Origin of the sequence: Streptomyces sp. HUAS TT7 (assembly GCF_051550175.1) — a bacterium.
GTDB lineage: Bacteria > Actinomycetota > Actinomycetes > Streptomycetales > Streptomycetaceae > Streptomyces.
In genome coordinates, this window is record NZ_CP196175.1 from 5837277 (window position 1) to 6064716 (window position 227440).

General features: G+C 71.2%; 205 protein-coding genes, 4 tRNA genes and 2 pseudogenes (2 of these 211 only partly in view). 99 read left to right on the forward strand and 112 right to left on the reverse strand.

Features of this window, described 5'->3' with window-relative positions:
- From ACSHXC_RS26245 to ACSHXC_RS26270, 6 genes are all read left to right on the forward strand, one after another.
- A protein-coding gene (locus ACSHXC_RS26245; protein WP_438293938.1) for a glucarate dehydratase family protein crosses the window boundary here: on the forward strand, positions 1-231 show its 3' end. 1065 nt of this gene lie to the left of the window's left edge; the window shows 231 of its 1296 coding nt (coding positions 1066-1296); the start codon falls outside the window, past its left edge; it ends in the stop codon at positions 229-231.
- A gap of 183 nt (positions 232-414) precedes the next feature.
- Positions 415-1533 (forward strand): carbohydrate kinase family protein, encoded by a 1119-nt coding sequence (locus ACSHXC_RS26250; RefSeq protein ID WP_438296832.1) that lies wholly within the window; start codon positions 415-417, stop codon positions 1531-1533.
- Between the two features lie 356 nt (positions 1534-1889).
- The gene (locus ACSHXC_RS26255) at positions 1890-4010 is read left to right on the forward strand and encodes a PhoH family protein (protein WP_438293939.1); all 2121 of its coding nucleotides are present in this window, start codon (positions 1890-1892) and stop codon (positions 4008-4010) included.
- Positions 4011-4023: 13 nt separating this feature from the next.
- Positions 4024-4521 carry an rRNA maturation RNase YbeY gene (gene ybeY, locus ACSHXC_RS26260; protein WP_100578292.1) on the forward strand — a complete coding sequence of 166 codons (498 nt, stop codon included), beginning with the start codon at positions 4024-4026 and terminating at the stop codon, positions 4519-4521.
- Positions 4518-5816, forward strand: coding sequence for a hemolysin family protein (locus tag ACSHXC_RS26265; protein WP_438293940.1), 1299 nt, complete (start codon positions 4518-4520; stop codon positions 5814-5816). The genes ybeY and ACSHXC_RS26265 overlap by 4 nt, the downstream gene beginning before the upstream one ends.
- Positions 5813-6166, forward strand: coding sequence for an MmcQ/YjbR family DNA-binding protein (locus tag ACSHXC_RS26270; protein WP_438293941.1), 354 nt, complete (start codon positions 5813-5815; stop codon positions 6164-6166). The genes ACSHXC_RS26265 and ACSHXC_RS26270 overlap by 4 nt, the downstream gene beginning before the upstream one ends.
- A gap of 4 nt (positions 6167-6170) precedes the next feature.
- Here the strand turns inward: ACSHXC_RS26270 and ACSHXC_RS26275 are convergent, their stop codons facing one another.
- The gene (locus ACSHXC_RS26275; protein ID WP_438293943.1) at positions 6171-7580 is read right to left on the reverse strand and encodes an MFS transporter; all 1410 of its coding nucleotides are present in this window, start codon (positions 7578-7580) and stop codon (positions 6171-6173) included.
- A gap of 140 nt (positions 7581-7720) precedes the next feature.
- Between ACSHXC_RS26275 and ACSHXC_RS26280 the strand changes: the two genes are divergently transcribed.
- The 8 genes from ACSHXC_RS26280 (at position 7721) to era (ending at position 15311) form a co-directional block, all read left to right on the forward strand.
- Entirely contained in the window at positions 7721-8542 is an 822-nt protein-coding gene (locus tag ACSHXC_RS26280; RefSeq protein WP_438296834.1) for a helix-turn-helix transcriptional regulator, read from the forward strand.
- A gap of 82 nt (positions 8543-8624) precedes the next feature.
- Positions 8625-9344 carry a hypothetical protein gene (locus ACSHXC_RS26285; RefSeq protein ID WP_438293944.1) on the forward strand — a complete coding sequence of 240 codons (720 nt, stop codon included), beginning with the start codon at positions 8625-8627 and terminating at the stop codon, positions 9342-9344.
- A 42-nt stretch (positions 9345-9386) separates the two neighbouring features.
- Positions 9387-9731 (forward strand): cytidine deaminase, encoded by a 345-nt coding sequence (locus ACSHXC_RS26290; RefSeq protein ID WP_438293945.1) that lies wholly within the window; start codon positions 9387-9389, stop codon positions 9729-9731.
- Between the two features lie 662 nt (positions 9732-10393).
- A complete protein-coding gene (locus tag ACSHXC_RS26295; protein WP_438293946.1) occupies positions 10394-10879 on the forward strand; it encodes a hypothetical protein in 486 nt (161 codons plus the stop codon).
- Positions 10880-11120: 241 nt separating this feature from the next.
- Complete coding sequence (locus tag ACSHXC_RS26300; RefSeq protein ID WP_438293947.1) at positions 11121-12440, forward strand: beta-xylosidase; 1320 nt, start codon at positions 11121-11123, stop codon at positions 12438-12440.
- A 70-nt stretch (positions 12441-12510) separates the two neighbouring features.
- Entirely contained in the window at positions 12511-13458 is a 948-nt protein-coding gene (locus ACSHXC_RS26305; RefSeq protein WP_438293948.1) for a WxL protein peptidoglycan domain-containing protein, read from the forward strand.
- Between the two features lie 28 nt (positions 13459-13486).
- Positions 13487-14272 (forward strand): hypothetical protein, encoded by a 786-nt coding sequence (locus ACSHXC_RS26310; protein WP_438293950.1) that lies wholly within the window; start codon positions 13487-13489, stop codon positions 14270-14272.
- 85 nt (positions 14273-14357) lie between these two features.
- The gene (gene era / locus ACSHXC_RS26315; RefSeq protein ID WP_399485782.1) at positions 14358-15311 is read left to right on the forward strand and encodes a GTPase Era; all 954 of its coding nucleotides are present in this window, start codon (positions 14358-14360) and stop codon (positions 15309-15311) included.
- A 70-nt stretch (positions 15312-15381) separates the two neighbouring features.
- Here the strand turns inward: era and ACSHXC_RS26320 are convergent, their stop codons facing one another.
- From ACSHXC_RS26320 to ACSHXC_RS26335, 4 genes are all read right to left on the reverse strand, one after another.
- Positions 15382-16833, reverse strand: coding sequence for a serine hydrolase domain-containing protein (locus ACSHXC_RS26320; protein ID WP_438293951.1), 1452 nt, complete (start codon positions 16831-16833; stop codon positions 15382-15384).
- A gap of 190 nt (positions 16834-17023) precedes the next feature.
- Positions 17024-17842 (reverse strand): GNAT family N-acetyltransferase, encoded by an 819-nt coding sequence (locus ACSHXC_RS26325; RefSeq protein ID WP_438293952.1) that lies wholly within the window; start codon positions 17840-17842, stop codon positions 17024-17026.
- Positions 17843-17895: 53 nt separating this feature from the next.
- Positions 17896-18162 (reverse strand): protealysin inhibitor emfourin, encoded by a 267-nt coding sequence (locus ACSHXC_RS26330; RefSeq protein WP_438293953.1) that lies wholly within the window; start codon positions 18160-18162, stop codon positions 17896-17898.
- 45 nt (positions 18163-18207) lie between these two features.
- Positions 18208-19272 (reverse strand): M4 family metallopeptidase, encoded by a 1065-nt coding sequence (locus ACSHXC_RS26335; protein WP_438293954.1) that lies wholly within the window; start codon positions 19270-19272, stop codon positions 18208-18210.
- 353 nt (positions 19273-19625) lie between these two features.
- On the opposite strand from ACSHXC_RS26335, the gene leuA reads away from it, so the two are divergent.
- The 6 genes from leuA (at position 19626) to ACSHXC_RS26365 (ending at position 27944) form a co-directional block, all read left to right on the forward strand.
- Positions 19626-21383: a 2-isopropylmalate synthase gene (leuA, locus tag ACSHXC_RS26340; RefSeq protein ID WP_438293955.1), complete on the forward strand. Its 1758-nt coding sequence runs from the start codon at positions 19626-19628 to the stop codon at positions 21381-21383.
- Between the two features lie 632 nt (positions 21384-22015).
- The gene (locus tag ACSHXC_RS26345) at positions 22016-22750 is read left to right on the forward strand and encodes a TerB family tellurite resistance protein (RefSeq protein WP_386041476.1); all 735 of its coding nucleotides are present in this window, start codon (positions 22016-22018) and stop codon (positions 22748-22750) included.
- A gap of 596 nt (positions 22751-23346) precedes the next feature.
- Positions 23347-23568 (forward strand): hypothetical protein, encoded by a 222-nt coding sequence (locus tag ACSHXC_RS26350; RefSeq protein ID WP_344377359.1) that lies wholly within the window; start codon positions 23347-23349, stop codon positions 23566-23568.
- A 234-nt stretch (positions 23569-23802) separates the two neighbouring features.
- Positions 23803-25923, forward strand: coding sequence for an MMPL family transporter (locus tag ACSHXC_RS26355; RefSeq protein WP_438293957.1), 2121 nt, complete (start codon positions 23803-23805; stop codon positions 25921-25923).
- A gap of 25 nt (positions 25924-25948) precedes the next feature.
- A complete protein-coding gene (locus ACSHXC_RS26360; protein WP_438293958.1) occupies positions 25949-27151 on the forward strand; it encodes a sensor histidine kinase in 1203 nt (400 codons plus the stop codon).
- Between the two features lie 100 nt (positions 27152-27251).
- Entirely contained in the window at positions 27252-27944 is a 693-nt protein-coding gene (locus ACSHXC_RS26365; RefSeq protein WP_438293960.1) for a response regulator, read from the forward strand.
- A gap of 57 nt (positions 27945-28001) precedes the next feature.
- Here the strand turns inward: ACSHXC_RS26365 and ACSHXC_RS26370 are convergent, their stop codons facing one another.
- Positions 28002-28709 (reverse strand): hypothetical protein, encoded by a 708-nt coding sequence (locus ACSHXC_RS26370; protein WP_438293961.1) that lies wholly within the window; start codon positions 28707-28709, stop codon positions 28002-28004.
- A 441-nt stretch (positions 28710-29150) separates the two neighbouring features.
- Here ACSHXC_RS26370 and recO point away from each other — a divergent pair, with 441 nt between their 5' ends.
- The 3 genes from recO (at position 29151) to ACSHXC_RS26385 (ending at position 31269) form a co-directional block, all read left to right on the forward strand.
- Complete coding sequence (gene recO, locus ACSHXC_RS26375; RefSeq protein ID WP_053727535.1) at positions 29151-29900, forward strand: DNA repair protein RecO; 750 nt, start codon at positions 29151-29153, stop codon at positions 29898-29900.
- Positions 29901-29943: 43 nt separating this feature from the next.
- Positions 29944-30792, forward strand: a complete 849-nt coding sequence (locus tag ACSHXC_RS26380; RefSeq protein ID WP_438293962.1) for an isoprenyl transferase — start codon at positions 29944-29946, stop codon at positions 30790-30792.
- 135 nt (positions 30793-30927) lie between these two features.
- Positions 30928-31269, forward strand: coding sequence for a helix-turn-helix transcriptional regulator (locus ACSHXC_RS26385; protein WP_438293963.1), 342 nt, complete (start codon positions 30928-30930; stop codon positions 31267-31269).
- A gap of 228 nt (positions 31270-31497) precedes the next feature.
- Here the strand turns inward: ACSHXC_RS26385 and ACSHXC_RS26390 are convergent, their stop codons facing one another.
- Genes ACSHXC_RS26390 through ACSHXC_RS26405 form a run of 4 tightly spaced genes read right to left on the reverse strand, consistent with a single transcriptional unit; the run spans position 31498 to position 34683 of the window.
- On the reverse strand, positions 31498-31935 hold the full coding sequence (locus ACSHXC_RS26390; RefSeq protein ID WP_438293964.1) for a Fur family transcriptional regulator: 438 nt from the start codon (positions 31933-31935) through the stop codon (positions 31498-31500).
- Between the two features lie 59 nt (positions 31936-31994).
- Positions 31995-32897, reverse strand: a complete 903-nt coding sequence (locus tag ACSHXC_RS26395) for a metal ABC transporter permease (protein ID WP_438296836.1) — start codon at positions 32895-32897, stop codon at positions 31995-31997.
- Between the two features lie 5 nt (positions 32898-32902).
- Complete coding sequence (locus ACSHXC_RS26400) at positions 32903-33661, reverse strand: metal ABC transporter ATP-binding protein (RefSeq protein ID WP_438293965.1); 759 nt, start codon at positions 33659-33661, stop codon at positions 32903-32905.
- A 32-nt stretch (positions 33662-33693) separates the two neighbouring features.
- Positions 33694-34683 (reverse strand): metal ABC transporter substrate-binding protein, encoded by a 990-nt coding sequence (locus ACSHXC_RS26405; protein ID WP_438293967.1) that lies wholly within the window; start codon positions 34681-34683, stop codon positions 33694-33696.
- Between the two features lie 178 nt (positions 34684-34861).
- On the opposite strand from ACSHXC_RS26405, the gene ACSHXC_RS26410 reads away from it, so the two are divergent.
- Complete coding sequence (locus ACSHXC_RS26410; RefSeq protein WP_438293968.1) at positions 34862-36244, forward strand: glycine--tRNA ligase; 1383 nt, start codon at positions 34862-34864, stop codon at positions 36242-36244.
- A 128-nt stretch (positions 36245-36372) separates the two neighbouring features.
- Here ACSHXC_RS26410 and ACSHXC_RS26415 read toward each other — a convergent pair whose 3' ends face one another.
- On the reverse strand, positions 36373-36804 hold the full coding sequence (locus tag ACSHXC_RS26415) for a hypothetical protein (RefSeq protein WP_438293969.1): 432 nt from the start codon (positions 36802-36804) through the stop codon (positions 36373-36375).
- A 177-nt stretch (positions 36805-36981) separates the two neighbouring features.
- Here ACSHXC_RS26415 and ACSHXC_RS26420 point away from each other — a divergent pair, with 177 nt between their 5' ends.
- From ACSHXC_RS26420 to ACSHXC_RS26435, 4 genes are all read left to right on the forward strand, one after another.
- On the forward strand, positions 36982-38229 hold the full coding sequence (locus ACSHXC_RS26420) for a histidine kinase (protein ID WP_438293970.1): 1248 nt from the start codon (positions 36982-36984) through the stop codon (positions 38227-38229).
- Positions 38217-38873 (forward strand): response regulator, encoded by a 657-nt coding sequence (locus ACSHXC_RS26425; RefSeq protein ID WP_438293971.1) that lies wholly within the window; start codon positions 38217-38219, stop codon positions 38871-38873. The genes ACSHXC_RS26420 and ACSHXC_RS26425 overlap by 13 nt, the downstream gene beginning before the upstream one ends.
- Positions 38870-39712, forward strand: a complete 843-nt coding sequence (locus ACSHXC_RS26430) for a DUF4097 family beta strand repeat-containing protein (RefSeq protein ID WP_438293972.1) — start codon at positions 38870-38872, stop codon at positions 39710-39712. The genes ACSHXC_RS26425 and ACSHXC_RS26430 overlap by 4 nt, the downstream gene beginning before the upstream one ends.
- A 117-nt stretch (positions 39713-39829) precedes the next feature.
- Positions 39830-40042, forward strand: coding sequence for a hypothetical protein (locus ACSHXC_RS26435; RefSeq protein ID WP_438293974.1), 213 nt, complete (start codon positions 39830-39832; stop codon positions 40040-40042).
- A gap of 209 nt (positions 40043-40251) precedes the next feature.
- Here the strand turns inward: ACSHXC_RS26435 and ACSHXC_RS26440 are convergent, their stop codons facing one another.
- Both ACSHXC_RS26440 and ACSHXC_RS26445 read right to left on the reverse strand, forming a co-directional pair.
- Positions 40252-40851 carry a TetR/AcrR family transcriptional regulator gene (locus ACSHXC_RS26440; RefSeq protein ID WP_438293976.1) on the reverse strand — a complete coding sequence of 200 codons (600 nt, stop codon included), beginning with the start codon at positions 40849-40851 and terminating at the stop codon, positions 40252-40254.
- A 101-nt stretch (positions 40852-40952) separates the two neighbouring features.
- Positions 40953-41969 carry an aldo/keto reductase gene (locus ACSHXC_RS26445; protein WP_438293977.1) on the reverse strand — a complete coding sequence of 339 codons (1017 nt, stop codon included), beginning with the start codon at positions 41967-41969 and terminating at the stop codon, positions 40953-40955.
- A gap of 162 nt (positions 41970-42131) precedes the next feature.
- Here ACSHXC_RS26445 and ACSHXC_RS26450 point away from each other — a divergent pair, with 162 nt between their 5' ends.
- Positions 42132-42320: a DUF6243 family protein gene (locus ACSHXC_RS26450; protein ID WP_438293978.1), complete on the forward strand. Its 189-nt coding sequence runs from the start codon at positions 42132-42134 to the stop codon at positions 42318-42320.
- Between the two features lie 93 nt (positions 42321-42413).
- On the opposite strand, the gene ACSHXC_RS26455 is transcribed toward ACSHXC_RS26450, so the two are convergent.
- Positions 42414-43868, reverse strand: coding sequence for an MFS transporter (locus tag ACSHXC_RS26455; protein WP_438293979.1), 1455 nt, complete (start codon positions 43866-43868; stop codon positions 42414-42416).
- A 111-nt stretch (positions 43869-43979) separates the two neighbouring features.
- Here ACSHXC_RS26455 and ACSHXC_RS26460 point away from each other — a divergent pair, with 111 nt between their 5' ends.
- On the forward strand, positions 43980-44855 hold the full coding sequence (locus ACSHXC_RS26460) for an MmyB family transcriptional regulator (RefSeq protein WP_438293980.1): 876 nt from the start codon (positions 43980-43982) through the stop codon (positions 44853-44855).
- Here ACSHXC_RS26460 and ACSHXC_RS26465 read toward each other — a convergent pair.
- On the reverse strand, positions 44828-46288 hold the full coding sequence (locus ACSHXC_RS26465; RefSeq protein WP_438293981.1) for an MFS transporter: 1461 nt from the start codon (positions 46286-46288) through the stop codon (positions 44828-44830). The genes ACSHXC_RS26460 and ACSHXC_RS26465 overlap by 28 nt on opposite strands.
- Before the next feature lie 124 nt (positions 46289-46412).
- On the opposite strand from ACSHXC_RS26465, the gene dusB reads away from it, so the two are divergent.
- The 3 genes from dusB to ACSHXC_RS26480 all read left to right on the forward strand — a co-directional run bounded on the left by dusB (position 46413) and on the right by ACSHXC_RS26480 (position 52311).
- A complete protein-coding gene (gene dusB / locus ACSHXC_RS26470) occupies positions 46413-47558 on the forward strand; it encodes a tRNA dihydrouridine synthase DusB (RefSeq protein ID WP_438293983.1) in 1146 nt (381 codons plus the stop codon).
- A gap of 420 nt (positions 47559-47978) precedes the next feature.
- A complete protein-coding gene (ppdK, locus tag ACSHXC_RS26475) occupies positions 47979-50702 on the forward strand; it encodes a pyruvate, phosphate dikinase (protein WP_438293984.1) in 2724 nt (907 codons plus the stop codon).
- A 577-nt stretch (positions 50703-51279) separates the two neighbouring features.
- Entirely contained in the window at positions 51280-52311 is a 1032-nt protein-coding gene (locus tag ACSHXC_RS26480; RefSeq protein WP_438293985.1) for an ArsR/SmtB family transcription factor, read from the forward strand.
- On the opposite strand, the gene ACSHXC_RS26485 is transcribed toward ACSHXC_RS26480, so the two are convergent.
- The 4 genes from ACSHXC_RS26485 to ACSHXC_RS26500 form a co-directional block, all read right to left on the reverse strand.
- Positions 52269-53129 carry a carbohydrate ABC transporter permease gene (locus ACSHXC_RS26485; protein ID WP_438293986.1) on the reverse strand — a complete coding sequence of 287 codons (861 nt, stop codon included), beginning with the start codon at positions 53127-53129 and terminating at the stop codon, positions 52269-52271. The genes ACSHXC_RS26480 and ACSHXC_RS26485 overlap by 43 nt on opposite strands.
- Entirely contained in the window at positions 53129-54037 is a 909-nt protein-coding gene (locus ACSHXC_RS26490; RefSeq protein ID WP_438293987.1) for a carbohydrate ABC transporter permease, read from the reverse strand. The genes ACSHXC_RS26485 and ACSHXC_RS26490 overlap by 1 nt, the downstream gene beginning before the upstream one ends.
- A gap of 5 nt (positions 54038-54042) precedes the next feature.
- On the reverse strand, positions 54043-55296 hold the full coding sequence (locus tag ACSHXC_RS26495; protein ID WP_438293988.1) for an ABC transporter substrate-binding protein: 1254 nt from the start codon (positions 55294-55296) through the stop codon (positions 54043-54045).
- A gap of 130 nt (positions 55297-55426) precedes the next feature.
- A complete protein-coding gene (locus ACSHXC_RS26500) occupies positions 55427-57292 on the reverse strand; it encodes an APC family permease (protein WP_438293989.1) in 1866 nt (621 codons plus the stop codon).
- Positions 57293-57550: 258 nt separating this feature from the next.
- Between ACSHXC_RS26500 and ACSHXC_RS26505 the strand changes: the two genes are divergently transcribed.
- Complete coding sequence (locus tag ACSHXC_RS26505; RefSeq protein WP_438293990.1) at positions 57551-57955, forward strand: VOC family protein; 405 nt, start codon at positions 57551-57553, stop codon at positions 57953-57955.
- Between the two features lie 21 nt (positions 57956-57976).
- Here the strand turns inward: ACSHXC_RS26505 and ACSHXC_RS26510 are convergent, their stop codons facing one another.
- The 6 genes from ACSHXC_RS26510 to ACSHXC_RS26535 all read right to left on the reverse strand — a co-directional run bounded on the left by ACSHXC_RS26510 (position 57977) and on the right by ACSHXC_RS26535 (position 64413).
- A complete protein-coding gene (locus ACSHXC_RS26510; protein ID WP_438293991.1) occupies positions 57977-58900 on the reverse strand; it encodes an oxidoreductase in 924 nt (307 codons plus the stop codon).
- A 60-nt stretch (positions 58901-58960) separates the two neighbouring features.
- Complete coding sequence (locus tag ACSHXC_RS26515) at positions 58961-59725, reverse strand: SDR family NAD(P)-dependent oxidoreductase (RefSeq protein WP_438293992.1); 765 nt, start codon at positions 59723-59725, stop codon at positions 58961-58963.
- A 71-nt stretch (positions 59726-59796) separates the two neighbouring features.
- Complete coding sequence (locus ACSHXC_RS26520; protein ID WP_438293993.1) at positions 59797-60381, reverse strand: TetR/AcrR family transcriptional regulator; 585 nt, start codon at positions 60379-60381, stop codon at positions 59797-59799.
- 15 nt (positions 60382-60396) lie between these two features.
- Entirely contained in the window at positions 60397-60729 is a 333-nt protein-coding gene (nirD, locus tag ACSHXC_RS26525) for a nitrite reductase small subunit NirD (protein WP_438293994.1), read from the reverse strand.
- Positions 60726-63194 carry a nitrite reductase large subunit NirB gene (gene nirB, locus ACSHXC_RS26530; protein ID WP_438296837.1) on the reverse strand — a complete coding sequence of 823 codons (2469 nt, stop codon included), beginning with the start codon at positions 63192-63194 and terminating at the stop codon, positions 60726-60728. Before nirB ends, nirD begins: the two co-directional genes overlap by 4 nt.
- Before the next feature lie 46 nt (positions 63195-63240).
- Positions 63241-64413 carry an NAD(P)/FAD-dependent oxidoreductase gene (locus ACSHXC_RS26535; protein WP_438293995.1) on the reverse strand — a complete coding sequence of 391 codons (1173 nt, stop codon included), beginning with the start codon at positions 64411-64413 and terminating at the stop codon, positions 63241-63243.
- A 215-nt stretch (positions 64414-64628) separates the two neighbouring features.
- On the opposite strand from ACSHXC_RS26535, the gene ACSHXC_RS26540 reads away from it, so the two are divergent.
- From ACSHXC_RS26540 to ACSHXC_RS26565, 6 genes are all read left to right on the forward strand, one after another.
- Positions 64629-65291: a hypothetical protein gene (locus ACSHXC_RS26540; protein WP_438293996.1), complete on the forward strand. Its 663-nt coding sequence runs from the start codon at positions 64629-64631 to the stop codon at positions 65289-65291.
- A 24-nt stretch (positions 65292-65315) separates the two neighbouring features.
- Positions 65316-66614, forward strand: a complete 1299-nt coding sequence (locus tag ACSHXC_RS26545) for a sensor histidine kinase (RefSeq protein ID WP_438293998.1) — start codon at positions 65316-65318, stop codon at positions 66612-66614.
- A gap of 78 nt (positions 66615-66692) precedes the next feature.
- Positions 66693-67346, forward strand: coding sequence for a LuxR C-terminal-related transcriptional regulator (locus ACSHXC_RS26550; protein ID WP_438293999.1), 654 nt, complete (start codon positions 66693-66695; stop codon positions 67344-67346).
- Positions 67347-67489: 143 nt separating this feature from the next.
- On the forward strand, positions 67490-68977 hold the full coding sequence (locus ACSHXC_RS26555) for a ferredoxin reductase family protein (protein WP_438294000.1): 1488 nt from the start codon (positions 67490-67492) through the stop codon (positions 68975-68977).
- A 70-nt stretch (positions 68978-69047) separates the two neighbouring features.
- Positions 69048-69242: a hypothetical protein gene (locus ACSHXC_RS26560; RefSeq protein WP_438294001.1), complete on the forward strand. Its 195-nt coding sequence runs from the start codon at positions 69048-69050 to the stop codon at positions 69240-69242.
- A gap of 37 nt (positions 69243-69279) precedes the next feature.
- Positions 69280-70059 carry a sulfite exporter TauE/SafE family protein gene (locus ACSHXC_RS26565; RefSeq protein ID WP_438294002.1) on the forward strand — a complete coding sequence of 260 codons (780 nt, stop codon included), beginning with the start codon at positions 69280-69282 and terminating at the stop codon, positions 70057-70059.
- Between the two features lie 214 nt (positions 70060-70273).
- Here ACSHXC_RS26565 and ACSHXC_RS26570 read toward each other — a convergent pair whose 3' ends face one another.
- The 3 genes from ACSHXC_RS26570 to ACSHXC_RS26580 all read right to left on the reverse strand — a co-directional run bounded on the left by ACSHXC_RS26570 (position 70274) and on the right by ACSHXC_RS26580 (position 72654).
- Positions 70274-70927: a class F sortase gene (locus ACSHXC_RS26570; RefSeq protein ID WP_438296838.1), complete on the reverse strand. Its 654-nt coding sequence runs from the start codon at positions 70925-70927 to the stop codon at positions 70274-70276.
- A 45-nt stretch (positions 70928-70972) separates the two neighbouring features.
- The gene (locus tag ACSHXC_RS26575) at positions 70973-71740 is read right to left on the reverse strand and encodes a hypothetical protein (protein ID WP_438297116.1); all 768 of its coding nucleotides are present in this window, start codon (positions 71738-71740) and stop codon (positions 70973-70975) included.
- Positions 71741-71874: 134 nt separating this feature from the next.
- Entirely contained in the window at positions 71875-72654 is a 780-nt protein-coding gene (locus ACSHXC_RS26580; RefSeq protein ID WP_438294003.1) for an aminotransferase class IV, read from the reverse strand.
- Positions 72655-72724: 70 nt separating this feature from the next.
- On the opposite strand from ACSHXC_RS26580, the gene ACSHXC_RS26585 reads away from it, so the two are divergent.
- Positions 72725-73333, forward strand: coding sequence for an NADPH-dependent FMN reductase (locus ACSHXC_RS26585; RefSeq protein WP_438294004.1), 609 nt, complete (start codon positions 72725-72727; stop codon positions 73331-73333).
- A gap of 88 nt (positions 73334-73421) precedes the next feature.
- Here ACSHXC_RS26585 and ACSHXC_RS26590 read toward each other — a convergent pair whose 3' ends face one another.
- Both ACSHXC_RS26590 and ACSHXC_RS26595 read right to left on the reverse strand, forming a co-directional pair.
- Complete coding sequence (locus ACSHXC_RS26590; RefSeq protein WP_438294005.1) at positions 73422-74729, reverse strand: ATP-binding protein; 1308 nt, start codon at positions 74727-74729, stop codon at positions 73422-73424.
- Positions 74729-75559 (reverse strand): hypothetical protein, encoded by an 831-nt coding sequence (locus ACSHXC_RS26595; protein WP_438294006.1) that lies wholly within the window; start codon positions 75557-75559, stop codon positions 74729-74731. Before ACSHXC_RS26595 ends, ACSHXC_RS26590 begins: the two co-directional genes overlap by 1 nt.
- A 200-nt stretch (positions 75560-75759) precedes the next feature.
- On the opposite strand from ACSHXC_RS26595, the gene cutA reads away from it, so the two are divergent.
- Together cutA and ACSHXC_RS26605 are read left to right on the forward strand one after the other, a co-directional pair.
- Positions 75760-76104, forward strand: a complete 345-nt coding sequence (gene cutA, locus ACSHXC_RS26600; protein ID WP_438294007.1) for a divalent-cation tolerance protein CutA — start codon at positions 75760-75762, stop codon at positions 76102-76104.
- Entirely contained in the window at positions 76101-76559 is a 459-nt protein-coding gene (locus tag ACSHXC_RS26605) for a gamma-glutamylcyclotransferase family protein (RefSeq protein WP_438294008.1), read from the forward strand. The genes cutA and ACSHXC_RS26605 overlap by 4 nt, the downstream gene beginning before the upstream one ends.
- Here the strand turns inward: ACSHXC_RS26605 and ACSHXC_RS26610 are convergent.
- A complete protein-coding gene (locus ACSHXC_RS26610; RefSeq protein ID WP_438294009.1) occupies positions 76513-78627 on the reverse strand; it encodes a molybdopterin oxidoreductase family protein in 2115 nt (704 codons plus the stop codon). The genes ACSHXC_RS26605 and ACSHXC_RS26610 overlap by 47 nt on opposite strands.
- Before the next feature lie 302 nt (positions 78628-78929).
- Positions 78930-79610 (reverse strand): SanA/YdcF family protein, encoded by a 681-nt coding sequence (locus ACSHXC_RS26615; protein ID WP_438296840.1) that lies wholly within the window; start codon positions 79608-79610, stop codon positions 78930-78932.
- Between the two features lie 259 nt (positions 79611-79869).
- Here ACSHXC_RS26615 and ACSHXC_RS26620 point away from each other — a divergent pair, with 259 nt between their 5' ends.
- From ACSHXC_RS26620 to ACSHXC_RS26640, 5 genes are all read left to right on the forward strand, one after another.
- Entirely contained in the window at positions 79870-80877 is a 1008-nt protein-coding gene (locus tag ACSHXC_RS26620) for a sirohydrochlorin chelatase (protein ID WP_438294010.1), read from the forward strand.
- Between the two features lie 100 nt (positions 80878-80977).
- A complete protein-coding gene (locus ACSHXC_RS26625) occupies positions 80978-82258 on the forward strand; it encodes a deoxyguanosinetriphosphate triphosphohydrolase (RefSeq protein WP_438294011.1) in 1281 nt (426 codons plus the stop codon).
- A 109-nt stretch (positions 82259-82367) separates the two neighbouring features.
- The gene (locus tag ACSHXC_RS26630; RefSeq protein WP_438294012.1) at positions 82368-83630 is read left to right on the forward strand and encodes an NAD(P)/FAD-dependent oxidoreductase; all 1263 of its coding nucleotides are present in this window, start codon (positions 82368-82370) and stop codon (positions 83628-83630) included.
- A gap of 29 nt (positions 83631-83659) precedes the next feature.
- Positions 83660-85552 (forward strand): DNA primase, encoded by a 1893-nt coding sequence (gene dnaG / locus ACSHXC_RS26635; RefSeq protein ID WP_438294013.1) that lies wholly within the window; start codon positions 83660-83662, stop codon positions 85550-85552.
- A 241-nt stretch (positions 85553-85793) separates the two neighbouring features.
- Complete coding sequence (locus ACSHXC_RS26640; protein ID WP_438294014.1) at positions 85794-87044, forward strand: RNA polymerase sigma factor; 1251 nt, start codon at positions 85794-85796, stop codon at positions 87042-87044.
- A gap of 50 nt (positions 87045-87094) precedes the next feature.
- Here the strand turns inward: ACSHXC_RS26640 and ACSHXC_RS26645 are convergent, their stop codons facing one another.
- The 4 genes from ACSHXC_RS26645 to ACSHXC_RS26660 all read right to left on the reverse strand — a co-directional run bounded on the left by ACSHXC_RS26645 (position 87095) and on the right by ACSHXC_RS26660 (position 92724).
- Positions 87095-89029: an ABC transporter ATP-binding protein gene (locus ACSHXC_RS26645; protein WP_438294015.1), complete on the reverse strand. Its 1935-nt coding sequence runs from the start codon at positions 89027-89029 to the stop codon at positions 87095-87097.
- Positions 89026-90759, reverse strand: coding sequence for an ABC transporter ATP-binding protein (locus ACSHXC_RS26650; RefSeq protein ID WP_438294016.1), 1734 nt, complete (start codon positions 90757-90759; stop codon positions 89026-89028). The genes ACSHXC_RS26645 and ACSHXC_RS26650 overlap by 4 nt, the downstream gene beginning before the upstream one ends.
- 130 nt (positions 90760-90889) lie before the next feature.
- Positions 90890-92335, reverse strand: coding sequence for an FGGY family carbohydrate kinase (locus ACSHXC_RS26655; RefSeq protein WP_438294017.1), 1446 nt, complete (start codon positions 92333-92335; stop codon positions 90890-90892).
- 89 nt (positions 92336-92424) lie between these two features.
- Complete coding sequence (locus ACSHXC_RS26660; protein ID WP_438296842.1) at positions 92425-92724, reverse strand: YtxH domain-containing protein; 300 nt, start codon at positions 92722-92724, stop codon at positions 92425-92427.
- Positions 92725-92895: 171 nt separating this feature from the next.
- Between ACSHXC_RS26660 and ACSHXC_RS26665 the strand changes: the two genes are divergently transcribed.
- From ACSHXC_RS26665 to ACSHXC_RS26675, 3 genes are all read left to right on the forward strand, one after another.
- Positions 92896-92968, forward strand: a tRNA-Asn gene (locus tag ACSHXC_RS26665).
- A gap of 5 nt (positions 92969-92973) precedes the next feature.
- A tRNA-Asn gene (locus ACSHXC_RS26670) sits at positions 92974-93046 on the forward strand.
- 164 nt (positions 93047-93210) lie between these two features.
- A tRNA-Ile gene (locus ACSHXC_RS26675) sits at positions 93211-93284 on the forward strand.
- Positions 93285-93500: 216 nt separating this feature from the next.
- Here ACSHXC_RS26675 and ACSHXC_RS26680 read toward each other — a convergent pair.
- From ACSHXC_RS26680 to ACSHXC_RS26695, 4 genes are all read right to left on the reverse strand, one after another.
- The gene (locus tag ACSHXC_RS26680; RefSeq protein ID WP_438294018.1) at positions 93501-94442 is read right to left on the reverse strand and encodes a hypothetical protein; all 942 of its coding nucleotides are present in this window, start codon (positions 94440-94442) and stop codon (positions 93501-93503) included.
- Positions 94443-94655: 213 nt separating this feature from the next.
- Positions 94656-96878 (reverse strand): hypothetical protein, encoded by a 2223-nt coding sequence (locus ACSHXC_RS26685; RefSeq protein ID WP_438294019.1) that lies wholly within the window; start codon positions 96876-96878, stop codon positions 94656-94658.
- A gap of 40 nt (positions 96879-96918) precedes the next feature.
- Entirely contained in the window at positions 96919-97347 is a 429-nt protein-coding gene (locus tag ACSHXC_RS26690; RefSeq protein ID WP_438294020.1) for a hypothetical protein, read from the reverse strand.
- A 415-nt stretch (positions 97348-97762) separates the two neighbouring features.
- A complete protein-coding gene (locus ACSHXC_RS26695; protein WP_438294021.1) occupies positions 97763-97942 on the reverse strand; it encodes a hypothetical protein in 180 nt (59 codons plus the stop codon).
- A gap of 479 nt (positions 97943-98421) precedes the next feature.
- Here ACSHXC_RS26695 and ACSHXC_RS26700 point away from each other — a divergent pair, with 479 nt between their 5' ends.
- Complete coding sequence (locus ACSHXC_RS26700) at positions 98422-99660, forward strand: MFS transporter (protein ID WP_438296844.1); 1239 nt, start codon at positions 98422-98424, stop codon at positions 99658-99660.
- Here ACSHXC_RS26700 and ACSHXC_RS26705 read toward each other — a convergent pair.
- The 7 genes from ACSHXC_RS26705 to ACSHXC_RS26735 all read right to left on the reverse strand — a co-directional run bounded on the left by ACSHXC_RS26705 (position 99633) and on the right by ACSHXC_RS26735 (position 109074).
- The gene (locus ACSHXC_RS26705; protein WP_438294022.1) at positions 99633-101207 is read right to left on the reverse strand and encodes a right-handed parallel beta-helix repeat-containing protein; all 1575 of its coding nucleotides are present in this window, start codon (positions 101205-101207) and stop codon (positions 99633-99635) included. The two genes, ACSHXC_RS26700 and ACSHXC_RS26705, sit on opposite strands and share 28 nt — an antisense overlap.
- Positions 101208-101961: 754 nt before the next feature.
- On the reverse strand, positions 101962-103293 hold the full coding sequence (locus ACSHXC_RS26710) for a carboxyl transferase domain-containing protein (protein ID WP_438296846.1): 1332 nt from the start codon (positions 103291-103293) through the stop codon (positions 101962-101964).
- A gap of 1 nt (position 103294) precedes the next feature.
- The gene (locus tag ACSHXC_RS26715) at positions 103295-104707 is read right to left on the reverse strand and encodes an acyl-CoA synthetase (protein ID WP_438294023.1); all 1413 of its coding nucleotides are present in this window, start codon (positions 104705-104707) and stop codon (positions 103295-103297) included.
- A gap of 69 nt (positions 104708-104776) precedes the next feature.
- A complete protein-coding gene (locus ACSHXC_RS26720; protein ID WP_438294024.1) occupies positions 104777-105559 on the reverse strand; it encodes a LysE family transporter in 783 nt (260 codons plus the stop codon).
- Positions 105560-105616: 57 nt separating this feature from the next.
- Positions 105617-107194: a GAF domain-containing sensor histidine kinase gene (locus tag ACSHXC_RS26725; protein WP_438294025.1), complete on the reverse strand. Its 1578-nt coding sequence runs from the start codon at positions 107192-107194 to the stop codon at positions 105617-105619.
- A 57-nt stretch (positions 107195-107251) separates the two neighbouring features.
- Positions 107252-108289 (reverse strand): rod shape-determining protein, encoded by a 1038-nt coding sequence (locus ACSHXC_RS26730; RefSeq protein ID WP_438294026.1) that lies wholly within the window; start codon positions 108287-108289, stop codon positions 107252-107254.
- A gap of 218 nt (positions 108290-108507) precedes the next feature.
- On the reverse strand, positions 108508-109074 hold the full coding sequence (locus ACSHXC_RS26735) for a hypothetical protein (protein ID WP_438294027.1): 567 nt from the start codon (positions 109072-109074) through the stop codon (positions 108508-108510).
- A 147-nt stretch (positions 109075-109221) separates the two neighbouring features.
- Between ACSHXC_RS26735 and ACSHXC_RS26740 the strand changes: the two genes are divergently transcribed.
- Positions 109222-109896, forward strand: coding sequence for an SCO2400 family protein (locus ACSHXC_RS26740; RefSeq protein ID WP_438294028.1), 675 nt, complete (start codon positions 109222-109224; stop codon positions 109894-109896).
- A 108-nt stretch (positions 109897-110004) separates the two neighbouring features.
- Here the strand turns inward: ACSHXC_RS26740 and ACSHXC_RS26745 are convergent, their stop codons facing one another.
- Positions 110005-110427: a MarR family winged helix-turn-helix transcriptional regulator gene (locus ACSHXC_RS26745; protein WP_438294029.1), complete on the reverse strand. Its 423-nt coding sequence runs from the start codon at positions 110425-110427 to the stop codon at positions 110005-110007.
- A gap of 154 nt (positions 110428-110581) precedes the next feature.
- On the opposite strand from ACSHXC_RS26745, the gene ACSHXC_RS26750 reads away from it, so the two are divergent.
- The 3 genes from ACSHXC_RS26750 (at position 110582) to pip (ending at position 113258) form a co-directional block, all read left to right on the forward strand.
- Positions 110582-111610 (forward strand): NADP-dependent oxidoreductase, encoded by a 1029-nt coding sequence (locus ACSHXC_RS26750; RefSeq protein WP_438294030.1) that lies wholly within the window; start codon positions 110582-110584, stop codon positions 111608-111610.
- Positions 111611-111767: 157 nt separating this feature from the next.
- Positions 111768-112193 carry an organic hydroperoxide resistance protein gene (locus tag ACSHXC_RS26755; RefSeq protein WP_438294031.1) on the forward strand — a complete coding sequence of 142 codons (426 nt, stop codon included), beginning with the start codon at positions 111768-111770 and terminating at the stop codon, positions 112191-112193.
- A gap of 102 nt (positions 112194-112295) precedes the next feature.
- Positions 112296-113258, forward strand: a complete 963-nt coding sequence (pip, locus tag ACSHXC_RS26760) for a prolyl aminopeptidase (RefSeq protein ID WP_438294032.1) — start codon at positions 112296-112298, stop codon at positions 113256-113258.
- Positions 113259-113291: 33 nt separating this feature from the next.
- On the opposite strand, the gene ACSHXC_RS26765 is transcribed toward pip, so the two are convergent.
- The gene (locus tag ACSHXC_RS26765; protein WP_438294033.1) at positions 113292-114485 is read right to left on the reverse strand and encodes a serine hydrolase domain-containing protein; all 1194 of its coding nucleotides are present in this window, start codon (positions 114483-114485) and stop codon (positions 113292-113294) included.
- Between the two features lie 127 nt (positions 114486-114612).
- Between ACSHXC_RS26765 and ACSHXC_RS26770 the strand changes: the two genes are divergently transcribed.
- From ACSHXC_RS26770 to ACSHXC_RS26780, 3 genes are all read left to right on the forward strand, one after another.
- The gene (locus tag ACSHXC_RS26770) at positions 114613-115443 is read left to right on the forward strand and encodes an EI24 domain-containing protein (RefSeq protein WP_438294034.1); all 831 of its coding nucleotides are present in this window, start codon (positions 114613-114615) and stop codon (positions 115441-115443) included.
- A gap of 481 nt (positions 115444-115924) precedes the next feature.
- Positions 115925-116629, forward strand: a complete 705-nt coding sequence (locus tag ACSHXC_RS26775; RefSeq protein ID WP_438294035.1) for a hypothetical protein — start codon at positions 115925-115927, stop codon at positions 116627-116629.
- 69 nt (positions 116630-116698) lie between these two features.
- Entirely contained in the window at positions 116699-118108 is a 1410-nt protein-coding gene (locus ACSHXC_RS26780; RefSeq protein ID WP_438294036.1) for a PepSY-associated TM helix domain-containing protein, read from the forward strand.
- A 66-nt stretch (positions 118109-118174) separates the two neighbouring features.
- Here ACSHXC_RS26780 and ACSHXC_RS26785 read toward each other — a convergent pair whose 3' ends face one another.
- Together ACSHXC_RS26785 and ACSHXC_RS26790 are read right to left on the reverse strand one after the other, a co-directional pair.
- The gene (locus ACSHXC_RS26785) at positions 118175-119371 is read right to left on the reverse strand and encodes a pyroglutamyl peptidase (protein WP_438296848.1); all 1197 of its coding nucleotides are present in this window, start codon (positions 119369-119371) and stop codon (positions 118175-118177) included.
- A 117-nt stretch (positions 119372-119488) separates the two neighbouring features.
- Positions 119489-120094, reverse strand: a complete 606-nt coding sequence (locus ACSHXC_RS26790) for a TetR/AcrR family transcriptional regulator (RefSeq protein WP_438294037.1) — start codon at positions 120092-120094, stop codon at positions 119489-119491.
- 148 nt (positions 120095-120242) lie between these two features.
- Between ACSHXC_RS26790 and ACSHXC_RS26795 the strand changes: the two genes are divergently transcribed.
- The gene (locus ACSHXC_RS26795) at positions 120243-122690 is read left to right on the forward strand and encodes a glycoside hydrolase family 3 protein (RefSeq protein ID WP_438294038.1); all 2448 of its coding nucleotides are present in this window, start codon (positions 120243-120245) and stop codon (positions 122688-122690) included.
- Positions 122691-123055: 365 nt separating this feature from the next.
- Here the strand turns inward: ACSHXC_RS26795 and ACSHXC_RS26800 are convergent, their stop codons facing one another.
- Entirely contained in the window at positions 123056-123949 is an 894-nt protein-coding gene (locus ACSHXC_RS26800) for an SGNH/GDSL hydrolase family protein (protein WP_438294039.1), read from the reverse strand.
- A 326-nt stretch (positions 123950-124275) separates the two neighbouring features.
- Here ACSHXC_RS26800 and ACSHXC_RS26805 point away from each other — a divergent pair, with 326 nt between their 5' ends.
- The gene (locus ACSHXC_RS26805) at positions 124276-124770 is read left to right on the forward strand and encodes a DUF3145 domain-containing protein (protein WP_189960842.1); all 495 of its coding nucleotides are present in this window, start codon (positions 124276-124278) and stop codon (positions 124768-124770) included.
- An 82-nt stretch (positions 124771-124852) separates the two neighbouring features.
- Here ACSHXC_RS26805 and fabF read toward each other — a convergent pair whose 3' ends face one another.
- The 5 genes from fabF to ACSHXC_RS26830 form a co-directional block, all read right to left on the reverse strand.
- Positions 124853-126115, reverse strand: coding sequence for a beta-ketoacyl-ACP synthase II (gene fabF, locus ACSHXC_RS26810; RefSeq protein ID WP_438294040.1), 1263 nt, complete (start codon positions 126113-126115; stop codon positions 124853-124855).
- 78 nt (positions 126116-126193) lie between these two features.
- Positions 126194-126442 (reverse strand): acyl carrier protein, encoded by a 249-nt coding sequence (locus tag ACSHXC_RS26815; RefSeq protein WP_438294041.1) that lies wholly within the window; start codon positions 126440-126442, stop codon positions 126194-126196.
- Between the two features lie 59 nt (positions 126443-126501).
- A complete protein-coding gene (locus ACSHXC_RS26820) occupies positions 126502-127497 on the reverse strand; it encodes a ketoacyl-ACP synthase III (protein ID WP_438294042.1) in 996 nt (331 codons plus the stop codon).
- 13 nt (positions 127498-127510) lie between these two features.
- A complete protein-coding gene (locus ACSHXC_RS26825; protein WP_438294043.1) occupies positions 127511-128428 on the reverse strand; it encodes an ACP S-malonyltransferase in 918 nt (305 codons plus the stop codon).
- 89 nt (positions 128429-128517) lie between these two features.
- Positions 128518-129714 (reverse strand): PucR family transcriptional regulator, encoded by a 1197-nt coding sequence (locus ACSHXC_RS26830; protein WP_053730591.1) that lies wholly within the window; start codon positions 129712-129714, stop codon positions 128518-128520.
- Positions 129715-129773: 59 nt separating this feature from the next.
- On the opposite strand from ACSHXC_RS26830, the gene ACSHXC_RS26835 reads away from it, so the two are divergent.
- Positions 129774-130433, forward strand: coding sequence for a pirin family protein (locus ACSHXC_RS26835; protein WP_438294044.1), 660 nt, complete (start codon positions 129774-129776; stop codon positions 130431-130433).
- Here ACSHXC_RS26835 and ACSHXC_RS26840 read toward each other — a convergent pair.
- Positions 130420-131238 (reverse strand): serine hydrolase domain-containing protein, encoded by an 819-nt coding sequence (locus ACSHXC_RS26840; protein ID WP_438294045.1) that lies wholly within the window; start codon positions 131236-131238, stop codon positions 130420-130422. The genes ACSHXC_RS26835 and ACSHXC_RS26840 overlap by 14 nt on opposite strands.
- 331 nt (positions 131239-131569) lie before the next feature.
- Between ACSHXC_RS26840 and ACSHXC_RS26845 the strand changes: the two genes are divergently transcribed.
- The gene (locus ACSHXC_RS26845; RefSeq protein WP_438294046.1) at positions 131570-132061 is read left to right on the forward strand and encodes a MerR family transcriptional regulator; all 492 of its coding nucleotides are present in this window, start codon (positions 131570-131572) and stop codon (positions 132059-132061) included.
- Between the two features lie 7 nt (positions 132062-132068).
- Positions 132069-133097 (forward strand): aldo/keto reductase, encoded by a 1029-nt coding sequence (locus ACSHXC_RS26850; protein WP_438294047.1) that lies wholly within the window; start codon positions 132069-132071, stop codon positions 133095-133097.
- Between the two features lie 5 nt (positions 133098-133102).
- Here ACSHXC_RS26850 and ACSHXC_RS26855 read toward each other — a convergent pair whose 3' ends face one another.
- The 7 genes from ACSHXC_RS26855 to ACSHXC_RS26885 form a co-directional block, all read right to left on the reverse strand.
- On the reverse strand, positions 133103-134311 hold the full coding sequence (locus tag ACSHXC_RS26855; protein WP_438294048.1) for an acyltransferase family protein: 1209 nt from the start codon (positions 134309-134311) through the stop codon (positions 133103-133105).
- A complete protein-coding gene (locus ACSHXC_RS26860; RefSeq protein ID WP_438294049.1) occupies positions 134308-135351 on the reverse strand; it encodes an alpha/beta hydrolase in 1044 nt (347 codons plus the stop codon). Before ACSHXC_RS26860 ends, ACSHXC_RS26855 begins: the two co-directional genes overlap by 4 nt.
- 527 nt (positions 135352-135878) lie before the next feature.
- A complete protein-coding gene (locus ACSHXC_RS26865) occupies positions 135879-136562 on the reverse strand; it encodes a response regulator (protein ID WP_438294050.1) in 684 nt (227 codons plus the stop codon).
- Positions 136563-136571: 9 nt separating this feature from the next.
- On the reverse strand, positions 136572-137849 hold the full coding sequence (locus ACSHXC_RS26870; protein WP_438294051.1) for a sensor histidine kinase: 1278 nt from the start codon (positions 137847-137849) through the stop codon (positions 136572-136574).
- 88 nt (positions 137850-137937) lie between these two features.
- Positions 137938-138804 (reverse strand): DUF4429 domain-containing protein, encoded by an 867-nt coding sequence (locus tag ACSHXC_RS26875; RefSeq protein WP_438294052.1) that lies wholly within the window; start codon positions 138802-138804, stop codon positions 137938-137940.
- 117 nt (positions 138805-138921) lie between these two features.
- Positions 138922-140133, reverse strand: coding sequence for an alpha/beta hydrolase (locus tag ACSHXC_RS26880; RefSeq protein WP_438294053.1), 1212 nt, complete (start codon positions 140131-140133; stop codon positions 138922-138924).
- Positions 140134-140301: 168 nt separating this feature from the next.
- The gene (locus ACSHXC_RS26885) at positions 140302-140934 is read right to left on the reverse strand and encodes a TetR family transcriptional regulator (RefSeq protein WP_438296850.1); all 633 of its coding nucleotides are present in this window, start codon (positions 140932-140934) and stop codon (positions 140302-140304) included.
- Positions 140935-141071: 137 nt separating this feature from the next.
- On the opposite strand from ACSHXC_RS26885, the gene ACSHXC_RS26890 reads away from it, so the two are divergent.
- The 3 genes from ACSHXC_RS26890 to ACSHXC_RS26900 all read left to right on the forward strand — a co-directional run bounded on the left by ACSHXC_RS26890 (position 141072) and on the right by ACSHXC_RS26900 (position 143563).
- Positions 141072-142670: an MFS transporter gene (locus ACSHXC_RS26890; protein ID WP_438294054.1), complete on the forward strand. Its 1599-nt coding sequence runs from the start codon at positions 141072-141074 to the stop codon at positions 142668-142670.
- A 163-nt stretch (positions 142671-142833) separates the two neighbouring features.
- Positions 142834-143202: a peptidase inhibitor family I36 protein gene (locus ACSHXC_RS26895; RefSeq protein ID WP_438294055.1), complete on the forward strand. Its 369-nt coding sequence runs from the start codon at positions 142834-142836 to the stop codon at positions 143200-143202.
- 52 nt (positions 143203-143254) lie between these two features.
- Positions 143255-143563 carry a small hydrophobic protein gene (locus ACSHXC_RS26900; RefSeq protein ID WP_438294056.1) on the forward strand — a complete coding sequence of 103 codons (309 nt, stop codon included), beginning with the start codon at positions 143255-143257 and terminating at the stop codon, positions 143561-143563.
- A 277-nt stretch (positions 143564-143840) separates the two neighbouring features.
- On the opposite strand, the gene aceE is transcribed toward ACSHXC_RS26900, so the two are convergent.
- Entirely contained in the window at positions 143841-146573 is a 2733-nt protein-coding gene (gene aceE / locus ACSHXC_RS26905; RefSeq protein ID WP_438294057.1) for a pyruvate dehydrogenase (acetyl-transferring), homodimeric type, read from the reverse strand.
- Positions 146574-147001: 428 nt separating this feature from the next.
- Here aceE and ACSHXC_RS26910 point away from each other — a divergent pair, with 428 nt between their 5' ends.
- From ACSHXC_RS26910 to ACSHXC_RS26935, 6 genes are all read left to right on the forward strand, one after another.
- Complete coding sequence (locus tag ACSHXC_RS26910) at positions 147002-147424, forward strand: DUF3052 domain-containing protein (protein ID WP_399492421.1); 423 nt, start codon at positions 147002-147004, stop codon at positions 147422-147424.
- Between the two features lie 115 nt (positions 147425-147539).
- Positions 147540-147998 carry a peroxiredoxin gene (locus tag ACSHXC_RS26915; RefSeq protein ID WP_114035478.1) on the forward strand — a complete coding sequence of 153 codons (459 nt, stop codon included), beginning with the start codon at positions 147540-147542 and terminating at the stop codon, positions 147996-147998.
- Between the two features lie 161 nt (positions 147999-148159).
- On the forward strand, positions 148160-148735 hold the full coding sequence (locus ACSHXC_RS26920) for a TerD family protein (protein WP_189960861.1): 576 nt from the start codon (positions 148160-148162) through the stop codon (positions 148733-148735).
- Positions 148736-148828: 93 nt separating this feature from the next.
- A complete protein-coding gene (locus ACSHXC_RS26925) occupies positions 148829-149404 on the forward strand; it encodes a TerD family protein (RefSeq protein ID WP_189960862.1) in 576 nt (191 codons plus the stop codon).
- 159 nt (positions 149405-149563) lie between these two features.
- On the forward strand, positions 149564-150706 hold the full coding sequence (locus ACSHXC_RS26930) for a DUF475 domain-containing protein (RefSeq protein WP_438294058.1): 1143 nt from the start codon (positions 149564-149566) through the stop codon (positions 150704-150706).
- Positions 150707-150859: 153 nt separating this feature from the next.
- A complete protein-coding gene (locus ACSHXC_RS26935) occupies positions 150860-151597 on the forward strand; it encodes a TerD family protein (protein WP_438294059.1) in 738 nt (245 codons plus the stop codon).
- A gap of 18 nt (positions 151598-151615) precedes the next feature.
- Here the strand turns inward: ACSHXC_RS26935 and ACSHXC_RS26940 are convergent, their stop codons facing one another.
- The gene (locus ACSHXC_RS26940) at positions 151616-152413 is read right to left on the reverse strand and encodes a TerD family protein (RefSeq protein WP_438294060.1); all 798 of its coding nucleotides are present in this window, start codon (positions 152411-152413) and stop codon (positions 151616-151618) included.
- Positions 152414-152621: 208 nt separating this feature from the next.
- Here ACSHXC_RS26940 and ACSHXC_RS26945 point away from each other — a divergent pair, with 208 nt between their 5' ends.
- The 4 genes from ACSHXC_RS26945 (at position 152622) to ACSHXC_RS26960 (ending at position 157792) form a co-directional block, all read left to right on the forward strand.
- Positions 152622-153785: an HpcH/HpaI aldolase/citrate lyase family protein gene (locus ACSHXC_RS26945; RefSeq protein WP_438296852.1), complete on the forward strand. Its 1164-nt coding sequence runs from the start codon at positions 152622-152624 to the stop codon at positions 153783-153785.
- Positions 153786-153853: 68 nt separating this feature from the next.
- Positions 153854-156310 (forward strand): phosphoribosyltransferase, encoded by a 2457-nt coding sequence (locus ACSHXC_RS26950; protein WP_438294061.1) that lies wholly within the window; start codon positions 153854-153856, stop codon positions 156308-156310.
- Positions 156307-157164, forward strand: coding sequence for an HAD family hydrolase (locus ACSHXC_RS26955; protein ID WP_438294062.1), 858 nt, complete (start codon positions 156307-156309; stop codon positions 157162-157164). The genes ACSHXC_RS26950 and ACSHXC_RS26955 overlap by 4 nt, the downstream gene beginning before the upstream one ends.
- Positions 157133-157792 (forward strand): O-methyltransferase, encoded by a 660-nt coding sequence (locus ACSHXC_RS26960; RefSeq protein WP_438294063.1) that lies wholly within the window; start codon positions 157133-157135, stop codon positions 157790-157792. Before ACSHXC_RS26955 ends, ACSHXC_RS26960 begins: the two co-directional genes overlap by 32 nt.
- A 125-nt stretch (positions 157793-157917) precedes the next feature.
- On the opposite strand, the gene ACSHXC_RS26965 is transcribed toward ACSHXC_RS26960, so the two are convergent.
- The 5 genes from ACSHXC_RS26965 to ACSHXC_RS26985 all read right to left on the reverse strand — a co-directional run bounded on the left by ACSHXC_RS26965 (position 157918) and on the right by ACSHXC_RS26985 (position 162559).
- The gene (locus ACSHXC_RS26965; RefSeq protein WP_438294064.1) at positions 157918-158133 is read right to left on the reverse strand and encodes an FmdB family zinc ribbon protein; all 216 of its coding nucleotides are present in this window, start codon (positions 158131-158133) and stop codon (positions 157918-157920) included.
- Positions 158134-158613: 480 nt separating this feature from the next.
- Positions 158614-159342, reverse strand: coding sequence for a FadR/GntR family transcriptional regulator (locus ACSHXC_RS26970; RefSeq protein ID WP_438294065.1), 729 nt, complete (start codon positions 159340-159342; stop codon positions 158614-158616).
- 151 nt (positions 159343-159493) lie between these two features.
- Positions 159494-160009, reverse strand: coding sequence for a DUF4383 domain-containing protein (locus ACSHXC_RS26975; RefSeq protein ID WP_438294066.1), 516 nt, complete (start codon positions 160007-160009; stop codon positions 159494-159496).
- Between the two features lie 284 nt (positions 160010-160293).
- Positions 160294-161655, reverse strand: coding sequence for a hypothetical protein (locus tag ACSHXC_RS26980; RefSeq protein ID WP_438294067.1), 1362 nt, complete (start codon positions 161653-161655; stop codon positions 160294-160296).
- Between the two features lie 145 nt (positions 161656-161800).
- Entirely contained in the window at positions 161801-162559 is a 759-nt protein-coding gene (locus tag ACSHXC_RS26985; RefSeq protein WP_438294068.1) for a DUF4097 family beta strand repeat-containing protein, read from the reverse strand.
- 165 nt (positions 162560-162724) lie between these two features.
- Here ACSHXC_RS26985 and ACSHXC_RS26990 point away from each other — a divergent pair.
- A tRNA-Val gene (locus ACSHXC_RS26990) sits at positions 162725-162799 on the forward strand.
- 209 nt (positions 162800-163008) lie between these two features.
- Here ACSHXC_RS26990 and ACSHXC_RS26995 read toward each other — a convergent pair.
- The 8 genes and pseudogenes from ACSHXC_RS26995 to ACSHXC_RS27030 form a co-directional block, all read right to left on the reverse strand.
- The gene (locus tag ACSHXC_RS26995) at positions 163009-163851 is read right to left on the reverse strand and encodes a nuclease-related domain-containing protein (RefSeq protein WP_438294069.1); all 843 of its coding nucleotides are present in this window, start codon (positions 163849-163851) and stop codon (positions 163009-163011) included.
- A 451-nt stretch (positions 163852-164302) separates the two neighbouring features.
- Positions 164303-166897: an NB-ARC domain-containing protein gene (locus ACSHXC_RS27000; protein WP_438294070.1), complete on the reverse strand. Its 2595-nt coding sequence runs from the start codon at positions 166895-166897 to the stop codon at positions 164303-164305.
- Between the two features lie 862 nt (positions 166898-167759).
- Positions 167760-168656: pseudogene (locus ACSHXC_RS27005) on the reverse strand (IS982 family transposase).
- A 337-nt stretch (positions 168657-168993) separates the two neighbouring features.
- On the reverse strand, positions 168994-169128 hold the full coding sequence (locus ACSHXC_RS27010; RefSeq protein WP_438294071.1) for a hypothetical protein: 135 nt from the start codon (positions 169126-169128) through the stop codon (positions 168994-168996).
- Between the two features lie 21 nt (positions 169129-169149).
- Entirely contained in the window at positions 169150-170106 is a 957-nt protein-coding gene (locus ACSHXC_RS27015) for an IS481 family transposase (RefSeq protein WP_438294072.1), read from the reverse strand.
- 111 nt (positions 170107-170217) lie between these two features.
- A complete protein-coding gene (locus ACSHXC_RS27020; protein ID WP_438294073.1) occupies positions 170218-170685 on the reverse strand; it encodes a hypothetical protein in 468 nt (155 codons plus the stop codon).
- Between the two features lie 82 nt (positions 170686-170767).
- Positions 170768-170935: a hypothetical protein gene (locus ACSHXC_RS27025; RefSeq protein ID WP_438294074.1), complete on the reverse strand. Its 168-nt coding sequence runs from the start codon at positions 170933-170935 to the stop codon at positions 170768-170770.
- Between the two features lie 143 nt (positions 170936-171078).
- Entirely contained in the window at positions 171079-172311 is a 1233-nt protein-coding gene (locus ACSHXC_RS27030; protein WP_438294075.1) for a helix-turn-helix domain-containing protein, read from the reverse strand.
- Positions 172312-172444: 133 nt separating this feature from the next.
- Here ACSHXC_RS27030 and ACSHXC_RS27035 point away from each other — a divergent pair, with 133 nt between their 5' ends.
- From ACSHXC_RS27035 to corA, 3 genes are all read left to right on the forward strand, one after another.
- The gene (locus ACSHXC_RS27035) at positions 172445-173119 is read left to right on the forward strand and encodes an HAD family hydrolase (RefSeq protein ID WP_438294076.1); all 675 of its coding nucleotides are present in this window, start codon (positions 172445-172447) and stop codon (positions 173117-173119) included.
- A gap of 424 nt (positions 173120-173543) precedes the next feature.
- The gene (locus ACSHXC_RS27040; protein WP_438294077.1) at positions 173544-174107 is read left to right on the forward strand and encodes a DUF1990 family protein; all 564 of its coding nucleotides are present in this window, start codon (positions 173544-173546) and stop codon (positions 174105-174107) included.
- A gap of 227 nt (positions 174108-174334) precedes the next feature.
- A complete protein-coding gene (gene corA / locus ACSHXC_RS27045; RefSeq protein ID WP_438296853.1) occupies positions 174335-175420 on the forward strand; it encodes a magnesium/cobalt transporter CorA in 1086 nt (361 codons plus the stop codon).
- Between the two features lie 41 nt (positions 175421-175461).
- Here corA and ACSHXC_RS27050 read toward each other — a convergent pair whose 3' ends face one another.
- Positions 175462-175728 carry a hypothetical protein gene (locus ACSHXC_RS27050; RefSeq protein WP_386103331.1) on the reverse strand — a complete coding sequence of 89 codons (267 nt, stop codon included), beginning with the start codon at positions 175726-175728 and terminating at the stop codon, positions 175462-175464.
- 177 nt (positions 175729-175905) lie between these two features.
- Complete coding sequence (locus tag ACSHXC_RS27055) at positions 175906-176319, reverse strand: RNA-binding S4 domain-containing protein (protein ID WP_438294078.1); 414 nt, start codon at positions 176317-176319, stop codon at positions 175906-175908.
- Positions 176320-176428: 109 nt separating this feature from the next.
- Between ACSHXC_RS27055 and ACSHXC_RS27060 the strand changes: the two genes are divergently transcribed.
- Positions 176429-176659, forward strand: coding sequence for a DUF2277 domain-containing protein (locus ACSHXC_RS27060; RefSeq protein ID WP_344377528.1), 231 nt, complete (start codon positions 176429-176431; stop codon positions 176657-176659).
- A gap of 54 nt (positions 176660-176713) precedes the next feature.
- Here ACSHXC_RS27060 and ACSHXC_RS27065 read toward each other — a convergent pair whose 3' ends face one another.
- The 4 genes from ACSHXC_RS27065 to ACSHXC_RS27080 all read right to left on the reverse strand — a co-directional run bounded on the left by ACSHXC_RS27065 (position 176714) and on the right by ACSHXC_RS27080 (position 180603).
- Positions 176714-177340 carry a DedA family protein gene (locus tag ACSHXC_RS27065; protein ID WP_438294079.1) on the reverse strand — a complete coding sequence of 209 codons (627 nt, stop codon included), beginning with the start codon at positions 177338-177340 and terminating at the stop codon, positions 176714-176716.
- A 271-nt stretch (positions 177341-177611) separates the two neighbouring features.
- Positions 177612-178070 (reverse strand): DoxX family protein, encoded by a 459-nt coding sequence (locus ACSHXC_RS27070; protein WP_438294080.1) that lies wholly within the window; start codon positions 178068-178070, stop codon positions 177612-177614.
- A gap of 82 nt (positions 178071-178152) precedes the next feature.
- The gene (locus ACSHXC_RS27075) at positions 178153-179832 is read right to left on the reverse strand and encodes an alkaline phosphatase D family protein (RefSeq protein WP_438294081.1); all 1680 of its coding nucleotides are present in this window, start codon (positions 179830-179832) and stop codon (positions 178153-178155) included.
- A gap of 102 nt (positions 179833-179934) precedes the next feature.
- Positions 179935-180603 carry an HNH endonuclease family protein gene (locus ACSHXC_RS27080; protein WP_438294082.1) on the reverse strand — a complete coding sequence of 223 codons (669 nt, stop codon included), beginning with the start codon at positions 180601-180603 and terminating at the stop codon, positions 179935-179937.
- A gap of 284 nt (positions 180604-180887) precedes the next feature.
- On the opposite strand from ACSHXC_RS27080, the gene ACSHXC_RS27085 reads away from it, so the two are divergent.
- Both ACSHXC_RS27085 and ACSHXC_RS27090 read left to right on the forward strand, forming a co-directional pair.
- Entirely contained in the window at positions 180888-181652 is a 765-nt protein-coding gene (locus ACSHXC_RS27085) for an ABC transporter permease (protein ID WP_438294083.1), read from the forward strand.
- Between the two features lie 257 nt (positions 181653-181909).
- Entirely contained in the window at positions 181910-182491 is a 582-nt protein-coding gene (locus ACSHXC_RS27090) for a TMEM165/GDT1 family protein (RefSeq protein ID WP_053727152.1), read from the forward strand.
- Between the two features lie 100 nt (positions 182492-182591).
- Here the strand turns inward: ACSHXC_RS27090 and ACSHXC_RS27095 are convergent, their stop codons facing one another.
- The 3 genes from ACSHXC_RS27095 to ACSHXC_RS27105 all read right to left on the reverse strand — a co-directional run bounded on the left by ACSHXC_RS27095 (position 182592) and on the right by ACSHXC_RS27105 (position 184629).
- The gene (locus tag ACSHXC_RS27095; protein ID WP_438294084.1) at positions 182592-183266 is read right to left on the reverse strand and encodes an HAD-IA family hydrolase; all 675 of its coding nucleotides are present in this window, start codon (positions 183264-183266) and stop codon (positions 182592-182594) included.
- A 166-nt stretch (positions 183267-183432) separates the two neighbouring features.
- Positions 183433-183651 carry a hypothetical protein gene (locus ACSHXC_RS27100; protein ID WP_438294085.1) on the reverse strand — a complete coding sequence of 73 codons (219 nt, stop codon included), beginning with the start codon at positions 183649-183651 and terminating at the stop codon, positions 183433-183435.
- An 87-nt stretch (positions 183652-183738) separates the two neighbouring features.
- Positions 183739-184629: a peptidoglycan-binding domain-containing protein gene (locus ACSHXC_RS27105; protein ID WP_438294086.1), complete on the reverse strand. Its 891-nt coding sequence runs from the start codon at positions 184627-184629 to the stop codon at positions 183739-183741.
- A 152-nt stretch (positions 184630-184781) separates the two neighbouring features.
- Here ACSHXC_RS27105 and ACSHXC_RS27110 point away from each other — a divergent pair, with 152 nt between their 5' ends.
- Entirely contained in the window at positions 184782-186824 is a 2043-nt protein-coding gene (locus ACSHXC_RS27110) for a DHA2 family efflux MFS transporter permease subunit (RefSeq protein ID WP_438294087.1), read from the forward strand.
- A 25-nt stretch (positions 186825-186849) separates the two neighbouring features.
- Here the strand turns inward: ACSHXC_RS27110 and ACSHXC_RS27115 are convergent, their stop codons facing one another.
- From ACSHXC_RS27115 to ACSHXC_RS27125, 3 genes are all read right to left on the reverse strand, one after another.
- Positions 186850-187353, reverse strand: coding sequence for a GNAT family N-acetyltransferase (locus ACSHXC_RS27115; protein ID WP_438294088.1), 504 nt, complete (start codon positions 187351-187353; stop codon positions 186850-186852).
- Between the two features lie 60 nt (positions 187354-187413).
- Positions 187414-187743 carry an antibiotic biosynthesis monooxygenase family protein gene (locus ACSHXC_RS27120; protein WP_438294089.1) on the reverse strand — a complete coding sequence of 110 codons (330 nt, stop codon included), beginning with the start codon at positions 187741-187743 and terminating at the stop codon, positions 187414-187416.
- 80 nt (positions 187744-187823) lie between these two features.
- Positions 187824-188930, reverse strand: coding sequence for a DUF2330 domain-containing protein (locus ACSHXC_RS27125; RefSeq protein WP_438294090.1), 1107 nt, complete (start codon positions 188928-188930; stop codon positions 187824-187826).
- A 271-nt stretch (positions 188931-189201) separates the two neighbouring features.
- Here ACSHXC_RS27125 and ACSHXC_RS27130 point away from each other — a divergent pair, with 271 nt between their 5' ends.
- The gene (locus tag ACSHXC_RS27130) at positions 189202-189789 is read left to right on the forward strand and encodes a phosphatase PAP2 family protein (protein WP_438296855.1); all 588 of its coding nucleotides are present in this window, start codon (positions 189202-189204) and stop codon (positions 189787-189789) included.
- Here the strand turns inward: ACSHXC_RS27130 and ACSHXC_RS27135 are convergent.
- From ACSHXC_RS27135 to ACSHXC_RS27145, 3 genes are all read right to left on the reverse strand, one after another.
- A complete protein-coding gene (locus ACSHXC_RS27135; protein ID WP_438294091.1) occupies positions 189693-190403 on the reverse strand; it encodes a pyridoxamine 5'-phosphate oxidase family protein in 711 nt (236 codons plus the stop codon). The genes ACSHXC_RS27130 and ACSHXC_RS27135 overlap by 97 nt on opposite strands.
- Positions 190404-190465: 62 nt before the next feature.
- Positions 190466-191422, reverse strand: coding sequence for a phosphotransferase family protein (locus tag ACSHXC_RS27140; protein WP_438296857.1), 957 nt, complete (start codon positions 191420-191422; stop codon positions 190466-190468).
- A gap of 92 nt (positions 191423-191514) precedes the next feature.
- Positions 191515-192762, reverse strand: a complete 1248-nt coding sequence (locus ACSHXC_RS27145; RefSeq protein ID WP_438294092.1) for a cytochrome P450 — start codon at positions 192760-192762, stop codon at positions 191515-191517.
- A 237-nt stretch (positions 192763-192999) separates the two neighbouring features.
- On the opposite strand from ACSHXC_RS27145, the gene ACSHXC_RS27150 reads away from it, so the two are divergent.
- Complete coding sequence (locus ACSHXC_RS27150; protein WP_438294093.1) at positions 193000-194169, forward strand: steroid 3-ketoacyl-CoA thiolase; 1170 nt, start codon at positions 193000-193002, stop codon at positions 194167-194169.
- 251 nt (positions 194170-194420) lie between these two features.
- Here the strand turns inward: ACSHXC_RS27150 and ACSHXC_RS27155 are convergent, their stop codons facing one another.
- The 4 genes from ACSHXC_RS27155 to ACSHXC_RS27170 all read right to left on the reverse strand — a co-directional run bounded on the left by ACSHXC_RS27155 (position 194421) and on the right by ACSHXC_RS27170 (position 196748).
- The gene (locus ACSHXC_RS27155; protein ID WP_438294094.1) at positions 194421-195200 is read right to left on the reverse strand and encodes an SDR family NAD(P)-dependent oxidoreductase; all 780 of its coding nucleotides are present in this window, start codon (positions 195198-195200) and stop codon (positions 194421-194423) included.
- A gap of 203 nt (positions 195201-195403) precedes the next feature.
- Positions 195404-195616 (reverse strand): DUF397 domain-containing protein, encoded by a 213-nt coding sequence (locus tag ACSHXC_RS27160; RefSeq protein WP_438294095.1) that lies wholly within the window; start codon positions 195614-195616, stop codon positions 195404-195406.
- Positions 195617-195721: 105 nt separating this feature from the next.
- Positions 195722-195934 (reverse strand): DUF397 domain-containing protein, encoded by a 213-nt coding sequence (locus ACSHXC_RS27165; RefSeq protein WP_438294096.1) that lies wholly within the window; start codon positions 195932-195934, stop codon positions 195722-195724.
- Entirely contained in the window at positions 195909-196748 is an 840-nt protein-coding gene (locus ACSHXC_RS27170) for a helix-turn-helix domain-containing protein (RefSeq protein WP_438294097.1), read from the reverse strand. The genes ACSHXC_RS27165 and ACSHXC_RS27170 overlap by 26 nt, the downstream gene beginning before the upstream one ends.
- Positions 196749-197434: 686 nt before the next feature.
- Between ACSHXC_RS27170 and ACSHXC_RS27175 the strand changes: the two genes are divergently transcribed.
- A complete protein-coding gene (locus ACSHXC_RS27175; protein ID WP_438294098.1) occupies positions 197435-198646 on the forward strand; it encodes an alpha/beta hydrolase in 1212 nt (403 codons plus the stop codon).
- Here the strand turns inward: ACSHXC_RS27175 and ACSHXC_RS27180 are convergent.
- The 7 genes from ACSHXC_RS27180 to ACSHXC_RS27210 all read right to left on the reverse strand — a co-directional run bounded on the left by ACSHXC_RS27180 (position 198643) and on the right by ACSHXC_RS27210 (position 207247).
- Entirely contained in the window at positions 198643-199065 is a 423-nt protein-coding gene (locus ACSHXC_RS27180) for a transglycosylase SLT domain-containing protein (protein WP_438294099.1), read from the reverse strand. The two genes, ACSHXC_RS27175 and ACSHXC_RS27180, sit on opposite strands and share 4 nt — an antisense overlap.
- A gap of 308 nt (positions 199066-199373) precedes the next feature.
- Positions 199374-200180: an ECF transporter S component gene (locus ACSHXC_RS27185; protein WP_438294100.1), complete on the reverse strand. Its 807-nt coding sequence runs from the start codon at positions 200178-200180 to the stop codon at positions 199374-199376.
- A complete protein-coding gene (locus ACSHXC_RS27190) occupies positions 200177-202261 on the reverse strand; it encodes an ATP-binding cassette domain-containing protein (protein WP_438294101.1) in 2085 nt (694 codons plus the stop codon). The genes ACSHXC_RS27185 and ACSHXC_RS27190 overlap by 4 nt, the downstream gene beginning before the upstream one ends.
- On the reverse strand, positions 202258-203349 hold the full coding sequence (locus ACSHXC_RS27195; protein ID WP_438296858.1) for an energy-coupling factor transporter transmembrane component T: 1092 nt from the start codon (positions 203347-203349) through the stop codon (positions 202258-202260). The genes ACSHXC_RS27190 and ACSHXC_RS27195 overlap by 4 nt, the downstream gene beginning before the upstream one ends.
- A gap of 288 nt (positions 203350-203637) precedes the next feature.
- Entirely contained in the window at positions 203638-204282 is a 645-nt protein-coding gene (locus ACSHXC_RS27200; RefSeq protein WP_438294102.1) for an SCO2322 family protein, read from the reverse strand.
- On the reverse strand, positions 204282-205514 hold the full coding sequence (locus tag ACSHXC_RS27205) for a prenyltransferase/squalene oxidase repeat-containing protein (protein WP_438294103.1): 1233 nt from the start codon (positions 205512-205514) through the stop codon (positions 204282-204284). The genes ACSHXC_RS27200 and ACSHXC_RS27205 overlap by 1 nt, the downstream gene beginning before the upstream one ends.
- A 638-nt stretch (positions 205515-206152) precedes the next feature.
- The gene (locus ACSHXC_RS27210) at positions 206153-207247 is read right to left on the reverse strand and encodes an MBL fold metallo-hydrolase (protein ID WP_438294104.1); all 1095 of its coding nucleotides are present in this window, start codon (positions 207245-207247) and stop codon (positions 206153-206155) included.
- 302 nt (positions 207248-207549) lie between these two features.
- Between ACSHXC_RS27210 and ACSHXC_RS27215 the strand changes: the two genes are divergently transcribed.
- The 6 genes and pseudogenes from ACSHXC_RS27215 to ACSHXC_RS27240 all read left to right on the forward strand — a co-directional run.
- Positions 207550-209010, forward strand: coding sequence for an aldehyde dehydrogenase (locus ACSHXC_RS27215; RefSeq protein ID WP_438294105.1), 1461 nt, complete (start codon positions 207550-207552; stop codon positions 209008-209010).
- The gene (locus ACSHXC_RS27220; protein WP_438294106.1) at positions 209010-209243 is read left to right on the forward strand and encodes a ferredoxin; all 234 of its coding nucleotides are present in this window, start codon (positions 209010-209012) and stop codon (positions 209241-209243) included. The genes ACSHXC_RS27215 and ACSHXC_RS27220 overlap by 1 nt, the downstream gene beginning before the upstream one ends.
- A 207-nt stretch (positions 209244-209450) precedes the next feature.
- Complete coding sequence (gene lanKC / locus ACSHXC_RS27225) at positions 209451-212018, forward strand: class III lanthionine synthetase LanKC (protein WP_438294107.1); 2568 nt, start codon at positions 209451-209453, stop codon at positions 212016-212018.
- A 54-nt stretch (positions 212019-212072) separates the two neighbouring features.
- Positions 212073-212216: a SapB/AmfS family lanthipeptide gene (locus ACSHXC_RS27230; protein WP_189960903.1), complete on the forward strand. Its 144-nt coding sequence runs from the start codon at positions 212073-212075 to the stop codon at positions 212214-212216.
- An 88-nt stretch (positions 212217-212304) separates the two neighbouring features.
- Entirely contained in the window at positions 212305-213960 is a 1656-nt protein-coding gene (locus tag ACSHXC_RS27235; protein ID WP_438294108.1) for an ATP-binding cassette domain-containing protein, read from the forward strand.
- Positions 213858-215342: pseudogene (locus tag ACSHXC_RS27240) on the forward strand (ATP-binding cassette domain-containing protein); the annotation flags it as partial. The gene ACSHXC_RS27235 and the pseudogene ACSHXC_RS27240, both read left to right, overlap by 103 nt.
- 213 nt (positions 215343-215555) lie before the next feature.
- Here the strand turns inward: ACSHXC_RS27240 and ACSHXC_RS27245 are convergent.
- Both ACSHXC_RS27245 and ACSHXC_RS27250 read right to left on the reverse strand, forming a co-directional pair.
- Positions 215556-216164 (reverse strand): response regulator transcription factor, encoded by a 609-nt coding sequence (locus ACSHXC_RS27245; RefSeq protein WP_438294109.1) that lies wholly within the window; start codon positions 216162-216164, stop codon positions 215556-215558.
- Between the two features lie 535 nt (positions 216165-216699).
- Positions 216700-217317 (reverse strand): TetR family transcriptional regulator, encoded by a 618-nt coding sequence (locus ACSHXC_RS27250; RefSeq protein ID WP_438294110.1) that lies wholly within the window; start codon positions 217315-217317, stop codon positions 216700-216702.
- Between the two features lie 235 nt (positions 217318-217552).
- Between ACSHXC_RS27250 and ACSHXC_RS27255 the strand changes: the two genes are divergently transcribed.
- The 4 genes from ACSHXC_RS27255 (at position 217553) to ACSHXC_RS27270 (ending at position 221474) form a co-directional block, all read left to right on the forward strand.
- Complete coding sequence (locus ACSHXC_RS27255) at positions 217553-218878, forward strand: glycosyltransferase family 4 protein (RefSeq protein WP_438294111.1); 1326 nt, start codon at positions 217553-217555, stop codon at positions 218876-218878.
- 73 nt (positions 218879-218951) lie between these two features.
- Entirely contained in the window at positions 218952-219707 is a 756-nt protein-coding gene (locus ACSHXC_RS27260; protein ID WP_438294112.1) for a class I SAM-dependent methyltransferase, read from the forward strand.
- Positions 219704-220780, forward strand: a complete 1077-nt coding sequence (locus ACSHXC_RS27265; protein WP_438294113.1) for a prenyltransferase — start codon at positions 219704-219706, stop codon at positions 220778-220780. Before ACSHXC_RS27260 ends, ACSHXC_RS27265 begins: the two co-directional genes overlap by 4 nt.
- An 88-nt stretch (positions 220781-220868) precedes the next feature.
- Positions 220869-221474, forward strand: coding sequence for a hypothetical protein (locus ACSHXC_RS27270; RefSeq protein ID WP_438294114.1), 606 nt, complete (start codon positions 220869-220871; stop codon positions 221472-221474).
- A gap of 127 nt (positions 221475-221601) precedes the next feature.
- Here ACSHXC_RS27270 and ACSHXC_RS27275 read toward each other — a convergent pair whose 3' ends face one another.
- The 4 genes from ACSHXC_RS27275 to ACSHXC_RS27290 all read right to left on the reverse strand — a co-directional run bounded on the left by ACSHXC_RS27275 (position 221602) and on the right by ACSHXC_RS27290 (position 225354).
- The gene (locus tag ACSHXC_RS27275) at positions 221602-222612 is read right to left on the reverse strand and encodes an LLM class F420-dependent oxidoreductase (RefSeq protein WP_438294115.1); all 1011 of its coding nucleotides are present in this window, start codon (positions 222610-222612) and stop codon (positions 221602-221604) included.
- A gap of 102 nt (positions 222613-222714) precedes the next feature.
- Positions 222715-223572, reverse strand: coding sequence for a hypothetical protein (locus tag ACSHXC_RS27280; protein ID WP_438294116.1), 858 nt, complete (start codon positions 223570-223572; stop codon positions 222715-222717).
- 144 nt (positions 223573-223716) lie between these two features.
- Positions 223717-224703, reverse strand: a complete 987-nt coding sequence (locus ACSHXC_RS27285; RefSeq protein ID WP_438294117.1) for an N-acetylmuramoyl-L-alanine amidase — start codon at positions 224701-224703, stop codon at positions 223717-223719.
- Between the two features lie 57 nt (positions 224704-224760).
- Complete coding sequence (locus ACSHXC_RS27290) at positions 224761-225354, reverse strand: class I SAM-dependent methyltransferase (protein WP_438296860.1); 594 nt, start codon at positions 225352-225354, stop codon at positions 224761-224763.
- A gap of 224 nt (positions 225355-225578) precedes the next feature.
- Here ACSHXC_RS27290 and ACSHXC_RS27295 point away from each other — a divergent pair, with 224 nt between their 5' ends.
- Positions 225579-227440, forward strand: partial view of an acyl-CoA dehydrogenase gene (locus ACSHXC_RS27295; RefSeq protein ID WP_438294118.1) — the 5' portion only. Its footprint extends 298 nt past the window's final position; only the first 1862 of its 2160 coding nucleotides appear in the window; its start codon is at positions 225579-225581; its stop codon lies beyond the right edge, outside the window.

The following is a 227440-nucleotide window of genomic DNA, read 5'->3' on the forward strand; positions in this document are numbered from 1 at the left end:
CCGTGGCAGACCGAGGACGTGATCACCGCCCGGCACGTGTTCCGCGACGGGCGCCTGGACGTGTGTGACGCCCCCGGACTCGGCGTCGAACTCGACCCCGTCGCGCTCGCCCGCCTCCACCGGCGCTGGCTCGACGACGACGGCGCCCTGCGCGACCGCGACGACGCGGCCGCGATGCGCCGGGCGCCGGAGCACGCGACCTGGACAAGTCCGGTGCTGCCCCGCTGGTAGCGGCCCCCGGTCGGCGTACATCGGGCAGACTTGCCAGATCTGTACGCGAACGGAGAGCCCGCCGTGACGACACGACCCAGCAGAGAGCAGCCGCCCCACGAGCCCCAGCGGCCCCGCCCGGACTACTCGCCCGAGCGCGATCACGCGCCCGCCGAATGGCACCGTCCGGGCGGCGCCGACTCCCTGACGGAGCGCCGTCACGCCGCGGGCGCCGAGCCGCGCCGGTCCTCCCGGCTCGACCCGCTCGACGGGCTGCGCGACCCGCACGACCCGCCCTGCGACGTCTTCCTCACCGGCACGGTCTTCCTCGACATCATCTTCACCGGGCTCGGCTCCGCCCCCGTCCGCGGCACCGAGTCCTGGGCACGCGGCATGGGTTCGAGCCCCGGCGGCGTCGCCAACATGGCCACCGCGCTCGCCCGCCTCGGCCTGCGCACCTCCCTGGCCGCGGCCTTCGGCGACGACCACTACGGCGAGTACTGCTGGGACGCGCTCGAACAGGGCGAGGGCATCGACCTCTCGCTGTCGCGCACCGTGCCGGGCTGGCACTCCCCGGTCACCGTCTCCATGGCGTACGAGGGCGAACGCACGATGGTCACCCACGGCCACGAGGCGCCCCACGAACTGTCCGCGCCCAGCTGCCCGCCGCGCGCCCGGGCCGCGGTCGCCTCCCTGGTGCCGGGGCGGAGCGAGGGCTGGATCGCGGACGCGGCGCGCTCCGGCGCCCGGGTCTTCGCGGACGTCGGCTGGGACGACACGGGCCGCTGGGACCTGGCGGGGCTCCCCGACCTCGAACACTGCGAGGCGTTCCTGCCCAACGCGGCCGAGGCGATGGCCTACACCCGCACTGACTGCCCGCGCGCGGCGGCCCGCGCCCTGGCCGAGAAGGTGCCGCTCGCGGTGGTGACGCTGGGGCCGGAGGGCGCGTACGCGGTGGACGGCTCGACGGGCGAGACGGCGGACGTCCCGGCCATCGAGGTCGAGGCCCTCGACCCGACCGGGGCGGGCGACGTCTTCGTGGCGGGCTTCGTCACCGGCACCCTGGCCGGCTGGCCGCTCGCGGACCGGCTCGCCTTCGCGGGGCTCACCGCGGCGCTGTCGGTCCAGGAGTTCGGGGGGTCGCTGTCGGCGCCGGGCTGGGCGGAGATCGCGGGGTGGTGGGAAAGGGTCCGCACCCTGGCCCACCAGGACCCGTCGGCCCTGCGCCGCTACACCTTCCTGACCGACCTGCTCCCGGGCGCCGCCCGCACCTGGCCCCTGCGCCGAGCAGTCCCCACCCTGGGCTTCCGCCACCCGGTCTGACCCCGGTCCGACCTTGCGACCCCGGCCCGCAATCCAGCCCTTCCGGGCAGGGAAATCCAGCCGGGGCCCGCAATCCAGCCGGGGCCCGCAATTCGGCCCGAGCCCGTAAATCCAGCCTCTCCGGCATTTGAGGAGCGGGGGTCCGGGGGCGGCGCCCCCGGACGCGGCCCGCAGGCGGAGGACAACGGGGGACGGGGGCGCTCAGCCCCAAGGGGTTCGCGGGGGCACCCCGGGCAAGGGCAGGGCGGAAAACCTCTCGGACGCCCGCGCAGCAAGTCGTACGCTTGGTATCCCAGAGGTTCCCGAGCAGCGAGAACCCTGCAACGGGAGGTATGCGCAGGCCACAGAGCCGGCCCATGACTCAGACACCCACACACCCGCAGGCGCACGCCCAGATCACCATCCCGGCCAAGCACCCCATGGTGACCATCCTGGGTTCGAGCGACTCCCTGCTGCGCGTGATCGAGAAGGCCTTCCCGTCGGCCGACATACACGTACGGGGCAATGTGATCAGCGCCGTGGGGGACGCGACGGAAGTCGCCCTCATTCAGCGGCTGTTCGACGAGATGATGCTGGTGCTCCGCACCGGACAGTCGATGACGGAGGACGCAGTGGAACGCTCGATCGCCATGCTCCGGGCCAATGGCAGCGCCAACGGCAACGGAGCCAATGGGGACGGACACCGCGAGACACCCGCCGAGGTGCTCACGCAGAACATCCTCTCCAGCCGCGGCCGCACCATCCGCCCCAAGACCCTCAACCAGAAGCGGTACGTCGACGCGATCGACAAGCACACGATCGTCTTCGGCATCGGCCCCGCCGGTACCGGCAAGACCTACCTCGCCATGGCCAAGGCGGTCCAGGCCCTGCAGTCCAAGCAGGTCACCCGGATCATCCTGACCAGACCGGCCGTCGAGGCCGGCGAGCGCCTGGGCTTCCTGCCCGGCACGCTCTACGAGAAGATCGACCCGTACCTGCGCCCGCTGTACGACGCCCTGCACGACATGCTCGACCCGGACTCGATCCCGCGCCTGATGGCGGCGGGGACCATTGAGGTGGCGCCGCTGGCGTACATGCGTGGGCGTAGCCAGCCGCTCTTCACGAACGTCCTCACACCGGATGGGTGGCGCCCCATCGGAGACCTCCAGGTCGGTGACCTGGTCATCGGCTCGAACGGTGAGCCGACCCCGGTGCTCGGTGTCTACCCGCAGGGTGAGAAGGACATCTATCGCGTCTCGGCTCAGGACGGTTCGTGGACGCTGTGCTGCGGCGAGCACCTGTGGACGGTCAGGACACGCGACGACAAGCGCCGTGACAAGCCGTGGCGGGTCCTGGAAACCCAGGAGATGATCGGGAACTTGCGTGCGGGCCATGCCCGGCGGTTCGAGTTGCCGATGCTCACCGCGCCGGTCAGCTTCCCGGAGCGCGAAGTACCCATGGACCCGTATGCGCTGGGACTGCTCCTCGGAGACGGTTGCCTGACGGGATCCACCACTCCGTCCTTCGCCACCGAGGACGCCGAGCTCGCTCAGGCGTTGGAGGCCGCTCTACCGGGAGTTTCCGTCCGGCACAAGGGCGGCCCCGACTACGTTCTCAACAGGGTGAAGTCGCCCGGCGACGTGATGACCCTGGAGAACCCGGTGACCGGCATGCTTCGCGAGCTGGACCTGGTCGGCACTCGCTCGCACTCCAAGTTCGTGCCGAACGACTATCTGTACAACACGGCAGAGGTCCGCCTTGCTGTCCTTCAGGGCCTGCTCGACTCCGACGGCGGCCCGGTCACGCAGAATGACCGCACCTGCCGCATCCAGTACTCGACCGCGTCGATTGTCCTGCGGGACGACGTCATCGCCCTCGTCCAGTCCTTGGGCGGTGTCGCCTACACACGGCGCCGTCGGGCCGAGGGCCGCGAGCAGGGCACTGCCCTGGCCGCCCACCGGTACGACTCCCACGTGGTCGACATCCGCCTCCCCGAAGGCATCGAGCCCTTCCGTCTCCCCCGCAAGCGCGATACGTACCACGCGGCGGGAGGCGGCGGGCGCCCCATGCGTTTCATCGACAGCATCGAGCCCGCAGGCCGCGAGGAGGCGGTCTGCATCCAGGTGGCCGCCGAGGACTCGCTGTACGTGACGCAGGACTACCTGCTGACGCACAACACCCTGAACGACGCGTTCATCATCCTCGACGAGGCGCAGAACACCAGCGCCGAGCAGATGAAGATGTTCCTGACCAGGCTCGGCTTCGACTCGAAGATCGTCATCACGGGCGACATCACCCAGGTCGACCTTCCGGGCGGCACGAAGAGCGGTCTGCGCCAGGTCCAGGACATCCTGGACGGCGTCGAGGACGTGCACTTCTCCCGGCTCACCTCGCAGGATGTCGTACGGCACAAGCTCGTCGGCCGTATCGTCGACGCGTACGAGCAGTACGACAGCCGCCAGGACCAGAACGGCCGGGGCGGCCGGAACGGGAAGTAGAGCAGAGCGCACCATGTCGATCGACGTCAACAACGAGTCCGGAACCGAGGTCGACGAGCAGGCGATCCTCGACATCGCCCGCTACGCCCTCACGCGGATGCGGATCCACCCGCTCTCCGAGCTCTCGGTGATCGTCGTGGACGCCGAGGCCATGGAGCAGCTGCACATCCAGTGGATGGACCTGCCGGGCCCGACCGATGTCATGTCCTTCCCGATGGACGAGCTGCGTCCGCCGTCGAAGGACGACGAGGAGCCCCCGCAGGGCCTCCTCGGTGACATCGTCCTGTGCCCGGAGGTCGCCAAGAAGCAGGGCGAGGACGCCGAGACGCAGCACTCCATGGACGAGGAGCTCCAGCTCCTCACCGTCCACGGAGTGCTGCACCTGCTCGGCTACGACCACGAGGAGCCGGACGAGAAGGCCGAGATGTTCGGCCTCCAGGCGGCGATCGTGGACGGCTGGCGCGCGGAGAAGGGCCTGACCGGTCCCTCCCCGGCGCCGACCGTCTCATGACCGGCCAACTGATCGCGGGCGCCGTCGCGCTGGTCGTCGTCGCCTGGCTCGCGGCCTGCGCCGAGGCCGGCATCGCCCGTACGTCCTCCTTCCGCGCGGAGGAGGCCGTACGCACCGGCCGGCGCGGCAGCGCCAAGCTCGCCCAGATCGCCTCCGACCCGACGCGCTACCTGAACGTGGCGCTGCTGGTGCGGGTCGCCTGCGAGATGGCCGCCGGGGTCCTCGTCACCTACGTGTGCCTCGACGAGTTCGCCGAGACCTGGACCGCGTTGCTCGTCGCCATCGGCGTGATGGTGCTCGTCTCGTACGTCGCCGTCGGCGTCTCGCCCCGCACCATCGGCCGCCAGCACCCCCTGAACACCGCGACGGCGGCCGCCTACGTGCTGCTGCCGCTGGCCAGGATCATGGGGCCGATCCCGCAGCTCCTGATCCTGCTCGGCAATGCGCTCACCCCCGGAAAGGGCTTCCGCAAGGGGCCGTTCGCGTCCGAGGCCGAGCTGCGGGCGATGGTGGACCTCGCCGAGCAGGAGTCGCTGATCGAGGACGACGAGCGCCGGATGGTGCACTCGGTGTTCGAGCTGGGCGACACCCTGGTGCGCGAGGTCATGGTGCCGCGCACCGACCTCGTCTGCATCGAGCGGTACAAGACGATCCGCCAGGCGCTCACCCTCGCCCTGCGCTCGGGCTTCTCGCGCATCCCGGTGACCGGCGAGAACGAGGACGACATCGTCGGGATCGTGTATTTGAAGGATCTGGTGCGGAAGACGCACATCAACCGGGACTCCGAGGCCGATCTCGTCTCCACCGCGATGCGGCCCGCCGCCTTCGTGCCCGACACCAAGAACGCCGGTGACCTGCTGCGCGAAATGCAGCAGCAGCGCAGCCACGTCGCGGTCGTCATCGACGAGTACGGCGGCACCGCCGGCATCGTCACCATCGAGGACATCCTGGAGGAGATCGTCGGTGAGATCACCGACGAGTACGACCGCGAACTGCCGCCGGTCACCGAGCTCGCGGACGGCTGCTTCCGGGTGACCGCCCGGCTCGACATCGGCGACCTGGGCGAGCTGTTCGGCTTCGACGAGTTCGACGACGAGGACGTCGAAACCGTCGGCGGGCTGCTCGCCAAGTCGCTCGGCCGGGTGCCGATCGCGGGCGCCTCGGCCGTGGTGGAACTGCCCGACTCGCGCAGGCTGCGGCTCACCGCCGAGTCCCCGGCAGGCCGCCGCAACAAGATCGTCACCGTACTGGTGGAGCCGACCGAGGACGACGAGGAGAAGGGGAGCGCGGAGTGACACCCGAGCAACTGAGGGCGTTCTGCCTGGAGTTCAACGCCGCGACGGAGGAGTTCCCGTTCGGCCCGGAGACCTCCGTCTTCAAGGTGCTCGGGAAGATGTTCGCGCTCACCGCGCTCGACGGGAAGCCGCTCACCGTCAACCTCAAGTGCGACCCGGACGACGCGGTCCGGCTGCGCGGGGAGCACGCCGCGATCGTGCCGGGCTGGCACATGAACAAGCGGCACTGGAACACCGTGGACGTGGCCGGGCTCCCGGACCGGCTGGTCCGGGAGCTCATCGAGGACTCGTACGACCTGGTGGTCGCCGGTCTGCCGAAGGCCGAGCGGCTCCGCCTCGACCGGGCCTGAGCACTCAAGCCCGCTTGCGCAGGCCGAGGCCGATCAGGGCGGCCGCCGCGATCACGATCACCGCGTCGATCGCGAGCACCGTGCGCACCCCGTCGAACAGCGAGGCCTGCGTCGTGGCGAGCACGCCGAGCAGCGGGATGCCGACGGTCAGGCCGACCTGCTGGGTGGTGGTGACGAGGCCGGTCGCCAGGCCCTGCTCCTCGTTCGGCACCCCGCTGGTCACGGTCACGCCGTACGAGATGATCGCGCCGAGGTGGCACATGCTGGCCAGCGAGACGGCGACCGTCGCGAGCAGAGCGCCCGACCCCGTGCCGAGGCCAAGGAGGGCGGCGATGAAGACGCCCTGACCGAGCAGCGAGCCGACCAGGACCCGCCGGGCGCCGAAGCGGCCGATGAACTTGGCGGCGTACGCACCGGCGACGGCCGAGGCGACGCCCTGGATGCCGAAGATCAGGCCGGTCTCGAAGGACGAGAGCCCCAGGGTCTCCTGGAGGTAGAGGGTCAGGACGAAGATGACCGCGGACATCATCGAGAAGGTGACCAGGCCGCCCAGGTTGCCCCAGGCCACCGTGCGGCGCTTCAGCATCGGCAGCGAGACCAGCGGGGCCGAGGCCTTCGACTCGACGATCACGAACGCGACGAGCAGGGCGAGGCCCACGATCAGGGTGCCCCACACGTCCGCGCCGCCGAAGCCGCGCTGGGCCGCCGTCGACAGGGCGTAGATCACCGCGAGCAGACCGCCGGTGACGGTGACGGCGCCGGGCACGTCCAGGCGCGGCCGCTCCGGGGTGCGGGACTCGGGCAGCAGGCCGGGGGCGAGCACCAGCACGATCGCCGCGAAGAGCACGAGCAGGCCCATCGTGGAGCGCCAGCCCAGGGTGTCGGTCATGACGCCGCCGAGCACCATGCCGGTGGTGTAGCCGAGCGACAGCAGGGTGCCGGAGATACCCAGCGCCTTGTCCCGCAGCGGGCCCTCGGGGAACGTCGTGGTCAGCAGGGACATGCCGGTCGGCACGATGACGGCCGCGCCCAGGCCCTGCAGTGCGCGCCCGGTCAGGAAGGACGCCGGGTCCCAGGCGAGGGTGGCGAGCAGCGAGGCCGTGCCGAACAGCGCGAGCCCGGTCAGGAACAGCTTCTTGCGGCCGAAGAGGTCGGCGATGCGGCCGAACAGGAGCAGGAAGCCGCCCGACGGCAGGGCGAACGCGGTGACCGCCCACTGCAGTGCGGACTGGTTCAGGCCCAGGTCCTTGCCGAGCGCGGGCAGCGCCACGTTCAGTACGGAGAAGTCGAGCGCCACCATGAACTGCGCGGCGCAGAGCACGAAGAGGACCAGCTTGGCCCGGCCGGTCAGCCGGTCTACCTGGGGAGCCGCCGTGTGCGGCCCGGTGATTGTCGTCTGTGTATCGATCGCCATGGCCACTACCTTCGCGGCCCGGGAATGCCCGTGGAGAGTGGGAACTTATCCTGTTGGTGGCACCACCAGGCAGCCGACAGGGGGAGTTCGTGGCTACACCGATCGACAAGCACCGCCGCAGCGAACTGCGCGAGTTCCTGATGAGCAGGCGGGCCAGGATCACCCCCACGCAGGCCGGACTGCCCGACGGCGGGGCCCGCCGTCGCACCCCCGGGCTGCGCCGCGAGGAGGTCGCCGTGCTCGCCGGGGTCGGGGTCTCCTGGTACCAGTGGCTGGAGCAGGGCCGCGACATCACGGTGTCCCCGCAGGTGCTCGACTCGGTGGGCCGGGTCCTCCAGCTGACCAGCGCCGAGCGCCGCCACCTGTACGTGCTCGCCGGGCTCAACCCGCCGGCGCCCGAGGTCGACCCGTCGAACGTCGACATGTGCCACGGGCTCCAGCGCCTGATCGACGCCTGGATGCCGTTCCCCGCACACATCATGGACGCGTACTGGAACACGGTGATGTACAACGACGCGGCCGCCCTCGTCCTCGGGATGCGTCCGGAGATCGTGCAGAACTGTCTGATCGCGTTCTTCACCGACCCCATCTACCGCGCCCGCGCCAAGCGTTGGGACGAGATCGCCTGCACCGTCGTCGCCCAGTTCCGGGCGGCCTGCTCGGAGCGGCCCGACGACGAGGGGTTCCAGGCGGTCGTCGAACAGGCCAAGGAGCTCAGCCCGGAGTTCGTGGAGCTGTGGGAACGGCGCGACGTCCAGCCCGGCGGGCTGCTCCGCAAGGAGATGGAGCACCCGGTCGTCGGCGCGCTGCACGTCGAGTCGACCCAGCTGCGCGTCCCGGCCCGCCCGGACCTGGTGATCGTGCTGCACACCCCGCTGCCGAACACGGACACCGCCGAGAAGCTGGAGTGGCTGACCTCCCCGGAGGGCCGGCGGGGGTCGATGTACCCGATCGCGGGGTGAGGCCCTGGGGGACGCGAGGGGCGGGCCGTCCCATAGGGTCGGCGGGCACATACACCTTTCGTTTCCCGTGGGGGGATCACACATGTCTGTTTCCGTCTCCGTCAGACGTACCGCCGCCGTGGCCCTGGCCGCCTCGTCCCTGCTGTTCGCCGCCGCGTGCGGGGGGTCGGACAGCAAGAGCGACAAGTCCACCGAGAAGGACACCACCACGTCCGCGGCACCCTCGGCGGCCGCCCGCGCCGGCGCGGCGAAGTCCGTCACCGAGGCCCAGCTGAAGGCGGCCCTGCTGGCCGCGAACGAAGTTCCGGCGGGCTGGAAGGCCGACCCGGAGCCCGGGGACAGCGTGGGCAAGGCCGACAACCGCGACTGCCAGAAGTTCCTGGACCTCATGCAGGGGCAGCCCACCGCGCTGGGGGCGGCCGCCCGGCAGACGAACAACTTCGACAACGGAGGCCAGCAGGTCTTCGGCTTCGACGCGGACAAGGCCGCCGGATACCTCAAGGGCTTCGACGCGACCGTCGCCACGTGCGCGTCGTTCACCGTCGACATGGACGGCGAGAAGGCGCCCGCCACCGTCAAGCCGCTCACCGTGGACAAGGCGGGCGACGAGGCCCACGGCTACGAGCTGGTCATCGACATGGGCCCGGTGAAGATGGGCTTCCACAACTACGTGATCCGCAAGGGCGCGGCACTGAGCACGTTCTCGACGAAGACCGAGCAGCCGGGCGCCGCCCCGACGGCCGAGTTCAAGACCGTCACCGCCACCGTCGCCAAGAAGCTGGACCAGGCGGTCAAGGGCTGAGCCCCCGCGGCCTCGGGGCCCGGCACTCCTTATGCTCGGGGCATGACTCAGAGCACCGAACTCGACCCCGAGGACCGCAAGATCATCACCCTCGCGCGCAGCGCCCGGGCCCGCAACGGCGTGGCCGAGGGCGCCGCCGTGCGCGACGAGACCGGCCGCACCTACGTCGCCGGAACGGTCGAGCTCGCCTCCCTGAAGCTGTCCGCCCTCCAGACCGCGGTCGCCATGGCGGTGGCCAGCGGCGCGAAGTCCCTGGAGGCGGCAGCGGTGGTGACAGAGGCCGACCGCCCCGCGGCGGCGGACCTGTCAGCAGTACGAGACCTGGGCGGCCCAGAGACCCCGGTACTGCTGGCGGGCCCGGACGGGGAAGTACGCACGAGGGCCTGACCGGTACGAGCCGGGCACCTTGGTGAGGGGTGCGCAGGCGCTGCCGCGGCTGGGTGGGGGCTGATTGCGCAGTTCCCCGCGCCCCTGAAACCTGCTTTTGGCCGCGGGCCGGTGGGCTGCTCGCGCCTTCCCTGCGCCCCTTTGGGACGCTGAACAGCCCAGCACTGACCGACCCCGACTCCCTGGGGGCGCGGGGCTGTGACATGTGCGGCTCCGCCGCGTGGGCGCGAGCCAGTGGTACTGGGCGCCCCACAGGGGCGCGGGGAACTGCGCGAGCACCACGAACGGCCCGCACCCTACGACGAACCCCTCAAGGGGCGCGGGGCTGTGACACCGTGCGGCTCCGCCGCGTGGCGCACCCCCCGCCCCACCCACCCCGCAAGAATCAAGGCGATGGCTCTTGCAATCCGACGCGCCCCGCGCATCAATGGACGCACAGTCGATCCGACGGGCCGTCAGGTCAAGGGACGGACCGGCACGGGGTGCAGAGCCGCAGCCCCGCGCCGGAGTCGGATGCGCTCCCTCCGCGCAGTTGAAGCAGCCCCTGCAGAGCCATGCCCGCACGCCCGCGCACCCGTGCGCGTGGGCCGCCGGGGGCCGCTGCGCGGTCGTGTGCCGATGACGCGGCAGACGATCAACTCCCTGTAACGGGAAGGGGAATCATGCGTAGGAGCACCAGAAGGCCGGTCGCGCGGGCCGCACTCGCGGTGGGAGCGGTGGCCGTGGCGGGCCTCGCCTTCGCGCCGGGCGCGGCCGCCGTCTCGCCGGGCTCGGCGACCGCCACGTACGACTGCGGGACCTGGGGCGGCGGCAGTGCCACGCTCACCGCGACCCAGAGCGGTGCGGCCGCGACCATCACGCTGACCTCGGCCGTCACCACGCCGGTCGCCGTCGGCGCCAACCAGATCAGCGCGAACCTGACCCTCGCCAAGGGCGCCGGTGGCACCACGGTGTTCAGCGGCCAGGCCAACCCCGCGCTGAGCGCGGGCGACCCGGTCACGATCGGCCCGCTGAACGGGACCGTGGCCTCCGGTGACAGCCTCGACTCGTACTTCGCCGGCACCGCCCTGTCGATGACGATCTTCGGGGTCTCGGTGAACTGCGACGCGACGACCTCGCAGGCGCCGGGCCCGTTCGTCTTCGACTGACCCGCGCACCCGCACCATCACGCACCACGCAGAACGAGCCGGTGCCGTCCCGGGCGGCGCCGGCTTTCGTGTGCCCGCAGCACGCCCAAGTGGCCTGAAATGCCGGGATCTTGACAGTATCTGATGGGTCATCAGTTGCTGCGGCGGGATGGCATTGACTTCTTTTCGCCCCGAGCCGTCAATGGCCCCCTGTCGGCGCAGCCGAGCCGCGCTGTGCCACTTCAGGAAGGGGGGCAAGCCCATGTCGGAACGTCGAAGACGGCGTCTGGCCGCCGTATTGGGGGCGGTCGCACTCGCCGCGGGAACCGGCGCGCTCGCCGCACCCGCGAGCGCACTGGCCGCGACGCCGGTCGACTTCGCCACGCACTGCATCCCGCCGGCCATCGCCGGAATCCCGCCGATCGACGGCACCACGAACGCGACCGTCACCGTCGACAACGAGGCACCCAAGGTCGGCGACAAGGTCACCGTCACCTACACGGTGAACAAGCCCGCCGCCAGTAACCCCGTCGACATCGCCCTGCCCGCCGACATCATGACCCCGACCGGAAAGGTCGTCCTCGCGGGCGCCCAGACCGGCACCGTGGACGTGGCGGGCCCGAAGAAGAACGACCCGGTGCCCGGCAAGGGCGCCTTCCCGGCGTTCTCCATGAGCGGCAGCTTCACCGCCACCAAGGCCGGCGCGATCACCCTGTCGCCCGGCGACTACAACATCCACACCAGCTACATCATGGAGCTGGACACACCCTGCACCGTCACCAACCCGCCCGCCCCCGTCTCCGGGACGGTCAACGCCACGGACGGCGGCGGACAGGTCAACCAGCGCGCCATCACGGCCGACCCGGCCTCGGGCAACGCCGGTGACCGCACGACGGTGACCGGGTCCAAGTTCACCCCCGACGCGGACGTCACCGTCGCGGGCTGGAACGGCACCGCCACCACCGCCGACAAGATCACCTTCAAGTCGGACGCCAACGGCGGCTTCACCGCCCGGCCGACGATCAAGGACCCGGCGACCACCGGGATCGTGGCCTACGAAGGGGCGGCCTGGAACCCGGCGAACGGCGCGGGCCCGGTGGCGTACCACGTCAACAGCGGGCCGCCGCCGACCGGACCGGGCCAGAAACTCAACGCGGCCGTGACCGCGGGCACGCTCGCGATGTCCCAGGCCGGCGACAGCGTCGATCTCAAGGCCGTCGACTTCGGCAAGGGCGGCGCCTCCACCGGCGATCTGAAGACGGTGACGGTCCAGGACTTCCGCGGCGGGCCCGCGGGCTGGTCCCTGACCGGCAAGGTCACCAACTTCACCGGCCCCGGCGGCTCCATCGACGCGGGCAAGCTCAGCTGGACCCCGGCCTGCGCCACCAAGCCCGGCTCCCCGTCCGTGTGCGCCGCGGGCTCGGCCGGCGGCGTGGGCAGCGCGGGCGCGACCCTCGCCTCCACCCCGAACGCGGCGCTCACCGGCGGCGAGTTCGCCGTGGACGCGAAGCTCTCGCTTGACGTGCCGGCGTTCACCGCGCCCGGCGCCTACAGCGGCGTGCTGACCCTCACCCTCACGTAGGGGCTCACACATCCACCCGTGGGCCGGACGCGCACCCGGCCGGCCCACCCGTCCCCGGGGGTCCCGCACCGTGCGCAAGCTGCCCGTACTCCTCCTGGCTGCCGTGCTCGCCCTGCTCGCCGCGCCCGCGGCCCGCGCCGCCGACAACGGCAACTGGTCCGTCTTCCCCGCGTCCACGGGCAGCGCCCAGCGCCCGTACTTCTACCTCTCCGCCGACCCCGGCACCACCCTCGCCGACAAGGTGACCGTCACCAACAAGACGGCGGCGCCGCTGAACTTCCGCCTTTACGGGGCGGACGCGTACAACACCGAGCGCGACGGCGGGTTCGCCGTGCGCACCGAGAAGGAGCGGCAGACCGGGGTGGGGGCCTGGGTGAAAGCCGCCCAGAACACGGTCACCGTCCCCGCCCGCTCCTCGGTCACCGTGCCCTTCACGCTCACCGTGCCGCCGGACGCCGAGCCCGGCGACCACGTCGGCGCCCTGGTCGCGCTCGACGACCATCTCGCGCCGGGACCGGCCGCCGACGGCACGGTCGCCGTCGGTATCCAGCAGGCCGTGGGCGCCCGGGTGTATCTGCGCGTCGGCGGCCCCACCGTCCCCGCCCTCGCCGTCGAGCACGTCTCCCTCGCCCAGCACCGGCCGCTGGTCCCCGGCATGGGGGAGAGCCGCACCGACATCACGTACACCCTGCACAACCGCGGCAACGTCACCCTCAACCCGAAGGTCGACCTGAGCGCCACCGGACTTTTCGGCCGTACGCTGCTCAGCCGCGGCCTGACCAAAGTCCCCTCCGAGCTGCTGCCCGGACAGCAGGTCACGCTCACCGAGGCATGGCGCGGGGCGCCCCAACTCGACTGGGGCGACGTCGAGTTGACCGCGAGCGCCAAGGATGCGCGGGGCTCGGCGGCGGCCTCCTTCCTGGCCCTGCCCTGGCTGGCCGGGGGAGTCCTGCTCGCCGCCGCCCTCGCCTTGGTCGCCCAGCGGATCGTGCGCCGTCGTATCGTGGCCCGGTCATGACACATACGGCAGGTGGGGGGCAACCGTCATGCGGACGGGGCGCAGGGAAAAGCTGACGGGGTGCGCGGCGGTGCTGGCGGCACTGGTCACGGTCGCGGGGTGCGGCGGCTCGGACGACGCGGCGTCGGACAAACCCGCGCCCGCCCAGAGTGCCGCGAAGCCCGCCGTCGGGGGCAGGCCGTTCACCCAGGCGCAGACCGACGCTGCCCTGCTCACCGCGCAGGATCTCGGCGCGGGCTGGGCCGAGGACGAGGACCCGGCGGACAGCCCCTCCGCGGACGTCAGCGGGGGCGACAACTCGGACGTCGGTGCCGAGGGCGGCACCGAGAGCGCCAACAGCGCGCAGTGCGACACGTACATGGAGACGTGGAACGGGCCCAAGGAGGGCCAGGGCGCGGCGAGTTCGACCCGCGACTACGCCAAGGACTCCGGCGCCGAGCATCTGACCTTCCGGATCGTGGCGTACCCCTCCGCCGACGAGGCGGCCAAGGCGGTCGCGGCCTCCCGTGCCCTGCCCGCCGCCTGCGACGGGGGCTCGCTCGACTTCAACTGGGGCGGGCCCGAGAAGAGCGAGGTCAAGGCGGAGAGCGTGGCGAAGCTGGGGGACGAGGCGGTGGGGATGCGGGTGACGGCGCCGCTCGCCTCGGTGCCGGGCACCGAGCTCCACATGCAGGTCCTGACGGTCCGCGAGGGAGCGAACGTCTCCACGGTGACCTTCGCCGCCCAGACCGCGGCGGACCCGGCCCTGCTCCCCGCATTGCTGGCAAAGGCCGCCGCCCGCCTCCACACCGTGACCCAGGGCGCGACGCCCTAGCCGGAGGGGGGGCCGGGGCCCCGCGCGGGGCCCGTTTTCGCAGGGCTGGGCGGCGGGGCCCCCGGGATCGGGGAGAATGGGCGGCATGAGCGCTCGTACCCCTGCCGCCGACACCGCCGCCGACCCCACCCACCGGGCCGGCTTCGCCTGCTTCGTCGGCCGCCCCAACGCGGGCAAGTCCACCCTCACGAACGCTCTGGTCGGGCAGAAGGTGGCCATCACCTCCAACCGCCCGCAGACCACCCGGCACACCGTGCGCGGCATCGTGCACCGCCCGGACGCCCAGCTGATCCTGGTGGACACCCCCGGTCTCCACAAGCCGCGGACCCTGCTCGGCGAGCGCCTCAACGACGTGGTGCGCACCACCTGGGCCGAGGTCGACGTGATCGGCTTCTGTCTGCCCGCCGACCAGAAGCTCGGCCCCGGCGACAAGTTCATCGCCAAGGAACTCGCCGGGATCAAGAAGACCCCCAAGATCGCGATCATCACCAAGACCGACCTGGTCGACTCCAAGACGCTCGCCGAACAGCTCATCGCCGTCGACCAGCTCTCCAAGGAGCTCGGCTTCGAGTGGGCGCAGATCGTGCCGGTCTCGGCGGTCGGCGACAAGCAGGTCCAGCTCGTGGCGGACCTGATCATCCCGCTGCTTCCGGACAGCCCGCCGCTCTACCCCGAGGGCGACCTCACCGACGAGCCCGAGCAGGTCATGGTCGCCGAGCTGATCCGCGAGGCCGCCCTCGAAGGCGTACGGGACGAGCTGCCGCACTCCATCGCCGTCGTCGTGGAGGAAATGATTCCGCGCGAGGACCGGCCCGCCGACAAGCCGCTCCTGGATATCCACGCCAACGTCTACATCGAGCGCCCCAGCCAGAAGGGCATCATCATCGGCCCGAAGGGCAAGCGCCTGAAGGAGGTCGGCATGAAGTCCCGCAAGCACATCGAGGCCCTGCTCGGCACGCCGGTCTTCCTCGACCTCCACGTCAAGGTCGCCAAGGACTGGCAGCGCGACCCCAAGCAGCTCCGCAAGCTCGGGTTCTGAGACATCCACCCATACGTCGGCCCCCGCCGGAACCAGGTTCCGGCGGGGGCCGACGCACAGCGGCCCGGGGTTACGACACCTTCGGCGCGCAGCGCATGCCGATGTAGCAGACGCCCGTGCCGTCCTGGAGCTCGGAGAAGACCACCGGCATCCAGTCCGCGCTGTACGCGCCGGAGCCCGCGCCCGCGAACACCTTGTCCGTGACCGCCACGAGGTCCATCTCCAGCGGCGGCGAGAAGTCCTTCATGCCGCCGACGAACTCGTACACCAGGTGCGGCTTGCCGTCCTTCTCGGAGACGGTGATGAGGACGCCCTCGCGCTCGTACGTGCCGGTGAGCGGCGCGAAGTCCACCTCGACCGGCTCGGCCGGCGGCTCGAACGGCGCGGGCATCTTCACCCCGGCCAGCTCGCCGAGGAGTTCGGCGAAGAGCTCCTCGTAGAGGCGGCGCGCGTCGCCGCCGTTGGTGAGGAGGACGAGGGCGACGCCCGCGCTCGGGACCACGCGCAGGAAGCCGTACTGGCCGATGGAGGCGCCGTCGTGGCCGAAGCCCGTGATGCCGTTCCAGTCGTAGAGGGTCCAGCCCAGGCCCCAGCCGTCCGCGTGGACGGTCCACTTGTCGGGGGAGTCGACCTCGCGGGTCTGCATCGCGATGACGCTGCCCGGGGTGAGGAGCCGGGTCCCGTCGGGGGCGGTGCCGCCCGCGAGGTGCATCTGCGCGAGCCGGGCCACGTCACCGGCGGTGGCGAGTACCCGGCCGTACGGGCCCGCCGAACGCGGCATGAGGTCCCAGGCCGGGGCCGGCACGGGGTCCTGGCCGTACTCGCCGAGGTGGCCCATCGCGGCCCGGAACCGGAGCGCCTCCTCGGGCAGCGTCATCGTGCTGGTCACGCCGAGCGGGGCGAGCAGCAGGTCCTTGAGCGCCTGGTCCCAGGTCGAGCCGGTGATCACCTCGATCATGCGGCCGAGCACGTTGAAGCCGAGGCTGCTGTAGGAGCAGGCGCTGCCGGACGGGCAGTCCAGGGCGACCCCCTTGGTGGCGTCGACGTACAGCTCCAGGCAGTCGTCACCGCGCCCGGAGTCGAAGGTGAAGTCGCAGGTCAGGCCGCTGGTGTGGGAGAGGAGCCGGCGGGGCGTGATGGTCCGGCTCGCCTCCTCGTCGGCGACGGTGAAGTCCGGGAGCACCGCGCGGACCGGCGCGTCCAGGTCCAGCTTCCCGGCGTCGACGAGCTGCATGGCCAAGGTCGCGGTGTACGTCTTGGCGAGGGAGCCGAGCTGGAAGACCGAGTCGGTGGTGGCCTCCACGCCGGTGCCGGTGTGCAGTACCCCGCTCGCCAGCTCGTGGACCTTGTCGTGGGTGAGCACGGCGAGGGAGGCGCCGGGCACGTGGTGGGTCTGGCGCAGCCGGTCGAGCTTGGCCTGCCACCGGTCGAGGTAGAGGCGCTCGCCGCCGGAGTCGCTGGTGCCCCACTCGCCCTCGGCCCGCCAGTTCCCCCGCTCGTCCCAGCTCACGTTCTCCGACATTGCTTTCCCTCCAAGAATGCGTACGACGTGCTCCCTCTGCGAACACTGTACGCAGAGGGTTGGATGTGCGCAAGGGCGCACGCTGTACGCACCCCGCGTGAGGTTGCCCCGGCGGCCCGCACACGGCCATGTCCCGGCGCGCGGGGCGGCCGGATTCAGCCGAACGGCTTTCAGCCGCCCTCAACGGCCGTCACGCGTCGGCCGGTTCGGCGATCAGGGCCGTGCCCGCCGGGCGGAACCCCAGGGTCGCGTACATCCGGGCCACGTCCGCGTCGCCCGCCGACAGGAACACCGTCGCCGCCCCCCGCGCCCGCGCGTCCGCGACAAGGGCCGCGGTGACCGCGCGGCCGAGTCCCCGGCGCCGCGCGGCGGGCAGCGTGCCGACGCCGACGATCTCGGTGACCGGGCCCACCGGGTTGTGCATCCCGGAACAGAGCGGCAGCCCGTCCTCGATCGCCGCCGCCAGCGCGCTGCGGCCCGCCCGGATCCGCTCGGCGACCTGCCCGGCCCGGCCGTCGCCGGCGCGGGCGGTGATCTCGGCGGCCAGTTCGGCCGAGCCGGCGGACCCAACTCCCGTACCGGGTGCGGCGAAGGCGAGCTGGGGTACGACCAGAGCCGCGTGCAGCAGCGGATCGGCCGGGCCCAGGACACGTACCAGGGGGTGGGGCTCGGCGGCCGGCGCCTCGGGGTCCAGCACCATCAGCGGGTGCTCGTGCACCGCGAGGCCGGACTCCTCGGCCGCCGCGCGCAGCCCGGGGCTCACCTCGGCGACCCACTCGAAGGCCTCGGGCGCACCGAGCTCGCGCTGGCGGGCCCGCACCTTGTCGACATCGGCGGCCGTCACCGGCCCGGCGTGACCGAGGGCGGGCCGCGCGTAGTAGTGCCAGCCCGCGCCCTCGCGGACGAAGAGGGTCAGCGGACCGAAGTCCTCGGCGCGGGCCGAACTCCTGGGCGCCGCATCGTAGTAGCGCTCAAGATCGTCCAACTGGGTGTGGGCAGACAGGCTCATGGTGCGCATCAAAGCAGCCGCCCGGCCGGCCCGCACCCGGGTTTCGGCGCCGCCTATGCGCCTTCCTTCAACACCCTTGTGATCAGCGTGCGTTGGGTCTCGGTCAGGCGCGGGTCGGCGCAGTGCACCGTGCGGCCGTCCACGGTGATCTCGTAGTGGAAGCCGTCCGGCACGCCGATCGACGGCTCGGCGTGGCCCTCGTCGAGCGCCGCCTCCGCCAGGGCGTGCCATTCGGCGGCATCGGGCCGGCCCGCGGTGTCGATCTCGGCCCGGCGCTCGATGCCGGCGAATCCTCCTGTGCGGGAAACCTGGATACGCATGGCCCCTGTCTAGCAGCCCCTGTCCGCCGCGTCAGCGCGTATGTGTCAGGAGGCCGGAACCCCCACCTGCGACCAGGCCTTCTGCACGGCCTGGTACTCCGCGCCGTCGCCGTAGCGCGCCTTGGCCGCAGCCACCGTGAGCTTGGCGAAGTCCTTGAACATCGCCTGCTTGCCGAGGTGCCCGCCGGTGAGCACGTCGTACCAGATCTGCCCGGCCCGCTCCCAGGCCTTGCCGCCGAGCGCGTCGGCGACCAGGTAGAAGGCGTGGTTGGGGATGCCCGAGTTGATGTGCACGCCGCCGTTGTCGCGGCCGGTGGTCACATAGTGGTCCATCGTGGCGGGCTGCGGGTCCTTGCCGAGCACCGGGTCGTCGTACGCCGTCCCCGGGGCCTTCATCGAGCGCAGCGCGTCGCCGTGCACGCCGGGCGCGAGCAGGCCCGCGCCGATGAGCCAGTCGGCCTGGTGGGCGTCCTGGTCGAGGGAGTACTGCTTGACCAGCGAGCCGAAGACGTCCGACATGGACTCGTTCAGGGCGCCCGGCTGGCCGAAGTAGGTGAGGTTCGCGGTGTGCTGGGTGACGCCGTGGGTCAGCTCGTGGCCGATGACGTCGACGGGCAGCGTGAAGTCCAGGAAGATCTGGCCGTCACCGTCGCCGAACACCATCTGGGTGCCGTTCCAGAAGGCGTTGTTGTAACTGTGGTCGTAGTGGACCGTCGCGTTGAGCGGCATCCCGCTGCCGTCGATCGAATGCCGCTGGTACGCCTTGAGGTACAGCTCGAAGGTCGCGCCGAGCCCCGAGTAGGCGCGGTTCACGGTCGCGTCCTGGACGGGCGCCTCGCCCTCGCCGCGGACCTTGTGGCCGGGCAGGGTGGTGGTGTGCTGGGCGTCGTAGACGGTGCGCTGCGGCTGGTCGGCGGCGGCGCCCGCGGGCGGGGCGACCGGCTCGGCGCCGAGGACGGTGGTCAGCCGGCGTTCGGTGCGCAGGGCGGCGTCCGCGACGAAGGTCCTGCGGGCGATGCGCGCGAGCGCGGGGTCCTCGGCCTCGATGAGCCGGTCGAAGACGTGGGGCGGAATGATGGTGCAGAAAACCGGGTTGGTGGTGGCGTCCATGCCGGGCAATGTGGCACTGGGCCATGGGGCTGTCACTAGTCGCCACCATGATTGTGAAGCGTGCTTTCTCTACGACAGTTCCCGGCCATTCGCGCCCACGAGATGCTGATGACAAGGTGGACGAGGTATACGTCACCTTTTGTCCGAATCGATTTCGGTGTCCCGCATACTGATACGGGACCGGCGCTCGCGCGGTCCCTCGGCTAGGCTGCGGCATCATGCGTATCGGGCTGCTTCTCCTTAGCTGCCGCGGCGAGGGCCTGTAGTCGTAGGCCGACCCCCTCCCCGCGGGATCTGGTGTTGCGCTCGACAGTCGGCCGTCCCTCTCGCCACGCACCGAGGAGCCGCACGCCATGTCCCAGCCCGTTGGTCGCCCGACCCCCGTCACCAACGCCACCCAGACGCAGAAGCCGTCCGGGATGCCGGTCCACAAGTACGGTCAGTACGACGCCGTGGACATCCCCGACCGCACCTGGCCGGACGGCCGGATCACCAAGGCCCCGCGCTGGCTGTCGACCGACCTGCGGGACGGCAACCAGGCCCTGATCGACCCGATGTCGCCCGCCCGCAAGCGCGAGATGTTCGACCTGCTGGTGCGCATGGGCTACAAGGAGATCGAGGTCGGCTTCCCCTCCTCGGGCGAGACCGACTTCAACTTCGTACGCTCCATCATCGAAGAGGGTGCGATCCCCGAGGACGTGACGATCTCCGTCCTGACCCAGGCCCGCGAAGAGCTGATCGAGCGCACCGTGGAGTCCCTGCGCGGCGCCCACCGGGCCACCGTGCACCTGTACAACGCGACCGCCCCCACCTTCCGCCGGGTCGTCTTCCGCGGCACGAAGGAGCAGGTCAAGCAGATCGCGGTGGACGGCACGCGGCTGGTCATGGAGTACGCGGACAAGATCCTGGGTGACGAGACGATCTTCGGCTACCAGTACTCGCCGGAGATCTTCACGGACACCGAGCTGGACTTCGCGCTGGAGGTCTGCGAGGCGGTGTGCGACGTCTGGCAGCCCGAAGAGGGCCGCGAGATCATCCTCAACCTGCCCGCCACGGTGGAGCGTTCGACCCCCTCGACGCACGCGGACCGCTTCGAGTGGATGAGCCGCAACCTGTCGCGCCGCGACTACGTGTGTCTGTCCGTGCACCCCCACAACGACCGCGGTACGGCGGTGGCGGCGGCCGAGCTGGCGATCATGGCCGGCGCGGACCGCATCGAGGGCTGCCTGTTCGGCCAGGGCGAGCGCACCGGCAACGTCGACCTGGTGACCCTGGGCATGAACCTGTTCAGCCAGGGCGTGGACCCGCAGATCGACTTCTCCCAGATCGACGAGATCCGCCGGACCTCCGAGTACTGCAACCAGATGGAGATCCACCCGCGCCACCCCTACGCGGGCGACCTGGTCTACACCGCCTTCTCCGGCTCCCACCAGGACGCCATCAAGAAGGGCTTCGACGCGATGGAGGCCGACGCGGCCGCCGCGGGCAAGACGGTGGACGAGATCGAATGGGCGGTCCCGTACCTGCCCATCGACCCGAAGGACGTCGGCCGCTCGTACGAGGCGGTCATCCGGGTCAACTCGCAGTCCGGCAAGGGCGGAATCGCCTACGTCCTGAAGAACGACCACAAGCTGGACCTGCCGCGCCGGATGCAGATCGAGTTCTCGAAGATCATCCAGCAGAAGACGGACTCCGAGGGCGGCGAGGTTACCCCGACCGCGATCTGGTCGGTCTTCCAGGACGAGTACCTGCCCAACCCCGAGAACCCGTGGGGCCGCATCCAGCTGCGCTCGGGCCAGACGACGACGGACAAGGACGGCCGCGACACGCTGACCGTCGAGGCGGTCGTCGACGGCCGGGACACGGTCCTGACCGGCACCGGCAACGGCCCGATCTCGGCCTTCTTCGAGGCGCTGGCCGCGACGGGCGTCGACGCGCGGCTGCTGGACTACCAGGAGCACACGATGAGCGAGGGCGCGTCCGCGCAGGCCGCCTCCTACATCGAGTGCGCGATCGACGGGGTCGTCCTGTGGGGTATCGGCATCGACGCGAACACGACGCGGGCGTCGCTGAAGGCGGTCATCTCGGCGGTCAACCGCGCGTCCCGCTGACCCGGGCGGGTGGGGGTGCGCTGGGGCTCTGCCTCAGACCCCGGTTGGCCCCTCCCTGCCCCTTCCCCCTGTGACACTCTGCGGCTCCGCCGCGTGGCCTCCGGGGGTGGGTGGGTTCGGCTCCGGCCGGTGATGGGTGATCGTTCGGCTGCGGGTCGTGCGTGGTTGCTCGCGCAGTTCCCCGCGCCCCTGGCAGGTCGGCCCTGGACAGTACTGGCATCTTCAGCCCGTCCGGCGAACAGGGACATCAGCTCACTCCCAGCCGCCCGGCGAACACGGGCACCAGCCCACTCCAGCCCGTCCGGCGATTGAGGACGAGCGCCGTTCAGGCGCGATCGGGGGTGCAGGGGGCGGAGCCCCCGCCGGGGTTCGGGGCGGAGCCCCGGGAGCGGCCCTTTTCCACCCCCGCCCCCGGAGGGTTTCGGGGAGGGGCGGGGTGGGGGAGAGCCGCCCGCAGGGCGGCCCTGAGCTGAGGGTTCGGGCGGGCCCACCCCACCCACCCCCGCCACAGCAACGGCACCTTTTCGCCATCCACCGCCCTCTCCTCCTTCCGGGGTGCTGACGCCACATCATGGATGTGGCTAACATCACGTCAACGCGGCAACGTTGCCGGAGCGTTACGGAGGTGCGCGGTGCGGCCAGCACGGGGACAGAACGGCACGAACCCGACCGGGACGCCCGGTCCCCGCCTCCGGCCCCGCCTCTGGTCAGTCCGCACCCTGTGGCACACCGTGGGAGACGGCGAGTTCTTCTGCCCCGACTGCGGCGGCGACCGGAACTACCAGCGCCGCACCGGCCGCAGACGTCTCACGGTGCTCGGCATTCCGCTCGCCACCCGCGGCACCGCGGGCCCGGTGGTCGAATGCGCCGCCTGCCAGGGCCACTTCGGGACGGAAGTCCTGGACCACCCCACCACGACCCGCTTCTCCGCGATGCTCCGCGACGCCGTGCACACCGTCGCCCTCGCCGTCCTCGCGGCGGGCGGCACCTCGTCCCGTACGGTCACCACGACCGCCGTCGCCACCGTCCGGGCGGCCGGGTTCGACGACTGCACCGAGGACCAGCTCGTCGCCCTCATCGAGGCGCTGGCGGCGGACACCGGCCGGTTCCTCACCGACCCGGTCGACGACACCGACCCCTGCGGGGCGGCCCTCGCGATCGAGCTCCACGAGGCCCTCGAACCGCTGGCCCCGCACCTCGCCCCCGCCGGCCGCGAGTCCATCCTGCTGCAGGGAGCCCGGATCGCGCTCGCGGACGGCCCGTACAGCGCGGCCGAACGCGAGGTGCTCAGCACGGTCGGCGGCGCGCTCTCGCTCTGCGCGGACGACACCGCCCGGCTGCTCGCGGCCGCCCGCACCCCGTCCTGAGGGCTAGTTCTTGAGCTTGTACTCGCAGGGCTTGGCCGACGCGCCGTTCCGGTTGTCCGCGACCTGCTTGCCGTCGACCTCGATGGTGCAGGGCGCGGCCTGAAGCATGCCGTCGAGCGCCCGGACACCGCCCGAGGGGCGGCATGCGACAGCGCGTCAATCCCCGTACCGCAATGCATGGTCGGGTATCCGGAACGCCGTGAACATTCACTCGAAGAAACCTCTCTTTACGAGCTGTACGGCCGATCCGGAGCGGAAACATCCCATTGTCGCTTGCGAATTTCCTGTTCGACATCCCGGATGCGGCCACCGGATATCCGGACAGCGGGACGGGAGCCCGGCCGCCGCCCCCTGCCCGGCTCCGGCCTGCTCCCCACCTCCCGTGTCGCATCTTTGCAAGGGAAGAAAACGCGGCCGCGGAATCGGTCGCGGGTGAATTGCAGGATGCGCGCGCCCGGTCCGGAATTATGCGGCCATTGCTCCTGCTCGATCCGATGTGGTACCCGAACGAAAAACTGGGATCATGGAGCAGCCGAGGCCGCCCGGCACCCGATACTGCCCGTGGACCCAAGTTCCGTACTGCCGGAGGGAAACCCATGACCGCAGTCCCGCCCGTGGGTTCGTACGTCGTCGACACCGGGAGCGGAAGGCTGGGCCAGGTGATGGGGCGCGAGGGGCCCTACCTCCAACTGCGGCCGTTCGGCGGCGGGCGCGAGTGGGACTGCCTTCCGGAGGCCGCGCGGGCCGCGACGACCACGGAGCGGCTCAGGGCGGCCACGGCGTACGCGAACGCGCGCAGCCGGGGCGAGGTGCCGTGAGGCGCGTACTCCCGCGGGAGTAACCGGGCCCGTCCGGACGCCCCGGGAAGTACGGATGATCTCGGTCGTCGGCGTGACGAAAGCGTCCCCCGCGGGCCGGACGCTGGAAACACCGGGCAGGCCGCGAGGGCCTCCCGGATTCCAGCCGGAGGGGGACCCGCCATGGGGTCGACGAGATCAGCACCAACGAGGTCGGTATCGGCGGGGCCGACGCCGACCGGGGGGTCAACTGCCGTGAAACGGCGGGCAGTTCCCTGGGGCGTGCTCGCGCTGTGGGTGATCGTGCTCGCCGTCGCCGGGGCGTTCGCGGGGAAGCTCGGGGACGTACAGCGCGACCGGACCGCCGACTATCTGCCGGCCGGCGCCGACTCCACACAGGTCGCCAAGCTCCAGGACAAGCTGCCCGGCGGCGAGATCACCAGCCTGGTGCTCGTCTACCACCGCGACGGCGGTCTCACGGCCGCCGACCGGAACACCGCCGCGGGGCAGCTCGCCGAGATCACCGTCCCGCCGGGCACCAAGGCCGTGAAGTCGCCCGCCGACCTTGCCGCGGCCGGCGAGCCCAAGGACTTCGCGGCCGTCCAGCACGGCCCCGGCGTGACGTCCAAGGACGGCGCCACCCTCATGTACACGCTGTCCACGGCCGCACCCGCCAAGAACGACGACGCGAAGAAGGCCTTCGTCGACGACGTACGGGCCCGGGCCACCGACGCGGACGGCATGACCGTCAAGGTCGGCGGGGACGGCGCCCTCGCCGTCGACGCGCGCGGCGTGTTCGGCTCCCTCGACGCGACGCTGATGCTGGCCACCGGCCTGGTCGTCGCGCTGCTCCTCATCCTCACCTACCGCAGCCCCGTGCTGTGGCTGGTGCCACTGGTCGTCGTCGGCGCGGGCGCGGTCTGCGCACGGGCCGCCGTGTACGGCCTCGCCACCTGGTCCGGGATCACGGTGACCAGCCAGAGCGCCGGGATCATGACCGTCCTCGTCTTCGGCGCGGGCACCGACTACGCGCTCCTCCTCGTCGCCCGCTACCGCGACGAACTGCGCCGCCACCCCCTCCCGTACGACGCGATGCGCGCCGCCCTGCGCGGCTGCGGGCCCGCCCTGCTCGCCTCGTCCGGCACGGTCGTGGCCGGTCTGGTCTGCCTGCTCGCCGCCGACCTCAACAACATCAGGGGGCTCGGCCCGGTCGGCGCGATCGGGGTGCTCTGCGCGCTCGCCGCGATGCTCACCCTGCTGCCCGCGATCCTGGTGCTCCTCGGGCGACGGGTGTTCTGGCCGCTGATCCCGGCGTACGGAAGCGAACCCAAGCGGCGCCGCCGCGACCTGTTCGCCGCGATGGGCAGCTCGGCGGGCAGGCGGCCAACTGCCGTACTGATCACGGGAGTTGTGCTCATCGGCGCCCTCGCGCTAGGCGCGTTCAACCTGCCCGGCGCGCTCAAGCAGGAGGACAGCTACACCACCAAACCCGAGTCGACCGTGGCCATGAGCACGCTCGCCGCCGCCTTCCCGGACCGCAGCAGCCGGCCCGTCGAGGTCATGACGCCGACCGCCGGGGCCGACCGTACGCTCGCCGCCGCCCGGTCCGTCGAAGGCGTCGCGAGCGCCGAACGGGGCCGCAGCGGCGGCGGCTGGACCGAGATCGCCGTCACCGCGAAGGCCGCCCCCGAATCGGCGGACGAGAGCGCCACCATCGGGCGGCTGCGCGCCGAACTCACCGGCGCGCACGTCGGCGGAGCCAGCGCCCAGGCCCTCGACCTCGCCGACGCCAACTCCCACGACCGGCTGATCGTCATCCCCCTCGTCCTCGCCTCCGTCCTGCTGGTCCTCGCCCTGCTCCTGCGCAGCCTCGTCGCCCCGCTGCTGCTCGTCGCCGCCGTCGTCGCGGTGTGGGGAGCGGCCATGGGCATCGGCGGCCTGGTCTTCGGCCCGGTCCTCGGCTTCTCCGGCCTCGACCCAGGACTGCCCCTGCTGACCTTCGTGTTCCTGGTCGCCCTCGGCGTCGACTACGGCATCTTCCTGATGCACCGCACCCGCGAGGAGACCCTGCGCGGAGCCGGGCCGCGCGAGGCCGCGCTGACCGCCCTGCGCACCACCGGCGGCGTGATCGCCTCGGCGGGCACGGTGCTCGCCGCGACGTTCGCGGTGCTCGCCTCGCTGCCGCTGGTGATGTTCGTCGAACTCGGCACGATCATCGCGGTCGGCGTGCTCCTGGACACCTTCCTGGTGCGCACCTACCTGGTGACCAGCGCCAACCTGCTGCTCGGCCGCAGGGTCTGGTGGCCGGGCCGCCTCTCCCGCACCCCGGAACCGGCCGCCGGACCGCCCTCGGCACTGGTCGGCGGCCCGCGGTGAGGACGAGGATGGCAGGGTGGCTGACGTGAACACACCGACGGGCCCGGGCCTCGGGGAGCGGGTGACGGCTCTGCTGCACCGCGACCCCGGCGACAGCGCGCACCCCCTGCGGGCCGACGTGGCGCTCGCCGCCGGGGCCGGGCTGCTCGGCGCGGCCATCGCCTACGCCGACACCGCGCTGCGGCCGGACGCCCTCGGCTGGGCCCTGCTCGCCGGGGCCGCGCTCGCCCTGGTCGGGCGGCGCAGCCACCCGATGGCGGTACTCGCCGTGGTCGTGGCCTGCATCGCCCCGTACCAACTGCTCGACAACGCCCACATGGGGCCCATGCCGATCGCGATGACCGCGATGTACACGGTCGCCGTGACCGGCACGGTCCGCCGGACCGCGACCGTCGGCGCCTGCGTCGTGGGCATGGCGCTCACCGGCATGTCGCTCAACGGGGTCCACCGGGTCTTCGACGTGATGCGGACCTCCGGCTGGCTGGTGGCAGCCCTCGTCTTCGGCGTCGCCGTGCGCAACTCCCGTGCCTACGTCGCCGAACAGCGGGCCGCCGCCGCCCGCGAGACCGAGCGCAAGCTCACCGAGGAACGCCTGCGCATCGCCCGCGACCTGCACGACCTCCTCGCCCACAGCATCACCCTGATCGGGGTGCGCACCTCGGTCGCCGCCCACGTCCTGACCGCGTCCCCCGAGCGGCTCGACCGGGCGGCGGTGGCGGCCGCCCTCGACTCCATCGCCGACACCTGCCGCGAGGCCCGCGCCGAACTGCGCACCACCCTGACCGTGCTGCGCGCCGACGAGCACGGGCCGCTGCCCGACCTCGACGGGCTGCCCGACCTGGCCCGCACCGCGAAGGCCGAGCTGACCGTGGAGACCGACGGCGTGCACGTGCCGCCCGCCGTGGGCGCGGCCGCCTACCGCATCGTCCAGGAGTCACTGACCAACGCGGTACGGCACGCGGGCCCCGACGCCACCGCCCGGGTCCGCGTCGAGGCGGCGGGCGAGGTGCTCCGGGTCACCGTCACCGACGACGGCCGGGGCGGCGCGGCCGAGGGCTCCGGCTTCGGAATCGTCGGGATGCGGGAGCGGGCCCGCAGCGTGGGCGGCACGCTGGACGCGGGGCCGCGCGAGGGCGGCGGCTTCCGGGTGACGGCGGACCTTCCGCTGGTGCCGCGCCCGTTGGGGGGCCGTCCGTCGGGGGGCCGTCCTTTGGAGGCGAGCGCATGAGCATCCGGGCTTTCCCGGCCGTCCGGGGCTTGCGGGCCTTCCGGTTCTTGCGAGCTGCGGCGAACCTTCCCCTCGTACTGCGCTCCTTGGAGGCGACCGCATGACAGCTGCTGTGCCGGACGGCGGCGGCATCCGGGTGGTGCTCGCCGACGACCAGACCCTGGTCCGGTCGGCCTTCGCGATGCTCGTCGAGTCGGCCCCCGACATGGCCGTCGTCGGCCAGGCCGGCACCGGCGCGGAAGCCGTCGGCCTCGCCCACTCGGCACGGGCCGACGTGGTCGTCATGGACCTGCGGATGCCGGGCACGGACGGCATCGAGGCGACCCGCCTGATCGCCGCGTCCGAGGACCTCGCCGGGGTGAAGGTGCTGGTCCTGACGACGTACGACACGGACGAGAACGTCCTGGAGGCGCTGCGGGCCGGCGCCTCGGGCTTCCTGGTGAAGGACACCCGCCCCGCCGAACTCCTGGACGCCATCCGCACGGTGGCGGCCGGCGACGCGCTGCTCTCACCGGGCCCGACGGCGAGCCTGATAGCCCGGGTGCTGCGAGCCCCTCAGCCGCCGACAGGCAACGGCCCCGGCGCCCTGACCTCCCTCTCCTCCCGGGAACGCGAAGTCCTCACCCTGGTCGCCCGGGGCCTCAACAACACGGAGATCGCGGACGCGCTGGCCCTGAGCCCGCTGACCGCGAAGACCCATGTGAGCCGGATCATGGGGAAGTCCGGGGTACGGGACCGGGCCCAGCTGGTGATCCTGGCGTACGAGTCGGGTCTTGTGGTGCCGGGCGCGTGAGGCCGGCGGAGCTCATCCCTGCCCGGGTCGGTCCGTCCCGTAGGCCTGGACCGGGGTTCAGCCCTGCCCCGGCGCGTCCGTCCCGTCGGCCGGCTTGATCAGGGAGTCCTCGGCAGGCCGGGTCCTGGAGGCGCCCTTGGCGGGGTCGGAGGCGGCCGGGAGCGGGGCGAGTTCGCTGCCGTTCCAGCGCAGGGTGGTGTCGGACTCGCGGTTGCGGCCGCCCGCCGGCTCGGTGACGACCAGGTCGGTGCCGAGCGTGGCGGCGCTCGTGCCCGGCCGCCCCGCGTATTCGAGGACGGCGTGCGCCTGCTCGCCCACCGCGGTGTAGACCCAGAGGATGGTGCGGCCCAAGTCGTCGTAGGCGAGCACGAGTTCGCGCTTCCCGTCACCGGTGAGATCGGCGTACGCGGGCGGCCGCAGCCGGCAGGAGGAGCCGTCGGGGCACTCCTTGAGGCCGCTCTGCACCGCACGGTCGGTCGCCGGATCGGCGGTGAGCAGCCGTACGCCGTCGACCCGCGCGAGATCCCCGTCCGGCACGGTGACCCCCGGCACGGGCCCGCGCGCGTGGAAACCCTGGCCGGGCTTGGCGGGCGCGGCGGTGGCGGTGTGGTCGGGCCACAGCGGGGAGGCGGTCACCGAAGCGGAGGACGTGGCCGCCGGCCCGTCGTCCCGCACGCCCTCGCCCGCCGAACACCCCGCGAGCGCCAGCACGGCGAACGCGCAGACCGCCGTGCGGGCACGGCGACCGGTCGTGGGCAGCGGCATTCCGGACCGTCCAGGTGAGGCGAAGGGTTCAGTCACAGGAGAAGAGGCCCCTGCTGGCGCAATGGTGCCCCATCCCCCTGTGCAAACGCCGTGAACCGGACCGCACGCGGGCGCCCGGCGCATCCGGACCGCTTGAGGGGCCTGGGGACAGCCCACCCGAGGTGATCCGCACCACGTCGCCCGGACGGGGCCGCGGTTCCTCCGCGGGCGACCCCGGCGACCCTGCCCCTGCGGGCCGTGGGTGGCCGGTCGCGCAGTTCCCCGCGCCCCTGGCAGCATCCATCCTGGCCGGCATCGGCGTCTCCAGCCTGTCCGGCGATTGAGGACGAGCGCCCTTAAGGCGCGAACGGGGTCTGGGGCGGAGCCCCAGGGTCCTTCACCCCCGGAGGGTCTCGGGAAGGGGCGGGGTGGGGAACTCGCCCCGTGCAGGACAATGGCCGCATGAGTCTGTTCCGTGATGACGGCATCGTGCTGCGCACCCAGAAGCTGGGGGAAGCCGACCGCATCATCACGCTGCTCACCCGCAACCACGGCCGGGTGCGGGCCGTGGCCCGCGGCGTGCGGCGGACCAAGTCCAAGTTCGGGGCGCGGCTCGAACCGTTCAGCCACGTCGACGTGCAGTTCTTCGCGCGCGGCAGTGAACTCGTCGGCCGCGGCCTCCCCTTGTGCACCCAGAGTGAGACCATCGCTCCGTACGGTGGCGGCATCGTCACCGACTACGCCCGGTACACCGCGGGCACCGCCATGCTGGAGACGGCGGAACGGTTCACCGACAACGAGGGCGAGCCGGCCGTGCAGCAGTACCTGCTCCTGGTCGGCGGGCTGCGCACGCTCGCCCGCGGCGAGCACGCCCCGCACCTCATCCTGGACGCCTTCCTGCTGCGCTCGCTCGCCGTGAACGGATACGCCCCGAGTTTCGAGGATTGCGCGAAATGCGGCATCCATGGCCCCAACCGGTTCTTCTCCGTCGCGGGCGGCGGCGTCATATGCGGTGACTGCCGCGTACCCGGCAGCGTCGTACCCTCTGCGGAGGCCATCGGACTGCTCAGCGCGCTGCTCACGGGGGACTGGGAGACGGCGGACGCGAGTGAGCCGAGGCATGTGCGGGAGGGCAGCGGGCTCGTATCGGCCTATCTGCACTGGCACTTGGAGCGCGGCCTGCGCTCCCTGCGGTACGTAGAGAAGAACTGAGCAGCACCGAGCAGCATCAGAGCATCTAGGGAGAGAGCTCCACATGGCAGTACGCGGAATCCTGGGCGGGCGGTCGCGGCGCGATTACAAGACCCCCGAGCCGCACCCGTCGGGCGCGGTGCCGCCGAAGATCCCGGCCGAGCTGGTGCCCAACCACGTCGCCTGCGTCATGGACGGCAACGGCCGCTGGGCCAAGGAGCGCGGCCTGCCCCGCACCGAGGGCCACAAGGTCGGCGAGGGCGTCGTCCTCGACGTCCTCAAGGGCTGCCTGGAGATGGGCGTCAAGAACCTCTCCCTGTACGCCTTCTCCACCGAGAACTGGAAGCGCTCGCCCGAAGAGGTCCGCTTCCTGATGAACTTCAACCGCGACGTCATCCGGCGCCGCCGCGACGAGATGAACGAGCTCGGCATCCGCATCCGCTGGGTCGGCCGCATGCCCAAGATGTGGAAGTCCGTCGTCCAGGAGCTCCAGGTCGCCCAGGAGCAGACCGTCGACAACGACGCCATGACGCTGTACTTCTGCGTCAACTACGGCGGGCGGGCGGAGGTCGCCGACGCCGCGCAGGCCATCGCGCGCGACGTCGCCGCCGGGAAGCTCGACCCGGCGAAGGTGAACGAGAAGACCTTCGCCAAGTACCTGTACTACCCCGACATGCCGGACGTCGACCTGTTCCTGCGCCCCAGCGGCGAGCAGCGCACCTCCAACTACCTGATCTGGCAGTCCAGTTACGCCGAGATGGTCTTCCAGGACGTGCTGTGGCCCGACTTCGACCGGCGCGACCTGTGGCGGGCCTGCCTGGAGTTCGCCTCCCGCGACCGCCGTTTCGGCGGCGCCATCCCCAACGAGGCGCTGGCCGCGCTCGACAAGAGTGGCGACCTGCCCCGGCAGTGACGGCGAACCGTACGGAACGGCTGTACGCGCTGGTCGAGGAGCTCCGCGCGATCGCGCCCCGGCCGCGCACGGTGGGCTGGCTCGCGACGCGCTTCGAGGTGTCGGCCCGCACCGTGCAGCGCGACCTCGGCGGGGGTGCTGCGGACCGTCGAACTCGGCGTTCTGGAGCGCAAGTTGCTGCGGATTCGCTACGCGGATGCGGCGGGGTGCGAGTCGTCCCGGCTGGTCGAGCCGGGTGGGCTGCTGTGCGCGGAGGGGGGCTGGTACCTGGTGGCCTGGTGCCGGCTTCGGGGGGCCGGGCGGGGGTTCCGGCTCGACCGGATCCGGGCGGCGGAGCTGATGGAGGAGGGGTGTGTGCCTCGGCCGTTGTCCATGCTGGACGGGGTGCTTGCGGGGCGGGTGGGGAGCCCGGTATCGCTGAGCTCGCTGGCCGAGGATTTCCCCACCCCGCCTCTTCCCGAGACCCTCCGGGGGTGAGAGGGGAGGGGGAGGTCCGCTCCCTGGGGCTCCGCCCCAGACCCCGTATCGCGCCTGAAGGGCGCTCGTCCTCAAACGCCGGACAGGCTGAAGTGCCTGGTGCGGGCCAGCACCAACCCTGTCAGGGGCGCGGGGAACTGCGCAAACCGGTACCTCCGGTCCGCAGACGAACGGTCGGCGCCCAGGGGGCTCGGGGCGGAGCCCCGGGGGTTGGAGAGGGGAGGCCCCCTACGCGCCCCCGGGGTTGGCGCACGCCTCGCACGTGCCGAAGATTTCCACCGTGTGCGCCACGTTCACATACCCGTGCGCCGCCGCGATCGACTCGGCCCACTTCTCGACGGCCGGCCCCTCCACCTCCACCGCCTTCCCGCACACCCGGCACACCAGATGATGGTGGTGGTCGCCCGAGGAGCAGCGCCGGTACACCGACTCCCCGTCGCTGGTGCGCAGCACATCCACCTCGCCCGCGTCCGCGAGGGACTGCAGCGTGCGGTAGACGGTGGTCAGGCCCACCGAGTCACCCCGGTGCTTGAGCATGTCGTGCAATTCCTGCGCGCTGCGGAACTCGTCCACCTCGTCCAGCGCCGCCGCCACCGCGGCACGCTGCCGGGTCGACCGGCCTCGTACGGGGGCGGTATTCGACCCGCCGAGTGGCGCTGTCGTCACAGGTGCCTCCAAGCCTTGACCCGTACAAACTCTCCTTGGGCCATTGTGCCAGCTCCCGCTCAGGCCGTGACCTCGCCGGCCTGAGGCTTTGCCGCGGCGGGCACGTCGAGCCCGCACTCGCCCTCGGCCGGTGCGGCCGCCTTGGCCCGGGCCCGCCGCTTGGCCAGCGGCGTCGCAAGACCCGTCAGGACGATGAAGATCGCGATCGTGAACAGGACGATGACCGCTCCCGGCGGTACGTCCTCGTAGTACGTGACCACCGTGCCGCTCAGCGTCACCGTCACCCCGATCGCCACCGCGATCGCGAAGGTCAGGGCGAAGCTGCGGGACAGCTGCTGTGCGGCCGCCACCGGGACCACCATCAGGGCCGAGACCAGGAGCAGGCCGACCACGCGCATGGCCACGGTCACCGTGACCGCCGCCGTCACCGCCGTCAGGAGGTTCAGGGCGCGTACCGGCAGGCCCGTCACACGTGCGAACTCCTCGTCCTGGCTGACCGCGAACAGCTGGCGGCGCAGGCCGACCGTCACCAGCAGAACGAACGCCGCCAGCAAGCCGATCGCCCATACGTCGGACTGCGAGACCGTCGACAGGGAGCCGAAGAGGTACGAGTTCAGGTTGGCCGTCGAGCCGCCCGGCGCGAGGTTGATGAAGAGCACGCCGCCCGCCATGCCTCCGTAGAAGAGCATCGCCAGTGCGATGTCGCCGCGCGTCTTGCCGTACCAGCGGATCAGTTCCATGGTGACCGCGCCGAGGACCGAGACCAGGGTCGCCATCCACACCGGAGAGGTGGAGAGGAGGAAGCCGAGGCCCACGCCGGTCATCGCCACATGGCCGATGCCGTCGCCCATCAGCGCCTGGCGGCGCTGGACCAGGTAGATCCCGACGGCGGGCGCGGTGATCCCGACGAGTACCGCGGCGATCAACGCCCGCTGCATGAACGGGGAGTTCAGGATTTCCATCATGGTCAGCTCAGCAGTCCCGTGCGTACCGGCTCGGCGGCCGTGTGCGGATGTACGTGGTCGTGGCCGGGCAGCGCGTGCTGGCCGACGGCCCTCGGCGGCGGGCCGTCGTGCACGACGCACCCGTCGCGCAGCACCACCGCCCGGTCGATCAACGGCTCCAGGGGCCCGAGTTCGTGCAGGACGAGGAGGACCGAGGCGCCTGCGGAGACCTGTTCGCGCAGGGTGGCCGCCAGGATTTCCTGGCTCTCGATGTCGACGCCCGCCATCGGCTCGTCCATGATCAGGAGTTCCGGGTCGGCCGCCAGGGCCCGGGCTATGAGCACGCGCTGGTGCTGGCCGCCGGAGAGGGCGTCCACGGAGTCCTTCGCCCGGTCGGCGAGGCCCACCGCCGCGATCGCCCGGTCGACGGCCTCGCGGTCGGCCCTGCGCAGGATCCCGAAGCGGGTGCGCGACAGGCGCCCCGAGGAGACGACCTCGCGGATCGTGGCGGGCACCCCGCCCGCGGCGGTCGTGCGCTGCGGTACGTAGCCGACCCGCCCCCAGTCGCGGAAGCGCCGGCGCGGGGTGCCGAAGATCTCGACCGAGCCGCCGCTGAGCGGCACCTGCCCGATGATCGTCCGGATCGCGGTGGACTTGCCCGAGCCGTTCGCGCCGAGCAGCGCGACGACCTCGCCGCGGTGCACGGCCAGGTCGATGCCGCGCAGCACGGGGCGCGAGCCGAGCTCGGCCGTCACCTTGGTGAGCGATATGACGGGCTCCATGGCAGGTGCCTCCAAAGCGGATGGACGGATGGTCACTTGGTGCCGAGCGCCGTCGTCAGGGCGGTCAGGTTGGACCGCATCACCGAGAAGTAGTCGGTGCCCTTCGACTTGTCGGTGATGCCCTCAAGGGGGTCGAGTACATCAGTCTTGAGCGAGGCGTCCGACGCCAGGGTCTTGGCGGTCTTGTCGCTGACCAGCGTCTCGTAGAAGACGGTCGTGACCCCGTCGGCCTTCGCCATCTTCTGGAGGTCCTTGATCCGGGCCGGGCTCGGCTCGGAGTCGGGGTCGAGGCCGTTGATGGCCTCCTCGGTCAGCCCGTAGCGCTCGGCGAGGTAGCCGAAGGCGGCATGGGTGGTGATGAAGACCTTCGCCTTGGTGTTCTTGAGGGCGGCGGCGTACTCCTTGTCGAGGCCGCCGAGCTTCGTCACCAGGGCGTCGGTGTTCTTCCGGTAGTCGGCCGCGTGGGCCGGGTCGGCCTTCGCCAGGGCCGCGCCGACGCCCTTGGCGACCTCGGCGTACTTCACCGGGTCCAGCCAGATGTGCGGGTCGTCGCCGCTCTCGGAGTGGCTGTGGCCGTGGTCGGCGTGGTCCTCCTCGCCGGCCGTGTGGTCGTGCTCGGCGGCGTGCCCGCCCACCTCGTTGCCGTGCTTCTCCATCGAGGTGAGTGTCGAGGCGTCGACCTTGGTCTTGACGTCGGCCTGCTTGACGGCCGCGTCCACGGCGGGCTGCAGGCCCTTGAGGTAGACGACCGCGTCGGCGTCGTTGAGCTTCGCGGTCTGCTTGGCGCTGATCTCCAGGTCGTGCGGCTCCACGCCCGGCTTCGTCAGGCCGGTGACCGAGACGTGGTCCCCGCCTATCTGCTCGGTCAGGAACTGCAGCGGGTAGAACGACGCCACCACGTCGAGTCGGCCGCCCTTCCTGTCCGCCGCGGCCGAGCCCGACCCACAGGCGGTGAGGGCCGTGAGACCGAGGAGGGCGGCGCAGGACAGGGCGGCCGTGGGTATGAGGCGTCGTACGTTCATGACATCCATTTTCAACAAAGATGGAAACGGTTGTCAATAATTTGGGCCGACGGCTCTCCGCGAGGGGTCGTGCACGGGCCCCGCGCGGTAACCGATTTGATAGAGGGGGTGCGGCCGCCGCTAATCTGGGGCATTCGCTGTTCCCCCGTTCGTCGTCGTCGTTAATGAAGAGAGCACCGTGGCCGCCGACAAGATCGACACCATCGTCAACCTGAGCAAGCGCCGTGGCTTCGTCTACCCGTGCAGCGAGATCTACGGTGGTCAGCGTGCCGCCTGGGACTACGGGCCGCTGGGTGTCGAGCTGAAGGAGAACCTGAAGCGCCAGTGGTGGCGTTACATGGTCACCTCGCGCGAGGACGTCGTCGGCATCGACTCGTCGGTGATCCTGGCCTCCGAGGTCTGGGAGGCCTCCGGCCACGTCGCGACCTTCACCGACCCGCTCACCGAGTGCACCTCCTGCCACAAGCGCTTCCGCGCGGACCACCTGGAAGAGGCGTACGAGGAGAAGCACGGCAAGGCTCCCGCGAACGGCCTCGCCGACCTCAACTGCCCCAACTGCGGCAACAAGGGCACCTTCACCGAGCCCAAGAGCTTCTCGGGCCTGCTCTCCACCCACCTCGGCCCGACCCAGGACACCGGCTCGGTCGCCTACCTGCGCCCCGAGACCGCGCAGGGCATCTTCACCAACTTCGGCCAGGTGCAGCAGACTTCCCGCAAGAAGCCGCCGTTCGGCATCGCGCAGATGGGCAAGTCCTTCCGCAACGAGATCACGCCGGGCAACTTCATCTTCCGCACCCGCGAGTTCGAGCAGATGGAGATGGAGTTCTTCGTCAAGCCCGGCGAGGACGAGCAGTGGCAGGAATACTGGATGGAGCAGCGCTGGAACTGGTACACGGGCCTCGGCCTGCGTGAAGAGAACATGCGCTGGTACGAGCACCCCGCCGAGAAGCTCTCGCACTACTCCAAGCGCACCGCGGACATCGAGTACCGCTTCAGCTTCGGCGGCAGCGAGTGGGGCGAGCTCGAAGGCGTGGCCAACCGCACCGACTACGACCTCTCCGCGCACTCCAAGGCCTCCGGCCACGACCTCTCCTACTTCGACCAGGAGGCCGGCGAGCGCTGGACGCCGTACGTCATCGAGCCCGCGGCCGGTGTCGGCCGCGCGATGCTGGCGTTCCTGCTCGACGCCTACAGCGAGGACGAGGCGCCCAACGCCAAGGGCGTCATGGAGAAGCGCGCCGTGATGCGCCTCGACCCGCGCCTGGCTCCCGTCAAGGTCGCCGTCCTGCCGCTGTCCCGCAACCCGCAGCTCTCCCCGAAGGCGAAGGGCCTCGCGGCGGACCTGCGGCAGAACTGGAACATCGAGTTCGACGACGCGGGCGCCATCGGTCGCCGCTACCGCCGCCAGGACGAGATCGGTACGCCGTTCTGTGTGACCGTCGACTTCGACACGCTCGACGACAACGCGGTCACCGTCCGGGAGCGGGACACGATGGCCCAGGAGCGGGTGTCTCTCGACCAGATCCAGCAGTACCTCGGCAGCAGGCTGCTGGGCTGCTAGTAAGGGGGCTTGCTCCTGGGGGCTCTGCCCCCAGACCCCCGATCGCGCCTGAAGGGCGCTCGTCCTCAAACGCCGGACGGGCTGAAGTGCGGCTTGGCAGCACTTCAGCCCGTCCGGCGTTTTACGTCTCAGGTGCGGCGCAGCGCGACCACCGCGCACGCCACCGCCATCGGCAGCTCCGCTGCCAGGGCCAGCGTCAGGGCCGTCGGCAGGTTGCCCGCGGCCGCTGTCGTCACGTCGAACCACGCGTCCATCAGGAGCAGCGCCGCCGTCGCCGCGGCGAGCTGGGAGGCACGGGGGTCCTTTCGCCTCAGCAGGACTCCCGTGCCGGTCAGGCCCGCCGCGAGCAGGGCGTCCAGGCCGATCCACGCCGTCGACCAGTTGGAGACCTCCGTGGTCTGCGGCAGCGTTCCGGCGAGCACCACCATCCACGGCACCAGCGCTATCCCGGCCCCGGTCAGGACGGTTGCCAGACACGGCCGGCGGCGCAGGGCTCCCGAAGCGCCCACGACGGTACGGCTCGTACGGCTCGTACGGATCTGGGGGGCGACGAGAGTCATGGCGGCGGGCTCCTTCCGGCCCGGCGGTCCCTCCGCCCGAGCACACCAACAAGACTCCCGTTCCGGGCGGCTCCGGTCAGTAGCGCGGCTGTCCGAACCGGGGGTGGTGCTGGCTATACCCCCGACCGGGCAGCAGCGTGATGGCAGGCCCGTGACCAGGCCAACTACGCTGTGTCCATGGCAACTCCCGGCCCGCTGCGGCGTGCGTACGACTGGACCGCCGCGCACGCGCCGTGGTCGGCGTGGGCCTGGCGCAACACCGCCCTCGTGGTGGCGTCCGTACCGGTCGCGGTCCCCGCGGTGCTCGCCCTCGCGTACACGTTCTCCAACCCCGGGCACATCCTCAAGTCGCTCGGCTTCGTGCTGCTGCTCTGCCCGCTGCTCACCCGGCTCCAGCGCAGCCGCTTCTGGTCGCTGACCGGCCTCGACATCCCGAAGATCCCATGGGCCCGCCCCTGGTACCGCTGGGGCGGGCTGATCCCGCGGCTGCGCGCCGAATCGACCTGGCGGCAGTACGGCTACCACCTCGTCGTCTCCCCGCTCGCCGCGGTCGGCGGCGTCCTGGTCGTGCTCGGCTGGGCCTCGGCGGCCGCCTGCACCTTCGTGTACTCCTGGGTGTGGGCGCTGCCCGTGAGCGACCGGCCCATGGGCTGGACCGAGGCCTATGTCGCAATCACCGTCCTCGGCGTCCTGCTGCTCATCGCCATGCCCTGGTGCGCCGCCCTCGTCGCAGCCCTCGACAGCCGCGCGGCGGCCGTCCTGCTCGGCCCCAACCGGGCCAAGGAACTGGAACGCCGCGTCGAGGACCTCGCCGAGAGCCGGGCCGGCATCCTCGACGCCGCCGACCTGGAGCGCCGCCGCATCGAACGCGACCTGCACGACGGCGCCCAGCAGCGCCTCGTCTCCCTCGCCATGAACCTCGGCATCGCCCGCGCCACCCTCACCGACCTGCCGCCCGAAGCCCGGGCCGTCATCGACGAGGCCCACCGCGAGGCGAAGGAAGCCATCGAAGAACTCAGCAATCTCGTACGGGGCCTGCACCCGGCCGTCCTGGAGGACCGCGGCCTGGACGCCGCGATCTCCGGCATCGCCGCCCGCGCCCCCTTCCCCGTCGAACTCACCGTGGACCTCGCCGAACGCCCCTCGCCCACGGTCGAGGCCGTCGCCTACTTCGTCGTCTCCGAAACCCTCGCCAACGTCGCCAAGCACGCCCGGGCGACCCGCTGTACCGTCCAGGTCCGCCGCCACGACCGGCTCCTGACGATCACCGTCGGCGACAACGGCGTGGGCGGCGCCGACCCGGCGGGCGGCACCGGCCTTCTCGGCCTGCGCAAGCGCGTAGGGTCGGTCGACGGAACCATCAGGATCAACAGCCCCCACGGGGGCCCGACCGTCATCACTGTGGAGCTGCCGTGCGGGCTGTGATCGCCGAGGATTCGGTGCTGCTGCGGATAGGACTCGTCAAGGTCCTGGAAATGGCCGGATTCGAGGTCGCCGCCGAGACCGGGGACGCCGAGGGCCTGCTGCGGGCCGTCGAGGAACACCGGCCGAAACTGGCCCTCGTCGACGTCCGGATGCCGCCCGGCTTCACCGACGAGGGCGTGCGCGCCGCCCTGATGATCCGTCAGCAATGGCCGGACACCGCCGTGTTGCTGCTCTCGCAGTACGTCGAGGAGCGGTACGCCGCCGACCTCCTCGCCACCCAGACCGGCGGCATCGGCTACCTGCTCAAGCAGCGGGTCGCCGACGTCGAGGAGTTCGTCGACGCCCTCAAGCGCGTCGCGTCCGGCGGCACCGCGCTCGACCCGCAGGTCGTCGCCCAGCTGCTGCTGCGCCGCGGCGGCGGGCCCGACCCGCTGGAACGGCTCACCCCGCGCGAACGCGAGGTCCTCGCACTCATGGCGGAAGGCCGCTCCAACGCGGGCATCGCCGCCGAACTCGTCGTCAGCGAGAGCGCGGTGGCCAAACACATCAACAACATCTTCGCCAAGCTCGACCTGCCCATCGCCGACGGCGACCACCGCAGGGTCCTCGCGGTCCTGCGGTTCCTGGACGGCGGACCGGCGTGAGCGCCACCGAGCAGCGCGAGGCGCCGAAAGCGGCGCGGGCCGCGGAGGAGCGCCCCCGCCACCGCACCGCGTGGATCATCGTCGCGATCATCGGCGCCCTGGGCATCGTGGCCCCGTTCACCTTCTCGTTCGTGGCCCAGTCCGTGAGCCGGACCGACCCGTACGAGAGCCCCGACAACGGCCGCCCCCATGCCGTCTCGGCCGTCGAAGTGGACGCCGGGTCCGCCGAGATCACCGTCACGACCGGCGCCGCCGGACAGGTGACGATGAACGGCAGCGTCACCTGGGCGATGAAACGGCCGAAGATCGAGCGGACCTGGGACGGCGACACCCTCAAGGTGCACGCCCGCTGCGACGGCTTCGTCGACGAGTTCCTCCAGAACTGCCAGGTCGACCTCAAGCTCGCCGTCCCCGCCGGCGTCAGCCTGAAGGTGAAGAGCGGCTCCGGCCCGATCAAGGTCAGCGATCTGACCGGCCCGGTCGACCTCCAGGGCGGCTCCGGCAGCATGAAACTGCGCGGGCTCAAGGGCACGGTCAAGGCCAAGGTCGGCTCCGGCGAGATCCAGGCGTCCCAACTCTCCTCGTCCGAGGCCGACTTGAAGGCAGGCTCCGGCACCGTGAACGCCGATTTCATCGTCGCGCCACGGCGGGTCAAGGCCCGCGCAGGGTCGGGCAGCGTCTCGGTCACCGTGCCGGAGGGCGCCCTCTACCGGGTCGAGGGAGGGAAGGGATCGGGCAGCCGCAGCGTCCAGAAGGAGCTGCGCGACGACGGCTCCGACCGGGTTCTCGACGTCTCCAGCGGCTCCGGCTCCGTCACGGTCGGCTACCCGGGCTTCTGACCTGCGGGGCCTCGTGGCGTCCCCAATTCACCCTGGGAATCCTGCTGTTGATGTCGTCCGTGGGGCACACTGGCCCCCGCCGCCACACACTCCGAAGCGAAGGCCAGGGAGCCACGGATGCCCGCCACGACGACCAGCACGGTCAGCAGATGGGACCAGCACGGCAGACGCCACGTCGTACGGGTCGAACGGGCCGGCATGCAGCGCGCGCTGACCTGCGAGACCTGCGGCTGGCGCAAGGGCGCCCAGTTCCTGCCCTGGCTCAAGGCCGAGGAACACCTGACCACGGCCCACCAGGCAACGGTCGACCCGACGGCCCCGACGGGCTGAGGCCTCCTGGCGGCCGTCCTGAGCGGTCCTGGTGAAGTCCGCTGCGATGTACGCGCCCCGGCATACGTGCCCCGAAAGGGGCGCGGGCCTGTGACATGGTGCGGCTCCGCCGCGATGGGGGTCCCCCCTGTTCGAGCGAAGCCGAGAACTGGGGGGAGCGACCAGCCCCCACCGGCCCGCAGATGAAGCATCCCGCATCCCGCGGAGCGTTAGCGCTTCTTCAGCCCCTGCAGCAGCAGATCCACCACGGCTCCGAAGTCGTCCACGATGGACCGGCGCGACCACTCCGCCGCGTACACCGGGTCGTGGAAGCGGCCCGTCGCGTCGAACACCGCCCGTGCCGAGACGGCGGGCGACTCGTACGGGACCATGAACTCGCCCCGCTCCAGGCCGAATTGGATGATCGTGGTGAGCTGGCCCACCAGCTCCGCGATGTGCTCCTCCACGACGCTGCTGTTCTCCCGGAGCAGCACCTCGTACGTCTGGAACAGCTCCGGATCGTCGCCCGCCTTGTGCATCTTGGCCTGGAACAGCTCGCTCAGCCAGAGCCGGAGCACGACGCCCGACTCCAGGTCCTGGCGGGCCGCGATGCCCCGCAACAGGTCCGTCGAACGGTTCAGCCACCGCTCGGTGACCGCCTCGCGCAACGCGGCCTTCGTACGGAAGTGGCGGTACACGCTGCCGTGGCTCACCCCGAGCTGGCGCGCGACATCGACGACCGTCGCCTTCGCCGGGCCGTGCCGGCGCAGCACCTCCTCGGTCGCGACGAGGATGCGCTCGGCGGTCAGTGGTTCCGTACTCATGACCATGACGTTACCTGCCGCTCGGAAGGGCCCGGCCGGCCTGTGGACAACCCCGGTCACGGAGTTGTCCACAGGTCACGGGCGCGGGCGCGGGGGCTTGCCCCGGCTCAGTGCTCACTGTCCAGGTGGGCCATCTGCGCTTGGGGGTAGCGGTCGCCCGCGGCCGCGTCGGCCGGGATCGCGGCCTCGATCGCGGCGAGGTCGGCCGCGGTCAGGTCCACGTCCAGCGCGCCGAGCGCCTCGGTCAGCCGGTCCCGGCGGCGCGCGCCGACCAGCGGCACGATGTCCACGTCGTGCCGGGGGCCCTGCGCGAGGACCCAGGCGATCGCGGTCTGCGCGACCGAGACGCCCTTCTGCTCGGCGATCTTCCGCAGCGCCTCGACGAGGTCCAGGTTGTGCTGCAGGTTCTCGCCCTGGAAGCGCGGGCTCATACCGCGGAAGTCGCCCGCGGACAGCTGCCGGTCGCGTGAGAAGTGCCCGCTGATCAGGCCGCGCGAGAGCACCCCGTACGCGGTGACGCCGATGCCCAGCTCGCTCGCGGTCGGCAGGATCTCCTCCTCGATGCCGCGCGAGATCAGCGAGTACTCGATCTGGAGGTCGGAGATCGGGGCCACGGCGGCGGCCCGGCGCAGGGTGGCCGCGCCGACCTCGGAAAGCCCGATGTGCCGTACGTGTCCGGCCTGGACCAGCTCGGCGATGGCGCCGACGGTCTCCTCGATCGGCACGTTCTCGTCGACCCGGGCGATCCGGTAGACGTCGATGTGGTCGACGCCGAGGCGCTGCAGTGAGTAGGCGGCGAAGGTCTTGACCGCGGAGGGCCGCCCGTCGTACCCGAACCAGGCGCCGTCCGGGTCGCGGAGCGCGCCGAACTTCACGCTGGTCAGGGCCTGCTCGCGGGCCGCGGCGGGGGCGGAACGCAGCGCCTCGCCGATCAGCATCTCGTTGTGGCCCATGGCGTAGAAGTCGCCGGTGTCGAGAAGCGTGACGCCGGCGTCGAGCGCAGCATGGATGGTGGCGATCGACTCGTCCCGGTCGGCTTCTCCGTACAGCGCCGACATACCCATGCAGCCGAGGCCGAGCGCGGAGGTCCGGGGGCCGGTGGTGCCGAGAGTGCGGGTTCGCATGAGGGGGGCTCCTTGGTGGTGGGGTGTGCGTCCACCATGACATGACAGCTGACAGATTTCAATATCTGTCAGCTGTCATGTGTCAGTCGTGATCCGTTGTGCGGCGCCCCCACGCCGAAAACTGGTACGGCTCACCCCCAGGACCCGGGTACCGTCGCCCTCATGGCTAAGAGTCGTAACAACCTGCTCGGTGTCGGCGGACAGCGAAAGAAGGTGTCCCGCAACGGAGACCAGGGCTCCGTCCAAGGGAGCGCGGCCGACCGGAAGGCGGCCGTGGACAAGAAGGAGGAGCTGCTGCGCAAGATGCGTGAGCGCGCCAACCCCGCGAAGACGGAGTCGAGCGAGAGCTGACCCGAGGAATCCGGGGCATCCGGAACATCCGTACGGCGAAGGGCCCGGAACGTGTGACACGTTCCGGGCCCTTCGCCGTCGCGGCTCACCCGCTCACCGCATGGCGCGCGGCAGCCGCAGGCTCAGCAGCGTCGTCAGGACGATCAGGCCGAGCTGGACGAGAAGGGTGACGACGAGCGCGTCGCGCATGCCGAGGGAAGGCGCGAGGGCGAGGAAGAGGCTGCCGAGGACCGCGACGCCGAGGGCGATCGAGGACTGCTGGGTGGTGACCACCACGCCGCTGCCCACCCCGGCCCGGTCGGCAGGTATGTCGGAGAGCATCAGGCGGATGAGGACCGGCAGTTGCAGGCCCTGGCCGAGGCCGGCGACGGCGACGCCCGGGGCGAGTTCGACGACACTGAGGCCCGACCAGCCGTTCCGTACGGTCAGTACGAGCACGGCGATGCCGACCGCCTGGATCACCCCGCCCGCGGTCACCACCCGGGTGCCGAAGCGGCCGATGAGCCGGGGCCCGGCGAGCGAGGCGGCGAAGAAGGCGAGCGCCATCGGAACGAGGGCGAGACCGGCCGCGACCGGGCCCATCCGGAGCCCCTGCTGGAGCACCACCGCGACCACGAACATGAAGCCGCTGAAACCGATCGAGAATGGCACCACCATCGCCAGACCGCGCCGCAGCGAGTTCGTCTCCAGCAGGCTCGGCGGCACCAGCGGCGTCCGGCCGAGCCGGTCCGCGCGCCGCTCCACCAGGAAGAACGCGACGGCGGCGAAGGGGAAGACGCCGAGCGAGACCCAGGTCCACAGGGGCCAGCCCGCGGCCCGGCCCTCGGTCAGGGGCAGCAGCAGCGAGATCAGGGACAGCGCGAGGAGCAGTGTGCCCGCCACGTCGATCGTGGTCGGCCGGTCCGAGCGGGTCTCCGGCATGGTGCGGGCCGTGAGGAGCAGGCCCAGCACGACGACCGGCACGTTCACCAGGAACACCGAGCGCCAGCCGGACCCGGCGACGTCGGCCGCGACCAGGACGCCGCCGAGGATCTGCCCGGCCACCATGGAGAGGCCGGCGGTCGCTCCGTACAGGCTCATGGCCTTGGCGCGGCGCGGGCCCTGGGTGGTGGCCTGGATGGTGGCCAGGACCTGCGGCATCATCAGCGCGGCCGCGGCACCCTGTGCCACCCGTGCGCCGACGAGTGTCCAGGCGGTCGGCGCGAGGCCGCAGGCCAGCGAGGTGAGGCCGAAGGCGGCCATGCCGGTCAGGAAGAGCCGGCGCCGGCCGGCCATGTCGCCGAGGCGCCCGCCGAGCACGAGCAGGACGGCGTAGGCGACGCCGTATCCGGCGACGACGAGTTCCAGCAGGGCCGGGCCCGCGGCGAGTTCGCTGTCCATGGACGGCAGGGCGACGTTGACGATGAAGAAGTCGATCATGGGCAGGGCCGCGCCGAGCAGTACCGTGAACAGCCCGAGCGGCCCGATGACCGGCCCGTGCTGGGTGACCGGGACAGTGGGGGAAGAGGTGGAAGGGTTGGAGGTCGTCCGTACCGTTGTTTCACTCACGGGGAAGACGATCCTCTTCCGCTGAGCCTGGTACCAGAGTCTTCTTATCCTGGTACAAGCACTACCTGGCAACCGGCTGACAAGCATCGCCGGGTGCGGCACCCTGAGGCTATGAGCACTGTGGCCCCGGCGAGCGATGTCCGCCGTCACGAGCTGGCCGAATTCCTGCGCAGCCGCCGCGAGCGCATCACCCCCGAGCAGGTGGGGCTGCCACCCGGCCGGCGCCGGCGCACCCCGGGGCTGCGCCGCGAGGAGGTCGCACAGCTCTCCGCTGTCGGTGTCACCTGGTACACCTGGCTGGAGCAGGCCCGCGACATCCAGGTCTCCCCGCAGGTCCTGGACGCCCTCGCGCGGGCCCTGCTGCTCGACCCCAGCGAGCGCAGCCACCTGTTCTCGCTGGCCGGCGCCCTCGACCCGGCGCCGAACGCGGCGTGCCCGAACGTGACCCCCGCGCTGCAGGCGATGCTCGGCCAGCTGGGTCCGATCCCGGCCTGCATCCAGAACAGCCGGTACGACATCCTCGCCTACAACAGCACGTACGGTCGGCTGCTCTGCGACCTCGACGCGCTGGCGCCCGAGGACCGCAACTGCCTGTGGCTGGCCTTCACCGACCCCGACTGGCGGGCCTCGGTCGTCGATGTCGCCGAGGTGAACCGGGTGATGGCCGCCAAGTTCCGTGCCTCGATGGCCGAGCACCTCACCGAGCCGGCCTGGAAGGCGCTGCTCGCCCGCCTTCAGGGCGCCTCACAGGAGTTCCGCGAGGTGTGGGCCCGGCACGAGGTGGTCAACCAGGGCGGCAAGACCAAGTACCTGCGCAACGCCCATGTCGGCCTGCTGTCCGTCGAGCACACCAACCTGTGGCTCGGGCCCTCGGCGGGCCCGCGCATGGTGATGTACGTGCCGACGGACGACGAAACCCGTCAGCGCCTGGAGCGCCTCCAGGAGCTGGCGGACGCCAGTCAGGCGTTGGCGTCCGCCGGGGTCTGAACGGCCGGCGCCTCCAGACGCTCCGCGGTCCGCCGCGCCGACTCGCGCGCCCACCGCCCGCTGGTCGCGAGCCCCACGCACAGCACGCTCAGACCGCAGCCCGTGATGATCCACCAGGCGGGCCGGGCGGCCCCGGGGAAGCTGTCGGCGTACGCACCGGAGGCGACGCCCGCCATGCCGCCCGCCAGCACCGCGCCGATCACGGCCACGCCGAGCGTCTGGCCGATCTGGCGGCTGGTGGAGGCGACCGCGGCGGCCACGCCCGCCTGGGAGCGGGGCATTCCGGAGACCGCGGTGTTGGTGATGGGCGCGTTCACCATCCCGAAGCCGAGGCCGAACAGGACGTAGCCGGTGAACAGGAGCGCCGTGGTCCGCTCCGCGTCGAAGAGCGCGAAGAGCAGCCCGCTCGCGGCCATCGCGACCCCGGCGACCAGCAGGGAAAGCCGCGGCCCCCGGCTGCCGACGAGACGGCCCGACAGGGGCGCGCAGACGAAGGTGAGCGCGGCCATGGGCAGCATGTAGAGCCCGGCGTCCAACGCGCTCAGACCCCGCGCGTTCTGCAGATACAAGGTGTTGAGGAAGAGGAACCCGCTGAGCGCGGCGAAGGCCGAGACCGCGATGACGGTGGCGCCGCTGAACGGGGCGCTGCGGAAGAACCGCAGGTCGATGAGGGGTTCGGCGCGCCGGGGCTCGTACACCAGGAGGGCCGCGAGCGCGGCGACGGCCATCGCGACGAACGCCAGGATCTGCGGCGAGTCCCACCCGGCGCTGGGCACCTCGATGATCGCGTACGTCAGTGAGCCGAGCAGCGCGATGACCAGGAGCTGGCCGACGGGGTCCGGGCGGCGCGGCTTGGGGGCGCGCGACTCGGGGATGTAGCGCCAGGTCAGGAAGAGGGCGAACAGGCCGACCGGCAGGTTCAGCCAGAAGATCGAGCGCCAGCCGACCGACTCGACGAGCACACCGCCGATGATCGGGCCCGCCGCCATCGATATGCCCACGACACCGCCCCAGACGCCGATGGCGCGGGCGCGTTCGCGCGGGTCGGTGAAGGTGTTCGTGATGATCGACATCGCCACCGGGTTGAGCATCGAGCCGCCGACCGCCTGCACCATCCGGAAGGCCACCAGGGATTCCAGATTGGGGGCCAGCGAGCAGAGCGCCGAGCCGATGGTGAACACCACCAGGCCCGCCTTGAAGACCTTGCGGCGGCCGATGCGGTCGGCGGTCGAGCCCGCCAGCATCAGCAGCGAGGCGAGGACCAGGGTGTACGCGTCGATCGTCCACTGCAGGCCGGAGACGCCCGCGTGGAAGTCCTTCTGCAGGGAGGGGAGGGCGACGTTGAGGACGGTGTTGTCGAGGCTGACGATCAGCAGGCTCATGCAGCAGATCGCCAGGACGAGCATCCGTCGGCGGTGGTTCGGCTCGGACATGACTTCGATAGTACGCCTAACTAACGACCCCTTGTCGATGAGATCCTGGCGGCGGCGGTCCTGGTATCGGCACTACCGGGCCTCGCGGCCGAGTTGTCCACAGCCCCGGAGGAGCGCGGCCGGCATGCGCGACAATGAACCAATGACCACGCTCTCCATCGGCCCGCACGCCGTGCAGCCGCCCGTGGTGCTCGCACCCATGGCCGGCATCACCAACGCTCCGTTCCGCACCCTGTGCCGCGAGTTCTCCGGCGGCAAGGGCCTGTTCGTCAGCGAGATGATCACGACGCGGGCGCTGGTCGAGCGCAACGAGAAGACCATGCAGCTCATCCACTTCGACGACACCGAGACCCCGCGCTCGATCCAGCTCTACGGAGTGGACCCGGTCACCGTCGGCAAGGCCGTCCGCATGATCGTGGACGAGAACCTCGCCGACCACATCGACCTCAACTTCGGCTGCCCGGTCCCCAAGGTGACCCGCAAGGGCGGCGGCTCGGCCCTGCCCTACAAGCGGCCGCTGCTGCGCGCGATCCTGCACGAGGCCGTCACGGGCGCCGGGGACCTGCCGGTCACCATGAAGATGCGCAAGGGCATCGACGACGACCACATCACCTTCCTCGACGCCGGCCGGATCGCCGTCGAGGAGGGCGTCACCGCGATCGCCCTGCACGGCCGCACCGCCGCCCAGCACTACGGCGGCACCGCCGACTGGGACGCCATCGCCCGCCTCAAGGAGCACGTCCCCGAGATCCCGGTGCTCGGCAACGGCGACATCTGGTCCGCCGAGGACGCCCTGCGCATGGTCAAGGAGACCGGCTGCGACGGCGTCGTCGTCGGCCGGGGGTGCCTGGGGCGGCCCTGGCTCTTCGGCGACCTGGTGGCCGCGTTCGAGGGCACGGACTCCTTCGCGCGCCCCACGCTGCGCACGGTCTGCGAGGTGATGCTGCGGCACGCGACGCTGCTCGGCGAGTGGATCGGCGACGAGACGCGCGGTGTGATCGACTTCCGCAAGCACGTCGCCTGGTACCTCAAGGGATTCGCGGTCGGTTCGGAGATGCGCAAGAGCCTGGCCGTCACCTCGTCCCTGGCCGAGCTGGGCGCTCAGTTGAGCGAGCTGGACCTGGACCAGTCGTGGCCGGTCGGCGCCGACGGTCCGCGCGGCAGAACGTCCGGAAACAACCGGGTCGTCCTGCCGGACGGCTGGCTGAAGGACCCGTACGACTGCTCCGGCATCAGCATGGAAGCCGAGCTGGACACCTCCGGCGGCTGATCCGGGCCGGTTCGGATCGGCGCGGAAGGGTCGGGGGAGCGGTCCGAAGGCTGGAATTCCGCTCGACTGAGCGCGTGATTCTCGCCACCCCTGATAGGGGTTGCGCTCAGATGAGCGCATTTCGCGTGGCTGCATCTCTGAAAGGGGTGGCACTGAGTGCCACCCCTTCAGTGTTCAAGTAGTGGACTCACTTGGCGTGAGTGGCGCTCACTTGAGCGGTATTCGACCGGTTCTTGACCTGTTTCGTTCAAGTAGTGAAGACAAGCCTCGGCCGGTCGTTACGCGCCAGTCACTTTCGATCTGGTGGCGGACGAGTGGTTACGCCCCCGTGACGCGCAAGTGGACGTACCCAGACACCTTCGATCTGGGTATGTTCCTCGCCGTCAGGGCAGCCACCGCGGATTCGAGGAGTCGAGACCCGTGTCGGAAGACAAAGACCTCCAGCACACCCAGAAGTTCGTCTACGACTTCACCGAGGGGAACAGGGACCTCAAGGACCTCCTCGGAGGCAAGGGCGCGAACCTCGCCGAGATGACCAATCTCGGTCTCCCGGTCCCTCCCGGGTTCACCATCACCACCGAGGCGTGCAAGGTCTACCTCGAAAGCGGTGACGAGCCGGCCGAGCTGCGCGACGAGGTCAGCGCGCACCTCGACGCCCTCCAGCAGACGATGGGCAAGAAGCTCGGCCAGGCCGACGACCCGCTGCTCGTCTCCGTCCGCTCGGGCGCCAAGTTCTCCATGCCCGGCATGATGGACACCGTCCTCAACATCGGACTCTTTGACGAGTCGGTGTCCGGCCTCGCCAAGCAGTCCGGCGACGAGCGCTTCGCCTGGGACTCCTACCGCCGCCTGATCCAGATGTTCGGCAAGACCGTGCTCGGCGTGGACGGCGAGCTCTTCGAGGAGGCCCTGGACGACGCCAAGGCCGCCAAGAAGGTCACCGTCGACACCGACCTCGACGCGGGCGACCTGAAGAAGCTGGTCAAGCAGTTCAAGAAGATCGTCAAGGCCGAGGCCGGGCGCGACTTCCCGCAGGACCCGCGCGAGCAGATGGACCTCGCGATCCGCTCGGTCTTCGAGTCCTGGAACACCGACCGCGCCAAGCTCTACCGCCGCCAGGAGCGCATCCCCGGCGACCTGGGCACCGCGGTCAACATCTGCTCCATGGTCTTCGGCAACCTCGGCCCCGACTCGGGCACCGGCGTCGCCTTCACCCGCGACCCGGCCTCCGGCCACCAGGGCGTGTACGGCGACTACCTGCAGAACGCCCAGGGCGAGGACGTCGTCGCGGGCATCCGCAACACCGTGCCGCTCGCGGAGCTGGAGTCGATCGACAAGGCGTCGTACGACCAGCTCATGCAGATCATGGAGACCCTGGAGACCCACTACAAGGATCTCTGCGACATCGAGTTCACCATCGAGCGCGGCCAGCTCTGGATGCTCCAGACCCGGGTCGGCAAGCGCACCGCCGGTGCCGCCTTCCGGATCGCCACGCAGCTCGTGGACCAGGGCCTCATCGACGAGGCCGAGGCCCTCCAGCGTGTCAACGGCGCCCAGCTCGCCCAGCTGATGTTCCCGCGCTTCGACGACAACTCCAAGGTCGAGCAGCTCGGCCGCGGCATCGCCGCGTCCCCGGGCGCGGCCGTCGGCAAGGCCGTGTTCGACTCGTACACCGCGATCAAGTGGTCCCGCTCGGGCGAGAAGGTCATCCTCATCCGCCGCGAGACCAACCCCGACGACCTCGACGGCATGATCGCCGCCGAGGGCATCCTGACCTCGCGCGGCGGCAAGACCTCGCACGCCGCCGTCGTCGCGCGCGGCATGGGCAAGACCTGTGTCTGCGGCGCCGAGGACCTCGAAGTCGACACCAAGCGGCGCCGGATGACCGCGCCGGGCGGCGTCGTCATCGAGGAGGGCGACCTCGTCTCCATCGACGGCTCCACCGGCAAGGTCTACCTCGGCGAGGTCCCGGTCGTGCCGTCCCCGGTCGTCGAGTACTTCGAGGGCCGCATGCACGCCGGCGCCGACGACGCCGACGAGCTCGTCCAGGCCGTGCACCGGATCATGGCGTACGCGGACCGGGTACGCCGGCTGCGCGTACGGGCCAACGCCGACAACGCCGAGGACGCCCTGCGGGCCCGCCGCTTCGGCGCCCAGGGCATCGGCCTGTGCCGCACCGAGCACATGTTCCTCGGCGAGCGGCGCGAGATGGTCGAGCGGCTCATCCTCGCCGACACCGACGACGAGCGCGAAGGGGCACTCAGTGCCCTGCTGCCGCTCCAGAAGAAGGACTTCGTCGAGTTGTTCGAGGCGATGGACGGACTCCCCGTCACCGTCCGCCTGCTCGACCCGCCGCTGCACGAGTTCCTGCCCGACATCACCGAGCTGTCGGTCCGCGTCGCGCTCGCCGAGTCCCGCAAGGACGCCAACGAGAACGACCTGCGCCTGCTCCAGGCCGTGCACAAGCTCCACGAGCAGAACCCCATGCTGGGTCTGCGCGGCGTACGCCTGGGCCTGGTCATCCCCGGCCTGTTCGCCATGCAGGTACGGGCGATCGCCGAGGCGGCCGCCGAGCGCAAGAACGCCAAGGGCGACCCCCGCGCCGAGATCATGATCCCGCTGGTCGGCACCGTCCAGGAGCTGGAGATCGTCCGCGAGGAGGCCGACGCCGTCATCGCCGAGGTCGAGGCCGCCACCGGCACCGACCTCAAGCTGACCATCGGCACCATGATCGAGCTGCCCCGCGCCGCCCTGACGGCCGGCCAGATCGCCGAAGCCGCCCAGTTCTTCAGCTTCGGCACCAACGACCTCACGCAGACCGTCTGGGGCTTCTCCCGCGACGACGTAGAGGCCAGCTTCTTCACCGCGTACCTGGAGAAGGGCATCTTCGGAGTCTCCCCGTTCGAGACCATCGACAAGGACGGCGTCGGCTCGCTCGTGCGCTCCGCCGTCGAGGCCGGCCGGGCCACCCGCCCCGACCTGAAGCTCGGCGTCTGCGGCGAGCACGGCGGCGACCCCGAGTCGGTGCACTTCTTCCACGAGGTGGGCCTGGACTACGTGTCCTGCTCGCCGTTCCGCATCCCCGTCGCCCGCCTCGAAGCGGGCCGCGCGGCAGCCGAGTCCAAGGGCAGCGACTCGCGATAGAGCCCCGGAGCCGCCGCCGGGTCCCCGACCCTCAACACCGATCCGGCGGCGGCTCCGGTTCACCAAGAAGGGGCAGCCACCCTGTGCGGGGGTGCTGCCCCTTTTGCGTTGGCGCTTCCCGCCCCGCCCCGGAAAGCGTTCGCCGGGCGCGCTCGCGGTGGCACCGCAGTACGCCGCGGTACACGCCCCAGGTGTGCGGGCGCTTAATTCCTGTTGAATGGCGGACATTTAACGACGTGGTGGCCGGAAATGCAGAGTGCGGTTCACGGATCCCCACCCGTGAACCGCACTCTGTCAACCGCGCCGAGCACGGAGCCGCCACCTACGCCCACCGCCGCCAGAGCCTGTGAAGCCCCCCACGGTCTTCGCAGAATCTTTCCGGTTGGCCCGGTGTCGTGCCCGACGAGGTACAGCTTTTCGTCCCCGGGGCCCCTTCCGCGAGGCCTTTCAACTGTGGCTGAAAGGCCCGTGGTCACGGGCAGTGACGGGAGGCATACTCAGTCGAGTCGGTCGGGGGATCAATTGCGGATGCAACACAAGGCAACAGGTTGCAACACAGTGGACAGGTGGGGTTTCGGTGCTGCGCATTCATTTCACCGGCGAGGATCTGGCCCGGCTCCGTATGGCGCCGGGTCCTGACACGCTGTGGGAAACGATTCTCAGCTTTCACCGCTTAAGGGACCGGCGGGGCGCCTCCGTATTCGGCGAATGGCGACAGGAAACTCGCGGCCGGTTGAGCGGAGAAACGCGATTGCTCTCCGCGATCGTTCCGTGTCGGGGATATTTCCCCGACTTTCTCACGCCGCCCAGGGGCCCGCATTCCCTGGAGACCGGACTGGAACGAATTCGCGAGACCGGACCCGAGCGGCTGCACGCCGAACTCTCCCGGCTCCCCGCAGGACGCCCGACCACCGGCTGGGCGGCCTCGCTCGCGGACGGCTGCACCGCCCAACTCGGCCGCCTCGCCGACGCGTTGGCCGCCTACCACCAGGCGGCCGTCTCCCCGTACTGGGCGCACATACAGACCCGCGTCGACGCCGACCGGGCGGCCCGCGGCCGGGCCCTGCTCGACGGCGGCGCCGACGAACTCCTCGCCTCGCTGCCGCCGATGCTGCGCTGGCGCGCGCCCGTCCTGGAGGCCGACTACCCGGTCGACCGCGAGCTCCACCTGGACGGGCGGGGGCTGCTCCTGCAGCCCTCCTTCTTCTGCCGCCGCACCCCGGTCGCCCTCCAGGACCCGAAGCTGCCGCCCGTGCTGGTCTACCCGGTGACGCACACCCAGGCGCCGTACGAGTCCCCGCCGGGCCCCGACCGCGGCACCTCGCTCGGCCGGCTCGTCGGCCACACCCGCTCCAGCGTGCTCCAGTCCATCGGCAACGGCTGCACCACCAGCGAACTCGCCCGCAGGGCAGGTGTTTCCCTCGCCTCCGCCAGCCAGCACGCGGGCGTCCTGCGCGACGCCGGGCTCCTGGTCACGCTGCGGCACGGCAACTCCGTATTGCATACGCTGACCCCGCTCGGCTCCGCGCTGCTGTGCGGCGGGACCCCGCGCGTGCCGCGGCCGCGTCAGTCGTCGATCCCCGAGCGCTCCACGCCGGCCACGATGTAGCGCTGGAGCAGCAGGAAGACCAGGACCAGCGGGACGATCGAGACGGCCGCGGCGACGAACAGCTCGTGCAGGTTGACCACCTGGGCGGTGGTGAAGGTGGAGAGCGCCACCTGCACCGTCCAGGCGTCCCGGTCCTGGCCGATGACCAGCGGCCAAAGAAAGGAATTCCAGGCGCCGATGAACACAATGGTGCCGACGGCCGCGAAGACCGGGCGCGCATTGGGCACGACGATCCTCCAGTACGTACGCCAATATCCAAGTCCGTCGACGCGGGCCGCATCCTCCAACTCACGTGGAAATCCCGTGAAGAACTGGCGAAAGATGAAGCACGCGAAGCCGGAGAACAACGTGGGGACGATCAGGCCGCGCAAGCTCGACACCCAGCCGAGGGACGAAACAAGAACGAAACTTGGTACGAACGTGACCGCCGCAGGAACCATCAGCGTGCCGATCACCGCGTAGAAGACCTGGTTGGCGAAGCGGTACGGGATGCGCGCGAGACCGTACCCCGCGAGCGAGGCGAACAGCAGGGTGCCCGCCGTCGTGGCGACGGCGATCAGCGCCGAGTTGAGCAGCGAGCGGGCCATCGGGACCGCCGGGTCGTCGAAGAGCTCGCGCACGTTCGACCAGCGCAGGGCCGAGGGGAAGAACGTCCAGCCGGGCGAGGTGATGTCCTGCTCGGCGGCCAGGCCGTTGCGGACCAGCAGGTAGAAGGGGACCAGGAACAGCAGGGCGAGCGCGGCCAGGATCACCCACCGCAGGGCGCGGCCGACCCGTACGAGCGCCTCGTCGGGGCGGGTCCTGTGCGGCGCTGTCATCAGTCGGCCTCCTTCCTGCCCAGGCCGAACCAGCGGGCCTGGAACACCGTCACCACCGCGATGATCAGCGCGAGGATCACCGCGCCCGCGCTGCCCATCCCCAGGTTCTGCCCCTGGCCCAGCGCCGTGTAGTAGAGGTAGACGAGCGGCGGGCGGGCGTAGGGCGGGTAGCCGCGGGCGTCGGACAGCAGGTTGTAGAACTCGTCGAACGCCTGGAACGCGTTGATCACCAGGAGCAGCACCACCGCGATCGAGGTGGTGCGCAGCTGGGGAAACGTGATGTGCCGGAACACCTGCCAGCCGGGCCGGGCGCCGTCGACCGCGGCCGCCTCGTACAGCCGCGGGCTGATCCGCTGGAGCCCGGCCAGGAACAGGATCATGTAGAACCCGGCCTGGAGCCACAGCCGTACGGTCACGATCACCAGCCAGTACCAGGGCGGATGCGTCGTCGACAGCCAGGCCGTCTGATCTGCGCCGAACCAGCCGAGCACGGTGTTGGCGAGCCCGAACCGCACCCCGTTGAAGATCGACATCTTCCAGATCAGCGCGGCGACCACGTACGAGCAGGCCGCGGGCAGGAAGAACACCGAGCGGAAGAAGGCCTGGAAGCGGTGCACCCGGTTCACCATCAGCGCGAGGCCCAGCGCGAGCGCGTATGTCGCCGGCACGATGAACAGCGAGAACACCGCGAACGTCCCCAGGCTGGACGTGAAGGCGCCGTCGCGCAGCATCGCCGTGTAGTTGTCGAACCCCACGAAGTCGGTCGGCGAGACCGTGTTGTGGGCGTCGAAGAAGCTGAGGTAGACGCTCCACAGCAGCGGGACGTACGTGAAGAGGGCGAGCCCCGCGGCGAACGGGCCGACGAAGATCCAGAACCAGAGGGTGTTGTCCGAAACACGCCGTCGCATGGCCGTCAGCTCTTCTTCACCCGCTGAAGTTCGTCCTTGGTCTTCCGGATGACAGATTTCAACTCACTGTCAGGGCTCGCCCCGTCCTTGATGATCCGGTTCAGCGCATCCTGGTACGCCGTCTGCAGCGTCGGCGTCCACAGCAGGGGCTGGGCGTAGCCGTGGTCCGTCGCGTATGTCACCGCGTCGGCCGCCGCGCCCTGCCGCAGCTTGGCCGCCTTCTTGGCCAGCGAGAGCCGGGCCGGGATGTGGAAGCCGTAGGACAGCGCGAAGTCCTCCTGGAAGTCGGCGCGTTCCACCCACAGCCACTTCACGTACGCCTTCGCCTCGGCCTGGTGCTCGGAGCGCGTGGACACGGCGGCGGCATACGCCCCGACCGGCACCGAGGGCTTCCCGTTCGGGCCGTCCTTGGGGAAGGGCAGCACCCCGAAGTCGTCCCCGAGTGCCTTCTGCACGACGGGCAGCGCCCACAGCCCCGACCACTGCATCGCGGTCAGGCCCTGGACGAAGGCGGAGGGGTCCGACCAGTCGGAGGGCGCGCCGAGCAGCAGCGACTTGTCGGCGTACAGCTGATGCAGCTTGCCCAGGGCGCGGGCGGCGGCCGGGTCGTCGAAGCCCGCTCTGCCGTCGGCGGTGACCAGACTCAGCCCGGCCGCGTACAGCGGCGTACCGCCGAGGACACCCGCCCCGCCGTCGTTGCCGAGGAACAGCCCCTTGACCTTGTTCCGCGTCAACGCCTTGGCCGCGTCCACGAGTTCGTCCAGGGTGGCCGGCGGCAGGACGCCCGCGTCCTTGAGGAGGCTCTTGCGGTAGTAGAGGAACTGCGTGTCGACGACCTGCGGGACGCCCCAGATCTTCCCGTCGTACGTCTTGGGCGCGAGTACGGCCGGGTTGAAGTCGTCCTTCACCCCGTCGAACAGGGCGGTGAGATCGGCGACCTGGCCGCCCTGGATCTGGTCCAGGGTCGGCCCGTTCACCTCGAAGACGTCCGGGCCCGACGACGTGAGCAGCGCGGCGGCCGTCTGCTGGTCGTAGTTGCCCGGCCGCCACTGCACGCTGACCTTCGCCTTGTCGTACGCGGCCGCGTAGCGGCGCACGGCGGCCTCGGTGCCGGCCTCCCCGTACTGGTGGTACCAGTGGCCGAGCGTGACCTTCCCGCCCGGTGAACTCCCTTTGTCCCGGCCGGTGTTGGAGCCGCATGCGGTGAGCACTCCGAGTGCGGCCCCGGTGCCGAGCAGTGTCCGGCGGCTGATCGTCATGGCGTACGCCCCCTGTTCGTCATCCCGCTGTACGCCTCAACGATCAACCATGCAGGGGGATTACGACAGTGGTATTGCGGCGATGTGTCGGCCCGGCCGGATGCGGCCGGCCGGGCCGACGGGAGGGAGGTCAGGCCTCGGCGCGGGCCGCGGCCGGGCCGAGCCGGAAGCGCAGCCGGCAGATCACCGCGTCGGTGTCCTTGCGGACGGCGTGGGCGAGGACGGCGCCGCGCTGGTTCTGCAGCATCCGCTGCCAGATGTGCGCGGGCTCCACCTCCGGTATCAGCACGGTGACCCGGGTGTGCGGGTGGTAGGTGTGGACGCGGCTCACATAGTCGGCGACCGGACGGCCCAGGCTGCGGTGCTGGGAGGTCAGCTCGACCAGCTCCACGCCCGGGTTCCACAGCTCCCAGTCGCGGCGCAGCGCCTCCATGTCGCGCCGGTCCTCCTCGTCGGGGTGGCTCACCGTCACGGCCCGCACCTCGTCGCCCAGGGACACGGCGGCGTTCAGGGCCTCGCAGGTCAGCCGGGACAGGTGCGACACGGGCACGATCACCAACGACCGGTCGCGGCGCGGCGGTTCGGGCACCCGGCCAAGGCCCAGGCGATCCGCGATCCGCCCGTACGCCCGGTGAATCGCCTCGAACGCGAACACCAGGAGCGGCAGCGCGATGACGATCAGCCAGGCGCCCTCGGTGAACTTGGTGGCGGTCACCACGACCGCCGAAACGCCGGTCAGGACCGCGCCGAAGCCGTTGAGGAGGGCCTTCCACCGCCAGCCGGGGGAGCGCTCCTCGCGCCAGTGGATCACCATGCCGGTCTGGCAGATGGTGAAGCCGACGAACACGCCGATCGCGAAGAGCGGGACCAGCGTGTTGGTGTCGCCGCCCGAGAAGACCAGGAGCGCGGCGGACACGGCGGCCAGGGCGAGCACGCCGTGCCGGTGGACCTGGCGGTCGGCCTTCAGACTGAAGACATGCGGCAGATAGTTGTCGCGGGCCAGCAGCGACATGAGGACGGGCAGCCCTCCGAAGGAGGTGTTCGCGGCGAGCGCCAGAAGGATGACGGTGGCGAACTGCACGACGTAGAAGGCCCAGTTGTGGCCGAGGGAGGCGTCCGCGAGCTGGGCGAGCACGGTGACGCCCTCGACCGGCTGGAGGTGGAAACGGCCGATGAGCACCGAGAGGCCGATCAGCATGACCCCGAGCAGCGCGCCGAGCGCCACCTCGGTGCGCTGGGCGCGCTTGGCGGCCGGGGCACGGAAGGACGGCACGGCGTTCGCGACGGCCTCGACACCGGTCAGCGCGGAACACCCGGACGCGAAGGCCTTGAGCAGCAGCAGCGCGCCGACGCTGGTGGCGTTGCCCGCCAGGACGGAGGCGTGCCCGTCGGCGGTGTACGTCGACGCGGGCGACGAGCGGAAGAGACCGACGACGACGATCGCGAGGATCGAGGTGATGAACACCGCGGTCGGGACGATGAACGCCTTCGCCGAGTCGACGATGCCGCGCAGGTTGATGGCGGTGACCAGGACGAGCACGCCGAGGCAGATGACGAGCCGGTCACCGTAGAGACCGGGGAAGGCCGAGGTCAGCGCGGCCACGCCCGCCGTGACGGACACCGCCACGTTCAGCACGTAGTCGAGGATCAGCGAGGCGGCGGCCACCAGGCCGGTGCGGGCGCCCAGGTGGCGGCGGGCCACCGCGTAGGAGCCGCCGCCGTTCGGGAAGGCCGCGATGACCTGCCGGTAGGAGGCGACCAGCACCGCGAGCAGAGCGGCGATGGCCAGCGTCACGGGAAGCGTGAAGCCGAGCCCGTACGCACCAGCCGCGGCCAGGACCAGGACGATCGCCTCCGGGCCGTACGCCACGGAGGCCATCGCGTCGAGGGAGAGAGCGGCGAGCCCCTGCGTGGCGGTCAGCCGGTGCCGGTCGACCGCTCCGGGAGGTTCTTCGGGGGCCGCGTCGCTGACGACGGCTTTCGACGTGGTGAGCATGGGCCCCAGACTGCGACCTGCGCCGCCGGACGCCGACCCGCTTTGGCGCCCCCTTGTCGGAGCGGGCCCGCATCCATACGCCCTCTTGACGGGGGTGGCTCGATGCCGCCTTGTCGCGGCCTGGGGGCTCGCCCGGGCGGTGGTACGTCGGCCGGCTCTGTGGGCGCCCGAAAAATAAACGCGGCACGGCGATGAGTTTTCGCGCGGGCCGCCGTCTACCCCTCGTAAGCAACGCCACCGCCCACGAGGGAGCACGACATGCCCACCATGATCTTCGTCAACCTGCCGGTGAAGGACCTGGACCGCTCGAAGGACTTCTTCGGCAAGCTGGGCTACTCCTTCAACCCCCAGTTCACCGACGAGAACGCCGGCTGTCTGGTCATCAGCGACACGATCTACGCCATGCTGCTGACCGAGCCGTTCTTCAAGGGCTTCACGAAGCGGCAGATCGCCGACACCGCGACGACCGTCGAGTCGATCGTCTGCCTGAGTGCCGACAGCCGCGAGGAGGTCGACCGCCTCGTCGACACCGCGCTCGCCTCCGGCGGCTCGCCCGCCCAGGAGACCATGGAGGAAGGGCCCATGTACGGCCGCTCCTTCCTGGACCCGGACGGGCACCACTGGGAGGTCATGTACATGGACCCGGCCGCGATCAACGGCTGAGCCGGGCCCCGCGAAGGGGCGTCACAGCGCTTCGTACTTCACGCCGGTGAGCTGCTCCGAAGCCACCCACAGGCGCTCACCGGCGACGTCGTCCAGCGTCCACCTGGCCCGCCAGGACCTGGCTGGCGCGCCGCGCCACATCATCAGGGACGGGCCCGTGAACGAGTCGGGCCGCACCCCGGGCGCGGTCGCCGCGTACAGCGTGGGCAGCGCGCCGACCTCGGCGGGCTGCGCCATGATGCGGTTGCCGAACTCGACGATCCGCTCGGCGGCCCGGCGGCCCTCCATCCGTACGGCCCGCGTCTGGAGGTTGGTCGCGGCATACCCGGGGTGCGCGGCCGCCGCGACGATCTCCGAGCCCGCCGCCCGCAGCCGCCGCGCGAGCTCGTGGATGAAGAGCAGGTTCGCCGACTTGGACCGCCCGTACACGATCCAACGCCGGTAGCGGCGCTCGCTGTTGAGATCGCCGATATCGATATTGGCCAGCGCGTGCATCCCGCTGGACACGCTCACCACCCGCGCCGCCCCGGCCGCCCGCAGCCGGGGCAGCAGCAGCCCGGTGAGCGCGAAGTGCCCGAGGTGGTTGACGCCGAACTGCGTCTCGAACCCGTCGGCGGTCTTCCCATAGGGGAGCGCCATCACGCCCGCGTTGTTGACGAGCAGATCGAGTTGTTCGTACGGGAACTTCGCGGCGAACTCCCGCACCGAGGCGAGATCGGCCAGATCCAGCTGCCTGAACTCGGCCTCCGCGCCCGGCACTTCGCTTCTGATGTGGTCCTCGGCCGCCCGGCCGCGCGCCTCGCTGCGGCAGGCGAGCACCACCCGTGCGCCACGGCGGGCCAGCTCCCGCGCCGTGACCAGACCGATGCCGCTGTTCGCCCCGGTGACGACGGCCGTGCGGCCGCTCTGATCGGGGATGTCCTGAGCACTCCAGCCCTGAGTCATGCACCCACCGTACCGATGGGTATGCCTGGTGGGCAGGGTGGGGATGCGGTGGCGTACGGGTCAGGCGGAGGCGCCGCCGTCGATGACGAGGTCCGCGCCGACGACCGAGGCGGCGTCGTCGGAGGCCAGGTACAGCACGGCCGCCGCGGCCTCGGCCGTGGTCGAGACCCGGCCGAGCGGCTGCTCCGCCTTCATGCGGGTCGCCCGCTCGGCCTCGGTCTCGCCGGGGCGCAGCGACATGGTGGTGTCGATGGGGCCCGGGCTCACCGCGTTGATCCGCACCCCGTCCTGGATGTGGTCGAGGGCGGCGCCCCTGGTCAGCGCGCTGACGGCGGCCTTGGACGCGGCGTACGCGGCGACGCCGGGCTGGCGGCTGTGGGCGCCCAGGTTGGAGGAGATGTTGACGATGGCGCCGCCGGACTCCTGGGTGCGCATGTGGGCGATCTCGGCCTGGAGCGCGTAGAGGACGCCGGTGACGTTGACAGATATCAGCGTCTGCCAGTCACTCTCCGACAGCTCGGCTATGGGGGCGCCGCCGCGGAAGATCCCGGCGTTGTTGACCGCCACGTCGAGGGAGCCGAACCGTTCGACCACGTCGGCCACCAGGCCGCGCACGGCGGCGGACTCGGACACATCGGCGGTGAACGCGGCCGCCGTGCCGCCCCCCTCCGCGATCAGGGCGACGGTTTCGTCGAGGGTCGCGGCCGTACGCCCGGCGACGGCGACCCGAGCCCCCTCGGCGGCGAAGGCGAGCGCGACGGCCCGGCCGAGTCCGGAACCGGCGCCGGTGACGAGAACGGTCTTGTGCGCGAAACGAGCAGACATATTCTTGACCAATCGTTCTGTTATGAGGGTATGCGTGAGCCGGGTCGGCGGCGCGGGCCATCGCCCAGTGGTCAGTCCAGGACCGTCAGAATCTGTTCGGCCGCGTCCCGCACCCGCCCCGGCTCGCCCGACGCCTTGCCGACGATCCGTACTCCCTGGAGGAAGACGAGGAGCATCCGGGCGAGCCCGCGCGGATCGCGGTCCGCCGCCAGTTCGCCCTGCGCCCGGGCCCGTACGAGCGCGGAGTGCAGCAGGGTCTCGATGTGCTCCCAGCTGAGCTCGACGCGGCGGGCCGCGGCGCTGTCGTGCGGGGCCAGTTCGGCGGCGGTGTTGGTGACGAAACAGCCGCTCAGGCGGGATGCGCCGGCCGTCGACTCGGCGGCGAAGCGCCGCACCACCGCGCATACGGCGGGCAGTGCGGGGCCGGGCCCCGACAGCTCTGCGAGCAGTTCGGGGTCGCGGTGCTCCGCGTAGCGGTCCAGCGCCTTCAGGTACAGCTCGTGCTTGTTCCCGAACGTCGCGTAGATGCTGGCGCGGCCGATGCCGAGGTGCTCGACGAGGTCCGCCATCGACGTCGCCTCGTAGCCGCGCCGCCAGAACAGCTCAAGGGCTGACTGGAGTGCGGCGTCGGGGTCGAATTCCTTGGTCCTGGCCACATGGCGACAGTAGAACTAACTGGAACGATCGGTCAAATAAGTCTGGACGGCCTGTGCCTCGTCGTCGAGGCAGGCCCCCGTCTCCAGGTCGAAGCGGTGTTTGAGGAGCGGGGACGCGACATAGGGGCGGCCCTCCGGAGTGGAGCCGAGCAGTCCGCGGGAGAGGACGTAGGCGCCGGTGAACGGGTCGCGGTTGTCGATCGCGTACGTACGGCCGCGGCGGTCGATGAAGACGGCGGCCTGGCGGCCGTCGGGGAGCAGGGCCGCGACCCCGCGCCCGGGGGTCAGGCGGGCGGCCTCGCAGACCTCGAACCAGCCTTCGTCCATCCGGAGTTGGATCATCGTCATCGGGTGGCTCCCAGGGTGAGAAGGGGCAGCTCGGGCTTGATCTGGTCGCGCTCGGGGACGAACCGGACCGACGGGTCGGGTGCGCCGGGCGCGTTCACGAAGGACACGAAGCGGGCGAGCCGCTCGGGGTCGTCGAGGGTCTCGGCCCACTCGTCGCGGTAGCCCGCCACGTGCGCGGCCATCAGGGCCTCCAACTCGGCGCAGATCCCGAGCGAGTCGTTCACCACCACGTCCTTGATGTGGTTCAGGCCGCCCTCGATCCGCTCCAGCCAGACCGAGGTGCGCTCCAGGCGGTCGGCGGTGCGGATGTAGAACATCAGGAATCTGTCGATCAGACGGACAAGTTCGTCATCCGTCAGGTCCTGGGCCAGCAGATCGGCGTGGCGGGGGGTCGCGCCGCCGTTGCCGCCGACGTACAGGTTCCAGCCGTTGGCCGTGGCGATCACGCCGAAGTCCTTCGACTGGGCCTCGGCGCACTCGCGGGCGCAGCCGGACACCGCCGACTTCAGCTTGTGCGGCGAGCGCAGACCCCGGTAGCGCAGCTCCAGGTCGATCGCCATCCGCACCGAGTCCTGCACCCCGTAACGGCACCAGGACCGCCCCACGCACGACTTGACCGTCCGCAGCGACTTCCCGTACGCGTGCCCGGACTCGAAGCCCGCGTCCACCAACCGGGTCCAGATGGACGGGAGTTGGTCGACGCGCGCCCCGAAGAGGTCGATGCGCTGACCGCCGGTGATCTTCGTGTAGAGACCGAAGTCCCGCGCCACCTCGCCGATCACGATGAGCTTGTCCGGGGTGATCTCGCCGCCCGGGATGCGCGGCACGATCGAATACGAGCCGTTGCGCTGCAAGTTGGCCAGGAAATGATCGTTGGTGTCCTGAAGTGCGGCCTGCTCGCCGTCCAGGATGTGACCGTTTCCGAGGCCGGCCAGGATCGAGGCGATCGCCGGCTTGCAGATCTCGCAGCCCTCGCCGCCCCGCGCCTGAGCGCGCCCGTGCCCGTCGAGGAGCTCGGTGAACGAGCCGATGCGCAGCGCGAGCGCGATCTCGTACAGCTCCTGGCGGGTCTGCGCGAAGCAGCCGCACAGGCCGCCGTCGCCGGACTTCGGGAGCAGCATGCCGATGGTCTTGACGCAACTGCCGCAGCCCGTACCGGCCTTGGTGCACTTCTTGACCTCGGGCAGCGAGGAGCACGCGGCGATCGCGCCCTTGGTCACGTTGTGGCAGGAGCAGATGACCGCGTCGTCGGGCAGCGCCTCCGGGCCGAGCGCGGCCGGCGCGCCGAGCCCGGCCGGCAGGACCAACTGCTCGGGGGAGACCGGCGGAACGTGCCCGGTGAGTGGCCGCAGCGTGCCGTACGCGTCGGCGTCGCCGACCAGGACGCCGCCGAGCAGCACGCCCTCGGACGACACGACCAGCTTCTTGTAGATCCCGGAACGCGAGTCCGAGTAGACGACGTCGAGGCAGTCGTCGGCCGTGCCGTGCGCGTCGCCGAACGACGCCACATCCACGCCGAGCAGCTTCAACTTCGTCGACAAGTCGGCACCGGTGAAGGCGCGTCCGGTGCCGGCGGCGATCGCGTCGGCCGCCGTCTGAGCCATGTCGTAGCCGGGCGCGACCAGGCCGTACACCCGGCCGTCCGAGGCGAGCGCGCACTCGCCGATCGCGAACACCGCGGGGTCGCTGGTGCGGCACTGCTCGTCGACGGCGATGCCGCCGCGCTCGCCCACCGCGAGGCCGCAGTCGCGGGCCAGCTGGTCGCGCGGGCGGACACCGGCGGAGAAGACCACCAGGTCGGTCGACAGATGTGAGCTGTCGGAAAGTGTCATTCCATTGACGCGGCCCTCTTCGCCGGCCGTGATCTCCTGCGTGCCGACACCCGTGTGCACGGTGAGGCCCATGTTCTCGATGGTGCGAAGCAGCGCCGCGCCGCCGCCCTCGTCGACCTGCACCGGCATCAGCCGGGGCGCGAACTCCACGATGTGCGTGTCCAGGCCGAGCCCGCGCAGCGCACCGGCCGCCTCCAGGCCGAGCAGCCCGCCGCCCACCACCGCGCCGGTCCTGGCGGTCTTCGCGTACTCCTCGATGGCGAGCAGGTCCTCGATCGTCCGGTACACGAAACAGCCCGGGGTGTCCTTGCCGGGCACCGGCGGCACGAACGGGTACGAGCCGGTGGCCAGGACGAGCGTGTCGTACGCGAAGGTCCGCCCCGAGCGGGCGGTGACCGTGCGCGCGGCCCGGTCGACCGACTCGGCGGGATCGTCCACGTACAGCTCTATCTCGTGCTGCCGCATGAAGCCGTCGGGTACGAGGCTGAGTTCGTCGGGCGTCCTCCCCTCGAAGTACGAGGTGAGGTGGACGCGGTCGTAGGCGGGGCGGGGCTCCTCGCACAGCACGACCACCCGGGTCCGCCCGGTCGCGCCGCGCTCGGCGAGCGCCTCCAGGAAGCGCTGGCCGACCATGCCGTGGCCGACGACCACGATCGTGGAAAGGTGTTCGGTGGACACGTCAGGAACCTCCGTCGTGGGTGAGCAGGTGGAGCAGGGGCGTGTCCGGTACGGGCTCGTCGCCCTCCCAGGTCCGGGCGAGCGCCCCGACCGCGCCGAGATCGCCGAGGAGCACGCCCCCGACCAGGCGGTCGCCGCGCACGACGACCTTGCGGTAGGCACCCCGGGTCGCGTCCGCGAGATGGGCCACGTCGTCGCCGGGGCGGGGCGTGGGCTCGCCGAACGCGGCGAGGTCCAGGGGGCGCGGGCCGCCGAGCGTGAGCCGGGTCAGACCGCGCGTCCCGGAGTAGGAGCCGCGCCCGGTGGCCAGCAAGGCGCCCAGCGCGTCCGCCTGTTCGAGCGCCGGTCCCGCGAGCCCGTACACCGTTCCGCGATGCTCGGCGCAGTCGCCGACGGCATGGATGTACGGGTCCGAGGTGCGCAGCTCGTCGTCGACGACCACGCCCTGGCGGACGTCGAGCCCGGCGGCCAGCGCAAGGCCGGTGCGGGGGCGGACCCCGGTGGCGAGGACGACGAGTTCGGCGCCGAGCACGAATCCGTCGGCGAGCTCGACGTCGGTGCCGGCAGGACCGGTGAGGCCGCGCACCCGGCACTCGGTGTGCACCTCCACACCGAGAAGTTCGAGATGGGTACGCACCAACGCCGAAGCAGCGACGTCTAGTTGACGTTCCATCAGGTGCTCGCCCTGCTGGGCGAGGACGACCTGGGCACCGCACTCGGCGAGCGCCCGCGCGGCCATCACACCGAGCAGCCCGCCCCCGATGACCACCGCACGGGTCCCCTCGCGGGCCTTCTCGCGCAGCGCGAGCGCGTCGTCGAGGGTGCGGAAGGGGTGGACGCCGTCGGGGAGCCGGCCCTCACGCAGGCCCCTGAGCGGCGGGAGCACCGGGTTCGACCCGGTCGCGAGCACGAGGCGCCCGTACGGGACCGCGCTGCCGTCGTCGCAGTGCACCACGCGGGCCGCGCGGTCGATCCGCACCGCCCGCACGCCGCGCCGCACCGGTATGGGGGGCAGCGAGATCACCTCGGGCCCGTACCGCCCGGCGAGCACCTCCGCGAGGAGCACCCGGTTGTACGGTGCGTGCGTTTCCTCGCCGATGACGGTCACCGGGACATGCCGGGCCAGGCGGGCACCCGCCGTGCCGCCGCCGATCACCACGATGTCCGTACTCATGTGCCCAGCGTGCGCGGCGGCTGTTACCCGTCCGCATCCCGCCGATTTCCACCGGGGAACCTTGAGCTCAGCGGGGCGGGGGGTGGGGTGTGAGGGGGAGCGGTGTGCGGGGGCCGATGCTCCAGCCCCTCAGGCTCGGGGGTGGGGTAAACCGAACCACGAAGTTCCGTGCTGGCACGATCGAACCGGGCGGCCGGGGGCGGGAGCCTTGACGCATGGACCTCGCGCAGCGGCATTCCGCACCCACACCTGCACCGGCCCGCCCCGTAGCGGGCCCGGCCGGCGCCGACCGGCACGCCACGCACCGCGGTGCGCCTCGCGTCGGCTGGAGAGGCATCCTCCGGGAGCCGTTCCGGGCCGGGACGTGGCTGCGGCTCGCCTATCTTCTGCTCGCCCTGCCCATCGGCATCCTGTGCGTGCCGATAGCCCTGGTGGGAGGCTCGGCGGGCCGGATCCAGCGCGGGCTCGCCCGGGTGCTGCTCGGAGTGGAGATGCCCGACCCCGGGCGTACGGGGCCGCTCGCCCTGGCCCACGCCGTGATCAGCATGCCGCTCAACCTGATAGCGCTGACCGTGTCGGGCTACTTCTGGACGGTCGTCGTCATGAACGTGGCCTATCCGCTGCGGGGCGGCGACACGAGCCAGTCGTGGGGCGGCCCCACGATGGCCGGCGCGTGGGCGGTGCACGGCATAGGCGGCGGGCTGTCCTTCCTGCTCATCACGCCCTGGGTGATGAAGGGCTTCACCGCGCTGCAGGCCCGCCTGGTCAAGGGCTTCCTCGGCGCCGACCGCACCGGGCTCCTGAAGACCACCGGGATCGCCCTCGCCGTCGCCGCGGTCTGCGCCATCCTGTCCATACCGGTGATCCACCAGCTCTGATCAGCGGCTCTAGGGTTGTTCCTCATGCACCGCCTGCGTCTTCCGGGCTCCATGGAGTTCCCCTACCGGCGAGACCGGCTCGGCCCGATCGGCCGCGCCGCGCTCTACTCGCTCATCGCGCTGCCGCTCGCACTGACCGGACTGGCCCTGGTCGTCGCGGTCCTGCTGATCGGCGCGGTGCTGTCGTGGACGGCGCTGGGGCTCTGGCTCATCGCCGCGGCCGTCCGCGGGGCCCTGGCCCTCGGAGACCTCCAACGAGCCCTGGCCAAACACCTGTTGGGGCTTGAGATCGACCCGCCGGTGCGGGCGGAGACGAGCGGAGTCTTCGACTGGCGGCGCTCGGTGCTGGGCGGCCGGTCAGGATGGCGGGCGGTGGGCTGCGCCCTGACGGCCCCGCTGACGGCCCTGCTGGCCCTGGGCTCCGTATACATCGGCTTTGTGCACGGAGTGCTTCTGACCCTGTATCCGGTGCTCAAGCGCTGGAACTACTTCACGATCCGGGAGCCCGACGGTTCCGTACGGCATGTGGGAATGGAGGTGGGCGGAGTGGAGCTCGACAGCTGGCCCCGCTGGCTGCTGCCCTTCGCCGTCGGGCTGCTCCTCCTGTACGCGGCACCGTGGCTGGTCCGCCATGCCCTCACCCCGCACCGGCTGCTGCTCACCGCGCTGCTCGGGCCGGACCGTGCGGACCAGCGCATCCGCACCCTGGAGGAGACCCGCGCCCAGGCCGTCGACGACGCGGCCGCCACCCTGCGCCGGATCGAGCGCGACCTCCACGACGGGACGCAGGCCCGCCTGGTGGGTCTGGGCATGCACCTCACGATGATCCGCGAACTGGTGGCGGGCGGCGCCGGGCAGGACCGGATCCTGAAGGTCGTCGAGACTGCACAGGGCAATGCCAAGCAGGCCGTGGCCGACCTGCGCCATCTGGTCAAGGGAATCCACCCGCCCGTGCTCGACCAGGGGCTCGACACCGCCCTTGCCACCCTCGCGGCGGACAGCGCCCTGCCGGTCCGGGTTAGCTGCGGGATCGAGGGCAGACCGAGCCCGGCCGTCGAGTCCATCGCCTACTTCTGCACGGCGGAACTCCTGGCCAACGCGGCCAAGCACAGCGGAGCTTCGCAGGTGACGGTCACGGTGCACGGCGCGGCGAAGATCCTGCTGCTCACCGTCCAGGACAACGGGCGCGGAGGAGCGGTGGTCGGCGCGGGCAGCGGACTGGCCGGCCTGCGGGCCCGGGTCCGTACCGTCGACGGCTCCCTGACCTGCGACAGCCCACCCGGAGGGCCTACGGTGGTGAGCGTGGTGATGCCCTTCAGATGAGCAGCCACCTCGCTGTCCCAACACCGGGAACTCTGAACACCGGGAACTCTGAAACAACTAGAACAGGGCGGGTCATTCATGCGGGTCGTCATCGCCGAGGATTCCGCGATTCTGCGCGACGGGCTCGTCCAGCTCCTGGAGTTGCGCGGGGTGGAGGTGGCGGCGGCCGTGGGGGACGCGGAGGCGCTGCTCGTCGCCGTCGCCGAGCACCGGCCGGACGCGGCGGTGGTGGACATCCGGCTGCCGCCGACACAGACCGACGAAGGGCTGCGGGCGGCCGTGCAGATCCGCCGCACGGCGCCGGGTACCGGGGTGCTGATCTTCTCGCAGTATGTGGAGACCAAGTACGCGGCGCAGCTCGTCGGGGACGGCGGGGCGGGGGTGGGCTATCTGCTCAAGGAACGGGTGGTGGACATCGGGGAGTTCGTGAACGCCCTGGAGCGGGTGGCGGCGGGTGGCACCGCGCTCGACCCGGAGGTGGTGGCCCAGCTGTTCGGGGCGAGCCGGAGAGCCGCCGCGCTCGACACGCTCACCCCGCGCGAGCGGGAAGTGCTCGGGCTGATGGCGGAGGGCCGCACCAACCACGCCATCGCCGGGTCGTTCGGGGTGTCGGAGCGGGCGGTGGAGAAACACATCGCGAACATCTTCGCCAAGCTGGACCTGCCGCCCTCCGAGTCGGGCCACCGCCGGGTGCTCGCCGTACTGCGTTACCTGGACCGGCAAGGCGGCTGAGGGCAGCTGAAGGCGGCTGGCACCCGGGTCGGGGGAGGGCCGGCTTAATCGGTGGTCAGCCCATCCTCAAGGGCGCCTTAAGGATCCCGGATCCGCCTCTGACCAGGGCCTTTCGCCGGCTGCTCCGACCTAGGCTGCCGAGCGTGACGATCGAGGTCACCGACCCGCAGCTTGCCGCGTACCCAGCCCTGTCCGCCTATCTCGCCCACCAGTCCCAACAGGAGCCTGTGGCACCTCGGTCGGGGCTCGCGCCGGAATTCATCCCCACAACCCCGGCCAGCGCCGGGAACCGGGCCGCAGCGCCCGTGCCCGTCGATGTGCGGCCCCTGCGGATCCGGCCGAAGGTCATGCGGCGGGGGATCGTCGGCGGGGCCGGGGCCGTGGGGTTGCTGTGGGGCGCCCAGGCCGAGCCGTCCGCGCGCCTGGACGCGCTCTTCGGGAGCGGGGCCCATCTGTCGGGGCTGCTCGCCGGTTACGGAATCCTGGTGATGCTGCTGCTCATGGCCCGGGTTCCCGCCGTCGAGCATGGCGTCGGCGCCGACCGGCTCGCCCGCTGGCACTCGCTGGGCGGGCGCTACGTACTGAGCCTCGTCGGCGCGCACGTGGTGCTCGCGCTTTGCGGATACGCCGCCCACAGCGGCACCGATCTGCTGAGTTCGGCGGCGCAGCTGCTCGGCTACGGGGGGATCCTGGCCGCAGCGTTCGGGACGTTCGCGCTGGTGGTCGCGGGGGTCAGCTCGGTGCGGGCGGCCCGGGCGCGGATGTCGCAGGAGACCTGGCGTGCCCTGCACTTCCTCACCTACCTCGGCGCCGCGCTCGCCTTCGCCCACCAAATGGTCGGCCCCGATGTGTCCGGCAGCCCGCTCACCGTGTGGGCCTGGGCGATGCTGCACGCCACCGTCGCCGTGCTGATCGTCTGGTACCGGGGCGTCGTCCCCGTACGGCAGGCGCTGCGCCACGCGCTCCATGTCGTCGAGGTGCGCGACGAGAGCCCGGACGTCGTCTCCGTCGTGATGCGCGGGACCGGGCTCGACGCGCTGCGCGCCGAACCCGGGCAGTTCCTGCGCTGGCGGTTCGTGCAGCGCAGGCTGTGGCACACTTCGCTGCCGTTCTCGCTGTCCGCGCCGGTCAGGGACGACACCCTGCGGATCACCGTCAAGGCGCTCGGTGTGCACAGCCGGCGGATCCGGCGGCTGCGGCCGGGCACGCGGGTCCTTGCGACCGGACCGTTCGGGGCGATGACCGCGCACCGCCGCACCCGCCGCAAGGTGCTGCTCCTGGCCGGCGGGGTCGGGATCACGCCGATGCGGGTCCTCTTCGAGACGCTGCCCGCCGCGCCCGGCGACCTCACCCTGCTCTATCGGGCGAGCAACGCCGCCCAGTTGGTGCTGAGCGACGAACTGGAGGCCATCGCCGGACGGCGAGGGGCCGCGCTGCACTACCTCCTCGGCCCGTCCGACGCGTCGTTCGACCCGCTCGCGCCGCAGGCCCTGCGCAACCTCGTCCCCGACCTGGCCGAGCACGACGTCTATCTGTGCGGCCCCGGCCCCATGGCCGACGCCGCGGCCGCCTCGCTCATCAAGGCAGGGGTGCCCGAACAGCACATCCACACCGAGCAGTTCAGCTTCTGACCCCGCGCATCGAAGCCCGCCGCCCCAACCCCGCCGCCCCAACCCCGCCGAACCGAGGAATCGCTGAGCCATGGCCCGTCACCGCAAGTGCGCCGCCCCCGTCCCCCTCGACCGCGCCCGGCGCCGGCTCGCCGCGGGGCTCACCGCCGCCAGCGCGCTCGGGGCGACGTTCCTGGCCGTCGCCGTCACCCCGGCCGCGCCGCCCGCCCCCGACCGGACCCCGGCGGCCACCAGCTCAGATCTGGCTCAAGCATCCGGAAAGTAATAGACGAACCGGCTGATCGCTCCTTAAGGTCGCCAGCATGCCCGACATATCGCTGACCATGCTCATCGTGCTGTGCCTCGCAGCAGGCGCGGCCGGGTGGATCGACGCGGTGGTCGGCGGCGGCGGACTGCTCCTGCTGCCCGCGCTGCTCCTCGGGCTGCCGCACGTCCCCGCGGCGCACATCCTCGGCACCAACAAGGCCGTTGCCATCGTCGGCACCTCGGGGGCTGCCGTGACGTATGTGCGCAAGGCGCCGGTGAAGGTGAAGACGGCGCTACGGATCGGGCTCGCGGCGCTCGCGGGCTCCATGACCGGCGCGTTCTTCGCGGCCGGCATCAGCAGCGCCGTGCTGCGCCCGGTCATCCTGGTCGTGCTGCTCGGCGTCGCCGCGTTCGTCATGTTCAAGCCCGCGTTCGGCACCGGGTCCGGTGGGCAGCCGGTCACCCGGGCCCGTACCGTCACCGCGATCGTGCTCGTCGGCGGCGGTATCGGGCTCTACGACGGCCTCTTCGGGCCCGGCACCGGGACGTTTCTCGTTCTGGCCCTCACCGCCGTGCTCCATCTCGATCTGGTGACCGCGAGCGCCACCGCCAAGATCGTGAACGTTTGCACGAATGTTGGCGCGCTCGCCATGTTCGCCTATCAGGGCAGCGTCATCTGGCAACTGGCCGCGATCATGGCCGTGTTCAACCTCGCCGGGGGTCTGATCGGGGCGCGCATGGCTCTGCGCAAGGGCAGCGAGTTCGTGCGCGGGGTGCTGCTTGTGGTTGTTTTCTCGCTGGTCGCGAAGCTGGCGTTTGACCAGTGGGGTGGGTAGGCGCTCCGCTTGGGGGAGGGGTGGCTGTCGTTCTGCCGCGGGCCGGCCGTGGTTGCCCGCGCAGTTCCTCGCGCCCCTTAAACCCGTTTTCTGCCCCGGGCCGTGCATGGCTGGTCGCGCAGTTCCCCGCGCCCCTAAGGCACGCACTGCGTGCATGTGCCCGTTCCGTCGGGTGCGGGCCGGCCGCGGTTGCTCGCGCAGTTCCCCGCGCCCTTCAGGGCGCCACCCCCACCAGGTGGGCGAAGGCGACTACGTTGCCTCGGTAGCCCGTTTGTTGGGAGAAGCCTCCGCCGCAGGTGATCAGGCGTAGTTCCGGGCGGGCGGCGGGGCCGTACACCTTCGTGTCGGGGAACACGTCGTTCTCGTAGACCTCGACCGCGTCGATGTCGAACACCGCGGTCCGCCCGTCCTCGCGGGTCACCTCGACCCGGCTGCCCTTCTTCAGCGCGCCCAGCGCGTAGAAGACGGCGGGGCCGCGCGAGTCGTCGACGTGGCCCGCCATCACGGCCGTGCCCCGGGCGCCCGGCGCGGCGCCGTCCTTGTACCAGCCGGCCATGTTCGTGTTCCCCGGCGGCGGCACGTCCAGGCTGTGGTCGGGGCCGAGCCCGAGCCGCATCACCGGGGCGTCGACCTGGATCGAGGGGATCTTGATCCGTACGGGTTCGGAGGGCGGCAGGCCCTCGGCGGGCGGGGTTTCGGTCACGGCCCGCGCGACGGCCCCGGAGCGGGCGTCGGCCGTGATGCGGCTCCGCTCCGACCCCGGCCCCGGCCCCGCCGCGAACCGCTCGGCCGCCGACGGCTGCGGAGGCTCCACGGTCTCAAGGCCCCGCTCGATCAGCCACAGGCCGACGAACGCGGCGACCACCATCAGCCAGCCCGCGTTGCGCCGGGCGATCCGGTCCGACAAGGGCGGTCAGCCCCGGCCCTGCGCGCCGCTCGCCCGGCGACGCAGTAGCCAGGTGCTGCCCACGGCGGCCGCGGCCAGTACCGCCGCGCCCGCCGCGATCTCGGTGGTGTCGGGGCCGATGCTGCCGCCGACCCCGGTCTTCACATGACCCCGCGGGTCGCGGCTGTCCCCGGTGTTCCCGGTCTTCCCGGTCTTGTCAGTCTTGTCGGTGTTCCCGGTCTTGTCCTGCCCGCGCTGATCATTGCCGCGCTGGTCGTTCCCGTCCCAGGATTTGTCCTGGCCCCGCCGGTCGCCCCCTTCCCAAGGCTTGTCCTTGCCGCCCTGTGGGTCGCCCGCGTTCCAGGGCTTGTCCTTGCCGCTTTGCGGGTCGCCCGCGTTCCAGGGCTTGTCCTGGCCCTTCTGGTCGCGGTCGCCGGCCCCGGTGACGGTGAGCTGGCCGTCGACGACCTTGCCGTTCTCGCAGCTCACCCTGATGCGGAAGGAGCCCGGCCTGGCCTGCGGGGCCACCTGGAACTGCCCGGCGAGCACTTCCTTGTGCGGGGCGGCCGACATCCGGAAGTCGCCCGCGCCCACCGTGTTCGCATCGCCCATGGCCCGCCCCGCCGGTCCGCAGGCCGTGGTGTTCGCGGTCACCGTGCTGCCCGGCGAGGCGCTCGTCGGCCACAGCTCCAGCAAAGCGGCCGGCTCGTAGTCGGCGTACGCGAGCGAACCCGCCGGACCCAGCACGGCGGCGGACGCCAGCAGGGCACTGGTCAGCAGTCGGGCAGTACGCATGGATCCTCCGGGGACGCGGCAGAGCTTCTGCCTTCGACCTAAGAGGCGTACGGGCCGCTCCGCCCGTCGGCGGGGGGTAAACGAGTGACTCGGTGTAGGCCGTACGGGTGATGGTCACCCGCCTCGGATCCGCCTCAGATCACGTCCCAGGGCGCCTCCTCGTACGCCCGCCACACCACCTTCATCAGCTCCGCGTCGACCGCGAACTCGCGCTCGTCGATCCGGCCCACCGGGGCGATGCCGCGCGCGTTCATGACGAAGGCCGCGCCGTACGCGTCGAGCCCGGCCAGGGTCACCTCGCGGTGCGCCGACTTCAGGCCGTACGCCGCGAGCCGGGGTTCGAGCACCGCCATGGTGACGCCGAGCAGCGCGGGACGGTTCGGCCAGACCACCGAACTGCCGTCCCAGAACGCGATGTTGGTGATCGCGCCCTCCGCGACGACACCGCCGGGACCGGTCAGCAGGGCCTCGGTGAAACCCTGGCGCTCCGCGAGGCGGACGTAGTAGCCCTGGGCGAAGCCGCCGAGGTGCTTGAGGTGGGCGATCGGGCGCTCGTACGGCACGGAGAGCAGCGACTGCGCGGTGGACGGCATGTCGACCGGCTCGTTCACGACGACCATCGGGGTGGGCGCGTCGGCCGGCCCGTACACGTAGACCCGTACCGCCGCCTCGGACCGGCCGCAGGCGTCGAGTGCCTGCCGGGTCAGGGAGCGGATCCGTTCGCCGTCGAGGCCTGGGCCGAACAGCTCGCGGGTGGCCCGGTCCAGGCGGGTCAGGTGGTGGGCCAGGCCGCGGACCCGTCCGTCGCGCACCTGCATGGCCGTGAAGTGGCCGTAGCCGCCGGTCAGTGCGGGAACGAGCAGGTTCTCGGCATCGGCGGGGCGGCCGTCGATCTCGACATACGGAAGTGTCATGGGCCTCAAGATAGTTCGCCGTCGGACCACGCTTGACCTCAAGCGGGCTTGAGGTTGAATCCTTCTCGGCATGGACATCACCCCAGCCGAGCAGGCTGCTTCTTCCGCTCTGAAGGTCACCGTCGTCGTCGCCTCCAACCGCGAGGGCCGGTTCGCGCCGGTCGTCGCCGACTGGTTCCTCGCCCGGGCCCGCGAGCACCAGGGCCTCGACATCGAGGTGCTCGACCTCGCCGAGGCCGAGCTGCCGACCACCATCTCCCATAATCCGTCGCCCGCCGTCGCGGCCCAACTCTCCGTCATTTCACCGAAGTTGGCGGACGCTGACGCCTTTGTCGTGATCACCCCCGAGTACAACCACTCCTTCCCCGCCTCGCTGAAGAACCTGATCGACTGGCACTACGTCCAGTGGCAGGCCAAGCCCGTCGGCTTCGTCTCGTACGGCGGGATCTCCGGCGGCCTGCGGGCCGTCGAGCAGCTGCGGCAGGTCTTCGCCGAGATGCACGCCGTCACCGTGCGGGACACGGTCAGCTTCCATCAGGCCCACGGCCTCTTCGACGAGGACGGCGAGCACCGCGAGCCCTCCCAGGCCGACGCGGCCGTGAAGAAGATGCTCGACCAGGTCGCGTGGTGGGCGCACGCGCTGCGCGACGCGAAGGGGATACGTCCGTACGCGGGCTGAGGGGGGACAGTAATGGGCGGTCGGAATCTGTCAGTTGACCATCACCGGCTGATGGCTGATAGCCGACCGCCCAACTCCAACCCCAACCTCACCCCGCCGGCAGCGAGACCACCGCCACCGCGCCCCCGTCCTCCGCGTTCCGCAGCGCCACCTCCGCGCCGATGACCTGGGCCTGGCCCAGGGCGATGGTGAGGCCGAGGCCCGTGCCCTGGCCGCGTTCCTCGGCGCCGGTCACGAAGCGCTGGGGGCCGTCCTTCAGGAGGCGTTCGGGGAAGCCGGGCCCGTGGTCGCGCACGCTGACCGAGGCGCCGTCCACCGTCACCTCGACCGGCTCGGCGCCGTGCCGCCGGGCATTGGCGATCAGGTTGGCGACGATCCGCTCCAGGCGGCGCGCATCGGTGCGTACGAGCGTGTCCGCGCCGCCGGGGCCATCCGGAACCCGCTCGGACCGCGCCAACTCCACCGCCAGTCCGCACCGTTGGAGGATGCCCTCCACGGTGCGGTCGAGCGGGAGCACCTCCAGGTGGGGTTCCTCCGCGTTCGCGTCGAGCCGGGCGACCTCCAGGAGGTCCTCGGTCAGGGTGCGCAGGGCCGAGACCCGGTCCCGTACCAGCTCGGTCGGGCGGCTCGGGGGCAGCAGTTCGGCGGCCGTGTGCAGCCCGGTCAGCGGGGTGCGCAGCTCGTGCGCCACGTCCGCCGTGAAGCGCTGCTCGGCCTCCAGGCGGCGCTGCAGCGACGCGGCCATCGTGTCGACCGCGCAGGCCAGTTCGGCCACCTCGTCCTGGCGCCCGGCGGGTGCCGACTGGCCGATCCGGGCGTCGAGTTCGCCCCGGCTGATCCGGCGCGCGGTGGCCGCGGCCGTACGCAGCTCACGGCTCAGCCGGCCGGCGAGCCCTACCCCGCCGAGCGCCGCGAGCCCGACCACGACCGCGCCCCAGGCCACCAACTGGCCGTCCAGTTCCTGGAGTTCGTTCACCATGGCATCCAGAGGCTGCCGCACCGAGAGCACCCGGTCGCCCACCGGCCGCGCGGCCCACACCGCCGGGTGCGGGCCGTCCAGGTCCAGGAAGGTGCTCCGCTTTCCGTCATGGGCGGACTTCCGCAGCGGTTCGGGCAGGTCCGGGTGGTCGAGCGCAGCCTCGGTGTCGCCGTGGTCGACCTGGCCGGTCAGCTCGTACAGCTGACGTACGCGGATGAGCTGCGCGGTCGCGGACTCGCGGGCCGTCGAGGCGATCTGCGCGGCGCGCGACTGGTGGATGAGCAGGCCGATCGTGACGGCCACCAGGGCGCAGCCCGCCGCGAGCAGTGCGGCGATCTTCCAGCGCAGACTCAGACCCTGGGTCAGCCCGCGGGTGCGGGCGAGCAGAGCGCGGCACCGGCGCCGCACGGCGCGCATCACGAGGCGCCCTTCCCGGTGAGCGAGCCGCTCGTCCACGTCTTCGACCCGCCCGGCTTGGCAGGACCGTCCGTCTTCACAGGGCCGCCCGACTTCGCGGGTCCCGGCGTCCTGCGCGGCCCGGGGGTCTCGGGGTCGTCCTTGGTGTCCTTCGTGTCCTGGCCCTTCGGGGCGATGTCCTTGTACGTCTTGATGTCGCTCACGGGGGAGAGGCGGGCCCCGTCCCAGCGGTAGCGGACCGCCTGCTCGGCGCCGTCGTCCGCGGCGCCCCGCGTCACCAGATCGGTGCCGACGGCCTCCACCGCGAGGCGGGTGCCGACGGTGTAGAGGACGGGGACGACCCGGCCGTCACGGACCGTGTAGACGATGACGACCGTGCGCCGGGTCTCCAGATCCGCCGCGACGATCAGTTCGGTCGAGCCGTCCTGGCCGGTCAGGTCGTGGAGGACCGGCGGGCGGATGCCGGGCCGGCCCGGGCGGTCGATCATGGGCAGCCGGACGAGGCTCTTGGCGCGCGGGTCGGCCTTCAGGATCGCCATCGGGTCCATGCCGCGCAGTCCCTCCTTCGGCACCTTCAGCGATGCGGGGAGCGGAACCGGCGGCTCTCCCCGGCCGGACGCCATCACGCCGTCGCGCCGCGTCTCGCTCTCGTACCAGGCGGGCCACAGCTCCTGGGGCCTCGGCTGGAGGGCGACCGCGGAGGCCTGCCCGCCCTCCACCAGGCCGGACCGCGAGCCGCAGCCGGACAGGGCGAGCACCACCGCGGCGATGCCGAAGGCGGCGATGCCCGCGATGGCGGCGGCGCGGAGAATCCGGAAGGTCTGGATCATGGTGGGGTGGCGGGGTAGGGAAGGCGGCCGGGACACCGGCCCGCCCATCGACACTAGGAGCGGACCATCACGGAAACCGGGACAACATGTAACAGCCGTGCGTACGCTCCGCACCGGCAGGCAGGTTCGGGACGTAGGGCCCTGCCGGACGACTCTTGCCATTCCGGCCGGACCCGGCCGCACCACCGAGGGAGGACGCCGTGACATCGGCCGATCGGCTGACCGCGCAGGCCACGACCGTGCAGACCACGACCGACAGTGCCGACAAGGCGGCGGCGCTCGCCCGCGGCGCGGTGGAGGCCCGCCTCGCCGCCTGCGCGCAGATCGTGGGCCCCGTCACCTCCGTCTACCACTGGGCGGGCGGCATCGAGACGACACAGGAATGGCAGGTCCTCTTCAAGACCACGGCCGCCCGCTACCCCGAGCTCGAACGCCACCTCCTGGCGGCCCACGACTACGAGACCCCCGAGATCATCGCGACCCCGGTGGTCGCCGGCAGTCCGGCGTATCTGTCCTGGATCACGGCCGAGACGACCGCCCGATGACCCCCGCCGCCGAGCCGCCGCTCCCCTTCTTCGTGTACGGCACGCTCCGCCCCGGCGAGCGCTACTACCGGCGCTTCCTGCAAGGCCGTACGGTCTCCGAGCGTCCGGCGCTGCTCAGCGGCGCCCTTCTGTACGACGGCCCCGGCTACCCGTACGCCATAGCCGGGGACGGAACGATCACCGGCACCCTCATCGAGGTCGCGCCCGCCGCCTACCCCGAACTCCTCGCCGCGCTCGACGCGTTGGAGGAATACGTCGGCCCCGGCCACCCCCGCAACGTCTACGACCGCCTGGTGCGCGAGGCCCTGGCGGGCGGCCGGCCCGTACGGGCGTGGACCTATCTCGCCGCGCCCCGCCTGGCCCGCGAGCTGATCGCCGACGGCACCCCGATCCCCGGCGGCGACTGGCTCACGTGGCCGGCCCGGCCCGCTCCACCCGTACCGCGCACGCCTTGAACTCGGGCATCTTCGAGACCGGGTCGAGCGCCGGGTTCGTCAGGTTGTTGGCCCGGCCCTCGCCCGCCCAGTGGAACGGCATGAACACGGTGTCCGAACGGATCGCGCCGGTCACCCGGGCCGGGGCGGTGGCCCGCCCGCGCCGCGAGGTCACCGTCACCGCGTCGCCGTCGGCCACCCCGATCCGCCCGGCGAGCAGCGGATGCATCTCGACGTACGCGCCGGGCGCGGCGGCATTGAGCTCCGGCACCCGCCGGGTCTGCGCGCCCGACTGGTACTGGGCGAGCACCCGGCCCGTCGTGAGCACCACCGGATAGTCCGCGTCGGTCTCCTCGTCCGGCTCGCGGTGGGTGACCTCCACGAAACGCGCCCGCCCGTCCTCGGTCGCGAACCGGTCGAGGAACAGCCGGGGCGTCCCCGGATGCCCCTCCTCGGGACACGGCCAGAACACCCCGTCCTCGGCCTCGATCCGGGCATAGCTGATGCCCGCATAGTCCGCGGCCCCGCCCGCCGAAGCGAGCCGCAGCTCCTCGAACACCTCCTCGGGACCGACCGGAAACCCCTTGGCCACCGACTCCGAACCGAGCAGCCCCGCAAGGGAGTTGAGGACTTCGAGATCGCTGCGTACGTGTTCCGGAGGGGTGACCGCGGCCCGCCTCAGCAGCACCCGGCCCTCCAGATTGGTCATGGTGCCGGTCTCCTCCGCCCACTGCGTCACCGGAAGCACCACGTCCGCCAGCTCGGCGGTCTCCGAGAGCACCACGTCCGCGACCGCGAGGAAGTCCAGCGCGCGCAGTCTGCCCTCGATGTGCGCCGCGTGCGGCGCCGACACCACCGGGTTCGACCCCATCACCAGCAGCGCCTTCACCTCACCGCCCAGCGCGTCGAGGAGCTCGTACGCGCTGCGCCCCGGCCCAGGCAGCGAGTCCGGCTCGACGCCCCACACCCCGGCGACATGGGCGCGCGCCGCGGGGTCGGTCAGCTTGCGGTAGCCGGGCAGCTGGTCGGCCTTCTGGCCGTGTTCGCGGCCGCCCTGTCCGTTGCCCTGGCCGGTGAGACAGCCGTATCCGGACAGCGGGCGGCCCGCCCGGCCCGTCGCGAGGCAGAAGTTGATCCAGGCGCCGACCGTGTCGGTGCCCTTGGCGTGCTGCTCGGCGCCGCGCGCGGTCAGCACCATGCCGTCCGGCGCGTCGCAGAACATGGCCACGGCGGCGCGGAGTTGGGGCACGGGAACGCCGGTGATCTTCTCCACGAGCTCGGGCCAGTGTGCCATCACGGCGGCGCGCGCCGCCTCCCACCCCGACGTGCGCTCCCGTATGAACTCCTCGTCGGCGCGCCCCTGGGCCACGACCAGGTGCAGCAGGCCGAGCGCGAGGGCGAGGTCGGTGCCGGGGCGGGGGGCGAGGTGCAGGTCGGCCTGCTCGGCGGTCTTCGTGCGGCGCGGGTCGACGACGATCAACTTGCCGCCGTTCTCCCGAAGTTCGCGCAGATAGCGCACCGCGGGAGGCATCGTTTCGGCCAGGTTCGCCCCCGCAAGGATCACGCATCCGGTCCGCGCCACGTCCTCCAACGGGAACGGCAGCCCCCGGTCGACGCCGAAGGCCCGCTGGTGCGCGGCCGCCGCCGACGACATGCAGAACCGCCCGTTGTAGTCGATCTGCGAAGTGCCGAGCACGACCCGCGCGAACTTCCCCAGCGCGTACGCCTTCTCGTTCGTCAGCCCGCCGCCGCCGAACACCCCGACCGCGTCGGCCCCGTACCCCTGGCGTACGGAGCCGAGCCGCTCGGCCACGAGCTCCAGGGCCTCCCCCCAGGTGGCCGGTTCGAGCAGGCCGGTGTCGGGGCGCCGGACGAGCGGCTCGGTCAGCCTCAGGCCCCGGGAGAGCAGTGCGGGCGCGGAACTCCCCTTGCCGCACAGCGCGCCCCGGTTCACGGGGAAGTTCCGCCTGACGACATCGAGTCCGCCGTCCGCGCCGCCCGTGGCCCGCAGCCCCATGCCGCATTGGAGCGAGCAGTACGGGCAGTGCGTGGGGGTCACGGCGGCGGACGCGGGCGCATCTATGGGCATGCGCTCCAGGCTACGACTGGGGTGTTACACCTGCGTCCGTGCGCGGGTTACGCGGGCGGGGCGGGGGGCTCATTCCGGCCGGGAGGCGGTGGTGAGGAGGGGCGGCGGTGGCGGCCGGTGTCTGTCAGCGGTTGTCTGCCGGGCATCGTCGGACATCTGTCAGCTGTTATCCGCTGTCAGCTGTTATCCGCTGTCCGCTGTCCGCTGTCCGCTGTCCGCTGTCCGCTGTCCGCTGTCCGTTGTCTGCCGGTCGCCGGTCGCCGGTCGCCGGTCGCCGGTCGCCGGTCGCCGGTCGCCGGTCGTCAGCCCGCCAGCGCCCGGGCGACCCCCGGCTCCTTCGGGCCGAGGAACGTCGGGTCCGGCTGGAACACCACGTCGAGGACGGCCTTGCCCGCGGCGAACACCTCGCGGGTGCCGCCGTAGTACCAGGTCGCGTCGTGCACGGCGTCGACGCCGACGCCGTAGGACCGCACGCCCGCGGCCTCGCACAGCGCCACCGCGCGCCGGATGTGGAAGCCCTGGCTGACCAGGACGGCCCGGTCGACGCCGAAGATCTTCTTGGCCCGTACGCACGAATCCCAGGTGTCGAACCCCGCGAAATCGCTGACCACGCTCTTGTCCGGCACCCCGTGCTGGACGAGATAGCCACGCATCGCGTCGGGCTCGTCGTAGGCGGGCCGGCCGTTGTCGCCGGTGACCAGGACCGCCTTCACCTTGCCCGCCCGGTACAACTCCACGGCCGCGTCGAGCCGGTGGGCGAGGTACGGCGAGGGCTTGCCGTCCCAGAGCCCGGCCCCGAACACCACGGCCACCCCGGACGCCGGGGCGTCGGCCACCGTGCCGATGCGGTCGCTCGTGGTCGCGTACATCCAGGTGGCGGGCGCGAGCCCGAGCACGCACGCGGCGGCGACGCCCTGCACGAGGCGGCGCCGGCCCGCGCGGGTGCGCGGCAGACGCGGTCGCTTCAGTCGGATGCGCGGCACGTGGTCCCCCTGGAGAGCGGCGTACTGGTGATCTTCGTCGGTGTACGAGGGGAGGGACGTCACGGGCGGAGAACCGGTTCGCCGCCGGGCGCGCTCCGTACAGCTCTGTGACATGCCCCTGCCTCGCGGGGGGTTTTGCCGACGGCACGGAGCCGGAGCGCCTCGCCGCACCCCGCCCCCGACTCCCCCGTGAGGCCATGGAAACCACCCGTCACCGCCGCGCAACGGCCCGGCAACGTGCGCCCGGCAGGATCGGTGCATGACGGAGCCGGAGCCGAGCCACCTCTTTCCGCAGAGCCAGCCCCCCACCCCGCTGCCGAGCGAGCCTGTTCCGCTCGACAGCACCGCGCAGCTCCTCACCCGCATCACGGCCCAACTGGGCAGCCAGCTCAGCCACGTACGACTGAACGGAACCCGCACCTCCATGACCCCCGCCGCCCGCCCCGCCCTCGTCGCCGTCGCGCACGGCAGCCGCGACCCCGGCGCGCTGCGGACGGTCGGCGCCCTACTGGAACGGGTCCGCGAGCTGCGGCCGGGCCTCGACGTCCGGCTCGGCCACATCGAGCTGAACCGCCCGCTGCTGCCCGACACCCTGGCCGGCATTGAGGGCGAGGCCGTCGTCGTGCCGCTGCTGCTCGGCCGCGGCCACCACGTCAAGCACGACATTCCGCACGCCCTCGCCACGGCGGGCCGGCACCTTCGCGCCCGTGTCGCGGCCCCGCTCGGCCCGCATCCGCTGCTCGTCGAGGCGCTGTACGGGCGGCTCGTCGAAGCGGGCTGGCACCTCGACGCCCGTACCGTGCGCGGCACCGGGGTCGTGCTCGCCGCCGCCGGATCGCGCGACCCCGACTCGGCCGCCGACACCCGCCGCACCGCGATGCTGCTGAGCGAGCGCCTCGGCGGGGTGCCGGTGCTGCCCGCCTACGCATCGTTCCCCAAGCTCTCAACTCCGTTCGAGCAGGGGAGGCCCCGTACCTCGCCCACCGTGCCCGAGGCGTTGCGCGCCCTCGCCGCGCGCGGCAGGCACCGGGTCGCGGTCGCCTCGTACTTCACCGCTCCGGGACGTTTCGCGGCCGAAAGCGCGGCAAAGGCGCCGTGGATCGCGGCCGCCCCCATGGGTGCGCATCCGGCCATGGCCAGGCTCGTACTGCACCGCTACGAAGAGGCGTTGACACGCACGCCGGCGACGGCGCGTGACGCCGGGCTCGCCCCCCTCCGCGCCCCCGCACCCGCCTCCGCGCTCGCGTCCGCCCTCGCCTCCGCCTGAGGCGGACCCCGCTCCGAACCGGTCTCCACCTTGTCCGCATACGGCGGGCCTCGACGCCCCCTTGAGCCCACTTGTCAGTGACTCCGTTTACTGTCGGTGCATGGAGTTCTACGCCGAGGCCGACACCGAACGCTGGGCCGCCGAGCCCGACAAGCGGCCCGGCCGCACCGCCTTCCAGCGCGACCGCGCGCGCGTGCTGCACTCGGGGGCGCTGCGCCGCCTGTCCGGCAAGACGCAGGTCGTCACGCCCGGCTCGCGGAGCCAGGCCTGGGACGCGAGCCCGCGCACCCGGCTCACGCACTCGCTGGAGTGCGCACAGGTGGGCCGTGAGCTGGGCGCGGCCCTCGGCTGTGATCCGGACCTCGTCGAAGCCGCCTGCCTCGCCCACGACATGGGCCATCCGCCGTTCGGCCACAACGGCGAGCAGGCGCTGAACGACTTCGCGAAGGACATCGGCGGCTTCGAGGGCAACGCCCAGTCGCTGCGCCTGCTGACCCGGCTCGAACCGAAGCGCTTCGTACGCTCCTCGGTGACGGGCGAGCCGGTCAGCGTCGGCCTCAACCTCACCCGGGCCGCCCTGGACGCGGCCACCAAGTACCCCTGGGCGCGCGGCGGTCACCCCACCGACCCCGCCTCGGTGAAGTTCGGCGTGTACGAGGACGACCTGCCGGTCTTCGCCTGGGTCAGGGAGGGCGCCACGCCCTACCGCAAGTGCTTCGAGGCCCAGGTCATGGACTGGTCGGACGACGTGGCGTACTCGGTGCACGACTTCGAGGACGGTCTGCACGCCGGCCACATCGACCCCAACGCGCTCTTCTCGGAGGCCGAGCGGGCCGACATCTGGCGCGTCGCGATCGGCCGGTACGTGCCCGCCGACACCGATCCGCAGGAGCTGGCCGAGGCCCTGGAGCGGCTCATCGAGCAGGACTGGTGGCCGCACGGCTACGACGGCACGGCGGTCTCCCAGGCCCGCCTCAAGGACGCCACCAGCCAGCTCATCGGCCGGTTCTGCCTGGCCGCCGAGGGCGCGACGCGCGCGGCCTTCGGCACCGGGCACCTCATGCGGTACGGCGCGGAGCTGGTCGTGCCGCGCGAGGCCCGCAACGAATGCGCCGTGCTGAAGGCGGTGGCCGACCGCTACGTCATGCAGCGCGACGAGCAGGAGCGGCTCCGCGCCGACCAGCGCGTCGTCCTTGCCGAGCTCGCCGACGCGCTGACCGCGCGGGCCCCCTCCGAGGGGCTCGACCCGCAGTTCCGGGCGCTGTACGACGAGGCGGGCGACGACCGTACGAAGAAGCGGGTGATCGTCGACCAGATCGCCTCGCTCACCGACGCCGCGGCCCGCTCGCTTCACTCCAGACTCACCGTGCACCACCGGTAATCCCAGCCGCCGCCGCGTCCCAACGGAGCAAGCCCTCTTCCCCCATCACGCTCCGTGCGGGACGCTCGCAGGTGGCGGCGTCGCGCAGCAAGCACCGAGGAGGCATCAAGTGGTCGACGCAGATCGGACATTCGTCATTGTCGGAGGCGGTCTCGCGGGGGCGAAAGCCGCCGAGACCCTCCGGTCCGAGGGTTTCAACGGGCGGGTGATCCTCATCGGCGACGAGCGCGAGCACCCCTATGAACGGCCGCCCCTGTCCAAGGGGTTCCTGGCCGGCAAGGAGGAGCGCGACAGCGTCTTCGTGCACGAGCCCGCCTGGTACGCGCAGAACGACATCGAGCTGCACCTGGGCCAGATGGTCACCACCATCGACCGCGGTGCGAAGACGGTCCGGCTCGGCGACGGCACCGTCATCCAGTACGACCGGCTGCTGCTCGCCACCGGCGCCGAGCCGCGCCGTCTGGACATCCCCGGCACCGACCTGGCGGGCGTCCACCACCTGCGCCGCCTCGCCCACTCCGAGCGGCTGAAGCACGTCCTCAAGGCGCTCGGCCGCGACAACGGCCACCTCGTCATCTCGGGCGCCGGCTGGATCGGCCTGGAGGTCGCGGCCGCCGCCAGGGGGTACGGCGCCGAGGTCACCGTCGTCGAGCCGGAGGCAACGCCGCTGCACAACGTGATCGGCCCCGAGCTCGGCCAGCTCTTCGCCGATCTGCACGCCGAGCACGGCGTCCGCTTCCACTTCGGGGTGCGCCTCACCGAGATCGTCGGCCAGGACGGCATGGTGCTCGCCGCCCGCACCGACGACGGCGAGGAACACCCGGCGCACGACGTGCTGGCCGCGATCGGCGCCGCCCCGCGCACCTCGCTCGCCGAGAACGCGGGCCTGGCCATGACGGACCGCGCGCACGGCGGCGGCATCGCGGTGGACGCCTCGCTGCGCACCTCGGACCCGGACATCTTCGCGGCGGGCGACGTGGCCGCCGTCCACCACCCGCTGCTCGGCACCCGGCTGCGCGTCGAGCACTGGGCCAACGCCCTGAACGGCGGCCCGGCCGCGGCCCGCTCGATGCTGGACCAGGACGTCAGCTACGACCGTGTCCCGTACTTCTTCTCCGACCAGTACGACCTCGGGCTCGAATACTCGGGGTGGGCGCCGCCGGGCTCGTACGACCAGGTGGTGATCCGGGGGGACACGGGCAAGCGCGAGTTCATCGCGTTCTGGCTCAAGGAGCGCCGGGTCCTGGCCGGGATGAATGTGAACGTGTGGGATGTCACAGAGCCGATCCAGGCCCTGATCCGGGGCGGGGCCCAGGTGGACACCGAGGCGCTGGCCGATCCGGCCGTCGCGCTCGGCTCCCTCGCACCCTGAGTGTCGTACCGTCCCCGTAGACTTCATGCGTGGCAGGCAGGATCAACGATGACGACGTGAAGGCGGTACGGGACGCGGTCCCGATCGACGCCGTCGTGTCCGAGTACCTCCAGCTGAGGAACGCCGGGGGAGGCAACCTCAAGGGCCTCTGCCCCTTCCATGACGAGAAGTCCCCGTCCTTCCAGGTCAGCCCGAGCAAGGGTCTCTTCCACTGCTTCGGCTGCCAGGAAGGCGGCGACACGATCGCCTTCATCCGGAAGATCGACCACCTGTCGTTCTCCGAGGCGGTCGAGCGGCTCGCCGCCAAGGCCGGCATCACGCTGCGCTACGAAGAGGGCGGCTACAACCCCTCGCACCAGCGCGGCGAGCGTATCCGCCTGGTCGAGGCGCACCAGGCGGCCGCCCAGTTCTATGTCGAGCAGCTCGGCAGCCCCGAGGCCGAGATCGGCCGCAAGTTCCTCGCCGAGCGCGGCTTCGACCAGGCCGCCGCCGCCCACTTCGGCGTCGGCTACAGCCCGGCGGGCTGGGACCACCTGACGCGTTTCCTGCGCGGCAAGGGCTTCAGCGACAAGGAGCTCCTGACGTCGGGTCTCGCCCAGGAGAGCCGCCGCAACCCCATCGACCGCTTCCGCGGCCGCCTGATGTGGCCGATCCGCGACGTCTCCGGAGAGGTCGTCGGCTTCGGCGCCCGCAAGCTGCGCGACGACGACAACGGGCCGAAGTACCTGAACACCCCCGAGACGCCGATCTACAAGAAGTCGCAGGTCCTGTACGGCATCGACCTGGCGAAGAAGGACATCGCCAAGTCCAGCCGCGCGGTGGTCGTCGAGGGCTACACCGACGTCATGGCCTGCCACCTGGCCGGAGTCACGACCGCCATCGCGACCTGTGGCACGGCGTTCGGCGGCGACCACATCAAGATCCTGCGCCGCCTCCTGATGGACAACGGCTCGGCCCGCGTGATCTTCACCTTCGACGGCGACGCGGCCGGCCAGAAGGCGGCCCTGCGCGCCTTCGAGGACGACCAGAAGTTCGCCGCCGAGACGTACATCGCGATCGCCCCCGACAACATGGACCCCTGCGACCTGCGGCTCGTCAAGGGCGACGAGGCGGTCGCGGACCTGGTCCAGCCCCGCACCCCGCTCTTCGAGTTCGCGATCCGCCAGATCGTGGGGCGCTACGACCTGGAGACCCCGGCGGGCCGGGCCGCGGCCCTGGACGAGGCGGCCCCCATCGTCGCCCGCATCAAGAACGTCGCCTCCCAGCACGAGGTCGCCGTCCAACTCGCCGGAATCCTCGGCATCCTGGACACCCAGTTCGTCGTGAAGCGCGTCGCCCAGCTCGCCCGCTGGGCCCGCGACCGCGGCGGCAAGGGCCCCGCGCCCACGCAGCACCGCCGCCAGCAGTACGAGACCGCCGGCCCCGTGGCCGCCGCCCCGGGCCCCGCCCTGAACCTGCGCAGCCCGGCCCACCGCACCGAACGCGAGCTCCTCAAGCTGGCGTTGCAGCACCCGCACCTGGTCTCCCCGGCGTTCGACGCGTACGGCGTCGACGAGTTCACCGCGCCGCCCTACGCGGCGGTCCGCCAGTGCATCCAGGAGGCGGGCGGCGCCACCGACGCACCCTCCGACTACCTCCCGGCCGTCATGGACTCCGCCCCCAACGACGTGGTCCGCGCCCTGGTCACCGAGCTCGCCGTGGAGGCCATCCACGCCCGCACGGTCGACGAGGCGTACGCGGGCGAGCAGCTGGTGGCGGTCCGCCGCCGGGCCGTCGACCGCCGCCTCCTGGACATCCAGGGCACCCTGGCCCGCCTGGGCCAGAACGGCGACCCGGCGCAACTGGCCGCCGTCCAGAACGAGTTGTGGGTCCTCCAGCAGTACGGCCAGGCCCTGCGCAACAAGGGCGCGGCGGCACTCTGAGCCCCGCAGGCCCGCTCTCGAACCCCGGCCGCCCATAACCCCGGCCGTCCTGGGTACGTGTCCGGGAGAAGGCCTTCGTCCCAACTACAGGCATCCGGTTGGACGTTCGCGGTCCGTAAGACGCGTGGGCGCATCCGCGGTGGCATATCCGTCCGGGTAACCACCCGGTCACACACCGGCTTCAAAAAGTCACCGCACGCCCGTCGCGGCGACCATGTGTCGTACCCCACACTGGGTTGCGGTGCCTGAGTCCTCGGAGCGCGGCCGGCCCACCCCCGGGGGTGGGCACCTCACCCCCGCGGATCCGCTCATCGTGTACGGGACGGAAAGCGGCCCGGCCGCCCCCGTCCCGCTGCCGCACGCCCCCGATCCGGCAGCGATCACCCTGGAGGTCGCCCCCGTGCAGACCCAGACCCTGACCGACAACGACGTCGTCACGGCCGTACCGCCGCAGTCTCGGGCCGTACACCACCCGGAGGCGGATCCGGCCGGCCCGGAAACCGGCCCCGCGACCGAACCGGCCGCCGAGGAAGAGGCCCCCGAACCACCCGACCCGCAACCGGGCAGGGTGGATACCGGCGGCCCGTCCTCCGATCTCTTCCGCCAGTACCTGCGCGAGATCGGGCGCATCCCGCTGCTCACCGCGGCCGAGGAGGTCGAGCTCGCCCGGCGCGTGGAAGCCGGTCTGTTCGCCGAGGAGAAGCTGGCCAATACCCCCGACCCGGATTCCCAACTCGCGGTGGATCTCGACAAGTTGGTCGTCATGGGCCGGATGGCGAAACGCCGTCTCATCGAGGCGAACCTGCGCCTGGTGGTCTCCGTCGCCAAGCGGTACGTCGGCCGCGGGCTCACCATGCTCGACCTCGTCCAGGAGGGAAACCTCGGACTGATCAGGGCGGTCGAGAAGTTCGACTACGCGCGTGGCTACAAGTTCTCGACGTACGCGACCTGGTGGATCCGGCAGGCCATGTCGCGGGCGCTCGCCGACCAGGCCCGCACCATCCGCGTCCCGGTCCACGTCGTCGAGCTCATCAACCGCGTGGTGCGCGTCCAGCGCCGGATGCTCCAGGAGCGCGGCTACGAGCCGACCCCGGACGAGGTCGCCGCCCACCTCGACCTGACCCCGGAGCGGGTCGGCGAAGTGCTGCGCCTCGCCCAGGAACCGGTCTCGCTGCACGCGCCGGTGGGGGAGGAGGACGACGTCGCGCTCGGTGACCTCATCGAGGACGGCGACGCCGCGTCCCCCGTCGAATCCGCCGCGTTCCTGCTGCTCCGCGAGCATCTGGAGGCCGTGCTCTCCACGCTCGGCGAGCGCGAACGCAAGGTCGTCCAGCTGCGCTACGGGCTCGCCGACGGGCGGCCGCGCACGCTGGAGGAGATAGGGCGCATCTTCGGCGTGACGCGCGAGCGGATCCGCCAGATCGAGTCGAAGACGCTGAACAAGCTCCGCGATCACGCGTTCGCGGATCAGCTGCGGGGATACCTGGACTGAACGCGAAGGGGCCGACGCGCTCGGCGCATCGGCCCCAACTGCCGGACGGATCAGTCGACTTCGGCAACCGCCTGCGCGAACTGGGCCGCGTACAGGCGCGCGTACGCGCCCTCCGCCGCCAACAGCTCATCGTGCGTGCCCTGTTCGACGATCGAGCCGTTCTCCATCACCAGGATCACGTCCGCGTCCCGGATCGTGGAGAGCCGGTGCGCGATGACGAACGACGTGCGCCCGTGGGCGAGCCGCGCCATCGCCTTCTGGATCAGCACCTCGGTACGGGTGTCGACCGAGCTCGTCGCCTCGTCGAGGACCAGGATCACCGGGTCGGACAGGAACGCCCGCGCGATGGTGATGAGCTGCTTCTCGCCCGCGCTGACCCCGGTGCCCTCGTCGTCGATGACGGTGTCGTAGCCCTCGGGCAGGGTGCGGATGAACCGGTCCGCATGGGCTGCCTTCGCCGCCTCCTCGATCTCCTCGCGGGTGACTTCCTTGGCGGCGCCGTACGCGATGTTGTCGGCGATGGAGCCGCCGAACAGCCAGGTGTCCTGGAGCACCATGCCGATCCCGGAGCGCAGTTCCTCGCGGGTCATCCTCGCCGCGTCGACCCCGTCCAGGGTGATGCGGCCGCCGGTGACCTCGTAGAACCGCATGAGCAGGTTCACCAGCGTGGTCTTGCCGGCGCCCGTCGGGCCCACGATCGCGACCGTGTGCCCGGGCTCCACCGCCAGCGAGAGGTCCTCGATGAGCGGCTTCTCCGGCTCGTACCGGAAGGACACGTTCTCCAGTGCGACCGCGCCGCGCAGCACCTCGGGGCGCTGTGGCGAGGCCGTGTCGGGGGCCTGCTCCTCGGCGTCGAGCAGCTCGAAGATCCGCTCGGCCGAGGCGACCCCGGACTGCACCAGGTTCGCCATGGAGGCGACCTGGGTCAGCGGCATCGAGAACTGCCGCGAGTACTGGATGAACGCCTGCACATCACCGATGGACAGCGAGCCCGTCGCGACCCGCAGCCCGCCGACGACCGCCACCAGGACGTAGTTCAGGTTGGACACGAACATCATCAGCGGCTGCATGACGCCGCTGTTGAACTGCGCCCGGAACGACGCCTCGTACAGCGCGTCGTTCTGCTCGGCGAACGCGTCCGCCGACTCCTGCTGGCGGCCGAACACCTTCACCAGGGCGTGCCCGGTGTACATCTCCTCGATGTGCGCGTTGAGCTTGCCGGTCGACTTCCACTGCTGGACGAACTGCGGCTGCGACCGCTTGCCGACCTTCGTCGCCACGACCACCGACAAGGGCACCGTGATCAGCGCCACCAGCGCGAGCAGCGGCGAGATCCAGAACATCATCACCAGGACGCCGACGATGGTGAGCAGCGAGTTGATGAGCTGGCCCATCGTCTGCTGCATCGTCTGCGAGATGTTGTCGATGTCGTTGGTCGCTCGGCTGAGCACCTCGCCGCGCTTGGCCTTGTCGAAGTACGACAGCGGAAGCCTCGACAGCTTCGTCTGGATGTCCTCGCGCAGCCGGAACACGGTCTTGTTGATGGCCCGGTTGGCGAGCCGGGTCGCCACCAGCATCGCGAGGCCGGCTCCCACGTACACCGCGAGGGCGGTGAGCAGGACGGTGCCGACCGCGCCGAAGTCGATGCCCTTGCCCGGCGTGAAGTCGACCCCGGAGAGCATGTCGGCGAGGCCGCCCTGGCCCTTGTCCCGCAGGCCCTGGATGGCCTGCGCCTTGCTGATCCCGGCGGGCATCTGCGGGGTCATGCCGATGACACCGGCGAAGACGAGGTCGGTCGCCTTGCCGAGGATCTTCGGCCCGACCACCGAGAGGCCGACGCTGACCACGACCGCGAGCAGCATCACGCTCAGGATGGCCTTCTCCGGCGCCAGCCGTTTGACCAGCCGTTTTCCGGATTCCTTGAAATTCAGAGACCGCTGATCAGGGCCGCCGCCCATCATCATGCGTCCACCGGGCCCGCTCATGCCGCCTCAGCCTCCGTCAGCTGGGAGAGCACGATCTCCCGGTACGTCTCGTTGTCGGCCATCAGCTCGTGATGGCGGCCGGTCCCGACGACCCGTCCCTCGTCGAGGACGACGATCCGGTCGGCGTCCCGGATGGTGGAGACCCGCTGGGCGACGATCACGACCGTGGCCTCGGCGGTCTCGCGGCCGAGCGCGGAGCGCAGCGCCGCGTCGGTGGCGTAGTCGAGCGCCGAGAAGGAGTCGTCGAAGAGGTAGATCTCCGGGCGCTGCACCAGGGTGCGCGCGATGGCGAGCCGCTGGCGCTGACCGCCGGACACGTTCGTGCCGCCCTGCGCGATCGGCGCGTCCAGGCCGCCCTCCAACTGGGAGACGAACTCCTTGGCCTGGGCCACTTCGAGCGCGTGCCAGAGTTCTTCGTCGCTCGCGTCGGGGTTGCCGTAGCGCAGATTGGTGGCCACGGTTCCCGAGAACAGGTACGGCTTCTGGGGGACGAGGGAGACGGTCTTGGCGAGCAGGACCGGGTCGAGGGTGCGCACGTCCTCGCCGTCGACGAGCACCTGGCCGTCGGTCGCGTCCATGAGCCGTGGCACGAGCCCGAGCAGTGTCGACTTGCCGCTGCCGGTCGAGCCGATGATCGCGGTGGTCTCGCCGGGCCGGGCCGTGAGGTCGACGCCCCGCAGCACGGAGGCCTCCGCGCCCGGGTACTTGAAGTCGGCGCCCCGCACTTCGAGATGGCCGTGCCGGCGCAGTTCGAGCACCGGGCTCTTGGGCGGCACCACGCTGGTGTCGGTCCCGAGGACCTCCTCGATGCGCTCGGCACAGACCTCGGCGCGCGGCACCATCATGAACATGAAGGTGGCCATCATGACGGCCATCACGATCTGCATGAGGTACGCGAGGAACGCGGTGAGCTGGCCGATCTGCATGTCGCCGCTGTCGATGCGGTGCGCACCGAACCAGACGACCGCGACCGAGGAGACGTTCACGACGGTCATGACGGTCGGGAACATCAGCGCCATCAGGCGGCCGGTGGCCAGGGAGACGTCGGTGAGCTCCGTGTTGGCGCCCTTGAAGCGGCCCTGCTCGTACTCGTCGCGTACGAAGGCGCGGATCACGCGGTTGCCGGTGATCTGCTCGCGCAGCACGCGGTTCACCGTGTCGAGGCGGGTCTGCATGGTGCGGAACAGCGGCCGCATCCTGCGCACGATCAGCGAGACCGCGATGCCGAGGACGGGGACGACGGCGAGGAGCACCGCGGAGAGCGGAACGTCCTGGCCGAGCGCCATGATGATGCCGCCGATGCACATGATCGGCGCGGACACCATCAGCGTGAACGCCATGAGCACCAGCATCTGGACCTGCTGGACGTCATTGGTGGTGCGGGTGATCAGGGACGGTGCCCCGAAGTGCCCGACCTCGCGGGCCGAGAAGGACTGCACCCGCGCGAAGACGCCGGCCCGGACGTCGCGCCCGAGGGCCGCGGCGGTCCTGGCCCCGTAGAAGACGGCACCGATGTTGCAGAACACCTGGACGAGGCTGACGGCGATCATGATGCCGCCGTGTCCCAGGATGTAACCCGTGTCCCCGTTCACGACACCGTTGTCAATGATGTTCGCGTTCAGGGTGGGCAGATAAAGGGTGGCGCTGGTCTGCAGCAGTTGCAGCAGGACCAGCAGGGCTATCGGTTTCTTGTACGGCCCTAGATGGGACCGCAGGAGTCGTATGAGCACGCGCAGGCTCTCCGGGTCGGCAAGATCGGGGGGTTCGACCCCCCATCTTGCGACACTCCACCCCTGGAAGCTCAAGCGATTATCGGGGTGAAGTCAAAAGGAATAGCAAAGAGCGTATGCCCGGTCCGCGTCAAGCGCTCTGGCCGAAGGCGCCCGGGTGGATCTCGTCACGCGTCGCGATGTACTGCTGACGCACCGCCTGCCCCGTCGCCAGTTCCTCGCCGGGCTCGAAGATCTGCGCGGCCGCGCCCTGCCAGGCCGGCGGGGTGTGCGGGGCGAGGGTGCCCTGGGAGACGCCGAGCGCCCAGGCGGCCTGCCGCGCCGCGCCGAGTGCCGCGTATTCGGCGGGCTGGGGCACCACGACCTGGGTGCCGAAAATGGCCGGCGCGGCCGCCTGCACGGCGGGCAGTTCGGCAGCGGCGCCGAGCAGGAAGACCCGCCGGACGTCGACCCCGCGTACCCGCAGCACGTCCAGGGCGTCGGCCAGCGAGCAGAGCATCCCCTCGAAGGCGGCCCGGGCCAGGTGCTCGGGCTTCATCGACTCGCGCCGCAGCCCGGACAGCGTCCCGGCGGCATGCGGAAGCCGGGGCGTGCGCTCGCCTTCGAGATACGGCAGCAGGACGAGACCGCAGGCGCCGGGGGTGGACTTGAGGGCCAGCGCGCTGAGTTCGGCGAGATCCTCGACGCCGAGCATCTCCGCCGTACCGCGCAGGGTCCGCACGGCATTGCTCGTATGGACGACCGGCAGATGCATCCCGGTGGCGTCGGCGAAGGACGTAATCATCCCGCTCGGGTCGGCCAGTGCCTCGTGATGCACGGCCATGACCGAGCCCGACGCGCCGAGCGAGACCACCGCGTCGCCCGCGCCGACGCCGAGCCCGAAGGCGGCCGCCATCGTCTCGCCCGTACCGGCGGAGATCAGCAGGCCCTCGGGGGTGGTGCCGGCCGCGTCGGAGGGCCCGAGCACCTCGGGCAGCGCCACCTGGTGGCCGAGTGCGAGCTCGATCAGATCGGGGCGGTAGAAGCCGGTGGCGGCGGACCAGTAGCCGGTGCCGGAGGCGGCGCCGCGGTCGGTGGTGCGCCGGGCGGGCCGGCCGAGCAACTGCCACACCAGCCAGTCGTGTGCCTGCAGAACACCTGCGGTGCGCTGGGCGGCCTCCGGCTCGGTCCGCGCCAGCCACCGCAGCTTGGCCACGGCCTGAGCGGCCTGCGGCACACATCCGACGGCCTTCGCCCAGGCCTCGCGGCTGCCGAGCCCGTCGATGAGATCGGCGGCGGCGACCTGCGCCCGCTTGTCGTTCCCGGTCAGCGCGGCCCGTACGAGATTGCCCTGGGCGTCCAGCGGTAGGAGTCCGTGCTGCTGGGCCGCGACGCCGATGGCCTGCACTCCTTCGAGGAGCCCGCCGGTCGCGGCCTCGCCGAGCGAGAGCAGCCAGGCCTGTGGATCGACCTCGGTCGCCTTCGGTTCGACCGGGTGCGGGGCGTACCCCTGTCGCAGCACGGCACCCGTGTCCGTGTCGCAGACGACGATGCGAGTGAAGGCGGAAGAGCTGTCCAGCCCGGCGACTATCCCCATGGTTGAAGATTCTGCCGCACGCGAGGGACTCCTGGGACGAGGGTGGCCGGGACAACGGTGTCGGACGCAGAAGGGCGGGTGCCCGTGGTTCAGGTGTTGCTGGTGCCCCAGTCGTCCTCGGCGCCCTGGCCGCGCTCGCGCAGGGAGCGCACCCGGTCGGCGACGGAGGCGGGCATCCTGTCCCCGAACTTGTCGCTCACGGCATGGAAGGCCTTGCCCGCGGCCTCGCGCGAGGTCTGCGCGGCCGACTCGGCGGTGTTCCGCACCGCGGGGTTCTGCGCCATCTGACGTGCGGACTTCTTCAACTGCTCGTAACGCTCGCGCCCTGCCCGGGTTCCGAGCACGTATCCGAGAGCCAGTCCGGCGGCGAACGTGAGCTGGTATCGCATGGCGGTCACCCTTCCCTAGCGTGTGTGCCGCGCCTACCCGCGCAGCCCCGTGATCACCCGGGGCGGAACCGATTGGCGGAGCACCCCCCTGCTTGCGCTAATGTATGTGTCGCAGCGAACGCACGCCGCCCGGGACCACCCCGGGTAGGTACGTTCGATGCAACGAGGCATTCCCCTGTAGCTCAATTGGCAGAGCAGCCGGCTGTTAACCGGCAGGTTACTGGTTCGAGTCCAGTCGGGGGAGCTCGATCTCCTGTAGCTCAATTGGCAGAGCAGCCGGCTGTTAACCGGCAGGTTACTGGTTCGAGTCCAGTCGGGAGAGCAGCGGAATCGGACCCTTCGGGGTCCTTTTTCGTATCCCGTGGAACCGCTGGGACCCCCGCGAAGTCCTCATGGGCGTGCGAAGCCGACCATCCGAGGCAGGAGATCGTATGAGCGGCTATGCTGCGGCAGACGGCGCGCACAAATGTGCGCGACGCGCCGTTAGGGGCGGTAGCTCAGCCGGTTAGAGCAGCGGACTCATAATCCGTCGGCCGTGGGTTCGAGTCCCACCCGCCCCACTATGAGGCGCAGGTGCAGAAACGATCTGGCCTGCGCCTTCGGCGTTTCTGGGAAGCGTCGCGGCTTCCTCCGGGGAGGGGCCGCCGGGCCTCACCGGAGACGGACGGTGACCTCCTTCGGGCGATCACCCGCACGGCCCCCTCAACCCTGGGCGCGTGTGTCGCACGGCCGCCGGGCGGGGCCTCGCGTCCCCGCCCGGCGCCCCCTCGGTAGGGCTACGGCTCTGCCGTCATCCGCACATCGGTGCACCTGCGTTGCTTCGCCTCGTTGTCCGCGAATGCCTTCAGAGCGGTGTTCGCGAAGTCGGGGGAGTGGTGGGGGACGGGGTGCGTGCTGGTGTCGGGGTCGTAGAGGCGCGTGAGCAGGAACGCGGCCGGTTCGGTGGACTGGGGGCACTTCGCGGTGGCCCAGGCGTAGTCCTTCGGCTCGTCCGGCATCTTGAAGGAGGAGGGCACGCCGCCTGCCCGGAGTGCCTTCGCGCTCGCGCCGTAGAAGGCGAACAGGCCGTATCCGGGCTTCTGGGACGACGTGGCGAGGTAGCAGTTCACCTGGGGTGCCTGTGTGTCCGCCGGGAACTCCATCGCCTGCGGAACGCCGCTCTGGGTCGCTTGCGGGGCCAGGCCACGCAGTGCGGCGCAGGATCCCTGCGACTGGTCCAGCGGCTTGGCCGGCCTGGTCTTGGCGCCGTAAGGAGGCAGCGTCACGTCCGTCAGCTTTTCGCCACCGTTCGCCCGGCAGCCGTACTTCGCGGCCGCCTTCTGGGCGGTCTCGGCGGTGACACGGCCCAGCCCGGTGAGAACGGGCCCGGCCGCCGACGCGGCGCCGTCCGGCGTGTTCATGAGCACGCCCAGCGCGACGAGGGCCTTGGTCCTGTCGTTCTGGCAGTCCAGTGTCACCATGATCGTTGGGGCGCCGCGATACCGGATGATGCCAGGCCAACCCTGGCCGAGCGGAGCCGCTTGTGCCCTGGCTCCGTTGCGAAGGTCGGTGTACCAGGCGCGGGGCTCGGTGGAGGTAGCCGTGGCTCCGCTCCATTGCAGACTCACCACCAGGGCGCCGTCCGCACCGTTTTCGGCTCTCTTGACCATGCAATCGGTCAGAAGGCCATGCCCGCTGTCGAGTTGCTCGCCACGCAGCTTCGAGGACTGCAGAGCCATGTGAAGCCCATCCTGTGCCAGAAGTCCGTCGCACGCCTGGTCCACTGATCGGCTGTCGCGCCAGGAGTCATATATCCCTGTGCTGTATAGGACTTGGGCCAATATGGCCAGAGACACGACGAGTGTCCCCACGTACCAGCCGGGGTGGATCCGTCGGAGTCTGGAGATCATCTGCATGGTGCTCATTCTGTTGAGAGTCGTTCCACCCGAGGGTCAGCGATCGGACCGGAGGTGTAGAAGTGCGTAGTTGCGGCCATCGCTGTAGGAATTCTGGCCGTCTTGAATGGCGGACTGCGTGTAGTTGCTGTCGATGTCGTGACCACGGCTCTGCGCCCACTGCCTGATCATGTGCTCCACGTCGCGCTGGCCGGCGTCATAGGTCATGGCATTCTCCTTGGTGGCTGCAAGATTCGCCTCGGCTGTGTGTTCCTTGTTGGATTCGTATGTCCACAGGTCGACACTCTTCGTAGCGAGGTCTCCGACAGGGCTGAGGCTGGACACGGGATTGAACATCAGTGCCGTGCCCAGGGAGGTACCTATTCCGTGGTTGAAGTCGGCGGCCCATTGTGTTTTCTGGAACCGCTGGTCAAATATGATGTCCGACCGTATGCCGTCGTAGGCACCTATGGCGCGCGAGTTCTTATTGATGGGAACCGTGATCGCATCCTGGTTCGCGTCACTTGGAATGGCGGCCAGAACGTCATGTGAGTACATCTGCTCCGCCCCGTAGAGATGGCCGAAAGCCTCGGGGTCGTTGGCGATACCCCGCATGACGCTGGTGAGCTGGTCGATCGGTGCGGTCAGGTGTGCGCCCTGCTTTTCGTCCCAGACGCCGTTTGGGTTGTCGGAGGAGAAGTGAGAATTTGAATGACCGAACGTCTCATGCGTATCGGCCGTGTAAGACGTCAGAATGTGCGCCAAAGGCTGAGTGAGGTTCTTCGGCAGCTGCTGGGCGTGGTTGTCCGCGTTCAGCGTGTCGATCGTCTGCTGCAGGATGCTCGCCTGGGCCGCGGAATGGTGTCCGATGGGGTGGTACGTCCCCGGTGCGTTTCCCGTCGTCGCGGCTTCCAGGGCGGCGCCGAAGCCCTTGCGGACGTCGCCGTCCTCCACGGTGACCGGCATGCCCTGTGTGGTGCCGCCGGGTGGCGTCGCGAAATGGTCCACCACGGTGTCCCAATCCCGGCCGTGCAGCAGGTAGTTGAGGTTGTCGCTGTGGGCCGGGTCCAGGTACGCGGTGCTGGTCGCCGGGTCGTGGGACATGATGCCGAGGACGCCGTCGAGCGGGTCGTTGGCGAACCAGCCGCGGTCGCCGCCGCTGAACTTGTCCCGCAGTGACCAGACCGAGTCGAGCTTCCCCTTGGACAGGTACGACGTCTCCGCGTGCCGGATGTCGTCCGCGGTGTCCTTGAGGAACTGGCCCGAATAGCCGTCCCCGTGCTGCATCAGGGTGACCAGGCTCTGGTAGCCGCGAACCCGCTCGTTCGGGATCTTGCTCAGGCCGTCCAGCTTGAATTCCTCGGTACCGGCCTTCTGCATTTCGCTGCGGAAGTGCTTGTAGAAGGCGGAGTTGGGGTCCCTGGTCGCCGTGGACAGTGTCGTGGCGAGGCCCTTCTGGAGGTCCAAGTACTGGCCGCTCTGCTTCTTGTCCTTGTAATAGGCGAGGCTGTCGAGGGAGTTGGAGAGTTTCACGGTTCCGTCGGCGCCCAGTTCATCCAGGAGGGTCTGGCTGAACACCTTGTCGCCTGAGTTGTCACGGAAGAGGCGCTGCAACTCCTGGTAGTCGTGGGCGGTCGCCTCGCCCGAGTCGATGCGCAGCGCGAGCTCCTTGCCCTCGTCCGCCTCGTACTGCTCGATGTCGCCTTTGGCTCTTCCGTTGAACCCGTTGCTGGTCCCGTCCATGACGTCGGAGTCCTTGACCACCAGGGTGAGGGCGACCTCGAATCCTTCGTCCGCGTCGCACACGCTCTTTACGGCGTTGTCGATACGGCTCTGCCAGTCGGACGCCTTTTTCCGAGCAGACTGCTGGTAATCCGGGTCGTGGTGGTAGGCGCTCAGCTCGCCCGTGTCGAGCTTGCTCGTGTCGAAGGTCACGTAACCGGTGGCCGAGACGGTCATGCCATCCTTGATGGCGGCGTCCCGTTCGGACTCAACCTTTTTCCGCAGCTCCGCGAACTGGGAGTGGGCGTCCCTCAGAAGCGAGGCCATCGCCTTGGCCTCGGTCTGGGCGTTCTTGTACTCGTTCAGGGTGATGTTGAAGGTGGCGTTCGCGGTCTGTGAACTCTCACCCACCCACGTAGTGGGGAGCGTGATGATGTGCACCTTGTCGTGGTACAGCGTCTCGCGTTCCTTGAACTGCCCCGCCATTTCGTCCCACTTCGTCGCCGCCGTGGTCAATGTGGACAGGTCGGTCGCCAATATTTCCTGGTATGTGGGCATATGAAATCGTCCTGAATATCCGCAAGATGAGGTGGGGTGATCAGTAGTGGTCCAGAGCGGAACCGGGGCGAGCGATGCCCTGAGCGGTCACGAAGTCGGTGTTCTGAAAAAGGGTGTTGGCGCCGCGCAATGCGGACTTCTCGTGGCCCAGACGGTTCATCAGGGCCTGCACCTGCTCGCCCCAGGTGTGGTGGGCCTTCTTCAGAGCGCCGGACGACACCCAGCCATGACCGTCGTGCGGCCCAAATGCCTTTATGGCGTTGGCTGTTGACTCGTCCGTGTGGGAGCCGGACTTCTTCGTGTCTGGTTCGAGGTGGGTCTCGATCATGTCGGCGGCGGACTTCTTCGCCTCGGGGGTCGAGACGAGATTCGACTGGCCCATTCCGGTGAAGGGTGGGGGCGGCGAGGGCTGGTGGTCCAGGCTCATGCGGGACGGGCCGCCGTGCTCACTCGTCGTATCCACGGACATGCGACTGACTCCTGAGTTCTGTGGTCTTGCGGTCCTGTGGTTCTGTACTTGCTGTGTTCGGGGACATCCGGATGGCCATCCTCGGTTCTGGTCCGCCGGGGTGGGTGTGGTTTGAGGGCTTCCTGAGGAACGGGACGCAGCGCCTCTTCGGCCTCGGGGCCCGGATCGCGGGTACACCCGGGTCGGCCATGGCTCTCCACCCCTCCGCGCCCGCTGGCGGCGGCCGGCCGAGGCCGCCTCATGACTGTCAGGTTCTTGATCCTATGGAGTGCGGGGGAATAGCAGCCGGAGCCCGACAGTGAGGGCGGGGCATGTGGGGGATTCGTGTGGGTGGCACAGCGAAGGCCCCCGGTGGCTCGCACGGGGCGTGCGGCTGCCGGGGGCCTCTGGTCTGGGGCCGTGGGTTACGAATCTTTCACAGGGCGGACTGGAAGGCCGACGCGCTCGGCACGCTGCCGGCGGTCGTGGTGATGCGGTCGAGCGCGGTCGGGACGTGGCCCGCGTGCTGGGCTGCGGCCCGCGCGGTGAGCGGCACGCGGCAGGTGGTCTGAGGGGTGGTGGTGCGGCGGGCGGCGGCGGAGATCAGGGTGTTCATGGTTGGCCTTCCGGCGAGATGCGTCGCCGCCCCCGCCTGATGAAGGCGGGGGCGGCGACGACGCTGACTGATCGGGGGAAGCGTAGCGGCGCCCAGGGGCTTCGGCGCGCGCTTGTAGGCGTGGCATAAGGATGGTCCCAACAACCGGATCGGGCCGCCGCGCCCCCGACCTGAGGCGATGTGCGACCGGGGGTACAACCACCGCCTTTCCGCCATCCCGGATACCGGACTCCGGTGCGTTGACCCGCTCGGGGTACGACGTTCGGTGAAGGCCGTGACGGGAGGCGGGGGAGCGGCGGCCGCAGGCGGTGAGCGATGGCCACCGTGGGGGCGGGCCCGCTGTGAGGTCACCCCTACCTGGGCGCTCGCGGCCGGGGTTAGCATCCCGCGTGACCGAACAAGCCGAGCAGCCCGCCCAGACCCCAGCGACCCGAGCACCGACCGGCGCCGCCGCCGGATCCGGATCCGGCGGCGGGGAGATACCCGAGGCGCGGCGCCGGATATTCGCCGACCTCACGCCGTTCCGGATATCGCCGGACTACCGCAGGCTCTGGTTCGGCAACATGGTGTCCTGGGTCGGCAGTGGCATGACCGCGCTCGCGATCTCCCTCCAGGTCTACGACCTCACCGGCTCCAGCTTCTACGTCGGCCTGGTCGGCATCTTCACCCTCGTACCGCTGGTCGCGTTCGGACTGTACGGCGGCGCCATCGCCGACACCGTCGACCGGCGCAAGCTCGGGCTGTACAGCGCGCTCGGATCGGCCGCGCTCTCCGCGGCGCTCGCGGCCGGGACCTTCGCCGGGGTCGCCGACGTGTGGTTCCTGTACGCGATCATCGCGCTCCAGTCGATCTGCCAGGCACTCAACGCCCCCGCCCGGTCGGCCATGATCCCCAGGCTGCTTCCGCCCGAGCAGCTGCCCGCCGCCAATGCGCTCAACTCCATGATCATGACGACCGGCACGCTCGTCGGGCCGATGCTGGGCGGGCTCGTCGTCGGCTTCGCCGGGTACAGGACGGCGTACCTCATCGACGCGATCACCTTCGCCGCCTCCCTGTACGCGATGTGGCGGCTGCCTGCGATGCTGCCCGAGCGGACCGGCGCCAAGCGGGCCTCGGTCCTGGACGGGCTGCGGTTCCTGGCCACCCGGCCCAATCTGCGGATGACCTTCTTCAGCGACTTCTGCGCGATGATCCTGGCCCACCCCCGCGCCCTGTTCCCGGCCGTCGCCGTGCTCTGGTACGGCGGCGACGCCCGCACCACCGGCCTGCTCGTCGCGGCGCCCGCCGTCGGCGCGCTGCTCGGCGGGGTGTTCTCCGGCTGGCAGGGACGCATCCACCGGCACGGGCTCGCCGTGCTGATCTCGGTCGGCGGGTGGGGCGCTGCCATCGCGGTGTTCGGGCTGACCCGGCAGCTGTGGCTCGGCCTGTTCATGCTCGCGGTCGCCGGGTTCTCGGACACCGTGTCCATGGTGTTCCGCAACACGATGATGCAGGTCGCGGCCCCGGACGACATGCGCGGCCGGCTCCAGGGTGTGTTCATCGTGGTGGTCGCGGGCGGACCCCGGCTCGGCGACTTCCTCGCCGGTACGGTCGCCGACCTCACCTCGCCCGCCGTGATGGTGGTGGGCGGCGGCATCGCCTGCGTCCTCGCGGTGACGGTGCTCGGCCTCAGCCGCCGGGGCTTCGCGCGCTACGACGCCCGCAACCCCGTCCCGTAGGCCACGCCCGCGCCCTGGTAGGCGCCGATGTTCGGCGGGGAGGCGACGGGATTGCCGAACCAGTCCCGCACGACCCCGTCGGCGATGGGGGTGCCTGCCCTCAACGCCGGTGATTCCGGGCGCAGTTGCACGTCGTACGGGCCTGCCGGAGCCGGGGCGGTGAAGGCGGGGTCGGCGGTCACGGGGGAGTGGTCGCGGGCGGGCACGGTGCCCACGCCCCGGTACAGGTTGTGGTCGTAGGTGTTGCGGGGGTCCGAGAACGGGGCGCCGCCGGCGGCGCCCGACACGAAGACGTTGTTGCGGAAGGTGACGTTCCCGGGCCCGTTGTCGCTGACCATGGCCGTGCCCGGCTGGTTCGTCACGATGGTGTTGTCGTACACCTGGGTGCGCGTGGAGGCGCCGCACACCACCGACACGATGCCGTAGGGCGCGCTGCGGTTGCGGTCGTCGACGCTGATGTTGTGGCGTACGACGTTGTCGGCGGAGGTCATGCCGCCGCCGTTGCAGACGAGCAGGAAGCCGCCCTCGTTGTCGTGGCTGTAGTTGTACTGGTAGACGTTGCCGTTGTTGCCGCCGTCGATGTCGAACGCCATCGAGTCCCGGGTGCCGTGGCCGTGCGCGACCTCGTTGTACTGGTAGCGGACGTGGTCCGAATTCCACGCCCACAGACCGGCGTTGTAGCCGCCGGAGCGCATGTTGAACCCGTCGACGGTGTTGTGCTCGGCGAGCGCGCCGTCCGCGTTCTGGATGACGATGCCGTCGCCGCCGGCGTCGGTGACGCGGTTGTTCTCGATGCGGAGTGCGGTGATCGGTACGAAGGCGGTGCCGGGGCCGTCGGGGTACTGGGGGCGGCGGCCCCAGGTCGACGAGGTCCCGATGCCGGTGCGGTCGACGTGGCTCACGGTCGAGCCGGTGACGGTGACGTCGTCGAATCCGGTGGGGGTGGCTGCGCCCCGCACCGCGAACAGGATCCCGCCGGACGGGTCCGGGTCCTTGAAGTCGGCCCCGTTGACGTCGTGCACGTCCACGTCGCGTACGGCGTAGTGGTGGCCGGTGCCGAAGTCGGTGAGCCGGACGAGGATGCCCGCGCGGCGGGCGGTGGTGGTGGCGGGGCCGGTGTTGGACACGTCCAGGTCGTGCAGTTCCCACTGCTGGACGTTGTCGAGGAGTACGGCGGCTCGGGCGCCGTTGCCTTCCAGGTGCGGCCTGCCGCCGGGGCCGGTGCCGCTGCCGCTGCCGTACGCTCCGGCCGATATGGGGCGGCCGGGGGTGCCCGAGCCCCTCGGGGCGAAGGTGCCTGGGCAGGTGGTGCCGCGTTTGAAGAGGATGCGGTCGCCCGGGCGGTACGTTCTGGTGCTTGCCTTTGCGAGGGTGCGGAGGGGTTGGGTGGGGGTGGTGCCGGGGTTGTTGTCGTTGCCTGCGCGGCAGTCCACGTAGTACGTGGTGGGGGTTTTGGGGGCGGCTTGGGCGGGGGCGGGGGTGGTCAGAAGGGTGAGGGCGGTGAGTGTCCCCAGGGCCAGGAGTGGGGGTGTGTGTCGTCGCGTCATGCGGGTGAGGATCCCCTCGGGGGGCGGCTTCCCAACCGGGCGTTCGCGAAAGTCCAAGGGGTCGGTCGGTTTGTCCGGGGGTGCCGGCCCACCCTCCCACCTGTGCCCCGGCGCTGGCAGGCCCGGGCCGTCCTGGGGCTCCGCCCCAGACCCCGATGGCCCCACCCCACCCCTTCCCGCTGTGACACTCTGCGGCTCCGCCGCGTGGCCTCCGGGGGATGTCGTTCGAGCGCGGCCCGGCGGTCGGCTCCTGGGGCTCCGCCCCAGACCCCGTTCGCGCCTGAAGGGTGCTCGTCCTCAATTTCCCCCAAGGCCTTAAGGGCCAGGGGGACCCCCATGACGGGCTGGGTATGCCTGAACGGCTCGCACACAGGTTGGAGGACGGGGTGGGTTGTCTGCACGGGCATCACACATGGCAGGGCTGGGGGGCGGGGGGAACTGTGAGACCAGCCCCACCGGGCCGCGGATGACCCTCACTTCGCATCCCGCGGTGCGTCGCGTCTGCCGGAGGCGCATGCCCAAGGGGCGCGGGGAACTGCGCGACCAGCCACGCACAGCCCGAGGTCGCAAACGGGATCAGGGGCGCGGGGAACTGCGCGATCGGCTGTTCACGGGCCGTCGGCTCCCTCAACCAGCCCCTCCGGCGTTTGAGGAGCGGGGGAGCCGGGGTGGAGCCCCGGACCCCTGGCACCGGCCCCAGCCACGCCCCCCGGAGGCCACGCGGCGGGGCCGCAGAGTGTTGCAACGGGACGGGCTACGCTCCCAGTACCCCTCTCGCCACCCCCAGCTCCACCAAATCCTGCGGACGCAAGCGGAGTTGGGAGGCCGTGTTCCGTACCTCCGATTCCGGTCGCTTCAGGATCGCCGCCGCGAGCTCCGGGGCGATCACCGAGAAGTAGCTGTCCGCCGTGACCCACGTGCGGTCCGGGGACGTCAGGGCCAGGGCTCCTCCCGAGCCGCCCTCGCCGATGACCAGGGTGGTCACCGGCACCCTCGCCGAGGCCAGCGCCGCGAAGGCGTCGGCGATCGCGGCGCCCTGGCCCGCCCGTTCCGCCGCCGCGTCGTTCGCCGCGCCCGGGGTGTCCACCAGGGTCAGGACCGGGATGCCCAGGCGGTCGGCCAGGCGGATCAGGCGGGCCGCCGTGCGATAGCCCGCCGGGGTGGTCGCCGTGCCGGTCTGGGCCGCGTACGCGTACGAGACCCCCTCGTGCAGCCCGAAGCCGCACAGCATTCCCGGGTCCACGCCGCCACACCTGTCGCCCGACACGGCCTGCCGGTGGGGGAAGTACGCGTCCAGGTAGGACTCGGCCCGTGGCCGCCCCGCCGCGCGGGCCCGGGTCACCGACTCCCAGCCGTCCGCCGGAAGGCCCGACTCCCCGAACGGGGCCGGTACCGGCGCCGGGCCGGAGTGGTGGTTTCCGGCCAGCAGCGTCAGCCAGCCCGCCAGGACGGCCCGCAGGTCCTGCTTCCGTACGATCGCGTCGATCTGGCCCGCCGCCAGCTGGCCCTCCGCTCCGTACGCCGCCGGGTCCGCGTCCGGTGGGCGTACCCGGGAGCCCGCGAAGCCGATCTGGGCGCCCGGCAGGGCCAGGATCACATCGGCGCCCGCGCCCAGCGTGGCCCAGCCGCCGCCCGTCGTCGGGTCGCGCAGCACCGCGATCTGCGGGAGTCCGGCCTCTCTGAGCAGCGTCGACTGCCGTGCCACACGCTGGAGTTGGGTCAGCGCCAGCATGCCCTCCTGCATACGGCTGCCACCCGTGGCGATCAGCGACACCAGCGGAAGGCGTCGCTCGCGCGCCATCTCGTACGCCGCCTCCAGACGGTCACCCGTCCGCTGTCCCAGCGACCCGCCCAGGAAGCCGAATTCGAAGGAGAGCAGCACGCACGGCCGTCCTTCGACGGCCGCCACGCCGCAGATCACCGATTCCTGCTCGCCCGTACGTTCCGTCGCGCGCGCCCGCGAAGTTCCGTAACCCGACCATGCGAGGGGGCCGTTCTCCGGGAAGTCCCCGTCGACGACCTCCAGTTCCTCGAAGGCCGTCGCCACCGTCGAGATCGCTTCTCTCGCCGACATCCGCTCGGACACGTCAGACATGCAGGGCCCGCTTCATGATCTTCCCCATGTCGTTGCGGGGGAGTTCGGGGAGGTAGTGCACCACGCGTGGGCGTTTGTGGGGGGACAGTTGCGTTGCCACGTGGTCCGTCAACTCGGTCTCGTCCGGCGGGGATTGGGGGTCTGTCGGCACCACCCAGGCCACGATGCGCTCGCCCAGGTCCGCGTCCGGCTCGCCCGTCACCGCGGCTTCGCGGACGCCCGGGTGGTCGAGCAGCGCGTTCTCGATCTCGCCCGCGCCGATCTTGTAGCCGCCGCTCTTGATGAGGTCGGTGGCCTTGCGGCCGACGATCCGGACCTGGCCGTCCGCGTCCAGGCTCGCCATGTCGCCGGTGCGGAACCAGCCGTCCTCGGTGAAGGCGGCGGCCGTCGCGTCCGGCCGGTTCAGGTAGCCGCTGAACAGGTTCGGGCCGCGGACCTGGATCTCGCCGATGCCGTCGGCCTCGTCGGCGAGACGCAGCTCGACGCCGGGCAGCGGTACGCCGACCGTGCCGGGGCGGGCCCCGCCGTCCGCCCTCGCGGCGCACAGCATGAGGGTCTCGGTCATGCCGTACCGCTCGATCACCGCACGGCCCGTCGCCTCGGCGATCCGGCGGTGGTCGGGCGCGGGGAGCGCCGCCGAGCCGGACACCAGCAGGCGCGCGCCCGCCAGCGCCTTCGCCAACTCCAGGTCCCGGTCCACCACTTCGGCGATCCGGTGGTACATCGTCGGCACCCCGAACAGCATCGTCGCGCCCGCCGACAGCTCCCGCGTCACGCCTTCCACCGAGAACCGGCCAAGGTGGCGCACCGAGCCGCCGCGGCGCAGCGGGCCGAGGATGCCGAGGATCAGTCCGTGGACGTGGAACAGCGGCAGCCCGTGCACCAGCACGTCGTCGGCCGTCCAGTCCCAGGCGCCCTGCAGCGCGTCCAGCGTCGCCGCGAGCGCGCGCCTGGGCAGCACCGCGCCCTTCGGCGGGCCGGTCGTCCCGGAGGTGTACACGATCAGTGCGGGTGATTCGGCGCCGGGTTCGGGCGGCAGCTCCGTCGCTGCTCCGGTGAGCGGTACGTCGATGCGCTCCAACTCGGCCAACGCGGGCGGGAGTTGGTCCTCCGGTGAGGCCAGCACCAGCGTCGGCTCGCTGTCGCCGACGATGTGGGTCAGCTCGCGTTCGCCCGTCTTCGGGTTCAGCGGCACCACGGGGACGCCCGCGACGAGCGCCGCCACCACGCCGACCACCGTCTGCGGGGTCGGCGTGGCCCAGACCGCGACCCGCCCGGCGCCCGCGATCCCGCGGGCCAGGGAGCCTGCCGCGCCCGCCAGTTCGGCGTGGGTCAGCGACAGCCCGCCGAAGCGGATCGCCTCCCGGGGCTCGGCGGCGTACAGGGAGGGGAAGAGAGGGGACACGTACGGGACTCCTCGGATCTCGACGGCGCGGGCGGGGCCCGAACCGTGCCGGGTCCCAGGTCGTCGACCCTACGTGGCGCCGTCCGGACGCATGATCCGCATCCTGCCGTACGTGTCCCCGCGTTCCGCTGGAGTGAGTCCCGCATCCCTTACGGCAGCGGGATCGCGACCTTCACCGCGATGGGGGTCCCCCCTGTTCGAGCGAAGCCGAGAACTTGGGGGAGCGACAAGGCCGTACCCGGCGCGGAACGTCCAGGCGCGGGCGGCCGGGGAGATCCGGGCGCCGGCGAGCCCGCTCGCCGCCACCAGGAACTGCTGCCAGAGGAAGGAGGCCAGGAAGACGCCCGTCACGAACACCGCCCCCGCCGCGCCGCCGCTGAGGGAGGCGCCGCGGGCGGTGGTCAGGGCGGCGAAGTAGAGGGCGGTGGTGGGGTTGATGAGGGTGAGCGCGGCGAAACGGGCGAAGGTGCGGGCGGGGCCTTCCTTCTTCGCCGGGTGAGGCGTCACGTCGAGTGCCTCACCCGGCTCACCGACCTCGGGCGTCTCACGCCCCGCCCCTCGCGGCCGAGCCCCCCACAGCCCCCGCGCCGCGATCCCGGCAAGGACCAGGGCCGACACCAGTCGCACCCACGCCTCCACGCCGGACAGTGCCTGGGCGACCAGGGGGCCGAGCGCGGTGGCCAGGGCCGCGTAGGCGAGGTCGGCCGTGGCCACGGCCGCTGCCGCGGCCATCGCGCCCCGTCGCTCGCGCATCCCCTCCTGGATCAGCAGCACGCCGACCGCGCCCACCGGCACGGCCACCCCGAGGCCCGCCGCCGCGCCCGCCATCGCTGTCGTCCAGAGACCGTTCATGGCAGCCACTGTGGGGTGCCGTCCGTGCCGTACGCAGCTGATTCTCCCGGGCACTCGCTAGTGCAGCGGGGCCTGCCAGGTCAGGGTCGTGCCGCGGATGCCGTCGTCGCGCATGCCGTTGTCGACGACGGTCAGGCGCACCCCGGGCCGCCCGTCGGGGAGTTCGGCGCCCGCGTCGACGACGACGCGTACCGAGGACACCCCCGCCCGGCGGTGGGCCGCCGCCAGCGCGCCGCGCAGGGCCGCGACGAGCTGGGTGTCCACGGGCTCGGCGACCAGCGTGTCCACCGCGCCCTCGAAGCGCACCGAGGGCCGGAAGCCGAGCAGCGCGCCCGCGCCGGCCGTCTCGCGCAGGACCCGGCCGCGCAGGGTCGTCGGAGCGTCGGCGGGCGGCTGCTGGAGGGCGAAGATCGCGGTGCGGACCTCCTGGATGGTGGAGTCGAGCTCGTCGACGGCCCGGGTCAGCATCTCGTCGGTGTCGTCGGCCGCGGCCTTCTCGGCCCGGCGCCGGGTCGACTCCAGCATCATCTCGGTCGCGAACAGCCGCTGTACGACGAGGTCGTGGAGGTCGCGGGCGATGCGGTCGCGGTCCTCGTACACCGCGAGCTGTTCGCGGTTGTGCTGGGCGTCGGCCAGGACGAGCGCGAGGGCCGCCTGCGAGGCGAACTGGGCGGCGAGCAGCCGGTCGACCGCCGTGTACGGGCGGTCGCCGCGCCGCCGGGGCAGCGCGAGCGTGCCGATCAGCTTGCCGCCGCTCTGCAGCGGCAGCATCATGCTCGGCCCGAACCGGGTGCGTACGTGCGTGGTCATCCGCGGGTCGGTCGCCGAGTCTTCGACGAACACCGGCTCCCCGCCCAGGAGTTGGACCAGGACCGGCGAGCCGGGCTCGATGGTCGTGCCGACGATGTCGTCGGGGTCGTCCGGCGCGGAGGCCGCGACGATCTCCATGCCGCCGGCCGCGGTGGGCTGGAGCACCACTCCGGCCGCCGCGTCGGCGAGCAGCCGGGCCCGTTCGGCCACCGTCATCAGCGCGTTGGCCGCACTCTCGCCGGTGAGCAGGGAGGTGGTGACGGCGGCGGCACCCTCGATCCAGCGCTCCCGCAGCCGTACGGTCTCGTACAGCCGTGTGTTGCCGATGGCGATGCCCGCCTGTGCGGCGAGGACCCGAAGGAGCGCCAGGTCCTCCTCGGTGAAGGGGCCGCCGCGCTTCTCGGTGAGGTAGAGGTTGCCGAAGACCTGGTTGTGCACCCGCAGGGGTACGCCGAGGAACGAGGTCATCGGCGGGTGGCCCGGCGGCAGACCGGCCGAGCGGGGGTCGGTGTGCCGGTCGTCCAGGCGCAGTGGCCGCGAGTCCTGGATGAGGGCGCCGAGCAGCCCGGTGCGGCCGTCGGGCAGCGCGCCGATGCGTTCGCGCTCGGCGTCGGTGAGGCCGGTGGTGTACAGCTCGGTGAGCAGGCCGCGCTCGGGGTCGACGACCCCGAGCGCCCCGTACCGGGCGTCGGTCAGCTCGGCCGCCGTGTCCACGATGTGCTGGAGCGTGGTGCGCAGTTCGAGGTCCGTTCCGACGCCGAGCACCGCCTCCAGGAGCATCGGCAGCCGGGGCGCCGTGCTGTCCGGGCTCTCCGCTTCACTCATCCTTCGAGGATCTCTCACCGCGGCCGCCCGGCCCGGCAGGGGTGACTGTCGCGCCGCTCACTCGGCCAGCGGGTCGAGGACCATGGGGTGGATCTGCCCCTCCAGCATGGCGCCGACGCCGAGGATCGCGCACACGTCGGGCCGTTCCGCGATGTGCACCGGCATGCCCGTGGAGGCGCGCAGCATCTCGTCGAGGCCGGGCAGCAGCGCGCTGCCGCCGACCATCATGATGCCCCGCTCGGCGAGGTCGGCGACCAGGTCGGGCGGGCAGTCCCGCAGCACCTTGCCGATGCCGTCGAGCACGGCGGTCAGCGGGGTGTGGATGGCGTTGCGTACGGCGGCCGTGTCGACCAGGACCGAGCGGGCGAGGCCGGTGGCGACGTCGCGGCCGTGGATCTCGGTGGACTCCGGGCCCAGCGGGCTGAGGCCGTTGCCGTGCAGGGCCAGTTGCAGCGGGCGTACGGACTGGCTCGGCAGCATCAGGGCGTGCTGGAGGCGCAGGTGCTGGATGACGGCGTGGTCGATGGCCTCGCCGCCGACCGGGAGGCGGACGGCCGTCACGATGGCGCCGAGCGAGAGCACGGCGATCTGGGTCGTGGCGGCCCCGCACACGATGATCATGGTGGCGGTGGGCTGTTCCACCGGGAGCCCGCAGCCGACGGCGGCCGCGATCAGGGTGTCGACGAGCTCGACCCGGCGGGCGCCGATCCCCATCAGGGTCTCGCGCGCGGCGCGCTGGGCGAGCGGGTCGCTGTCGTGCGGGGTGCAGGCGGCGGCGCGCAGCCCCGGCTTGCGGCGCAACTGGCGGCGCAGCTTCTCGCCGAGGAGATGGCGCAGCATGCGCTGAGCCATCTCGACGTCGATGACGGTGCCACCGGTCACGGGGCGGGCCACCCGGATGTAGTCCGGGGTGCGGCCCGTCATCTGTTCGGCGAAGGTGCCGACGGCGATGAGCGCGCCGGTACGGGTGTTGACGGCGGCCACGCTCGGCTCGTCCACGACGAGCCCGGCTCCCTTGATGAAGACACGGGTTCTGGCGGCCCCGAGGTCGACGGCTACATGGCAACGGCGCAACTGCTCAAGACTGACGGTCACGGCAGATCCTCCCGAGAGCGGTACTTAGTTCGCATTTTGCGACCGCTCGTTGATCGGCGCGCGCTGGGATGCGCCGGTCGGGGAGCCGGGAACTGACGCCCAGCCAGAAACCCCCGCCGGGCAGGCCGGCCTCCGTCTCTTCGGGCCCGGCCGGTGGCCGGCCGGGGTGCTGCCGGCCCGTCAGCCGGGCGGATCGCTCGCGCGGCGGCCTGTGAACCTCACGGCAGGAGCCGCTGCAGCAGCCCCCAGGTGAACTCCGCGACGCGTGTCCCGCCGCCGGGCAGCGTGATGGCCAGCTGCCGGCGCGTCGGCGCCGAGCCCTCCATCGGGCGGGCCGGGGCGAAGGCCCGCGCCACCTCGTCCACCGTGCACGACCAGGGGCGCAGATCGTCCTCCCCGCGCAGCTCGGGACCCGGTATGCCGGGGGCTCTGACCAGCCATTCGTTCCACACCGCACCACCAGGCCCGGCCAGCACCTCGAACCGCAGCCCCGGCCAGAGCGGCACCGGCCACAGCTGCGCCTCGCAGTCCAGATCCCCGATCCTGCGCGGCACGACCGACTCGGGTGAGCCAAGCACCGAGCGGTAGCGGGACAGGGCGCCCCGGGAACGGGCCGAGCGGACCATCGCCTGCCAGCGTTTGTTGGCCTCGCGCATGTCCGCGATCGAGGCGCCCAGCTCATGGCGGGCGTCCTCGACGAGCTCCGGCTGGTGGTCGGCCATCCGCCGCAGCAGCACGAGTTGGAAGTCCAGCGGTCCGAACGGCCGCGTCACGGTTTCCGTCATGACGTCCATCCTGCCCGGCCCCACTGACAACGCCCCGGTCCATGGTGATTCGTCACGCGGACACGCCCCGGAGGCGGCCCTTCCGCACAAGATCCACACATCTCCGGCCCCTTTTGTTGCCCGGCCGCCGCATAGCCTCCCTGGGCCATGGATTACTGCCACTCCTGCCGACGGCACCTCAACGGCGCACTGGCCTGTGCCGGATGCGGAACCCCCGCGGAGGCGCTGGCACCCGCGCCCGAGGACGAGCTCCTGGTGTACGCCGGGCGGCCGCCGTCACGGCGCGCGGAGGTGTTCGTACCCTCCGGCCATCGCCGTGCCCGCAAGGGGCGGCGGGCCCGGCGCAAGCGGGGCAAGGTGATCCTCTTCGGCTCGGCCGGGCTCGTGCTCGCGGCCGGGGCGGTGGGGTTCGTACAGATGGCGATGGAGCCGCCGCCGGGGGACGACCGGGCTTCCGCCGTGCGGGAGGACCAGACGATCTCCGATCCCCAGCCGCTGCCGTCCGGCTCGGCGGCGGGGGTGCCTTCCCGGCCTACGGCCAGGCCGGTTTCCTCTCGGGGGCGGGGTTCCGGTGCGGCGTCCGGGAAGCCGGGCCCGGGGGAGGCCGGCCCCGGGGCGCCGGGTCCCGTGGAGTCCGGGCCGCACAGGAGCGCCCCTCCCCGTGCCTCGGCCACGCCCGACCCCGGGGCCTCGGGAGCCGTGCCCTCTGCTCCCTCTTCGCCGGGTGGGCCCGGGGCCCCTGCGCCCTCCGCGCCTCCTTCGAAGTCCCCGGATCCTGCGCCGCCCAAGCCCTGCAAGCCCTTCCTGTTCTGGTGCATCTGACCGTTGCGCAGGGCGTACCTGTGCGCGCATTCCGGCTGCGGTCCGGTGGGGGCTGAGCCGCACGATGTCACGGCCCCGCGCCCCTCCAGGGCCACCAGGGTCGGGAGGTCAAGCCCCCAGCATGCGCCGCAGCAGATCCCGCAGCACCGTCCGCTCCTCCGGTGAAAGCTCTGCCAGTGGCTCTCTCGCGAAGTTCAGGGAGTCGCGCAGGTCGGTCGCGGTGGTGAGGCCGTCGGGGGTCGGGGCGGCCAGTTTGACGCGGCGGTCGGCCGGGTCGGGGCGGCGTTCCACCAGGCCGCGCGCTTCGAGGCGGTCGACGATGCCCGTGATGTTCGACGGCTCGCACTTCAGCTTCTGGGCGATCTGCCGCATCGGCATCGGTTCGAGGGCGAGCAGTCCGAGGACCCGGGCCTGGGCGCCGGTGAGGGAGTGCTCGGCGGCGGCCCGCTCGTACTCCTCGTAGTAGCGGCCGACGATCGTGCCGATCAGCTCGACGACTTCGAGGCTCAGGGGATCCATTCGGGGGGACATGCCCCCAGCCTAGCGAGTTACTTGACAATCTCAAATATCTCGGCGCATTGTTCTTTCAGTACCTGAAGTATTCGGGGTGCCGCCCACTGTGCGGCGCCCCTGCCCGGGTACTCGATGTATTGATCAGCATGTGATTCGCAGGAGGACGCACCCCATGGCCACCTCGCCCGCACTCCCCGCCACCAGCCGTGAATGGCACCTCGTCGCCCGCCCGAACGGCTGGCCCGTGCCCTCCGACTTCGCGCTGCGCGAGACCCCCGTCACCGAGCCCGCGCCGGGCCGGATTCTGGTCCGGAACCTGTTCATGTCGGTCGACCCGTACATGCGCGGCCGCATGAACGACGTGAAGTCGTACGTCCCGCCGTTCCAGCTGGAGCGGCCGATGGAGGGTGGCGCGGTCGGCGAGGTCATCGCCTCGAACGACGAGAAGTTCGCCGTCGGCGACCACGTCCTGCACGGGCTCGGCTGGCGCGAGTACGCCGACCTCGACGCCGGGCACGCCACCAAGGTCGACGCCGAGCTCGCCCCGCTCTCCGCCTACCTCGGCGTCCTCGGCATGCCGGGCCTCACCGCGTACGCCGGTCTCCTGGACGTCGCCTCCTTCAAGGAGGGCGACACCGTGTTCGTCTCCGGCGCCGCCGGTGCCGTGGGCAGCCAGGTCGGCCAGATCGCCCGGCTCAAGGGCGCCTCGCGCGTCATCGGCTCGGCCGGCTCCGACGAGAAGGTCAAGTGGCTCGTGGAGGAGCTCGGCTTCGACGCCGCCTTCAACTACAAGAAGGGCCCGGTCCTGGAGCAGCTGCGCGCGGCCGCCCCGGACGGCATCGACGTCTACTTCGACAACGTCGGCGGCGAGCACCTCGAAGCGGCCATCTCCGTGCTCAACGTGCACGGCCGCGCCGCCCTCTGCGGTGCCATCGCGGGCTACAACGACACCGAGCCCACCCCCGGCCCGCGCAACATGGTCATGATCATCGGTAAGCGGCTGCAGCTCAAGGGCGTCCTGGTCGGCGACCACTACGGCATGCAGAAGCAGTTCGTCGGCGAGGTCGGGGGCTGGCTGGCCTCGGGCGAGCTCAAGTACAACGAGACCTTCGTCGAGGGCATCGAGAACGGCGTCGACGCCTTCCTCGGCATGCTGCGCGGCGAGAACACCGGAAAGATGGTCGTCTCCTTCGGCAAGTAAGGGCTCGGGCGGGCAGCTCCTCGGCAGGCCGGGGTGCGCGGCCCGGGGTGACCCGCCGCACACTCCGTCTCACGGTTTCCGCGATCCGATAAGGTTTTTCCACATCCCGGCGGCCGTGAGGCGCGAGCGGCCGCGAACCCAGGAGGAGCACCCCAGCATGTCCATACAGAAGTCCGAGGTCCTCTACACCGCCGTCGCCACCGCCGAGAACGGCCGCGACGGCCGCGTCTCCACCGACGACGGCCGACTGGACGTCGTGGTGAACCCGCCGAAGGAGATGGGCGGCAACGGCGCGGGCACCAACCCCGAGCAGCTCTTCGCGGCCGGCTACAGCGCCTGCTTCCAGGGCGCCCTCGGCGTCGTCGCCCGCAACGAGAAGGCCGACATCTCCGGCTCGACCGTCACCGCGCACGTCGGCATCGGCAAGAACGACGACGGCTTCGGCATCTACGTCGAGATCATCGCGACCATCCCGAACGTGGACCGCGCGACCGCCGAGGACCTCATCGAGAAGGCCCACCAGGTCTGCCCGTACTCCAAGGCGACCCGCGGCAACATCACGGTGAACCTCGCCGTCGCGTAACGAGCGCCCTGCGAAGGACCGCGCCCCGACAGGCGCGGTCCTTCGCCGTGCCGGCCCGGGCGGCCTTCCCGCCGGGCGGGGCCCTTTGCCATGCTGGCCCGCATGACCTTTCCCGAGACGGCCCCGTACGACCACGGCATGCTCGACACCGGTGACGGCAACCTCGTCCACTGGGAAGTCTGCGGAAACCCGGACGGAAAGCCCGCCGTCGTGGTGCACGGCGGGCCGGGCTCCGGCGCGGGGCCCTTCTGGCGCCGCTACTTCGACCCCGCCCGCTACCGCGTCGTCCTCTTCGACCAGCGCGGCTGCGGCCGCTCCACGCCGCCCGTCAGCGATGCGGCGACCGGCCTCGAAGCCAACACCACCCGCCACCTGATCGCGGACATGGAGCAGCTGCGCGAGCACCTCGGCATCGCCAAGTGGCTTGTGTTCGGCGGCAGTTGGGGCTCCACGCTCGGCCTGGCGTACGCGCAGACGCACCCGGAGCGGGTCAGCGAGATCGTCCTCTTCTCGGTCGTGACGACCAGCCGCACCGAAGTGGACTGGATCACCGAGGGCGTCCGGGTCCACTTCCCCGACGCGTGGGCCGCCTTCCGCGACGCCGCCCGGCCCCGCGAGGGCGAGCGGGTGGTCGACGCCTACGCCCGGCTGCTCGCCGACCCCGACCCGGCCGTGCGCGAGGAGGCCGCCCGGAACTGGTGCCGCTGGGAGGACACCCACGTACGGCCGGCGGGTGCCCAACTTGTCGACGACTTCGGTGATTCGCGATACGCCGACCCCGCCGTCCGGATGACCATCGCCCGCCTCGTCACGCACTACTGGCGGCATGCGGCCTGGCTGGACGAGGATCAACTCGTCGACGGCGTACGCAAGTTGTACGGAATTCCCGGTGTTCTCATCACCGGAGGGCTGGACCTCAGCTCGCCGCCCGACCCGGCGCGGGCACTCGCCGCGGCCTGGCCGGGCTGCGAACTGCTCGTGATCGACGAGGCCGGGCACGGCCTGGGCCACTCCGGCATGAGCGGGGCGGCCCAGGCGACGCTCGACAGGTTCGCCCGCTACTGAGCGATCCCGTACTGAGTGATCCGCATGCGCCCTCTACTCGGCGATCGCCGCGTTGTAGACCGCGCGCGACAGCTGCACGTTCTCCGGGGCGGCGCCGCCCGGGAAGGCGAACCGGCGCCGCGTGTAGCCGTAGGCGAGGCCCGAGCGGGGGTCGCCGAACGCGAGGGAGCCCGCGGCGCCGCTGTGCCCGAAGGTGTCCGCGCCCAGCAACGGGTAGGAGACGCCGAGCGCCTCGAAGCCGAGGCCGAAGGCGGTCGGAACGCCCAGGGTCAGGTCGTTGCCGTGTGAGTGGATGCGGGCGAACTCGGCGACCGTGTCAGGCTTCAGGAGCGGGCCCTGCCCGTTGAAGTCGCCGAGGACGGCCGCGTACATTCCGGCGATGCCGCGCGCGCTGCCCGAACCGCCCACGGAGGTGGGGCCCTTGGTGAGCGAGGCGGACGAGTTCGCGAAGGCGACCAGGTCGAAGGACGGGTCGGCGCTGGTGTTGAACGCGATCGCCAGGCGGTTGTAGCGGCCGTTCGGGCTCGCGGCGAGGACGGCCTGCTGCTCGGGCGTCGGGAGCATGGGCAGCACGTCGCGGTAGCGGGCCCGCTCGGCCTCGGGCAGGCCGAGGAAGAAGCCCAGGCCGTACGGGGCGCGCACGCGCTCCTCGAAGATCTCCTGGATGGAGCGGCCGGTCGCCCGCCGTACCACCTCGCCGGTGAGCGCTCCGATCGACAGGGCGTGGTAGCCGTGGCCCGCGCCCGGCTGCCAGAACGGCCGCTGGCCCGCGAGCCGTTCGGCGATCACACGGTCGTCGGCCAGCTCCTCGGGGCTGAAGCCGCCGTCCGCGCCGATGACGCCCGCGCGGTGCGAGATGAGCTCCCGCAGGGTCACCGCGCCCTTGCCCTCGGCCGCGAACTCCGGCCAGTAGTGGGCGACTTCACGGTCCAGGTCGAGGACGCCGTCCTGGACGAGCAGCGCCACCACGAGGTGGGCCGCGCCCTTGGTGGTGGAGAAGACACCGGTCAGCGAGTCCCCGGCGACGTCCCCGGACCACAGGTCCACGACGAGACGGCCGTTCTTGTACGCGGCGAGCTGGGCCGCCGGGTCGTGCTCCTCGCCGGCCACGAACGCCGCGAACTCCTCGCGCACGCCCTCGTAGCCCTCGGCGACGGTGCCCTGCACTCCGGCGGTCGTCGTGGCCTTGGCCTCGGTGCTGATGTCGGTGCTGATGGTGGTCGACATTGAAGTCCCCCCGGGATCGTTGCTGTTGATGGGCACAACCCATTGGTTAGCGCCCACATTCCCGCAGCGCTGAGAAATTTTTTGGCGGCTTGATTCGGCTCCGCGGCGGCCGGATAAGGTCGGTGCCATGCGTGATCTAGGGGCGGGCTTCGGATATCTGGTCAAGGGGCAGCGATGGGCGGCCGGGCACGGCAGATCGCTGGGCACGGGACTGCTGCCCGGCCTCATCACCCTGGTGATGTACGTCGGCGCACTGGTCGGACTCGCTTACGGCGCCGACGACTTCGTCGGCTGGGCGACGCCTTTCGCCGACGGCTGGTCCTCGCCCTGGCTCGGCCTGTTCCGCGGCTTCCTCACCGCGCTGGTCTTCGCGCTCGGCCTGTTCCTCGCCGTGATCTCCTTCACCGCGGTGACCCTGCTCGTCGGCCAGCCCTTCTACGAGAAGCTGTCCGGCGACGTCGACCGGGCAGAGAGCGGCGGGGAGGCCCCCGAGTCGGGCCTGCCGCTCTGGCGCGAACTGTGGATCTCCGCCCGCGACTCGCTGCGCATCCTGGTCAGGGTCGCGTTCTACGGCATCCTGCTCTTCGGCCTCGGCTTCGTCCCGGTGATCGGCCAGAGCGTGATCCCGGCGATCGGCTTCTGTGTCACCGGCTTCTTCCTCACGGAGGAGCTGACCGCGGTCGCCCTTCAGCGCCGCGGCATGGAACTGCGCCCCCGCCTCGCCCTGTTGCGCTCGCGGCGCCTGCTGGTCCTGGGCTTCGGCGTGCCCCTCGCCCTCGCCTTTGTGATCCCGCTGGTCGCGGTGTTCCTGATGCCGGGCGCCGTGGCGGGGGCGACGCTGATGGTGCGGGATCTGCTGGGCGAGTCGGCGGATTCCGATTCCGATTCCGGTGACGACGGCGATGACGTTGGTGTTGGCGAAGCGAACGCATCCGCGTCTGGGGGGCGGAGCCGGTAGTTCCCCCACCCCGCCCCTTCCCGCTGTGACACTCTGCGGCTCCGCCGCGTGGCCTCCGGGGGTGAACGACCCTGGGGCTCCGCCCCAGACCCCGTTCGCGCCTTAAGGGGGCTCGTCCTCAATCGCCGGACAGGCTGAAGATGCCGGTGCCGGCCAGCATCAACCCTGCTAGGGCGCGGGGCTGGGACATTTGCGGCTCCGCCGCGATGGGGGTCCCCCCTGTTCGAGCGCAGCCGAGAACTTGGGGGAGCGACCAGCCACGCACGGTCCGCAGGCGGAGGGGAAGCGGGGTTCGGGGCGCAGCCCGGGAGCGCCCGCACTGCACCCTGCTGCGGGGCCAGGCACCCCCCATCACCGCACCCGCCTGCGCAAATGGCATGATCTGGCCGTCATGACGAATCCCCGGTCGCCCCTGCGCACCCTGCGGGCCGCGATGTTCGCGGCGTTGTGCGTGGCTTTGGCTGCGGTGGGGCATTCGTCCATGTCTGGGCATGACATTCCGCTGCCCGTGCTGCTCGCCGCCTTCGTTGCCACGTGCGCGGTCGCCTGGTGCGCGGCCGGACGGCAGCGCGGGATCGTCGCCATCGCGGGCGGCCAGGTAGCGGCCCAGGGAGCCCTGCACGTCCTCTTCGCCAAGACCCAGCCGATGACCGGGATGGCCACCGCGTCGGACCCCATGTCCATGCCGACGCCCATGCCGGCCATGACATGCGGCGCCCGGTACGCCCACCTCGTGCCGGACCCGCCCGACAGCCACGCCATGCACGCCATGCCCGGTATGGCGGGCATGGCGGGTATGGACTCCATGGCGGGGGCCGCCGACCAGGCACAGGCCGCGGCCATGGATGCCGCCGCCCACACCATGTCCGGCGGCATGCTCGCCGCCCACCTTCTCGCCGCCCTGATCTGCGGCATCTGGCTCTGGCGCGGCGAGGCCGCCGCCTTCCGGCTCGCCCGGGCCGTCGGCGCGCTCGGTGTGCTGGCCGCCCGGCCGCTGCGCCGCGCGCTCGCCCTCGTACGCACCTGTGTGCCCGCGCCGCCGCGCGCCGTACGCGGGCCGCGCCCGCACCACCGCCCGCGCCCGGGGCTGCGCGGCGCGGTGCACAGCCATGCCTTCATCCGGCGGGGTCCGCCGGCCCGGGGACTCACCCGAGCCACGGCCCCCGGCCGACCCGCCCTCGCCTGATCCGGCGCGGGGCGTGGCCAGGGGTCCCTTCACCCATGCCCACGCCGATCGTCAGGATTCAGGATCCTCATGTCCCTCGACACCTCGTCCGACACCCCATCGCGGGAAGCCGCACCCCCAACCGCCGCACGGCCCTCCACCTGGGCCGCACTCCGTCCCCTCCTCCTGCGGCTGCACTTCTACGCGGGCGTCCTCATCGCCCCGCTCCTCTTCGTGGCCGCCGTCACCGGCCTCCTCTACGCGCTGTCCTTCCAGGCCGAGAACGTCCTGTACCGGCACGAACTGCGGGTCCCCGTGGGCGACACCACCCAGCCGCTCACCGCGCAGGTCGCCGCCGCGAAGGCCGCCCACCCCGAGGGCTATGTGACGGCCGTCTGGCCCTCGCCCGAGGAGGGCGCCACCACCCGCGTCCTCATGAAGGCCCCGGGTCTCGCCGAGGACGAGTCCCTCGCCGTGTTCGTGGACCCGTACACCAATGACGTACGCGGCGCCCTCGCCAGCACCGGAAGCTCGGGCGCGCTGCCGCTGCGCAGCTGGCTCTCCTCCTTCCACGCGGACCTCAAGCTCGGTGAGCTGGGCCGCAACTACAGTGAGCTGGCCGCCAGTTGGCTCTGGGTCGTCGCCCTCGGCGGGCTCGCTCTGTGGGTCGGCCGGCGCAGGCGGACCCGGCTGCTCCGGCCCGAGCGCGGGCTCACCGGCCGTCGCCGCACCCTGTCCTGGCACGGCTCGGTCGGCCTGTGGGCGGTTGTCGGCCTGGTGCTGCTCTCCGCCACCGGCCTCACCTGGTCGCGGTACGCGGGCGAGAACATCGCCGACCTCAAGGACCGGCTCGGCGGCGCCACCCCCACCGTCGCGGCAGCCACCGCAGGCGGCATGGGCGCGGGCCACGAGCATCACGAAGGCATGGTCATGCCGCCCGCCGCACCCTCCGCGCTCACCCTGGACCAGGTCGCCGAGACCGCCCGTGAACAGGGCGTACGGGCCGGCATCCAGATCAGCCTGCCCAGCGCGGGCAAGGGCTTCGTGGTGCGCGAGCGCGACACCGAGTTCCCCGTGCACCTCGACTCGGTGGCCATCGACCCCGCCGACGGCAAGGTCATGGACGTGCTGCGCTTCTCCGACTACCCGGTCCTCGCCCAGCTGACCCGGTTCGGCATCGACGCGCACATGGGTGTCTTCCTCGGCCTGCCCAACCAGCTCGCCCTCGCCGTCCTCGCCGTGGCGCTGATGGCGCTCGTCGTCTGGGGCTACCGCATGTGGTGGCAGCGCAGGCCCACCAAGGGGCGTGCGGTCGGCGTCGGCCGCCCGCAGCCGCGCGGCGCCTGGCGCAAGGTGCCGCTGCCGGTGCTGCTCCCGCTCGCGGCGGTGACGGCACTGGTCGGCTGGTTCGTCCCGCTCCTCGGGATCAGCCTCCTCGCGTTCCTGGTCATCGACGCGCTGCTCGGTCTGCGCGGCCGAAAGAGGGCCGTGACACCGTAAAGGTCGTACCCACGTCCTGAACTCCCTCGGGCCCGCGCGGAGTTGATCCACGCGGGCCCTTCGGGGCTACTCCGCCGCCACTCGCACGATCGCCTTCAGCTGCGCCACGATGTCCAAGCGGTTGCGTACGAACCGAGGGTCCGTCACCGTGCCCGTCGCCGGGTCGGTGTTGCCCGGCCCGAACTGCAGGACCGGGGTGTGCACATGGCCGCCCGGAATGCTCAGGCCCAGGCGGTCGCGGAGCAGGGTGACCCGGTAGGCGATCTCGTTCGAGAGGTAGTCGCCGCCGCCCCCGGCCCGCGCGGCCGAGCCCGGGGTCGGTCCGTCGGGGCGGTCCACCGGGTCCGTCGCGCCGGCCGGGATCTCGGTGACGTCGGTGTGGTCGTACACCGGGAAGCGGCCGGTTTTCGCCGACACAATGTCCTTGTACGGCAGGGTCGTCCGGGTCCACTGCGGCTGCGTCGCCGGGTCGCTCACCGGGACCTGCCCGGTGCTTGACGCGTTGTCGTTGTCCGGGAAGCCGCCCCGCCAGGCCCCGTTGAACCGCTCGACGTCGATGCGGCCGACCCGGCCCTGGCTCACCGTCGTGAACGCGTCCACCTTCGGCAGCACCGGCGCGAGGGCCTTCTCGACCACGCCGTCCGCGAAGTCCTGCCAGCGCACCGGGAAGGTCACCGTCTCGATGCGCGCGAGCTGTCCGTCGGCGGTACGGATCCAGGTGCCGTCCAGGGCCAGCGCGGTCGCCCCCGACGGGTTGCTGATCCGGATGTCGCGGTCCAGCGTGAACGGGTCGAAGCCGGTCAGCAGGATCTTCTTGAAGCCCCTGCCCTCGGGATAGTCGACGGTGCTCTGGCCGCGCGAGGTCTGCTCCAGGCGGTCCATCAGCTTGCTGCGGTCAGCCTCCGAGAGGCCGAACTCCGGTTCCCAGAGCCGGAGTTCACGGGTGAGGCCGAGCCGGGCCCAGTACAGCGGGCGGTCGTCGTCGCGGCTCAGGTCGCCGCCCGCGGGGCCCCGGCCCTGCACCCGGTCCACCGCCCGCTTCCACAGCCGCGTCCCCTCCCGCCCGACGAGCCGCTCGGCCGCACCGTAGGACCGTATGGCCGCGAGCTTCCGGGTGAACTCCGGTGCCACGTCCGCGAATCCGCTGCGGGCCAGGATCTCCTTCGGCACCGCCCCGTCGAGGCGCTGCTCCTCGACGGTGGCCTGCCGGGGCGCGGTCGCGGCCTGCGCGGGGGCCGGGCCGAGCACCGTACAGAACGTCATCGCCGCGAGGGCACACCCGAGCCGCGCCACCCGTACACGTCGTCGCACCACAGATCCTTCCGTCGAAGACCGGTCGCGCCCAGTATTCGCACGGAAGTCCTGTGTGGATAGAGGGACTTATGAGGCGCCGTCGGCGGAGCCCGCTCCGTCCGGGACCCCGAGCAGCGCCACGAAGTCGTGGAAGGCGGCCGCCATGTCCAACGACTCGGGGTCGAGCAGCCATTGGTACTGGAGGCCGTCCATCACCGCGACGAGCAGCGGGGCCGCCCGCTCCGCGGTGAGCCCGCCGGGCAGCCGGTCGCCGAACTCGGCGCGCAGCACGCCCGCCATCTCCTCGCGCACCTGCGCGTAGCGGCGGGTGAAGAAGGGGCGGGCCGGGTGCTCGTCGGTCACCGATTCGCCGAGCAGCGCCGAGAACGTCTGGACGATGCCGGGCCGCATCGCGTTGTACTCGACCAGGGAGGCGAGCAGTTCCAGGCGCCAGCCGTCGGCCGAGGTCCGCCGCCCGCCGGTGTCCCACTGGTCCCGCTCCTCCAGGACGGCGACGAGCAGGGCCTCCTTCGTGGGGAAGTAGTGCAGCAGGCCCTGCTGGGTGAGGCCCACGCGCTCGGCGACCGCGCTCAGGGACGCGCCCCGGTAGCCGCGTTCCGCGATGACCTCCAGGGCGGCGCGGAGAATGTCCGCGCGCCGCTCCTCGCTTCTGGCGCTCCTGGTCCTCGCCATGTCTGCCCCCGCTCCGTGCCGGTCCGTCGGTGTGTCCGAGAGGACCGTACGGCATTCGATTGTCACGGACGGATAACTAACCCTACCGTTCTACAGGTAGACCGGTCACCATGGTCCCACCAGCGGACTTCTACGAGGAGGTACGGCCGTGGCAGGCGCACCCGTTTCCACCCCCGACTACAGCGAGGCCGTCGAGACGGCCCTCGGCAAGCTCGATCTGGAGGCCAAGGCCCGCCTGCTCGCCGGGCAGGACATGTGGTCGCTGCCCGCACTGCCGGAGATCGGTCTTGGCTCGCTCGTGATGTCCGACGGTCCGATCGGGGTGCGCGGGGTCCGCTGGACCGCCGACGACCCCTCGATCGCGCTGCCGTCCCCGACCGCGCTCGCCGCCACCTGGGACCCGGCCCTTGCCCGCCGGGCCGGCACGCTGCTCGCCCAGGAGGCCCGCCGCAAGGGCGTCCACGTGCTGCTCGCGCCGACCGTGAACCTGCACCGCTCACCGCTCGGCGGCCGGCACTTCGAGTGCTACTCCGAGGACCCCTGCCTCACCGGCGAGATCGCCTCCGGCTACGTGGACGGCGTCCAGGGCGGCGGCGTCGGCACCACCGTCAAGCACTTCGTCGCCAACGACGCCGAGACCGACCGCTTCACCGTCGACAACGTCGTGGCCCCGCGCCCGTTGCGCGAGCTCTATCTCGCCCCCTTCGAGGCCATCGTCGAAAACGCCCACCCCTGGGGCATCATGGCCGCGTACAACCAGGTCAACGGCACGACGATGACCGAGCACCGCTACCTCCAGAACGAGGTGCTCCGCGGCGAGTGGGGCTTCGACGGGTTCATCGTGTCCGACTGGATGGCCGCCCGCTCGACCGCCGGGGCGATCCTCGGCGGGCTCGACGTCGCGATGCCGGGCCCGAAGACCGTGTACGGCGAGGCGCTGGCCGCCGCCGTCCGCAAGGGCGACGTGGACGAGGCGGTCGTCGACGACGCGGTACGCAACGTGCTGCGGCTCGCCGCCCGCGTCGGCATCCTCGACGGCGTCGACGGCGCCGTCGACGAACTCCCCGCCACCGTCGACGGCCAGGCCCTGGCCCGCGAGGTCGCCCGCCGCGCCTTCGTCCTCGTACGCAACGAACGCGACGCCCTGCCCGTCGACCCGGCCCGGGTCCGCAAGGTGGCGCTGATCGGCGCCGCCGCCCGCGACGCCCGCGTCCTGGGCGGCGGCTCGGCGACCGTCTTCCCCGAGCGCGTCGTCTCCCCGCTCATCGGGCTCACCGCGGCCCTGCCCGAGGGCGCGCTGACGTACACGGTCGGCGCCGACCCGAGCGACGAACTCGCCCCCGCGGCCCAGGGGTTCGAGCTCCGCGCCGTCTGCCGCGACGCCGACGGCAACGTGCTCGGTACGGGGTCACTCCCGGGCGGCCAGGTGCAGTGGCTCGGCGACGACCTGCCCGCCGGGGTGACCCACGACGCACTGCACTCCGTCGAGGTCACCGGCACCTTCACGCCGCGCGAGAGCGGCGAGCACACCTTCGGCACGCGGGGCATCGGCGCGTACACGCTCTGCGTCGGTGGCCGCCTCCTGTGGGACGGCACGCAGTCGATGAGCTCCGCCTCCGACCCGTTCGAGGCGTTCTTCGGCGCCCCCGCCGAACGCGGCCGCGCCCAGCTCGCCGAGGGCGAGCCCGTCGAGGTGTCCCTGCGGCACACCGTGCACAAGAGCGCCGACGCCCCGCTCGCCGCCGTGATGTTCTCCCTCACCCACCTCGGGCCGCAGCGCGACGCCGACGAGCTGATCGCCGAGGCCGTCGAGGCCGCGCGGGCGGCCGAACTCGCCGTGGTGGTCGTCGCCACCACCGACCGCGTCGAGTCCGAGGGCTTCGACCGCCGCGACCTGCGGTTGCCCGGCCGCCAGGACGACCTGGTCCGCGCCGTGGCCGCCGCCAACCCTCGGACCGTGGTGGTCGTCAACTCGGGCTCCCCCGTGGAACTCCCGTGGCGCGAGGACGTCGCGGCGGTGCTGCTCAGCTGGCTCCCCGGGCAGGAGGGCGGCGCCGCGCTCGCCGACGTCCTGCTCGGCCACGCGGAGCCGGGCGGGCGTCTGCCCACCACCTGGCCGGCCGCCCTCGCCGACGCCCCGGTCATCGAGGTACGCCCTCGCGACGGTCAACTCCCTTACGAAGAAGGCCTGTTCATCGGCTACCGCGCCTACGACCGGGACGGGGTGGCGCCCGCCTACCCCTTCGGCCACGGGCTCGGCTACACCAGGTGGGAGTACGAGTCCCTGGAGGCGACCCCCACCCACGCCAAGGTCCGGGTCCGCAACACGGGTGCGCGCGTCGGCCGCGAGACCATCCAGATCTACCTGGCGCCGGTCGCCGACGCGGTGCCGCGACCGCGCCGCTGGCTGGCGGGGTTCGCCTCGGTCCAGGCCGCGCCCGGGGACTCGGCCGAGGTGGAAATCCCCCTGCGGGGGCGGGCGTTCGAGATCTGGGACGAGCTCGCGGGGGCGTGGAGTTTCGTCCCGGGCCAGTACGAGGTGCGGGCCTGCCACTCCCTGGAGGACGTCCGGCTCAGCGCGACGCTGGAGGTGTGAGGGGCGCTCCGCGGGGGTGCGGTTCATTTTGGGTGCGGGCCGGCTGTGGCTTGTTGCGCAGTTCCCCGCGCCCCCAACCCCTCCTTCGGCCTCGGACCGTGCGTGGTGCTCGCGCAGTTCCCCGCGCCCTAGCAGGGTTGATGCTGGCCGGCACCGGCATCTTCAGCCTGTCCGGCGATTGAGGACGAGCGCCCTTCAGGCGCGAACGGGGTCTGGGGCGGAGCCCCAGGTCATGACCGCCGGGCCGCAGCCGAACGAACCCCCGGAGGGTCTCGGGAAGGGGCGGGGTGGGGTCGAAGCGGGGTCTGGGGCGGAGCCCCAGGGTCTTCCAGCCCCCCGGAAGCCACGCGGTGGAGCGGCACGGTTCAGCCGGCCGCCGTCACCTTTCCGTACGCAATCTCCGCCAAGCGGCCCTGCCCGTTCTTGCTCGGGTGGAACCAGTCCCAGGGGCTCAGCTGGTCCCCGTCGAAGGCGTAGTCGAAGACCGCGCCGCCGTCGTAACGGCAGGCGCGGTCCTTCGCGCACACGTCCTTGAGGACCTTGTTGTACGACACCACCCGGTCGTACACCGCCGTGCGCCGCTCGGTCGCGACCGCGCCCAGGTCGTCGGCGTCGGCCAGCATCGACCGGCAGATGCCCAGCTTCCAGATCTGCTTGCCCAGCGCGCTGCCGCGCCCGGTCGACCAGAGCCGTTTCAGGTCGGGCACGCTCGACACGTACACCTGGGACTTCGGCGACACCGCGCGCAACTGCCGCAGCGACGCCTCGAACTCCGCGCGGAACGTGTTCACCGGTGTCATGTCCGACACATCCCCGCGGCAGGCGTCGTTCGCGCCCGCCATCACCGTGACCAGGCCCGGGTGCTGGGCCGCGGCCCGGTCCATCTGGGCCGGCAGGTCGGCCATCCTGGCGCCGGTCTTCGCGAAGTTCCAGCTGTTGGCGGGGGCCGCCGGGCCGAGGAGGCGGACCGCGAGCGAGTCGACCTGCGCATCGCTGCCGGTCGCCCAGGAGACCTCCGGGCAGTCGGCGAGCACCGTACAGGCGTCGAAGCCGCGGGTGATCGAGTCGCCCACCGCGGCCACCGACTTCGGGCTGCGGTCCCAGGCGGGGGAGGGGCTCGGCGAGGGCTTCTTCGAGGCGGACGGGCTCGCGGCCGCGTGGCCGCCGCCGGACTGGCAGCCGGTGGTCAGGGCGAGGGCGCCCGCCGCGAACAGGGCGGCGGTGGTACGGACGCGACGGCTCCGGCGGCTGTCCTGCATCCCGGGTCCCCCTCCGTACGGCGGTCGTTCGGCTTTCGCGGCGTCCTCGCGAGTGAAAGCTTGGTGTTCGAAGGCGCTCCGACCGACATTACGACACCCTTGGCACAGCTCCGCGCGGTAGCTTTGGCCCGTCCAGCCAGAGGAACCACGCCAGACGACTCCGGTAAATTACATCACGTCACATACTGTCCCATTTCAGGAGATTAGCTCCCGATGCTGTTTACTGTTGAACCCAGGGGCAGAATGTCAGGTGCTGTCCTGACCGGGAACGGCAGGGGCGCGAGGCCGCTGGGGAAGGCGAACCTCGAACCGCACTGGAGGTCCCGGTGACGACACGTGGAGTTCTCTACGTCCACTCCGCCCCGCGCGCGCTCTGCCCGCACGTCGAATGGGCTGTGGCCGGTGTCCTGGGGGTGCGCGTCCAGCTCGACTGGATCCGCCAGCCCGCATCGCCCGGCACGTGGAGAGCCGAATTCTCCTGGCGGGGCGAACCCGGCACCGCCTCCAAACTCGCCTCCGCGCTGCGGGGCTGGCACCTGCTGCGCTTCGAGGTCACGGCCGAGCCGTGTGCGACGGCGGAGGGCGAGCGCTACAGCGCCACGCCCGACCTCGGCATCTTCCACGCCGTCATCGGCATCCACGGCGACATCATGATCCCGGAGGACCGGCTGCGCGCCGCCCTCGCCCGTTCCATCCAGGGCGAGACCGACCTGGAGGCCGAGATCGCCAAGCTTCTCGGCAAGCCCTGGGACGACGAGCTGGAGCCCTTCCGCTACGCCGGAGAGGGCGCCCCGGTCCGCTGGCTGCACCAGGTCGTCTGAACCACGCCTCGGTGAACCACCGCGTACGCGAAAGGGCCCCACCGACCACGGTGGGGCCCTTTGATGTGCGTACGGAGACCGCTCAGACCGAGCGGAAGGCGAGCACCACGTTGTGGCCGCCGAAGCCGAACGAGTTGTTGATCGCGGAGATCGAACCCTCGGGGAGCTTGCGGGGCTCGCTGCTCACCAGGCCCGGGTCGACCTCTTCGTCGAGCTCGTCGATGTTGATGGTCGGCGGGGCCGTGCGGTGGTGCAGGGCGAGGACCGTGGCGACGGTCTCGATGCCGCCCGCGCCGCCGAGGAGGTGGCCGGTCATCGACTTCGTCGCGGAGATCGCCACGTGGTCCAGGTCGTCGCCCAGGACCTTGCGCAGCGCCTTGATCTCGGCGATGTCGCCCTGCGGCGTCGAGGTGGCGTGCGCGTTGAGGTGGACCACCTCGGACGGCTTCAGGTCCGTCGAGTCGAGCAGGTTCTGCATCGCGGCGGCGACGCCCCGGCCGGTCGGCTCGGGCTGCGCGATGTGGTGGCTGTCGGCCGAGAGGCCCTGGCCGAGGACCTCGCAGTAGACGCGGGCGCCGCGCTGCTTGGCGTGCTCGGCGGACTCCAGGATCACCACGCCGGCGCCCTCGCCCAGGACGAAGCCGTCACGGGCCTTGTCGTAGGGGCGCGAGGCCTGCTCGGGGTGGTCGTTGTTCTTGGACATCGCCATCATGTTGGCGAACGCCGCGATGGGCAGCGGGTGGATGGCCGCCTCGGTGCCGCCGGCGACCACGACATCGGCGCGGCCGGTGCGGATCATCTCGACGGCGTACCCGATGGCCTCGGCACCCGAGGCGCACGCGGAGACGGGGGTGTGGACGCCCGCGCGGGCGTTCACCTCAAGACCGACGTTGGCCGAGGGACCGTTCGGCATGAGCATGGGCACGGTGTGCGGGGAGACGCGGCGTACGCCCTTCTCCTTCAGCACGTCGTACTGGTCGAGCAGGGTGGTGACGCCGCCGATGCCCGACGCGATGACCGCGCCGAGCCGCTCCGGAGTGACGCCGGACTCGTCGCCCGCGGGGGCGGAGAAACCCGCGTCCGCCCAGGCCTCCCTGGCCGCGATCAGCGCGAACTGCGCCGAGCGGTCCAGCTTGCGGGCCAGCGGGCGGGGCAGCACCTCGCTCGGGTCGACCGCGGCCGGGGCCGCGATCCGGACCGGCAGTTCGGCGAAGCGCTCACCCTCCAGGGGGCGGACACCGGAGCGTCCCGCCAGCAGACCTTCCCAGGTCGAGGCGGTGTCGCCACCCAGCGGTGTGGTTGCGCCGATACCGGTGACGACCACGGTGTGATTGGTCGAGCTCACAGGAAGTTTCTCCACGTGTGTAAGGGACGTGAATCAGCGGCGCCACCGCTGGGTGGCAGCCCGAATTCAGGTCCTGAATCAGGCCTGGTGCTTCAGGATGTAGCTGGCGGCGTCGCCAACGGTCTTGAGGTTCTTGACGTCCTCGTCCGGGATCTTGACCTCGAAGCGCTCTTCGGCGGCGACGACGACCTCGACCATGGACAGCGAGTCGACGTCCAGGTCGTCCGTGAAGGACTTGTCCAGCTTGACGTCTTCGACCGGGATTCCAGCGATCTCGTTGACGATCTCGGCGAGACCCTCGACGATCTCTTCCTGCGTGGCGGCCATGTTGGCGCTCCTTCGGTGTTAATGCTTCGAATTACGGGCTTCCGGAAGATCCGGAGTGCCTAGGGGAGGGTAACGACCGTCGCGGCGTACACGAGACCCGCCCCGAAGCCGATGACGAGCGCGGTGTCGCCGCTCTTCGCCTGTCCGGTCGCCAGGAGCCGCTCCATTGCGAGCGGGATCGAGGCGGCCGAGGTGTTGCCGGTGGTCTCCACGTCACGGGCGACCGTGACATGGTCCGGCAGCTTGAGAGTCTTCACCATCGAGTCGATGATCCGCATGTTGGCCTGGTGCGGAATGAAGACGTCCAGGTCGTCCGGGCTGATTCCGGCCGCGTCCAGCGCCTGCTGGGCGACCTTCGCCATCTCGAACACGGCCCAGCGGAAGACCGCCTGGCCCTCCTGCGTGATCGCGGGGAACTTGCCCGAGCTGTCGTACTCGGTCCACGGCACGGTCTGCTTGATGGTCTCCGACTTGTCGCCCTCGGAACCCCAGATGGTGGGGCCGATGGCCGGCTCGTCGGAGGGGCCCACGACGACCGCGCCCGCGCCGTCGCCGAACAGGAAAGCGGTGGCGCGGTCCTGGAGGTCGGTCAGGTCGCTGAGCCGCTCCACGCCGATGACCAGGACGTACTCGGCGGAACCCTCGACGATCATGCCCTTGGCCAGGGTCAGGCCGTAGCCGAAGCCCGCGCAGCCGGCCGAGATGTCGAACGCGGCCGCCTTGCCGGTGCCCAGCTTGTCGGCGATCTCGGTGGCCACGGCCGGGGTCTGCTTGAAGTGCGAGACGGTGGAGACGATCACGCCGCCGATCTGCTCGGCGGAGATGCCGGCATCCGCGATCGCCTTGCCCGAGGCCTCGATCGACATCGCGGCCACGGTCTCCTCGGCGGAGGCCCAGTGGCGGGTGGCGATGCCGGAGCGGGAGCGGATCCACTCGTCGGAGGAGTCGATCGTCTCCAGGATCACCTCGTTGGGCACCACGCGCACGGGACGGTAGCCGCCCACGCCCATGATGCGCGCGTACGGGGCGCCCTTGCTGGGCCGGATCTTCGACATGGCTCTCGGCTCCTTAGGCGGATGCAAGCTCGGCGATGAGCGCGCGAGCCGCGTCGAGGTCGGCGGGGGTCTTCAGGGCGACGGTCTTGACACCCGGCATCGCGCGCTTGGCGAGCCCGGTCAGGGTGCCGCCCGGGCACAGCTCGACCAGCGCCGTCGCGCCCAGGTCCTTGAAGGTCTCCATGCACAGGTCCCAGCGGACCGGATTGGAGACCTGGTTGACCAGGCGGGTCACGATCTCCTGGCCGCTCGCCACCGTCTTGCCGTCCGCGTTCGAGACGTACGTGACCTTCGGGTCGGCGATGGTGAGGGACTTGGCCGTCTCGTCGAGGGCCGCCACGGCCGGGGCCATGTGGTGCGTGTGGAAGGCGCCGGCGACCTTGAGAGCCACCACGCGGCGCACGCCCTCGGGCTTGTCGGCCTCCAGGGCCGCGAGCTGCTCGGCGGTGCCGGCGGCCACGATCTGGCCCGCGCCGTTCACGTTCGCCGGGGTGAGGCCCAGCTTCTCCAGGTGCGGCAGCACGTTCTCGGGCTCGCCGCCCAGCAGCGCGGCCATGCCGGTCGGCGTCACGGCGGCGGCCTCGGCCATGCCCAGGCCCCGCTTGCGTACGAAGCCGAGCGCGGCTTCCTCGGACAGGACGCCCGCGAAAGCGGTGGCGGTGATCTCACCGACGCTGTGTCCCGCGACCGCACCCGGGGTGACGTCACCCAGTGCCGAGGCGGACAGCAGCCCCGCGGCGACCAGCAGGGGCTGGGCCACGGCGGTGTCGCGGATCGCGTCGGCGTCCGCCTGCGTGCCGTAGTGGACGAGGTCAAGACCGATGGCGTCCGACCACGCGGCGAGCCGGTCGGCAGCGCCGGGGAGGTCGAGCCAAGGGGTCAGGAAGCCGGGCGTCTGAGCGCCTTGGCCGGGAGCGACGAGTACGAGCACTCTCACACTCTCTCTTGTGGACGGTGTCGCCCGCCCGTGGGGACAGGGACGAAGAACCGTCGGGGGAATTGTGGGTGTCCGACAAAAGTCTAGGACTGTGAATCTCCGTCGGCCAGGCGCCCCAGGATCAGCGCGATCCTCAGCGTGAACGCGGAGCGCACGTCGGACGGTGACCACCCGGTGACGTCCGTCACACGTCGGAGCCGGTAGCGAACGGTATTGGGGTGGACGAACAGCATCCGGGCAGCGCCTTCCAGACTGCTCGCCTGCTCCAGATAAACGCTCAAGGTTTCCAGGAGCGCCGAGCCCGCCTCCTCCAGCGGTCTGTAGATCTCCTCCACCAGTTGCTCGCGCGCGGCAGGATCCGACGCGATCGCCCGCTCCGGCAGCAGATCGTCCGCGAGAACCGGCCGCGGCGCGTCCTGCCAGGCCGAACACGCCTTGAGCCCGGCCGCCGCGGCCTGCGCGGACCGGGTCGCGGCCAGCAGGTCCGGGACGATGGGGCCCGCGACGACGGGGCCCGCGGCATACGGCCCGATCAGGCTCTTCGCCACCGCCAGCGGGTTGTCGCTGCCGCCCGCGATGACGACCAGGCGGTCGCCGAGCACCCCGGTGAGCACCTGGAGCTTGGCGTGCCGGGCGGCCCGCCGGATCGCCTCCACGGTCAGCTCGCTGTCGCCGTCCGGCGCCGTACCGAGCACGACACACACGTGCTCAGGCGAGTTCCAGCCGAGGGCCGCGGCCCGGGACACGGCGCCCTCGTCGGCCTCGCCGGAAAGGACCGCGTTGACGACGAGGGACTCCAGGCGGGCGTCCCACGCGCCGCGGGCCTCGGCGGCCTGGGCGTACACCTGGGCCGTCGCGAAGGCGATCTCGCGGGCGTACACGAGCAGCGCCTCGCGCAGGATCGACTCGTCGCCCGGCGCCGCGACCTCCTCGATCGCGGTCTCCATGACCTCGATGGTGGTGCGCACCATCTCGACGGTCTGCCGCAGCGTGATGGCCCGCGTCAGCTCGCGCGGGGCCGTGCCGAAGACGTCGGTCGAGATCGCCTGCGGCGTCTCGGGATGCCGGAACCACTCGGTGAAAGCGGCGATGCCGGCCTGGGCGACCAGACCGATCCACGACCGGTTCTCCGGCGGCATCGCCCGGTACCACGGCAGCGTCGCGTCCATGCGGGCGATCGCGTTCGCGGCGAGCCGCCCCGAGGACTGCTCAAGACGCTTCAGGGTCGCGGCGTGCGGATGGGCATTCTTCGCGGGGTGTACGGGATCCGGTGCTGGCACGGGGACAAGACTGCCTTATCGGGAACCCTCGCCGCCGGGCCGGGTCTACGGTGGTGGGCGTGATTTCTGTCAGGCGCGGCGACGAGCGCTACCCGGGCGGTGACCCGGACGCCGGTATCGAGTCCCTGCACGCCTTCTCCTTCGGCCGGTTCTACGAGCCGGACAACCTCCGCTTCGGCCCGGTGCTTGCCTGCAACGAGGAGCGGCTCGCGCCCGGCGCGGGCTTCGACGAGCACCCGCACAGCCACACCGAGATCCTCACCTGGGTCATCGAGGGCGAGCTCACCCACCGCGACTCGGCGGGCCACACCACGGTGGTGCGCCCGGGCGACGTGCAGTGCCTGAGCTCCGCGGGCGGTGTACGGCACGAGGAGCGCAACGAGGGCGAGGCCCCGCTGGTCTTCCTCCAGATGTGGCTCGCCCCGAAGAAGCCGGGCGGCGAGCCCGCGTACGACATCGTGCGCGGCATCGCCGACTCCACGCCCTACGCGGTGCTCCCGGCGGGCGCCATGCTGTACGTCCGCCGCCTCGCCCCCGGCGAGCGCACGGCCGTGCCGGACGCGCCCGGGGTGTACGTCCATGTCGTACGCGGCCGGGTGCGCCTGGCCGAGGAGGAGCTCGGGCCGGGGGACTCCGCGCGGATCACCGGGGCGCTCGGCCTGGAGCTGGTGGCGGACGGGGGCGCCGAGGTGCTGTTCTGGGAGCTCAGCTCCGTGTGAATTCGGCCAGCACGCTGTCGGTGAACACCGGCCACACCTCGGCCGCCCACGGGCCGAACGCGCGGTCCGTCAGGGCGACGCAGGCGAGGCCCGCGTCCGGGTCGGTCCACAGGAACGTACCGGACTGGCCGAAGTGGCCGAAGGTGCGCGGCGAGGACGAACTGCCCGTCCAGTGCGGGGACTTGGAGCCGCGGATCTCGAAGCCGAGGCCCCAGTCGTTGGGGTTCTGGTGGCCGTAGCCGGGCAGCACGCCCTTGAGGCCCGGGTACTGCACGTGCATCGCCTCGGCGACCGTGGCCGGGTGCAGGAGCCGCGGCGCCTGCACCTCCGCGGCGAACTTCGCGAGGTCCTCGACGGTCGAGACGCCGTCCTTGGCGGGCGAGCCCTCCAGCGTGCTGGACGTCATGCCGAGCGGCTCGAAGACGGCCTGGCGCACGTAGTCGGCGAAGGGGATGCCCGACTGCTTGGCGATGTGGTCGCCGAGCACCTCGAACCCGGCGTTGGAGTAGAGCCTGCGTTCGCCGGGCGGGGCCATCACCTTGTGCTCGTCGAAGGCGAGCCCCGAGGTGTGCGCGAGCAGGTGGCGGACGGTGGAGCCGGCGGGCCCGGCCGGCTCGTCGAGCTCGATCGCCCCCTCCTCGTACGCGACGAGGGCCGCGTACGCGGCGAGCGGCTTGGTGACGGAGGCCAGCGGGAACCGGTGGGACACCGGCCCGTGCGTGCCGACAAGCGTTCCGTCGGCCCGCACCACGGCCGCCGCGGCGGTCGGTACGGGCCAGGTCTCGATGATCCGCAGGCTCTCCATGCGTACGAGCCTAGTAGGTCCTGACGCGACAGCCGCATGGCGGGATCGGGGCTGTGGACGAAGCCGAGCGAGACATGGAGCGGCTCGTCCTCCGGGGACGCCTTCGGGTCGATCTTGAAGACGCTGCGCTCCTGGAACCAGCCGAGCAGTGCCTCCATGCACACCCGGGACAGGCCCCGGCGGCGCATGCCGTCGGCGGTCACCACGTTGAAGACGGCGAGTTGCGGTGGTGGCGTGAAGTGTGCGGTGGGACCGGGCTCGGTACGCGGTCCGGAACACGTCACGCAATGGGCTTGCTTGGAGTGCACTCCAAGGTCCTAGCGTGGAGGCCATGACGGTGATCGAGAGCACAGCGGTGACGGTGGAGCGGGTCCGGCAGGGCCTGTGCGCGACGCAGCCCCTCCACCCGCGCCCCGACGGCCAGGACCGCTACACGATCAGCGAGGTCGTGGCGTGCACCGGACTCACCGCGCACACCCTTCGCTGGTACGAGCGGATCGGCCTCATGCCGCACGTGGACCGCTCGCACACCGGCCAGCGGCGGTTCAGCAACAAGGACCTCGACTGGCTGTCGTTCGTCGGCAAGCTCCGGCTCACCGGCATGCCGGTCGCCGACATGGTCCGCTACGCCGAACTCGTCCGCGAGGGGGCGCACACCTTCGAGGCGCGCCAGGAGCTCCTGGAGCAGACCCGGCGCGACGTCATCAAGCGCATGGCGGAGCTCCAGGACACGCTCGCCGTACTCGACTACAAGATCGACTTTTACGCCGACGCCCGCAAGGTGTCGGAGGCGGACGCCCGCAAGGCGTCGGAAAGGGCCTGAACACCCCATGAGCAACAGCCCGATCGAGAAGATCAGCACAGTCCGGCTCGGCACCGAGGGCCCCCGGATCGGCGTCCAGGGCTTCGGCGCCATGGGCATCAGCGAGTTCTACGGCGACACCGACGAGGCCGCCGCCCGCGACACCCTGGAAGCCACCGTCGAGGCGGGCGTCACCCTCATCGACACCGCCGATGTGTACGGCTCCGGGGCCAACGAGGAGTTCCTCGCCCCGTTCCTCGCCGCCCACCGCGACGAGGTGACCCTGGCCACCAAGTTCGCCATCGAGCGCCGCGCGGACGACATCCACTACCGGGGCATCCGGAACGACGCCGCGTACATCAAGAAGGCCGTCGAGGCGAGCCTGCGCCGCCTGAACATCGACGTCATCGACCTCTACTACATGCACCGCCGCGACCCGCAGGTGCCGCTCGCCGAGTCCGTCGGCGCGATGGCCGAGCTGGTCGAGGAGGGCAAGGTCAAGTACCTGGGCCTGAGCGAGGTCACCGGCGCCGAGCTGCGCGAGGCGCACGCCGTGCACCCGATCACCGCCCTCCAGTCCGAGTGGTCGGTCTTCAGCCGCGACGTCGAGCGCAGCGCGGCTCCGGCCGCCGCCGAACTCGGCGTGACCTTCGTGCCGTACTCGCCGCTCGGCCGCGGCTTTCTGACCGGGGCGTTCGCGGATGCCGGCAAGGACTTGTCGAGCGGCGACTTCCGCCAGTTCCAGCCCCGCTTCACCGGGGACAACGCCAAGGCCAACGCGGCCCTGCTCGAACCGCTCCACAAGATCGCGGCCGCGCACGGCGCGACCACCGCGCAGATCGCGCTGGCCTGGGTGCAGCAGCGGGCCCAGGTGCACGGCCTGACCGTCGTCCCGATCCCGGGCACCCGCAAGCGCAGCCGCCTCCTGGAGAACACCGGGGCGACCCGGATCACGCTGAGCGCCGAGGAACTGGTGCTGCTTGAGCCGATCGCCGGGCAGGTCGCGGGCGACCGCTACCCCGACATGTCGTCGACGTCGGCGGCCCGCGAGCGGTAGGAGCGTCACGCCAGCCCCAGTGCGAACACCGCGAAGCCCGCCGCGAGCAGCCCCGCCGCTGCCCGGCGGGCCTTCGTCGCCTTGGTCCAGGGTGCCTCGAAGCCCCGCGCATAGCGGGCGATCAGCACGAGAAGCACCGCGAACACCGGCATCCAGGCGAGCCGTTCACCGATCCAGGCGAGCGTGTCGGGCGCGGTGGTGAGCCCCGGCACCCGCCCGGCGAAGGAGGCCGGGACGGCGGCGGCGAGCATGGCCGTCTGGTGCCAGCACAGGATGGTCATCGCGGACAGGTTGACGACCACGACCGGGGCCCAAAGGGCGGGCTTCCTCAGCCAGTCGGCGATGCGGTCGCGCAGCAGGATCGCGGCGCCGGACTGGGCCGCGGCGAGCGCGAGTACGAGCAGCGACGGCGGATGCGAGTTGGTACGCGCCTCGCCGGGCACGCCGACCATGGACGCCGGGTAGTGGAAGACGACGAGCAGCACGGTGAACAGCAGCGCCCCACCACCGAACAGCAGCCACCCGCCCCTGCGCCCGATCCTCTTCTCCCCCCAGGAGACGCCGAGTTGGTAGGCGAACATCCAGCCGGGCAGGATGTTGACGACCGACAGCCAGGACGGCATGGAGTCCGCGTACGGCCCGTAGCGCAGGAAGTCGACGAGGGCGACGACCCCGAGCAGCGGAGCCGCGGCCCAGCCGCCCATCCTCCGGGCGGCGCGTACGCAGTAGGGCGTGAGCGCGGTGACGCCGACGTACACCCCCACGAACCACAGGGGCTGGATCACGAGCGTGGACCCGGTGCGCAGGGTGTCGTGGGACACGCCGAGGGCGTGGAGAACCGGGATCATCGCGGCCCAGACGGCGGTGACACCGAGCACGGGCCGCCCGAGCCGGGCGACGCGGCCCCTGAGCCACTCGCCGGTGGACCCCTTCCGGCGATGAAAGGACAGGACAGACGCATAGCCGCCGACCAGGAAGAAGATGCCGAGCATCTGCAGGAGCCAGCTGGCCGGGGCGAAGCCCGTGAAGGAGGAGAGCGGGCTGGCGTTGTGCAGGGCACCGGCGCTGTCGAGGGTGAACCCGCCGAGAAGCCAGTGCCCGGTCGGCACGGCGAGCAGCGCGAGGGCGCGCAGCCCGTCGATGGCACGGTCGCGGTGGGCCGGGGTCTTCCGCTCGATGTCCGCGACGGCCCTGGCCAGTGTCTGGTTGATCATCGGACATCTCCCGTGGCGATGGCCGCGAAGGTGGCGAGGGACTCGGTGCCGGGGGCGAAGTAGCCGGTGTGGCCCTTGGCGTCGGCGGCGGGCACGCGGCGGGCGCCGAAGGAGGGGTCGGTGGGGTCGGTGCCGTGGCCGAGCCCCGCGAACTCGACGTGCGGAACGTCGTCGATCCAGTCCGTGGGGTTCTTCGCGGCCCACACCCGGGCGTCGGTGCCCAGGTCGTCGACGGTGTCGGCGCGCATGCCGGGGGAGCCGAGCGCGACGATGTCCGAGGCGTCGGTGTCCTTGGCGGCGAGCCCGCACACCACGGAGCCGTAGCTGTGGCAGAACAGCACCGGGTCGGGCGCGCCGACCGCGTCGAGCCCCTCGGTGAGCCGGGTCAGCCGCTCGGCCCCCGCCTCGGCGAGTTTCCCGGTCGCGGCGTCAAGGCCGACCCCGACGGGGGTGGTGTACCCGGCCCAGGCGATCACGGCGGTCGCGCCGTGCGTGGCGTCCCGCAGCGAGGCGGCCATGCCGGCGGGGGTGCCGTAGGGGTCGTTCGTACGGTCGAAAGTGGCGGCGTCGATGTCGGAGCCGGGCACGATGACGGAGACGTGGGCGGCGTCGTCCAACTCCCCGTAAACCTGGGCGACTTGACCCCGCCCGCGGGGGTCGAAGGCGAGGATCTGCCGGGACGGCTCGGCGAGCCGGGCGAACCGGGGGTCGTGCGTTTCCGATACGGCCCGCCGATTGGCCTCGTACCGCAGGTGTACGGGGGCGCCGTCGAGGTTCCCGACGACCTCGGGGTGCCGCCGGACCAGCGTCTGCTGCTCTGCCTCGCTCAACCCGGCGAAGAACAGGGCGACTTCGCGGGGGGTCGCGCTCGCGGGGTCGGGCAGGGGGCGCCCGATCACGGTGTCGGCCCGCCAGGCGGCGGCGCCGGGGGGCGGCCCGGTGACCGCCTGCTGCGCATCGGCCGTGGCCCACCCCGCGGTGCCGGCGATGGCGGTGACCACCAACGCGGAGGCGACCATTGCCCTTCGGAACCGATGCATGCCGCGACTTCCCTTCCTCGTGCCTGTCCCTTGACGAGGAGGAAGGTAGGAAGGGGGTGGGGCGCGGGGCGTCACACCGGGGGGCCAGGTGGGGGGTGGTACCTGGGTAGGGGGTGGGTGGGATTCATCCCCCACCCCGCCCCGTCCCGAGACCCGCCGGGGGTGTGGGTGTGCTGAGCTGGTTTCCTGGGGCTCCGCCCCAGACCCCGTTCGCGCCTTAAGGGCGCTCGTCCTCAATCTCCCCCAAGGCCTTAAGGGCCAGGGGGGACCCCCATGACGGGCTGGGTATGCCTGCACGGGCACCCTGCCAAGGTCGACCCTGCCAGGGGCGCGGGGAACTGCGCGACCAGCCACGCACGGTCCGCAGCTGACAACCGTCCGCGCAGCGGGGGCCCGGGGGCAGCGCCCCCGGAACGGACCTCAGCTCACTCCCACCCCCGGAGGGTTTAGGGAAGGGGCGGGGAGGGGCCCCCGGGGTCTGGGGCGGGGCCCCAGGGCAGCCCGCCGCACCCTCCGAGGGGGCGGGGCTAGCCCGGGTCGCCGGGGCGGACCACTCCCGCCTCGTAGGCGAAGATCACCGCCTGGGCCCGGTCCCGGAGGTCGAGCTTGGCCAGAACCCGCCCGATGTGCGTCTTCACGGTCTGCTCCGCCAGCACCAGCCGCCCCGCGATCTCCTGGTTCGACAGCCCCCGGGCAATCAGTTCCAGCACCTCCGTCTCCCGCGGCGTGAGCCCGTTGAGACGCAACGCCGCCGCCCCCCGCCGCGGAGCCGGCCGCTGCGCCGCGAAGTCCGCGATGAGCCGCCGCGTCACGGAGGGGGCGAGGAGGGCCTCCCCGGCCGCCACGACCCGTACCGCCCCGATGAGGTCGGCCGGCGGCGCGTCCTTCAGCAGAAACCCCGACGCCCCCGCGCGCAGCGCCTCGTACACGTAGTCGTCGACGTCGAAGGTCGTCAGCATCAGCACCTTCGGCCGGTGGACGACCCCCACCGGCGGGTCCAGGATCTCGCGGGCCGCGGCGAGCCCGTCCATCTCGGGCATGCGGACGTCCATCAGGACCACGTCCGGGTGGGTGGAGCGGGCCACCTCGACCCCCTGGCGGCCGTCGGGCGCCTCGCCCACCACGTCGATGTCGGCCTGCGCCGAGAGCAGCGCGGCGAACCCCGCCCGCACCATGGCCTGGTCGTCGACGATGATCACGCGGATGGTCAACTGGCTTCCTTAGGAGGGGAGTTCGGAAACGGGCGGGGTGTCCAGGGGCAGCCGGGCCGCGACCCGGAAGCCGCCGTCCGGCAGCGGTCCCGTGTCCAGCGACCCGCCGGTCAACCGTACGCGTTCGCGCATGCCGACCAGCCCGTGCCCAGTACCGGAGGCCTCCAGCGGCGAAGTGCGGCCCGCCGCCGGGCCGTTGACGACGACCACGGTCAGATGCCGGTCGTCGCACGTGACGGAGATACGGGTCGCGGCGCCCGGCGCGTGCCGTACGACGTTGGCGAGCGCCTCCTGCACGATCCGGTACGCCGACAGGTCGACCGCGGGCGGCAGTGCCGGCAGGTCCGCGGCGAGGGAGAGCCTGGCCGGCAGTCCGGCCCGTACCGTCGCCTCGACGAGCTGCTGGAGGCGGTCCACGCCGGGCTGGGGTGCCCGCTCGCCGCCCTCCTCGCCGCTGCCGTCGCTGCGCAGCACCGCGAGCAGGCGCCGCATCTCGCTCAGCGACTCCCGGGCGCTGGACGCGATGGACTCGAACTCGCCGCGGGCCGCCTCGTCGAGCCCGGCCAGCCGGTACGGCGCCGAGTCGGCCTGCACGGTGATCACCGACATGTGGTGGGCCACCACGTCGTGCAGCTCGCGTGCGATCCGGGCGCGTTCCTCCAGGAGGGTGCGCCGGGCGCGCTCGCCCTCGCTGATCGTCTCCTGCTCGGCGAGCGCCCGCTCGGCCTCCTCCCGGCTGCGTACCGCGCCCGCGAAGGCCAGCATCACGCCCGTGAGCACGAAGAGCAGGACGTAGGTGCTGGTGGAGCCGCTCGGCGGGAAGATGCCGAGCGCGAGGCTGGCCGCGCCCGTCGTCAGCCACACCGCGACGAGCGTGCGGGTCGTCTCGCGCAGCCCGAGGCAGGCCATGAGGACCAGGTAGCCGACGATCACCGTGGGCGGCCACGGCCAGGGGCGGCCGGCCGTATCGGCGCCGTACAGCAGCAGCGCGCCCAGGATGTCGAAGGCGAGGACGATCCCCCAGGCCGCCATCGGCCGGGTCACGGCGAGCAGCAGCGGCACCGTCTGGGCCACCCCCAGGGCCCCGGCCCAGCCGCCGCCCAGCTTGTAGTCGCTGGCCAGCACGGTGATGGTGACGGGAAGCAGCACCACCACGAAGCAGCCGACGACGACGTACGGACTCCACCGCTGCCAGCGTCTGGGCGCCTGCGAGAACAGCGGCCGGGTGGCTTCGGCGGGCGGCCACACCAGGGCGAGCGCGCGGCGGGAGGCGGGTGCGATCTTCATGATCCGGCCAGCGTAGGCAGGATCGGCCCGGCCGCGCGTCATACCGGGGTGCCACCCGCACCCCGGACCTGGGTATCGGTCCCGCGGTCTACAGCTCCGCGAGGAGCTCCGCCTTCTTCGCGCTGAACTCGTCGTCCGTGACCAGGCCCGCCCGGTGCAGGTCGCCCAGGTGGCGGATCCTTTCCGCGATGTCCGCGGGGTCGCGCCGGCCCGCCGCGACGCGGACCGCCTGGTGCGGGACGGCGGGGCCGCCCCCGCCCCGTACGGCCGCCAGGACCGCCGCCGCGAACGGCAGGGACTCGTGCACCGGGCCGTAGCCGAGGCCGAAGACCACGGACGCCGGGTCGCGGTCGGCCTGGGCGGCGGATCCGTCGGCCTCGCGGCGCAGCAGGCGCAGATGGCCGTCGAAGACCTCGGGGGAGCGCCACTCGACACCGCTCAGCGCCGAGACCGGGAACGTCTGGTCGCCGGCCTTCCACTTCTCGGAGGACGCGCCCGTCCAGAACCAGCGGAAGGTGACCTGCCGGCCGTCGAAGGCGGCCTTGCCGTCGTACGCCTTGAAGTTCAGCGGGGCCTCGGGCGCCGCCACCAGATGGCGCTCAGCGGGTTCGCAGGCGTCCGGCGGCAGAGCGTCCCGCAGCTCGTCCGCGTAGTACTCGGCGAGCGTCTCGCGCTCGGCCGGAAGCACCAGGCGGTAGGGGTCGCAGGACTCCTTCAACTGGCCCGCCGCGGCATCCATCAGCGGGTCGGCGCCCGGTCTCGGCACCGCGTGCAGCACCACCGTGCCGCGTTTGCCCGGGGAGAGCGTCACCGACTCCAACGCCTCGTGGGGGATGCGTCGTTCGCGCAGCGCCTGGAACAGCTTCGGCGCGCGGATCCCCCGTTCGAAGCGGATGAGCACGGAGTCGGACTCGAACTCCCAGGTGGCATGAATTCCGGCCAGCACATCACCCATGCGCCTCATCGTAGGCGGCGCACGCCCGCGCGTCCCCCCTCGGAGAAAACCCCGTCGTCGCGCGAGCGCTCCGGCGATCACGCGGTGTCTACGCGTGTCAGCCCGTAGGTGTGTCCGTCAAGCCGCCGGCCGGTCGGGAATTCCGCTGCCGCACCCGGCGCCGCCGTCGGCGCAGCCGACCGTCCGGTACGCGCCAACTCCGATGGCGGCGAAGTTGGCGAGGCTCTTGGTGCCGGGCTCGAAATAGCCGGTGTGTCCGATGGCTCCGGCCGCCGACAGGACCCGCGCGCCGAAGGCCGCCGAGACCGGGTCGGCGCCGTGGCCGAGGCCCGCGACGTCCAGGTACGGCACGTCCTGGATCCAGTCGTCCTTGTCCCGCATCGCCCAGATCCGCGCCGAGGTGTCCAGCTGGGCGGCGTTGCGCACCCGCATGCCGGGGCTGCCGGCCACCGCGATGTCGTCGACCCGGGGCGGCAGCCGACGCGTCGAGACGCCGCACACCACCGAGCCGTAGCTGTGGCAGAACAGCTCGACCGAGGACTTCCCGGGCAGCGCGCCCACCATCGCGGACAGCCGTACCGCACCGTCCTCGGCCAGTTTGCCGATGGCCGCATCCATGCCGAGACCGGCCGGCGCGGTGTAGTCGGCCCAGGCGATCACGGCGGTCCGGGTGTCCGGCGCGGCCGCCCGCTCGGCCGCGTACAGCGACTGGGCCATGCCGACCGGGGCGGTGTTCTTCTTGTTGGTCTTCTCGAAGGTCAGGACGTCGGTGTCGACGCCGGGGACGATCACCGAGACGCGCTCCGCGTGGTCCAGGTCGCCGAAGACTTCCGCGACCCGTCCGGTGTCGGAGGGGTCGAAGGCGAGGATCTGGCGGCCGTCGTCGAGCAGCGAGTCGAACCGGTGCATCCGGCGGCCCGCGTCCTGGCGGCCGTCGGAGGAGAGCCTGGTGTCGACCATGCGTTTTTCCTCGACGGCGCGTGCCTCGGTGAGCGCGACACGGTTGGCCTCGTAGCGCAGCGGTACGGGGGCGCCGTTCAGGTTGCCCACGACCAGCGGGTACTGGTGGGCGAGCTTGCTCTGCCCGGTGGGGGGGAGCGAGCCGAAGAACTGCGCCAGCTGCTGGGCGGTGGCGTCCGCCTTGGGCAGCTTGTGGCCGTCTATCGTGCCCCGCGCCCAGGCGGCGAGGGCCTTGGCGCGGGGTTCGGAGTCGCCCGCGTGGCCGCGGATCGCCGTCCAGCCGGAGGTCGCGAGCATGACGAACACGACGGCGAGCGCGAGCAGCGCGCGCCAGGCGTTCAGTGTGGGGGAGGAGTCGAAGGAAGTCACTGCCGACCACAGTAGGAGACCCTGGAGGTCCACTGGGCTGACAGTGACTCAGATCACGTTTGAGCGGGGGGCGGTCTCACCAAGAGCGCGCGCGGGCGCACGCTCCGTACGTCCGAGGTGCGGTTCTGGCGTGTCGGCCGTCACCTTCCCGATGTGGTGCGGTGTGGTTCAGGCGCGCCAGTCGTCGGCCAGGGCGGGGCCGAGATGGTCCAGATGGCTCGCGGTCAGCTCCCGGAGCGCGGTCACGCTGGGGTCCTCGCCCTGCCCCCAGAGCCCGCCCGCCACCCGCATCACGCCGGTGAAGGCGGCCACGGCCACCCGGGGGCGCGGGTCGGCGTCGATGTCGAGGCCCTCGCGCTCGGCGATGAGCCGCGCGACCTGCTCCTCCACCTCCGCCGAGCGGCGCAGATGGACGGCGAGCAGCGCCGGGGTCGACTCGATCACCTGGTACGTCCGCATGTACAGGGTGACCGGCACGACGGGCGACAGGAGCTCCTCGATGGTGTCCCAGGCCGAGAGCGCGGCGCGCCGCATGGCGGTGAACGGGCCCTCCGCGGGCGGCCGTTGACGCAGTGCGTCCACGAAGTGCGACTCGATGGCGTCCTGGGCCGCGAAGACCACGGCCTCCTTGTTGGCGAAGTAGCGGAAGAAGGTGCGCTGCGAGACGTCGACCGCGTCCGCGATCTCGTCGACGGTCGTCTGCTCGTACCCCTTGGTGGTGAAGAGCTCCAGGGCCACCCGTAGCAGCGCGTCCCGGGTGCGCTGCTTCTTCAGCTCGCGCAGGCCGCCGCCCGGCGCCATGGGCCGCTGCTCCACCGTCACTTCGTGGTCCTCTTTCAGTCAATTTGGCGTGTTCAGTTTAGCTGTGAGCTACGTGACAGCTACCGACTTGTGAAATGGTTTGTCAACTGTCAGCGGCTGACATTAGCCTGGATCACATGACTAGTCAGACCACCGTCGAAAAGGCGCCACAGGACGAGATGCCGGCGCCGGTCAAGGGGCTGCGCGGCCACCCCTGGCTGACGCTCTTCGCCGTGGCCATCGGCGTGATGATGGTCGCGCTCGACGGCACCATCGTGGCGATCGCCAACCCGGCCATCCAGCACGACCTCGATGCCTCGCTGCAGGACGTCCAGTGGATCACCAACGGCTACATGCTGGCCCTGGCCGTCTCCCTGATCACCGCGGGCAAGCTCGGTGACCGGTTCGGCCACCGCCAGACCTTCCTCATCGGCGTCGTCGGCTTCGCCGCCGCGTCCGGGGCCATCGGCCTCTCCCACAGCGTCACCTTCGTCATCGCCTTCCGCGTCCTGCAGGGCCTGTTCGGCGCGCTCCTGATGCCGGCCGCGCTCGGCCTGCTGCGCGCCACCTTCCCGGCCGAGAAGCTGAACATGGCGATCGGCATCTGGGGCATGGTCATCGGCGCCTCCACCGCGGGCGGCCCGATCCTCGGTGGCGTACTCGTCGAGCACGTCAGCTGGCAGTCCGTCTTCTTCATCAACGTGCCGGTCGGCGCGATCGCCCTGGTCCTGGGCCTGCTGATCCTGCGCGACCACCGCGCGGAGAACGCGCCGAGGTCCTTCGACATCCTCGGCATCGTGCTCCTGTCCGTCGCGATGTTCTGCATGATCTGGGCGCTCATCAAGGGCTCGGAGTACGGCTGGGGCAGCGGCAGGACGCTCGGGTTCATCGCGGCCGCGGTGATCAGCTTCGTCCTCTTCGCCCTGTGGGAGACCAAGGTCAGGGAGCCGCTCATCCCGCTCGGCCTGTTCCGGTCCGTACCGCTGTCGGCGGGTACGGTCCTGATGATCCTGATGGCGTTCGCCTTCATGGGCGGCCTCTTCTTCGTCACCTTCTACCTGCAGAACGTGCACGGCATGTCGGCCGTCGACAGCGGGCTCCACCTGCTGCCGCTCACCGGCATGATGATCGTCGCCTCGCCTCTCGCGGGCGCCCTGATCACCAAGCTCGGCCCGCGTGTCCCGCTGGTCGGCGGCATGGTCTGCACCGCGGTCGCCATGTTCGGCATGTCCCGGCTGACCGTCGGCACGGGCACGGCCACCATGTCGATCTGGTTCGCGCTGCTCGGCCTCGGCCTCGCCCCGGTCATGGTCGGTGCCACCGAGGTCATCGTCGGCAACGCCCCCATCGAGCTGTCCGGTGTCGCGGGCGGTCTCCAGCAGGCCGGCATGCAGGTCGGCGGCTCGCTCGGCACCGCGGTGCTCGGCGCCGTGATGTCCTCGCAGATCAGCTCCAAGCTGCCGGAGAACTGGACGGCCGCCGGGCTCGGCAAGCTGGAGGGCGCGCCGCTGTCCCAGGCGTCCTCGGCCGTCTCGGTCGGCGCCGCGCCGGTCCCGCCGGGCACCAGGCCGGAGGTCGCCGCCAAGATCGCGGGCGTCGCGCACGACACGTTCGTGTCAGGCATGAGCAGCGCGTTCACGGTCGCCGGGATCGTCGCGGTCGTGGCCGCCGCGGTCGCCATGTTCACCAAGCGCGGTGAGAACGCGGAGGCGGGCGTGGGCGCGGGTCACATCTGATCCCGTCAACTCCGTTACGCGAAAGCCCCGTCGGACCCGGTCCGGCGGGGCTTTCACCTATCCGGATGATCTCGCCCCGCGGCCCCCGCAACCCGGAACCGCCCCCGTCCGCCCCGCGTTCCCATGATCCAACGGATCGAACCGACACGGGAGTTGACCTCATATGCGTACGACGACGACCACACTGGCCCTGCTCGCCGCGACCGCCTTCCTGCTGCCCACGTCCGCCCACGCCGCCTCGGAACCCCGCCTCGGGGACTGCGCGGCGGGCGAGCTCTGCCTCTGGAGCAAGGCGGGCTTCAAGGGCGCGCGGCAGGTGTACGACCTGGCGCACATCGACATGGAGAGCTGCACCCCGCTGCCGCCGGGCACCGACGCCCAGTCCCTCGCCAACCGCATGGGACGGCCGGTCACGACCTACCAGTCCGCCGAGTGCGCGGAGACGGGCGAGTTCGACACGCACCCGGGCGCCGGGACCTGGATGCCCCAAGTCCCTTATCGCGTGCGGGCGTTCAAGGTGTGGGAGAGCTGAGGCGCGGTACCCGCTCCCTTGAGCCCGAGCCGACCGACCTCAGGGAGTGAGGATGGCGGGCTTCGGACATACGCGTACACGCAGGACCCCCCGGCCACGGAACCGGATGCGGCCCCGGACCGGGCCGGACCGTGCGACGCTCGGCATCGTCGGACTGGTCTGCGCGGTGGCGGGATTCGTCGTCCTCGGCATCGTCCTGGGACCGGTGGCGATCCTCTGCGGCCGGCTGGCCATGGGCCGCCGCTGGAACGGCTCCCGCTCCACGCCGGCCCTGGTGGCCCTGGTCCTGGGCGCCATGGACACCTTGCTGGCCATCATCTGGCCGGCAGGTGCGGCAAGCATGGGCAACGGCATCTTCTGACCGTGCCGTGAACGGCCGGAAGGGGCGGGTTCCCACCAGGGAACCCGCCCCCTCCACTTGTCTGTTCGGGGCCACCTGCTCAGGGGCGCGGGGCTGTGACATTTTGCGGCTCCGCCGCGTGGGCGCGCCCGCACGGGGTCACCTACCAGGGGCGCGGGGAACTGCGCGACCAGCCACGGACAACCGGTACCGAACACCCAACAGGCGGAAGCGATGGGGCCCGGGGGAGAAACCCCGCAGCACCCATCACACCCCGCGGTACAAGGCTCAGCGGAGCCTACGCGTCGCCCCCAGCCGCACCGGGGTCGGCCGCGGCCACGTCCAACAACCGGTACCGGTCAATCGCCTGCTTGAGCGCAGACCGGTCGACCTTCCCCTCCCGGGCCAGCTCCGTGAGGACAGCCAGCACGATCGACTGCGCGTCGATGTGGAAGAAGCGGCGAGCCGCACCCCGCGTGTCCGCGAAGCCGAAGCCGTCCGCGCCGAGCGACTGGTACGTGCCCGGCACCCAGCGCGCGATCTGGTCCGGAACGGCTCGCATCCAGTCGGAAACGGCCACGAACGGACCCTGCGCGCCCTGGAGCTTCTGCGTGACATAGGGGACGCGCTGCTCCTCCCCGGGGTGCAGGAGATTGTGCTCCTCCACCTCGACGGCGTCGCGGCGCAGCTCGTTCCAGGAGGTCGCCGACCAGACGTCCGCCCGTACGTTCCACTCCTCGGCGAGGATCCGCTGCGCCTCGACGGCCCACGGCACGGCCACGCCGGACGCCAGGATCTGGGCCGGGACGGCGCCCGAAGTCCCCGCGCTGTAGCGGTGGATGCCCTTGAGGATGCCGTCCACGTCGACGTCCGCCGGCTCGGCCGGGTGCTGGATCGGCTCGTTGTAGACGGTGAGGTAGTAGAAGACGTCCTCGCTGTCCGGGCCGTACATGCGGCGCAGACCGTCCTGGACGATGTGCGCGATCTCGTAGCCGAAGGCCGGGTCGTAGGCGACACAGCCCGGGTTGGTCGAGGCGAGCAACTGCGAGTGGCCGTCCGCGTGTTGCAGACCCTCACCCGTCAGAGTCGTACGTCCCGCGGTCGCACCCAGCACGAATCCGCGCGCCAACTGGTCGGCCATCTGCCAGAACTGGTCGCCGGTGCGCTGGAAACCGAACATCGAGTAGAAGACGTACACCGGGATGAGCGGCTCGCCGTGCGTGGCGTACGCCGAGCCCGCCGCGATCAGCGAGGCCGTGCAGCCGGCCTCGGAGATGCCGTCGTGCAGCATCTGCCCGGTCGGCGACTCCTTGTAGGCGAGCAGCAGTTCGCGGTCGACCGCCTCGTACTGCTGGCCCAGCGGGTTGTAGATCTTGGCGCTCGGGAAGAACGCGTCCATGCCGAAGGTGCGGTACTCGTCGGGCGCGATCAGTACGAAGCGCCTGCCGATCTCCTTGTCCCGCATCAGGTCCTTCAGGATGCGGACGAACGCCATCGTGGTGGCGATCGACTGCTGGCCCGAGCCCTTCTTGGCGACCGCGTACGTCTTGTCCTCGGGGAGGTTCAGCGGCTTCGCACGCACCACACGGGTCGGCACATAGCCGCCGAGCCCGAGCCGGCGGTCGTGCATGTACTGGATCTCCTCGGACTTGCGTCCGGGGTGGTAGTACGGCGGCGCGCCGGACTCCAGCTCGGCGTCCGTGATCGGGATGTGCAGCCGGTCCCGGAAGCCCTTGAGGTCGTCGACCGTCAGCTTCTTCATCTGGTGGGTCGCGTTGCGGCCCTCGAAGTTCGGGCCCAGCGTCCAGCCCTTGACGGTGTGCGCCAGGATCACGGTCGGCTGGCCCTTGTGCGCCTTGGCCGCCGAGAACGCCGCGAAGATCTTCTTGTGGTCGTGGCCGCCGCGCCCCAGGTGCAGGATCTGCTGGTCGGTCATGTTCTCGACCATGGCGCGCAGCCGCTGGTCGTCACCGAAGAAGTGGTCCCGGATGTACCCGCCGGTCTCGGTGGCGTACGTCTGGAACTGGCCGTCCGGCGTGGTGTTCATCTTGTTGACCAGGATGCCGTCGCGGTCCTGTGCGAGCAGCGGGTCCCAACTGCGGTCCCAGATCAGCTTGATGACGTTCCAGCCGGCGCCGCGGAACTGCGACTCCAGCTCCTGGATGATCTTGCCGTTGCCGCGTACCGGCCCGTCCAGGCGCTGGAGGTTGCAGTTGACGACGAAGGTCAGGTTGTCCAGGTTCTCGCGGGCCGCGATGGACAGCTGGCCGAGCGACTCGGGCTCATCCATCTCGCCGTCGCCGAGGAACGCCCACACATGCGACTTCGAGGTGTCGGCGATGCCGCGCGCCTGCATGTAGCGGTTCATCCGCGCCTGGTAGATCGCGCCGAGCGGGCCGAGACCCATCGAGACGGTCGGGAACTCCCAGAAGTCCGGCATGAGCCGCGGGTGCGGATACGACGAAAGCCCGTACGGGGCCTTCGACTTCTCCTGGCGGAACGCGTCGAGCTGCTGCTCGCTGAGGCGGTCGAGCAGGAAGGCGCGGGCGTAGATTCCGGGGGACGCGTGGCCCTGGAAGAAGATCTGGTCGCCGCCGTCGCCCTCGTCCTTGCCCCGGAAGAAGTGGTTGAAGCCCACGTCGTACAGGGAGGCGGAGGAGGCGAACGTGGCGATGTGGCCGCCGACGCCGATGCCCGGGCGCTGCGCCCTGGACACCATCACGGCCGCGTTCCAGCGCGTCGCGTTGAGGACCTTGCGCTCGATCTCCTCGTTGCCGGGGAAGAACGGCTCGTCCTTGGTGGCGATCGTGTTGACGTAGTCCGAGCTGCGCATCTCGGGCACGGCCACGCGCTTCTCGCGCGCCCGCTCGATCAGCCGGAGCATCAGATAGCGGGCCCGTTCGCGGCCGCGCTCGTCGACGGCGGCGTCCAGGGAGTCGAGCCACTCCTGGGTCTCTTCGGGATCGAAGTCCGGGACCTGGCTCGGCAGGCCGCCAATGATGATCGGGTTGCGATCGGATCCGGAAGCCACGCTGTTCCTTCACTGTCGGGGGATGCGGAAGACAGCCAATTCTGCGCCGCATCCCATCGTGTACCGCTGGGGCGCAAACGTCATCTCTACCGAGAGGTAACCGTCACCGGAGCAGGAAGTAGGCTCAGGGCCTGGACGGGTCGGGCCAAATCGCAACCTTACGCTCAACCCGGCCAACCGTTCCCGAAGGGTGTTCGGGCCCGATTGGAGTACCCAAAGGAACAGAACGGCGTAAACAGCCACCAATGGTGTGGGATGAATCACCGACGGGGATGCGGATGTCCCTGAACACCGCCACACTGACCCCCAAAGGGCGGGTTCGGAGGCCGGGTACTTGCGAGATTCGTCCCGCCCGTGTGGACTACGCCCCATGCCACGCGTATGCGCGCGGCTGCAGAACTTACCGAATCAAGATCAGGAGGCAAGCCGTGAGCGCGACCGCGGACCACGCGGAGGAGCGGACCAACCCGGCCGGAAGGCTGGGGTTCGAGCCCGGACAGGTGGTCCAGGAGATCGGTTACGACGACGACGTCGACCAGGATCTCCGCGAGGGCATTGAGTCCCTGATTGGCCAGGATCTCGTCGATGAGGACTATGACGACGTCGCCGACGTCGTCGTGCTGTGGTTCCGTGACGAGGACGGCGACCTAACGGACGCCCTGGTGGACGCCATCGGCCTCCTGGAGGACGGCGGCACGATCTGGCTGCTGAGCCCGAAGACCGGCCGGGACGGATACGTCGAGCCCAGCGACATCAACGACGCCGCGCAGACCGCCGGCCTGTCGCCGGCCAAGAGCGTCAGCGTCGGCAAGGACTGGTCGGGCACCCGCCTGAAGTCCGGCAAGCGCTGATCCACCCTCACGCCCCACAGGGCCCCCTCAGGCGTCAGCCTGAGGGGGCCCTGTGATTAGGGGGTGCGTAGGGTGGGGTTTCACCGATACGGCCCATTGAAGGGAAGGCGTTTCCATGGCTATCGAGGTCGGCACCAAGGCCCCGGAGTTCGAGCTCAAGGACAACCACGGCCGGACCGTGAAGCTCAGCGACTTCCGCGGCGAGAAGAACGTGGTGCTGCTCTTCTACCCGTTCGCCTTCACCGGCGTGTGCACGGGCGAGCTGTGCGAACTGCGCGACAACCTGCCGAAGTTCGTCAACGACGACACCCAGCTGCTCGCCGTCTCCAACGACTCCATCCACACCCTGCGCGTCTTCGCCGAGCAGGAGGGCCTGGAGTACCCGCTGGTCTCCGACTTCTGGCCGCACGGCGAGGTCAGCCGCGCCTACGGCGTCTTCGACGAGGACAAGGGGTGCGCGGTGCGCGGCACCTTCATCATCGACAAGGAGGGTGTGGTCCGCTGGACCGTCGTCAACGCCCTGCCGGACGCCCGCGACCTGAACGAGTACCTCAAAGCGCTCGACACCATCTGACCCGGCACGTGCCCGGTCCCGCCCGTCCGACACCGGATGATCGTTCGGTCGAATCGTCTGTTTGAGCCGGGAACCGGTCACTAGGATCCATTCGTTGATCCGATGCCAACGCACGACGGGGACGCTGTCCAAGCCGGCCCCTCACACCATTGGGAGGACTCGTGGGAGTCAGCCTCAGCAAGGGCGGCAACGTCTCGCTGACCAAGGCCGCCCCCAACCTGACCGCGGTCATCGTCGGTCTGGGCTGGGACGCACGCACCACCACCGGGGGTGACTTCGACCTGGACGCCAGCGCCCTGCTGACCAACGACCAGGGCAAGGTCACCAACGATGCGAACTTCGTGTTCTTCAACAACCTCAAGAGCCCCGACGGCTCCGTCGAGCACCAGGGTGACAACCTCACCGGTGAGGGCGAGGGCGACGACGAGGTCATCAAGGTGAACCTGGCCGGGGTCCCGGCCGACGTCAACAAGATCGTCTTCCCGGTCTCGATCTACGAGGCCGAGAGCCGCCAGCAGTCCTTCGGCCAGGTGCGCAACGCCTACATCCGCGTCGTGAACCAGGCGGACAACAGCGAGCTCGCCCGGTACGACCTGAGCGAGGACGCCTCGACGGAGACCGCGATGGTCTTCGGCGAGCTGTACCGCAACGGCGCGGAGTGGAAGTTCCGCGCCATCGGCCAGGGCTACGCCTCGGGCCTGCGCGGCATCGCGCAGGACTTCGGCGTCAACGTCTGAGCCGAAACCGCTCGTGTGTCCGGCGCCGCACCCCTTGTGGTGCGGCGCCGGACGCGCTCACCACCTGTTCCACTTCTCGGGGAGGACACGAACATGGGCGTCACGCTCGCCAAGGGAGGCAATGTCTCCCTCTCCAAGGCCGCACCGAACCTCACCCAGGTGCTCGTCGGTCTCGGCTGGGACGCACGCTCCACCACCGGAGCCGACTTCGACCTCGACGCCAGCGCTCTGCTGTGCGCGAGCGGGCGGGTGCTCGGCGACGAGTACTTCGTCTTCTACAACAACCTCAAGAGCCCCGAGGGCTCGGTCGAGCACACCGGCGACAACCTGACCGGTGAGGGCGAGGGCGACGACGAGTCGCTCATCGTCGACCTGACGAAGGTGCCCGCCGCCTGCGACAAAATCGTCTTCCCGGTCTCGATCCACGACGCGGACAACCGCGGCCAGACCTTCGGCCAGGTCGCCAACGCCTTCATCCGCGTCGTCAACCAGGCCGACGGCCAGGAGCTCGCCCGCTACGACCTGAGCGAGGACGCCTCCACGGAGACCGCGATGATCTTCGGCGAGCTGTACCGGTACGGCGGCGAGTGGAAGTTCCGTGCAGTTGGTCAGGGGTACGCATCGGGTCTGCGGGGCATCGCTCTAGACTTCGGGGTCAACGTCTCCTAAAGAGATCGCCCGGTTGCCTTCAAGTCGTGCGCCGTCCGGGGCGGTCCCTGTAAGGGGCCCGGGGCCCGCCCCCGGGAGACAGCAGCGTAAAGCCGTGCGCGGTGCGGGGGGAGACCCGCTCTTCGTCGGGTCGGCCCGCTCTACACGATGGGGAAGTCAGTGCTTCTGAAAACCTTCGGCTGGTCGTTCGCGATCACCGCGATCGGCCTGGCCCTGGCCGTGCTCTACGACGGGTGGACCGCCTTCGGGGTGGTGGCCATCCTGGCGGTCCTGGAAATCTCGCTGTCCTTCGACAACGCGGTGATCAACGCCGGAATCCTGAAGAAGATGAATGCCTTCTGGCAGAAGATCTTCCTCACGGTCGGCGTTCTCATCGCCGTCTTCGGCATGCGCCTGGTCTTCCCCGTCGTCATCGTCTCGATCAGCGCCAAGATCGGCCCGTTCGACGCGGTCGACCTGGCGCTGAACGACGCCGACCGCTACCAGCAGCTGGTGACGGACGCGCACCCGTCGATCGCCGCCTTCGGTGGCATGTTCCTGCTGATGATCTTCCTCGACTTCATCTTCGAGGACCGCGACATCAAGTGGCTCGCCTGGCTGGAGCGCCCGCTTGCCAAGCTCGGCAAGATCGACATGCTGTCGGTCTGCATCGCCATGATCGCCCTGCTCATCGCCTCCATGACGGTCGCCACCCAGGCCCACCAGCACGGCGGCGCGCACGTCGACAAGGCGCAGACCGTGCTGATCTCCGGCATCGCCGGCCTGATCACGTACCTCGTCGTGGGCGGGCTCTCCGGCTACTTCGAGAACCGTCTCGAAGAGGACGAGGAGCGTGAGCAGGAGGCGGAGGAAGAGGCCGAGCGCACCGGCAGCAAGGTTTCTGCGGTCGTCATGGCCGGCAAGGCCGCGTTCTTCATGTTCCTCTACCTGGAGGTCCTGGACGCGTCGTTCTCCTTCGACGGCGTCATCGGCGCCTTCGCCATCACCAACGACATCGTCCTGATGGCGCTCGGCCTCGGCATCGGCGCGATGTACGTCCGGTCGCTCACCGTCTACCTGGTCCGCCAGGGCACCCTCGACGACTACGTCTACCTGGAGCACGGCGCGCACTACGCGATCGGTGCGCTGGCCGTGATCCTCCTGGTCACCATCCAGTACGAGATCCAGGAGGTCATCACCGGTTCCGTCGGCGTACTCCTGATCGTCTGGTCCTTCTGGTCCTCCGTGCGCCGCAACCGGCGCCTCGCGGCGGACGGCGGCGAGGATTCCAACGAACGGGCCGAAGTCGGCTCCGGGGTGTGACCCCGGTGCTTCCGGAGCGCACGCCCTCGGGCGTGTGATCCGCCTTCGAATGAGGAACGCTCTCTGCGGGGCGGTCACGAGGCCTCGGCCTCGCCGGCCGCCCCGCAGAGCTTTGCGTGCGGGGACAGTTCACGGACCTATGGGGTGGGGGCAATGGCGTTCTGGGACGGCCTGTGGCGGGGCAGGGCCTCACAGTTCGACTCGGGCAGCGCGGCGACCAACACGATCGAGCTGACCCGACGGCACAACACGGTCTCGCTCGGGAAGCAGGGCGCCAACACCGGCAGCCTGCGGGTCAACCTGTCCTGGCGGATGCGTACCTCGGACTTCGGGGGCAAGCCCGACCAGAGCGGGCGGCTGCTGCGCCACCCGCTGAAGTTCTTCAAGCCGGAGATGGTCCAGGGCCACACCCAGTCCATGGTCAACGTCGACCTCGACCTGGGCTGCCTGTACGAACTCCAGGACGGCAGCAAGGGCGTCGTCCAGCCGCTGGGGAACTTCTTCGGCGCCACCAACAAGGCGCCCTACGTGGAGTGCAGCGGCGACGACCGCTTCGGCTCGGCCTCCGGCGAGACGATCTTCGTCAATCTGGACCACCGCGCCGAGATAAAGCGCCTGCTCGTCTTCGTCTACATCTACGACCAGACCCCGGCCTTCGACCGCACCCACGCCAAGGTGACGCTCTACCCGAGCAACGGCCCGCGCATCGAGATCGAGCTCGACGAGCGCGCCCCCGAGGCCCGCTCCTGCGCCGTGGTCTCCATCGAGAACATCAAGGGCGACATGGTGGTGCGGCGCGAGGTGAAGTTCGTGTACGGCTTCCAGGCCGAGCTGGACCGCCTGTACGGCTGGGGCCTGCAATGGGGCCGGGGCTACAAGACCAAGGCCTGAGCCGCGGCCGGCGGCGGCCTACGGGCGGATGAACTGCGGCCCCATGGGCGGCAGTACGAACGTGGGGTCGGGCGCGGGCGCCGCGGGCTGGGGGTAGCCGTACGCGGGCTGCGGCGAGGCCGGCTGCGGATAGCCGTAGGACGGCTGCGCGAGGGGCGGCCGGGCGGGAGGTGCGGGATGCGGATAGCCGTAGGAGGGCTCGGCCGCGTGCTGCGGCAGCGGCTGGGGCACGGACGGCGCACTGGGCGCACTCCGCGCGCTGTCGCTGCCCTCGCCGTCGTCCACGGAGATGCCGTACTCGGTGGCGAGGCCGACCAGGCCGGTCGGGTACCCCTGGCCCACCGCGCGGAACTTCCAGCCGTCGCCGCGGCGGTACAGCTCGCCGCAGATGATCGCGGTCTCCTCGCCGGTCTCCGGCTTCACGTCGAACAGGGCGACCGGATCGGCCCCCGAAACCGCCGCGTCGAACAGCAGGATCCGCAGATCGCGGACGGCACGGAAGGTCGCGCCGTCCGACGACGCGGTGATCAGCACCCGGTCGACGGAGCGGTCGAGGGCGGCCAGATCGGCCTCGACCGTGTCGGTGAGGCCTTCCGCGACACGCTTCTTGGGGAGCCGGCGCACCAGGCCCGAGGGGTGGCGCGGCTGGTTGTAGAAGACGAAGTCCTCGTCCGAGCGCACCCGGCCGTCGGCGGCGAGCAGCAGCGCCGAGGCGTCCACGTCCGGGACGTCGGCGCCGGGCGACCAGCGGAGCACGGCCCGTACGGCCGGGGCCTCCAGCGGGACGTTCGATCCCTTCAGCATCGCGTGCGTCATGCCCGTCATCCTGCCTTCCCGCGGCCCTCGCGGACAACGCGGGGCCCGGCCGGGTACGTCCCGCGGCGTACTCGCCGCGTGTGCACGGGCCGAATGATGCAGACGAGTTACCTGGATTTCATGCACTTGGGGAACTCTTGACACGTGTTCCTACGTACTATTACCGGCCACCCAAATTCTCGGCCGTCCGGCAGTACGGGGGATGTATATGCGGCATTTCGGGCACGTCCCGCCGGCTGCGCGGAAGAACCTCTTCCATCGTGAGCCCTGCGAGTTCACCGCGGGCTCGTCCGCACGCGTGCTGTCGGCCGCCCTCGGCGCCACCCTGTACAGCCCGGCGACCAGGCCCACTCTCGCCGACGACGTCCTGAAGCAGGCCGCCCGCGGTGTCGTGTCCATGGTGCTCTGCCTGGAGGACTCGATCGACGACGCCGAGGTGGTGGCCGCCGAGGCCAATCTGGTCCGCCAGTTCGCCGATCTCGACGCCCGCGGCGAGGAGGTCCCGCTGCTCTTCGTGCGGGTCCGCGAGCCCCTCCAGATACCGGACCTGGTGCAACGCCTCGGCGACTCCGCGCGCCTGCTCTGCGGCTTCGTCCTGCCGAAGTTCACCGAGGAGCGCGGCATCGACTTCCTGGAGGCGCTCACCGGCGCCGAGTCCGCGAGCGGCCGCCGCCTCTTCGCCATGCCCGTGCTCGAATCGCCCCAGCTGCTCCACCTGGAGACCCGGGCCGAAACCCTGGCCGGAATCGCGCGCACGGTGGAGAAGTACCGCGAGCGCATCCTCGCGCTGCGCCTCGGCGTCACCGACTTCTGCTCCACCTACGGTCTGCGCCGCTCGCCCGACATGACGGCGTACGACGTGCAGATCGTGGCCGGAGTCATCGCGGACGTGGTGAACGTGCTGGGCCGGGCCGACGGCAGCGGCTTCACCATCACCGGGCCCGTGTGGGAGTACTTCCGCGTCCAGGAGCGGATGTTCAAGCCCCAGCTGCGCCGCAGCCCCTTCCTCGAAGGCCGCGTCGAGGAGCTGCGCACCGCGCTGATCGAGCACGATCTGGACGGGCTGCTCCGCGAGATCGAGCTCGACCGGGCCAACGGCCTGCTCGGCAAGACCTGCATCCACCCCTCGCACGTGGTGCCCGTCCACGCCCTGTCCGTGGTCAGCCACGAGGAGTTCAGCGACGCCCAGGACATCCTGCGGCCCGAGCGGGGCGGCGGCGGGGTGCTGCGCTCGGCGTACACGAACAAGATGAACGAGGTGAAGCCGCACCGGGCCTGGGCCGAGCGCACCCTCCTTCGGGCCGAGGTGTTCGGCGTCGCCGCCGAGGACGTCGGCTTCGTGGACCTGCTGGCGGCCGGCCTGGCCGGCTGACGTACGCATCACCGGCACGAACGACGAGTACGAACGATCAGTGCGAACCAACAGAGAGACACAGCAACGTGGTTGAGTGGTCGGGAACATGGGTCGCCGAGCGGCTCGGAGTCGAGCTCGTCGGGGACGAGGACCTGAGCGGCCTGCTCGGGCTCGCCCTGCGCCGCAACCCGAAGCGCGCCCATCTCCTTGTCTCGAACGTGCTGGGCAAGCACGTGCCGCAGAGCCCCTCCGTGGTGTGGCGTACGGGGTACGAACTCGGCCTGCGCGTACGGGAGTTGCTCGGCGTGGAGGCGGCCGCGCGGGCCGTGGTGCTCGGGTACGCCGAGACCGCGACGGGCCTCGGGCACTCGGTCGCGGACGGCCTCGCCCTCGCCCCCTGCCTCCACTCGACCCGCCGCCCGGTCGACGGCGTGGCGACGGCGGGCGGCTTCGAGGAGTCCCACTCCCACGCCACCTCCCACCTCCTGCTGCCCGAGGACCCCCGACTCCTCGCAGGACAGGGCCCGTTGGTCCTGGTCGACGACGAGTTCTCGACCGGCAACACGGTCCTGAACACCATCCGCGACCTGCACGCGCGCCATCCGCGCGACCACTATGTGATCGTCGCGCTGGTCGACATGCGCTCCCCGGAGGACCGCGACCGCCTCACCGCCTTCGCGGCGGAGACAGGCGCCCGTGTCGACCTGATCGCCTCGGCGTCGGGGACGGTGCGGCTGCCGGAGGGGGTGCTGGAGAAGGGGCGGGCGCTGGTCGAGGAGTTCGAATCGGCCAGGTCCGAGCCGGAGGTGGAAGCACCGCTTCGGGAGAGCGGTGCTCACCGGTCGATGTCGTATGCCCGCCGTGTCGACCTCGGATGGCCCGCGGGCCTTCCCGACGGCGGGCGGCACGGATTCACCCCGGCCCACCGGAGCGAGCTGGAGGCGGCCCTGCCGGAGATGGCGGCCCGGCTGGCCGGCGCGGTGAGCGCAGGGACCCCCGACAGGCCCCGCGTCCTCGTCCTCGGCTTCGAGGAGTTGATGTACGCGCCGCTCCGCCTCGCCGTCGCCCTCGAAGAGCTCGGCCACGCCGAGGTGCGCTACTCCACCACCACCCGCTCGCCCGTGCTCGCCGTGGACGATCCCGGGTACGCCATACGCACCCGCCTCGCCTTCCCCGCGCACGACGACCCGGCCGACGGGCCCGGCGAGCGGTACGCGTACAACGTCGCGGGCAACGGCTTCGACGCGGTCATAGCCGTCGTCGACTCGGCCGCCGACACTCCCCAACTGCACGCTCCCGACGGCCTGTTGGCCCAGCTCGCCGCCCACATACCGCACGTCGTGCTCGCCGTGCTGCCCTCGTACGTACCCGAAGGTGCCCCCATGCCCGAGCCGCTGCCCGAACCCCTCAGGGGGCCCGCCTTCTCCTCCTACGCGCCCGACGAGGTCGGCTGGCTGCTCAAGGACCTGTCCGGGGTCGAGCTCGAAGCGCCCACCGAGGAGCGCGAGGAGGCCATCCAGAGCGGCGGCGCGCACTACGCGGAGTCGCTGCCGGTCGAGTACCAGCCGAGCCCGCAGTACCAGGAGCTGTTCCGCGCCGCGCTCGACACCTCGGCGCACCGGATCGCGCAGGCCGTCGGGGTGGTCGCCGAGACCGTCCTGGCCGAGCGGTCCCCCCGCCCGGTGCTGGTCTCGCTGGCCCGCGCCGGTACGCCGGTCGGCGTCCTGATGCGCCGCTGGGCCCGGCACCGCCACGGCCTCGACCTGCCGCACTACGCGGTGTCCATCGTGCGCGGCCGGGGCATCGACCCGAACGCGCTGCGCTGGCTGGCCGCCCACCACGACCCGGCCGACGTCGTGTTCGTCGACGGCTGGACGGGCAAGGGCGCCATCACCCGCGAACTGGCCGCGGCCATCCGGGAGTTCCCCGAGTTCGAGGGCTTCGACCCGGAGATCGCGGTGCTCGCCGACCCCGGGTCCTGTGTGCGGACGTACGGCACCCGCGAGGACTTCCTGATCCCGTCGGCCTGCCTCAACTCGACCGTGTCCGGGCTGATCTCGCGCACCGTCCTACGCCAGGACCTCATCGGTCCCAGTGACTTCCACGGCGCCAAGTTCTACCGCGAGCTGGCCGGAGCCGACGTCTCGGGCGGCTTCCTCGACGCCGTCGCCGCCCGCTTCGACGAGGTCGCGGCCGACGTGGACCGCGAGGCCAAGGCCCTGTGGGACGCGGACCGCACGCCGAGCTGGGAGGGCTGGGCGGCCGTCGAGCGGATCAGCGAGGAGTACGGCATCCACGACGTCAACCTGGTCAAGCCCGGCGTCGGTGAGACCACCCGGGTGCTGCTCCGCCGGGTCCCGTGGAAGATCCTCGCCGGGCGGGGCGCCGGGGCCGACCTCGACCATGTGAGGCTGCTCGCCGAACAGCGGGGCGTGCCCGTCGAGGAGGTGGACGGCCTGCCGTACAGCTGCGTCGGCCTGATCCACCCCCAGTACACGCGGGGCGCCACCGGCGCCGACGGCAAGGCGGTGGCGGCCAAGTGAGCACCCCCGTGACGCTGGTCGCCAGCGACCTCGACCGCACCCTGATCTACTCGGCGGCCGCCCTCGCCCTCACTATGCCCGACCATCGGGCGCCACGCCTGCTCTGCGTCGAGGTCCACGAGCACAAGCCCCTCTCGTACGTCACCGAACGCGCGGCGCAGTTGCTCGCCGAGCTGAAGTCGGCCACCGTGTTCGTGCCCACCACGACCCGCACCCGCAAGCAGTACCAGCGCATCCAACTCCCGGGCCCCGCCTCGGAGTTCGCGATCTGCGCCAATGGCGGGCACCTGCTCGTGAACGGCGTGTCCGACCCGGACTGGGCGCGCGAGGTGACCGGCCGCATCGCCGCCGAGTGCGCCTCCCTGGACGAGGTGCGGGCCCATCTGCGGACCGTCGCCGACCCGGGCTGGCTCCGCAAGGAGCGGGTCGCCGAGGACCTCTTCGCGTATCTCGTCGTCGAGCGGGAGCTGCTGCCCGAGGAGTGGGTCAAGGAGCTCGCCGCCTGGGCCGAGCCGCGCGGCTGGACGGTCTCGCTCCAGGGCCGCAAGATCTACGCGGTGCCGAAGCCGCTCACCAAGAGCGCGGCGGTCCGCGAGGTCGCCCGCCGCACCGGGGCCGAACTCACCCTGGCCGCAGGGGACTCGCTCCTCGACGCCGACCTGCTGCTCGCCGCCGACCAGGGCTGGCGCCCGGGCCACGGAGAGCTCGCCGAGGCCGGCTGGCAGGGCCCGCGCACCGAGGCCCTGACCGAGTGCGGGGTGCTCGCGGGCGAGGAGGTCCTGCGCCGCTTCCTCGGCGCCCGGGATTGGGTACGGTCGCCGCATGACCAAGGGAAACAGCACCAAAATCACTGACGAGTTGTACGCGTACATGCTGGCCCACAACCCGCCCCTGGACGCGGTGCAGCGTGGGCTCGTGGAGACGACGTACGAGCGCCTCCCGGACGTCGCGGGCATGCAGTCGGCCGAGGAGCAGGGCCCGCTCCTCGCCTTCCTGGTACGTCTGGTGAACGCCCGCCACGTCGTCGAGGTGGGCACCTTCACCGGCTTCTCGGCGCTGGCCATGGCGCAGGCGCTCCCGGCCGACGGGAAGCTGATCGCCTGCGACGTCTCCGAGGAGTGGACGGCGTACGGCAGGGAGGCCTGGGCGAAGGCGGGCGTCGCCGACCGCATCGAACTGCGGATCGCGCCGGCCCTCGACACCCTGCGGGCGATGCCGGCCGAGCCGCACATCGACTTCGCGTACCTGGACGCGGACAAGGGCAACTACATCGCGTACTGGGAGGAGTTGGTGCCGCGGCTGCGTCCGGGCGGGGTCATCGCCGCGGACAACGTGCTGTTCCACGGACGGGTCCTGGACCCGGAGGCGACGGGGGCGGCCGCGGCGATCCGCGCGTTCAACGAGCATGTCGCCGCGGACGAGCGGATGGACAGCGTGATGCTGACCGTGGCGGACGGTCTGACCCTGTCGCGGCGGAGGTAGCTCCGCGGGGCGGGGGCCTGTTCGTCTGCGGCCGGTTGTGGCTGATCGCTCCCACCCGGGGGAGCCGCACAATGACACAGCCCCGCGCCCCTGAAGGCGCGCTCCCGTGAGCCCGCTCAGACGGATCAACCGCAGCAGCCGCCTCCGCAGCACCCGCCGCCTCCACCGGCGGACGGGGCCGGGGCCGACTTGGCAGAGCCTCCCACGGCCACCGTGGAGAGCAGCTTCACCGTGTCGGCGTGGCCTGCGGGGCAGGTTGCCGGGGCGGAGGACTCGGCCATGGGGCGGCTGAGCTCGAATGTGTCGTCGCAGGGGCGGCAGCGGTACTCATAGCGAGGCATGGCCCAAGACTAAGCGGGCCGGCGGAAGCCGGGTGCGGTACAGCGCTCCTTTCAGGGGCGCTGGGCTGTGACATGGTGCGGCTCCGCGGCGATGAGGGCCCCTGTTCATGGGGTCCCCCTGCTTGAGCGAAGCCGAGAACATGGGGGAGTGCCCGGCCGCAGCCGGCCCGCACCCAAACACCCGCCCCCCGACCCCCGCGGAGCGACGTGCCTGGGGCCGGAGGCCCGTCCGCCTCCGGCCCCAGGGGGCAGACCTCCGGGCCGGGCCACCGCCGCGGCCCGGCCCGGAGGGGTCAAATTCGCCCGCAGCTCGGCGTCGTCCGGGGCACCGTCGGGCAGGCAGAGCGCGAGCTCGCCCGCCTCGTCGTCGCCGACCGCGCCCGCCCAGCGCACCTCGTGCCCGAGCCCATGGGGTTCCTCTCGGGCTCATAGAGACCAGGTTCGTGGAGACCGGATTCCTGGGGCTCGGGTTCGTGGGGATCAGGGGTGGTCGCGCAGGGACAGGTCGAGGAGTTCGAGCACGGCCATGTACGCGCCGTCCACATCGCCCTCCCGTACGCAGCGGACGACCTCGGCGTGCGCCGGTACCGGGTCCTCCTGACCGTGGGCGCGCCCGTGCCGGCCCCGAGCCACGAGCGCGGGCACGATCACCCGGCGCAGCTGGACGAAGAACCGGTTGTGCGAGGCGCTGAGAAGCGCGGTGTGGAACGAGGTGTCGGCCCGCACGGCGAGTACGGGATCGCTCCCGGCCGCCCGCATGGCGTCGAGCGCGTCGTCCAGGGCGGCCAGATCCTCGTCCGTGCGGTGCTCGGCGGCGAGGGAGGCGGCGGCCGGCTCGATCGCGCGGCGCAGTTCGAGGACGTCGGCGAAGAAGTCGTGCGGCGCCCCGGCGGCCAGCTTCCAGCGCAGGACGTCGCTGTCGAGCAGATTCCAGTCCGCGCGGGGCCGTACGAACGTGCCCCGCTTCTGACGCGCGTCCAGCAGCCCCTTCGCGGTGAGCACCTTGACGGCCTCGCGCAGCACGGTCTGGCTGACCCCCAACTCGGCCATGAGCGCGGGCAGTTCGAGGGTGTCGCCCTCGTCGTACGTACCGTCGAAGATCTTCAGGGCCAGGCCCTCGACGGCGGTCCGGTGGACCCCGCGCCCGATGTAGGCGGCCTCGCTCACGTGGTGCACTCCCTCGCTCGGCCCGACCTCGACGTCGGTCAATGCTTACCCTTGGCGAGGTAAAGAGTTGCACAAGTGCTGATTAATTACCAATTAATCGCGACGGCTGGCGTGGTCGGGCTCGGGCAGAGCGGGCATGGCCGCGCCCGGGAGCTTCAGGCATCCCGGGCGCGGCCGCGGCGCCGTAACCGGCTCAAAGATCGTCGGCGTGCTCGTGGCGCGCCTTCCAGTACGGGTTGTCGTGCGGCAGGAAGCCGGTGACCCGCCCGTACATCCCGAACACCATCAGGAGCAGCCCGACCACGAAGCTGAACAGCACGTTCTGCATCTTGAAGGCCAGGAAGTTGTGCGAGGTGTCGAGCAGCGCGAGGTTCACGAACCCGCTGATCAGGAACAGGATGCCGAGCGTGATGTTGAGCGTCGACGCGAAGTTGCCGCCCTTGACCATTCCGTACAGGAGCAGCACACCGACGACGATGGACAGCACGCTCAGCGCGCCGTTGGTGTTCAGCCCGGCGACCCGGTCACCGCCGGTGTCGAAGAACCCGATCTGATGGACCAGTCCGAGAATGCCGAAGACCAGCAGAACGACCCCCATCGCCCCGGCGCCGAAGCGGTAGACGCGGTTGAGGCGGTGGTCGACCGGCAGATGCTCGTTGAGCGAGACCCGGCTGTGATGGAGGCGCTGCGAGATCGCGTGGGTGGCCATAGTGGGCCCTCCTCATCCCTATCGCTGTCCCTATCGGTGGGCACGCAGGGCGTACGTACTCCAGCATCCGCCCGCTGATGGCCCCTATCAACTCAGCGGGCTCGTGGGTGCGTGGGCGCATGCCGCCAGGGGCGCGGGGCGGTGTCATCGTGCGGCTCCGCCGCGTGGGCGCATGGTGCTGGGGGGAGCGGGGGAACTGCGCGAGCAACCACTCACGGTCCGCCCCCGAAGGGGCCGAGGCTCGGGCCGGCCGGCACTCGAATACCCGCCCCCCCGCGGAGCGCTCACGCTCCGTGCCCGAGCTCCTCCCGGATGCGGGACACCACATCCGCCACGGTCCGCCGCACGGCGTCCGTCTCCGTCAGGAAGTGCCAGTAGTCCGGGTGCCTGCCCTCCAGCGTGGCGATCGCCCGCTCCAGGCGGGCCACCGAATCGTCCAGGGGCCTTGCGTGACGGGGATCAGGGGTGTTGCGGCCGGACATCGCCAGGCGCTGGGCGTCGCGGATCGCGAACCGGGTGCGCTGGATCTCCTGCTGCGGGTCCTTCGCCACGGCGTTGAGCTTCTGCAGCCGGTCACCGGCGGCCGAGACGGCCTCGTCCGTGGAGTTGAGCAGCGCGCGCACCGTACTGAGCCGGGACGTCGCATCCGCCCAGCGCTGCTCCTCGCGCGCCTTGGCCGCCTCCTTGAGCTTCTCCTCCGCCTGCCGTACGGAGACGGCGGCCTGCTCGGGCACCTGCTGGAGGTCCTGCCAGCAGGCGGCGGCGAAGCGGCGGCGCAGTTCGCTGAGCACCGGGTCGACCCCGCCGGCCCGGGTGGTGAGCGCCTGGGCGCGGGTGCGCAGGGATACGAGCCGGCGGTCGATCTCGGCGGCCTTCGCGGGCAGCTGCTCGGCCTCGGCCCTTACGGCCTCGGCGTCGCGCAGCACCCGGTCGGCGCGCTGGAGCGTCTCGGGCACGCCGTGCCGCCCGGCGCCCTCGTTGAGCTTGGTCAGCTCCGGCCCGAGGGCGGCGAGCCGCGCCGCGAGTTCGTCGGCGCGCAGGCCCGAGGCGCGTACCGCGTCAAGGGCGGTACTGGCGCCGAGCAGTGCGTGCCGGGCGCGCTCGACGGCGGGGGCGAGCCGGGCGAGCTGGGTCTCGGCGGTGTCGAGGAGCGGCCGCAGGTTCTGCTCGAAGCGGTCGAGCTCGCCCTTCACGCGGACGAGTTCGTCCTTGGCGGCGGTCAGTTCGGCCCGCGCCCGCGAGGCGACGGAGGCGTCGAGGTCGTCCCGGTCCAGGTCGTGGGCGTCGACGGCGTTGATGTACTGGTTGGAGACCTCGTCGATACGGCGCCCGAGGGCCGCGAAGTCGTCGACGGCGCGGCGGGCGCCGGGCGAGCTGTCGACGGCCGTGATCGTCTCGATGGAGATCCGCAGATCGCGCTGGGCGGTGTCGAGCTCGTAGAACGCGGCAGCCGCCGCGTCCTTGGCCGCCTGGGCGTCGGCGCGCAGGCTCTCGCCGCGCCCGCCGAACCAGCGGCGCGTACCGCCTCCGGCGAACGCGCCGGGCAGCACCGCGGCGCCGAGCACCACGGGGAACGCGATGAGCACCAGCACGTCCCGGACGGTGGCACCCGCTCTGCTGTACGGCCGCGCGTGTGTCGCCGTCACATCCCTCTCCCGTGCTGTGTCGCCCTGCCCGGTCCATTCTCCCACCTGGTAAGGACGAACACACCGGCCGGTTAGTTCATGGTTCCCCCTCTGATATCGGGGCCCTTTCTCGGCCCGGGCGGTTCAGCTGCCGAGGATGAAGGGGTCAGCTGTTGTGGACGCGGACCCGGCCGTTGTCGCTCCGCGCGGTGAGCAGATGCGTACTGGAGTCGGAGCGGCCCACGGTGACATCGACGCGGCCGTCGTCGGCGCGGGTGGCGACCTTGTACGTGTCCTTGGGTACGGCCAGGTCGACCCGGCCGTCGTCGCTGGTGGCCACCACGCTGTCCGGCACGGCGGCGAAGGCGAGCGCCACCCGGCCGTTGTCCGAACTGGCCCGCACGCTCTTGGCGCGGATCCCCTGTCCGTCGATGCGCCCGTCCTTGGACGTCAGGTCCAGCGGCCCGGAGGAGTCCTTGACGCTGATCCGCCCGTTGTCGGAGGCGATGACCAGCGGGGTGTCGAACCCGCTCGCCTCTACGCGCCCGTCGTCGTTGTGCACGGTGACCGCGACGCCGCGCGGGACCTTCACCTCGTGCCGGGCACTGCAGTTCTTGATCACCCCGCTGCACTTCACGCCGAGACTCAGCGTGCCGCCGCTGAGCCCCCAGCCGGCATCGGGCCCGTTGCCGAAGACGACCCACCCGTCGACCTGCCGCGAGACCTGGACGTCCGTCACATCGGCGGGCGTAACGAGGACGGTGGAGTGCCCGGCATCAATGGTCAGCGCCTTCCCACCGAAGGCGAAACTCTTGTGCTCGACGGGAGCGTCCGACGCGTCCGAACTCCCGCACCCCGCGAGCACGAAGCAGAGGCTCCCGGCCCCGACGGCAGCGACCAGCGCGGTGCGACAGCGAAATGCCATGGTGATCTTCCCCCGGTGACGTGGCGGTGCCCGTACCCCCACGGTACGAACCGCACCGCCCGAGCGCGCTGGAGCCTGCTACCGAAACAGGGGTGGTGCTACCCCCACCCCGGATCGGGTTTGCGGCGGCACCCCGTGGGCCATGTACGCTGTTCCCTCATCCACGGGTGTGTAGCTCAGGGGTAGAGCGCTGCTCTTACAAAGCAGATGTCGGCGGTTCGAAACCGTCCACGCCCACCAGATGTTTTGCGAAGGCCCCTCGCCGATCATGGCGGGGGGCCTTTGACGTCCTGATCCGACGCCATCAACGTTCATGGTCATCCACGCTCGGGCCGCCTCCTGAGCAGCCGGCCCATGCGGCTGACGGCCTCGCGCTGCGCGACAGCGGGCCGTACGTTCGCACCCACGACGGCCGACGCCTCAGCGACGCGAGCTGACCCCGGCCGGCCTCAGGCGTTCTCCCATACGGCCTTGCGACGGGCGACCTCGTACAGCTGCCGCACCTGTTCCGGCTGGAAGACTCCCGTGAGAGGGCCGAGCGCGGAGACCGCCCGCTCCTCATAGACCCGGACGTCGAGCAAGGTGGCGACCTTGTCCAGGCGGCGGATGTCGACGAACACCAGGACCGGTGTCACCGGGACCTCGAAGTCGCAGTAGCGCTCCAACACCCGCTGCACGCGCCTGGCTTCGGCACGACTCTTTCGCAGGTAGGGCTGAGGCCTGCCGTGATTGACCTTGACCACGTCGTCACCGACCCAGACATCCTTGTCGGGATGCCGCTTGGTGTTGATGCTGAACACTCCGCCGGGCCCGATGAGGAGATGATCGATATCGACCTCCCGCGGCAGCGGTACGGAGTGCAGCACGAACCAGCCGTCAACGGATAATCGCCGCAGCTCCCGCCCCACACGCTTCTCGCCGGCGAGCCCCTTGCGCCAGGAGTCCCACTCGGTCTTGCGGCGCAGAAGCAGGTCCACAAAGCGCTTCCAGGGTCCAGGTCCCTCGCTGCGGAGCTTGTCCCGCAAAGCCTTGCCCGGCGGCCAAAGGGCGAGATCGTCCTCCCGCCTGAGCTCTGGCAGAGGCCGCACATCGGGACGAGGTGGAGGAGCGGGTTCGGAAGCGGGAAGGTACTGAACGAGAGCCTCAGTAGCGGCAGTTCGATACTCCGCCCTCAGGATGGTGACCTTGCCGGTGTGCCGGTCGAGGAATGCGACGGCGACCCCGTTCGGCAGGTTCACATACAGCCGATCATGCCCGTACCGCTTCCAGACTGTGATCTTCAGATCGCTCACGCAAGCCCCCCCCCGGCGTCGACGTGCCACCCCCCCCAACCAACATGGCAACAGTCCTGGCCTGTCCCCACAAGACGACGTACGCGGTGGAACTTTCTCTACTTCATCAGGGCGGCTCGCTCCGCTCCCCGCGCGCGGCCCGGCCCCCGGCCGGGCCTGCGCTCCTGTCTCCGCCCCGCTCTGGCCCGGCCGGTGCCCGTGCCGCGCGGATGGCGACGAGCCACCTGATGTCAAAGAAGGGATACGTCGTGGCTGGGGCGGTCGCCTCCACGGCTTTAGGCAGCCACTTTGGTGCGAGCCTCGAAGATCATGGCCCCAGCGCCGTGCTTTACGGGCAGGTCCACAGACTGCCCGACGCGCCGGAAGCTTAAGGGGCCATGATCACTCGGGCCAAAGCAGCTCCAGCCTAAATCCGCTCCACCGACCGCGCGCTAATGGCGTCGCATCCCGGCTACTCGTCTACGGAGATAGGGGATACGTAGTTGGCGCGTGGACGATCCCCTTTACCATGCTCGTCGACTTCAAAAACGACGTGCACGCCAACGGGGTTAAGAGAGTCCCATTTCACGCCGTGCCCTTCTTGGACTGCCGCCCCCGGAAAAAACACATCGCTGGGATAGTCTGGGTGCGAGATGAAACCGTAAGTCCCGCGCCATGCCTTGACAATTCCGCGGGGCGGCACATCTGAACTACCGCCTAGTTTCGGCTTGGCCACATTCACCAAGTCCTCGCAAAGGCTCGACACTTCTTCACTGATGCCTGATAGGCGATACAGCCCGCCGACCCGACCGGGAAAGTGACGCCAGGCAGCGCAGCGCTCAAACAGGACAGCATGACGCTTCACCCCTTTCAGGATACGGACCGAATCATTATCGAAAGCGTGCGGGAACAGGCCGAGTTCGCCAATCGATCGCAGGAAAGCATTCGCGCTCTCAAGAAGCATTTCGGCTAGTCGTTGATCCCAGGCCCCGGAGTCCAGCTCCTTAATTCCTTGAGAGAACCCTGCCGACGCCTTATGAGCCGCTTCTACGGGCCGCCGATCATCGTCAAGTAGCGACTCAGACCACCTGCGCCAAGAATCGACGAGACTGGTGAGGATGATCAGTCGAAGCCTTCCTCGACCAGTCATGTTTTCCAGAGCCCATTCAAGGTGAATCTGGGACTCTTCGTAATTGCGGGCCCACAGATTGATTTTGCCCAGTAGCTGTGCGGTGTCAGCAGTTTGAAAGTGCCTATGTGCTGACTCGGCCAGAGGTAGGGCAGCGTCCACGTCGTGGCCGCGCCCGGCAAGGTGCCCCGCAAAGTAGTAGGAGATCACAGCAGTACCGGACTCGTCAGCCTTACGCAAGGCCGAGCGGTAAAGGGAGCTAGCCTGGTCGATTTGGTCGTTTTGGGAGAGGATGAAGGCTTCCACACGATCTACCTCCCAGAACTCGGGATTCAGCGCCCGGGCACGCGTGAGATAACTCTGAGCACGGCCGATTGACCCCGCGCGCGACTGCGCCAACGCGAGCCGCAGCAGATGGGCTGTGGGCTCGTCATGCGGCGAACGAACCCTTACAACGTTGGGGGCGAGTTGACGCTTACTCTCATCCGTACGGCGCTGCTCCTCTGAGCGCTTGAATTCCTGCTCTCGCAGCAGTGTCCTGCTGATGTCAGTTTTTGGCGGCGGCGCGACTCGACGCAGGAAGTGTTGAGCCGCTTCAGTTATCTGAACTCGTGAAATCAACTCGTCATCGGGATCTGGCTTCTGGCTTACCAGCGAACCCGCGCTTAGCTCCTTAACTGCCAGGTTCAGGGCATCGATTGGGGAGTCGGTCAGGACTGCCAGCTCGTCAAATGTCGAAGATCGATCGAGAGCAAAGAGAACGGACAGGATAGCTTTTGGCGTTTCAGTCAGGGCGTCAAAGACCGACCGGACACAGAAGTCGATCAACTCGTCCTGATCGGTCAAAGTGGGATGAGGCTCTCGCCCGGATTCAACGGAAAGGACGTACCATCGAATGGCCAAAGGGCTGAAGCGCAGCCGAGTGACAATCTGCTCGACAGTTTCCTGTTTCAGGCGTGCCAAGAATTCAGCCCGCCCTCCGCGCACTCTGGCAAACGACCTGAAGAGCGTCTGCGCGTCTTTCTTTTCCAATGGGGGGAGAGGGATGCGGCGCTCGATTTGCCCCACGCCGATCCTGCTCGTCATGAGATAAGTGACGTTATCGGGGAGCGTTTCATATAACGTTACGATTTCGCTACCGCTAACGGTTTCGAGGTTGTCGATGATAAGTAGAGTCTCAATACCTTGGAGAGCTTCGGCTAGCTCTTCAGCGCCGCCCCTGAAGTCGTCTGCTAGCACCTTACCCAAGGTCTGAGTGGCGCCTGTGATATCGCGTACTGCGCCTGCAATCTCAACGACTCCGTTAGCCGTTAGCCGCTCCGTCTTCAACGAAGTCCAGAGAATGCACTCGTAAGGGGAATCCGGGTTGTCAAGGAGTGAATAAGCTACGTCAGAAGCGAGAGCTGTCTTACCGATTCCACCTTCTCCCGTAATAGTGATCATTGGCTCGCGGCGTCTCAAAAGGTGCTTCACTATGACGCTACACGCCTGAGATCTTCCGATAAGGCCAGTGTCGTCGTAATCGAATGGCGGAAGGTTGTGGAGAATTCGGTCAGAGTAGCGCCGATCTGCTCCATTGAACGCTGGCTCCCATTCCGGATCAGCACTCAACCTGTCCAAGGTGTCGCGCATTGTTGGCCAGAATCGGCTCTTAAATTCTCGACATGCGCTTACCGCCTTCTCGGCGTCACCAGCTTGTAGTGGACGGCCGTGCATAACGCGGTTGCGGATCGGCACCAGGGTGTCCATCCGTGGCGTGCCGAGGCGCAATTCCCGGGCCAGTTCCACAGGGAGCGCTTCCCGATGGCGGTTCAGAATGTCGTACGCCTCACGCATGTCGAGGTATTCGACAATCGAGAGCTCGTCGTCAGTGGCGTCAGCGTGACGGCGTTCAGCTGCCCGGACGTAGCTGTCGCCCAGCGCCTCGGTCTCACCCATGTGGTCGAGGATGAACCGCAGGATCATCTGCCGTACGTCAGATTCGAACGAGTCCACGAGGACGTAAAGTCGTGCACGCGTCATGCGAGTGTGAAGCAAGGGACCCCCCTCAGCCATATAGCTCTCAGGCTAAGTGAAGAATGACGCCATGTCAGGCGAGTCGTCGCAGGAAGGACAGGAACTTGCGGCACGCAGAGTGCATGGGGTCGCACGCCCCGAGCGTTGCGTCACAGACCTCTAGCCAACCTAGCGAGCACCAGTGACAGAAGCCCCCTGGGTCGGTCCAGCGGCTGGCGGCACGGCACCGCTGCTGTGAGAACGGTGGGGCATGCCAGGCTGCCAGCTCGTGCGGGAGCCTCGTCTGCGTGCTCAGGCGACATCAAGTCTCGACGCGGATGCTCACGACCGAACCACAAGTGCACCGGATCGCGCGGGGAACCGCGGGGAACCACAGAGAATGCAACCGGGCCTGATGACGCCTCACCTCAGCTGTTCGCCCGGGTCAGCGCCCACACCTGCCGCGCGTGATCGCAGCTTCCCAAGCTCATGGCATGGACGTGCGCCATTGTGCTCCGATCGAGGCATGTTCACGCCTTCCCTCCCGCCAGGCGATAGGCCACGGTGCCTAGAGCTTCAGGCACTGCCGGACACGACCGGAGGGGGGAAGCAACATGGCGAAGTGCGGAGCGCCGACCAAGACGGGGGGACGGTGCCAACGGATGGTGGTGACGGGAACCTCTCGTTGCCCCGTCCATCAAGGTCCGTGGTCCGTGTATGGCGTCGCCCAGCGCAAGGAGAAGGAAGCCAAGGAGAAGAAGCGCAAGATTCGCAAGAAGCGCTAGACGAGTAGTTCCGTTGTGGCTCAGTGGTCGTAGGCGATGAGTGACCTGGTGATGGGTGCGTCGATGGTGCGGTTGTGCCAGATGGCGCAGGTCATCGCCAGGATCCGCTGGGCCACGCGGACGCCGACGCCTTCGATGGTGCGTCCGCCGTGCTGTTCGGGGTCGAGCTGGCCTTTGAGGGTGTCGTTGACCGACTTGATCAGCTGCCGCACCGGTCTTGAGCAGGGATTCTCCCGGCCGTGGGGTGCCGCGGTTGCGGTAGGAGGGCCGCAGCAGGTGGATGCCGTGGGCGGCCGGGAAGCGGTCAAGTTCGGCGGCGGTGTAGCCCTTGTCCGCCAGGATGAGCAGGCCGGGACGGTCGGCGGGCAGGTGCGGTTCGTTGTCGATGAGGGCGGCCAGGACCTGTCGTTCGTCGGGCTTGGGGTCGGCCGGGGCCCAGGTGACGGGCAGCCCGCCGGGGTGCATACCAGGTGCAGCTTCAGGCCCCAGTAGAAGCGGGAGTGGGAGCGGCAGTAGCCGTAGTTGGCCCAGCCGGCCAGGTCGGAGCGTTTGACGGTCTCGCGGGAGCGGGCGCATTCAACGGGGGTGGAGTCCACGATCCACAGGTTGTCCAGCCAGAGGTCGGTGTCGGTGGCCAGGGACCGGATCGTCTGGCTGACCAGGGGCAGAGCCGCCCGTAGGCGCTTGTTGTAGGCCGGGCGCTGGGGCAGGTACGGGAACATCCCGTGCAGGTGGGCGTGGGCGAAGCGCAGCCAGCGGGCCTCGCAGTGAAAGCCGGGGATGGCCTGGGCCACCGCTGGTGTCACCAGTTCCGCCTGGGTCAGCCGAGGCGGTCGTCCGCGCCGTCGCAGGGTCTTCAGACGGTCATCGACATGCACGTACAGTGCCGTCAAGAGGGTGTCCAAATCGGTCGTCACAACCCGATGTTGGACACCCTCCCCACGTCTGAGAACCCAGCAATCGGAACTACTCGTCTAGCTCCGACCGACATCCACGCGTGACATCAACGGCGCCGGACGAAGGTAGCCACAGGCCGCCCGGAGCGGCCGCCACGATCGTGCGGTAGCGCTACCGAACCGTAGCCTGGTCGAACTTACAAAGCAGATGTCGGCGGTCCGAAACCGTCCACCCCCACCAGCGATGTTGTGCGAAGGCCCTGGTCCGGCAGTTGTTCTGCCGGACCAGGGCCTTCGGTTTTCGTGTGCGGCAGTGGGCGGCCCCGGCCGCCTCTTCGGCCGGCCGGGGTGTTGAGCGTCAGGCGTCGGTCTGCGGCACGAGGAAGCCCCGTGCCGGGCGGCGGTCCTCGGGGTCCTGTTGTGCTCGTTGCCAGTTCTCAACGAGCTCGGCGTACCGGGGGTCCGTCCACTCCTCCCGCTCCTCGTTCTCCATGGCTACCTCCTGACGCACAGGCTAGGTGTATTGACTCGCAGGGTTGTTGACGCGGGTGATGGGCGGGTGTCCGTCGAGTGCGGTGTGGCAGCGGTGGTGGTTGTAGGTGTGGAGGAAGTCTGTCAGGGCCGCTGTCCGCTCGTCGTTTGAGGTGTAGGGCCGCAGGTAGGCCCACTCGTCCAGCAGGGTGCGGTTGAAGCGTTCGACCTTGCCGTTGGTCTGCGGCCGGTAAGCGCGCGTGAGTTTGCCGGTCGCGCCGAGGTCGGTAAGGACGGCTTTCCAGGCCAGGCCCTTGCGGTAGGCCCTCGCATTGTCCGTCAGGACCCGCTCGATGCGGGGGATGCCCTGGCTGTGGAAGAACGCGGCCGCGCGGGTGAGGAAGCCCGCGCAGGTCGCGACCTTCTCGTCAGGGTGGACCTCGCTGTAGGCCAGGCGGGAGTGGTCGTCGACGGCGGAGTGGATGTAGTCGAAGCCCATGGCGGAGCGGGTTGCCCGGCCGGCCTGACGGCCCAGGGTCTTGTGGCCGCCGCCGTCGGGGATCCGGCCGAGTTTCTTGACGTCGACGTGGATCAGCTCGCCTGGGCGGTCGCGTTCGTAGCGGCGGATCACGGTGCCGGTCGGGCGGTCGAGCCAGGAAAGCCGGTTCAGCCGGTGGCGGGTGAGGATCCGGTGCACAGTGGATGCGGGCAGTCCCACGATCGGGCCGATCCGGGCGGGCCCGAGCTTGCGGGTCCGCCGCAGGCCACAGACCCGCTCTTCCAGTGCGGCCGGTGTCCGGTGCGGGGTTGTGGCCGGTCTGCTGGGCCGGTCGGCCAGGCCCGCGTCGCCTTCGGTCTTCCAACGTCGGACCCATTTGTGGGCTGTGGGCCGGGATATGCCCATCTCGGCCGCCACATGCGCGACAGGACGGCCGGAACGGACACGTTCGACCAGCAGCCGTCTGCCGTGCATGGTCAGGCGGGCATTACGGTGGGACACGAAGACCTCCGTGCGTGGTGTGGAGCCTAGACACCTCCACCACACCGGAGGTCTTCGCCATGATCAAGATCAACCAGCGTTAACAACGCTCGTGATCAATACAGCTAGGCGCTACGGCCACTCGGGCTTGGGCATTGGGCGAATCGCACACGTCGGAGCGTGCTGGCACTTCGCCGCGACCGGGACGAGTTCGTCACCGGGGCCCCGCCAGAGTTCCGCGTCGATGGTCCCTCCCGCTGCCTCTATGAGGGCGCGGGTTCGGTCGAGGATGTCCGGGTCGTAGTGCGTCGGGTCGTAGCCGGGGCAGTGGTGCACGTAGGCGCCGAACCGCTCGCAGAGCCGCATGTACTCGAACGTGCGGGTCAGGAGGGCGTGCCAGCCTTCGTCCACGACGCGCGAGGGCGCGGTGTAGGCGTCCGGGTTCTGCGCGGAGGCGATGACGAAGAGCACGGCTTGGTCGGTGATCCTGACGGCCAAGTCCGCGGCCATGCCAGGGTTGTTGTCGACGATGGCGCGGACGACGCTGTTGTACGTGTCGGCGCCGAGGAGGGTCTGCGGGTCGAGCTGGGTGGTACTCATGTGATGCCTCCGCTCGGTGAGTCGAGGTGCATGGCCCCGTTCCGGCCGGGTTCTGCCAGGGAGTGTTCGGCCGGGCGGGGAGTCAGCCGGTTCGCCGCCGGCATGCCGGGTCGCCCTTGACATGCCGGTAGTCGTCGGCCCTGGCTCCGCTCGAAGCGGCCAGATGACTCTCGCCCGCGACTTTGATGGCGGCGCCCTCGATGGGCTGGTCACAGCAGACACAGAACTTCGTGCCGTTCATTGCCGTCATGGCACCTGCTCCGTCTGCTCGGTGGTCTCGTGGCGAGTTCACTGCTTCACCCGGTTTCTTCATGGGGGGTGTGAGTGAAGGTAGGGGCAGATCCCGGCAGTGACCCGAACACGGAGTTCCGGTGAGCTGTGTGTTCGGGTGGATCAGGTGATGCCGAGGCGTTCGGCGAGGCTGACGATCTGGCGCCGGTATGTGGGCCGTACTCGCCCGCGCAAGTTGGTGACAAGGGCGATCGCCATCGGATTGCGGGAGAGGTCTTCGGGCGAGAGTTCCTCCAGGGCGAGGAGGTGTACGAAGACCGCCGCGTCGTCCTGCCGCATGGCATAGCAGCGGGCGACTTCCAGGGTGAACGTGAACTGCCGCTCCCTGCTAGGCAGGGCGGCGGTGTCGATCCCGTCCGCGACACGCAGCGCTTCGGCGGATTCACCGGCCAGCATCTCGATGCTGAGCGCGTGCAGAGCAACATTCGTGGGCCCGAAAACGGTGCGTTGCACGTTCCCCTCCCCGGCCTTCTTCGAGAGAGGGGCAGCTTTCTCCGTCAGGCGTTCACGTGCCTCCCACCACTGGTGGCGGCGAGCCATGGCGACGGCGGCGACGAGTTCCAGGGCGCCTTGCATGGCGCTGATCTGCGGGGTTTTCGTCTCGCGGCTGAGCCGATCGATGGCGTGCAGTGCGATGTCGGCCGCTTCTTCGGCGGCCCCGTCACGTGGGTCGGACAGCAGGACATGGCCCAGATTCCAGGACGCGGTGCCGAGGCGCAGGGGGTCGTCCGCGTCCTCGGCAGCGCGGATGGCCCGGTCCGCGACCATCAGAGACAGGTCCAGGCGTCCGGTGCGGCGGCAGTAGGATCGCAGCAGCCCATACAAGTCGGCGGCGGTGCGCAGGACTTCACGCCGCGCTTCCGCGTCGTTGCCCGCCCGGTGGACGCGTACCGCGTGTTCGACGTCCTCGATGAGGGCGGGCAGTACGGCGGCCACGTCGGTGAAACGGGTTTCCGAGGTCTGCCAGATCCGCCAGGCCTGCTCGACTCCATCGCGCAGTGTCGCGGGCTCCGCCGGCTGACTGGAGCGGGTCGGGCAGTAACCCATGAGGGCGCGGGTGACCGCCGGGTCGATGGCCAGGACCGCAGGCTCGACGGCCAGGGCCGGAAGTTCGGGCGGGTTGTGTTCGGTGAGGAGCGCGGAGACAGGTACGTCGAGGGCGGCGGCAAGCCGGGAGAGCACGGTTGCGGACGGAGTGCGCTTGCCGTGTTCGATGAGGGACAAGTAGCGCTCGCTGATGCCGCTCAGCCCGGCGATGGCTGCCTGTGTGCGGTTACCGTTCTTGATGCGGTAGTACGCGATTCGCCCACCGATCGGGAGTCTCGGTGAGTCCATTTCCGCGCCGGTCCCTTCCCGTGTGCTGGGTCTTGCCGTCAGCCTAGGGCGATTGGTGGCGTTCGGGCGCAGATCGTGCCCATTCGTGTTGCTCTCATTGCCTGTGAAATACGGCCAGTTGGGAAGGGCGGGCATGGTGCTGGTGCTATGGGACATCGACCACACGTTGATCTCGACGCGTGGGGTGGGCCGGGAACTGTCGGCAGCGGCCTTCCTTCGGGTGACGGGGCGGCCGATGCGGGAGCAGGCGAGGATTGACGGGCTGACGGAGCCGGTCATCTTCCGGGAGACCGCGAGGCTTCACGGGCTGGTCACCGGGCGGGCCGAATTCGAAGCCTTCGCCCATGCCCTGACCGAGGAGCACCGAAAACGGTCGACTGAGCTGCGCGAGCGGGGCCACGCCCTGCCCGGGGCAGCCGCAGCGCTCACAGCGCTCGAGGCGGCCGGAGCGACCCAGACGGTGGTGTCCGGGAACGTTCGCGCCGTATCCGAGATCAAGTTGCACGTGTTCGGGCTCGACCGGCATATCCGTTGGGATCTCGGGGCCTACGGGGGAGACGACGACGTCCGCGCCCAATTGGTGCGGCTCGCCCTGGAGCGCTCCGCGACACGAGCGGCGGAAGCGGTGCTGATCGGCGATACGCCGGCCGATGTCGAGGCGGGGCTCGCGAACGGAGTGCGGGTCGTCGCTGTGGCTACAGGGCGGAGCAGCGAGGCGGACCTGAGCGCCGCCGGGCCGTTCGCGGTTCTGCCCGATCTGCGTGACACGGAGCAGCTGGTGAAGCTTGTCACCAGCGCCGCCACCTAGCTGTGACGTGCTGAGCTGCCGAGTCGACCGGAACGCCGCGCACGGATACGGACTCGCTTGTGAAGCGGAGGCCCCGGCGGCACGCTGCGCGCACTTTCAGTACAGCCATGCCGCTCATGGCGACCCTCCCCGTCCAGCGACAAAATAGGGGGCACGCCCGCATTCAGCGGGAAGCCCCGTCGGGGTGCGGACGGGGCTTCTCGGCCGGGGCCGCAGCGCGCTCGGGGATGCGCTCGGCGCCGGAGTTCCGGCGGGTCAGGAGCGGGGAGGACGCCGCCGGATGGCTGAGGTTACGCCTGTGGTTGGCTGAAACGTAACCCCTGTGCAGGATGAGGTCCCGGCGGATTCACGGGGCGCCGGGAGGCTGTTGGTTCGGGTGCGGTGCCGTGCGTTTCTGGTGTGTGGTGAGGGAGGGGGGCGGGGCATGGTTGTGAAGCGGCGGCTGCGGACCGCCTATCGCCGTGCACTTGCGGCGGAGCCCAGTTACGCCGAGGTCGGGGTGACGGAAGGCCCCGTGCTGCCCGGCGGATACCGGACCTTTCGGCGGCGGATTCTCGTCGGGTACGGGCAGGACACCTTCGAGCGGGCCGGGGCGCACGTGCTGGCCTGGGGTGCGCAGCGCGGGGCCGGGTTCGGGGTGTACCCCGAAGGGCCCGCCGTGCCCGGCGGGACCGCGCTCGTCGTTCTGCGGCTGCCGAGGTTGCCGTTCCCGCGCCTCGTCATCCCGTGCCGCGTCGTGTGGAGCGTACGGGCCGCCGAGCGCATCGGGTTCGCCTACGGCACCCTCCCCGGGCACCCCGAGTGCGGCGAGGAGTCGTTCGTCGTGGGGCGCGAGCCCGATGGGCTCGTCTGGTTCGAAGTCGCTGCCTTCTCGCGGCCCGCTCGCTGGTATGCCCGGGCCGGCGGGCCCCTCACACGGCTGCTCCAGGACCTGGTCACCCGGCGCTATCTCGTGTCGGTGGCCGCCGCCGTCCGCCGGGGAACGTAGGCGGGGTGTGCCTCGTCTCCCGAGGAGGAGATCTCCCGGGGAGGACATCTTCCGAGAGGGGTGTCTTCCGAGGGGGGCGTCTTCCCAGGGGGACGCCTGCCGACTCCCAGGGGATGCCTTCCGAGGCGGGCGGCCCCCTGGCCGGCACCTCCCGAAGAGGCGCGTACAGGAGACGGTGGCACACTGGCCGCTCGTTCGGTGACGGGGAAGGGAAGCTGGTCGTGGCGATGATGCGGAATCTGCGGAGGGCGGTGCGCCGCGCCTACCGGCGGACCGTCGACCTCAGCCATCCGGCGCGCTCTCCCCTGGGGAGCGCCGTCGTCAACTGTGCGGTGTACGCCGGCGGAGTGCGGCAGAAGGACGACTGCCCCGTCGACGAGGCGCTGCGGCGAGTGCGCAAACTGGGCGACGGAGCCTTCGTGTGGGTCGGGCTGTACGAGCCGGCCCAGGAGGAGTTCGCCGGGCTCGCCGAGCTGTTCGGGCTGCACCCGCTGGCCGTCGAGGACGCGGTGACCGCCCACCAGCGCCCCAAGGTCGTGCCGTACGACGACATCCTGTTCTCGGTCTTCAAGACGTGCCGGTACGTCGAGCACGAGGAGCTCACCGCCAGCAGCGAGGTGGTGGACACCGGCGAGCTGATGGTGTTCACCGGAGCCGACTTCGTCATCACCGTGCGGCACGGCATGCACGGCTCGCTCGGCCCGCTGCGGGAGGAGCTGGAGCAGGAGCGCGAGCAGCTCGCCAAGGGCCCCTCCGCGGTGCTGCACGCCATCGCTGACCATGTCGTCGACGAGTACCTCGCCGTCGCCGACGCGATGCAGAGCGACATGGACGCGGTCGAGACGGCCGTGTTCGCCGAGAACGCCGGACGCGGCGACGCGGGCCGGATCTACCAGCTCAAGCGCGAACTCCTCGAACTGAAGAGGGCGGTGGCCCCGCTGGACCGGCCGCTGCAGAAGCTCGCCGGTGAGGCGGTGCCCTCCGTCGCCGCCGAGGTCAGGCCGTACTTCCGCGACGTGGCCGACCACCTGCTGCGTACCACCGAACAGATCGCCGCCTTCGACGGGCTGCTCGACTCCATCCTCCAGGCCCACCTCGCCCAGGTCACGGTGGCCCAGAACGAGGACATGCGGAAGATCACCGCGTGGGCGGCCATCGTCGCCGTGCCGACCATGGTGTGCGGCATCTACGGCATGAACTTCGACAACATGCCCGAACTGCACTGGCGTTACGGCTACTTCATGGCGCTCGGGCTCATGGCGGCGGCCTGTTTCGTCATCCATCGAGGGTTTCGGCGCAACGGCTGGCTCTAGCCGGTCAGCAGTTGCGCCGCTCGGTCAGTCGCGCCGCTCGGTCAGTCGCGGTGGCGGGAGAACAGGCCCTGGCGTTCGCGCCGGTAGCGGCGCTCCCAGCGGTCCATCCGGTCCCGGCGGGCACGGTAGGCGCGGTAGTCGGAGTCCATGCGGCCGGCCCCGCCGCCGCCCCCGCCGCCCGAGCCGGAGGCCGGACCTCCGCCGGGGCGGCGCCAGACGGTGAGCAGTACGGCCACGACGGCCACCCAGAAGATGATGCTGCCGAGGCTGAGGCCGAATCCGTACAGGATCAGAGCGAGAAGGATCATCCAGAGGATCATGGTGGGTCCTTGAGGGACGGATCGGGGGCTTCCCCTGGCCCCCGGTTCAAGCCACCAAGTTACTCCGCAACAGGGGGAGTTGACCCCTGAGTTAATCGGCGGAGAACACGGCCACCTCTGTCGGGAACCCCGGCCGTCATCCGTCGGGAACCCCGGACGCCGCCCTCAGCCCGCCGCGCGGCGGCTCTCCCCGAGGCCGCGCAGGCGCTCCATCTCGCGCCGGTCGCGCTTGGTCGGCCGGCCGAGCCCCCGGTCCCGTACGCCGGCCGCGAGGGCGTCCGCGCGGGCGGGCGGCGGCGGGCTGTTGTCGATGTACGCCTCGACCGCGACCGGGGCGCCGACCCGCTTGCGCAGCAGCGTGACGACCTTGACGATCCGCTCCCGGCCGTCCATGCGCAGCCGCACCTCGTCGCCCACCTTGACCTGGTGGGCGGCCTTCACGCGCTCGCCGTTGACCTGGACGTGGCCGGCCCGGCAGGCCGTGCCCGCCTGGGAGCGCGTCTTGGTGAGCCGGACCGACCAGATCCAGCTGTCGACGCGTACGGGGCCGGTATGGGTGCCGTTCGCTGCTTCCGCCATGCCTCCGACTCTAGACGGATCGCCCGGCGGAACCTCGCGCATTTCTGACGCGGACCGGCAGGACGGGCGGGCCGGGGCCGTTGTCGGTGGTGTCGGTCACACTGGGGGCATGTGCAGAAGTATCAAGACGCTGAGGCCGCCGGCCATGCCGGAGGAGGCCACCGACGACGACATCAGGGCCGCCGCCCTGCAGTACGTACGCAAGGTGTCCGGCTTCCGGGCGCCCGCCGCGCACAACCGGGAAGTGTTCGAGCGTGCGGTGGACGAGATAGCCGAGGCCACGCGCGAGCTGCTCGCCGGTCTTGAGGTGCGGGGAGCGGCCGCGAGGAAGCCCGCGTAGTCCGGGCGCTGTGCGTGCCGGGAAGGCCGGCCCGGGTCGGGGCGTGTGCCCCGGTCAGGACGCCGAGGCCGTCGCCGGTTCCGGGCGCTTCATGACGTACGCCGCGAGGCCGCCCGCCGCGAACAGGGCGAGCACGGACACCGCCGTGCCCAGCCAGGTCGCGCCCAGCCACTGCCCGCCGAAGTAACCGAGCCCCACGCTGTACGTCGCCCAGGCCACGCCCGCGAGGGCCGACCAGGGCAGGAACTCCCGGATCTTGCGGTGCGCCGCGCCCGCGCCCAGCGAGACGACGGAGCGCCCGGCGGGGGCGAACCGCGCGATGACGACGAGACCGCCACCGCCCCGGCTGAGCGCGATGCCGAGTCGTTCCTGCGCCCGGGTCAGGCGGCGGGAGCGGGCGATCGCGCGCTCCAGGCGGGCCCCGCCGCGCCGCGCGAGGCGGTACGCGACCAGGTCGCCAAGGACGGACGCGGTCGCCGCGCACGCGGCAAGGGCGAACAGATCGGCGTGCCCGGTCTGGGTGGCGGCGCCGGCCCCGGCGGACCCGGCCGCCGTGGTCGCCGCCGTGATCACGAGCACACCGCTGGGCAGCACGGGAAGGAACACGTCGAGCAGCACGGAGAGCGTGACCACGGCGTAGATCCAGGGGCTGGACGTCAGCGCCCCCACACTCTCCAGCACGTTCGCTCCTCTGCGGCTTCATCGGTTCCCCGGGACCCGGAATACCGCGGTGTCGCGGGGAAGCGGCAGGGGCGGCGGTACAGCCGTACAGCGTACGCCGGGGTCTCTGTGCGTTTCTTCCAGGGGTGGGTGGTGTTGCGGCACAGGGAAGGTCGAGCGGGTCGTGATCGCCGGGAGAGGCCACCGTGAAGCCGGCGGATGGCGGCATGCCGCTGCCCGGAGTTCGGCGGCTGAACTCCGGGCAGCGGGGCGGGTGTTGGCCGCAGGAACCTCAGGCGGTGACGGTCTCGCGCTGGGTGTCGGAGGCCGGCTTGGCGGTGCGGCGGGCGCCGAGCAGCTGGTCGAGCGCGAGCGCTCCGGGACCGGTGAAGACGAGCAGCAGGAACGCCCAGCAGTACATCGCGGAGGCCTCGCCGCCGTTCTGCAGCGGGAGCAGCGCGTTGGACTGGTGGACGCTGAAGTACGCGTACGCCATCGAGCCGGACGAGACAAGGGCCGCCGGGCGGGTGAAGAGGCCGGTCAGGACCAGTATGCCGCCGGCGAGCTGGATCACCGCGGCGTACCAGCCGGGCCAGGTGCCCGCGGGGATCGAGCCGCCGCCCATCGCGCCGCCGAAGACGCCGAACAGGGAGGCTGCGCCGTGGCAGGCGAAGAGGAGGCCGATGACGATGCGGAACAGGGCGAGCGCGTACGGACGCGCGCGCTCGGTGTCGAGCGTGGGGGAAGCCATGGGGGGCTCCTTCGGTTGGGGACGTGACCGATGGGGTCCACAGGTTAGGCAGCCCTCAGTAGTGCTTGCAAGTTCAACATTCTTAATGTCTTGTTTCGGCTGGGTGAATCGAGCCAGGTGTGGTGTCGGGGGTCAGTGGCCGGTCCAAGATGGTTTTCAGTTGGACTGGACCAATTCGCGGGCTCCTCGCGCGGCGCGCCCGATCGAGCCGGAGGCGTGCGGAACGGCCGTGCAGGGTAAGGGTCATGAGCTGATTGCCGAACCATGGTCCGCCGGTCCTGCGCCAGTCGAGCGGCGGCCGAACCACCCGCCCGTGCCGGGCCAGGGCGCGCCCGAGCCGGCGGCCGAAACGGCTCCATCCGAAGCGGAATCCGGCCCGCACGGGGGCCGGAACGGAGTTGTGGACCGGCGAACACGTCAACTGGGCGACATGCGCGGTGAGTTGAGGCGCGGAATTTGGCCAGAAGGGCTCCGCCACGTAGGCGTGGTGCACATCACCCGACAGGACGCCGACGGTGGCGGGTGCGCCGGGTCCCGACCCCGCGCGGACGATCAGCTCGCTGAGGAGCCCGAACGAGGCGGGGAACGCGGCCCAGTGCTCCAGGTCGGCCCGGCGTCGCAGTTTCTCGCCGATCCGGGCCCAGCGCGGGCCGCGTGAACCCGCGCACAGCGCCGCGTCCCAGCCCTCCGCGTCATGGATGAGCGGCGGAAGCAGCCACGGCAGCGAGGTCCCGATCAGGAGGTGGTCGCAGGCGCCCGGCGCCGGCAGCTGCGCCCGGAGCCACCGCGCCTCGCCCTCGTCGAGCATCGCCCGCCGCTCCTCGTCCAGGACGCGAGCCGCCCGGGTGTCCACCATCAGCAGCCGGGTGCGGCCGAAGTCGCGCCGGTAGCTCCAGCGCACGGCCGCCGGGTCCGCGTCGGCCCGCGCGGCGAAGGAGCGCAGCGCCTCCGTGCCGTCCGGCGTGCCCCGCACCGCCGCGTACAGCGGGTCGGCGGCGAGCTCGGCGGGGGAGAGGTTGCCCAGGTGCTGGTGGACCCAGTACGACATCAGGCCGCTGACCAGCCGCTCCTGCCACCAGGGCGCGGCGCGCATCTCGGCGAGCCAGGCGGCGCTCGTGTTCCAGTCGTCGATCACGTCGTGGTCGTCGAAGATGTGGCAGCTCGGAACGGTCGACAGGAGCCAGCGCACCTCGGGGTCGAGCCAGGACTCGTAGTACAGCCGGGTGTACTCCTCGTAGTCCGCGACCTGGGCGCCCGGCGCGTCCCGCAGGTCCCGGCGCGCGCCGAGCCAGCGGCGGGTGTCCGCCGAGACGCTGTCCGCGTACACCTGGTCACCGAGGAGCAGCAGCACGTCGGGCCGCTCGGCCTCCGGATCGGCCGCCAGGCCCGCCGCGAGCGCGTCCAGCGCGTCGGTGCCCCCGGGCTCGGGCGCGCGCCGGCACGATCCGAAGGTGACGCGGAGCCGCGCGTACCCGTCCGCCGGGACCGCGACGGTGCTCGGCGGGAAGCGGGAGTCCGGCGGCGGCCAGACCGGCCGCCCGTCCAGCAGGACCTCGTACGCGGTGGCCTTGCCCGGCGTCAGCCCGGCCAGCGGGACCAGGGCGTAGTGGTGCCCGGCGATCTGGAACGTACGCGAGGAGCCCGCGGTGCCGTCCGCGCAGCGCACCCGGGCCGTGCAGGGCCGGTCGGCCTCGACCCAGACCGTGGCGGCCCCTCGCTGATCCACGTACCGCAGCAGCGGTCCCAGGCGAAGCCCGGCCATGTGGTGCCCCCTCCGTCGCCGGTCGTTCGTACGGTACGGAACGACGGAGGGGTACGACAGGTTTCAACAGCCTCCGAATTCAAGGTGGTTGAGGTAGGCGTGTCAGCAGCCGTTGAGGATGCCCTGGAGCGCGGACTTCTCGGCGGAGTCGACTGTGAGCTTGTAGTAGTGCTTCACGTCGACCCACATCCGGGCGTACGTGCAGCGGTAGGCGGTCCGCGACGGCAGCCACTTGGCCGGGTCCTTGTCGCCCTTGGCCTGGTTGACGTTGTCGGTCACCGCGATCAGCTGGGGCCGGGTCAGGTCGTTGGCGAAGCCCTGGCGCTGGGCGGTGGTCCAGTTGTTGGCGCCGGAGCGCCAGGCCTCTGCGAGCGGCACGAGGTGGTCGATGTCGAGGTCGGAGGCGGCGGTCCAGGTGGCGCCGTCGTACTCGGAGTACCAACTGCCGCTGATGGCCGCGCAGTTGGCGTCCGTCTTGACGTTCACGCCGTCGCGCTTGAGGACGACCTCGCGGGTGTTGCAGGTGCCGGACTGGGTGATCCAGTGCGGGAACTTGGCGCGGCTGTAGCCGGTCAGCGAACCCTCCGCCTGCACGGTCAGCTGGCCGAGGTAGGTGCGGGCGGTGGCGGCGTCGACCGGGGCGGGCGGCGAGGCCACCGCGGCCGGGGCGGCGATGAGGGCGGCGCCCGCGGCGAGCGCGGCAGCGGCGGCGAGGACGGCCGTGCGACGCGCGTAGACGCGGGGCGTACGGATCCCTGTGGCGGCTGACATGCGAACTCCCTTGATGTGGGGGGAACTTGACCGGCCGCGGGATGGGCGGCCCGGCCAGCGTGACGGCGCCAGGTTTCCTGCGGATGGGCGCCAGGTAACAGCGTGGCGACATGAGCACGTCAGATCAAGAGTTCGGACGGCACTGACAGGGGCGGGAGCTGACGGACCGTTCGCGCGGCACTGACGGGAAAGGGAGCCGACGGACCCGTTTGCGCGACGGTGTCCTGCGGGGCGCCCCGCGAGGGGTGACGGTCCCGGCGAGCCGCCCGTCGTACGGTGGGCGCGTGCTGCTGCCGGTGAATGTCACGCTCGGGGCCGTTCTCGTCGCCCTGCTCCTCGCGGCCGCGGGCGTCGCCGCGGCCGCGCACCTGGGGCGGCACCGCGAGATCCTGATCGCCGGGGTCAGGGCGGCCGTTCAGCTCACCGTGGTCGCCCTCGCGATCCACTGGGTGGTCGGCTCGGTGCCGCTGCTGCTCGGATTCCTGGCGCTGATGTACGCCGTCGCGGTCCGCACCGCGGGGCGCCGCATGACCGCCAACACCACCTGGTGGTGGGCGGCGGCGCCCATCGCGGCCGGCGTCGTCCCGGTGGTCGCGGCGCTGCTGCTCACCGGGCTCGTCCCGGTCAAGGGCATCGCGCTGATCCCGGTCACCGGCATCCTCATCGGCGGCGCGCTCACCGCGACCGTGCTCGGCGGGCGCCGCGCCCTCGACGAGCTGACCGCGCGGCGCGGCGAGGTGGAGGCCGGGATGGCGCTCGGCCTGCTCGACCGGGACGCCCGCCTGGAGATCGCCCGGCCCGCCGCCTCCGACGCACTGCTGCCCGGCCTCGACCAGACCAGGACGGTGGGCCTGGTCACCCTCCCCGGCGCCTTCGTCGGCATGCTGCTCGGCGGCGCGTCCCCCGTGCAGGCGGGCGCGGTCCAGCTCTTCGTCCTGGTCGCGCTCATGGCCGTACAGGCGGTCGCGGTGTCGGTGGTGCTCGAACTGGTCGCGCGCGGCAAGGTGCACCGGGAGGCGCGGGGGGACGTACGGGACCAACGTCCCTGATGGGAGGTGCGCGGCATGCCGTACCCTGGAGGGCGCAGAAGGGGAGTAGCTCTTCGCCGGAACGTCGACATACTGCCGAATCCCTCAGGGGTCCTCGGCCGGCGCCCGGAGGCGAGTGCCCGCGAGGGACCCGCCAGCGAGACCTTCGGCCGCAGTGACCATGACCATTCATGGCACTGCCGTGCCGAAGCGACCCCGGAATCTGTCCGAAACTGCTCTCGGTGCGGCCGTGCCCGACCGATTGAGGAACCCCTTCCGTGCTCAGCTTCACGATCATGGCGATCACCTTCGGTGTGATCTTCCTCGCCGAACTCCCCGACAAGACCGCGCTCGCGGGCCTCATGCTCGGCACCCGCTACAAGGCCTCGTACGTCTTCGTCGGCGTCGCGGCCGCCTTCGCCGTCCACGTCGTCCTCGCCATCGCGGCGGGCAGCGTCCTCACCCTGCTGCCGCACCGGCTGCTCCAGGCGATCGTCGGCGTGCTCTTCCTCGCGGGCGCGGCGATGCTGCTCTTCAAGAAGGGCGAGGACGACGAGGAGGTGAAGGCGCCCGCCGACCAGTCGTTCTGGAAGGTGTCGGGGGCGGGTTTCATGCTCATCCTGGTCGCCGAGTTCGGCGATCTGACCCAGATCATGACGGCCAACCTGGCCGCGCGCTACGACAACCCGCTCTCCGTCGGCCTCGGCGCGGTGCTCGGCCTGTGGGCGGTCGCCGGGCTCGGCATCGTGGGCGGAAAGGCCCTGATGAAGCGCGTGCCGCTGCGCCTGATCACCAAGGTGGCGGCCTGCCTGATGCTGGCGCTCGCGGGCTTCAGCCTGTTCGAGGCGATCGCGGGCTGAGGCCTCTCCTGGGCATACGGACCTGGGCATACGGATGTGAAAACGGCCCCCGTGGTAGGACGGGGGCCGTTTGTTCTCGGGGCTGCACCGGGCGGCTGGGTCAGCCGTTGATCTCCAGGCGCAGCGTGCCGTCCGCCTGCGCGGTGACGGTGAGGTGCGTGAGGTCGGGGACGTACGCGGTGGGCTCGTGGGCGTTCGCGCGCGGGCCGACGCCCACGACACGCATCCCGGCCGCCTTGCCCGCCGCGATGCCGGCCTCCGAGTCCTCGAAGACGATGCAGTCCGCCGGGGCGAAGCCCAGCTCGGCCGCGCCCTTGAGGAAGCCCTCCGGGTCCGGCTTGCTCGCGCCCACGCACTCTGCGGTGACCCGCACATCGGGCATCGGCAGGTCCGCGGCCGTCATACGGGCCCGGGCGAGCGCGGCGTCGGCCGAGGTCACCAGGGCGTGCGGCCGACCGGCGAGGGAGGCCATGAAGGCGGGGGCCCCGGCGACCGGCACGACGCCGTCGGTGTCCGCGGTCTCCTCGGCGAGCATCTCCTTGTTGTCGGCGAGGTTCTGCTCCATCGGCCGGTCCGGGAGCAGCACGGCCATCGTGGCGTAGCCCTGGCGGCCGTGGACGACCTTGAGGGCCGCCTCCGGGTCGAGGCCGTTGCGCTCGGCCCAACGGCGCCAGCAGCGTTCGACGACGGCGTCGGAGTTCACGATCGTGCCGTCCATGTCGAGGAGGAAGGCGCGGGCGGTCAGGACGGTGGTGGTCGTGGTGCTGGCCGGCATCGGCGGACTCCAGGGCACGGGAGCGGGGGGCACAGAAGCACAAAGGTGATCCCCGCCCGCCGGTCAGGGAGTACAGGCAGGGATCACTTTGTTCCACCACGATACAAAACGCGGAGGGGGTTGTGCCACCCGGCCCCCTTGTGGCGCTCGGAGCTGCCGCGCGGAGCTACTCGCCCGGGACCGGCGCGGCCACCGTCGCGGCCGGGGGGCCGGGCCTCGGCCGGCGCGGTTCGCGCACCCCGGCGGGCGGCGGCCCGCCCGGGCCGGAGCCGCCCGGGGTGCGGCGTCGCAGGAGCAGCCGCAGCAGCACGATCAGCGGCAGCAGGGGCAGGACGAGCAGGAGCCAGGGGCTCCGCCTGGGTTTCGCCGGACTCGTGGACGTCATCCCTCCACGGTCCGCCTCCCGCGCCCGGATGTCACGGGCCGTGCGGAAGCGGAACCGGTCCCTCGTTGGCGGCCGGCCGTGCCGCGCCTACGGCCGGTCCGTCATCGACTCCAGGGCGCGGCGGGTCGGCGGGCCGTACACGCCGGCCGGGTCGTCGTCGATGCCCGTGTACGACTGGAAGTCGCCTACCGCGCGCTCCGTACGGGACCCGAAGCTGCCATCGGGGGTGCCGGTGTAGAGCCCCAACTGGCCGAGTCTTTCCTGGAGTTCGAGCACGGCGGGTCCACTGTCGCCCCGCCGCAGCGTCGTGCTCGGCGGCGGCGCGAGCGGTCTGCCGTCGGGGGAGTTCGAGGACGGAGCGGATGCAGGGGCGGATGGTGCGGGCGCGGGCTTCGACGGGGGCGGCGAGGCCGGCCTGGACGCGGACGGGGACGGCGAGGGCCGCGCGGAGGGGGAGCGGCTCGGGGCCGCCTTCTTCGTACGGGAAGGAACGGCCGAGGGGGCCTCGGCGGAGGCGCTGCCGGTGCCGCTGTACGGGACGCCGGTGTCCGCGACGTCGGGCAGGGCCCGCTTCGGCGTGGCGTCCCCGGCGAACAGGGTGCTCGCGAACGCCGCCGTACCGATGACGACCGCGGCGGCGGCGCCGACGGCCAGAGCGGCGAGGCGGCGCCGTCTGCCGGGCGCCTCCGCGGGGCTCGGGGGCTCCCGGTCCGCGGCCGGGGGCTCCTCCGCCGGAACCGCCCCGAGCCGCATGGTCTGTTCGGACGGGGCCTCGGAGGCTGCGGCGGGCGGCCCCTCCGCGGCGTTCGGCAGCATCACGTACGGCCGGATCCGCAGGGGGTCGAAGTCCTCCGCCGCGGCGGCCTCGGCGACGCGTTCCGCGTGCAGGGTCTCGGCGGCGCGCTCGGCGCAGGCGCAGCCGGGTCCGCCGTCCACCCCGCGTTCGGCACCGCATTCGGGACAGCCGTGTCCGGTCATCGTCGGGTCCCCTCCCCATGGACTGCGAGCGATTATGCCCGGCGGCCCGCGGGCACCCGGGGTGTGCGGGAAGAGCCCGGCAGGCCATTTCCGTACATTCCGATCAAGATGGTGGAAGCGAGTCGGAGCACACACACGGATGGGACGTGGTCATGGCTCAGGGAATCGCTCCCGCCGCCGTCGCCCCCGGCGCGGGGCAGGAACGGCGGACCGTACTGGTCGCCATCGGCGCGCTGCTGCTCGGCATGCTGATCGCCGCACTCGACCAGACCATCGTCTCGACCGCGCTGCCGACCATCGTCAGCGACCTCGGCGGGATGGAGCACCTGTCGTGGGTGGTCACCGCCTACATGCTGGCCGCCACCGCCGCCACCCCGCTGTGGGGCAAGCTCGGCGACCAGTACGGCCGCAAGAAGCTGTTCCAGCTGGCGATCGTCATCTTCCTCGTCGGCTCCGGGCTGTGCGGCATCGCGCAGAACATGGGGGAGCTGATCGGCTTCCGGGCGCTCCAGGGGCTGGGCGGCGGCGGACTGATGGTGCTGTCCATGGCGATCGTCGGCGACATCGTCTCGCCGCGCGAACGCGGCAAGTACCAGGGTCTGTTCGGCGCCGTCTTCGGCGCGACCAGCGTGCTCGGCCCGCTGCTCGGCGGGTTCTTCACCGAACAGCTCAGCTGGCGCTGGGTGTTCTACATCAACCTGCCCATCGGCGTGATCGCGCTCCTCGTCATCGCCGCCGTGCTGCACATCCCGGCGCGCGGGACCCGGCACACCATCGACTACCTGGGCACCTTCCTCATCGCCTCCGTCGCCACCTGCCTGGTCCTGGTCGCGTCCCTCGGCGGTACGACCTGGGCCTGGGGATCGGCGCAGATCATCGGGCTCGCGGTGCTCGGCGTGGTGCTCCTTGTGGCCTTCGTCGCCGTGGAGCGCAAGGCGGTCGAGCCGGTGCTTCCGCTGAAGCTGTTCCGGATCCGTACGTTCACCCTCGTCGCGGTCATCAGCTTTGTCGTGGGCTTCGCGATGTTCGGCGCGATGACGTACCTGCCGACGTTCCTCCAGGTCGTGCGGGGCATCTCGCCGACGATGTCCGGCGTGCACATGCTGCCGATGGTCCTCGGCATGCTGCTGACCTCGACGGCGTCCGGCCAGATCGTGTCGCGTACGGGACGCTGGAAGGTGTTCCCCATCGCCGGTACGGGGGTCACGACGATCGGCCTGCTGCTCCTGCACCGGCTCACCGAGACGAGCTCCACCTGGGAGATGAGCGTCTACTTCTTCGTCTTCGGCGCGGGCCTCGGCCTGGTCATGCAGGTCCTGGTGCTTGTCGTGCAGAACGCCGTCGACTACGCGGACCTGGGCGTCGCGACCTCGGGCGCCACGTTCTTCCGCTCCATCGGGGCCTCGTTCGGCGTCGCCATCTTCGGCACGATCTTCACCAACCGGCTCACCGGCAAGCTCTCCGATGCGCTGGCCGGACAGCAGCTGCCGCCCGGCGTCGGCCCCGGCGCCATCGCCGCCGACCCGCGCGCGATCGGCCAACTCCCGCCCGCCGCACGGCAGCCGGTACTGCACGCCTACGCCTCCTCCATCACCGACGTCTTCCTGTACGCGGCGCCGGTCGTGCTCCTCGCCTTCGTGACGGCGTGGTTCCTGAAGGAGGACAAGCTGCGGGGTGCGGTCACCGCCCCCGACACCAGCGAGACCCTCGCCTCGAACCCCGTCCACAGGTCGTCGTACGACGAGTGCGCACGGGCCCTCTCGGTCCTGGGCACGCGCGAGGGCCGCCGCAAGATCTACGAGACGATCACGGCGAAGGCGGACCTCGACCTCCTCCCGGCGGCGAGCTGGCTGCTCCTGCGCATCAGGAAGTACGGGTCCGCCGACCCCGCGGTGCTCGCCGAGCGCGTCACGGTACCGCTGCACGTCATCACCGAGGCGTCCCGCCAGATCGAGGAACGCGGGCTCGCCACGCGCGAGGGCATGCCGATGGTCCTCACGGACCAGGGCCGCGAGATCGCGGTCCGCCTGGCAGCGGCACGGGAGGACTCCCTCGCCGAACTGCTCGGCAACTGGTGGGGCCCGGACCGCCCCAGGGACCTGGAAAAGCTGGTGGCGGAGCTGTCGTCGGAACTGTCGGGCTCGGACGGCGAACAGCCGACGGGGCCGGCGGTGCCGAGGGACCACGCGGCGTGAGCGGACCCGGCGTGGAGCACCGGAATCAGAGCTCCTTGGCGAACCAGCGCTCCCGGTACGGGCCCTCGCTGTACGGGGCCACCTCGCGATAGCCGTGCTTGGCGTAGAGCCCGCGGGCCTCGACGAGGTCGTGCCGGGTGTCGAGGGCGAGCCGCCGGGCGCCGAGGCGGCGGGCCGCGTCCTCAAGGGCCGAGAGCAGCGCCGCGCCGCCCCCGGTGCCGCGGGCGAAGGGGCGGACGTACACGCGAGTGAGCTCGGCCGTGGCCGGGGCGGTCCCGTCGATGACGGGGGCCTCCGCGCACAACAGCACACCCCCGCAGGCAGCGGGACGTCCGCCGTACCGCCCGACCACGAAGTCCCCGGTGGGAGAGCGCAGTTGATCGGCACCGTCATCGGTGAGCCCCTGCGCGATCTCCTCGACGGTGGCGGGCCGGCCGTACCACCGGCTCGCCACCTCGTCGTAGTAGTCACGCCGCAGAAGACTCGCATCGGGGGTGTCGGGCCGCTCGGCAGCCATGATCCAACTCATGGGCCACTGCCTATCCCGGGGGTGGCGGTCCTGGCCACCGAATTAAACGGGCCGCCGGGCTCAGGCCTTGGGCGCGGCCTGCTGGACGACCTCGAAGGACCACAGTTCGGAGCCGGAGGCGGCGGGCTTGGGGCGCTCGCCGCCCTCGCCCTGGGCGCCGCCGTGCGCGCCGCGCATGGAGGTGGCCATCCAGTTCTGGAAGTCCTCCTCGCTGCGCCAGCGGGTGTAGACGAGGTACCTGTCGGTGCCCTCGGCCGGCCGAAGCAGCTCGAACCACTCGAACCCGTCCGAGTTCTCCACCGACCCGGCCCGGGAGGCGAACCGCTTCTCCAGCACCTCCCGCTGCTCTTCCGGCACGGTCAGTACGTTGATCTTTACGACGCTGGCCACGCGACACCTCTCGTCAGAAGGCCGCCGGGGGTGGGGGCCTTCGCCTCGTCCATAGGTGATCAGTGTGCTGCATGGCCAGGTCAAATTGGTGTGAGGGCGGTTGTCCGGCGCCTCACGCGGGCCCGGACGGCGAGGCCGGCCCCGACCCCCAGCACCACCAGCACGCCCCCCACCGTCGACAGCCAGGCCGGCACCCCGCCCAGCGTCATCAACTCGTCGGTGTACCGAGTCTGTTGGAAGGGTGTGTCGTTCGCCGACGGCTTCAGTTCGTGGTCGCCCGTGATCTCGTCCGGGTGCCGGAAGTACTGGGTCATGGCAGTCAGGTAGACCGGGTTGTCCCGGCCCGCCAGGTCGGCCAGGGAGCCCGTCGGGTGGTTGATTCTGCCTGCGAACAGGGTCTCGGGGGTGGCGCCGCCGATCCGCGACGTCGTCTCCATGCGGTGGTTCGCCAGTACGTACAGGTTCAGCGTCTGCGGGGTCTTCGCCAGGCGGGACAAGCGCATCGGGTAGATCGGGCGGTCGCTCGTGAAGGTCAGGCTCAGGGGGTCCAGGGAGCCGCCCAGGGCCTGGCCCGGCCGGTCGGGGGCCAGGCGGATCGCCACGTACTCCCACCTCTGGTCGACGTACGGGCGCAGCTCGGTGGCCAGGGCGGGCGGGAGCTGGAAGCCGTTGCGGGTCAGCCAGTCGCGCAGCGCCGTCGGGTCGGTGGCGGTGAGGCGGGCCACGTCGAACGGGCCGAGACGCTCCCTGCCGACCACTTCGACGGGAGGCTTCGCCGCCGCGTTCGGGGCGCCGTCGCCCACGCTGCGGCTCATGGAGAACGGCCAGTCGCCGTTCCGGGGCCAGAAGTACGAGCGGGTGCGGTTCACCGGCTCGGAGAGCTCCTCCAGCTGGTCGAAGAGGCGGCGGTCGCCGAGCTTCACCGTCGCCCGGCTCGGCACCGGCATGATCCAAGCAGCCTTCGGCGCGTTCCCGTCGACCGTGAGCCGCATGACGATCTGCTCGGTGTGCCCGTCGAAGCGCACCGCCGACGTCTCCTGCTTCACGCTCAACTGCCGCCCGCTCTGCGGCACCATCGCCCCGCAGCCACAGGCGTACGCGGGCGCCACCAGCGAGCCCAGTTGCATCGCCACCAGCGCCAATGCCACCAACAGCGCCCGCCGCAGGCGTCTCTGACCGTCCCGCATGTCCGCGTACCCCCGTGTTGATCGATCGACGGGAGCTACGACGGCGTTGCGGTGCCTTCGGTTCCGGTACGTTGCCCGTTCCGGGACCGCTCCGGGATCGTTCCGGACAAATCCGTGTGACGGTCAGGCGAAGGGGGCGGTTGCGCGAGTCTTCCTTCCCGGGCGGTGCCAAGGCCTGGAAGCAACGCAGAAGGCTCGGCGGGAGGTTCGGCGGGGCGTGGGGAATGCGGAGCACGGCGGCGGACGCGACAGCGGGGCGGACACCGGCACGGTGGCCCCGGGAATCGGAACGGCCCGCGTGGTCCTGTGGCTCCTCGCGGGCGTGCTCGCGATACGGCAGATCGCCGCCGTACTGCGCCTGCCCCCCGGCGAACGGCTGACCGACCTGGAGACCTGGACCCGCGCGGGCGGCGCCCTCCACGTGACGGGCTCCCTCTACGGAGCCGAAGCCGGCACCAGCGGCGATCACTTCACCGGCACGCCCTTCGCCGGACTCGTGCTCAAGCCGCTCGCGCACGCCGCCGAGCAGGCCCTCGGCGTCGGCTGGACGTTCGGCACGCTGCTGCTCGTCGTCGTCCTCGGCCTGGTAGTGGCTCGCGCCCTGCCCGGCCCGGTCCCGCGCCCCGGCCTGCTGCACCCGCTGGTCACGGTCTGCGCGATCCTGGCCACGGCCAACCACTGGGTGCTCGACGCGGTCGGCGGCGCGGCGGTCGTCGCGGCCGGCTTCGGGCTCGTGTACGTCCTCGCCGGTCCGCGCCGCATTCAGCTCCCCGAGCTGCCGTCGCCCAGAGCCGCGACATGGCCGGGCACGGCGATGCCGGCGGGCAGCGCGGGGTCGGCCTCGGGCGCCCCGAAGTAGCTCCGCAGCGGCACCACCCCGGCCCACAGGCCGAGCTCGCCGTCGGGCCCGTCCGCATCCTCGGGCGGGCCTGAAGCCACCTTCACGGACGCCTCCTCCAGTGAGAGGGCGAGCAGTGAAGTGGCCGCCAGTTCACGGGAGTTGGGCCGCCGTGCATAGTCCCACTGGCCCGGGGCGCAGTGCTCGGTGACGACCCTGAGCCCGTGCAGGAGCTCGTCCCCGCCGGTGATCAGCCGGGGCACGGCGTACACCATCGCGCTGCGGTAGTTCACCCCGTGCTCGAAGACCGACCGGGCGAGCACGAGCCCGTCGATGTGCGTGACGCTCACGCAGACCGTCGCCCCCGGCGCCTGAACGATGCTGCGGCTGGCGACCGAGCCGTGCACGTACAGCGTCCGGCTCTCGAAGTCCACGCCGTACACCGTCGGCACCACCATGGGTGCGCCGTCGACGACGACCCCGAGATGGCACACGAACCCGGCCCGCAGGATCGCGTCGAGATCCGCGACCCGGGTGCTGCCCTGGTCGCGCAGCCGCCGATGCCGGGTCCGCGCGGTGACGGCCAGCTCCGTCGGTGTCGGCTGATTGTGTTGATCCGGTCGCTCTGCGTCCATTTTCCTGCCGATTCAGTTGCGGGGGCATGCCTGGCCAACTGTTTCAGCAGAAAGGGCGCTCATCAAGAGGCATCGGCCTCCCGTGCGCAGAGGTCGAGCACGGCCTGGAGGTAGTCCTCCAGACGCTCCTTGACGAGGTCCTCGGTGAGGTCGGTGCGGCCGAGCGCGCGCCAGGGATCGGCGACGTCCTCCGCGTCCGGCGCGAAGGCGAGGGCGTCGAGGAGCCGCCAGTACAGCCGGTCGTACGGGTCGGGTGCGAGCTGTCCGCCCGCCGCGACGTACTGCTCGGCGAAGGCCGGCCCGGCCGCGGCACCGTGGAGCAGTGCGAGGTTGGTCGAGCAGTGCGCCACGTCGAGGTCGGCCGGGCCCCAGGACGTCTCGACCCAGTCGACCACGCCGCTGACGCGCAGCTCGGGGCCGGCGCCGGTGAACAGGACGTTGCCGGGATGGAAGTCGCGGTGCAGGAACACCGGCCGGTACGCGGGCGGTTGGCGCCGGATTACGTCGATGGCGCGCCGCCAGACGTCGGGCCGGCGGGTGTCCTCGGGTGCCTCGACTTCGTCGGCGGTGGTCCAGGCCTCGTAGGCGCGGGGCCGCTCGGACGCGCCGACCTCGACGCGGTGGATGTCGAGGAGCTGGCGGGCGAGCAGGGGCGCGCGCTCGTCGGCGCCGGAGGTGTCGAGGCGCACCTCGCCCGGGAGCAGCGACATGAGCAGTGAGGGGTGGTCGCAGTGCTCGCCGGCGGGGTCGACGGCGATGAGTTCGGCGGCCGGTACGCCGGTGCGGGCGAGCAGGGTCAGGATGTCGGCCTCGCGCGTGAGCAGCCCGGGGGCGTGCCGCCGGTAGAAGGCGTCGGAGAAGGAGCGCAGGACGAGCGAACGCGGCCGCTCCCCGCCGAGATGCAGGCGCCGTATCTCGGACGTGATTCCGCCGTGCAGGGCGACCGCCTGCTCGATCTGCGCGCCCACGCTCTTCTCGACCCACAGCCGGGTCGTGCCCCAGCCCTCACCCGTGTCCATGTTGTCGATCACGGGTCGAGCGTAACCAGAACCGGGAGGAGACAGGGGCGGGGCGTAGGGGGGATGGCCCCTGCCTCCCGGTTCCGGGTGGGTCAACTCCGGGACACCTGAAGGCCCTTGATGCCGTTCAGCCAGGCCGAGCGGAGGCGGCGGGGGTCGCCGGCCAGACGCAGGTCGGGCAGGATGTCGGCCACCGCGTTGAAGATCAGGTCGATTTCGAGGACCGCCAGGGACTTGCCGAGGCAGAAGTGCGGGCCCCCGCCGCCGAAGCCGAGGTGGGGGTTGGGGTCCCGGGTGATGTCGAAGCGCTCGGGGTGCTCGAAGACCTCGGGGTCGTTGTTGGCGGAGGAGTAGAAGATGCCGACGCGGTCGCCCGCCTTGATCTTCTGGCCGCCGAGTTCGGTGTCCTGGGTGGCCGTGCGCTGGAAGGAGACGACCGGGGTCGCCCAGCGCACGATCTCCTCGGCCGCGGTCTCGGGGCGCTCGCGTTTGTAGAGTTCCCACTGGTCTGGGTGGGTCAGGAACGCGTGCATGCCGTGGCTGATGGCGTTGCGGGTCGTCTCGTTGCCGGCCACCGCGAGCAGGATGACGAAGAAGCCGAACTCGTCCGAGAGCAGGTTGCCCTCGCCCTCGGCCGCGACCAGGGTCGAGACGATGTCCTTCGCCGGACACTCCTTGCGGGCCGCGGCGAGGTTCATCGCGTACGAGACCAGCTCCATGGCTGCTTCGGCGCCGATCTCCTCGGTGATCGCGTACTCGGGATCGTCGTACGCCGCCATCTTGTTGGACCAGTCGAAGATCTTGGTCCGGTCCTCCTGGGGGACGCCGATGAGTTCGGCGATGGCCTGGAGGGGGAGCTCGACGGCGATGTTGGTGACGAAGTCGAAGGTGCCGTTGTTCTTGTTGGCTTCCGACAGGGCCGCGTCCACGATGCTGCGGGCGCGGTCGCGCAGGGCGCCCTCCAGGGAGCGGATCGCGCGCGGGGTGAAGCCGCGCTGGACGATCTGGCGGACCCGGGTGTGCTCGGGCGGGTCCATGTTCAGCATGATCAGCTTCTGGACGTCGATCTGCTCGCGGCTGATCGACTCGTTGAAGCGGATGACGGCGGTGTTGGTGGTGGAGGAGAACAACTCCGGGTGCGTGGAAACGTACTTGACGTCGGCGTGCCGCGTCACCGCCCAGTAGCCGTCGTCCTGGAAGCCGGCGATGCCGGACGGCTGGGCGCACCACCACACCGGGGCTGTCTGCCGCAGCTCGGCGAACTCCGGGTGCGGCACACGGGATTGGAGCAGGTCGGGGTCGGTGAAGTCGAACCCGTCGGGCAGGTGGGGGCAACGCATTGGCCACTCCATGTCTGACGGTCCATCAGAAGTTGACCGAAAGGTAGTAACGGGTTCTACAAGTGGCAAGGGCCGCGGCAGCATCTGTTGCGCACTGAACTCCCTATGCGGGACGTGCACAACCCTTGCGTACCCGGGGTAGCTCTCATAAGACTGCACTCAGAACTAGAACGCGTATCAGTTCGTGGCCGTGCGGTGCCGGGACACCCAGCGGCTGTGTCAGGAGAGGACGAGCTCATGGCCGCGGAACCCGTCATCGTCGAAGCCGTACGCACCCCCATCGGCAAGCGTGGAGGCGCGCTCGCCAATCTGCACCCCGCCTATCTCCTTGGCGAGACCTACCGCGAACTCCTCGGCCGCACCGGCATCCACGCCGACTGCGTCGAACAGATCGTCGGCGGCACGGTCACGCACGCCGGCGAACAGTCCATGAACCCGGCGCGCAACGCCTGGCTCGCGATGGGGCTGCCGTACGAGACCGCCGCGACCACCGTGGACTGCCAGTGCGGATCCTCGCAGCAGGCCAGTCACATGGTCGCCAACATGATCGCGGCGGGGGTCATCGACGTCGGGATCAGCTGCGGGGTGGAGGCGATGTCGCGGGTGCCGCTGGGCTCCGGCTCCAAGCACGGGCCCGGCAAGCCGTGGCCGGACGAGTGGAACGTGGACCTGCCGAACCAGTTCGAGGCGGCGGAGCGGATCGCCCGCAACCGGGGCCTGACGCGGGAGCGTGTCGATGCGCTGGGCCTGTTGTCGCAGGAGCGGGCGGCGGTCGCCTGGGGCGAGGAACGCTTCAAGCGGGAGACGTTCGCGGTTCAGGTCCCCACGACGGAGGAGGAGCAGGCGGCGGGGCAGGGCATGTGGCGGCTCGTCGACCGCGACGAAGGGCTGCGCGACACCTCGATGGAGGCGCTCGGGCGGCTCAAGCCGGTCATGCCGACGGCCGTGCACACGGCGGGCAACTCCTCGCAGATCTCCGACGGTTCGGCGGCCATCATGTGGGCCTCCAAGCGGATGGCCCGCGCGCTGAAGCTGAAGCCCCGGGCGCGGATCGTGGCCCAGGCGCTGGTGGGCGCCGACCCGCACTTCCATCTCGACGGGCCGATCGATGCGACGCGGGCGGTGCTTGGCAAGGCCGGGATGTCGCTGCGGGACATCGACCTCGTCGAGATCAACGAGGCGTTCGCTTCTGTGGTGTTGAGCTGGGCGCAGGTCTTCGAGCAGGACCTGGAGAAGGTGAACGTCAATGGGGGTGCGATTGCGCTGGGGCACCCTGTGGGGGCGACCGGGGCCCGGCTGATCGCAACGGCGTTGCACGAGCTTGAGCGGCGGGACAAGGAGTTTGCGCTCGTCACCATGTGTGCGGGTGGGGCGTTGGCTACGGGGACGATCATTCAGCGGCTGTAGGTTTCCCCCCCCCGCCCCTTCCCGAGACCCTCCGGGGGTGTGGGGTGGGCTGAGGTCGGTTTCCGGGGGCGCTGCCCCCGGGCCCCCGCTCCTCAAGCGCCGGAGGGGCTGACTATGTCGCCGGGTCGGGTGCGGGTCCTGTCTGGCTGGTCGCGCCGTTCCCCGCGCCCCTTGTAGGGCGCCCAGTGCACCCCGTTGACGGCGGACTCGGTAGGGCGGAACCGACAGTGGTACCTGGCCCGGACGGCGGGTTATCCGGCCGGGATCGGGCCGAGGTAGGTGCCGCCGGAGACGTCTATGGTCTGGCCGGTCACCCAGCGGCCCTGCGGGCCCGCCAGGAAGCCCACCACATCCGCGACGTCCTCCGGCTCGCCGATCCGGCCGAGCGCGGTGATCGATTCGAGTCCGGCCATCGCCTCGGGAACGCCGGTCCACCCGGCGGTCATGTCGGTCAGCACCACCCCGGGTTCGACCGTGTTCACGGTGATCCGGCGCCGGCCCAGCTCGTTGGCGAGCGACGGGCCGAGGGCAGCCAGCGCCGCCTTGCTGACGGTGTAGCCGATCTGGAGGTGGTTCGCGATCCGGGTGGCCGCCGAGCCCATGTTGATGATCCGCCCGCCGTCCCGCAGCAGTGGCAACGCCCGCTGGATCACAAAGATCGGCGTGCGTACGTTGACCGCCAGTACGCGATCGAGCTCTTCCTCGGTGAGCTGCGCGATGGAACTGACCGAGTGGACGCCCGCGTTGTTGACCAGGATGTCCAGGCCGTCGGCGCCGTGGTCCGCAAGGCCGGCGGCGAACTGCTCGAACAACCGGTCCACGGCGCCGCTCTCGCCGAACCCGGCCTGCACCGCGAACGCCCGGCCGCCGCCCTTGGCGATCAGCGCCACTGTTTCCTCGGCGGCCTCTTGGCTGCCGCCGTAGTGGACCGCGACCAGCGCCCCCTCGGCGGCGAGCCGCAGGGCGACCGCGCGCCCGATCCCGCGAGAGCCGCCCGTCACCAGTGCGGTCCTGCCGTCCAGTTCCCCCATGATCGCCTTCCTGCTGTGTTGCCCGGCCAAAGGTCAGCTTGTGCCGACCGGCCTGAACATCCTTTCGAACGCACGGTACGTGAAGTCTGGCGACGGGACCGGGGGAATGTGACAGCCCCTTTGCTGCTCGCTGTTTGGCAGTGGGAAGTCCCGCCACTCCGAAGGGAGTTGGAGTGGCGGGTCTTAGGTGCATCGGCTGGCCGCTATGCGTCGGCGCGCACCAATTCCACCAGCCCGGCAAATGCGCCGGGGGAGAGCATCAGTACGGGGCTGTCGGTCAGCTTGCTGTCACGTATGGGAACGACGCCGTGAGCCGTCGCAAAGTCCGGCGCCCACTCGACACACTGTCCGCCGTCGCCGCTGCTGTAGGTGCTGCTGACCCAACGCATGTCACACGGGTCTGGCGTCTTGCCCATGAGCGTGTTCCTCCATGACCGAGTGGATGAGATGGCCTGTTGCTCGCTGTCTGGCGGCATGAGGGCCCGTCGCTCCAACTCCCCTCGAAGCGGCGGGGCTTGAGGTCAGCCGTGAGTCCTGGCGAAGTCCACGAAGCCGGACCACGCGTCGGCGGAGACTATGAGGACCGGCCCGTTCGGGACCTTGCTGTCACGTACGGGAACCGCGCCTGTGGCTGTCGCGTACTCGGGTGCCCACTGGACACATTGCCCGCCCTGGCCGTCGCTGTAGGTGCTGCTGACCCAACGCATGTCACACGGGTCTGGCGTCTTGCTCATTCGCGTGTTCCTCCATGATCGAGTGGATAAGGCGCAGTGACCGGGCCTCTGACTCGGCCGAAGCGCGTAGCCGCTCGTACGTGGCCGTCCAGTCACGTACGGCCTGCGTGGAGTCGTTCACGTGCCCCTGCCCTGTCGTTTCCGAGTACAGGACTGTTGCCCCGTCGGGTTGCGTAAGCAGGGTAAACGGGAGACCTGACGCGGCGGCACCCGCCTTGAACGGCAGGACTTGCAGGGAGACATGGGGGCTGGTTGCCATCGTGAGCAGGTGTTGAAGCTGGCCGGCGATGACGGCGGGGCTGCCGACCTCTGTCCGCAGAACCGCTTCGTTGAGGATCACCCACAGAAGAGGAGGAGCCTCCCGCTCAAGGATCTCGGCCCGCCGCAACCGCAGTTGCGCCCTGTGCTTGATCTGCTCATCCGTTTCGCGTGGGTGCGCCGCCCGGAAGACGGCTTCGGCGTACTCCTGAGTCTGTAGCGCGCCCATGACGAACGAAGTGGAGAAGTCCTCCACCTTCGCCGCGCTCTTCTCCAAGTCCACGTATGGGATGAACCACTCGGGGTGTCCATACTGGCTCACGCGGATCAGGAGTCGGGCGAAGTAGCCGGACGTGTTGAAGAACCGGTCGCAGCCGTCTGCGAACTGGGGACTTGCCAGGGCCTGCCCGTTCTTGACCTTGGACACGTACGGCTCTTTGTAGCCGGTGGCTTCGGCCAGGTCCCGCTGTAGAGCGCCCTTGTGTCTCAGTGCCTCTTCCACCTCACGCCCGAACCACTCAAGGCCGTTTGTGGGCTCCGGCCTCGGCTCGCTCATGTGTTCAACTCGCCTGACTTTCCAGCTGTGTTGGAAACCCGTATCCCCTGTTCAGCGTACGCGCCTGCCGCCAGGGTGGAACTGCGAAATCCGGCAGGACCACCCGCACGAAGGGGCACGGCGGCAAGCCATGACCAGTGACACCAGCAGGACCGGAGGCACCAGCTCGTGGGACGACGTACTCAGCGTCGCACTTGCCGGACGGCAAAGGCGGTTGGAACCCGCGGAACCCTTGCCCATGCCCGGCTGCGGCATCTGCTCGGCGGCGAGCCGCGCACGCGCGCACGCGCACATGGCGGGCAACCCCGTGGGCGTGGCTCAGGCCACTGAGGTCATTCGGCGGCACCCTCACGCGTGCGCAGGCGAGGGGGCGGCGTCATGCCGGACCTTGCCGCGGTGAGGGCCATGGACTTCGCCAAGCCGCGGCCCGGCCTCATTGATCCGGGGGCCTGCCCCGCGTGCGCGTTGGTCAAGACGCTCGGGGCCGAGGTCGCGGACACAGGTGATCCGGAGCTGGCCGTGCGATGGGTTGAACTCGCCTCCCTGCATGCCGAGTTGGGGCACCCGTGGGATCGTCGGCTGGCTCGGTAGGGGGGTAGGGGGCTTCCCGTGGTGGGCCTAGACACCCTTCGGGGGCGGGGGCTGGTCGGATGGTTCCGGGCGGGGGGACCGGCCAGGCTTTCCGTATGACGAAGTCAATCGCTCGGGTCGCTGTCGCAACTGCCTTGCTGGTCAGTGCAGTTGGGGCTGCCGCTCCGCTCGCCCAGGCTCGCACCCCGGAACACCGCGGCGACCTCCTGTCCCTCACGCCCGTCTCCGACCTCACCCCCGCCCAAGTCTCCGGCTTCCTCAAGGACGCCGGTGTCGACAGCGCCACTGTCCGGTACGGGGTGCGGGGGTATCGGGTCACCTACCGGACCATCACCCCGCAAGGGCGCCCCACCACCGCCACCGGCCTGTTCGTGCTGCCCGCCGACGGGCGGCGCGGGCGGCTCGATCTCGTCGCGGACACCCACGGCACCATGGTCGACCGCGACTACGCGCCCTCCGTCGGCGAGGACTACGGCCGGCTCTCGCCGTATCTGCACGCCTCCGCCGGGCGGGCCGTCGCCGCGCCCGACTATCTGGGGCTCGGGAAGGGGCCGGGGCGCCACCCCTACATGGACACCGCCTCGTCCGTGTCCGCCTCGCTCGACATGCTGCGGGCCACCCGCACCGCCGCCCGCGAGCTGGGCAGGCCGCTGACCGGAGACGTGTACGGCACCGGGTTCTCGCAGGGCGGGCAGGTCGCCATGGCACTCGGCAAGGCGCTCGGTCAGGGGGCCGACGCCCACTTCCGGCTGAAGGCGCTGGCACCGGTGTCAGGGCCGTACGACCTCGCAGGGCAGGAGGTGCCCGCCCTCTTCGACGGGAGAGTGAACGACACGAGTGGGGTGCTTTACATGTCCTACTGGCTCACTGCCCAGAATCGTCTTCACCCCCTTTATGAGGAGCCCGGGGAAGCCTTCCGCGCGCCTTACGCCCGCATCGTCGACGGGTTGCTCGACGGGAGCCACACCGAGGAGGAGATCCTCGGGGCTCTGCCGGGCAGTGTGAAGGACCTGCTCACGCCCGCCTTCTACGCGCGGCTGGGGGATCCGCGCGGGGCGCTGCTCGCTGCCATGCGGGACAACGACCACACCTGCGACTGGAAGCCCGCCGTGCCCGTGCGGCTGTACACCGCCACCGGGGACACCGACGTGCCCATCGCCAACACGCTCAGCTGTGTCCGGCAGCTGGCCGCACACGGAAAGAAGGCCCCGGTCGTCGACCAGGGAGCGGTCGACCACAACGGGGCCTTCAAGAAGTCGGGGCCGCAGATCGTGCGGCTCTTCGACTCGATTGCCGGTACGGCTTAGTACCAGCTGTTCTGCTGCCAGAAGCTCCAGGCGCCACACGGGCTGCCGTAACGCTCGTTCATGTAGCCCAGGCCCCACTTGATCTGGGTGGCCGGGTTGGTCTGCCAGTCGGCGCCGGCCGAGGCCATCTTGTTGCCGGGCAGGGCCTGGACCAGGCCGTACGCGCCGGAGGAGGCGTTCGTGGCGGACGGGTTCCAGCCGGACTCGTGGTTCACGATCTTGCTGAAGCACTGGAACTGGTCGGACGGCATCATCTTCTGCGCGATCGCCTGGGCGCTCGTCGTTGCGGCCTGAGCCGGGACGGCGGCCATGGCGACACCGGCAGCGGCGAGCAGCGTGGCGCCGGCGGCGGCAATGGACTTCTTACGAGCGGTGAAACGGGCGGCGAAAGACAACGCGATACCTAACTTCGGGGACATTGGCCGTCGCGCTCCGCCGGAGGTTCGAAGACCTCCACGGCGAGGGAACTCGTAATGAATCAGCCCGGCGAGCGGACCGGGCGGTTCCGGCGACTCGAACAGTTGTAACCGGCTCGATGGGTGGCCGCAATGACCCCGTTTACTAGTGGGAGTCGCATGACGGGTGAAACGTCCCCTGGGGTGTAGGGAACGAATAAGCGCAGGTCAGCGCGGGCGCGAGGGGCCCCGTGGATCATGTTCTGGGGCCACTATCCCGCCTCGTAGAGGACCAAGGTCCTGTGGGCGGCCTCACCCCGGCGGGGCCCTTCTCAGGCCTCGAATGTGACCTGGGCCTCGAAGTTGGCGCGCCGCGTCGCACGCCTCAGCGCCTTGAGCAGCGTGGCGCCGAGAGCGAGGGTCAGCACCACCGTGAGCGCCGCCCGGCCCAGGTCCCAGCCGAGCGAGGTGGCCGCGCAGTACGCGAAGAAGCGGATCAGGTTGTCGTGGAGCGCGTCGCCGGGGTGGAAGGAGATGCCCGAGGACATCCCGCCGATGAAGGTCCAGCCCTGGAGATTCATGACCGTGCCGTACGCGAGTGAGGCCAGCGCCCCGTACAGCGCGAGCAGGGCCAGCTCGGCCCGGCCGCGCAGGCGCTGCGGGCCCGGCAGCAGGCCCGCGCCCATCGTGAACCAGCCCATCGCGAGCATCTGGAACGGCATCCAGGGCCCGACCCCGCCGGTCAGCAGGGCCGAGGCGAACATCGTCACCGAGCCGAGTACGAAGCCGAAGCCCGGGCCGAGCACCCGGCCGCTCAGCACCATCAGGAAGAACATCGGCTCCAGACCGGCCGTGCCCGCGCCCAGCGGGCGCAGCGCGGCGCCCACCGCGGCGAGCACGCCGAGCATCGCGACGGCCTTGGCGTCCATGCCGTCGTCGGCGATCGTGGCGATCACCACACCGACCAGGAGGGGGAGCAGGGCGGCGAAGAGCCAGGGGGCGTCCTGGGCGTGCGCGAGGCCGGAGTCCGCGTCGGTGAGCAGCGGCCAGCCGAAGGCCGCGATGCCGATCAGGGTGATGAGGGAGAGGGCGATCACCGCGCGGGGGCCGAGGCGGACGGGTCTTGTGCTCCCCTTCACGACAGGGCCTCGCGTACCTGCGGGACGGTGAGCCAGTGCTGCGGGGCGAGGATCTTGGCCACCTGCGGGGCGAACGCGGGGGACGAGACGACCACCTCCGCGGTCGGGCCGTCCGCCACGACCTCACCGCCCGCGAGGATCACGACACGGTGCGCGAGCTCTGCGGCCAGCTCCACATCGTGGGTCGCGAGCACGATGGCGTGCCCTTCGGCGGCGAGCGCCCGCAGCACCTCGACCAGGCGGGCCTTCGCCGCGTAGTCCAGGCCGCGGGTCGGCTCGTCAAGGAGGAGCAGGGGCGGGCGGCCGGTCAGCACGATCGCAAGGGCGAGGGCCAGGCGCTGGCCCTCGGAGAGGTCCCGGGGGTGCGTGTCGTCCCGTACGCCCGGGAGCAGCGCGGTCACCAGGTCCCGGCAGCTGCCCGGGGCGGCCCCGGCGTCCTCGTCCGCGGCGGTGCACTCCGCGGCGACGGTGTTGGCGTAGAGCAGGTCCCGCGGCTCCTGCGGTACGAGGCCGACCTCGCGGATCAGGTCGCGCGGCGGAGTGCGGTGGGGGGTGTGGCCGCCCACGCCGACGCTGCCCCGGGTCGGCTCGATCATCCCCACGAACGTGTTGAGCAGGGTGGACTTTCCGGCGCCGTTGCGGCCCATGAGGGCGATGGTCTCGCCCGGGGTGACGGTGAGGTCCACGTGCCGCAGGGCCTCCACGCGGCCCCGGCGTACGCCGAGGGCGGTGGCGGTTGCGAGGGTGGGGGTGCGGGGGGTGCCCGGGGGGCGGCGGAAGAGGTTGGCCAGGGTGCGCTTTGCGGCTGCGGGCCGGTGGGGGTGCGCCCGGCCTGCGGCCGGGCTGTCTTTCCCACCCGCACCACCCGTACTACTGAGTGGGTTGGTGCGGGTCTCCCCGTGGGACGTCCCCGCCGTCGGCGGCTGCGGGTCGTGGGCGGGGGGCGCGCCTGTCGTGCTGGTGGCTGGGTTGGTGCGGGTCTCCTGGTGGGACGTCCCCGCCGTCGGCGGCTGCGGGTCGTGGGTGGGGGGCGCGCCTGTCGTGCTGGTGGCTGGGTTGGTGCGGGTCTCCCCGTGGGGAGTGCTCGTCATGGGCGTCCGACTGCCGTCAGTGGGGGCCGCCTGCGGCGGATGGCCGTCGGTGGTGGGGGCCGCCGACGGCTGGCGGCCGTGGTGGGAAGGCGGCCGCGGGGCGTCACCGTGGTGGGAACGTGGCTGCGGGGCGGCCTCGTCGATGTGGGGGGCCTGTGGGGGGCGCGGGGTGTGGGTGGCCAGTTGGTTGCGCAGGGTGCCTGCCCTTCGGCGGGCGTCTCGTACTGACAGGGGGAGAGGGTTCCAACCGGCCAGGTGGCCCAGGGCCACTACCGGAGGGTGGACGGGGGAGATCCGCATGATGTCCGCCGGGGGGCCCATCACCGGAGGCGCGCCGGGGGTGGGGAGGAGGATCACCTGGTCCGCGTACTGGACCACCCTTTCCAGGCGGTGTTCCGCAAGGAGGACCGTCGTGCCCAGGTCGTGGACCAGGCGCTGGAGGACAGAGAGGACGTCCTCCGCCGCGGCGGGGTCGAGGGCCGAGGTCGGCTCGTCCAGGACCAGGACCTTCGGGTGCGGGGTGAGGACCGAGCCGATCGCGACGCGCTGCTGCTGGCCGCCGGACAGGGTGGCGATCGGGCGGTCGCGCAGTTCGGCGAGGCCCAGCAGGTCCAGGGTTTCCTCGACGCGGCGGCGCATCACCGCCGGGGCCAGGCCCAACGACTCCATTCCGTAGGCGAGTTCGTCCTCGACGGTGTCGGTGACGAAGTGCGCGAGGGGGTCCTGGCCCACCGTGCCGACCAGGTCGGCGAGTTCGCGCGGCTTGTGGGTGCGGGTGTCGCGGCCGTCCACGGTGACCCGGCCGCGCAGGGTGCCGCCGGTGAAGTGCGGGACGAGCCCGGAGACCGTACCCAGCAGCGTCGACTTGCCCACCCCGGACGGGCCGACGAGGAGTACCAACTCCCCTTCGGGGATGGTGAGTTCGACACCCCGTACGGTCGGCTCCGCGGCGGAGTCGTACGTGACCGACACGTTCTCGAACCGGATCACTGGGACTCCTTCGGCGGTACGGGTGCGACGAACGCCGGGAGCAGGCCGGCGAGCAGCGACAGTGCGGGCCACAGCGGCAGGCCCGGCGCGGTCAGCGGGACGACTCCGAGGGTGAGGGCCTCCGGAGCGTACGTACCCGCCCAGAGCATCAGTGCCGCGACCGCCGCGCCGGAGCCGGCCACCAGCCAGGACCGCATGCCCCAGCGGTCGGGGCGGTAGCGGGTACGGATCTGGCGGCGGCCGCCGAGGCGGAGCCCGGCGAGCGAGGCGAGCAGGCCGCCGGCCAGGACGGGAAGGCCGTACCCGGCGCCCTCGGAGGCGAGCAGTCCGTACGTTCCCGCGCAGACGCCCAGGAGTCCGCCGAGGGTGAGGACGGTGGTGGTGAGGCGTACGGGGGCGGGGACCTGGGCGGTGCGGCCGTAGCCGCGCGCGTCCATCGAGGCGGCCACGGCGACCGAACGCTCCAGGGCGCCTTCCAGGACCGGCAGGCCGATCTGGGCGATCGCCTTGATGCCGCCGGTGGGGCGGCCGCGCAGCCTTCGCGCGGTACGCAGCCGTACGACGTCGGCGACCATGTTCGGCGCGAAGGTCATCGCGACGACGACCGCGACCCCGGCCTCGTACAGGGCGCCGGGCAGGGACTTGAGGAGGCGGGCGGGGTTGGCGAGGGCGTTCGCCGCGCCCACGCAGATGAGCAGGGTGGCAAGGCGCGCGCCGTCGTACAGGGCGAAGAGCATGCCCTCGGCGGTGACCCGGCCGCCGACGCGGATGCCCTTCGCCCAGTCGGGGAGCGGGAGTTCGGGGAGCGTGAGCAGGGTGTGGCTGCCGGGGATCGGGGAGCCGAGGACCAGGTTGAAGGCGAGGCGGATGCCGACGACGAACAGGCCGATCTTGACGAACGCGGTGTACGAGCGGGCCCAGGGGGCGTCGGTCTTGCGGGCCGCCACGACGTATCCGGCGACACCGACGAGGAGGCCGAGCAGGAGGGGGTTGTTCGTCCTCGACGCGGCTGTGGCCAGGCCCAGCGCCCAGAGCCACCAGGCGCCGGGGTGCACGGCGTTGCTCCGGCTCGCTTCGGGGGCGGCCAGCCTCCGGCTCGGGGTACGGTTTTCGGCTGCGTGCCGGGTGCGGGAGGCGGCCCCGGGCCGGAGGGGGTGGCTTTGGGCCCCGGGCCCGGGGGTGCGGGGTTCGGCCGCGGGCCGGTGGGGGTGCGCCCGACCTCCGGCCGGGCCGTCTTTCCCACCCGCACCACCCGTACTGCTGAGTGGGTCGGTGCGGATCCCCTCGTGGGACTCCCTCACCGTCGGCGTCCGCCCGCCGTCGGCGTCCGTGGGGCCCGCCTGCGGCGGAAGGGGGGTGTCGTCGGGCATGCCGGGTCAGTTCTTGCGGCGGCGGGACTGCCAGATCGCTGCCGCGCCCAGGGCCACGACCGCGGCCACTCCGGCCAGGAGGCCTACCGACGGGCCGCCGTCCTTGTCGGTCTTCGCGGGGGCGGCGGGCTTGGCCGCCGACGGGTCCGACACCTGCTCGCCGCAGCCCGTGCGCGGGTAGCCGGCGATCGCGCACAGCAGGGCCGCGCTGTTGTAGCGGAGCGGCTTGGCCACCGCGGCCAGGGCGTCCGCGGTGGTGGCGTCCGGGGACACCTGGGCGCAGGCGTTGCGCTGGGCGGGCGGGGTCTCGCCCTGGTCGGCGTCCTGGGGCGTACCGAAGTCGATGACCAGCGCGACCCGCTTCGTGCCGTCCTTGGTCGGCGTCGCACCGCACACCGCCTCGAAGGACGGTGTCGTACGCGGCTGGGACGCGTCCTTGGAGTCCGCGCTCACCGCGAAGCGGAAGCCCTGGACCGTGCCGTCGCCGGGGTGCGCGGACGCCGGGCCCTGGGTGGCGTACGTCCAGTTGTCACCGGCCAGGTCCCAGAAGGACCAGTACCGGTACCCGGCCGCCTGCGCCGACCCCGTACCGGCGGCGAGTGCCACGAGCGCGAGGAGCAGCGCTGCGAACGAAGCGAGTCGCGTACGCATCACAGCTGCTGGTTCTTCTTGCGGCCGCTGATCAGGAAGCCGACGCCGATACCGGCGACCAGGCAGACGCCGACGAACCACCAGACGGAGATTCCGTCGTTCTTCTCTTCCTTGTCCTTGGACTCCGCGGCGGGGGCCGACGACGGGGCCGCCTGGGGGGCCGGGCCCGTGGCGTTCAGGGACTGGATCAGGTTCGTGCCGCCGAAGTTCTTCGGGTCCGCGCCGGTGGCGTCGGCGGCGAAGATCAGCTGGGCGTAGGCGGCGGGGCCGTTCTCCTTGGCCCAGGCGGTGGCGTTCTTCGACAGCCAGTCGGCGGAAGCCTTCGCCTGCTGGGCCATGCCGTCGGCGGCCAGGGCGACGACCGCGTCCGCGGTGTTGCCGAAGTCGGGCTGGTCGGTGGCGCCCGGCAGCGCGGACTTCAGGAACCCGGTCGGGGCCAGCGTCTTGGCGAGGTAGGCGGCGCCGTTGTGCGCGGCCTGCTCGGGGGTGGTGGCCTTCTCGCAGGCGGTGCCCTTGCCGTCGGCCTGGCCGGCGGTGGCGGTGAGGCCCTTGCCGAGCGAGCCGGTCACGGCGGCGGCGGTCGCGTCCGCGTTGGCGTACAGCTTCTGTGTCTTGGGGTCCGGCTGGAAGGCGAAGGCGCCCGCGCCGCTGGGGTCCTCGCAGGGCAGCGCGAACGTGAGCAGCGCGTCGAAGGGGGACTTGCCGCCCTTGGCCGACTTCACCTCGGCGGGCTTCTCGCCCGCGGCGGCGAGCGCGCCGATCACGATGCCGGTGGAGTTGGCGTCGCTGCCGCCCATGCCCGGGGTGTACGGCCAGCCGCCGTCGTCCTGCTGCACCGACTTCAGCCAGGTGATGCCCTTCTTGACGGCGTCGGTGTGACCGCCGACCGCGACGAGGGCCTGCACGGCGGCGGAGGTGGCGTTGGTGTCCAGCTTCGTCGCGTCGCACGCCTTGGCGGTGTCCGCGCGGAACGACATGAAGGAGCCGTCGGCGCACTGCTGGCCGGTGAGCCAGGTCACGGCCTGCTCGGCGGGCTTGACGTTCGCCTTCTCCTGGGCGAGGAAGGCGAGGGACTGCCGGAAGACACCGTCGTACTGGGGGTCCTTCGTGCCGTACAGGCCGGGCGGGACCGCCGCGGGGGACGGCGTGCCGTCGGCGAATGCCGCCGGGGCGGCACCGCCAAGGACGGCGGTGGCGGCGGCGAGCGCTGCGGCGCAGCGGCGTACGGTCATGGCGGGCGGTGCCTCTCCTGCGGGGGAGCGCGGGCACGGGCGCGCTGGCACCCGGCTCCGGCTCCGTATGCCTCGACGGTGCCGGTCACCTGCGGTGTGCGGGTGACGTGTGAGCCGGTCATGCGGTGACGGGGCATTCCGGCTTGCCACCCGGGGTGGCTTCACGGATTGGGGTCTCCCCTGCTCGAACGGAGCCGAGAGCTTGGGGAAGGGTCAGCGCCGGAATTGCACCGGCTTCCCCCCGTACGGGCATGACGACGACGCGACCACCCTACCGGGCGGGGGCTGGGGGCCCTGCGGGGCCTTCCCCACCCCGCCCCTTCCCGAGACCCTCCGGGGGTTGGGGATTGGCTGAGGTCCGTTCCCGGGGGCGCCGCCCCCAGCCCCCCGCAGGGTGGGACGTTTTCAGCCGCGGACCGTGGGTGGCTGGTCGCGCAGTTCCCCGCGCCCCTAGCGGTATCGATGCTGGCAGGGTCGAGCACTTCAGCCTGTCATGGGGGTCCCCCCTGGCCCTTAAGGCCTTGGGGGAGTTTGAGGACGAGCGCCGTTCAGGCGCGAACGGGGTCTGGGGCGGAGCCCCAGGGTCTTTATCACCCCCGGAGGGTCTCGGGAAGGGGCGGGGTGGGGAAAGGAGCCCCCTAAACCGCCCGGTACCGCACCACCCCGTCCCCCACCACCCGCTCCGCCCGCCCCAGCTTCTCCAGGCGCCGTACATGCGCCTCCGCCTCCGACACCGCGATCGTGCGCGACCCGTACGGGATCTGGGACCACGGGCGGTTCCACTCCATGCGTTCCGCGAGCTGCCATGGGGTGAGAGGGACCGACAGGAGGGCCAGCAGGCCGTTCAGGCGGTCCTCGTGGTGGGTCAGCAGCTCCCGCACCCGCGCGGCCGGTTCCGTGAAGGCGTGCTGGTGGGCCGGGAGCACCTCGGCGACCCCGAGGCGGCCGATGCGTTCGAGGGAGTCGAGGTAGTCGCCGAGGGGGTCGGCGGCCTCCCCCAAGCTCTCAACTCCGTTCGAGCAGGGGGTACCCCCAGCCTCGTCGGGATCCTCGTACAGGCCGATGTGCGGGGTGATGCCGGGCAGGAGGTGGTCGCCGCTGAACAGGCGGCCGTTTCCCGGGAGTCGGGAGGGGTGGGCCTCCTCCAGGTGGAGGCAGACGTGGCCCGGCGTGTGCCCCGGCGTCCAGATCGCGCGGAGCCGGCGCCCGGCGAGCGGCAGCAGATCGCCGGGCACGATCTCGCGGTCGGGCAGCGCGGCCCGCAGCCCCGGCAGGGTCCGCATCCGGCCCGAGGCGCGGGCCTCGCGCAGCGGGGCGATGTGCTCCTCGGGCGCGCCGACCCCGGCCAGCTTGGCGCACAAGTAGTCCAGCCAGACGCCCGGTTCGGCCTCGCGAGTCCGGCGTACGACCGCGGTGTCGGCGGCGTGCATCGCGATCCACGCCCCGGAGGCCTCCCTGACCCGGCCGGAGAGCCCGTGGTGGTCGGGGTGGTGGTGGGTGATGACCACGCCGTGGATGGCCGGGACATCCGTGCCCAGTGCCTGGAGGCCGGCCGTCAGGGTGTCCCAGGAGGCCGGGTCGTCCCACCCGGTGTCGACAAGCACCGGGCCCCGGTCGGTGTCGACGAGGTGGACCAGGGTGTGGCCCAGCGGATTGTCCGGGATCGGCACCTTGATGGAGTGGACGCCGCCACCGTGGTCGGTCACCTGAGGCGCGGCTGGCTCCTGCGGCATGGAGTCCTCGTCTCTCCGGGAGTCCCGCTGGGCGCGCGGAATCCCTCTGGGTGCACGCCCGGCGGCACGCTTCCCCCTCACTATAACTAGAACCAGTTTCATTCGTTGGCCGAGTCAACCAAGTTCACGGAGATCCAACTCCCCGCACCCGGACCCCTCCCGGCCCTGCTCGGCCCGTGGACTCCTGCAACTAGAACTGGTATCAGTTCTGAAGCGAAGTCGGACAGACGTAGCAAAGAAGTCAGCAGACATATCGAAGTCAGGCGCACGTCAGGGAAGCCCGCCCGCAGGAGGCACCAGGCATGACCGAGCTCGTGGAACACGGACAGCTTTTCATCGGCGGGGAGTTGACCGACCCCCTCGGCTCCGACGTCATCGAGGTGATCTCGCCCCATACCGAGCAGGTCATCGGCCGCGTCCCGCACGCCTCCCGGGCGGATGTGGACCGGGCCGTGGCCGCCGCCCGCAAGGCCTTCGACGAGGGGCCCTGGGCGCGGGCCACGCCCGAGGAGCGCATCGAGGTCGTGACGCGCATCAAGGACGCGATCCTGGTCCGGCACGAGGAGATCGCCAAATCGATCAGCTCGCAGAACGGCTCCCCGTACTCCTGGAGCGTGCTCGCGCAGGCACTCGGCGCGATGATGGTGTGGGACTCCGCCCTCACCGTCGCCCGCCAATTCCCTTACGAGGAACGGCGGTCCGGGGCACTCGGCCCGCTGCTCGTACGGCGCGAGCCGGTCGGCGTCGTGGCGGCCGTGGTGCCGTGGAACGTCCCGCAGTTCGTGGCCGCCGCCAAGCTCGGGCCCGCGCTGCTCACCGGCTGCTCGGTGATCCTCAAGCCGTCCCCCGAGTCGCCCCTGGACTCGTACATCCTCGGCGAGATGGCCGCCGAGGCCGGGCTGCCGGAGGGCGTGCTCTCCATCCTGCCCGCCGACCGCGAGGTCAGCGAGTACCTGGTCGGGCACCCCGGCATCGACAAGGTGTCCTTCACCGGGTCCGTCGCGGCCGGCAAGCGCGTGATGGAGGTCGCCGCGCGCAACCTCACCCGCGTCACCCTGGAGCTCGGCGGCAAGTCGGCCGCGGTGATCCTGCCCGACGCGGACCTGGCGGCGACCGTGGCGGGCGTCGTCCCGGCCGCCTGGATGAACAACGGCCAGGCATGTGTGGCCCAGACCCGCATCCTGGCGCCGCAGAGCCGGTACGACGAGATCGCCGAGGCGTTCGCGGCCGCCGCCGGGGCGCTCGTCGTCGGGGATCCCCTGGACCCGGCCACCCAGGTCGGGCCGCTGGTCGCCAAGCGGCAGCAGCAGCGCTCGCTCGACTACATCCGGATCGGGCAGGAGGAAGGCGCCAAGATCCTCACCGGCGGCGGCCGGCCGGCCGGGCTCGACCGGGGCTGGTACGTCGAGCCGACCCTCTTCGGCGGGGTCGACAACACGATGCGCATCGCCCGCGAGGAGATCTTCGGCCCGGTCATCTGCCTGCTGCCGTACCGGGACGAGGCCGAAGCGCTCAGGATCGCCAACGACTCCGAGTACGGGCTCAGCGGCAGCGTGTGGACCGGCGATGTCGAGCACGGCATCGATTTCGGTCGCAAGGTCCGTACCGGGACCTTCAACGTCAACACCTTCAGCCTCGACATGCTCGGGCCGTTCGGGGGCTACAAGTCCTCCGGTCTGGGGCGGGAGTTCGGGCCCGAGGGCTTCGGTGAGTACCTGGAGCACAAGATGATCCACCTGCCCGCCGGGTACGGAGGCGAGTGATGGGCGACCGCTGGCACGTCGAGGTCGACCGGAGCGTGTGCATCGGCTCCGGCATGTGCGTCAACCACGCCCCGGCCGGCTTCGAACTCGACACCGCACGCCAGTCCCACCCCCGCACCCCCGACACCGATGCCAACGAACAGATCCTGGCCGCCGCCGAGGGCTGCCCGGTCGAAGCCATCCTGATCACCCTGCACGACTCCCGCGAACCGGTGTTCCCGCCCGAGGAATAGCCCCGAGACGCCCGAGGAACAGCGCCGTAACAGCCCCCTTTGCCCCCTGCCGTTCGACGCCCTGCGAACACAGGTTGATCCATGCGTAGCGCACGGTGACCTCATGACAGGCGTGACTGTCCCGGCCCGTCGGTGGCGTGGAAAAGTCGTCCACGCCGTCGAGGGGGGAGCGCCAACTCGATGTCATGACGTCGAGGGGGAGGCACCATGGACAAGCGGTACGAGGTCTTCTGTCTGGCGGACAGGCATTTCTACGAGACCCCGGACCGCTTGTCCTCCGCGCGTGACGACAGTCGTGGTGAGGGGCGGGTGCCGCTCTTCGAGGCCGCGCAGCGCACCGTCCCCGAAGGCTGGACGGCCCAACTGGCCGGAGACTGGCTGCACTTCAGCCCCGACGGCATACCGGGGCGCAGAGTGCGGCCGCAGCAGGGCTGGAAGATCCACGTCTCGGCCTGTCTGGACAACGCCGAGAAGACGGCGTCGTATGTGTGGGACTACTGCGTCGCACGCGCCATACCGTTCAAGTTCGTGCCCGGGCGCCGGCCCCTGCACCTGCGCAACTCCAAGTACGCGGGCCGCGGTTCCAGCGGGAAGTTCGCCACGATCTACCCGGCCGACGAGGCCGAATTCCGGGTGATTCTGGAGGAGTTGGGCGCGCTCCTCGCGGGGGAGCCGGGGCCGTACATCCTCAGCGATCTGCGCTGGGGCGAGGGTCCGCTCTACGTCCGCTACGGCGGCTTCACCAAGCGGCACTGCGTCGATGCCAACGGCACCCTGGTGACCGCGATCGAGAACGGCGACGGGGTGCTCGTGCCCGACCGCCGCGACCCCGTCTTCCATCTGCCCGACTGGGTCGCCCTGCCCGCGTTCCTCGCCCCGCACCTCGCCGCCCGCAACGCGACCACCACCGGCGACCTGCCCTACCGCATCGAGCGCGCCCTGCACTTCTCCAACGGCGGCGGCGTCTACGCCGGGACCGACACCCGCACCGGCGAGAAGGTCGTCCTCAAGGAGGCCAGGCCCCACGCCGGGCTCGCCGCGGACGGCGCCGACGCGGTGACCCGCCTGGAACGCGAGAAGGCCGCCCTGGAACAGGTCGACGGGCTCGGCGTCGCACCCGCCGTACGCGACTGGTTCACCCTCGGCGAGCACCGCTTCCTCGTCATGGACTTCCTCGAAGGGCGCACCCTCAACTCCTTCTTCGCGCACCGCCACCCGCTCATCGGCGCCGAGCCGGACCCGGACGCGGTCGCCGAGTACACCGAGTGGGCGCTGCGCATCCTCGGGGCCGTCGAGGACGCGGTGGCCGCTGTGCACGAGCGGGGCATCGTCTTCAACGACCTGCACATGTTCAACATCATGGTCGACCCCGGCGAACAGGGCGTACGGCTCCTCGACTTCGAGGCCGCGCTGCCCGTCGACGACCACCGCGGCCAGTCCATGGCGCACCCCGGCTTCATCGCGCCCCTCGACCGCAAGGGCTTCGAGGTGGACCGCTATGCGCTTGCCTGTCTGCGGCTCGCGCTGTTCGTGCCGATGACGAGCCTCCTGGTGATCGACCGGTCCAAGGCCGCCCACCTCGCCGAGATCGCCGCCTCCCAGTTCCCCGGCCTGCCCGCGGGCTACCTCGACGAGGCGGTCCGGGTGATCGAGGGGGAGAGCGCGCCGATGGGCGGGTGCGTGCCCGTCGAGCCGGGAGACTGGCCCGCGAGCCGCGACTCCATGGCGGCGGCCATCCTCGCCTCCGCGACCCCCGGACGCGACGACCGGCTCTTCCCCGGCGACGTCGCCCAGTTCGCCGACGGCGGCGGCCTCGGCCTCGCGCACGGTGCCGCCGGAGTCCTCTACGCGCTCGCCGAGACCGGTGCCGCCCGGTACCCCGAGGGCGAGGAGTGGCTGCTCGCGCACACCGCGCCGCCGCCGTCCGGCACCCCGCTCGGCCTGTACGACGGGCTCGCCGGAGTCGCCCTCGTCCTCGACCGGCTCGGCCACACCGCACGGGCCCGCGAGCTCATCGAGTCCGTCCTGGCCGAGAACTGGCAGCGGCTCGCCCCCGAACTGCACGGGGGGCTTGCCGGACTGGGCCTCGTACTCGATCGACTCGGCTTCAAGGAACAGGCGTTGGAGGCCTCCCGGCTGCTCGCCGCCCGCACCGACGGCGGCCGCCGGGCCGGGCTCCTTCACGGTGCCACCGGCCCCGCCCTGTTCCTGCTCCGCCTGTACGAGTCCACCGGCGACCCCGCGCTGCTCGACCGGGCCGCCGAGGAACTGCGCCGCGACCTCGACCGCTGTGTGACGAACCCGGCCGGCACCCTCGTCGTCAACGACACCACGCGCACCCTGCCCTACCTCGGCGGAGGCAGCGTCGGTATCGCCGCCGTGCTCGACGACTTCCTCGCGCACCGCCCCGACGAGGCGTTCCGCGAGGCGCGGGACAAGATCCTGCCCGCCGCGCGCTCCCGGTACTACGGCCAGTCCGGCCTGTTCAACGGGCGCGCCGGGATGGTGCTCCACCTGGCGAGGACCGGGGCGCCGCAGGCCTGGCTCGCCGGGCAGATCGACGGTCTCGCCTGGTACGCGCTGCCCTACCAAGGCCGACTCGCCTTCCCCGGCGACCAGATGATGCGGCTCTCCATGGACCTCGCGACCGGCACGGCGGGCTGCCTCCTGGCGCTCGGCGCGGCCCTCGCCGACCGGCCCGTCGGACTGCCCTTCCTGGCGCCCACCTCCGCCGCCCCACCGGGCGGCCCCACAGACGGCCCCACCCGGGGCTGAAGCAAACCCCGTCCCCACGGACGGCATCGCACATCGCCGACAAAGGAGAAAGCAATGTCCCTTCTGGACCTGCAGAACCTCGACGTTGAACTCGACATCGACGAGGGCGACGGCGGCGGCCACGGCGGTCACGGCGGCGGCAGCTCGCTCAGCCTGCTCCTCTGTGACAGCGTCGCCAGCCTGACGCTCTGCCTGTAATCACCGCGTAGTTCCGGTGACACAGTGAACGACGCGGCCCCGCCCGGCACCGCTCGCCGGCCGGGGCCGCCGCACGCGGGAGGCCGCCTTGCTGTTGCGTGAGACCGTCCGGCAGAGCGCCGGCCCCGGCACCCTGATCCTGCTGCTCAGCTGCGCGTCGGCCGGCGCCGGGCTCGCCCTGCCCGCGGCCCTCGGCCGCGCCCTCGACCTGGTCCTGGCCGGACGGGGGACCGAGGCCGGACCCTGGATCACCCTGTGTGTCGTCCTCACCGTGCTCGCGGTCCTGATCGGCGCGTACGAATCCGCCGTCACCGCGACCGCCACCGCCCGCAGCGCCGCCTGGATCCGGCGCCGGGTGCTGGGTCACGTACTGGACGCGGGTACTCAACAGGCTTGTTCCGAGGGTGAGTTGGTGGCTCGTCTCACGGGTAACGCGGTTCAGGCCGCGACCGTACCGGTGTCGATCGCGGGGACCCTCGCGGCCGTCGTCACCCCGGTCGGCGGCCTGATCGCACTCGCCCTCACCGACTGGTGGACCGCCCTGGTGGTGCTCGCCGGAATGCCGCTGTTCGCCCTGCTCCTGAAGGTGTTCGTGCGCGGCTCCGGCGCCAGCAGCGCCGGGTATCTGCACACCCAGGGCGAGATCGCGGGCCGCCTCCTCGAAGCGGTGCGCGGCGCCCGCACGATCGCCGCCGCCGGACACCCCGAGCGCGACGCCGAGCGCATCCTGGCCCCGCTGCCCGAACTCTCCCGCCAGGGCCACCGCATGTGGGAGGTCCTCGGCCGCTCCACCGCCCAGGCCGCGATCCTCCTGCCGCTGCTCCAGCTCGCCGTCCTCGCGGTCGCCGGACTGCGCGTCGCGCACGGCGACCTGAGCGTCGGCGGCCTCCTCGCGGCCTGGCGGTACGCGGCCCTCGCCACCGGCACCGGCGCCCTGGTCGGCATGGTCAACACCCTGACCCGGGGCCGCACCGCGACCGCCCGCCTCCAGGACGTGCTGACCGCTCCGACCGTGACGTACGGAAGTAGTGAACTGCCGTCAGGGAGCGGCGAGTTGACCCTTCACGGTGTTGTGCACGGGCCCCTGCGCGGGGTCGATCTGACGGTGCCGGGCGGGGCCGTGGTCGCCGTCGTCGGGCGCTCCGGCAGCGGCAAGTCGGCGCTCGCGGCCGTCGCGGGCCGCCTCGCCGACCCCGAGTCGGGGACGGTCGCCCTCGATGGTGTGCCGCTGCCCTCCCTCGCGCGGGCCGAGCTGCGCAGGGCGGTCGGCTACGCCTTCGCCCGGCCGGTGCTGCTCGGCGGCACGGTGGGCGGCACCATCGCGTACGGGGCCGAAGAACCGGGCGAGGCCGGGGTGCGCGCCGCGGCTCGCGCCGCCTGCGCCGACGACTTCATCCGTACGATGCCCGACGGCTACGCCACGCCCTGCGCGAGCGCCCCGCTGTCCGGCGGCGAAGCCCAACGCCTGGGCCTGGCAAGGGCATTCGCGCACCCCGGGCGACTGCTGATCCTGGACGACGCCACCTCCAGCCTCGACTCCGCGACCGAGCTCAAGGTCTCCCAGGCCCTGCTGAACGGCACCGGCACCCACCTCATCATCGCCCTGCGGGCCTCGACGGCGGCCCGCGCGGACCTCGTCGTATGGCTGGAGGAAGGCCGGGTGCGCGCGGTCGCACCCCACCACCAGCTGTATCGACTCGCCGACTACCGCGCGGTGTTCGGGGAGGTCGACGCGTCGTGCTGATCGCTCTGCTGAGGCGGCGCAAGCGGGTGCTGCTGCGGCTCGCCGGATGGTCGCTGCTCGAATCCGCCCAGACCTTCCTCCTCGGCTTCGCCCTCGCCCGCGCGCTCGACGACGGCTTCCTCGCGGGCCGTGCCGCCACCGGGCTCGGCTGGCTCGCGGCGGCCGCAGTCGCCGTGTTCGCCGGGGCCTGGGGGACGCGCCGGGTGTACGGGGCGGTCGCCGCGTTCGTCGAGCCCGTACGGGACGAACTCGTGCGGGCGGTCGTGACGCGCGGGCTGCGCGAGGCGGACGACGCCGCCCTGTCCCGTCTCACCCAGCAGGTGGAGCTGGCCAGGGACGCCCTCGCCGGTCTTGTGCTCGTCGCCCGCACCTTCGTCTTCACCGCGGCCGGAGCCCTCTTCGGCCTCTTCGCCCTCGCGCCCGTCCTGCTCCCGGTGGTCGGCGGCCCGCTGCTCGTGGGGCTCGCGCTCTTCGCCGCGACGCTCGGCCCGCTCGCCCGCCGCCAGGAGGATTTCCTGGCCGCCGACGAACGCCTGGCGGCCGAACTCGGCCTGATCGCAGGCGGGTTGCGGGACATCGAGGCGTCGGGTGCCCACGAGCGCGCGGCCGCGAGCGCCGGGGAGCGCGTCGACGACGAGTACCGCGCGGCGCGCTCGCTCGCGTACTGGGGCGTGGCCCGCACCTTCGCGGTGGGCATCGGCGGGCGGCTGCCGCTGGTGCTGCTGCTCGTCACCGCGCCCTGGCTGCTGCGGCACGGGGTCACCGCGGGCGGCCTGGCGGGCGCGCTCGCCTACCTCACCCAGTCACTGCTGCCCGCCCTCCAGGCCCTGGTGCAGGGCCTCGGCACCTCCGGCGCCCGCCTCACCGTCGTTCTGCGCCGGCTGACCGCGGGGGAGGCGGAGCCGGTGGCTCGGGTGCGGTACGAGAGCGAGGCATGGCCGGTGCGGCTGCGCGGGATCGTCTTCGCGTACGGGCCCGGCGCGGCCCCCGTCGTCGACCGGCTCGACCTGGCCGTACCGGCCGGTGAACGGCTCGCCGTGGCCGGGCCGAGCGGCATCGGCAAATCCACCCTGCTCGGGCTGATCGCCGGAGTGCTCCGGCCGGACGCGGGACAGGTGGCGACGGGCTGCGAGCGGGTGCTCGTGCCACAGGAGGCGTACGTCTTCACCGCCACCCTCCGCGAGAATCTGGGCTATTTCTCCCCACAACTCCCGTGTGATGACGCGCTGTTGGAGTCGGCCGAGGCGGTCGGGGCGGGGGCGCTCCTGGACCGGCTCGGCGGGCTCGACGCCGTACTCGACCCCGCCGGGCTCTCCGCCGCCGAGCGCCAGCTCATCGCACTGGCGCGGGCGCACGTCGCGCCCGCGCCCCTGGTGCTGCTCGACGAGGCGACCTGCCATCTGGACCCGGCCGCCGAGGCACGCGCGGAGCGGGCCTTCGCCGGGCGCACCCTCGTGGTCGTGGCCCACCGCACCGGATCGGCCCGGCGCGCGGACCGCGTACTCCTGATGGACGGGGCCCGTGCCGAACTCGGCACCCACGAGGAACTCCTGGCCCGCTCCGCGTTCTACCGCGACCTCACCGGGGCCGGCCCCTCACACCCACCCCTCCCCCTGGGAAATCCGTATCGCGTCGACCCGGTTGCGGGCGCCGGTCTTGCGGGTGATGGCGGCCATGTAGTTGCGCACGGTGCCGTTGGAAAGATGGAGCCGGTGCGCGATGTCGGAGACCGAGGCTCCTTCCGCGGCGAGTGAGAGGACGCTCAACTCCCGCCTGGTGAGCGGCATTTCCGATGCCCGGAGGAAACTGAAGCCGAGCGAGTCGTCGACGAACCGTTTCCCCTCGGCCACCTGTCTGATGGCGAAGATCAGCTGCTCGGGTGTGCCCCCCTTGTCCACATAGCCGCGTGCGTTGGCATCGGCGGCCCGTTTCAACGGCCCCGGGCGGTGAGCGTCGGCCAGCACCAGGAGTCGGCATTTTCCGGTGCCGGGACGGCAGCCGGCGAGTTCGCCGAGCGGTGCGATTCCATAGGACTCCGAACAGTCCAGGTCGGCCGCGCAGACGTCCGGGCTCAATAATCGCGCCAGCGCCGGGGCGCCGCGCCAAGCGGAATGATGAACCTCCAGGTCGGGTTCGCGTGCGAGGCGGTCGGCCAGGGCCGACCGCAAGAGGCGCGCGTCGTGCACGAGAAGTACCCGGATCACGTTTCCCAGCTCCTTCCAGGCTTATCGCTACCGGCGCCTTCGTTGGGCACGCAACGATTCTGGGCGGCGGTTACCCCTGTCATGGTCCAGGCGAACAGATCGGTGGGGGGCACTGGGGGCGCGCACCCGCGCACACGGGGCGCGCCGCGCGCTGGTGGGGCGCATACGTTGAGGGGTGCGCCAGCCCCCAAATCCCCCTGCTGGCCAGGGAGTTGAGCCTACCCGGGCTCGCGCGGCGGGGGAGCGCGTGTCCTCTGCGAGGCGGGCGGTTGTTCATCTGTGGCCCGGTGGGGGCTGGTCGCTCCCCCAAGTTCTCGGTTTCTCCCCCAAGGCCTAAAGGGTCAGGGGGGACCCCCATCGCGGCGGAGCCGCACAATGTCACAGCCCCGCGCCCCTTGCAGGGTTGGTCCTCGGCGGGGCTGTCACGCGGGCTGGGTGGGCCGTGGTGTTCTGGTGCGGCTCAGCGCCCTTTGGGGGCGCGGGGAACTGCGCGAGCAACCACGCACGGTCCGCAGTGCAAGGCTCCAGCGGGGTGCTACCCCTCAGATGGTGCCGTCAGGTCGATCAGTTTGCAGACCGTCTCGATGTCGATCTTCACCTGGGCGATCGACGCCCGGCCCGAGAGCCAGGTGATCAGGGCCGAGTGCCAGGTGTGCTCGATGACGCGGACCGCCGAGAGCTGCTCCGGGGTCGGACGGTCGAGGCCCATCGCGTCCAGGATGATCGCCGTGGTCTGGCGCGAGACCGTGTCGACCTCGGGGCTCACCGAGCGGTCCGCGAAGGTGAGGGCCCGTACCATCGCGTCCGCCAGGTGCGGCTCGCGCTGGAGCGCGCGGAAGGCCCGCATGAGGGTTTCGGCCACCCGCTCCGCGGAGCCCTCACCGGACGGCGGGTGTTTGCGCAGGGTGCCGTGCAGGTGCTGGAGCTGGTCCTGCATCGTGGCGACCAGGAGATGGATCTTGGACGGGAAGTAGCGGTACAGGGTGCCGAGCGCGACCCCCGCGGCCTCGGCCACCTCGCGCATCTGGACCGCGTCGAAGCCGCCCCGGCTGGCCAGCTGGGCGCTCGCGTGCAGGATGCGACGGCGCCGGGCCTCCTGGCGTTCCGTCAGGGGAGGGGTGGCCGCGGTGGCCGCCTTGACTTCCGCTGTCATGTGTCCCGTTCCGTTTGTCCGGTTCTCTGCCACGGTGTTCGGCGGCCCAGCATGGCAGGGGCCCCGCCGTGGCGCGAATCACCTGATCCGGCTCTTACAGTCGCGCTACCTGCCGGTAGATTCGAAGCTCCTTGAGTGATCAAAGAACGCTCAAGAAGGATCAAGTCTGGAACTTGTTCTAGATTAGCGCGAGCGGTTACGCTCCGGCGAAACGCAGTGATGAAGGGGGCCGCGAGTGACCGCTGAGGCCATAGAGGCAAGCCCCCGCACCGGGGACGCCGGCCGTGAGGGCGAGCGCCCGCTGCGGATCGCGCTCCTCACCTACAAGGGGAACCCGTTCTGCGGCGGCCAGGGCGTCTATGTACGCCACCTCTCGCGCGAGCTCGCCAGGCTCGGGCACAGCGTCGAGGTCATCGGCGCCCAGCCCTACCCCGTGCTCGACGAGGGCGTCCCGCTCACCGAGCTCGCCAGCCTCGACCTCTACCGCTCGCCCGATCCGTTCCGTACGCCCGCCAAGGACGAGTACCGGGACTGGATCGACCGCCTGGAGGTCGCCACCATGCGCACCGGCGGCTTCCCCGAGCCGCTGACCTTCTCGCTGCGCGCCCGGCGCCATCTGGCCGCCCGGCGCGGCGAGTTCGACGTCGTCCACGACAACCAGACCCTCGGGTACGGACTGCTCGGCGACGTCGGCGCGCCCCTGGTCACCACCATCCACCACCCGATCACGGTCGACCGGCAGCTCGAACTGGACGCGGCCCCCGACTGGAAGCGCCGCGCCTCCGTGCGCCGCTGGTACGGCTTCACGCGCATGCAGAAGCGGGTCGCCCGCCGGCTGCCCTCCGTGCTCACCGTCTCCGGCACCTCCAAGGGCGAGATCGTCGACCACCTCGGGGTGTCCGAGGACCGCATCCGGGTCGTGCACATCGGCGCCGACACCGGCCTCTGGTCGCCGGACCCGGCGATCGCCGAGGTGCCCGGCCGCATCGTGACCACCTCCAGCGCGGACGTGCCGCTCAAGGGCCTGGTCTTCCTCGTCGAGGCCCTCGCCAAGCTGCGCACCGAGCACCCCGAGGCCCACCTCGTCGTCGTCGGCAAGCGCGCCGAGGACGGCCCGGTCGCCCAGGCCATCGAGAAGTACGGGCTCGGCGACGCCGTCGAGTTCGTCAAGGGCATCACCGACGCCGAGCTCGTCGACCTCGTACGGTCCGCGCAGATCAGCTGCGTCCCCTCGCTGTACGAGGGCTTCTCGCTGCCCGCCGCCGAGGCCATGGCCACCGGCACCCCGCTGCTCGCCACGACCGGCGGCGCCATCCCGGAGGTCGCCGGCACCGACGGCGAGACCTGCCTCGCGGTGCCGCCCGGCGACGCGGGAGCGCTGGCCGCCGGCCTCGCCCGGCTCCTCGGCGATGCGGCGCTGCGCCGCCGGCTCGGCGCGGCAGGCCGCGAACGGGTCCTGGAAAGGTTCACCTGGGCCCGCGCCGCCCAGGGCACCGCCGAGCTCTACCGCGAGGCGATCGAGGCCCAGGGCCGCGTCCCGGCCCGGAAGCCCGCCAGGTGACCGGGCGCCCCGCGCCCACGACTACCGGCCGCTCCGCGGCCACAGGTGATCTCCATCGGAAAGGGCAGACCCCGTGCTGACCGTCGACTTCTCCCGCTTCCCGCTCGCCCCGGGCGACCGCGTGCTCGACCTGGGCTGCGGCGCGGGCCGGCACGCCTTCGAGTGCTACCGGCGCGGCGCCCAGGTCGTGGCCCTCGACCAGAACGGCGAGGAGATCCGCGAGGTCGCCAAGTGGTTCGCCGCGATGAAGGAGGCCGGTGAGGCGCCCGAGGGGGCGACCGCCACCGCCATGGAGGGTGACGCGCTCAACCTGCCCTTCCCCGACGAGTCGTTCGACGTCGTGATCATCTCCGAGGTCATGGAGCACATCCCCGACGACAAGGGCGTGCTCGCCGAGATGGTCCGCGTACTGAGGCCCGGCGGCCGCATCGCGGTCACCGTGCCGCGGTACGGGCCCGAGAAGGTGTGCTGGGCGCTCTCCGACGCGTACCACGAGGTCGAGGGCGGCCACATCCGGATCTACAAGGCCGACGAGCTCATCGGCAAGATGAAGCAGGCCGGCCTCAAGCCGTACGGCACCCACCACGCGCACGCGCTGCACTCGCCGTACTGGTGGCTCAAGTGCGCCTTCGGCGTCGACAACGACAAGGCGCTGCCGGTCAAGGCGTACCACCAGCTCCTGGTCTGGGACATCATGAAGACGCCCGGCATCAGCACCGTCACCCGGCTCGCCGAGCGGGCGCTCAACCCCGTCGTCGGCAAGAGCTTCGTGGCGTACGCGACCAAGCCGCACCTTCCCGCGCTCGCGGAAGAGAGCGCCGCCAAGTGACCTCTCCGGAGCGCACCGAACACCTCGTCCTGCCCGGGGTGCTCACCGCCGGGCAGGCCGGGCAGACGGTCGCCGCCCTGCTCGCCGTCCAGCGCGCCGACGGCGCCATCCCCTGGTTCCGCGGCCACCACCTCGACCCCTGGGACCACACCGAGGCCGCGATGGCGCTGGACGCGGCGGGCGAACACGCCGCCGCCGAGCGCGCCTACGAGTGGCTCGCCCGGCACCAGAACGAGGACGGATCCTGGTACGCCGCCTACCACGACGGCGAACACGACCGGGTCACCGACCGCGGCCGGGAGTCCAACTTCGTCGCCTACATCGCGGTCGGCGTCTGGCACCACTACCTGGCCACCGGCGACGACACCTTCCTCGACCGCATGTGGCCCGCGGTCTACGCGGCCGTCGAGTGGGTCCTCGCCCTCCAGCAGCCCGGCGGGCAGATCGGCTGGAAGCGTGACGAGGACGGCAGCGCCGTCACCGACGCGCTGCTCACCGGCAGCTCCTCCGTCCACCACGCGCTGCGCTGCGCGCTCGCCATCGCCGAACAGCGCGAAGAGCCGCAGCCCGACTGGGAGCTGGCGGCCGGCGCGCTCGCCCACGCCGTCCAGCACCACCCCGAGCGCTTCCTCGACAAGTCCCGCTACTCGATGGACTGGTACTACCCGGTCCTCGGCGGCGCGGTCACCGGGGACGCGGCCAAGGCCCGTATCGAATCGATGTGGGACGACTTCGTGGTGCCCGGCCTCGGGGTGCGCTGCGTGCTGCCCAACCCGTGGGTCACCGGTGGCGAGAGCTGCGAACTGGCCCTCGCGCTCTGGGCGACGGGCGAGTCCGACCGGGCCCTGGAGATCCTCCAGTCCATCCAGCACCTGCGCGACCCGGCGACGGGCCTGTACTGGACGGGCTACGTCTTCGAGGGCAACCGCGCGGTGTGGCCGGAGGAGCTCACGACGTGGACCGCGGGCTCCCTGCTGCTCGCGGTGGCGGCCCTCGGCGGCGACGAGGCGACGACGGCGGTGTTCGGCGGGGGCCGGCTCCCCAGGGGCCTCGCGCCCTACTGCTGCGGCTAGGACGACCCGTACGGAGTCGCCCGAGTGGCGCAGTGCGGTGGGCCGGGTGAGGCTGCCGGGGAGGCCGGAACATCCCCCGGAGGTCATCGTGCCCAGTACGTTCCCCATCCGCCGCATAGTCGTGGCGGTCGTCCTTTCCTGCGCCGTCCTGGTGTCGACGACCGCCTGCGGAGGAGAGAGCAGAACCACCCAGAACACCACGCAGAGCGCCACCCCGAAGTCCGCCCGGGACGCCGCCCTGGTCGCGGCCAAGAGCAGCGCCTCGCCGACCCCCTCGGCCGAGCGGCAGCGGCTCGCCAAGACGCGCTTCGTCGCCAACGCGGGGCTCGCGGCGGGTGCCGCCTACCAATGGATCGTGAAGCCCTACAAGGCCGGCAAGTTCAAGAAGGGCGCCAAGGGCCGTACGTTCGCGCTCGTCAAGGCGGGCCTGGCCGGGGCGTTCACGTACAACCGCCTGAAGGCCGCCACCGAGAACGCCAAGGGCGACCCCCTGCTCTCCAAGGCCCTCGCGCCCCTGACCTCCGGCATCGACTCCCTCAAGGACCTGGGTGGCAAGCTCCGCAAGGGCGACGCGAGTGATGCGGATGTCAGCAAGTTCGAGAACGTGATCGGCGGGGTCAAGGACGCGGGCCAGAAAGCGGGCGCGCCGGTCACGGACCAGGTGCCCTCTGCTGGGCAGCTTGCTGGAGGCTGACCTCCCTGCGTCCTCAAGCGCCGGACGGGCTCAGCCTTTCGTCCGCGAGCCGTCTGTGGCTGGTCGCGCCCACGCGGCGGAGCCGCACAGTGTCTCAGCCCCGCGCCCCTTTCGTGGCCAAGGCAGCTTAGGCGTTCAGGTCCGCCAGCACGCGCAGTGTGTTCGGGTCCGGCGATGTGACCAACAGGTCCGTCACCGGGCCCTTGCGCCACAACTCCAGGCGTTCCGCGATGCGTTGGCGGGGTCCCACCAGGGAGATGTCGTCGGCGAAGGCGTCCGGCACGGCCAGGACGGCCTCGTCGCGGCGGCCCGCCAGGAAGAGGTCCTGGATGTGGCGGGCCTCGTCCTCGTACCCCATGCGGGCCATCAGGTCGGCGTGGAAGTTGCGGGCCGCGTGGCCCATGCCGCCGATGTAGAAGCCCAGCATCGCCTTCACCGGGAGCAGCCCCTCGGCGACGTCGTCGCACACGTGGGCCCGGACCATGGGGGCGACCAGGAAGTCGTCGCGCAGCCCGGTCAGCGCGGCGGCGTACGCGTCCGTGCGGGTCGGCGACCAGTACAGCGGGAGCCAGCCGTCGGCGATGCGGGTCGTCTGGGCGATGTTCTTGGGGCCCTCGGCGCCCAGGAGTACGGGGATGTCCGGGCGCAGGGGATGGGTGATGGCCTTGAGCGGCTTGCCCAGGCCCGTACCGTCCGCGCCGCCGTACGGATGCGCGTGGAAGCGGCCGTCGAGTTCGACCGGGGCCTCGCGGCGCAGTACTTGGCGGATGACGTCGACGTACTCGCGGGTCGCGGTGAGCGGGCTCGACGGGAACGGGCGGCCGTACCAGCCCTCGACGACCTGCGGCCCCGAGAGCCCGAGGCCCAGCATCATCCGGCCGCCCGAGAGGTGGTCCAGGGTGAGGGCGTGCATGGCGGTGGCGGTGGGCGTGCGCGCGGCCATCTGCGCGACCGCGGTGCCGAGCCGGATGCGGGAGGTGTGCGCCGCGATCCAGGTCAGCGGGGTGAAGGCGTCCGAGCCCCAGGCCTCCGCCGTCCACACCGAGTCGTAGCCGAACTCCTCGGCCGCGCGGGCCAGTTCGAGGTGGGCGGGGTTCGGGCCGCGCCCCCAGTAGCCGAGTGCGAGTCCCAGGCGCATGTGCCGTCCCCTCCCAGTGACCTGACGATCCGTCAGGGGACTGTAGGGCAACGGCCCCCCGCCCGGAAGGGGGCGGGGGGCCGTCGGAGCGCTGCGGGGTGATCAGCCGCGCTGGATGCCGGTGGTGTCCTGGAGGACGCCGCGGCGGCCGTCCTGCGTCTGGGCGACCAGGCCGGGACCGCGCTGGTCCACGGCCAGGTACCAGGTGCCGGGGGCGAGTTCGGCGATCGGGGTCGGCGAGCCGTCCTCCGCGTACAGCGGGCGGGCGACGGGGACCGCGAACCAGAACGGGGCGAAGTCGCCGGCCGGGGCGGCCGCGGCGGGCTGCGCCTGGCTGTCCTTGTTCAGGTCCGCGGCCGGAGCCGGGGCCTGCGCGCCGAACGGCTGGGCCTGGGCCTGCGGCTGGCCGCCGAGGCTCGGGTCGCCGGGCTGCGCGCCGTACGGCTGCTGGGCGCCGGGGTAGCCGTAGCCACCGGCCGGCTGGGCCGCACCCGGGTAGCCGTAGGGCTGCTGGGCGGCCGGGCTCGGGGCGCCCATGAGCGGCGCCTTGAGGGCTGCGACCAGCGGCGAGGCCACGGCGGCCGCGGCGAGCGCCAGCGTGGCGATCAGGCCGAGGATCATGCCGGCGCCGGAGCCGTGCGCGTCGATGATCGTCCAGAACGCGGTCCACGCGGCGAAGACGGTGAACGCGACGCCGAACTGCGCGAGGTCCAGGCCCGCGACCTGCTTCGGCTGCGGCAGCGAGCGGCCGACGACCACCAGGACCGCACCGATGATGCCTGCCAGGTACATGCTCATCAGGAGCGAGAGCGAGTCCCAGGCGTTCGGCGCGTCCACGCTCGGGCAGAACTGGCCGGAGCAGCTCGGAGCGGACGTGAGATTCAGGAACGAGGCGATGAACAGCACCACCGCTGCACCGATCACCACGCCGTCGCCTCGTGTGAGGGAGCGGATGTTCACGTAAAAGTCCTCTTTTATGTCGTCTCGTCGGGGCGGTCATCGCTGCCGCCGGTGTACGTGCACACGGCGTGAAGCTCTAGGTGGTTCCCCCTGTGCGGAAGAATCTATCGTCTGGCTCTGTGGGCCGTACGGCGGGTCGGGAGCCTACCCGCCCAGGAACGCCATAATGCCGTCGGCGATGCCCTGGGCCGCCTTCTGGTGCCAGTCCGCACTCTTGAGAAGCGCCGAATCCCGGGAATCGCGCATGTTGCCGCACTCGATGAACACCTTCGGAACCTTCGACAGGTTGAGCCCGCCGAGGTCGCTGCGGGTGTCCAGGGCGGTGCCGTCGCCCACGTAGTTGGAGGCGTTCATGCCCGTGTCCTGGACGAACTTCCCCGCGATCCGCACACCGAGTTCACGCGAGGGCCCCACGATCGGGGCGGTGTCGGCGGCGCCGCCCTTCACCTTCGCGGGCAGGATCACATGGAAGCCGCGCTGGCCCTCGTCCGCGCCGTCCGCGTGCACCGACACGACGGCGTCCGCCTTCGCCTGATTCCCGATCCGCGCCCGCTCGTCCACACACGGGCCGAATGTCCGGTTGCCGTCCTGGGTGAACACGACCTTCGCGCCCTGCTTTTCCAGGATCGCCCTGATGCGGTGCGACACATCGAGCGTGAACGCGGCCTCCGTATAACCATCGTTGGTCTCGGTGCCGGTGGTGTCGCATTCCTTCTTGTTCGTTCCGATGTCCACCGGCTCATTGATCTCTGCTGTATGCCGGAAATTATTCGGATTGTGACCCGGATCGATGACAACGGTCTTTCCGGCGAGCGGCCCGACGCCGGAGCCGCTCTGCGGCGAGGAGGCGGAGGAGGGCGCCGACGGGGAGCCGGGGGCGCTCGGGGACGACGATGCCGTCACGGTCACCGTCGCCGTGCCGGCGCCCGGCAGCGCGGACGGTGCCGGGCGGCTCGGCAGGGGGAGCACCTTCGGCGGCTTGTTGTCCTGGCTGCCGGGGCTGCTCATCGCCTGCCAGACGAGCCAGCCCGCGAGGGCGGTCGGCGCAAGCGCTGCGAGGGCGACGAGGGCCCGGCCGCGCACACGGCGGGCCCGGCTGTCCGGATTCGATGACTCGCTGTCGTACGACACGGGAGCGATGCTAGCGGCGGGGACCTGTCAAGCCCGGGCACTCCGCGCCGCGAAGTTTCACAGCGCGGCGGACGTCCGGCGCAGGACCCGCAGCGAGTCGGTCGCCGAGACCTCGGTGAACGCGCCGGACTCAAGAGCCCGTAGGTAGATGCGGTACGGGGCCTGGCCGGTGAACTCGTCCACCGGGTCCGGGAAGACGTCGTGGATGGCCAGCGTGCCGCCCTCGGCGAGCTTCGGCGCCCAGCCTTCGTAGTCGGCCGTGGCGTGCTCGTCGGTGTGCCCGCCGTCGATGAACACGAAGCCGAGCTGCCCGCCCCACACCCGCGCCACCTGCGGCGAGCGCCCGACCACCGCGATCACGTGGTCCTCAAGACCGGCCGCGTGCAGGGTCCGCCGGAAGGTGGGCAGCGTGTCCATCCGCCCGACCTCCGGGTCGACGACCGTCGGGTCGTGGTACTCCCAGCCCGCCTGCTGCTCCTCGCTGCCGCGGTGGTGGTCGACGGTGACCGCGACCGTGCCGCTCTCGCGGGCGGCCTCGGCGAGCAGGATCGTGGAGCGCCCGCAGTAGGTGCCGACCTCCAGGAGCGGAAGCCCGAGCGCGCCGGCCGCGGCCGCCGCCTCGTACAGCGCCAGGCCTTCCCGTACGGGCATGAAGCCCTTGGCCGCCTCGAAGGCGGCCAGGATCTGAGGCTTGGGAGTGGCCACGGCCCGGCTCCTTTGGGTCGTACGTGTGTGGGCGGTCCATGGTGCCGTACGCCGCCGGGGCCGCCCCCGGCGGGCGGGGTCCCGAAGGTCACGCCCATCTGACCTTCCGTCGGATTGAAACGTGTTCTACTCTTGCGCCGTTCCGGGACCGGCGACGGGTGAGGGCGTCCATGGGCATCGCGATCACGCAAGAACAACGGGAGCTCGCGGAGGCGGTACGCGGCTGGCTGGCGCGGGCCGTGCCCGTCGAGGAGGTGCGGGGGCTCCTGGACGCGCCCGAGGCCGCCGGGGCCCGCCCGCTGTTCTGGGACGGGCTCGCCGAGCAGGGGCTGCTCGGCATCCACCTCGGCGAGGAGTTCGGCGGGGGCGGCCTTCCCGAGCTCGCGGTCGTCCTGGAGGAGGCAGGGCGCGGACTGCTGCCGGGCCCGTACCTGCCCGGGGTGCTGGCCGCCGAGCTGCTGCGCCGCACCGGGCGGCACGACGCGCTGGTCGCGGACATCGCCGAGGGCCGCAGGACCGCTGCCGTGGCGCTGGGCGCGGGCGCGCTCACCGCCGTCGGCTGCGAGGGCGGCTGGCTGCTCGACGGGACCGCGCCGCCCGTACTGAGCGCGGGTCAGGCCGAGTTGGTGGTCCTCGCGGCCGAGGCGCACGACCGAACGCTCTGGCTCGCCGTGGACGCCGAGGCCCTGCGCATCCGTACCCATGCGAGCACCGACCCGACCCGCCCCACCGCCGAGGTGCGGGCCGAGGGTGTCGTGGTCGACGCGGGCCGGGTCCTGGACGTGGACTCCGCGCTCGTCCGCGACCTCGCCGCCCTCCTCTTCGCCGCCGAGTCCTGCGGCACGGCGGCCCGCGCCCTGGAGATCGCGGCCGAGCACGCCAAGGCCAGGGAGCAGTTCGGCCGCCCCATCGGCCGGTTCCAGGCGGTCAAGCACCTCTGCGCGGACATGCTCGTACGCCTGGAACAGGCCCGTGCGCTGGTGTGGGACGCGGCCCGCGCCATGGACGAGCCCGCCGAGGTGCGGGGCCTGGTCGCCTCGCTCGCCGCCACGGCCGTCGACGCCGCCTGCTCCTGCGCCAAGGACTGCATCCAGATCCTCGGCGGCATCGGCTTCACCTGGGAGCACGACGCCCACCTGTATCTGCGCCGGGCCCTGGTCGCCCGCCAGCTCCTCGGCGCCGGGGACGCCCACCGGCTGCGGGCGGTCCGCCTCGCGACCGGCGGCGCCCGCCGCGAGCTGCGGATGGAGCTGCCGCCGGAGGCCGAGAACTTCCGCGGCCCCGCCCGGGCGGTGATCGAGGGCGTGCGGGACCTGGACCCGGGCGCGGCGCGCCGGGCCCTGGCCCCCACGGGATACGCGGCCCCGCACCTGCCGGCCCCGTACGGCCTGGGCGCGGGACCGGTCCAACAACTGGTAATCCAGGAGGAGTTGAGGCGAGCCGGGGCCGAGGTGAGCGGCCTGGGGATAGCCACCTGGGTGGTCCCTTCCCTCCTCGCGTACGGGACCGGCCCGCAGCGGGACCGCTTCCTCGGCCCCACCCTGCGCGGCGAGCTGCTGTGGTGCCAGCTGTTCTCCGAACCCGGCGCGGGCTCCGACCTCGCCTCGCTGCGCACCAAGGCCGAGCGCACCGACGACGGCGGCTGGCGGATCACCGGCCAGAAGGTGTGGACGAGCGCCGCGCAGTGGGCGGACTACGGCATCCTGCTGGCCCGCACCGATCCCGCGGCCCCCAAGCACAAGGGCCTCACGTACTTCCTCGTCGACATGAAGCGGACGGGCGGCATCGACATCCGCCCCCTCAAAGAAATCACCGGGGACTCCCTCTTCAACGAGGTGTACTTCGACGGGGCGCTGCTGCCCGCCGACGCCGTCGTGGGCGAGGTGAACGGCGGCTGGCGGGTCGCGCGCAACACCCTGGGCAACGAACGCGTCCACATGGCCGACCAGTTGACCTTCGACACCGGTCTCGAAGCGCTGATCGCCCGCGCCGGGGACCTCGACGGGGCGCACCGGGCGCGGATCGGCGCCCT

Bases quoted from the DNA above. Each gene is read 5' to 3' on its own strand.
- dusB (WP_438293983.1), top strand. From the start codon at position 46,413: ATGCGCGACAATGAACCAATGACCACGCTCTCCATCGGCCCGCACGCC.
- ACSHXC_RS26280 (WP_438296834.1), top strand. From the start codon at position 7,721: ATGAGCAGGCGGGCCAGGATCACCCCCACGCAGGCCGGACTGCCCGAC.
- ACSHXC_RS26740 (WP_438294028.1), top strand. From the start codon at position 109,222: ATGGATTACTGCCACTCCTGCCGACGGCACCTCAACGGCGCACTGGCC.
- era (WP_399485782.1), top strand. From the start codon at position 14,358: ATGAGCGCTCGTACCCCTGCCGCCGACACCGCCGCCGACCCCACCCAC.
- ACSHXC_RS26500 (WP_438293989.1), bottom strand. From the start codon at position 57,292: ATGCTCACCACGTCGAAAGCCGTCGTCAGCGACGCGGCCCCCGAAGAA.
- ACSHXC_RS27125 (WP_438294090.1), bottom strand. From the start codon at position 188,930: ATGCGGGACGGTCAGAGACGCCTGCGGCGGGCGCTGTTGGTGGCATTG.
- ACSHXC_RS26440 (WP_438293976.1), bottom strand. From the start codon at position 40,851: ATGGTCATGAGTACGGAACCACTGACCGCCGAGCGCATCCTCGTCGCG.
- ACSHXC_RS26420 (WP_438293970.1), top strand. From the start codon at position 36,982: ATGGCAACTCCCGGCCCGCTGCGGCGTGCGTACGACTGGACCGCCGCG.
- ybeY (WP_100578292.1), top strand. From the start codon at position 4,024: ATGTCGATCGACGTCAACAACGAGTCCGGAACCGAGGTCGACGAGCAG.
- ACSHXC_RS26490 (WP_438293987.1), bottom strand. From the start codon at position 54,037: ATGCGACGGCGTGTTTCGGACAACACCCTCTGGTTCTGGATCTTCGTC.
- ACSHXC_RS26960 (WP_438294063.1), top strand. From the start codon at position 157,133: ATGACCAAGGGAAACAGCACCAAAATCACTGACGAGTTGTACGCGTAC.
- ACSHXC_RS26415 (WP_438293969.1), bottom strand. From the start codon at position 36,804: ATGACTCTCGTCGCCCCCCAGATCCGTACGAGCCGTACGAGCCGTACC.
- ACSHXC_RS26380 (WP_438293962.1), top strand. From the start codon at position 29,944: ATGGCAGTACGCGGAATCCTGGGCGGGCGGTCGCGGCGCGATTACAAG.
- ACSHXC_RS27140 (WP_438296857.1), bottom strand. From the start codon at position 191,422: ATGGACACGGGTGAGGGCTGGGGCACGACCCGGCTGTGGGTCGAGAAG.
- ACSHXC_RS26705 (WP_438294022.1), bottom strand. From the start codon at position 101,207: ATGACGCGACGACACACACCCCCACTCCTGGCCCTGGGGACACTCACC.
- ACSHXC_RS26585 (WP_438294004.1), top strand. From the start codon at position 72,725: ATGGACATCACCCCAGCCGAGCAGGCTGCTTCTTCCGCTCTGAAGGTC.
- ACSHXC_RS27205 (WP_438294103.1), bottom strand. From the start codon at position 205,514: ATGACCGTACGCCGCTGCGCCGCAGCGCTCGCCGCCGCCACCGCCGTC.
- ACSHXC_RS26405 (WP_438293967.1), bottom strand. From the start codon at position 34,683: ATGAACGTACGACGCCTCATACCCACGGCCGCCCTGTCCTGCGCCGCC.
- ACSHXC_RS26870 (WP_438294051.1), bottom strand. From the start codon at position 137,849: ATGAAGATCGCACCCGCCTCCCGCCGCGCGCTCGCCCTGGTGTGGCCG.
- ACSHXC_RS27200 (WP_438294102.1), bottom strand. From the start codon at position 204,282: ATGCGTACGCGACTCGCTTCGTTCGCAGCGCTGCTCCTCGCGCTCGTG.
- ACSHXC_RS26320 (WP_438293951.1), bottom strand. From the start codon at position 16,833: ATGTCGGAGAACGTGAGCTGGGACGAGCGGGGGAACTGGCGGGCCGAG.
- ACSHXC_RS26645 (WP_438294015.1), bottom strand. From the start codon at position 89,029: ATGAGCGGGCCCGGTGGACGCATGATGATGGGCGGCGGCCCTGATCAG.
- ACSHXC_RS26550 (WP_438293999.1), top strand. From the start codon at position 66,693: ATGCGGGTCGTCATCGCCGAGGATTCCGCGATTCTGCGCGACGGGCTC.
- ACSHXC_RS26335 (WP_438293954.1), bottom strand. From the start codon at position 19,272: ATGGACGCCACCACCAACCCGGTTTTCTGCACCATCATTCCGCCCCAC.
- ACSHXC_RS26815 (WP_438294041.1), bottom strand. From the start codon at position 126,442: ATGGCCGCCACGCAGGAAGAGATCGTCGAGGGTCTCGCCGAGATCGTC.
- ACSHXC_RS27155 (WP_438294094.1), bottom strand. From the start codon at position 195,200: ATGGGGGAACTGGACGGCAGGACCGCACTGGTGACGGGCGGCTCTCGC.
- ACSHXC_RS26325 (WP_438293952.1), bottom strand. From the start codon at position 17,842: ATGAGCCTGTCTGCCCACACCCAGTTGGACGATCTTGAGCGCTACTAC.
- ACSHXC_RS26330 (WP_438293953.1), bottom strand. From the start codon at position 18,162: ATGCGTATCCAGGTTTCCCGCACAGGAGGATTCGCCGGCATCGAGCGC.
- ACSHXC_RS27110 (WP_438294087.1), top strand. From the start codon at position 184,782: ATGGCTCAGGGAATCGCTCCCGCCGCCGTCGCCCCCGGCGCGGGGCAG.
- ACSHXC_RS26560 (WP_438294001.1), top strand. From the start codon at position 69,048: ATGGCCCGTCACCGCAAGTGCGCCGCCCCCGTCCCCCTCGACCGCGCC.
- recO (WP_053727535.1), top strand. From the start codon at position 29,151: ATGAGTCTGTTCCGTGATGACGGCATCGTGCTGCGCACCCAGAAGCTG.
- ACSHXC_RS26595 (WP_438294006.1), bottom strand. From the start codon at position 75,559: ATGATCCAGACCTTCCGGATTCTCCGCGCCGCCGCCATCGCGGGCATC.
- ACSHXC_RS26545 (WP_438293998.1), top strand. From the start codon at position 65,316: ATGCACCGCCTGCGTCTTCCGGGCTCCATGGAGTTCCCCTACCGGCGA.
- ACSHXC_RS27135 (WP_438294091.1), bottom strand. From the start codon at position 190,403: ATGGACGCAGAGCGACCGGATCAACACAATCAGCCGACACCGACGGAG.
- ACSHXC_RS27050 (WP_386103331.1), bottom strand. From the start codon at position 175,728: ATGATCCTTCTCGCTCTGATCCTGTACGGATTCGGCCTCAGCCTCGGC.
- ACSHXC_RS26735 (WP_438294027.1), bottom strand. From the start codon at position 109,074: ATGACGGAAACCGTGACGCGGCCGTTCGGACCGCTGGACTTCCAACTC.
- ACSHXC_RS27180 (WP_438294099.1), bottom strand. From the start codon at position 199,065: ATGTCCCCGAAGTTAGGTATCGCGTTGTCTTTCGCCGCCCGTTTCACC.
- ACSHXC_RS26850 (WP_438294047.1), top strand. From the start codon at position 132,069: ATGAGCAACAGCCCGATCGAGAAGATCAGCACAGTCCGGCTCGGCACC.
- lanKC (WP_438294107.1), top strand. From the start codon at position 209,451: ATGGACAAGCGGTACGAGGTCTTCTGTCTGGCGGACAGGCATTTCTAC.
- ACSHXC_RS27010 (WP_438294071.1), bottom strand. From the start codon at position 169,128: ATGGAGAACGAGGAGCGGGAGGAGTGGACGGACCCCCGGTACGCCGAG.
- ACSHXC_RS26445 (WP_438293977.1), bottom strand. From the start codon at position 41,969: ATGCGAACCCGCACTCTCGGCACCACCGGCCCCCGGACCTCCGCGCTC.
- ACSHXC_RS26365 (WP_438293960.1), top strand. From the start codon at position 27,252: ATGACAGCTGCTGTGCCGGACGGCGGCGGCATCCGGGTGGTGCTCGCC.
- ACSHXC_RS26620 (WP_438294010.1), top strand. From the start codon at position 79,870: ATGACGGAGCCGGAGCCGAGCCACCTCTTTCCGCAGAGCCAGCCCCCC.
- ACSHXC_RS26350 (WP_344377359.1), top strand. From the start codon at position 23,347: ATGACCGCAGTCCCGCCCGTGGGTTCGTACGTCGTCGACACCGGGAGC.
- ACSHXC_RS26785 (WP_438296848.1), bottom strand. From the start codon at position 119,371: ATGACGTTCTGTACGGTGCTCGGCCCGGCCCCCGCGCAGGCCGCGACC.
- ACSHXC_RS27145 (WP_438294092.1), bottom strand. From the start codon at position 192,762: ATGCGTTGCCCCCACCTGCCCGACGGGTTCGACTTCACCGACCCCGAC.
- ACSHXC_RS26940 (WP_438294060.1), bottom strand. From the start codon at position 152,413: ATGACGCACGCGATGCTGAAGGGATCGAACGTCCCGCTGGAGGCCCCG.
- ACSHXC_RS27100 (WP_438294085.1), bottom strand. From the start codon at position 183,651: ATGACGTCCACGAGTCCGGCGAAACCCAGGCGGAGCCCCTGGCTCCTG.
- ACSHXC_RS27080 (WP_438294082.1), bottom strand. From the start codon at position 180,603: ATGTCAGCCGCCACAGGGATCCGTACGCCCCGCGTCTACGCGCGTCGC.
- ACSHXC_RS26765 (WP_438294033.1), bottom strand. From the start codon at position 114,485: ATGTCGACCACCATCAGCACCGACATCAGCACCGAGGCCAAGGCCACG.
- ACSHXC_RS26790 (WP_438294037.1), bottom strand. From the start codon at position 120,094: ATGGCGAGGACCAGGAGCGCCAGAAGCGAGGAGCGGCGCGCGGACATT.
- ACSHXC_RS26290 (WP_438293945.1), top strand. From the start codon at position 9,387: ATGACTCAGAGCACCGAACTCGACCCCGAGGACCGCAAGATCATCACC.
- ACSHXC_RS26485 (WP_438293986.1), bottom strand. From the start codon at position 53,129: ATGACAGCGCCGCACAGGACCCGCCCCGACGAGGCGCTCGTACGGGTC.
- ACSHXC_RS27095 (WP_438294084.1), bottom strand. From the start codon at position 183,266: ATGCCGGCCAGCACCACGACCACCACCGTCCTGACCGCCCGCGCCTTC.
- ACSHXC_RS26875 (WP_438294052.1), bottom strand. From the start codon at position 138,804: ATGGGTGATGTGCTGGCCGGAATTCATGCCACCTGGGAGTTCGAGTCC.
- ACSHXC_RS26605 (WP_438294008.1), top strand. From the start codon at position 76,101: ATGACCCCCGCCGCCGAGCCGCCGCTCCCCTTCTTCGTGTACGGCACG.
- ACSHXC_RS26885 (WP_438296850.1), bottom strand. From the start codon at position 140,934: ATGGCGCCGGGCGGCGGCCTGCGCGAGCTGAAGAAGCAGCGCACCCGG.
- ACSHXC_RS26755 (WP_438294031.1), top strand. From the start codon at position 111,768: ATGTCCATACAGAAGTCCGAGGTCCTCTACACCGCCGTCGCCACCGCC.
- ACSHXC_RS27290 (WP_438296860.1), bottom strand. From the start codon at position 225,354: ATGCCCGTACGGGAAGGCCTGGCGCTGTACGAGGCGGCGGCCGCGGCC.
- ACSHXC_RS26450 (WP_438293978.1), top strand. From the start codon at position 42,132: ATGGCTAAGAGTCGTAACAACCTGCTCGGTGTCGGCGGACAGCGAAAG.
- ACSHXC_RS26775 (WP_438294035.1), top strand. From the start codon at position 115,925: ATGTCTGGGCATGACATTCCGCTGCCCGTGCTGCTCGCCGCCTTCGTT.
- ACSHXC_RS26985 (WP_438294068.1), bottom strand. From the start codon at position 162,559: ATGGCATTTCGCTGTCGCACCGCGCTGGTCGCTGCCGTCGGGGCCGGG.
- ACSHXC_RS26460 (WP_438293980.1), top strand. From the start codon at position 43,980: ATGAGCACTGTGGCCCCGGCGAGCGATGTCCGCCGTCACGAGCTGGCC.
- corA (WP_438296853.1), top strand. From the start codon at position 174,335: ATGATGCGGAATCTGCGGAGGGCGGTGCGCCGCGCCTACCGGCGGACC.
- ACSHXC_RS26745 (WP_438294029.1), bottom strand. From the start codon at position 110,427: ATGTCCCCCCGAATGGATCCCCTGAGCCTCGAAGTCGTCGAGCTGATC.
- ACSHXC_RS27230 (WP_189960903.1), top strand. From the start codon at position 212,073: ATGTCCCTTCTGGACCTGCAGAACCTCGACGTTGAACTCGACATCGAC.
- ACSHXC_RS26860 (WP_438294049.1), bottom strand. From the start codon at position 135,351: ATGCATCGGTTCCGAAGGGCAATGGTCGCCTCCGCGTTGGTGGTCACC.
- ACSHXC_RS26465 (WP_438293981.1), bottom strand. From the start codon at position 46,288: ATGTCCGAGCCGAACCACCGCCGACGGATGCTCGTCCTGGCGATCTGC.
- ACSHXC_RS27070 (WP_438294080.1), bottom strand. From the start codon at position 178,070: ATGGCTTCCCCCACGCTCGACACCGAGCGCGCGCGTCCGTACGCGCTC.
- ACSHXC_RS26510 (WP_438293991.1), bottom strand. From the start codon at position 58,900: ATGACTCAGGGCTGGAGTGCTCAGGACATCCCCGATCAGAGCGGCCGC.
- pip (WP_438294032.1), top strand. From the start codon at position 112,296: ATGACCTTTCCCGAGACGGCCCCGTACGACCACGGCATGCTCGACACC.
- ACSHXC_RS26925 (WP_189960862.1), top strand. From the start codon at position 148,829: ATGGGCGTCACGCTCGCCAAGGGAGGCAATGTCTCCCTCTCCAAGGCC.
- ACSHXC_RS26965 (WP_438294064.1), bottom strand. From the start codon at position 158,133: ATGCCTCGCTATGAGTACCGCTGCCGCCCCTGCGACGACACATTCGAG.
- ACSHXC_RS26770 (WP_438294034.1), top strand. From the start codon at position 114,613: ATGCGTGATCTAGGGGCGGGCTTCGGATATCTGGTCAAGGGGCAGCGA.
- ACSHXC_RS26495 (WP_438293988.1), bottom strand. From the start codon at position 55,296: ATGACGATCAGCCGCCGGACACTGCTCGGCACCGGGGCCGCACTCGGA.
- ACSHXC_RS26255 (WP_438293939.1), top strand. From the start codon at position 1,890: ATGACTCAGACACCCACACACCCGCAGGCGCACGCCCAGATCACCATC.
- ACSHXC_RS26655 (WP_438294017.1), bottom strand. From the start codon at position 92,335: ATGGGGATAGTCGCCGGGCTGGACAGCTCTTCCGCCTTCACTCGCATC.
- ACSHXC_RS27055 (WP_438294078.1), bottom strand. From the start codon at position 176,319: ATGGCGGAAGCAGCGAACGGCACCCATACCGGCCCCGTACGCGTCGAC.
- ACSHXC_RS26570 (WP_438296838.1), bottom strand. From the start codon at position 70,927: ATGGTGGTCGCCGCGTTCGTCGGCCTGTGGCTGATCGAGCGGGGCCTT.
- ACSHXC_RS26820 (WP_438294042.1), bottom strand. From the start codon at position 127,497: ATGTCGAAGATCCGGCCCAGCAAGGGCGCCCCGTACGCGCGCATCATG.
- ACSHXC_RS26275 (WP_438293943.1), bottom strand. From the start codon at position 7,580: ATGGCGATCGATACACAGACGACAATCACCGGGCCGCACACGGCGGCT.
- ACSHXC_RS26840 (WP_438294045.1), bottom strand. From the start codon at position 131,238: ATGGAGAGCCTGCGGATCATCGAGACCTGGCCCGTACCGACCGCCGCG.
- ACSHXC_RS26575 (WP_438297116.1), bottom strand. From the start codon at position 71,740: ATGCGTACTGCCCGACTGCTGACCAGTGCCCTGCTGGCGTCCGCCGCC.
- ACSHXC_RS26845 (WP_438294046.1), top strand. From the start codon at position 131,570: ATGACGGTGATCGAGAGCACAGCGGTGACGGTGGAGCGGGTCCGGCAG.
- ACSHXC_RS26370 (WP_438293961.1), bottom strand. From the start codon at position 28,709: ATGCCGCTGCCCACGACCGGTCGCCGTGCCCGCACGGCGGTCTGCGCG.
- ACSHXC_RS26915 (WP_114035478.1), top strand. From the start codon at position 147,540: ATGGCTATCGAGGTCGGCACCAAGGCCCCGGAGTTCGAGCTCAAGGAC.
- ACSHXC_RS26935 (WP_438294059.1), top strand. From the start codon at position 150,860: ATGGCGTTCTGGGACGGCCTGTGGCGGGGCAGGGCCTCACAGTTCGAC.
- ACSHXC_RS27210 (WP_438294104.1), bottom strand. From the start codon at position 207,247: ATGCCGCAGGAGCCAGCCGCGCCTCAGGTGACCGACCACGGTGGCGGC.
- ACSHXC_RS26780 (WP_438294036.1), top strand. From the start codon at position 116,699: ATGTCCCTCGACACCTCGTCCGACACCCCATCGCGGGAAGCCGCACCC.
- ACSHXC_RS26900 (WP_438294056.1), top strand. From the start codon at position 143,255: ATGGCGGGCTTCGGACATACGCGTACACGCAGGACCCCCCGGCCACGG.
- ACSHXC_RS27150 (WP_438294093.1), top strand. From the start codon at position 193,000: ATGGCCGCGGAACCCGTCATCGTCGAAGCCGTACGCACCCCCATCGGC.
- ACSHXC_RS26295 (WP_438293946.1), top strand. From the start codon at position 10,394: ATGCGTAGGAGCACCAGAAGGCCGGTCGCGCGGGCCGCACTCGCGGTG.
- ACSHXC_RS27250 (WP_438294110.1), bottom strand. From the start codon at position 217,317: ATGACAGCGGAAGTCAAGGCGGCCACCGCGGCCACCCCTCCCCTGACG.
- ACSHXC_RS27035 (WP_438294076.1), top strand. From the start codon at position 172,445: ATGGTGCTGGTGCTATGGGACATCGACCACACGTTGATCTCGACGCGT.
- ACSHXC_RS27040 (WP_438294077.1), top strand. From the start codon at position 173,544: ATGGTTGTGAAGCGGCGGCTGCGGACCGCCTATCGCCGTGCACTTGCG.
- ACSHXC_RS26265 (WP_438293940.1), top strand. From the start codon at position 4,518: ATGACCGGCCAACTGATCGCGGGCGCCGTCGCGCTGGTCGTCGTCGCC.
- ACSHXC_RS26565 (WP_438294002.1), top strand. From the start codon at position 69,280: ATGCCCGACATATCGCTGACCATGCTCATCGTGCTGTGCCTCGCAGCA.
- ACSHXC_RS26625 (WP_438294011.1), top strand. From the start codon at position 80,978: ATGGAGTTCTACGCCGAGGCCGACACCGAACGCTGGGCCGCCGAGCCC.
- ACSHXC_RS26895 (WP_438294055.1), top strand. From the start codon at position 142,834: ATGCGTACGACGACGACCACACTGGCCCTGCTCGCCGCGACCGCCTTC.
- ACSHXC_RS27170 (WP_438294097.1), bottom strand. From the start codon at position 196,748: ATGAGCGAGCCGAGGCCGGAGCCCACAAACGGCCTTGAGTGGTTCGGG.
- ACSHXC_RS27220 (WP_438294106.1), top strand. From the start codon at position 209,010: ATGGGCGACCGCTGGCACGTCGAGGTCGACCGGAGCGTGTGCATCGGC.
- ACSHXC_RS26695 (WP_438294021.1), bottom strand. From the start codon at position 97,942: ATGAACACCCTGATCTCCGCCGCCGCCCGCCGCACCACCACCCCTCAG.
- ACSHXC_RS26580 (WP_438294003.1), bottom strand. From the start codon at position 72,654: ATGACACTTCCGTATGTCGAGATCGACGGCCGCCCCGCCGATGCCGAG.
- ACSHXC_RS26800 (WP_438294039.1), bottom strand. From the start codon at position 123,949: ATGCAGGACAGCCGCCGGAGCCGTCGCGTCCGTACCACCGCCGCCCTG.
- ACSHXC_RS26590 (WP_438294005.1), bottom strand. From the start codon at position 74,729: ATGCGCGCCGTGCGGCGCCGGTGCCGCGCTCTGCTCGCCCGCACCCGC.
- ACSHXC_RS27115 (WP_438294088.1), bottom strand. From the start codon at position 187,353: ATGAGTTGGATCATGGCTGCCGAGCGGCCCGACACCCCCGATGCGAGT.
- ACSHXC_RS26610 (WP_438294009.1), bottom strand. From the start codon at position 78,627: ATGCCCATAGATGCGCCCGCGTCCGCCGCCGTGACCCCCACGCACTGC.
- ACSHXC_RS26535 (WP_438293995.1), bottom strand. From the start codon at position 64,413: ATGAGTACGGACATCGTGGTGATCGGCGGCGGCACGGCGGGTGCCCGC.
- ACSHXC_RS26300 (WP_438293947.1), top strand. From the start codon at position 11,121: ATGTCGGAACGTCGAAGACGGCGTCTGGCCGCCGTATTGGGGGCGGTC.
- ACSHXC_RS27060 (WP_344377528.1), top strand. From the start codon at position 176,429: ATGTGCAGAAGTATCAAGACGCTGAGGCCGCCGGCCATGCCGGAGGAG.
- ACSHXC_RS27020 (WP_438294073.1), bottom strand. From the start codon at position 170,685: ATGAGTACCACCCAGCTCGACCCGCAGACCCTCCTCGGCGCCGACACG.
- ACSHXC_RS27275 (WP_438294115.1), bottom strand. From the start codon at position 222,612: ATGCGCCTGGGACTCGCACTCGGCTACTGGGGGCGCGGCCCGAACCCC.
- ACSHXC_RS26660 (WP_438296842.1), bottom strand. From the start codon at position 92,724: ATGCGATACCAGCTCACGTTCGCCGCCGGACTGGCTCTCGGATACGTG.
- ACSHXC_RS26515 (WP_438293992.1), bottom strand. From the start codon at position 59,725: ATGTCTGCTCGTTTCGCGCACAAGACCGTTCTCGTCACCGGCGCCGGT.
- ACSHXC_RS26890 (WP_438294054.1), top strand. From the start codon at position 141,072: ATGACTAGTCAGACCACCGTCGAAAAGGCGCCACAGGACGAGATGCCG.
- ACSHXC_RS26855 (WP_438294048.1), bottom strand. From the start codon at position 134,311: ATGATCAACCAGACACTGGCCAGGGCCGTCGCGGACATCGAGCGGAAG.
- leuA (WP_438293955.1), top strand. From the start codon at position 19,626: ATGTCCCAGCCCGTTGGTCGCCCGACCCCCGTCACCAACGCCACCCAG.
- ACSHXC_RS26505 (WP_438293990.1), top strand. From the start codon at position 57,551: ATGCCCACCATGATCTTCGTCAACCTGCCGGTGAAGGACCTGGACCGC.
- nirB (WP_438296837.1), bottom strand. From the start codon at position 63,194: ATGGTCGGCCAGCGCTTCCTGGAGGCGCTCGCCGAGCGCGGCGCGACC.
- ACSHXC_RS26685 (WP_438294019.1), bottom strand. From the start codon at position 96,878: ATGCCCACATACCAGGAAATATTGGCGACCGACCTGTCCACATTGACC.
- ACSHXC_RS27105 (WP_438294086.1), bottom strand. From the start codon at position 184,629: ATGACCGGACACGGCTGTCCCGAATGCGGTGCCGAACGCGGGGTGGAC.
- ACSHXC_RS27215 (WP_438294105.1), top strand. From the start codon at position 207,550: ATGACCGAGCTCGTGGAACACGGACAGCTTTTCATCGGCGGGGAGTTG.
- ACSHXC_RS26310 (WP_438293950.1), top strand. From the start codon at position 13,487: ATGCGGACGGGGCGCAGGGAAAAGCTGACGGGGTGCGCGGCGGTGCTG.
- ACSHXC_RS27030 (WP_438294075.1), bottom strand. From the start codon at position 172,311: ATGGACTCACCGAGACTCCCGATCGGTGGGCGAATCGCGTACTACCGC.
- ACSHXC_RS26435 (WP_438293974.1), top strand. From the start codon at position 39,830: ATGCCCGCCACGACGACCAGCACGGTCAGCAGATGGGACCAGCACGGC.
- ACSHXC_RS27075 (WP_438294081.1), bottom strand. From the start codon at position 179,832: ATGGCCGGGCTTCGCCTGGGACCGCTGCTGCGGTACGTGGATCAGCGA.
- ACSHXC_RS26720 (WP_438294024.1), bottom strand. From the start codon at position 105,559: ATGAACGGTCTCTGGACGACAGCGATGGCGGGCGCGGCGGCGGGCCTC.
- ACSHXC_RS26750 (WP_438294030.1), top strand. From the start codon at position 110,582: ATGGCCACCTCGCCCGCACTCCCCGCCACCAGCCGTGAATGGCACCTC.
- ACSHXC_RS26975 (WP_438294066.1), bottom strand. From the start codon at position 160,009: ATGGCCACCCACGCGATCTCGCAGCGCCTCCATCACAGCCGGGTCTCG.
- ACSHXC_RS26690 (WP_438294020.1), bottom strand. From the start codon at position 97,347: ATGTCCGTGGATACGACGAGTGAGCACGGCGGCCCGTCCCGCATGAGC.
- ACSHXC_RS26680 (WP_438294018.1), bottom strand. From the start codon at position 94,442: ATGGCTCTGCAGTCCTCGAAGCTGCGTGGCGAGCAACTCGACAGCGGG.
- nirD (WP_438293994.1), bottom strand. From the start codon at position 60,729: ATGACGATGATCCAACTCCGGATGGACGAAGGCTGGTTCGAGGTCTGC.
- ACSHXC_RS27175 (WP_438294098.1), top strand. From the start codon at position 197,435: ATGACGAAGTCAATCGCTCGGGTCGCTGTCGCAACTGCCTTGCTGGTC.
- ACSHXC_RS27160 (WP_438294095.1), bottom strand. From the start codon at position 195,616: ATGGGCAAGACGCCAGACCCGTGTGACATGCGTTGGGTCAGCAGCACC.
- ACSHXC_RS26285 (WP_438293944.1), top strand. From the start codon at position 8,625: ATGTCTGTTTCCGTCTCCGTCAGACGTACCGCCGCCGTGGCCCTGGCC.
- ACSHXC_RS27000 (WP_438294070.1), bottom strand. From the start codon at position 166,897: ATGGGTGAGACCGAGGCGCTGGGCGACAGCTACGTCCGGGCAGCTGAA.
- ACSHXC_RS26540 (WP_438293996.1), top strand. From the start codon at position 64,629: ATGGACCTCGCGCAGCGGCATTCCGCACCCACACCTGCACCGGCCCGC.
- ACSHXC_RS26395 (WP_438296836.1), bottom strand. From the start codon at position 32,897: ATGGAAATCCTGAACTCCCCGTTCATGCAGCGGGCGTTGATCGCCGCG.
- ACSHXC_RS26725 (WP_438294025.1), bottom strand. From the start codon at position 107,194: ATGAGTGAAGCGGAGAGCCCGGACAGCACGGCGCCCCGGCTGCCGATG.
- ACSHXC_RS26945 (WP_438296852.1), top strand. From the start codon at position 152,622: ATGCGGCATTTCGGGCACGTCCCGCCGGCTGCGCGGAAGAACCTCTTC.
- ACSHXC_RS27165 (WP_438294096.1), bottom strand. From the start codon at position 195,934: ATGAGCAAGACGCCAGACCCGTGTGACATGCGTTGGGTCAGCAGCACC.
- ACSHXC_RS26400 (WP_438293965.1), bottom strand. From the start codon at position 33,661: ATGGAGCCCGTCATATCGCTCACCAAGGTGACGGCCGAGCTCGGCTCG.
- ACSHXC_RS27025 (WP_438294074.1), bottom strand. From the start codon at position 170,935: ATGACGGCAATGAACGGCACGAAGTTCTGTGTCTGCTGTGACCAGCCC.